This is a genomic window from Paraburkholderia sp. Ac-20340 (assembly GCF_017104965.1).
GTDB lineage: Bacteria > Pseudomonadota > Gammaproteobacteria > Burkholderiales > Burkholderiaceae > Paraburkholderia.
Map to the genome: position 1 here is coordinate 1 of NZ_JAAGPR010000017.1, position 179,063 is coordinate 179,063.

The window sequence follows — 179,063 nt, forward strand, 5'->3', positions numbered from 1 at the left end:
GTTTAAACCTGTTACTGTTTTCGGTTCTCTCGAACCGGTCGCTCACTCAAAGCTGACAGGAATTTGAATTACTTCAAAAACCTGACTTACTTTTGTGTGAGACTCTTGATACTTTTGCCACTCCCGGCGAATTCCGGAGAACTCATCGGGCCGCATTATCATCAAGCGCCCACACTTATCGGCTGTAAATTTTTAAAGATCAATTCGCGAACACCGGCCAAACATCCAAACCTTCCGGCAGGTTCTGCGTCGCTGCGTCAGCAGCAGAGAGACGAGATTATGAAGGCTCTTCTTCGTTTCGTCAACATCTTTTTTTATGCTACTGCTTAAAAGACGCTGCCGGATCGAACCGCCGTGTTTCGTCGGCGGCTTCGCTGCGGTTCGGCGTGCAGCGAAGGGGGCGAATCTTAGCTCGCCGGCCGCCGCTTGCGCAAGACCCAATTTCCAGCCCGACAAAATAAAAGAGGCGCGACACCCGTCGCGCCTCAGTCCTGCACCACCCTCTATCGATATCAGCTCTTCGACGGCTTCTTGAACATCGCCTTGCAAGGCGGCGATAGCTCGTCGTAGTGCTGCTTCATGCAAGCCTTGATCTTCTCCTTATTAGGAATCTCGCTCGCGCAGAAGTGAAATGCATCGCCGCGACAGGCGTGATCCTGTTCGTCCTGCGTAGCGGCATATCCCGGCAACGCCGCCGCGAGCATGAACGTCGCCGCCAGCATTGCCCGCACGCGCATCGGGCGCCTCATTGTTCCGATCATGTCGCGATCCTCGTGGTGATTGTTCTGATCGCCCATCTGCAAACGCCATTCCCGGCATGAGGTTTGCACACGCCAAAGCAGAATCCACCACACGGAGGCGCTGCCGCAACGGCAACGATCCCAACATGCAAACGCAAACTTTCGCCCGCACCGTGGCCACGACGCTTCTCGCCATCGCACCGCTCGCCGCCCATGCGGACGATAGCGCCAGCCCCTGCGCCGCACTCAAGCGCATCGTGGCAGCGGCGCCGCAACACTTCGCCTCGCTGACTCCCGACGATGGCCGCGCCGTCGCCCAACCCTATAGCGACGACGCCCAATGCGCCGCCACTCACGGCACGTATCAATGCAGCTGGAGCACGCGCAACGCCGACACCGGCTCAGGCACCGATGCACTGGAAGGCGTCGGCGCCGATATCGCGTCCTGCCTGCCAAACGCCACCCACGACGGCAACGCGCCCGGCCGCCAGCACTTCTATCTAGGCGAGCGCGGCAGCCGCACCGAGATCACCGCACAAACCGCCGGGGCGAACCGGGTCAAACTCACCGTCTCGAAGCAGTAAGCAGCAATCGCACGCGGCACTCAGGTTCGCGCCGCGCCCTGCGGTGGCGTCACACCCTTGCGCCGACCACCCGCCGCGCGCGCAGCACCCTGTCGGCGCCCCGTCAGCACCGTCTGCACGATCACGGCGGCGAGCAGAAACGCGCCGCTCGCGAGATTCTGATAGTACGGACTGAGCGTCCCGACCTGATTAATGACATTGTCGATAACGCCCAGCAGCAGCACGCCCGCCAGCGGCCCGGCCATCGTGCCGACGCCGCCCGTCAGCAACACGCCGCCGATCACCGCCGCCGCAATCGACTGCAACTCGTAACCGGTGCCCGCCGCCGCCAGCCCCGAATCCAGATGCGAGGCAAGCAACGCGCCGGACAACCCTGCCAGCGCGCCCGACAAACCATAAGCCAGCACCTTCACGCGCTCCACGCGCACGCCAAGCATGCGCGCCGCCTCCTCGTTACCGCCGATCGCGAAAATCGCCGCGCCAAATCGCGTGTGATTGAGCAGCAACGCGCCAAGCCCATAGACCACCGCCAGCACCCAGATCAGATTGCTGATCCCAAACAGCGAGCCATTGGCGATATGCGCGAAGAAGCCGGGATTGGCGATCAACAGGTCCTGGCTCGCGAGCACCAGCGCGAAGCCCTTGAGCCCAAGCAGCGCCGCCAGCGTCACGATGAACGGCGCCATGCGTGCCCGCGCGATCAGCAGACCATTGACCGTGCCGATCAGGAAACCCGCCGCGACCGGCGCCAGCATCGCCGCGCCCCAACCATACGGCGCGGCATATGCGGAGAGCACCGTGCCCAGTCCGACCATCGAGCCGACCGACAGATCGAAACCGCCCAGAATGATCACCAGACTTTGCCCGACGGCGACCAGCCCAAGAAACGCACTGTTCGACGCGATATCGGCGAGATTGGCCGGACGCAGGAAGTCGGGAAACACGGAGCCCGCGATCAGCGCGACGACCACCAGCATGCCGATCGCCCCGCGCGACTGCACGAGCGCGATGATCTGTGCGCGGCGGCTCGCACGCGGAGCGGCGGAAGAAGCCGGGGAAGAGGAGGAGCGCATTGCGTCGTTCGCCATCGCATCACGCTCCCGAACGTTGCAGATACAGCGCGACGACGATAAACACCGCCTTCAGGATCTGCGCATAGGTAAAGCTGATGTTGTTCATGATGAAGCTCGCGTCGAGCACCTGCAGCAGCAGCACGCCAAACACCGCGCCGACGATCGAAATCCGCCCGCCCGACAGCGGCGTGCCGCCAATCACCGAAGCCGCGATCGCATCGAGTTCGAAATTCACGCCGACGTAGTTCGGATCGGCGGCACCCAGCCGCGACGAGGCGAACAATCCCGCCAGTCCGGCCAGCGTGCCGCTCACCGCATAAACGAGGAACAGCGTGCGGCGCACCGGAATACCGGCCAGAAACGCGGCGCTACGGCTCGCGCCCACGAGAATCGTGTAGCGCCCGAAGGTCGTGCGTCGGACGACGAACGCCACCACGGCGGCGAGCGCCAGCGCGATCAGCATGACCATCGGCACCGGCCCGAGCGCGAAGGCGCCGAGTACATCGAAGGCCGGCGCTTCGGGCAGATTCACGCGCGAACCGCCGAGCAGCGCCTGGGCGAGACCGCGCGCGGCGACCAGCAAGGCCAGCCCTGAAATCAGCGGATCGATGGCGAGCAGCGCGACCAGTGCGCCGTTGCACAGCCCCGCCACCGTCCCGACCGCGACCGCGCCCACCAGCGCCGTGCCGACACCATACGGCAGGAACACCGCAATCGACGCACTCGCCAGCGCCATCACCGAGCCCACCGAAAGATCGATGCCGCGCGTGGCAATCGCCAGGTTCTGGCCGAGCGCGATCAACACGATCGGCGCGGCTTCGAACAGCAGGCTGCGCGCGGCGAACGGGTTCGAGAAGCCCGGCGTCACCGCGAGATTGAACAGCACGAGCGCAGCCAGCGCGAAATAGACGCTGTGCTCGCGCAGCAGCGTCAGCCACGCTACGCGGCCTCGCGGCACGGAGAAGTTCGAGGGACTCAAGCGTTCCTCGTTCGATTCAAGCTTGCTCGCCATTGCCATCTGGTCCTTGAAGTCCCTGGAGTTCATGCGGTCCTTGCCCTGCCAGCACGGCGAGCACGTCATCGGGATGCGCGCCCGCCGTGGGCATGCCGCCCTGCGTCGCGCCTTCGTTGAGCATCACGAGCCGGTCGGTCAGCGCGAGCAGTTCCTCCATTTCCGAGGACGTCACCACCACCGCCAGCCCTTCCTGCGCGAGTTGCTGCACGACGCGATGCACCTCCTCTTTCGCACCGACATCGATACCGCGGGTCGGATCGTCGAGCAGCAGCACGTCCGGGCGCGTGGACAGACATCGCGCGATCAGCGCCTTCTGCTGGTTGCCGCCGGACAGCGTTGTGATCAATGCCGCCGGGCCGGCCGTCTTGATGCCAAGCCGCGCAATCGATTCGCGCACCAACTGCGCTTCTTTCGCGCGCGAAATAAAGCCGAAGCGCGATATACGCGGCAACAAACTCGCGACGATGTTTTCGCGCACCGAAAGCCGCGGGAAAATCCCCTCGGCGCGACGGTCTTCGGAGAGAAAAGCGAGACCGCGGCTGATCGAACGCGCGGGCGTCGCGTGTGCCAGCGTGCGGCCCGCGAGCTTGACGTCGCCGGCATCGGCCTTCTGCGCGCCGAAGATCGTCTTGAAGGTTTCCGTGCGCCCCGATCCGAGCAGCCCGGCCAGCCCGACGATCTCACGCGGCGCCACGCGCAGCGACACATCGCGCACGCGGTTGCCCCATTGCAGCGCGTCGACCTGCAGCGCGGGCGTGGTATCGGCGTTCGTTTCGGCGCGACCGGTGCGATCGGTCCAGGCGTGCTCGCCGGCGCTTTCGCGGCCGAGCATCGCAGCGATCAACGCCGCGCGCGGCAACTCCTCGGGCGTGCCCGTGCGCACCACCGCGCCGTCGCGCATCACCGTGAAGCGATCGCACAGGCGATAACACTCGGAAAGCCGGTGGCTCACGAACAGCAGCGCGATGCCTTCCGCGCGCAACCGGTCGACCACCTCGAACAACACGTCGACTTCCGCACCGCTGAGCGCCGAAGTCGGTTCGTCGAGAATCAGCACGCGCGCGCCCAGCGAAACACCGCGCGCGATGGCCACCATCTGCTGCGCGCCCAGACCGAGCGTGCCCAGCTTCGCCGCCGGATCGACGGCCAGCCGGTAGCGCTGCACGATGTCGGCAGCGCCATCCAGCATGCGCTTTCGATCCGTCAGGATGCCGAATCGTTTTGGCTCGTGGCAAAGATAGATATTGTCGGCGACGCTGCGCTCGGGAATCAGGTTGATCTCCTGATACACCGCGCACACGCCCGCGCTCTGCGCGGCGCGCGGGCTGTCGAAGGACACGTTCGCGCCATCGAGCGTCAGCGCACCGACATCGGGCTGATGAAATCCCGTCAGCACCTTGATGAGCGTCGATTTGCCCGCGCCGTTTTCGCCGACCAGACCATGCACTTCGCCCGCACGCAAGGTGAGCGAGACGTCGCGCAGCGCACGCACCACGCCGAAGGTTTTCGACACGCCGCGCGTTTCCAGCACGGTGCGCGGCCCGGCTTGTGAATCTGATGCTGATGCGTCGTCCACTGCGCTCATCGTCTCTTCACCTCGTTGCCGACTCAGTACCGCTTGCCCGACTTAGTAGACCTTGCCCGCCGCCAGCGACGACTTCGCATTCGTCTTGTCGAACAGCGCATCGTCCATGATCTGCTTTTGCGGCACCGGCTTGCCCGCGATCCAGTCCTCGAGCGACTTGAAGGCCAGCGGGCCGAAACGCGGATTCGTTTCGACATCGGCGGCCACGATGCCTTGATCGATATCGGTGACGATTTCCTTGGTGCCGTCGATCGACACGATCTTCACGCCCTTGAGCTTGCCCGCCTGGCGCAGCGCCGTGATCGCGCCGACCGTCATGGTGTCGGCGTGCGTGTAGACGGCGTCGACATCAGGATGCGCGAGCAGGATCTGCTCCATCACCTTCTGCGCTTCGGTAGTCGACCAGTTGGCCGTCTGCGCCGCCGCGATCTTCATATTCGGATAGGCCTTGAGGCCAGCCGCGAAGCCATCCGTGCGCTGGCTTTCGACCGTGTTGCCGTAGCCGCCCTGAATTTCGGCGATCACGGCCTTGCCGCCGGTCGCGTCCGCGAGCGCCTTGGCCGCTCGCTCGCCCTGCTTGTAGAAGTCAGAGCCGAGGAAGGTGATGTAGTCCTGGCAGAACGTGCCCGCCGTCAGACGGTCGATCGTCACGACCGGAATGCCCTTGGCGCGCGCCTGCGCGAACGCGGGTTGCAGGCCGGTGGAATCGTTCGGCGCGATGATCAGCGCTTCGGCGCCCTGGTTGATCATGCTTTCGATATCGGCGACCTGCTTGGCCTGGTTGGCGTTCGCATTCGTATACAGGAGGCGCTTGACGCCGGCCGCCTTGGCCGCCGCGCGCACGGACGCGGTTTCGGTCGCGCGGAACGGATTCTGTTCGTTCTCGGATTGCGAGAAACCGACCACCATATCGCTCAGCTTCTTGCCGCCGGGCTTGGGATTGGTACAGCTTTCGCTGGAATTCGACTGGACTTTCTGCGCCCCGGAATCGGACTGGGCGTAAGCGCTGCCCGAAGTGGCGGCAGCAAGGGCCGCGCACAAACCGGCGGCAATCAGGGCGGACTGGATTCGTTGACGACGCATGGCTGTCTCCTGTCGGCCGCGTCCGACGCTCAGGCGTTCGGCACGGCCCCATGCAAAGCGTTGAATGACGTTGGCGGCGGGCTTTGCCCTGCCGCGGCGTTGTTGTCTTCCTTTCTTGTCTTTCTTACCGGGCGACGCAATGACCAGGCCGCCTTATTACGTGTGTTGCTTCAACTAATATTACCAGCCATATTTATGAGATATTAATGAGGGTATTCACGGGTACGACCGGGTTCGGCGCGCACACGGAAGCGCGCTCGATCAGCGGCCCGTCGAGTTTCACGGTGCGGTGACGCACCGGCGCGCCGGCGCTGCGGTTCTGTTCTTCCTGCAGCAGCGTATCGACGGCCCAGCGGCCCAGTTCGTAATTCGGCAGCACCACGGTCGTCAGCGCCGGATGCGTATGACGGGCGATTTCCTGGTCGTCGTAACCCATCACCGAAACATCTTCCGGCACGCGCATTCCGAGTTGCTTGAGCGCTTCGATCGCGCCAATCGCCATCAGATCGTTGGCGCAGAAGATCGCCGTGGGCGGATTCGGTTCGCGCATCAGCGAAAGCGTGAGTTCGAAACCCTTGTCCGGGCTCCAGTCGCCGTCACGCACGAGACACGGATCGAACAGCAGATCGGACGTCGCGAGCGCCTGACGGTAGCCCTTGAGGCGATCTTTCGCCGCGTCCTGCCAGGTTTCGCCGTTGATAAAGCCGATGCGCCGATGCCCCGTTTCGATCAGAAACTCCGTCGCCGTGTGACCGCCCGCCACTTCGGCCGGCACGACCGACGACAGCGCGTGATCCGCCGCATAGCAGTTGAGCAGCACGGCCGGCACCTTGAGCAGCGCGGGCGGCACGGCGACCTTGCGGGTATAGACGGTCGCGTAGATCACGCCGAGCACGTTCGGCATGGCGAGCGTCTGCAGCACGCGCTGCTCCATCTGCGCGTTGCCGTGAGTCGAGAACACCGCGAGCACGCAGCCCGCGTTCCAGGCGGCGTCGCGCGCGCCGTCGATGCTCACGACCGGATGCGGGCTGGTGGAGATTTCGTCGGCGATATAGACGATCAGGTTGCGATCGCCCGCGGGCGCGGGCGGCTGCGCGGCGCGCACGGGCAACTGGTAGCCGAGCGATTGCGCAACCTCATGCACCTTGTTGCGCGTGGCGTCCGAGAGTTTGGCGCCTACCGCGCCGTTGAGGACGAGCGAGACCGTCGATTGCGAGACGCCGGCCGCCTTCGCAATATCGGTCATGGTCGGGCGGCGCTGGGTCGATTTTTTCATCGTATCGAGAGTGGCTTGCGCGGCCCGGCGGCAGAGGGACGGCCAGGTCCCGGGCGGGCGCTGGTGGGCCACAGCGTAGCACTAATATTTTTACCGGACAATTGGCGTAAATCGCCATGACCTTAGCGGAGCACCGCGCACTTTCCGGTCTATATTATCTTTTATTAGTAATATTCTTGAGCCACCGGAGATTGCGCCTTTGACCGCCGCCCCGACGCCCCGCTCTTTCCCGCTTGCCGGTTCCTTCGATGCTGCCGCGCTCGACGACGGGCAACTCGTCGCCTTGACCCACGGCAATTCGCATGTCTTGATCGCGCCTCATGTGGGCGGATCGATCGCCGCCTGGTACGACACGGACCGCGCGACAGGCGCGACGGAACACTGGCTGCGCCCCGCCACCCGCATAGCAATCGACGAACGCGACCCGCTCGGCATGGCCAGCTTCCCGTTGATGCCGTACTGCAACCGCATCCGCGACGGCCGTTTTCGCTTCGACGGCGAGATGATCGATCTGCCGAGCGGCACCGGCGCCCTGCGGCACGCACTGCATGGTCACGCCTGGCGGCGGCCTTGGCGGGTCGAATCGGCGGAAAAGAATGCGCTCACGCTGCACTTCGAACATGAAGCGCCCGCGCGCGGCGGCGAGGCCTGGCCGTTCAGCTATGAGGCGCGCCAGTACATCACGCTCGACGAAAGCGGGCTTTCGATCCGGCTCTGGGCGCGCAATCTCGGATCGCGCACCATGCCGTTCGGCTTCGGCCATCATCCGTATTATCCGAAGCCGCCCGGCACGCGCCTGAGTGCCCGCGTGCGCGCGATGTGGGAAATCGACGCCGAGGTGCTGCCGGTGACGCTCAGCGCGCACCCGGCCGTCGACGCGCTGGAAAACGGTCTGATCGTCGATGAATTCGATCTCGACAACAATTTCTCCGGCTGGCGGCGCGAAGCGCTGATCGAATGGCCACACGAGGGCCGCCGGCTGACGTTGCGGGCCGGCGCACCGCTCGATTACTTCGTGCTTTATAGCGCGCAAGGTCTGCCGTGGTTTTGCGCCGAGCCGGTGAGCAACACGACGGACTGGCTCAATCTGCAGCTAGACGGCCTGGCCGGACGGCTCGACGTGGGCGGCACCGCGCTCGCGCCCGGCGAAATCGTGGAAGCCCAACTGGGCTGGACGCCCAGCCGCGTCTAGACCTTAGCCCAGCGCGTTTCACATCCCCGGCGTCGAATGGATGCCGGCCTGCGGCGCGCCATAGCCGCCCGACTGAGCGTTATTCGGCAAGCCGTTGGCCAACTGGCCGCGAGGATCGGTCGGCCCGACCGGCAATTCGCCGGCCTGGCGGTTGCCGTGCGTCGGATATTCGCTACCCAGCGGTGCATTGGACATCAGCGCGAGATTGTTTTGCGGCGAGCGCAGATCGTCGTTCGGCGAAAGCTGCGCCACGGCGCTGCGGGCAGGCAGTCCCGTCGCGAAGGCTACTGTCAGGGCAAGCGCGCCCGCGCGTGCCACGGAAAATCGCATCGGATTTTTCACGTCGATCTCCTTCTTCAGACCCGCATCCGGTTCGACACACCGCCACGCGGCATGTTCATTACAAGATACGCACGGCGTCCGTAGGCGGATGCATCTCAATAATGTCCCCGATATCGCTCGAGGCCGGAGACGAGTAGGATGTTCGTCCGAAGTTCGCATAGCGAATTTGTGTGCGCTTCGTAGACAGAGGAGACACTTTTCATGAACCGCAGCGCCGTCAATGTTCAGACGTTCATCAACGAGCATCCGTTCTCGCCATTCCAGTGGTTCATCTTCCTGATGTGCTTCGCCATCGTGCTGCTCGACGGTTTCGATACGGCGGCGATCGGCTTTATCGCCCCGTCGCTGCTCGGCGAGTGGGGACTCGCCAAGCCGGCGCTCGCACCGGTGCTCAGTGCCGCGCTGTTTGGTCTCGCGCTCGGCGCACTGGCATCGGGGCCGCTTTCCGACCGCCTCGGGCGCCGCGCCATGCTGCTCGGCTCCGTGCTGATCTTCGGCGTGGCGTGTTTCGCCTCGTCGTTCGCCGACAGCATCGACCATCTGGTCTGGCTGCGCTTCGCCACTGGCGTGGGTTTGGGCGCGGCCATGCCGAACGCCGTCACGATGATGGGCGAGTACTGTCCCGACGCGCGCCGCGCGACCATCATTAATCTGATGTTTTGCGGCTTTCCGCTGGGCGCGGCCTTCGGTGGCTTCCTCGCCGCGTGGATGATTCCGCATTTCGGTTGGCGCAGCGTGCTGCTGCTTGGCGGTGTCACACCGCTCGTGCTGGCGATTCCGCTCGCGCTGCGCATGCCGGAATCGGTGCGCTATATGGTGGCAAACGCCAAGCCGGCCGAGCGCATCCGCGCCGCGCTCGCACGCATTTCCGCCGATGCCGCCTCCGCCCAGGCGTTCACCATGACCGAAACCGCGCCGCACACCGAGGGCAAGGGCATCGGCGTGGTGCTTTCGGGCCGCTATCTGGTGGGCTCGGTGATGCTGTGGATCGCCTACTTCATGGGGCTCGTGATCTTCTACGCGTCGATCAACTGGATGCCGCTGCTGCTCAAGGACGCCGGCCTGCCGCCCGCGCGCGCCACGCTGATCGCCGCGCTGTTCCCGCTCGGCGGTATCGGCGCGGTGCTGTGCGGCGTGCTGATGGACCGCTTCAACGCCAATCGCATCATCGCCGCGTGCTATGCGTTGACTGCGCTGTCCGTCTGGCTGATCGGCCAGGCCGTGGGCAATGTGGGCGCGCTGGTGCTCGTCGTGTTTGCGGCGGGCGTGCTGATGAACACCGCGCAATCGTCGATGCCCGCGCTCGCCGCCGCGTTCTATCCGACGCAAGGCCGCGGCACCGGCGTTGCGTGGATGCTGGGGATCGGGCGCTTTGGCGGTATCGCCGGCTCGTTTCTGGTCGCCGAACTGGCGCGCCGGCATTTTTCGTTCGCGGGCATTTTCTCGACGATCGCCGTGGCCGGTCTCGTCGCCTGCGCGGCGCTGCTCGTGAAACAGGCCGCCCGGCCGCTCGCCGTGGATGCCACGTCCGATGCACGCAAGGAGTCGTTCGGGCATTGAGTGCGACGTCAGGTCGCGTTTTTTGACAGAGAGACGCGCGAAAAAAGCAAAAGGGGCCGCAGATTCAACTGCGGCCCCTTTGCATTTCAGCGAGCGCCCAGGGTATCGATAAGCCGGGCCGTGCGTTAGAACTTCGGCAGCGGACGGCTCGTCAGGCCCTGCGTCGCGTTGTGCGATACGCCGGATGCGGCGGTGGTGAACGTCCACAACACGTCGATCGGATGCGTCTGGCTCGACGAATCGGTGAGCGTGCCGGTCACGTGCACGGTGTAGGTCGTGCTGGCCGCGAGCGGCGAGTACGGCGCGCACAGTGCGGCGTTCGACAGTTCGTTCGGCGTGGTCTGCGGCGTCTGCGCGAGACACGGAATGTTGGTGCCGTTGGTCGCCGTGATCGTGAAGCTCATCGAGCTCAGCGTCGAACCGAACGCGCTCTGGATCGTCACCGGATAGCCGACCGTGGTCATTTCGTACTGCGTGGCGCTGGCGAACGGATTCGGGTCTTCGTTGGCGAACCAGCTCGTCGGCACGCCCTGCTCGCCGGGGAACGGGTACGCGACGAGCGACTTCGACGAGAGCGTCGTGTCGGTCGTGGTCGAACCGAAGTCGATATTGAACGCCTCCCAGTTCGCGTTGGCCATGTAGCCGACGCCCATCGACGTGAAGTCGTCGAGCATGACGATGCGGTGGAACGGCGCGTCGAACAGCGTTTCGACCGGCGACACGCTGTCGCTGAAGGCCGCCGGCTGACCGGCCACGACGACTTCGCCCATCATCGTGAAGCTGCCTTCGGCTTCGATACGCGTTTGCGGATCGGCGCCCGTGAAGCCGGGATTGCCGGCGGTTTCCGTGTGACCGTACGCCTGGTTATCGACCAGGTAGGTCGCGTGATCGCTCGACGCCGTGGCGAGACCCGCGTTGCTCGGCAGGGCCGACAGACCGACGTTCTTGCGCATCGCGTTGATGTAGGCCGTGCCGTCGGCGCTGGCGTTGCCGCTGGCGGTAGGCATCGACGTGAGTTGCGAGGCCGGCGTGATCAGGATCGCGCTGTTGGTCGACGTCGTGGTCGTGGTGTTCGTCGTGGTCGTCGTCGCCGTGGTGGCGTTGCTGCCGCTCGACGAGTTACTGGACGCCGAGCTCGAACCGTCGGAGCCGCCGCCACCGCCGCCGCAGGCGGCAAGCAAGGCCGTTGCGAATAACGCAACTGCTTCGAATCTGAATTTGGAAAACCGCATTGTGGTGCCTTGTAAAGGTTCTACGTGAAGCAGCGTCGGCCAAACTGCCGCCGCCAGATGCAGGCGCGCCCACCCATCCTTGCTGCTTCGGGTTTTATTACCTCCCCTAAATCCGTTTAATGGCTTTCTATTCGTCTGGAGAAAGACATCGCACGAATTTGATTGCGCGTCCTGACTAACGGCAGGTCACGAATGAACTTGAGAGAAAACAGCAGAGGATAAAAACAGGCACGTTTTACCGGTCTTTCCGGCAAAACGCGCGATTATGAAGGAATGCAAAGAGGGCTGGAACGCTTGATTGCAGCGGGATTCAATCAGCGTTTAAAGAGCGATTCGACACAAATTTGAAATATCGAATGCGATGAGTTTTGTCTGATTTTTTATTTTGAAGTGCTTGCTAATTTTCGTTTGTGCGGGTTCCGCTCGCTGATACTCAGCCGCCGAGCGCAGCGAGATTGAGCGGGTAGGAATGACCGATCCACGCGGCCGCATCGCGGTGATCGCGCAGCGCATCGCCGGTGTTCGGGTGCACGAAAACATCGAGCTTTCCGTGATTGACCACGAGCCACGCGAACACATGCGCAAAGTGTTCGTTCGTGATGGCGAGCTGGTACGACCACATCGGATGCGGGCCGACGGGGCGTTCGTGAAAGCGACCCATTTCGATGGAATCGCCCAGTTCCGCCGTGATGGTTTCGCGCAAGGACCATGCGGTGTCGCGCGTGTCGGCGTCGAAATAAATGTGGGCATGCCACGTGGCAATGTTGGCGGGATCGGCGAGTTTCATGATAGGCGCTTGACGGGCTGGAAATGGATTTAAACCGCTATTTTGCCGCGATTTCGACTTTTACCTGTGGCTCGACGGCAGGGTTCAATACGCTAATTCCCAACCTGATTGAATAGGTATCCTTTTTAATTTATTCTTCTTCGAAAGGATCTTGAGAGACGTCCTTCGTGGTGGAGAACGTCTCTCGTGGTTCATGCCGTGTTGCCCGGTTCGCTTACTTCAGGAACAAACGATAAGCCGGGTTCTGCGTCTCTTCCCAGTGCGGATAACCGAGCGTCGCGAGGAAGCGGCGGAACTCCGCGTCTTCCGCTGCGGGCACCTGAATGCCGACCAGAATCGAGCTGTAATCCGCGCCCTGGTTGCGGTAGTGGAACAGGCTGATATTCCAGTTCGGCGCCATCGACGAAAGGAAGCGCATCAGCGCGCCCGGACGCTCCGGGAATTCGAAGCGGAACAGGCGTTCGTCATGCGCGAGCGGCGAACGCCCGCCCACCATGTAGCGGATGTGCTGCTTCGAGAGTTCGTCGCCGGTGAGATCGACGCTCGGGAAACCGTGCTCGACGAAACTCTGCGCGATCTGCGCTGATTCGCCGCGGTTGCGAATCTGCACGCCGACAAAGATATGCGCGTGCTCGGCATCGTCGATGCGGTAATTGAACTCGGTGACGCTGCGCGTGCCGACCAGTTCGCAGAAGCGCTTGAAGCTGCCGCGTTCTTCGGGGATCGTCACCGCGAACACGGCTTCGCGCGCTTCGCCGACTTCGGCGCGCTCGGCCACGAAGCGCATGCGGTCGAAGTTCATGTTCGCGGCCGAGGTGATGGCGATCAGCGTTTTGCCGTCGATGCCTTCGCGTTCAGCGTATTGCTTCGCGCCCGCGACGGCGAGCGCGCCGGCCGGTTCGAGCACGCTGCGCGTGTCCTGGAAGACGTCCTTGATCGCGGCGCAGAGGGCGTCCGTGTCGACGGTCAGCACATCATCGAGATATTCCTGGCACAGGCGGAAGGTTTCCTCGCCCACGAGTTTCACCGCCGTGCCGTCGGAGAAGAGCCCGACTTCGCTGAGTTCGACGCGCTTGCCCGCCTTCAGCGATTGCGCCATCGCGCAGGAATCGTCCGTCTGCACGCCGATCACGCGGATTTCCGGGCGCACGGCCTTCACGTAAGCGGCCACGCCTGCGGCCAGACCGCCGCCGCCGATCGGCACGAAGATCGCGTGAATCGGGGCCTGATGCTTGCTGAGGATTTCCATCGCCACCGTGCCCTGACCGGCGATCACGTAGGGATCGTCGAAGGGATGCACGAAGGTCAGGCCGCGTTCTTCCTGAAGACTGACGGCGTGCGCGTAGGCGTCGCTGTAGGATTCGCCCGCCTGCACGACTTCGACCATCGAGCCGCCGTGGGCGCGCACGGCATCGACTTTCACCTGCGGCGTGGTGACCGGCACGCAGATCACCGCTTTCACGCCGAGTCGCGCCGCCGAAAGCGCCACGCCCTGCGCGTGATTGCCCGCCGAAGCCGTAATCACGCCGCGCTGCAATTGCTCCGCCGACAGATGCGCCATCTTGTTGTACGCGCCGCGCAGCTTGAACGAGAAAACCGGCTGGTTGTCCTCGCGCTTGAGCAGAACCGTGTTGCGTAGACGTGCCGAGAGGTTCGGCGTGGGTTCGAGCTCGGTTTCGCGCGCGGCGTCGTAGACGCGGGCGGTCAGAATCAGACGGAGGTAATCGTGCTGCTGCGGCTTTTGCGTTGCTGTGCGCGTTTCGGCTTCGACTGCGGTGTGGCTCGATTGGACCTGCATGACGGCTCCTGTGCTGTCTCGTATTGAGCCCAGGAGGCGGAAACAAAAAACCCGCCTCGTGGGGCGGGTTGTTGTCGCTTATGTCAGACGCACGCTAACCCACCATTCGATGAATGGTGATAATAATCAGCGTAATTGGACGGAGGCGCGTGTTCATTCCTACAAGCATGGCGTAGCTGATCGAAATTGTCAATCGATGCGGCTTCGACATCAATCGTTTCAAAAACTACGAATTACATTTCAAATCATACGTTTTTGAACGTACTTGCAGGGCGCGATGCCAGAGGTGGCGTGGAGCATCACATGCCGGCCTGGAAAACGCGTCTAGCCGTGAAACATTCGAGAAGGCAGACATCAACCCTATGATTATAAAGGATTTTCTTTATCCCACCTCTTTAGCGATGATGTTTCACAGGTTCGACCCTAGCCCTCCCCTGCTCCGATCTACATCGTTCCACCAGCCAAAAAAGTAAGGGCAAGGCACGATCTCGTGCCCTGCCCTTTTCATGCGCCCATTCGACCCAGCTGATCAGTTCTCAGCCGTCGTTTCCATTTCAGCCGCCCATTCGTCGATGACAGCTTTCATGCGCTCGGCAAGCCGCTGCTGATCGGCGGCGGCGATGCCCTTGAGATTCAGTTCTGCCCGGCCATCGCCGAAAAGCTTGAGTTCACCCAGTGCTACACCATCCGGACGATTGAACTGGACGCGCGACTGATAATGCGTCCTGCGCGGACCAATGCGACGCGCACCCGCTTCAGCCGACGCCGCTGCTTCGAGCTTGCGTACGCTGGCCTTGCCTTCGATCACCTGTTCGAGCCAATGCTCCGCAACCGATGCGCCGGCGCGATCGAAAATCAGCTTGATGTTGTACGCGTGGCCCAGACCGACATCCGCGCGATTCTGCGCCATGCGCTGCAACAGATACGGCGGCAGCGACGTCAGCGAAATGACCTTGCTGATGTGCTTCGGATCTTCGCTGACGGCCACGCCCAGTTCGACCTGATCGACATAGACGCCTTCGTCGAGCAGTTTCTTCCACGCGAGCGCATCGTCGAAAACCGTCTGCTCTTCGCGCTCCTTGTTCGCGTGATAGGCACGCAGATAGAGATTCTGGTTATCGAGACCGTCGCGGACGTCGGCGTCGATATGCTTGTCGCCGCGCGAACGCGCAGCACGAATACGCCGCTCGCCGTCGACGATAACGTACTTGCCCGGAAACTCTGCAAGGCGCGTCACCAGGATCGGCGTGATCTGGCCTTGCTTGTCGAAGCTTTCGGCAAGTTCGTCGATCGTTTCCGCGCTGTAGAACGAACGCGGATTGTAGGGATTCGAGACGACGTCTTCGACCGGAATGCGCACTACCGCATGCGTGGTCGTGTTTGCATCGCTAACCGCAGGCGTGTCGGTTGTGGGTGAGGTGACAACCGCGTCCGCCGCCGGCGCCTCTTGGGGCGCAGCGGCTGCGACTTCCGCGAGCGAGACAACCGCTGCGTCGCGCTGGGCGATACCGACTACATCGCCGTCGGCAAGACGCTCCCCTGCCGACGCGCGCTCGACTGCCATTCCCGCGCGAACCTTGCTGGTGAAATTCAGCTTAGTTGCCATCAACGACCTCCTCTTCTTGGACGAGCGCAATGATCTCGTTGTAGACAGCGGAGATTTCGTCCTTGGCGATCTTGACGCCTCGCACGCCTTTCACGTCGAAGACAGTCCGGCCAAGCGCCGCTGCCTGACGATAAAGCTCGCGTTGCTTGACCGTGGAAGCCAGCACACGAACGTTGCTTTCTGCGAGGATCGCGCTCATCTGGGTATGAAGCAGCGTCTTCGAATTCGATTTATTCAGCAAAATTGCGAATTTACCGGCTGGATTGGCGACGCGCGTGCGCTCCACCAGTTCCATCATCCCTTCGCTACTCCAGATGTCGATGGGCGATGCATCGGTTGGGATGACGGTTGCATCGGCAACAGCCAATACACGCGCCGTCGTCAGATCGTTGATGTTTGGCGGGCAATCGACGATCACGACGTCGTAGTCATTAGCCAAAGCGGCAATTTCCGGCCCGATCATCTTTTCCAGCTTATTGATGCTGCCGACCCGGAATGGCAACGGCGTTTCCGGCCCGGCTGCCGCACACCAGCTCATGCATGATTGCTGGCCATCAGCATCGGCGACATAGACTTTGTAGCCTTCCGACTGGAAAGCGCCTGCGAGATTCATGCTGGTGGTGGTCTTGCCCACCCCGCCCTTTTGGTTCGCTACAGCGATGACCAGTCCCATTCAATTCTCCATGCAGTGTTCAACGGTAGAGGGTTCTGCACGCGAAATCTCCACGTGGAGACTCTCCAGCGAGTCAACTGGCAGTCTAGCGGCAAGTTAAAGTAAATTCTAGCTTTAGCGCTGAAATCGTTGCTGATTGCCTACCAAACTGGCCATTTGGCTAGTGGGTGAAGGGGAAATGAGGAGATTGATCGCCACAGAGCTACGCCGCACTCTCCACGTGGAGAGTGGGTTCTTCACAGCCTGGCGAATTGATCATGAATTGATGGCCGAAACTTCACTGTGAAATCACACATCTCCACGTGGAGAATCGCGGACCTAGCGGGCGAGAGATGATTTACGGCAATTGTGCCGTAGCTCACTTTTGCGTGAGATCTTGAGAAGATGTCGCTGAAATTGCACGTCCTGAGTTACGTCCTCCGCATCACGAACTCTCCACGTGGAGAGTTCGCTAGGCACATAACGATCAGGGCTTCCAGAGTGAATCAAAAATAGCCGCGCAACGTAGAATTTGTAGCTGCGAGAATCTCCACGTGGAGACTCTTCGCACACGGAGGAGAGCTAGCGCCATAAGCTCGCACGCCGCCATCTAGATGATCTGCGCACTTCTAAACGATGCATCGACTCAATGGATGCATTTGCAGATACAACCGCACGTAAGCGTGCAACTTGCGGCCTCCACGTAGAAGCGCCCCCGTTTCGAGTACGCAGACTCCCACCGCCCGAATATTGATTGTTCGCGAGAGCATCAAGGCCTAGCGCCACATCGCCAACCCCATCCAATCACAACCGCTGCTTGCCAATACAAAGCAGCACGCGAAAAACGGCGCAAGCGTCCACTCGAATCTCCACGTGGAGATTCCCAGCATCGATACGCAAGTGGGAAAGCAGAAAAAGAAAGACTCGCAACCAAGCGAGTCAGCGGGAGGCAACATCAGGCAGGCGACCGAACCTATTCAATCCGGCGCTACGCTGAAATATGCAGAAAATGTTGAAAGTGAAATTTACCTATGTTTTTATAATTGGCAAATTTCACCACGAAACATCAGCGTTGCACGCTCACTCTTCGCGCGACTTGAATGCGAATTCGACGTCGGCCAGTGCACCAAGGCCATCCCCTGCCGGCGCTTGCTGTCCGCTCAACAGGAATTCGAGCAGATCGGCGGCCGTCGGTTGACCCCAGGTATCCAGCACGACCCAACGGAAGAAGTTCGTCGACGCCATTTTGCTCGGCACCTTCGACGTCGAGACCTTCAGCTTGTCCATGCCGACCGTCTCGTTGTAGCGCTTGATGAGCGCCGTCTGGTCGTCGTACTCGAGCTCGTTGAAGTAGGAACGCGCCTCGGCAATCTTCGCCGCGATGTAGCGATCCTGGACCTGATCCTGACTTTCGCGTGCCTTGCCCGCATCGGCATTCGCTCCGGCTGCCGCATTTGCGCCGGGCAACTGATAACCCTGCATGAGCGCCTTGCGGAAATACGCGGCCACATTGGCCAGCGGCGCAGCATTTTTCTGCGCGACGCGTGCCGCCGTGTAGGCGACCGCGGAGCGAATCTTTTCATCGCCGTACTGCTTGAGCAGGCGACGCGCTTCCGAAACCGGAATGCTGAACTTCGCCATCTCGCCAATCAGCAGGGTGTCATTGGCGCGAAGCTCCTGCGACGGGTCCGTTTCCGGCTTGCGCGTCACGCGGAACTGCAGGGCCACGACCGATCTGCCGACCTTGTGCTCGATCAGCTCGAAGTTGTGATCCGAGATCTCGTTGACTTCCTTGATGCAGGGCACCAGCACGCGGCTCTTGAACTGCTTGTACAGCTTGTACGACTGCGCCGACGTGTCCTGGCCAAGAATCAGATCGCGCAATGTCGCCAGCGGGAAACGCGCGGTCATGCCCACGGCTTCGTAACGCACGACGTTTTCCCACAGCGCGAGCGAATGCGCTTTCCTGAACTGACGCGTGATCCGCATATCGATCATCGCGTAGATTTCGGGATTCAGGAGCTCACCGCGAATCTGCTCGGAAAAGGTGTAGCGCAGCACCGATCGTTCGAGTTCGGCGCCTGCCAGCAGACCCGAAGCCTTCCAGATGCTGCGTTTATCCTGAGTCAGGTAGTCCCAGTTGACGACCGTGCTGATGAGCGAGTTGATCGTTTCCTTGACGTACTCTGTGTTGTTGCTGTTCAGATCGACGTCCTGCGAGAGGGCGGAGATCGTGATCTCGAACGACGAGCGGCCTTGCTCGAGGGAATCCTGGCGGATCGCATTCTTGATCAGCGAGCTGAACATCTTGCGCTGCTGCAGACTGATCGATCCGGATTTCGGCGCGATGTGAATCGCGGGTACCGCCTTGCGGAAAAGATCAGGCGGCTGGCCTTGCTGGAATACGAGTGCACCTTGCTTGTCGGCGTCGCCGGCGTCGGCCTTTTTTCTTGCCATATGACCCACGTGATAGGGAACCTGGTCGGTTGGTAACTGTATACCAACCGACCAGGTGACTCAAGCGCGCCGATATGTCAGTGTAGGTGGACCGCACTCGCGGAAGGAAAACTTGACAGCCGCTCCGCGATTCCTGGTCGCGCCAGCACGCCGATGCCCGTGCCGACGACTTGAACGAACCGGGAGGAGAGCCCATAACACGTAACCTAAGCATCTGGGCGCTCCAGAAATACCACCCATAACCGGATACCTTTAGTGAAAATGTGAGCACTCACTCTCGATAAAGTTACCCACAGGTGCCCAGTTATGGGAGTTTTTGCCGATCTGGGCCTACGGCAGCCTACGCCGCGCCGGCACGTGGAAAAGCTCCCATCCAAGGTGACCTTGGGTTGATCCCATAAATGGATACCTCAAATTGCGGTGCTTTCTGCCTTTCCTACCCGGCGGATCCCAGAAACCACCCATATCGCGTTACCTTTGTCTGATCCCATAAGCGGTGACCTCATGAATCGACGATCACCTGCCATCAAGTCTCTCGCGCAGGTCTCTGAAAATAGAGGCAAGGGTGACCTCCAGACGCGCGCAGGAAAGCGACCATAAGCGGTTACCTTCAAAAATCCCCATAACTGGATACCCCAAACGTAGCAAACAGCACTCCAAAGCCTTCTCCGTGCACGTTTGCTGCCCATAACCCGCTACCTACGTACGCTCCCATAACCTGCAACCTGAGGGCATTTCGGCAAGAATTCCCATACGGCGAGACCTTTTTCCCATATCCACAGTCCCGAATCCCCATCCCTGGATACCGAAATCCCATATCCACAGCCTCCAACTCCCATACACGGTACCTCAGGCCCCATAACATGCCACCAAATCGGCCGCAAACCCTTGCCCAGTAAGGATTCCAGCCGGCTAAAGGTTTACTAAAGGTTCTAAAGCGTATTTGGTAAACACTGAAACAGGCGTTCGGGAAGAAAGAGGTCTCCCAAAACCGGGACCCTAACTAGATGTAAGTGGTCACCAACTTCCCGAAAACCATATCTGGTGACCTAAGCGCATCCGCGCTCAGCAAACCATCCCACTGGATGGCACCTTTGCCGGAGACCTTCACTCAAAACTTTCAGTCTGACCGCTAAACCCATGATTTTTATAGAGTCGATTCTGAAGGTATCGAAATATGGGAAGCGAGCGTGCCGTATAGGTCACGCGCTATGGGAAGAATCCACGCTCCGCAGCCTGCCGCGTTGCAATCAGACACCTGGCGACAGGTAACACCGAATCCGTCTGACACGAACCGTTGAACGCCTGAAAAACGGCGATCTGGGGTAAACCCGCTAAAGGTCACCGGTTCCCATAACGCGTTACCTTAGAAAGGTCTCCGTTAATGGGAATCCGGTGGGTGTCCGGCAACGCTTGCTGAGCAAGGTCCACCGTGACTCGCGCAAACGGTGACCTTGCGAAGCGTCGAACCGAAGCCTCAGTTCGCCTGAGCGCGAGCCTGGATCTGGGCCGGCGGAGCATCCTGCGGCTGCATCGCCGTCTGCCCGGCAAGACAATCATGTCGATACAGCTTGCCCAGACGCTCCTGGGCGGCTTCCAGGTCCGACGGATACTCGTTGTCTACCGCGTGCTCCTCGTAGCCCACCAGCGAGAGATCCTTAATCTCCTGCATGAGCTCGCTGTGTGTGACCTCATGCGCCGGTTTCACGAACGGGTAGCTATGACAGGCGCGCGGCGAAAGATGGGGCGCGGCGAACGCGCTCACGCTTGCGGCGCCCAGCAGGGGAATCAATGCGAACCTGAACCAACGCTTCATGGTGACCTCCGATTTATTCTCGATTTGTGGACCGATGCCTGACCAGCCCGTGGATGAATCGCCGGCGTGCCTGCCGGCGAAAATCGAGAATAAGAAGTCAGCCGATGCGGGAAACGCTCACCAGCATGAAAGAACGTTTATCGACGAGCACCGCCGATCGATGCACGCGCATCCATGCCCGCCCACGCCTCGCGTAGATCCGAATTGACAAATTGACAGCTTCACGTCAACCGACGGTAAGGACATGACCCTCTCTTCATCGTCGCGATGCGGTTTGGGCAAGTCGTGCCCACTAAGATGGCCGGGCACGCGCGCAAAGATGGCGCTCGTGCGCTCAACGAGGACCGTCATCGAGGGAAGTCATGTCAGCCAGCGAATTCACGATGCCACCACGCCCGACGCTCCGGCAGCCGCATCCGGCACGGGGCACACGATGAACCTGCCCGGTTGGGTCGCCGGCCGCATGGGCGCCTTCGTGCCGGAGGTGTCGCAGGGACGCGACACGCGCGCACCGCTGGACGCCGAACCGGCGCACGCCACGGCAGCCGGGCTCGGCCACGAGCGCTGGAAGACCACGACCTTTCGCTGGTTCGCCGCCTACGCCGCCGTGTTTTCGGTGTCCTTTATGGTGTTGCTCGGTTTTATCGAGTATTCGGTGACCCACGCGATGCTGCGCGAGACCGACAGCGGCCTGCGCTGGCAACTGCGTTATTTCGATTCGCGCGGCGACGCGACGCTCGGCGCCACCCTCAATGCGCGCCTGCATCGCGAAAACCGGCAACAGAACTACTACGGCCTGTTCAGCGCGGACGGCCGCTGGCTCGCCGGCGACATCCGCAGCTTGCCGCCGAAACTCGCTCTTGACCCGTGGGGCCGCTCGCACGAGCACGCCAGCGGCCAGAGCTTGCTGGTCGATACCACCGCCGCTCCGCAAGACCCGACGGCGCTGCGCGCGATGGGCGAAGTCCGCGCGGACGGCTCGCGCCTGGTCGTGGCGCGCACGCTGTCGGATGTGCGCCACGTCCACGGCGAACTGCTCAAGGCGCTGTTCGGCGGTGGCCTGCTTTGCCTGTGCGGCAGTCTGTGCGCCGGGCTGCTGCTGAGCATGCGGCAGATCCGGCGCGTCGCGCAGATCCGCCGTGCGACCGCGCGCATCGCCGCTGGCGAACTGGGCGAACGGCTGCCCGTGGTCGGCCGCGACGAACTCGACATGCTGGCCGATCTGGTCAACCGCATGCTCGACGAGGTCGAACGGCTGATCGGCGAAGTCAAAAGCGCCTGCGACGGCATCGCCCACGACCTGCGCACGCCGCTCACGCGGCTGCGCCTGCGTCTCTCGCACGCCGCCGAGACCCTTCACAGCCGTGGCGAGCCCGCGGTGGCCGAGGTGATCGAAAGCGCCCGCGACGAGGCCGACACGGTCCTCGAGCGCTTCGCCGCGCTGCTGCGCATTTCGGAGATCGGCGCGATCAAGCGGCGCAGCGCGTTCGCCGAGGTGGCGTTGCCCGACCTCGTGACCGAGCTATGCGAGCTTTACGCCCCGCTCGCCGAAGACAAAACGATCGACCTGCGTATTACGCTGGCCGACGTCGCCCCCCTTCACGCCGATCGCGCGCTGCTCTTCGAAGCCTTCAGCAATCTGCTCGACAACGCCATCAAGTTCGCGCCGCAAGGCGGCCAGGTCTGCGTCGCGCTGCATGCCACTGCCGCAGGCGCGCAGTTCAGCGTCACCGATAACGGCCCCGGCATCGCCCCCGCCGAACGCAGCGCGGTGCTCGGCCGCTACTACCGCAGCGATGCGGCGCGCCATGTGCCGGGCACGGGTCTGGGCCTCGGCATCGTCGCGGCGGTGCTGCGCTTGCACGACTACCGCCTGTCGATCGGCGACGCAAGCGAAGCGATCGCTCACTTGAACCTGGGCACCGCCTCCCCCACCACCACGGGCACGACCGTCACCATCGACTGCTGGTCTCATCACTCCCGGTCTACCACGCGCCAACAATGAGAGTTCTGTTGTGCTCCTCCTCCGACGCGGAGCGGAGCTATCTATACAAGGCGCTGAGCGAGAGCCTCAACAGCGTCGAGGTTGCCGACAACCTCTACTACGCGGTCTATCTCGCCTCCCACGAACCCTTCGACACGGTGATCCTGTGCGCGAGCGGCGCACACGCGCACGATGGCCTCACCGACGCGCTCACCTCGTTCACGCGCCTGCCCGACGCGCCCGCCGTCGTGATCGCGCTCACGCGTGCGACGCCGGCCGATTGCGCCCGTCTGCTGCGTGCGGGCGCCGATGCCTGCTTCGTGCAGCCCTGGTCGGTGCTCGAAATCCAGGAGCGCATGCTGGCGCTGCGCCGCACGGCGCTCACCCAGGCGGGGCCGAGCCTCGCGCGGCTTGACCCGCTCACGCGCGATCTGGTCGAAGAAGACCGGCGCATCTCGCTCACCACGCGCGAATATCTGCTGGTGGAATGCCTGCTGCGCCACGCCAACGCGCCGGTCGCGCGCGAACAGTTGATCCGCTATGCCTGGCCCGAGAAAGGCGATGTCGAGCCGTCGAGCGTCAATCTCGTGGTCTCGCGCCTGCGCCGCAAGTTCATCACGCACGGCGCGCGCACGCAGATCGAGACGATCAACCGCTACGGTTATCAGCTCGACCTGCGCGCCACCCCACTGGGAAGCAACCCGTAAGCGGTTTGCAAGCATCGGCAAAACATCGCCGGGTATTTGCAAACCTAAATTTAATTTCATGAAAGCTGGCGCGGCACGGCGGCCCGACGACGGTAAACTCGCACTTCGAGAGAGGCCGCGCTGGTGACGCGCGGCGGAGTGCGAGGAAATGAGTCAGGTGCGTGTATTGACGGTGGAAGACGATGCCGTCACAGCTAACGAAATAGTCAGTGAATTAACCCAGCGCGGCTTCGTGGTCGACTGGGTCGACAACGGCCGCGACGGCATGGCGCGCGCGATGAGCGACGAGTACGACGCGATCACGCTCGACCGCATGCTGCCGGGCGTCGACGGCCTGTCGATCCTCACCGCGATGCGCACGGTCGGCATCCAGACGCCGGTGCTGATGTTGAGCGCTTTGGGCGACGTCGACGAACGCGTGCGCGGTCTGCGCGCGGGCGGCGACGATTACCTCACCAAACCCTTCGATCCCGAAGAACTGACCGCGCGCCTCGAAGTGCTGCTGCGCCGCCGTCAGGCCGCCACGGTCACGCGCGAAACGGCGCTGAACGTGGGCCCGCTCGAACTCGACCTGATCTCGCGCAAGGTGCGCCGCGACGGCGAAGAAGTCGCGCTGTTGCCCACCGAATACCGCGTGCTCGAATTCATGATGCGCCATGCAGGCAAGACCATCACGCGCACGATGCTGTTCGAAGCCGTGTGGGGTTACCACTTCGATCCGGGCACCAACCTGATCGACGTGCATATGGGCCGCCTGCGCAAGAAAATCGATCCGCCGGGCGTGCCGCCGCTGATCCAGACGGTGCGCGGCTCCGGCTACATTCTCGGATAAACCTGCGTGTCGAGCCGTCCCTCCTTACCTTCTGCGTCCACGGCGCCCGCGATGCCGCGCCGCCGCTGGCACACCACCACGTTCCGCTGGCTGTGCGCCTACACCGTGCTGTTCGGTGTGATCCTCACGCTGCTCGTGGGCTTTATCGCCTGGAGCGCCACCCGTTCGATCGAGCGCGATACCGACACGATCATGGGCTGGCAGCTCATCTACTTCGATTCGATTCCCGATGCGCAGCTGCCCGACGCGATCTATCAGCGTCTCGAGCACGAACGCATGCACGTGAACTACTACGGCCTGTTTACCGCCGATGGCCGTTACGTCGCGGGCGATCTGCTCGAAGCGCCGGCCAGCATCACCTATGACCGCGTGGGCTGCACGCTGCGCCACACGCTCAATCTGCGCGACCGCGTGCAGTCGCCGATCGTGCGCGCGCTCGCCGAAGTGCGGCCCAACGGCATGCACCTCGTGGTCGCGCGCGACATGACGAACGTGCTGGAAATCCGCGAATTCATGGTGCGTACGCTGGTGGTCGGCGCGGTGCTCGCGCTGCTGGCGGCAGCGGCGGGCGGTTTCGCGCTCGGCTTGCGGCAGATTCGCCGCGTGCGCGAATTCCGCCGCGTGACCCAATGCATCGCGCGCGGCGACCTCGATCAACGCCTGCCCGTGGGCGGCGACGACGAACTCGACATGCTCGCGCATCTCGTGAACCACATGCTCGACGAAGTCGAACGGCTGATGGGCGAAGTGAAGGGCGCCTGCGATGGGATCGCGCACGATCTGCGCACGCCGCTCGTGCATCTGCACACGCTGCTCGCGCGCATTGCCGAACGCGAAAGCCTGCGCGCCGATACCGAAGGCGCCGACATGATGGATCGCGCGCGCACCGAAACCGGCCAGCTGCTCGAACGCTTCCGTGCGATGCTGCGCATTTCGGAGATCGGCACGCTGCATCGGCGCGGCGGTTTTGCGACCGTCGATCTGCGCGAACTCGTCGATGAACTCGCCGAGCTTTACGAGCCGCTCGCAGAAAGCCGCGAGATCGACTGGCGCGTGCATACCGAAGCCGTCACGGAAATTCACGGCGACCGCGCGCTGCTGTTCGAAGCCTTCAGCAACCTCATCGACAACGCGATCAAGTTCGCGCCGCATGGCGGCATCGTCAGCGTGCGGCTGCGCTCGACCGCGTCCGGTCCGATGCTCGATGTCGCCGATAACGGCCTGGGCATCGCGCCCGCCGAACGCGCCGCCGTGCTCCAGCGCTTCTATCGCGGCGACGCGGTGCGCCATATCGCCGGTTCCGGTCTGGGGCTGAGCGTGGTGGCTGCGGTGTTGCGCGTGCACGACTTCACGCTGCATATCGCCGATGCAGGCGATCTCGCCATCGGCGATGCCGCTGGAACATCGCACGGCCCAGGCGCGCGCATGAGCGTGGAATGCTGGCCGCGCGCGCTGACCTGAACGACGCAGACAAGCCCTTAAAAGACGTTACGAAGCAATGCGCATTCTCCTCATCTCGCCCAGCCACGCCGAAGGCGCCTGGCTGCAAAAGGCCCTGCAGGAAAGCGCCCACAGCCTGCAACGCGCGGAAGAGCTGCGCGACGGTCTCTATGTCGCGGGCGAAGAGCCGTTCGACGCGGTGATCGCCGTCGCGCTCGACGGCGCCATGCTGCCCGAACTGCTCGCGCTCCTGCCCCGCTTCGCCGAAGCGACCAAAGGCGCGACCATCATCGCCGTGCTCGGCATCGAAGCGACCGCCGCCGCGCGCTCGCAACTGCTGCGTGCGGGCGCCGATGCGTGCTTCCGCTATCCGTTCTCGTTTATCGAAATGCACGAGCGCATGCTCGCGCTGCTGCGCACGGGCCCCGCGCCCGCTGCGCTCACGGCGTTGAGCGCGCAAGCGGGTGCAAAAGCGGGCACAAAAACGGGCACAAAATCCGGCGCACCCTTGAGCACCGACGGCGAGACGCCCCTGCCGCTGCTCGATGCGAGCACGCGCGAGATCGTCGAAGGCGCACGCCGCGCCGAACTCACGCGCCGCGAATACCTGCTGGTCGAATGTCTGCTGCGTCAGGCCGATATGCCGGTGCCGCGCGATCAGATGATTCGCTACGCGTGGCCCGAAAAAGACGATATCGATCCTTCCACCGTGAACCTCGTGGTCTCGCGCCTGCGCCGCAAACTCGAACGCGAAGCCATCGAAGTGCGCATCGAAACCATCAGCCGATACGGCTATCAACTCACGCTGCCGAAGCACGCGTAAACCCAAAACACGCGACCTGAACCCAAGGTAACCGCTTATGGGATTTCAGGTCACATGCGTGTCATGGGTCGTGTACCTGTCGCGCAAAAAACAAAGCGGCACGCATCGAGCGTGCCGCTTTCGCATGAACCTCCAGACACCGCGCAAGCGCCGCCCTGACGGCGCTTTGAGCCTGTAAAACAAGGCCTCAATGCGCGTAGAGCGTCGAGTTCAGGTAGGCGAGTTGACCATCCTGCTCGGCTTGCACGAGTTCGTGATAGACCTCGGCGCGCGTCTTCTGATGCACCGGCTGACCATAAGGTGCTACCCAACCGCCGTTGTTGAACGCGGTGGCCGTGTTGTTCATGGCGACCTGGGTCGACGTGGCCGGCTGGGCGTTCTGCGCGGGGGCCGTATCGGCGGTTTGGGCGAAAGCGGACGTGGTGACAACAGCACCTGCGAAAGCAGCGATGAGCATGAGCGACTTCATGGAAACTATCCTCCAGAGAACGTATTTGTTGGCCGCGTTGGCCGGCTGGCGAATGCGATCAGGCGCATTCCGGTATGGAGAGAATAGTTAGGTCAGCCTATCGAACCCGATGCATCACCATGAAAGAATGTTTAGACAAACGCCAGGAAACGTTGAGAAAGGCGTGGCGCGGGAAATAGCGCGCCTCGATGCCGCTGCCGCAATGCCGCTGCCTCAATGCCGCTTAGTCCTTGCGCTGCTTTGCATCGGAAAACTTCATCGTTCTGCGTGGGCGATGCGCTTCGTAGAATCGGTCGAACCTTACGCACCGGTTAAAGAATCGATCCCATGAGCACACGCCGCGACTTCCTCAAATTCACCCTGGGCGCCGCCGCTGCCGCGCTGCCCGCGCTCGACGTTTCACGCGTGCTGGCGGCGCCCGCGCCGCGCACGCTGCGCATCGGTAACCAGAAGGGCGCGCTGAGCATCCTGAAGGGCCGTGGCGCGCTCGAACAACGGCTCGCGCCGCTGGGCGTCAACGTCACCTGGACCGAATTCAACGCGGGGCCGGTGCAGCTCGAAGCGCTCAATGTCGGCTCGATCGATTTCGGCGATGTGGGCGAAGCGCCGCCAATCTTCGCGCAGGCCGCTGGCGCGCCGCTCGCCTATGTGGCGGCCACGCCGCCGCGTCCGCGCTCGGAGGCCGTGCTCGTGCCGCGCAATTCCACCTTGCGCGACGTGGCGGATCTCAAGGGCAAGCGCGTGGCGTTCAATCGGGGCAGCAATGTGCACTACTTCCTCGTGCAACTGCTGCGCAAACACGGTCTCGATTACGCCGATGTGCGCCCCGTGTTCCTCTCGCCGCCCGACGCGCGCGCCGCGTTCGAAAACGGCTCGATCGACGCCTGGGTGATCTGGGACCCGTTCTACGCGGCGGCGCAGACGAACCTGGGCGCACGCGTACTCGCCGATGCAAGCGGCGTAGTCGGCAATCGCGGTTTCTATTTTTCGTCGCAGAAGTTCGCGCAGCAGAACGCCGACGTGATCCGCATCGTCATCGACGAAATCGCGAAAACGGAAGAATGGGGCAAGACCCATCGCAGCGAATATGCCGCCGAACTGGCGAAGCTCTGGGGTCTGCCCGCGCCGGTCGTGCAGCAGGCCGTCGATCGCAATGAATTCGGCGCGGTTCCCATCACGAAGTCGATTCTCGGCGAGCAGCAGAAGATCGCCGATACGTTCCTCGACTTAGGTCTCGTGCCCAGACGGGTGGACGTGCTGCAGGCGGCGGCCTCAGGTCTCGTCTGAGCGCCGCCGTGGTTACCATTGCCTTGAACTGGCCAATCAGCCGCGCGACTTCGTCAACGTGACGGTCTCGAACAGCTCGTAGTTCGAGGTGGGCGTCTGGTCGGCGCCCGGCGCGTGATAGTAGTTCATCGTGATGGTGGTCTTGCCGTCATGCGCGCCGGGGTCCACGTCGAATACCGCAATCCCATAACCGGTACCCGTATCGCGCTGCGCGGACCAGATCGCGTCCTCCAGCGCGTCCGCGCCCGGACGCACATACGAGCCCGCCGCCGCGCCCGCGGCCGTGTTCGGCACCGGCCGGTTGGGCTTCGTGAAGATCTGCGCCTGCGGATTGCCGTTACCCGCATCCACGCCATACACGTCGAGCGGCGCGCTGGTGCCCCCGCCGCCCAGAATCAGGTGGATGGTGCCGTGACTCGTGTCGAAGGTGTTCGCGCCCGCCTGCGCCAGTTGTGCGTGCGCGACCGGCTTCGGCTGCAGCGTATCGACGGGCTCGCCCGTCTTCGCATCCACGCCCGCATGATGATTGCAGCCGCGCACCGGATAGCTGCGCTCGTAATCGTGATCGTGGCCGCACACCACCAGATCCACGCCATAGCGGTCGAACAGCGGCAGCCACGCCTCGCGCAGGCCCTTGTCCGAACCGTTGCCGGTCTTCGACGAACTGAGCGCGTCCTGATGCATCTGCACGACGATCCAGTCGATATCGTCGTCCTGCGCGGCCTGATGCAGCGTCTTTTCGAGCCAGCGCGTCTGTTCGCCGTTGCTGTAGCCGCGCACGTAGAACGAGGTGCCGGCCGCAATCGGCGCATTGCCGGTGCTGGCGACCGGCACGAGCGGCGCGGGACCGGCCACGAAGGCGGCGGCGTCCTGATAGACCACATCGTCGGCGTCGAGCGAAATAAACAGCACATTGCTCACACGAAAGCGATACCAGCGCCCCGAAAAGCGTGTGCCGTTATCGGGCAGCGTATAGCGCGTCAGATACGAATCCAGCCCCTGTGCGCCGTTGTAGAACTCGATTTCGTGATTGCCCGGACAAGGCATCCACGGACGGTTCGACGACGACGTCTGGTTGTTGTTGCCGAAGTCGCGCCACACCTCGGTCTGATGCGCGGGATTCAGGTTCGCGTAGCACAGGTCGCCGTTGAGCAGGTGAAACAGCGGCTGGAAGCGCTCGACGGCTTCCACGGCAAAGCGGCTTTGCGGCGACGACAACACCCAGCCCGTGTTGGGCGTGGCCAGGTCGCCGTAGCTCGTGAAACGGAACGGTTTGCGGCCGTGCGGCGCGGTCTTGACGGTCGCGTTGAAGGGATTGCCCGCGTGGCTGTCGTTATCGGCGGTGACCTCGTAGCGATAGGTCGTGTCCGCGTGCAGATCGCGCAGACGCGCGTGATAGGTGAACACGACCACGCCGGTGAGGCCGTCCGTGTAGGTGCGCTGGATCGCGTCGACGGTGTCGCGGCGGCCACGGTCGGTCGTATAGGTCACGCGCGGGCGCGTGGCGGCCGCAAGCGAGGCCCACGAGACCACCACTTCGCTCGTCGGGTCCGCGCCCCAGGTCAGGTGAATCTGCTCGGGCGTGCCGTCGGGCGTGGCCGTATCGGCTTTCGCCGCGCCGGAGAGCGCCGCGGCGGCGCCCGCCGCGCTCGCAAAGCCGGATGCGCCGGCGAGCTTCAGAAAGCCGCGGCGCGACACGCCGCTGGTGGAATCGGTGGACGGTGTATCGGGAATGTTCTTGTTCGTCATGTCGAATCGCCTCGTGACCGGGCAGCGCGAGCACGCGACTGCGCGTTTTGCAGGGAGAGTGTCGGCGAAACGATGGCTTTCTTGCATGACCTCGCGATGACACACACGGGGCGCCAAGCCAGCCGCCGCAAGCGATTTGCAATAAGTCGTCTAGTTAACTCGCGATGATTCAAGGCCTGCGAGCCGCGCCCGAATTGCGTCAATGCGCCGGAATGACACCGTATTCGTCGATGGAATGCGCCGTTCTAGTGCACTTATCGGGGATTGCCAGGGCATTCCCTGGATCGGCCCGTTTTTATTGAAAAGCGCTTGCGTCCTGCATTTTGTTCCCGCAATCTTGTCTAGACAACACGGACGGGCCGCACGCTGCGCCCGCTTCATTACGGTTAGCTCGATGACAAGGAGTAGCGACATGCAGGTGAAGTGCACCCGACTGGTCAAGGCCCTGATCGGAGCCGCGTTCGGCGCGGCGCTGCTGGCAGGCGGCAACGCAGGCGCGAAGGAATGGAAGACCGTGACGATCGCGCTCGACGGCAGCTACGCGCCGTGGAATCTGACCCTGCCGGGCGGCAAGCTCGGCGGCTTCGAACCGGAACTCGTCGCCAATCTCTGCGCCCGCGCGCAACTGCAGTGCAACCTGGTCACGCAGGATTGGGACGGCATGATTCCCGGTCTGCAGGCCGGTAAGTTCGATGTCCTGATGGATGCGATTTCCATCACGCCGGACCGCGAAAAGATCCTCGCGTTCTCGAAGCCGTATGCGGCCACGCCCGCAACCTTCGCCGTGTCGGACACGAAGATCCTGCCGAAGTCCGGTCCCAACGCGAGCCAGGTGAAACTCGACAACGACGCGCGCAGCAACCTGCCCGCCATCGACGGCCTGCGCAAGGCGCTCAAGGGCAAGACCATCGGCCTGCAATCGGGCACGATCTACACGCGCTTCGTGACCGACAACTTCAAGGACGTGGCCTCGATCCGCGTCTACAAGACCTCGCCCGAGCGCGATCTCGACCTGGCCAACGGCCGTATCGACGCGTCGTTCGACGATGTCACCTACTACGCCGCCAACGCCGGCAAGCCCGATTCGAACAGCATCGTCATGGCGGGCCCGCAGATCGCCGGTCCGGTCTGGGGCCCGGGCGAAGGCCTCGCCTTCCGCAAGCAGGACGCCGATCTGAAAGCGAAATTCGACACCGCCATCGCCGCCGCACAGGCCGACGGCACGGTCAAGAAGCTCGCGCTCAAGTGGTTCAAGACCGACGTGACGCCTTGATCGCGTCAAGCCGCATGGGAGGCCCGCGTGGCCTTCCAGGCGGATTTGCCGGATCGTTCGCTTGTTCGTTGCTTCTTCGTTGCTGGTTCGTCGCTTGTTAGTTTGAGGTAGTCATCATGTCAGTGATCGAAATGCTCGGCTTCGGCGCCGAGGGCTGGGGCGGCGTCCTGCTGCTGGGCGCGCTCATGACGGTCGTGCTCACCATCGCCGCGCTGGCGCTGGGCGCCGTGTTCGGCGGCCTCATCGCGGCGGCCAAGCTCTCGCGCTTTCGCGTATTGCGCGTGCTGGGCGACTGCTACACCACGGTGTTTCGCGGCGTGCCCGAACTGCTCGTCATCTATCTGTTCTACTTCGGCGGATCGGCGCTGGTGACGAGTATCGGCCAGCTGTTCGGCGCCGATGGTTTCGTCGGCGTGCCGCCGTTCGCGATCGGCGCGGTGGCCGTGGGCATGATCTCCGGTGCGTATCAGGCCGAGGTGTATCGCGCCGCCGTGCTGGCGGTTTCGCGCGGCGAACTGGAAGCCGCCCGCGCGATCGGCATGCCGACGCTGACGATGGCGCGCCGCATCCTGATTCCGCAGGTATTCCGCTTCGCGTTGCCGGGCATCGGCAATGTGTGGCAGCTCAGTCTCAAGGACTCCGCACTGATTTCCGTGACGGGTCTGGCCGAGTTGCTGCGCGCAAGCCAGGTGGCGGCAGGATCGACGCATCAGTACTTCCTGTTCTTCGTCGCTGGCGGCGCGCTGTATCTGGCCATGACGGGCGTCTCGAACCGCATCTTCGGCCGCGCCGAAGCGTATGTCGGCCGCTCCTTCAAGCGCAATTTCGCGCGCAACTGATTCCACCTCTACGCGAATACGCACATCAAGCGGCGGACCCCGACATGCATATCGATATCGACTTTCTGCTCGACACGCTGCGCCAGTTGATCGCAGCCGTGCCGACCACGCTCGAACTGTTCTTCGCCTCGCTCGTGCTGGGCGGCCTGCTTTCGCTCGTGATCGTGGCCATGCGCGTTTCGCCGCGCTGGCTGCCCAATCGCTTTGCGCGCGCCTACATTCTGGTGTTTCGCGGCTCGCCGCTGCTGATCCAGATGTTTCTCGTCTACTACGGCCTCGGCCAGTTCGGCGTGATCCGCGAAAGCTTTCTCTGGCCCGTGCTGCGCGAACCTTATGTGTGCGCCGTGCTGTCGCTCGCACTTTGTACCGCGGGCTATACGGCGGAAATCATTCGCGGCGGCCTGATGGCCGTGCCGGTGGGCCAGATCGAAGCCGGCTATGCGGTGGGTCTCTCGGGCTTTTCGCTGCTGCGTCGCGTGATCGGCCCGATCGCGCTGCGCCAGTGTCTGCCCGCCTATTCCACCGAAGCCGTGCTGCTCGTGAAATCCACTGCGCTGGCCAGTCTCGTCACGGTCTGGGAAGTCACGGGCGTGGCGCAACAGATCATTCAGCAGACGTATCGGACCACTGAAGTGTTTGCCTGCGCCGCGCTCATCTATCTCGCGCTCAACTTCTTCGTGGTGCGTTTGATCGGCATGCTGGAAAAGCGCCTTTCGCGCCATCTGCGCGGTGCGCCGACTGCACCTGCGCGCAAGCTGACGTCGCTCGAAACGCCGCGCGCCGCATCCTGACCTGATCACCCCGGACATCTACGGAGTCACCCCATGAACGCAGCCGCACCGGTCGCCCTGTCCGTCAAGAACATTCACAAGTCCTTTGGCGAGCATCATGTGCTGAAAGGCATTTCGCTCGACGCCCATAAAGGCGATGTCATTTCGATTCTCGGCGCGAGCGGCTCGGGCAAGAGCACGTTTCTGCGCTGCCTGAATCTGCTGGAAATGCCCGACGACGGCACCGTCGCGCTCGAAGGCGAAGCGCTGAAAATGAAGCGCCGCCGCGACGGCAAACTGCAGCCGGAAGACCGCCGCCAGGTGGATCGCGTGCGCTCGCAACTGGGCATGGTGTTCCAGAACTTCAATCTCTGGTCGCACATGACGGTGATGCAAAACCTGATCGAAGGCCCGATGCGCGTTCTCAAGCGCACGCGCGCCGAAGCCACCGAAGAAGCCGAAGCGCTGCTCGCGAAAGTGGGCCTCGCAGACAAGCAGGGCCATTATCCCGCGCATCTTTCGGGCGGCCAGCAGCAGCGCGTGGCGATTGCCCGCGCGCTGGCCATGCATCCGAAAGTCATGCTGTTCGACGAGCCGACTTCGGCGCTCGATCCCGAACTGGTCGGCGAAGTGCTGCGCGTGATGCGCGCGCTCGCGGAAGAAGGCCGCACGATGCTGGTCGTCACGCACGAAATGGGTTTCGCCAAGCACGTATCGAATCGCGTGATGTTCCTGCATCAAGGTCTAGTCGATGCGGACGGCACGCCGCAGGAAGTGTTCGGCGAACTGAAGTCGGAGCGCTTCCGCCAGTTCGTATCGAGCCATCAGGACCGCAACGCTCACTAAACGTAGTTCAACGCAGTCTGTACGGAAATATTCAGGTATCCCGATCATGGCCGTCATCCGTTCCGAACGTCCGCTTGAATGGCGCGAGATCGCCGCTGTCGCCGCTGGCGAACCGCTGCAACTCGCCGATGAAGCACGTATGCGCATTCGCCAGGCGCGCGCGCTGGTCGATCAGATTGTCGTGCGCGGTATTCGCGCCTATGGCGTGAATACGGGCGTAGGCGCGCTTTGCGACGTGGTGGTGTCGCCGTCCGAGCAGCACGATCTCTCGCACAACATCCTCATGAGCCACGCCGTGGGCGTGGGCGCGCCGCTGGGCGCGCAGGAAACGCGCGCGATCATGGCCGCGGCGATCAACAACTACGCGCACGGCCATTCGGGCGTGCGCGTGGAACTGGTCGAGCAACTCGAGGCGCTCCTGAACGCCGATTGTCTGCCCGAAGTGCCCGCGTTCGGTTCGGTCGGTTATCTGAGCCATATGGCGCATATCGCGCTGGTCTGCGTGGGCGCGGGGCACGTGCGCTGGCATGGCGAGCGTCTGAGCGGCGCGCAGGCGCTCGAACGTCTTGGGCTGCAACCGCTTTCGCTGCAGGCCAAAGAAGGCTTGAGCCTCGTGAACGGCACGCCTTGCGTGACGGGGCTGGCTGCGCTGGCGCTGGAGCGCGCGCAGCGTCTGCTCGACTGGTCCGATGCCGTCGCGGCCATGAGCTTCGAAAATCTCGGCGGCCAGATGGCGGCGTTCGACGCGCAGTCGCTGGCGTATCGCGTCTCGCCGGGGCTGGCGCAAGTGGGCACGCGCATGCGCGCGGCGCTTGCCGAAAGCGGTTTGCTGGCCGCCGCATTGGGCCGCCGTACGCAGGACCCGCTGAGCATGCGCACGATTCCGCACGTGCATGGCGCGGCGCGCGACGTACTCGCCGCGACCGCCGGCATCGTCGACCGCGAACTGGCTTCGGTCACCGATAACCCCATCGTCGATGGCACGCCCGACGCGCCGCAGGTGTTCTCGCAGGCGCACGCCGTGGGCGCATCGATCGCGCTGGCGATGGACAGTCTCGCCGCCGCCGTCGCGCAGGTCGCGGCGATGGCCGAGCGCCGGCTCGACCGCCTCGTCAATCCGCTCGTCAGCGGTTTGCCCGCGTTTCTCGCGCATGCAGGCGGCACGCGTTCGGGCTTCATGATCGCGCAGTACACGGCGGCTTCGCTGGTCGCGCAGAATCGTCGCGACGCCGCGCCCGCGAGCCTCGATGGCGGCGTGACCTCGGGCCTGCAGGAAGACCACCTGTGCCACGCCACGCCCGCCGCGCTCAAGGCGCTGGCCGTGATCGAGAACAGCAGCCGCATTCTGGGCATCGAGTTGCTGGCCGCCGCGCAGGCCTACGATCTGCAACCCGTCGATGCCGTGCGCGCGCCGTACACGGAAACGCTGTACAGCCGCATTCGCAGCGTGCTGGCGACGTATCGCGACGATCGTCCGCTGGCGGGCGATATGTCGGTGGCGTTCCGCATGATCGCCGATGGCAATCCGCCGCCGCTGCCGGACCCGCAGACCGCGCAGCCGCACGCCGATCGTCTCGCCTGCGCGCCGCAGCCGGCGTTGCATGACGTTGCGCCTGGCGCGGCGACTTCCGCGAACGATGCGCTGGCTGATGCGCTGCCTGATGCGCTAGCTGATGCGGTCGGCCACTGAGACACGCCGTTCGCACTGAACCGAACGAAGCCGAAGGAATCGCCACGACGATGAACACCGACGCTTCCCTGCTCGCATCCGCAGCCGCGCCATGCGCCAGCCGCACACGCCGCACCGCGCCGCCTTATGAACAGATCAAGCGCTACGTGCTGGAGCGCGTCGAAAACGGCACCTGGAAGCCGGGCGACGCGATCCCGTCCGAAACGGTGCTCGTGAAGGAATTTGGCGTCGCGCGCATGACCGTGTCGCGCGCGCTGCGCGAATTGACGAACGACGGCGTGCTCACGCGCGTGCAGGGTTCGGGCACCTTTGTCGCGCCGCGCGATTATGAATCGACGGTATTGGAGATCCGCAATATCGCCGATGAAATCGCCGCGCGCGGCCATCGCCACACGGCGCGCGTGCTCGCGCTGCAAACCAGCGACGACGAAGCCGCGCTGCTTTCGCTAGGCGTGGCGCGCGGGCCGGTATTTCATTCGCGCATCGTCCATTACGAAGAAGGCGAGGCGATCCAGTACGAAGACCGTTTCGTGAATCCCGCGCTGTTTCCGCTGTATCTGCAGCAGGATTTCACGCAGGAAACGCCGAATCACTACATGGTGCGGCTCGCGCCGATCCAGCGCGCCGAGTTTCGTATCTACGCGCGCAAGCCCGATGCTTACGTGCGTCATCAACTCGATATGGAAATCGGCGAGCCTTGCCTGATGGTCGAGCGCCGCACGTGGGTGGGCGAGGTGGTGGCGACGTCGGTGCAGCTCTGGCACGCGGCGTCGCGTTTTCATCTGGCGGGGAAGGTGTAAAAAAGCGGGCATGCCTTGGCTGGTCATGCCCGCCTTGTTACGTCAGGACGCTGTTTTTGCGTCGGATTTTGCGTCAGGTTTTGCGTCGGCGTTGGCATCGAGTTGCTGCGTGCTCCAGCCGCCGCCGATCGCCTGAATCAGGCCCACGGTTGCGTTCAGCCGCCGCGTATCCAGTTCCAGCGACGAAATCTGCGTGGACAACGCCGTCGTCTGCGCCGTCACCACATCCAGATAACTCACCACGCCATCGCGGTAACGCGACATCGACAGCGTCAGCGTGCGCTGGGCGGCCGTGAGCGCCTCGTCTTCGCGTTGCGCTTCGTCGCCCAGATGGTGCAGCAGCGCGAGATTGTCCTCGACCTGCTGGAACGCATTGAGCACGGTGGCCTTGTAATCGGCGCCGTTCTCGGCGAGCTTCGCGCGCGCTTCACGCACCTTCGCCTTGCGCAGGCCGCCGTCGAAGATCGTCTGCACGAGCGTCGGGCCGATCGACCACATCTCATTGGGCGCGGCCAGCCACGGGCTGAAGGTGTCGCTCTGGAAACCGCCGTCCAGACCCAGCGACAGATCCGGGAAGAACGCGGCCTTCGCCACGCCGATCTCCGCATTGGCCGAGGCCACGCGGCGTTCGGCCGCCGCGATGTCCGGGCGCCGTTGCAGCAGCGCCGAAGGCAGCCCGGCGGGCAGATTCGGCAGATGTGGGCGCAGCGTGTCGGACGCGACGTTGAAGTCGGACGCCGGCACGCCGATTAGCGTGGCGATCGCGTGTTCGTAGAGGGCGCGGCGCGCGCTCACGTCGTCGGCGGAAGCCTGCGCGGCGGCGAGCTGATTCTGCGCGCGCGACACGTCCAGATCGGAAGCGATGCCGCCGCGATGGCGGCTCTCGGTCAACTCCAGCGCGTGACGGTAGGCGGCGATCGTATCGTCGAGCAGCTTCGACTGCTGGTCGAGACCGAGCAGGTTGAACCAGGTCGTCGCGAGCTTTGCCTGCAGGCTCAGTTGCAGCGAAGCGAGATCGGCCGCGCTGGCCTCGCTCGTGGCCTGGCCGGCCTTCACTTCGTTGCGCACCTTGCCCCACAGATCGAGGTCGTAGCCGATGCCCACATCGAGCGTGTTCGCGTTGTACACGTTCGGCTGACCCGAGCCGCGCAGCGGGCGCAACGCCGACTGCCGGTCGCGCTGCACCTGCGCACCGAGGCCGATGGTCGGCAACAGCGCCGATTTGGCCTGGGCGGTGAGCGAATCGGCTTCGTCGTGACGCGCGAGCGCGGCGGCGATGTTCGGGTTGGCCTTGGCGACCTTCGGCTCGAGCTGGTCGAGCATCGGATCATGGAAGACTTTCCACCAGCCGTCGCGCGGCAATTCGTCGGCGGGCTGCGCCATCTGCCAGCCGCCGGTTTCCTTGAAGTGCGTCGGGATCGCTGCGGCGGGCGCGTGATAGACGGGCGCGAACGAGCACGCGCCCAGCAACGCGGTCGTTGCGAGCGCAACCAGCTTCAAGCGCCCGCGCGCCAGAGAGGGCAGGGGGAACCGCTTAACCATGCGCCTGCTCCGCGTCGTGCGACGCATTGGCCGATGCGGTCTTCGCGGGCGCATTGGTCGCCGCCGTGGCGGCGAGGCGCACCACATCGCCGTTCGTCAGCGAATCGGGCGGGTTGTCGATCACGCGTTCGCCCGCCTTCAACCCTTCGATGATTTCCACGCGCGTGCCCAGATCGGTGCCGATCGTCACGTCGCGCAACTGCACCTTATGGTCGTCGCCCGCGACGGCCACCTGCATGCCGTGCGAGCGGAAGATCAGCGCGCTGGCGGGCACGAACAGGGCGTGCGCGTCGCCGGGCATCGCCAGATGGACTTCCGTGTACTCGCCGGGGAACAGCATGCCCTGCTTGTTGTCGACGGAAAGCTGCACGAGCATCGTACCCGACGTGGGCGAGATCGACTGGTCGGTATCGACGAGCTTCGCATCGAACTGCATGCCCGGGCGCTCCGGCACCGTGAGCGTGGCGTGCATGCCCGGTTTGATCGACGCCGCGTCGCTCTGCGGCACGCTCACGTAGACGCGCAACTGGCTCGCGTCGGACACCGTGAAGAGTTCCGGGCCGCTGCCGCTGCCCGCGCTGATGAGCGCGCCCACGTCGGTCTTGCGCGCCGTCACCACGCCGTCGAACGGCGCGGTCAGACGCTTGAACGATTCGAGCGCTTCGAGGCGGCGCACGTTCGCCTGATTGGCGTCCACGGTGGCCTGCTTGGCGATCAGGTCCGAGGTCTTTTCATCGGCTTCCTGCTGCGAAACCGAATCCTGCTTGAGCATCTCGATCCAGCGCTTCGCGGTGGTGGCCGCGAGCTTTTCGTTGGCGATCGAGTTCTGCAGATCGGCGCGCGCCTGCTGAAGCTGCTGATCGAGATCGGGCGTATCGATCACGCCCAGCAACTGGCCCGCCTTCACATGTGTGCCGATATCGGCGTACCAGGCATGCAGATAGCCGGAGACGCGCGCGTAGATCGGCGCGTTGATATACGCGGCCAGATGGCCGGGCAGCACGAGCGCCTGCGAGGCCGGGCTCGGCTCGGGCAGCACGGTGGCGACCGTGGGCACGGCCTGGGCGTCGGTCCAGGACGTGAGTTCCTGATGCGCGTGCACGCGGCTGAACAGACCGCCGGAGACGATCCCGGCGGCGACCATCAACGCCACGGCGGCGACGGACTTCAGATGGCGCAGCGATTGCGGCGGGGCGATGTCGACTTCAGTGGACATGGGATTCTCCCTCGAGGGCGGGTTGTTCCAGAGTGGGGATGGTGGCGTGCGGTTCGTCGTTATCGGCATCGTCGTGACCATCGCCGCGGTCATTGCGGTGCACGAGGCTGAACACCACGGGCACGAACAGCAGCGTCGCCAGCGTCGCGCACAGCAGGCCGCCGATCACGGCGCGGCCGAGCGGGGCGTTCTGTTCGCCGCCGTCGCCCATGCCGAGCGCCATCGGCGCCATGCCGATAATCATCGCCAGCGCCGTCATCAGCACCGGACGGAAGCGCGTGAAGCCGGCTTCCATGGCGGCGCGCAGCGCGTCGCCGGTGACGGCCAGACGTTCGCGGGCGAACGACACCACCAGAATCGCGTTGGCGGTCGCCACGCCCATGCAGAGAATCGCGCCGGTGAGCGCCGGGACGGACAGCGGCGTGTGCGTGGTGAACAGCATCCAGACGATGCCCGCGAGTGCGGCCGGCAACGCGCAGACGATCACGAACGCATCGGCCCACGAATGGAAGTTCACGACGATCAGCAGATAGATCAGCAGCACCGCGCCCGCGAGACCGAGCAGCAGGCCCGTGAACGCGCTGTTCATGGTCTGCACCTGGCCGCGCATCGTCACGGTCGAGCCCTTCGGCACGTCCTTGGCGGTAGCGTGGATGGCCGCCTGGATTTGCGACGCCACCGCGCCCAGATCGGCACCTTGCGTGGTCGCGTAGATGTCGAACAGCGGCATGATGTTGTAGTGCGAGACCACGGCGTCGGCGGTGCCGCGCGTGATCGTGGCGATGCCGCCGAGAATCTGCGAGCCGCCGGTCTTGCTCGTGACCGGCAGATTCTGCAGATCGGAGAGCGTGGTCATGCGGTATTGCGGCGTCTGCGCGACGATCGGATACGACACGCCGTTCTTCGGGTTGAGCCAGTAGGTAGGCGACACCTGGCTCGTGCCCGACAGGCTGGCCACCACGGAGTTCGTCACGTCCTGCTCGGTGATGCCGAGTTCATCCGCACGCGAACGGTCGACGGCCACGGTCAACTGCGGATAGGTCGAGGCCTGCTGGATACGCGGATCGGCCACGCCCGGCACTTTGGCGACCAGACGCAGCAGCTCGTTGGCGTACTGCTTGTTCGCTTGCATGTTCGGGCCGCTGACCTGCACGTCGATCGGTGCGGGCGCGCCGAAGTTCAGGATCTGGCTGACGATATCTGCAGGCAGGAACGAGAACGTCGTGCCCGGGAACAGACGCGGAAGTTGCGTGCGCAACATTTTCACGTACTGCGCGGTGGGCGCATGATTTTCGCCGAGCGAAATCATGATGTCGCCGTCCTGCGGCCCGATCGTGCCGCTATTGTTGTACGTGAGGTTGATACCGCTGTTCGGCAGGCCGATATTGTCGATGATGCTCGTAAGCTGGTCGGCCGGAATCGCATGGCGCACCGTGTCTTCGATATGGTCGAAGAGGTCGGCGGTGTCTTCCACACGCGTGCCGATCGGCGCGCGCACGTGAATTTCGATTTCGCCCGAATCGATATTCGGGAAGAAGTTGCGGCCAAGGAACGGCACCAGCGCGAACGACAGCATCACGATGGCGAGAAAGCCCACGACGAAGCGCTTGCGATGCGTGAGTGCAAGACCCAGCACGCCGCGATAACCGGCGCGAATGCGCTCGAAGCGACGCTCGAAACCGCGCTGGAAACGCACCAGCGGATTGCGCGAAACTTTGACGTGATCGTGCGCGCCATGCGGTGCCATGATGGCCGCGAGTTCGCCCGATGCGTGACCTTGCGACGCGTGCGGCTTGAGCAGGTAGCGCGCCATCATCGGCACGAAGGTACGCGAAAGAATGAACGACGCGATCATCGCGAAGATCACGGATTCGGCCATCGGCACGAACAGGTAGCGTGCGATACCGTCGAGCAGCAGCATCGGCACGAACACGATACAGATACACAGCAGCGAAACCAGTGCGGGCGCAACGATCTGCGCGGCGCCGTCGAGAATCGCACTGCGCACGTCCTTGCCTTGTTCCAGATGCCAGTTGATGTTCTCGATCGTCACCGTGGCATCGTCGACGAGAATACCCACCGCTAGCGCGAGCCCGCCCAAGGTCATGACGTTGAGCGTTTCGCCGCAGGCCGCGAGACCCGCGATAGCCGCAAGCACGGCCAGCGGAATCGACGCCGCAATGATGAGCGTCGAGCGCCAGCTACCGAGGAACAGCAGGATCATGGCCGAAGTCAGTGCAGCCGCGATAATGCCTTCGCGCGCCACGCCGCTCACGGCGCCCTTCACGAACACCGACTGATCGCCCAGCGGCACGAGCTTGAGGCTAGGCGGCAGCGACTGTTCGATCAGCGGCAGCTTGGCCTTCACGCCCGCGATGATGTCGAGCGTCGATGCCGAGCCGTTCTTGAGAATCGACATCAGCACCGCACGGTGACCGTCCACGCGCACGATATTGCCTTGCGGCGGATAACCGTCGCGCACGTGCGCCACGTCGCGCATATAGATCACGGCGCCATCCACCGTTTTAATCGGCAGATTGTTGAGCGCGTCGATCGACAACGGGCTGTTGTTCAGGCGCACGTTGTATTCGAACTGGCCGATCTTCTGCGTGCCCGCAGGAATGATCTGGTTCTGCTGCGCGAGCGCATTCGCCACGTCCTGCGCGGAGAGCTTGCGCGCCTGCAGCGCCTGCGGATTCAGGTCGATCTGCACTTCGCGCGTCTTGCCGCCATATGGCGTGGGAATCGCAACACCCGAAACGGACAGCAATTGCGGCCGGATAAAGTTGGTTGCGTAGTCACCGAGTTGCTGCTCGTTGAGCTTGTCGCTCGTGAGCGCAAGCTGCAGCACCGGCACCGTGGACGCGTTGTAGTTGAGAATCTGCGGCGGTGTGGTGCCGGGCGGCATCTGCTTCAACACGGTCTGCGAAACCGAGGTCACCTGCGCCGTGGCGGTGCGAATATCCACGGTTGGCTGGAAGAAGATTTTCACGATGCCATAGCCGCGGAACGACTGCGATTCGATGTGGGCCACATCGTTGACAGTCGTGCCGAGCGTGCGCTCGTAATAGGTGACGATACGTCCCGACATGTCGTCGGGTTGCAGACCGGCGTAATTCCACACCACGCTAATCACGGGAATGCGGATATCCGGGAAGATATCGGTTGGCGTGCGTAACGCAGCGAGCGGGCCAGCGATCAGGATCAACAGGGCCAGCACGATGAACGTGTACGGACGGTTCAAGGCCAGCCGGACGATTTTCAGCATCAGAAGGGGCTCCGTTCAGAACATCGGCGCCGGTTCCCGTCGCGTACCGGTGCGCCCAGATGGCGCAAAAAAAGCGTGAAAAGTACGGGAAACTACTGTGGAACCGACGCCGGTATTGTGGCGGGCGGGGTGTAACGTCCTGCAACCAGACAGATGAAAGAAGTTTTATTTATCGACTGGTTTTTTTAACAAAAAGGACTACGAATCGCTGAATAAAAAAGTTTATTCGCAATGGCGTCAATTCGATTAACCGAGCAGATAACCGGAGCCGCGTATCGTGCGAATCAGCGAAGGCTCGCCAGGCGTATCCACGCGATTGCGCAGACGTCCCACATGCACATCCACCAGGTTCGTGCCCGGATCGAAACGGCCGCCCCAGACGCCTTCGAAAATCATCGTGCGCGTGAGCACCTGGCCCGCGTGGCGCATCATGAATTCGAGCACGCGTAATTCGGTGGGACGCAGGCGCAGCAATTTGTCGCGGCAGGTGAGCTTGCGCTTGACCAGATCGAGTTCGATCGGGCCGACGCGCAGCACCGTTTCCGCTGCAACCGGGCGCGTGCGGCGGCGCACGAGCGCTTCCACGCGCGCGGACATTTCGTCGATCGAAAAAGGCCGCGTGAGGTAATCGTCGCAACCGGCGCGCAGCCCCTGGATGCGTTCTTCCACACCGGTGGTGGAACTCATGACGATCACGGGCGTTTCGATGCCCACGCCGCGCATGGTGGTGACGATGGTGAGCCCGTCGAGATCGGGCAGGCGGCGCTCGAGCGCGACCACGTCATAGTCGCCGGCCATCACCATGGCGATGCCTTCGCGGCCGGAGCGCGCGACATCGACGGTGAAGCCTGTGGAGGCGAGCGTGGGGACGACGCTTTGTTCCGTGACAGCGTCGTCTTCGATGGTCAATATTCTGGGCATGGCTTTCCAGGAGTCGAGGCGGGATGATCGCGCGGATCATCCATGAATCAGGCGGCGTATTGCGCAACTGCGCGCAGCGTGTGCGGCATGGCATGGGTGGCGGGAAGGTGATGCGCCGGCGCGGGCTGGCCGCGAAACTGCTCGACGGCGAAGTCGATAAAGCTGCGCACTTTCATCGTCAGATAATTGCGGCCCGAATAGACGATCGACACGTGCTGCATGCCGCCGTTGACATCGTAGGCATTGAGCACCGGCAGCATGACGCCGCGCGCGATATCGTCGGCAACCAGCGGCAGCGGCAGCAGCGCCACGCCCATATCGGCGAGCGCGGCGGCGCGCACCGTGGCATAGCCGCTGGCGGTGAGCGGGCCACTCACGTTCACGCGTTGCACGCCTTCGGCGTTGGCGAATTCCCAGCTACGCGGCGCGTCCGATACGGCGAGCAGATCGTGCTGCGAGAGATCGGCGGGCGTGCGCGGCATGCCTTTGCGCGAGAGATAGGCGGGCGTGGCCACCACCAGTTCCTTCACCGATGTGAGCTTGCGGCTCACGAGCGAAGCGTTGACCTGCTGGCGGTCGGTGGCGAAGCAGACGTCGTAGCCGCCTTCGATCATGTCGATATGGCTGTCGTAAGCGGTCACGTCGAAATCCACCCGCGGATTCACGCCGCGATACGCGCCCAGCAGCGCGCTGAGGGCACCGCTTGCGAATACCGAAGGCGCGGCAATGCGCAGCACGCCGCTCGGGTCGCGCGTGGCGCGCACGAGTTCGGATTCGACTTCGTCGAGCTTGTCGATTACTGCGCGGCAGCCATCCAGATAGAGACGGCCCGCTTCGGTCAGCGAAAGACTGCGCGTCGAGCGGTTCAACAGACGCATATTCAGATGCGCTTCGAGCATGCCGACGCTGCGCGTGACCGCCGCGGCGGACATGCCGAGTTGCTTGCCCGCGAGGCTGAAGCTGCTCAGATCGACAACGCGCGTGAAAACGCGCATGGCTTGTAGCTGGTTCATTTGGCGAGTCCTTGCCGATAATGGCGAGAAGGCTCAGGGCCGCGCGCAGCATGCCCTGAATGGAAGGGACGAACGGGCGCAGCGCACGCGTGGACAATCACGCATGACGGCGCAGGCCCGCTCGCGCTGCGCGCGGGTCCGTATTCACGAGTTGAACGGTTGGCGCGGCGGATTATTCCGCTACGCCGTGTGCGGCCTAATTCGGCAACGCGTGCATGGGGAAGCGCGCCTCGCGCTGCGCGGCGGCTTCGTGCGCGCTCAGGGCGTCCTTGAGGCGCTGCATGCTTTCGGTCGGAATGGCAAAGCCGGCCCAACCCAGGCCGGTATGGCGCAGAAATACCACCGCGCCGTCGAACAGCGGATTGCGTTCGGTGTACCAGCACGGATCGATTTCGAGCACGTATTGATGCGAGCGCAAAGGCTGCTCGGGTACGGCCGGGCGCATTTGTGCGCGCAGCTTGCTCAATTCTTCGATCAGGCCGTCTACGTCGGCGGTATCGAGCAGCGCGGCATGGCCGTCGATATTCACGCTGACCGCGTGCTCGCCATATTCATTGATGAGTTCGACCGACATCGGCTTTTGCATGGTGCATTCCTCGCAGTCCAGAAACTGGAAGGAATTATCGGTTCCGGCCCGGCATCGGTGTTTTAAGTTGCCGCTCACTCAACATGAAAACTAATTTAGAAAACGGCGAGACGTGCGTGATTTTGCGCGTGTGCAGAAGGTGGGATGGCGGGAAAAGGCGAGAAGAATGAAGCCTGCGTTCACGCGTCAAATGACAGCCGTGTCATATAACGCGCGAACGCAAAAATAATCCGCAATGGACTATTTCAGTTACGACAATTACCAGTGGTATTTGAGCCCTGCAAAAACCTGGCGACCATATCCATACGCACAATAATTACCGTAGTAACACGACGCCACATAAGTCTTGTTCAACAGATTCTGCGCGTTGATATAGACCTCCGAACCCTTCAGGCGCGGAATCGCGTAACCGAGGTCGTAGCGCAATGCCGCGTCCAGCAGGAAGAAGCTGCGCACCTGGAAGCTGTTGTCGGTGCTATAGGTTGCGCCCGTATAACGTCCGCCGCCGCCGATCGACAGACCCGCCAGCGGGCCGCCATGAATCGTGTAATACGCCCACAGCGACGCCTGGTTCGACGGAATTGCGGCCAGATGCTTGTCCTGCAGACCGCTGTTGTCCTTCGTGTAGATCGTGTTCAGGTACGTGTAGCTCGCGGAAACGTCGAGCGAACGCGTGAGGCTGACCTTCGCTTCGAGTTCGACGCCGCGCGAACGCGCTTCGCCCGCTTCGGAGTAATAGGAAGGATTGCTCGCATCGGCGGTCAGCAGGTTCTTGCGCGTGAGATCGAAGATCGCCGCCGTGAACAGCGCGTTGTAATGCTTCGGCTGATACTTGATGCCCAGTTCGTATTGACGGCCGCGCTCGGGATCGAAGGCCTTGCCGTTGATGTCCGTGCCCGACTGCGGCGAGAAGGACTCCGAATAACTGAAGTACGGCACGATGCCGTTATCGAACAGATAGCTGATACCGCCGCGCCACGTAAAGGCGTGATCGTTCTGCCACTGGCGCGTGTTGTCGGTGATGTCGTTCGTGACCGTGTTGGCCCAGTCCTGGCGCACGCCCAGCGTCATCAGCACTTTCTTGTAGCGCAACTGGTCCTGCGCGTAGACGCCGTACTGGTTGCTGCTCGCGCGCGTGGTGGTGCGCGCGGGGTCTTCCACCGCTGCGCCATACACGGGATCGAACACGTCGATCGAAGGCGCGCTGCCATAACCGGTCGCGTAGGTCGTGGCCATGTGCTGATAATCGAAACCGGCCAGGACGGTGTGATCGACGGGACCGGTGGAGAAGTTGCCTTCCACCTGATTGTCGATGGCGAACGAATTCATCTGCTCGTTCGATGCGATCGAATTGCGGTCGAGCGTGCGGTAATCGTCTTCGAGACTGCTGCCGTAGACGCTCGCGTAGTCTTCGCTGATGTGGTAGTAGCGGGCGTTCGAACGCACCTTCCACGTATCGTTGAGCGCGTGCTCGAACTGATAACCCACCGCTTCCTGAGTGCGGCTGAAGCGTTCGAAATTGGCCTCGCCGTCATAGAAGCTGCGCCCGATCGTGCCGAGCGGATCGTACAGCACGGTGCCGACCGCCGGCACGCTGCCATACGACGTGCTGGCCGGATCGCGCTGATAGAGCGCGTAGAGCGTGAGCGTGGTTTTCTCGTCGGGGCGCCAGGTGAAGGAGGGCGCCACCGCCACGCGCTCGTTGCGCGTGCTGTTGACCTGACCGTCTTCCTGGCGGCCGATGGCCGTGAAGCGATACAGATAGTGCTGGTCGCCGGCGATCGGGCCGGAGAAGTCCATCGTCGCCTGTTGATGGCGATCGTTGCCGAACTCCACGCCCAGTTCGTGATACGGCTGCACGGTCGGCAGTTTGCTTTCCTGGTTGATCAGGCCGCCGGCGTTCGCCTGGCCGTAGAGCACCGAAACCGGCCCGCGCAGCACGTCGATGCGATCCATCAGATACGGATCGACCTGCGGCACCGAATACATGCCGTTCTGGATCTGCTTGAGGCCGTTCCAGTAAGTGTCCGCGCTGAAGCCGCGAATATTGAGCATGTCGTAGCGCGTGGCGACGCCACCGCGCGTTTCCGTGCTGACGCCCGCTTCGTAGCGCACGGCGGCGTTCAGCGTCTGCGCGTTCTGCTCGTTCATCTGGTCGCGCGTGACGACCGAGATCGACTGCTGCGCTTCGACAATCGGCGTGCCGGTTTTGGTGCCCGTCGAACTCCATTTGGCGACGACGCCTTCGGTCGGGCCATACGGGCTGTCGCTCTGCCCGGCCACCTTGACGGCGGGCAGCGTGGTGTCGTCGGCTGCGGTGCCGGCCGCGGCCGGACGCGCACGCACGAGCCACACGCCGGTGCTGCTCTGCGCGATTTCGAGCTTGGTGCCCGCCAGCAGCGTGCTGAAGCCGTCCGCAACCGAATAGCTGCCGTGCAGCCCTTTGCTCGCAAGACCGTCGACGAGGCTTGCGTCGAGCTGCACGGTCACGCCGGCCTGCATCGCGAAATCGGAGAGCGCGGTGCCCAGCGGCCCGGCGGCGACGTCATAGGTCTTGCTGGCGGCCGCCGTGGCAGCGGCCTGTGCCGCGAACGCGGGCGTGGCGCAGAGTCCGCCCAGCGCGAGGCTGGCCGGAATCGCGCGCAAGGCGAGCGCAACCGTCGCGCTCGACGTGACGCGGCGGGCGGCGAACAGAGGAAAACGCGAGCGGGCGGCGTGGCGCGCAACGGGCTCGGATGCGCGGCGGGGCCGGCGTGCAGACATGGAAACTCCTGATCGGACGATGTGTGTTGAATCGGTTGATACGTGCTTGACACGCGAGATCAGGAAAGGGGACACGGATTCGCAAAATTTTTTTGCGCCTGCCGACAGCCCGGAAAACTCAGGCCGCGCCGCCTGGGGATGCGGGCTGTGGACCCGGCACGACCGTCACCCAGTAGCGCGTGCGCCAGATCACCTGCACCGGCAGCGTTTCGGGCAGCGCGGCGAGGATGTTGTCGGTATCGGCGAGCTGGAACGCGCCGGAGATATGCAGATCGGCCACCGCCGGATCGCAGCGCACGAGGCCCGGCCGGTAGCGGCTCAACTGGTCGAGGAAATCGGCCAGACGCACGCGCTGCGCGAACAGCACGCCGCGCGTCCAGTCCGCGTCGTGCGGATCGGCGCTCGTGAGACCGTCGATGCTGGTCGCCGTGAAGCGCGTCTGCTCCCCGGCGGCGACGATGCGCGCGAGATGCGGCGCGTCGGCTGGCGTGACTTCCACTGCGCCGTGATAGACCGCGACGTGCGTGTCGCCGTCCTGGCGCACGACAAAGCGCGTGCCGAGCGCGCGGATGCGGCCATCGTCGGTTTGCACGATAAAGGGCCGCGCGGGTGTCTGCGGATCGGGCGCGGTTTCCACGAGGATTTCGCCGGCGTCCAGGCGCACGCGCCGCTCGTGTGCGTCGAAGTCGACGTCGAGCGCGGTGGCGGTGTTCAGATCCACGCGCGTGCCGTCGGCGAGCATCAGCGTGCGGCGCTCGCCGGTGGCGGTGCGCGCGTCGGCGCACCAGACGCGCCACGGCGTCGTGCGCCAGGCGAGCCAGGCAGTGGGCCCGGCGACCAGCAGCACGCTCAGCGTCTTGATGGCCGCGCGACGTTGCGCGGGATCGGCACGCGTGCCCCGTGTGCCGCGCTCAGCACGCGTGAGCGTCGGCATGCCCACACTCGCGGGCAGCGCGTCGAACTTCGCGTGAAGCCGTTCGGCGCGCCGCCACGCGCGCGCGTGTTCGGGATGCGCGGCACGCCAGCGCGTGCACGCGTCGATCTCTTCGGGCGTGGGATTGTCGGCCAGACGCACGAGCCATTCGGCCGCCGCGCGCGCGACATGGCGCTCGAGCGGACGTTGATCGTCGTCGGTGCCCGCGTTCGTGTTGTCGATCTGGCCGTTCACGGCGCCGTCCTCATCGCGCCATCCTCACAGCACCATCATCAGGCAGGCTTCGAAGGCATCGGCCATATAGCGCTTGATCGTGCGCTCGCTCACCTGCAGGCGTTCGGCGATCTCGACGTAAGTCAGCCCTTCGAGTTGCGCCAGCAGGAACGCCATGCGCACTTTCGGCGCGAGACTGTCGAGCATCGTATCGACTTCATGCAGCGTTTCGAGGATCACGAGGCGCTCTTCGGTCGACGGCACCTGCGGTTCCGGCAGACTCGCGAGCGCGTCGAGAAACGCCTGTTCGAGCGACAGACGCCGGTAGTGATTGATGAGCACGCGGCGCGCGACCGTCGTGAGATAGGCGCGCGGCTCGCGCAGTTCGTGCGCGCCCAGGCGCTCGTGCGCGCTCAGGATGCGCAGGAAAGTGTCGTGCGCGAGATCGGCGGCTTCGAAGGCATCGCCCAGCTTGCGGCGCAGCCAGCCATGCAGCCAGCCGTGATGATCGCGATAGAGCGCGTGCACCTGTTGTTGCGCATCGATCATGACGGCGGACATCGAGCAAACCCCTTGTTTCCCGCGCCGCTGGCCGGTGCAGTCGGCCGGACTATGCGACCTGAATACGAATGATTTGCATTTATATCGTGAGATTACAGATTGCGCAACAATTTCAGCAATGAAAAAAGGGGCTCGAATAGCCCCTTTGCAGTGAATCGATTGCCAGCGCCCGATGGCGCGAGCGTCAGCGCGTCAGCGCATCGCGCCGTGCACGGCCGGATCGCGCAGGAAGTCGAGCAGCAGCGCGTTGACTTCGTCGGGCCGCTCCTGCTGGACCCAGTGGCCGGCTTCGGGAAGCAGCACTTTCTTCGTCAGGCGCGGCACGTGGTCCTGCAACTGTTCGTAGGCCTTCGCCATCATGTGGATCACGCCGTCCTGCTCGCCCGCGACGAACAGCGCGGGCTGCTGGATGCGCGCGCCGTCGAGAAAGGGCGTGAGCGCCCAGTTGCGATCGAGATTGCGATACCAGTCGATCGAGCCGCGAAAGCCGCTCTTCGCGAACTGCGCGGCGAATGTGTCGAGATCGGCGGCGGGCAGCCAGCCCGGCAGCGTCTCGGGATACGCGAGGCTATCGACGAAACGCTGGTGCTTTTCGAAGCCGATAAAACCCTTGCGCCGATGCTCGGGATGCCGACGGCTCTCGCCGCCCGCCGTGTAGTAGATGCCGAGCAGCGACTGGCGGATATCGGCTTCCAGTTCGCGTTCGACGCGGCCCGGCGCCTGAAAATAGTCCTGATAGAAGTGCTTTTCGAGCGTATGCGTCTGGAAGTAAGCGGCGGGCCGCACGCGCGAGCGCGGCAGATACGGCACGCTCAATAGCGCGAGGGCGCGGAACATGTCGGGGCGCAGCAGCGCTGTCGTAGCCGCGACGATGGAACCCCAGTCGTGGCCCGCGAGGATCGCGCGCGTTTCGCCGAGCGCGTGCACGAGGCCGACCAGATCGCCGGTCAGATTCAGGATGTCGTAGGAGGCGGTGTCGAGCGGGACTTCGGTATCGCCATAACCGCGCTGGTCCGGCGCGACCACGCGATAACCGGCGGCGGCGATCGCTTCCATCTGATGGCGCCACGAGTACCAGGACTCGGGCCAGCCGTGGCAGAGCAGCACGAGCGGACCTTCGCCGTGCTCGACGTAGTGCATGCGGATGCCGTTCGTGTAGGCGTAACGGTGTGCGAATGATGCGCTCATGGAGGCTCCTCGGAGGATCGCTGCGCCTGCACGATAGCAGATTTTGGGTGGAAAAGAACGGTCGGTCTATTTTATTCGGTGGCGAGTGCGGATGGCTCGATGACCTTGGCGATATGGATCGCGGAAACCACCTGGCCCGGCGCATCCCCCGGCAGTTTTTCCGCACGTAACCACTGCACCACGAGCGGCCACAGCGTTTCCTCGAACCGGCTATGAAAAAACGCGAAATGGCCGATTTCATCCACGCCGATCTGCGCCGGCGCAATGCGCAGATGCGTGCGCGGCGCACGCGTGAAATAAGCCAGCAAACGCTCGATGGCAGGCGTCGTGCCGAAGGGATCGTCGCTGAGGCTGATCGCGAGAACCGGCGCGGGGAACGCAGCCAGGCGCTTCACCAGCGCCGAACGTGCGCCTGGCGCACGCGCGTGAGTCTCCTCGAAGCGCGCCCGGCTACGGCTCCACGAAAGCGCGACACCGCGTGGCGTATCCTCCATCCAGCCCAACCGCTTTGCCGGAAAGTAGCCGCACATCCACGTCAGCAGCGGCATGACTGCATGCCACTTGAGCAACATCGGCAAGCGGCTGCGCGGCGCGTAATCACGCCAGTAAGCGTACTGCGCGCCCACCGTCACTACCCGGCGAATCGACCCGCCAGACGGCGCCAGCCCCGTCACCAATCCGCCGATGCTATGCGCCACCACATCGACCGGCTGGCCTGCAAACGCCTCGCACGCATAACGCAGCGCCGCTTCGAAATCGCGCTCGCCCCAATCGAGCCAGGTCGCGTCGAGATCGGCCAGCCGCGCAGGCCGCGATGCGCCGATGCCGCGATAGTCGTACACGAGCACATCCCAGCCATGCCGATGCAGGCACGCGGCAAAGCGAAAGTAATAGCGGCAACGCACGGACGTGGCCGCATTGACGATCGCAAGCGGGCGCGGCGAGCCATCGGCCAGCGAGCGCGTGCCATGCCGCCAGACGAAGCCGCCGGGCGTGAAGCCATCGGCGGCGTGCAGGCGCACCGGTGTGGGCGGATGTTCGGTCATATGAGCGTAGTCCAGAGGCGACCCCGTCATTGAACTTGACCCAGCCGTCGCGCTCAATCAATCTTCGTGCATCGTTCGCATGAGGCACACGCATGGCAATCCCGCTCGTCAAGCTACCTTCGCTCGATTTCATCCGTGGTTTTGTCGCCGTCGGGCGGCGCATGAGCATCACGCTCGCCGCCGAAGATCTCTGCCTCACGCAGTCCGCCGTGAGCCGTCAGGTCAACGCGCTCGAAACCCAGCTGGGCGTGCGTCTGCTCAATCGCGGTTATCGCTCGATCTCGTTCACGCCCGAAGGCGAGCGTCTCTTTCGCGCTGCCGAAGGCGCGGTCGGCCAGCTTCAGGAGGTGGTCGATGCGCTGATGCAGCCGCGCGTGCGCCAGCCTGTGACGATCACGGCGAGTCTGGGCGTGGCCGGGCTCTGGCTGCTGCCGCGTCTGGGCGCGCTGCAGGATCGTCATCCCGATGTCGATCTGCGCGTGGCCGCCACCGACAAGGTGCTCGACCTGCGCGCCGAAAACATCGATCTCGCGCTGCGCTACGCGCCCGCGAACGCGTCGCCGGGCGCGTCCGCCACGGCGCACCGGCTCTACGAGGAATATGTGCTGCCGGTCGCGCATCCGTCGCTGGGCGTGACGACGCTCGACGCCGCCACGCTCGCCCGCCACGTGCTGCTCGAATTCGAAGGCCCGCGCCGCCCGATGCTGCGCTGGCCCGACCATCTGGGCGTGCTCGGCCTCGAAGGCTTGCCCGCGCGCGGCGTGCTGCGCTTCAACCGTTACGACCAGGTGATCCAGGCGGCGCTGGCGGGGCGCGGCATCGCGCTGGGCCGCCTCGCGCTGGTTGCGCCGATGCTGGCGGATGGACGCCTCGTGGCCGTCGGCGAGGCGGGCGAGCCGACCGGTTACGCCTACTGGCTGCATCAGGCCGACGCCGCGCCGCGCGCGGACGCGGGCGCCGTGATCGAGTGGATTCTGGCCGAAGCGCGCGACGACCTTCTTACGGCCCGACGCGACTGAAACGTTGCTCCGTGACCGTCGTGCCCCACTGCGCGCCCGGCGCTTCGTCAGTCAGCGCAAAGCCGAACGACTCGTACAGATGCCGCGCGGCGTCGAGCCCCTTGAAAGTGCAGAGATACGTTTCGCGAAAGCCCAGCTCATCGACGAAACGCATGGCGCGCGTCATCAATTCGCGGCCCATGCCGCAGCCGCGCAAGGCATCGTCGACGATAAACCAGCGCAGATGCGCGATGCCCGTTTGCATATCGCCGTCGATGGCGAGCGATGCCAGCGTGCGGCCGTTCTCGACGCCCAGCCAGAGCGCCTTGCCCACCGCCGGCAGCGCGCCCGCGAACGCCGCGAGTTGCGTCGCGACCCTCTGCTCGAAGAACGCGCCGAAGCCCCAATGCGCGGCGTAAAAACGCGCGTGCAGACTCGCGATATCGCCGATACAGCCGGGCAGGTAGCCTTCGTGGACCTGTGGACCGCTTGCCTCGGCGGCGGTTGAGGCAGCGGCGTTTTTGTCTTTCGCGCCGTTGTCCTGCGCCAGCGCGTCCGCGTAGAGCGCGAGCGAGCGCAGCAGCGCCTGTTGGTCGGCGGGCATCATGCGGCGCAGCGCGCTGGAGACCTGATCGGTCGCGAAACGGTCGATCTTGCGGCGCAGCTTCTGGCCTTCCGCCGTGAGATGCAGCGTGGACGAGCGCGCGTCGTCCGCACAGGCGCGGCGCTCGACGAAGCCATCGGCTTCCAGACGCGCCACCTGGCGGCTGGTGTTCGATTTATCGAGACGCAGCGTCTGCCCCAGATCGCGCGCGTTGATGCCGGGCCGCATGCCGATCTCCAGCACGGCATGGACCGCCGACGGCGCAAGATCGCTTTCGGCCAGCGTCGAGCGCATGAAACCCAGCTCGCGCACCAGTTTTCGCGAGAAGTCGCGCAATTCGAGGATGGTGGTGTCGCGGTTCTGCGCGGGGGTATCGACGAAATCCATGATCGTTCCCGATGAAGAGTGATGGCCAGTCATCGATTCTAGTTGCGATTCGCAACTACTTCAAGGCGCATCGATGAACCTTCGCATGCGTCAGATGCATGCGAAGCGCGCCAAAAATTCACTTGAGCGTCCTGCACTGCGAGCGTTCTACTGCGTGCATGGCGGCATCGAGGAGACCATCGTGAGAGCAGCGGAAGACGCATGGCGGCAGCGCTGGCTGCTGGTCGCGGCGGGCGGCGTGGTAATGGGCGCGGCGCTGGGCGTGCGCAACGTGCAGGGGCTGTTCCTTTTGCCCGTGACGCTCGATCGCGGCTGGCCGCGCGAGACCTTCGGCCTTGCGCTGGCGTTACAGAATCTGCTGTGGGGCGTCGCGCAGCCGTTCACCGGCATGATTGCGGATCGTTACGGCTCGGCGCGCGTGATTTTCGCGGGCGCGTTGCTGTATGCGTTTGGCCTGGCGGTGATGGCGCACGCGCAATCGGTGGGCGTTTACACGTTGGGCGTGGGCGTGCTGATCGGCATCGCGTTGTCGGGCACGGCGTTCGGCGCGGTGTATGGCGCACTCTCGCGCCTCTTTCTCGCCGATCAACGCGGCTGGGCGCTGGGCGTCGCGGGCACGATCGGCGGGCTTGGGCAATTCTGGATGGTGCCGCTCGCGCAAGCGATGATCGGCTCGATCGGCTGGGCATCGGCGATCGGCGTGATGGCGGCGCTGATGCTCGCGACGGCACCGCTCGCGGCGTGGCTGCGCGACCGGCCCGCTGCGAACCCCGCGCGCGATTGCGCTGGCGACACGATGCGCGCAGCCGTGAAGGAAGCGCTCGCGCATCGCGGTTTCTGGCTGCTCAATCTGGGCTTCTTTTCCTGCGGTTTCCAGTTGGCTTTTATCGGCGCGCATCTGCCTGCCTGGCTGCTCGATCGCGGCATGAGCGCGCGCGATGCCAGCATGGCGCTGGCGATCATCGCGCTGGCCAATACGGCGGGGACGTTTTTGTGCGGCTACGCAGGCGGATTCTTGCGCCGTAAATATCTGCTCTGCGGTATTTACTTCACGCGCGCCGCCGCAATGGCACTGTTTATTACAGTGCCGCTGACGCCCGCGAGCCTTTACGTGTTCGCTTTCGTGATGGGATTGACCTGGCTTGGCACGGTGCCGCTGACCAACGGCATCGTCTCGCAGGTGTTCGGCGTGCGTTATATCGCCACGCTATTTGGTTTCGTTTTCTTCGGCCATCAGATCGGCAGCTTCTTTGGCGTGTGGCTTGGCAGCGTGGTTTTCGATGCTACGCATTCCTATGCATGGCTCTGGTATGGATCGATTGTGCTGGGCGTTTTGTCGGGTCTGCTGCATTTGCCGATCGACGACCGGCGCGTCGCGCGCTTCAACGCTGGCGCGGCACTATCGGCTTGAAGCGGCTTAAAGCGGCATAAGAGAAACATGAAACCCACATGGATTGCAGTGTCGATTGCGTTGCTGCTGGCGGCATCGAGCGCTGTGGCATTCGCGTACTGGCTCACGCCATCGATGCTATTGATGCTGCTTTCGGGGCTGACTTTTTGTGGTTGAATGCGCAACGAAATGCGCTGACAACAGAAAGAAAGGGTAAGGAAACGCCCCTCATGCCGGTACAGGCGCTGCTATAAAATTCGCGCATGAAGCCCTGTGTCCTCATAGTTGACGACGATCCCGTCGTGCGCGATCTGCTGAGCCGTTTTTTACGCTCGCATGAATTCGATACAGCAGTCCTGCACGACGGCAAGCATCTGCTGCGCCGCCTCGAACGCGAACGGCCTTCGATCGTCGTGCTGGACATCATGATGCCGCAGACCGATGGTCTCGAAGCCATCGCCGCGCTGCGCGAAGCCGGCGACGATATTCCCGTGATCTTCGTGAGCGCGCGCGGCAGCGTGTCCGACCGCATTCGCGGCCTCACGCTGGGCGCGGACGATTATCTGCCCAAGCCTTTCGATCCGCATGAATTGCTCGTGCGCATCCAGAACATCCTGCGCCGTCGCGGGCCTTCGACGGCCAGCGCGCCCGAGGTGCGTTCGCGCTATCAGTTCGGCCCGTTCGAACTCGACTTCACGATGCGCTCGCTGTCGCGCGGACAAACGCCGATCCCGCTGCGCGAAAGCGAATTCGCGCTGCTGAAGATCTTCGCGACTCACCCGTACAAAGTGCTCACGCGCACGCTGATACACGACATCGTGCATCGCGAGGCGCGCGAATTCCGCGAGCGCAGCCTCGACGTGCCGATCTGGCGTCTGCGCCGCGTGATCGAGGACGATCCGGCCGCGCCGCGCTATATCCACACGGTACGCGGCAAGGGCTACGTGTTCGTGCCCGATCCTTCGCAAACGCCCGACGCGCTGAACGAAAGCGCCACCTGAAGCCGCCGCCATAAAAAGCGCGCCGGCGAGACCGCCCGGCGCGTCAGGTACCACCGAGACCTCATCGCGCCGCTGGCGGCGGCGCGTCTGTGAAGTCAGTCGAAAGTCAGTGGATCGTCAAACCGAAGTGTCGATGAACAGCCCGCTCGAACTGGAGGCGCCTTGCGCCTGCAGATTGCCCGCAAGCGTCGCGAGGAATTGCTGAAGATCCGGCGCGGAATCTTCGAGCGGATCGTCCGACTGCACGCCCAGCGTATCGAGCAGATTCTGGTAATTCGACGCCAGCGCGCTATTCGATGTCGACGACGACTGCGCCAGCCCCGACACCGCCGAAGCCAGATCACACGTATAGCTCACGGAAGCCGTGCCGCTTTGCTGCGCAGCCGCCTGAAACAGCGAGCCGAGAAACTGCTGGAGCGCGGCGATCGTATCGGCCGAGCTGGACGAGCCGTCGCTTGCGGTGTCGTCGCTGACCACGCTGATATCGCCGTCCGTGGTCGTGCCGAGCGAGTTCAGCGCGGCGGCGATGGCCTGCGCGAGCGGATCGGGGCCCGAATCGCTGGAAAGATCGGCGGAATTATCGTCGGATGACGACAGGGCGTTGCTCGACGTCACGCCATCGTCGGCGTTGGGCGTCGAGGTCCAGAGCGCGTAGAACGAAGGGGAATTGCCGGTCGAAGTCGCGGCGATGCTGATTGTCATGGAATGCCCCCGTGGCATGAACGGATCGATGATTATTGGCGCCATCGTATGCCGTTCGTCCGCGCCCGGGGCGGGTTTGTAAGTGGCGGAAAGGCAAGCCGCCATTCAAGGCACGCAAGCCACTCAAGCCGCGCAAGCGTGATTCAGGCTCCCGCCTGCCGTCCCGCGAATTCCACCACCGCCACGGTCCCGCGCCCTTGCGCGCCGTGTTCGAGCTTGACCTCGGCGCCGTGCGCGCGCGCGATCTCGCGCACGATTGCCAGACCCAGACCGCTGCCCGGCAAGGTCGAGGCGCGGAAGAACGGCTCGAACACCTTGTCGCGCAAGGGTTCGGCGATGCCCGCGCCTTCGTCGGCGACCGTCAGCAGGTGCGTGTGCGCGCCCGCCGTGAGCGTCACCGCGACCGTGCCGCCCGCAGGCGAATAGCGGATCGCGTTATCGACGAGATTGAACACCAGCACCGAAAGCAGTTGCTCGTTGCCCATGACTTCGGCGTTGGGCGCAAGCGTCGCCACCAGTTCGACGCGCCGCCGCTGCGCGAGCAGCGCCAGTTGCTCGATCACGCCGGTCGCCACCGCGCGCATATCCACGGGTGCGCCTTCGAACTGGGTGTAATCGGCCGATTCGGCCTGCGCGAGCGTCAGCAACTGGTTGGTCAGGCCAACCAGCGAGCGGTTGCTCTGGTGCATCGCCGTGAGCGTTTCGTGCAGGCGTTCGGGGTCCTGCTGGCGGCGCGCGTATTGCAACTGCGTGCCGAGCAGCGTGAGCGGCGTGCGCAACTGATGCGCGGCATCGGCGATAAAGCGGCGCTGCATGGCGGTCTGCTTTTCGATCAGATCGAGGCAGGCGTTGAATGCGCTCACGATCGGGCGCAGTTCCGTGCGCAGCGGCTCGACGTCGATGCGCACCGAGGCCATGCGCGACGACGTGCGCACGCGCTGCGGCAGCCCGCGCGCAAGGCGCGTGAGCGGGCGCAATTCCAGCGTGAGCCCGACGCACACCAGCACCACCGCCACCGTGACGATGCCCGCGAAATAGAACATCTGCGGCCGCCAGAGCGCGCCCGCCATGGCGTCGCGCTCGCTGAGCGTGCGCCCGACCGAAACGATCACGCGGCGCGTCGTGCCCGCGTCGTACATCGGCCGGATCAGCGAAACGGCGCGGATGGGCGTGCCGTTGACGGCGGCGTCGTACCACTGCGGCGACGTTTCGGGCACGTGCTGCGGAAAATCCGAAGTACCGGCGATGATCGGCCCGCCGATTTCCTGCACGCGGAAGAACACCTGATCGCGGTGCGGCGTGCGCAGGATTTCGATGGCGCTCGGCGAGATCGAGGCGCTCAGCGCATTGCCTTCCCAGCCGATGTCGCCGGCCATCACGCGCGCGGCGGAAAGCAGCGCATCGTCCTGCAGAAGATTGGCCGTGCGCCACGCGTTGCCGCGCGTAATCAGTCCGGCGGCCGCGATGAACACCGTCATCGGCAGCAGGAGCCAGAGCAGAAGGCGCACGCGCAGGCTGTTGGTGGGCCTCATCGGCTAGGGGGCTGCGGGGGTGTTATTCGTCCGCTTCGGCATCTTCGAGCAGATAGCCGAGGCCGCGCAGCGTGATGATCGTCGCCGTGCTTTTTTCGAGTTTCTTGCGCAGGCGCGAGACGTAGATTTCGATCGCGTCCTCGCTGGTGGGCGCGTCGGCGTCGCTCACCGATTCGGCGAGCGTGGCCTTGGAGACGGTCTTTTTCGCGCGCAGGATCAGCGTTTCCAGCACAGTATGTTCGCGCGGCGTGAGCGTGAGCGCTTCGTCGCCCAGATAGAAGCGGCGGCTGTCCATGTCGTACAGCAGATTGCCGCAGCGGATGCGGTTCGAGCGCGACGGCGCCTGGCGGCGCGCCAGTACCTTGACGCGCGCTACCAGCTCGCGCGCGTCGAAGGGCTTGACGATGTAGTCGTCGGCGCCTGCGCCCAGGCACACCACTTTTTCGTCGATCGCGCCTGTGGCCGTGAGGATCAGCACGGGGGTGGCGTCGCCGCGCCCGCGCATGCGGCGCAGCAGCGCCTTGCCCGACATGCGCGGCAGATTCAGATCGAGCAGGACCACGTCGTAGGTCGAGGCGCGCAGGGCATCTTCGGCGGCCTCGCCGTCACCGACGTGATCCAGCATGAAGCCGTCGTCGCTCAGCGTGCGCACGAGCCAGTGCGCGAGTTCTTCGTTGTCTTCGACGAGCAGCAGTCTCATGCGTGTTTGCGTAGGTTTGGAACGGACGGCGCTCAGGCCGTCTTGTACTGCTGGCGCGTGGCCTTCGAGCGGTACAGGAACAGCGTGGCGACCAGACCGCAGACAGCGGCGACGCTCATCCATGCGCCCGGTGCGGCCTTGTCGCCCGTCATGTGGATCAGCCACGTGGAGATGGCCGGCGTGAAACCGCCAACCAGCGTGGCGAGACTATAGGCCATCGAGAAGCCCGTGGTGCGCACATGCACCGGCATCAGCTCGGTCAGGGCGACGACCATCGCACCGTTGTACCACGCATAGAGCGTCGACAGCCACAGCTCGACCACCAGCAGCGTCGCGAACGACGGCGCCGCCACGAGCCACTGCATCGCCGGGTAGGCGGTCAGCACGGTCAGCACGGTGCAGGCGATCAGCACGGGCGCACGGCCGATGCGGTCCGACACGGCGCCGGCGATCGGCAGCCAGATGAAGTTCGACACGCCCACGCACACCGTCACCAGCAGCGCATCGTACGACGAGAGCTTGAGCACGACCTTGCCGAAGGTCGGCGTGTAGGCGGTGATCAGGTAGAACGACGTCGTCGTCATGATGACGAGACCCATGCCGGCCAGCACGATGCCGTAGTTGGCGATAATCGCACGGGTGATTTCGCCCAGGCTCGGATGATGACGGCGAGCCTGGAATTCATCGGTTTCGCGCAGCGTGCGGCGAATGTAGAACAGGAAGGGCACGATCATGCAGCCGATCACGAACGGCACGCGCCAGCCCCAGCTCGTCATTTCCTGAGCGGGCACGAGGCTGTTGAGCACCACGCCCAGCGCCGCTGCGAACACCACGGCCACCTGCTGGCTGCCCGACTGCCAGGAGCAGTAGAAGCCGCGATTGCCCTTGGTGGAGATTTCGGCGAGATACACCGACACGCCGCCCAGTTCCGCGCCTGCCGAGAAACCCTGCAGCAGACGGCCGACCAGCACGAGCGCCGGTGCAAGCAGACCGATGCTCGCGTAGCCCGGCACGAAGGCCACGCACATGGTACCCACCGCCATCAGCGACAGCGACATGATGAGACCCTTGCGGCGGCCGTGGCGGTCCATATAGGCGCCGAGCACGATCGCGCCGAGCGGGCGCATCAGGAAACCCGCGCCGAACACGGAGAACGCCAGCATCAGCGAGACGAACTCGTTGCCGGCCGGAAAGTACGCGGCAGCGATGGCGGCGGCGTAATAGCCGTACACCATGAAGTCGTACATTTCGAGGAAGTTGCCGCTGACCGCGCGGAACACCGTGCGCGCTTTCGATTCGCCCGGTGCGGCGTTGATGGCAGTAGACATGTTGGACATCCTTTGATGAGAGACGAGCAGACCCGCAGCGGTTCGATAAACCGCCGTGACGCTGCCCGTGGGGCTGCATTCGACGCTAATAACTGTGTTGTTGTGCTGGATGCTGGAGGCGCACGCTAGGGCGCGCCCTTGGGCGCGTCGGATTGCGCGCCGGTGACAAAGCGGTTGGTGTACGTTTTCGACAGATCGACGTGACGCGGCGTGAGTCCCGAGCCCGCTGCGATCAGCACGCGCTGGACGGTCTGCGGCGCGCCGGGCGGCATCAGGCCGTCGCGGGAGAACGCAGGCTGCATCGAGGCGAGCGCCTGCACGTAGCCCGCGCGGTCGCTGCCCGTGAGTTCGGCCGGCAGGGTATCGGCGATTTCCTGCGCGGAGTGCGTATCGAGGTAGTGCAGCGCGCGCACGAGCGCGTGCGCCAGTTGTGCGGTTTCATGCGGATGCGTTTCGACCCAGCTTTGACGCATGTAGAGGCAAGCGCCCGCGTAAGGGCCGCCCAGCCAGCGCTGCGTGCCTTCGACGCTGCGCATGTCGGCGACCATCTGCGCTGCGCCGCTTGTCAGCAGGCGCGTGGCGGTGGGTTCCTCGACCATGCCCGCGTCGATGCTGCCCTGTTCGAGCGCTTCGATAAAGCGGGTGTCGGAGGCGAGCGGCACGATGGTGTAGTCGCCCGGCGCGACGCCCGCGCCCGCCGCCAGATAGCGCGTGACCACCCAGGTCGAGGCGCCGAAGCCCGTGACGCCCAGACGTTTGCCCTTCGCATCGCGCATCGAACCCGAGCGCGCCATGGCGAGGCCGCCTTCGGCGCGCGTGGAGGCCAGTTCGGCCAACCCGGCGGCGCGCTGGAACACGACGACCGAAAGCACGTCCTGGCCACGGCTTTGCAGATCGAGCGTGTGGTCGTAGAAGCCCACCGCGCCTTCGATGGCGCCGGCGATCAGTTCCGTGGACGTGTCGATGCCCGCCGGGCCCGAGACCACCTGGACGTCGAGACCTTCGTCGCGGAAATAGCCCAGACGCGCGGCCAGCACGGCCGGGAGGTACACGATCTTGGAGACGCCGCCCATCATCAGCCGGATTGGTGCGGCTGGCCCTGCCTCGGCATAGGCCGGCGCGCCGATGCCCGCTGCCGCCGCGCCAAGCGCGATGCAGAGCAACAGGGCGCGACCGGAATGCTGGGCGCGAAAGGGCATGGGGGCGTGTCTCCTTATGGTTGACGGCGCTACGGCGGGCCTTGGCGGGCTGCCGGTAGTCTGGATTGGTCGCCAGTATAAGAAAGAGAGCCCTTCTGGTTGCTTTCTGTCGTGAAGGGATTTTGTCGGTATTTACCCGGCTGGTGGGAATGTGGCGAAGTGCCACGGGGTGCTGAATCTTTCAATTAAGTTTCAATTGTCTTTCGCGTGTGTTTCAGTCATTTCGATATTAGGGATCGATTAGAATTCTGTTCCTTCGGCAGTTGACGGCGCGAATCGCCGCTGACGAGCGCACATACGCTGCGTGAAAAAGCGCGCTATGCAGAACGTCGTACTGCCGAGATCGTTCGCGAACTGATCAGGACTACTGTGCGTAGAAAACGGAGATTGGCAATCGTCGCGCGGTAGGCAATACATGTTGCTACGCGCGGAAATTACTGGCGCGAGTCAGGCATCAACGCCAACAGATCGACGCATCATTGACCTGCACCAAGCGTTCGTGATTTTCCTCTAGGGTCGACTCAATCGTGGTCAGTTTGGCAATTTCTCGATACAGGAAATCCGCTATTCTGCGGGCCCTTTGTTCGCGTTGTATTCGCTCGAACTTTCCTGTTGCGCCCTCCTCACGCGCGAACCGAATATGGACAGACCGCATGAGTGGTAACGATCCATTCTGGAATTTATCTGGACCTCGATGAAACTGGCCTTTCTGGAACCCATGCCTTGGGCGTACGACACGGTAACGCCTTTGTACCGCCCGTTGGGAGGTTCCCAATCGGCCTTATGCTATCTGGCCGCAGAATTGGTCAGGCAGGGGCACGAAGTTTCGATTCTCAACGAGGTCAGCGAACCCGGGCTGGACGCAAACGGCGTACATATTCTCCCGCGCGCGCAAGCCACGTCGGATAGCGCTCTGATGAAGCGCTTCGATGTCATCGTTGTGTCAAACCTCGCCATCGGGGAAATGCTGCGTAACGCCCTGGGTTTCCGTGTTCCGCTTGTGCTGTGGACGGGACATGCACCCGACCAGGGCGCGGTTGAATCATTGTCCAGACTCGAGGAGCGAGAGGCCTGGCATGGCTATGCGTTTGTCAGCAATTGGCAGGCGAGTGCTTATCAAAGGGCATTTTCAATTCCCTCTGACAAGATTCAGGTGCTTCACAATGGCATTGCGCCAGCCTTTGCCTCCACGCCCCTTTGCGAACCCTGGTTTGTACAGGGACGCGATCCGGTGCTTGCCTATACCAGCACACCCTTCCGGGGGCTTACCTGGCTTCTCGACGCCTTTCCCGCAATCCGCGAAGCATTTCCCAACGCGCGGCTGCGGGTCTTCTCCAGTATGGCGGTCTACAACTTGCCCGCAAGTCAGGACGATTACGGTCGCATCTATGAACGCTGCGACCGTATGGACCAGGTCGAGTACGTTGGTTCGGTTTCTCAATCTCAGTTGCCGATTGAGATGGCGCAATGTGCTGGACTTGCCTATCCGTCCGTTTTTCCGGAAACGTTTTGCATTTCCGCGGCAGAAGCCTTGGCAATCGGGGCGAGTCTGCTCACGACCCGTTGCGGCGCGCTACCTTCCCTATTCGGCGAGTACGGAGAATTTATTGACCTGTCGTCTGACCTGAATGGCTTTGAGTCGAGATATGGCGACCTGGTTATCGAAAGCCTCAGGAAGGATCTTGCCGCCCCCGAACTGCGGCAGAAAAGACGGCAGGCGAATGCCGACGCAGTACGTCAACGCTTTTCGTGGCCGTCTCTTGCCCGATCATGGATTGAATGGCTTCATGGCCTGCTTGAAAACTAAAGTCGATTGCGAGCCAATATTTTCAAAAGTAAATTAAATAGTGATCGAAAACGAACAGGTTGCGCAGGACGCTTCGCAAAAGCAATACGTGCTCGACGTACTGTATTTTCACGGCGTGGAGCTAAGTCAACAGGGTCGCGTTGCTGAGGCGCTTTCCTTCTATAGTCATGCTCTGGAAAGCGCTGCCGACGAGCCAGCCCTCGCTTATCTGTTAGGACGTCAAGCGCAGGCGTTTAACTCTCTCGGCTGCCTGGATGAAGCGCTCGAATGTGCCCAGCGCGCCCTGCGCCTCGATCCTTCCCAGATTACTGCTCAATGCCCCGTGGCATACGTGCTTTTACTTAAAGGGCGCTTCGAAGAGTGCATCGAATTCTGCGATCACGCACTGGCGTATCACCCCGAACGCGCCGAGCTATTGCACAACCGCACGGCCGCGCTTGGTGGACTGCGGCGAATTGAAGAAGCGCTGGCTACCAGTAATCGCATTCTGTGCGTCAACCCCAACGACGTTCGCGCACTCAGAAATAGCGCGGTCATGCTGGATCGACTTGGCCGATATGCGGAGTCGGTCGACTATTATCGGCGTGCTGCATCTCTCGATTCTTCCGAGCCTTGGTTATTGGGCTTGCTGCTCAACGCACAATTGAGATTATTCGACTGGAACGGATTAGATAGCCTGGTTAGCCATATTGAGCATGCGCTGCTCGAAGGCAAGCCAGTCGTTGAACCGTTCCTCTTTCTGCCTGTCTGCCATGACCCTCAACAGCAACTTGATGCTGCCCGGATTTACGCCGCCGAAATCGGTCTAACGGCCCGGGATAGACAGGATTTCCAGCCAACGGGCGAATTGCGTGATCGTATTCGTGTCGGTTATTTTTCGTCGGATTTTCGTACCCATCCGGTGATGGACTTGCTGGCCGAGGTCTTTGAACTGCACGACAGAGCGCGATTTGAAATTCACGCGTTCTCGTCCCTCGACGATCCTCATGATCCCGCTCAGGAGCGGGCCCGCGCGGCTTTCGATCACTTTCATAATGTCGAGAAGATGTTGCCCGGCGATGTAGTCGCATTGGCGCGACGAGTGAACCTGGACATCGCGGTTGATTTGAACGGTCACACGCAAGGTGCGCAACCTGTAGCGCTCGCAACCCGGTTGGCTCCCGTACAGATTGCTTATCTTGGCTATCCGGGCAGTTCGGGCGCGGACTTTATCGACTACATCATTGCCGATCCGGTCGTTATTCCGCCTGAAACCAGACGTTTTTATTCCGAAAAGAGCCTATGTTTGCCAGGCTCCTTTCAACCCAATGATCGAAAGCGCCAGCGAGCCGGTTTGCCAAAGGCTCGCGCAGACTATGGTTTGCCGGAGCATGGGTTTGTATTCTGCTGCTTTAATGCACCGGGAAAGCTGCAACCCGCACTCTTTGATCGATGGATCCGCATTCTTAAAGCCGTCGACGATAGTGTGCTGTGGGTGTATTGCAGCAGCGAGGATAGCGCGCGCGACAACCTTCGCCGGGAAGCGATGATTCGTGGGCTGGACCCCGTGCGAATTATTTTTGCCGAACGCTTGCCCCTGCAGCAGCACCTGGCGCGACATCGATGCGCCGATCTGTTTCTCGATACGTTTCCTTTCAATGCCGGCGCAACGGCCAGTTACGCGCTTTGGTGCGGACTCCCTGTACTCACCGTTTCTGGGCATGCTTTTGCGAGCCGCTATGGTGCCAGCCTGCTAACGGCAGTTGGGTTGCCGGAACTCATTTCGCCGAATCTTGACGCCTACGAGGCTATGGCGATCGAACTCGGCCGATCGCCGCATAACCTTGACGTATTCAAACGCAAGCTGGATGTGGCCAGAGAACAGTCTGTCCTGTTTGATACGCCGCGCTACGTGCGTAACCTTGAAACCGCTTACGAAACGGTGTGGCAACGCTATTGCGACGGCCTTTCGCCAGATCACATCGAGATCGAAGCTGAACAGATTTTCTAGCGGCACCTGCGTGACCACAACCGCCGCAAAACATGCCGTTCACGCAATATCGGGCGAAATCCCGAATGCGAGTGGCGGCATCACCGATGCCTCGTGATACGACCGTCGCGTCGATCGAACGCATTCTGTCGGACCTTAATTTCAAATTGCTGTCATTGAGCTTTCCGAATTCATTCGATGTGTGCGTGGAATATTGACGTTAACTAACAAATATTAAAAGTTCACGACAAGTCAGGTTTTCTGCATATTTCGATATTAGACCTCAATTAGGATTCTGTTCGCTGCTATCAATCCCGCTGATTTTGATTCGATCGGGAACCTGTATCGTCGTATTCAAATTCACCTGTTGAATGACAAGTAATTCGCATACCGAAGTAAAAGTAATCGATGATCCCGGCCTTGCTGCATTGGTAACCATCGCCCGCTTTCACAACATCGCTGCCGACGCGGCGCAACTCAGGCATGCCGCTGCAACAGGAACCGGCCAGTTCACCGACAAGGACCTGGTACTCTCTGCACGCAGCCTGGGGTTAAAAGCACGCATCGTTACCTTGCGAGTAGACACGCTGGCTAGCACGCCCCTGCCCGCACTCGTACTCGATCGCGATAACCGTCACTTCATTCTCGCGAAGACCGATGGCAAGACCGCGCTCGTTCTGGAGCCCGGCGCCGCAGCACCCACGGTCAAGCCGCTCGAAGAAATCGCCGCCCGCAGCACCGGCCAGATGCTGCTGTTCGCCTCGCGCGCATCGCTGGCGGGCGAACTCGCGCGCTTCGACTTCTCGTGGTTCATCCCGGCCATCGTGCGTTATCGCAGACTGCTGCTCGAAGTGCTGGGCGTGTCGCTCGTATTGCAACTCTTCGGCCTGGTCTCGCCGCTGATGTTCCAGGTCGTCATGGACAAGGTGCTGGTGAACCGTACCTATTCGACGCTCAACGTCGTGTGCATGACGCTGCTGGTCGCCTCGCTATTTGAGGTTCTGCTCACCGGCCTGCGCAACTATGTATTTGCGCACACAACCAATCGTATCGATGTCGAACTCGGCGCGCGGCTGTTCCGGCATCTGGTGGCGCTGCCGCTGGGTTACTTCGGCGCGCGTCGTGTGGGCGACACGGTGGCGCGCGTGCGCGAACTGGAAAATATCCGCAATTTCCTCACCGGTCAGGCACTCACCGCGATTATCGACCTCGCGTTTTCATTCGTGTTCCTCGCGGTCATGTTCGTCTACAGCGTGTGGCTGACGCTGCTCGTGGTGGCTTCGCTGCCTGTGTATGTCGCGGTTTCCGCGCTGATGGTGCCTGCGTTCCGCGTGCGTCTGAACGAGAAGTTCGCGCGCGGCGCCGATAACCAGTCGTTTCTCGTCGAGTCGGTTTCCGGCGTCGAAACCGTGAAAGCGATGGCGGTCGAACCGCAGTTTATCCGTCGCTGGGAATCGCAACTTGCGGCTTATGTGAGTGCGGGTTTTCGCGTGAACCAGCTCGGCAATATTGGCCAGCAACTCATTCAGCTTGTCGGCAAGCTGGTGACGTTGGGGACGCTTTTTATCGGCGCGCGGCTCGTGATCGACGGACGACTTTCGGTTGGCGAACTGGTGGCGTTCAACATGATGTCGCAGCGCGTGAGCGCGCCGGTGCTGCGCCTCGCGCAACTCTGGCAGGACTTCCAGCAGACCGGCATTTCGATGCAGCGTCTGGGCGATATCCTCAACACGCGCACCGAAATTCCGCAGACACGCCAGGCGCAGCCACCGATCCGCGGCGATGTCGCATTCGAGAATATCCGCTTTCGCTATCGCCCGGATGGCCCGCTCGTTGTCGATGGTGTGTCGATCGATATTCGCGCGGGGCAGGTGATTGGCATTGTCGGGCGCTCGGGCTCCGGTAAAAGCACGCTCACGAAACTGCTGCAACGTCTCTATGTTCCCGAGCAGGGCACGGTGCGCATCGACGGCCAGGATCTGGCGCTGGCCGATCCCGCGTGGCTGCGCCGGCAGGTCGGCGTGGTGCTGCAGGAGAACCTGCTGTTTAACCGCAGCGTGCGCGAGAACATCGCACTGACCGATCCAGGCGTGCCACTCGAAGCCGTGATTCAGGCCGCCAGACTCGCAGGCGCGCATGAATTCATTTGCGAATTGCCCGAAGCTTACGACACCGTCGTGGGCGAACACGGCAGCAATCTTTCAGGCGGCCAGCGCCAGCGTCTCGCGATTGCGCGCGCGCTGCTGACCAACCCGCGCATTCTTATTTTCGACGAAGCGACAAGCGCGCTCGACTTCGAAACCGAACGCGTTATCCGCGAGAACATGAAGGCAATCTGTGCGGGGCGTACCGTGGTGATCATTGCGCACCGGCTCACTGCCGTGCGTCACGCGGACCAGATTATCGCCATGGATCACGGCAAGGTCGTCGAGCAGGGCAGCCACGATGCGCTGCTCGCCCACGGCGGCTATTACGCGCACCTCGTTTCCCTGCAGGACGGCTGAGCATGCAATCGATGAAATTTCAGGCGTTCTCCGATCTGGTGCGACGCTACTCGACGATATGGCGCGAAGTCTGGCATATCCGCGCGCAACTGGAACGCCCGGCACGCGACGCCGAACAACTCGCGTTTCTACCCGCTGAACTCGAACTCGTTGAAACGCCCGTGCATCCTGCGCCACGCTGGACGATGCGCGTGCTTGTCGCGCTTACGGTGATTGCGCTGCTGATCGGCGTGATCGGGCGGCTCGATATCGTGGTGACGGCGAGCGGCCAGTTCATTCCAGATGCACGTGTGAAAACGATCCAGCCTGCAATGACTGGTGTCGTGCGCGAGATCCGCGTGCGCGACGGCCAGCGCGTGGCAGCAGGCGATCTGCTGATGAAACTCGACACGACCCAGGCCGCCGCCGATGCCGACAAGGCTCATATGTCACGACTCGATGCGGAACTCGCAGCCGCACGCGCGAATGCATTGCTCGCTGCGCAACGCGACAGCAAACCGCCCGTCGTAGCGAAAATCGACGACGCGCCCGACGCACGCATGCAGGACGCGCAACGTCACGCCGAAGGCGCGTGGTTCGAATATCGTGATCAATACGCGGGCGAACAGGCCGAACTTGCGAAACGCCAGGCGCAACTCGACAGCACGCGAGCCGAGATCGCCAAGCTCGTGGCGACCGCGCCGCTCGCGCGCCAGCAGGCCGATGCGTACCGCGCACTCGTCGCCGATAAATACGTCGCCCGTAACGACTATCTCGACAAGGAGCAGCAGGCGCTCGACAAGCAGAACGAACTCGCCGCGCAGCGCAGCCACGCGAACGAACTGGCGGCTGCGATCACCCAGCAGCGCGCCGAAGTCGAGGCCACGGCATCGAAGTTCCGTCGCGACCAGCTCGACGAACTGGAAAAGGCCACGCAGCTCGCCACGCAGAATCGCGACGATGAAACCAAGGCGCAGACGCGTCAGGCCTTGATGAGTCTCACGGCGCCGGTCGCGGGCACCGTGCAGCAGCTTGCGGCGCATACGCTTGGCGGTGTGGTGACGACCGCGCAGTCGCTGATGGAAATCGTGCCCGACGATTCGCTCGAAGTCGAAGCGCGGCTGCAAAACCGCGATATCGGTTTCGTGCAGGCGGGCCAGCGCGCTGCGGTAAAAATCGAGGCGTTTCCGTATACACGTTATGGATTCCTGAACGGTACGATCACGCAGGTTTCGAATGACGCCGTGCAGGATAAAAAGCTCGGGCTGACGTTCCCGGTGCGCATCCGCCTGGAGACGAACCGCATTCATATCGATAACCGCTGGATTACGTTGACACCTGGTATGGCGGTGACGGCCGATATCCGCACCGGCAAACGCAGTGTGATCGGTTACTTCATCGATCCGCTGTTGCAGACGACGCGGGAGAGCATGCGTGAACGTTAAAACCATCTCACTGCTCGCGATCATCGCCACATGGGGCATGAATGCCCACGCGTCCGGCGCGTTTGGCGCGCTTGACGTATTGCGCGCGGAACAGAATATCTCCGCGACTGCCGCTGGCAGCATCGTGCCGGTGTGCGAATTCGATCGTGCACCGAGCCGCCCGTTGCCGCTTGCCGAAGCCGTCGAACGCACGCTATGCAATAACCCGAAGACACGCGCGGCGTGGGCCGCGGTCAAGGCGCAGGCTGCCGGCGTGGGCGTTGCGCGCGCCGCGTATCTGCCGACGATCTCCGCGAACCTGCAGGGCGTGCGCGAGAACTCGGTGACGAACGTCGATAACCATCCGATGTTAAGCACCGATATCGCATCGACGGTGCATGCGGAAAGCGTGAGCCTGAACTGGCTGCTGTACGACTTCGGCGGGCGCGAAGCGGCGCTGAAAAACGCGAATGCACTGCTCGAAGCCGCACGTGCAACACAGGATGCCACTTTGCAGAGTTTTTTCGCGCAAACTGCTAAGGATTACTACGCGTCGAAAACGGCAATCGGCAGTCTGCAGGCCGCGCAGGACGTCGAGCTTATGACACGCCAGAGCATGACCGCGGCGCAAGCGCGCGCCGACAAAGGCGTGGCGCCGATCACCGATGCGCTGCAGGCGCAGACACAGCACGAGCAGGCCGTCTTCAGTCTGACGAAAGCGCAAAGCGATGCGCAGACGGCGCTGGGCACGCTCGCAGCCGATATGAACCTCGATCCGTCCATGCCGCTGGAGTTGCCTGCGGTGACGGACAACGTGCAGACGGGGAAGGACTTCAGCGAACCGGTCGCGGCAATGATCCGCGATGTGCAGCTTTCGCATCCGAGCGTGAGAGCCGCGCAGGCGCAGTACGAAGCGGCGATGGCGAAGGTTACGCAGACACGTGCGCAGGGCTTGCCATCGATCAGTCTGGTTGCGAAGTACAGCCGTAATAACGAGCCGCAGAGCATGGGCGTGGGCGAGCCGACGTTTCCGTCGACAGGGCATGACGCGTATATCGGCGTGCAGTTGAGCATTCCGCTGTTCGAGGGCTTCGGGCGGCATTACCAGGTGGATCAGGCAAAGGCGCAGGCCGAGCGGCAGGAGTATGCGCTGGAGGATGCGAAGCGCCAGGTCGGGCTGGATGTATGGAGCAGTTACCAGACGCTGACGGGTGCTACGCAGAACGCGCAGAACAGCGCGAATCTGCTGGCGATTGCGCAGCGTTCGTGGGATGCGGCGAAGCATCGTTATGACGCTGGAGTCGGGAACATTCTTGAGTTGATGAACACGCAGGCCGCGCTGGCGAATGCGAAGCAGCGGCGCGTGCAGGCGCTCGCGGATTGGGATAACGCGAGAGTGGACCTGGCCGCGAAGCTGGGGAGGTTGGGGCGGGGGGATCTGGAGTGAAGCAGAAGTGGCCTAAGTTGATTGACATTGATTTGGAGCCAACTGCTTCAATGCGCGGTTTCGGAGGCCTTTGACGTTGTGATGCGGTCTCCGTTGGGTCGAATCCGGGTAGTTGATTCGGCAAATTTGTCTTCATTTAATATAGGAATTCTAATGAGTACCTCTGTATATGATGTCACGCAACCTAACGTCGCTCTCAGCATCGATAACGCGACATTCGATGTATTCAACGGGGCATCGCTGAGCGTTACCGGTTCGTCGAATATGGTGACGCTGGAAAACGGTTCGCAAGGCGCGTCGGTCAACGGCAATAACAACCAGATCTCCGCGGCTGGAATCAATGGGGTTGGCGTGTCCGAGACTGGCACGGGTAATTCGGAGACCGTTGGAGGCGAGGGAGCATCGGCCACGGAATGGGGCGATGGTAATACGATCACAATAGGTGCGAACGGTTTTGTGTCGTCGAATGGCACGAACGCAAAGATCTACGCGACCCAAGGTGGTGACTACATTAACGTGGCCGAAACTGGCGGAATGCTCTATGCAAATAACGACGAAATCCACCTGTGGAAGGGGACGACGACGCTAAACGGAAACGGGAACACCATCTCGGCTACTTCGGTCGCAAACTGGAATCCGATCCTCGATCTGAACGGATCGAACAACTCGGTGACGATGAATACCGGCGGCACGTTTGAAGTGGTGACGGCAACCGGAACGGTGACGGACAGCAATAGCGGCGGAGTGGTGCTGACGGGAAGCGTGGTGCCGGGCAGTGCGTCGTTGTCGGGCGGAGTGCTGACGATCCAGCTCGGCAACGGCAACGTTGCGCTGGTGTCCGGCGTGAGTTCGGGCTCGCAGATCGAATATATCGATGCAGCAGGCAAGGCGACGTGGACGACGCTGACCGATTCGAACATCAAAGTCGTGGGTGATATGTATGAAGTAACCGCTGGCGTGAGCGCCACGATGAGCAATGCGTCATTCGATGTATTCAGCGGGGCATCGCTGAGCGTTACCGGTTCGTCGAATATGGTGATGCTGGAAAATGGTTCGCAAGGCGCGTCGGTCAACGGCAATAACAACCAGATCTCCGCAGGTGGAACCAATGGGGCTCGCGTGTCCGAGACTGGCACCGGTAATTCGGAGACCGTTGGAGGGGAGGGAGCATCGGCCACGGAATGGGGCGATGGTAATACGATCACGATAGGCGCGAACGGTGCTGTGTCGTCGAATGGCACGAACGCAAAGATCTACGCGACCCAAGGTGGTGACTACATTAACGTGGCCGAAACGGGCGCAAGGCTCTATGCAAATAACGACGAAATCCACCTGTGGAAGGGGACGACGACGCTAAGCGGAAGCGGAAACACTATTTCGGCCACTTCGGTCGCAAACTGGAATCCGATCCTCAATCTGAACGGATCGAACAACTCGGTGACGATGAATACCGACGGCACGTTTGAAGTGGTGACGGCAACCGGAACGGTGACGGACAGCAACAGCGGCGGAGTGGTGCTGACGGGAAGCGTGGTGCCGGGCAGTGCGGCCTTGTCGAGCGGTGTGCTGACGATCCAGCTCGGCAACGGCAACGTTGCGCTGGTGTCCGGCGTGAGTTCGGGCTCGCAGATCGAATATATCGATGCAGCAGGCAAGGCGACGTGGACGACGCTGACCGATTCGAACATCAAAGTCGTGGGTGATATGTATGAAGTAACCGCTGGCGTGAGCGCCACGATGAGCAATGCGTCATTCGATGTATTCAGCGGGGCATCGCTGAGCGTTACCGGTTCGTCGAATATGGTGATGCTGGAAAATGGTTCGCAAGGCGCGTCGGTCAACGGCAATAACAACCAGATCTCCGCAGGTGGAACCAATGGGGCTCGCGTGTCCGAGACTGGCACCGGTAATTCGGAGACCGTTGGAGGGGAGGGAGCATCGGCCACGGAATGGGGCGATGGTAATACGATCACGATAGGCGCGAACGGTGCTGTGTCGTCGAATGGCACGAACGCAAAGATCTACGCGACCCAAGGTGGTGACTACATTAACGTGGCCGAAACGGGCGCAAGGCTCTATGCAAATAACGACGAAATCCACCTGTGGAAGGGGACGACGACGCTAAGCGGAAGCGGAAACACTATTTCGGCCACTTCGGTCGCAAACTGGAATCCGATCCTCAATCTGAACGGATCGAACAACTCGGTGACGATGAATACCGACGGCACGTTTGAAGTGGTGACGGCAACCGGAACGGTGACGGACAGCAACAGCGGCGGAGTGGTGCTGACGGGAAGCGTGGTGCCGGGCAGTGCGGCCTTGTCGAGCGGTGTGCTGACGATCCAGCTCGGCAACGGCAACGTTGCGCTGGTGTCCGGCGTAAGTTCGGGCTCGCAGATCGAATACGATCAGGATGCTGGCTCGCTTACCTGGAATGTGATGGATACCGGCATCACGCCGTATCAAGGCACGTCTGCGTACACGGCTTCCGGCAGCGTAAGCGTGACAATGAGCAATTCGACTTTCAATGTCCTGAGTGGCGCTTCGCTGACGCTTTCTGGCACATCGGACATTATTGATGCCAACAACGCCTCGGTATCGTTGAACGGTGCTTCGTCGCAAGTTAACGGCAATAGCAACAGCATCAAGCTGGGCGCCGGTGGCAATACGCTGAATCTTGCTGGTATCAATAACTCGATTTCGTTCGACGCCAACGCTGGCGCCCAGACCATTCAAAACGCGTCTGGCGTCATGCTCACAGAGTCGGCCAATGGACAGATCTATTGGGATCAACCTGCGAGCTTGAGCGTGAAAAACGGCATGGCCACATTGGGGTTTGCCAATGGCAATACCGTCTCCATCTCCAACGTGCGGTCCAGTGTAGATGGCACGAGTCTTCAGGTTACCCAGCTTGTATCAGCGATGGCGTCATATGCTGGCAGCGACGGTGCCGTCACGTCGTCAGGCGCCACGCAGGTGCGGACGGATATGTCGCCGCTTCTCGCGTCGTCTTATCACTGATTGATTCTGTTGACGGTCCCTTGAATACATAGAAGGGTGCTAGTCCTGACCGAAGGGGAAACCCTTCGGTCATTTGATGTCGTTGTTGTTAGCGCCAGGTTTGTCTGGTGGCGACCGGAAACGGGCCAGCTAGTCAAAAAGTGCCTGCTCGGCGATCGAGCGAATGTCCGAGGTATATTCGTAAGTACCCAGGTGTGAAGTCTTGACCCACGGACAGCCGAAGATTTCCCCTCCAATATCTCGCCATCTTTTGCAGAAGGAAATGTCCTCACCCAGCGTGACGCCATCCGGCAAGGTTATTTCATTGAAGAGCGCAGAGAGACGGGCGATGCCGGGGAAATACGGCGCTTCGAGCGGGCTGACCGGTTCCATAAGTTCAGGATAGGCGTCGATCATCTTTGTGAACACGCCGCGGCGAATCAGCATCAGCCCAGTCCCTCCTGCTGCGATTGGCAGCGGTTCGTCAACCTTAACCGTGTAGTTGCCCGGTAACGGATTAAAGGTTCCAAAAGTGGCCGTAAGCAGTGGCAACGTCCCGGGTGTCAAATCAGGATTATTCTTTACGGCTTTGATAACGAGTTCCCAGTTTATTGTCTTTCTGGAGTAAAGCGCGACCATGATGTCGTGATCGTATTCCAGCATTTTCATTACGTCGGGTGCCTTGAAGACGATATCCGAATCGACGAACAATAAATGTGTGGCGGATTGATCTAGCAGGAAGTGATTGAATAACAGGTTGCGAGCTTTGGCGATGCGGCTGATATTCTTCGACCAGTTGAAGGAAAACTCATGCCCTGCTCGAAGAAGCTTGCCTTGCAAATCCAGCAGCGAGTTAGTGTATGAGCCGTAGCACTGATCGTTATAGACTGGCGACGCGACGTGTACGTGAATTGATTTTTCGGTCATATAGGATTTAACTGTTATTTGCACTCGATTCGCAGATTTATTTGCGCAATATTATTGCGCAACAAAAGAGACCGCAAATTCAAGCTATGTTTTTTTGAGGATAATCAAGTTTTTTACTCGGCGAGGATACGGTTGTCCGCAACCAGGCTTTCTGAAGCCCCGGTCTCGCGATGTACGACCTTTGTTCTCAGGAACTCATCGTGACGCTTCTATACAACCTTGGCGTTGCGCTGCAGGCGGACGATCAGTTGCAGCAAGCGGCTGACGTCTATCGGCTCGCCATATCCGTGGACGCCACACATTCCGAGGCGAGAAACAACCTGAGCGCGTGTCTTAACGCGCTTGGAAATCTAGACGAGGCAATCGCCGTTCTGCGCGAAGCAATCGAGCTTGACCCGCACAATCACGCAGCGCGCAGCAATCTCGGACACTCTTTGCTTGCTGCCGGAAATTTCACTGAAGGATGGCGGTATTGCGAAGACCGCTGGGCGGCTTATCAAATAGCGAACGGCCCGGTCGCGATTAAACCTGCGGATTTGCCGATACCGCGTTGGCTGGGTGAAGCCTTCAAAGGGAAAAAACGTCTGCTGGTACTGAGCGAACAAGGCCTCGGCGACATGCTGCAATTTTGCCGCTACCTTCCGATGACACTCGCGCGTTTCAGTCATGTCAGCTTCGTGTGCCCGCGGCCGTTGCGTCGTCTATTGAACGATTCACTCAGCGCGGATAACCCGAATCTCGAACTTCTCGACGAAACGCCAACTAATCTGCAGCATTGGGACTATTACGCCCCGATGCTGTCATTGCCGCTGGCTTTCAATACGCAACGGGACACGATTCCGGCGACCGTGCCGTACTTGCACGCGCACCCGCAACTCGCGCATCAATGGGCAACACGCATGCGCGCGCAACATTCCAATGGACGGCCGTGTATCGGGCTGGTCTGGGCGGGCGGTCATTCGGGAACCGTCCTCGATCGGCGGCGCAGTCTTGACGCCGCTGCGATAGCGCCTCTATTGAACTGGCCACACGCCCAATGGTTGAGTCTCCAGAAGCCTGAAAGCGCACAAAAGCAGCTCCCGCACGCGCGATTCCCCCAAGTGATCGACTGGATGGACGAAGTGGACGACTTCGCCGATACCGCCGCCCTCATCGCAGGATTGGATCTCGTGATTTCTGTCGATACGTCGGTCGCGCATCTGGCCGCGGCCATGGGCAAGCGTGTCTGGTTGCTGAACCGTTATGCCGGTTGCTGGCGATGGTTGCGCAATCGCGAAGACAGTCCGTGGTATCCCGGCATGCGGATTTTTACGCAGCGTACGCGTGGCGACTGGACGGACGTGCTGGCACGTGTGCTGGAGGCGCTGCAACGCGAATATTTTCATCCGCCAAGCCAGCCTTCCACCTCACGCGCGAAGTCCTGATCCTGTGACATCGCCGCGGCCGGCAAACGCGCCAATTCGTCGAATGCCCGCGCATGCGCCAGCGCGAAACCGCGCAATTCCTGCGTAAACGCGCGTTCATCGGAGCGTCGCCGGGCGAGTGCCGCGGCGACGCTCGACTCGATCAACCGACGCTGCTCGCCGATCACATCGACGCAAGCCTGACGACACGCGCCCGAAACCCGCGCCACAGCCAGCAACGCAGGCACCGGCGCGATAGTCAGACGTGCGCCGGGCGCAAGCGCCAGCAAAGCACCCGGCGAAGCAAGCAGCGCCGCGGCCACAGCGTCACGCCACAATTTGCGCTCGAAAATCAGCGCCGCGCGTTCGCGTTCGATCGCACGAGTGTCGATCACGCGCGCTCCATCGATCAAGGGCGTCGCCTCTACTTGCAACCCTTCGCGAATGCAATCGGCGCCAAGCGCACGCACGCTTTCGCGTCGCGCGCCCAGCGTCACCGCCTGCCATCGGTCGGGGACAAGCGGATCGAGCGGCACCGCTTCGCAGCGCCCGGGCTTGCCCGTTTCATGCAAGGTGCAGCGGCCATCGTGCGCGAGCGCCGGACAGCGCGCGGCAGACGGATAATCGTAGCCTTGCAGCGTGATCGAAATCCAGCCCGCGTCACGCGCGCCCAGGCGATGAAACAGCGCATCGGCGAGCGCATCGTGTTCCGCCACGTCCTGCGCATCGAGCACGCGCGCCACGCCTTGTGCGACCAGACGCTCGCCCACGCGGCGGCGCGCGACGCGCTCGATCGCAAGACTGCCGATAAACACCGAGCGCCGAGCGAACCACTCGCGCAGCGTTAGCGCAGGCGGGCTGTCACAGCATTTGCCGCAGGCGTTGCAGGCGAGCGACCAGGCGCGCGCTACCATGGCCGCCGCACGGAATCGTCGTAGCGCGTGAGGATGAAATGCGCGACATCGTCGGAGTGATACGCGGCGATCAGCGTACTGACCCAGCGCGCCGAACGATCGGCGTCGCGCACGGCGAGCACATCGGCGTAAGGCGAGCGGGCGTCCTCGTAGCTGATGCTGTCGCGCGCCGGAAAGAGGCCCGCGCGCGCCGCATCTTCGCTTGCGATGGCGACGAGATCCGCGGAATCGAGCGCCTTGAAAAGCCGCTCGCGCGGCACGGCGACGATCTTCAGATGCAGCCGGTTTCCGGTGATATCGCGCGTCGTGGCGTGCAGCCCGGCGCTGTCGCGAAACGTCACGAGCGTATCGTTTTGCAGCAGCACGAGCGCGCGCGACGTGCCCGGCGCATCGGCGGGAATCGCAATGGTCGCACCCGGGCGCAACTGCGCGAGGCTGCGCAATCGGCGCGAATACAGCGCCATCGGCAAGTTGACGGTGGGCGCCACGCTGGTGAGCGCGTAGCCGTGCGCGGCGCAGGTCTGCTCGAGGCGCTTGGCGTCCTCGAAACTGGCGACGTCGATGCGGCCAGCCGCAAGCGCCGCGTCGATGCGTGCGGCGTCGTCGAACACCACGACGTCGAGCGGCAGGCCGCGCGCGGCCGCCACGCGTTTGACCTCGTTCATGATTTGCGCGTGCGTGCCCGGCGTCACGCCTACACGAATCGTTGTGGGCGCAACCGAAGTGGCGACATCCGCGTGAGCCAGCGCCGATGTAAAAGAACATATCGCCGCCAACAAGGCGAAAACGCGCCTCATGCCGGGTCCCTCGCCACGGTGCGAAAGCCAATATGCGAAGCCGCAAGATCCGCTTCCTGCTGTTCGCGCGACGAAGCGCGATAGCGCACGCAGTAATCGCGCGAGCACAGGAATGAGCCGCCTTTGATGACCATCGCGGTGTCGTGTCGGCGCGAAGCCGGCGCGACGGCGGCGGTATCGCCGTTCGTGTGCGATTGATGCGGGCCGCTGTAGACGTCCCTGGTCCACTCCCACGCGTTGCCGATCATGTCGTACAGGCGGAAGTCGTTGGCCGCGTAGCAGCCCACGGGCGCGAGTCCGGCGTGGCCGTCTTCGGCGGTGTTCAGCACGGGAAACACGCCTTGCCAGTAGTTCGCGGCGGGCTTGCCGCCCGCGTCCACGGGCGCGGCGTCGAGGCTCGCGTCGTTGTGGCCGGCTTTGCCCGCATATTCCCATTCGGCTTCGGTCGGCAGATCGCGGCCCAGCCAGCGCGCGTAGGCGAGCGCGTCGTGCAGCGTGACGAGCGTGACCGGCAGATTGCCCTTGCCATCGACATTGCTGGCCGGTCCTTGCGGATGCCGCCACGACGCGCCGTCGACCCACGACCACCACGCCAGATCGCGCGCGTTCATTTCCTCGCGCGTGGGTTCGTGAAAGACCGCCGCGCCGTGCTGCTTTTCGGCTTCCGTCACGTAACCTGTGGCGGCGACGAAGGTCGCGAACTGCGCGATCGTGACGTCATGCTGATCGATCCAGAAGCCCGCGACGCGCGTGGTGCCGCCGCCGCTGTCCGGGCGTTCGTCCGGATAACCGCGCGTGCTTCCGAACACGAAGGCGCCGCCGTGCAGATGCACCATGCCCGCTTTCGGATCGTCGCGCCAGCGCGCGGGCAGGCCGCTATAGCGTTCGCATTGCCGCTCGCTGCCGAGCGAGGCGAGCGGGCGGCCCTGGTTGAGCGTGTCGAATGCCGCACCCGGCGCGCTGCGCGCGCTCGCCTGCGATTCGTACGTCATGGCGAAGGCCGCCGCAAAAATCGCGGCGCCGAACGCCGTGCCGGTGAGCCAGAAGCGCATCGCCGGTCCTCAGTAATAGCCGTGCGGCTGCAGCGGTTCGACGCCGCCCACGCTCGTCATGTAGTCGTTCCATTGCTGGATGAGCGACTGGATCACGGACGGGTTTTGCGTCGACACATCGTTGACTTCGCCGCGATCGGACGCGATGTCATAGAGCTGCCAGTGACCGTCGGCGGGCCCGAGCGGCGGTTCGGTCCAGAGCGCTTTCCAGCGGCCGTCGGCGCTGCGCAGATAGGCGCGGCCATAGGATTCGTCGCCGAATGCGGCCGTGTGGACTTCGGCCGTGCTGGTGCCTTCGAGCAGCGGCAGCAGCGATTTGCCCGTCACCGGATACACATAGCGATTGTTGTAGACCACCTTGCCCTTGTTCTGATCGACGCCGGTGAGCGCGTTGATCAGCGCGGGTGCGGGCGTCGAAGGCGGCGTGACGCCCGCGACATCGAGGAAGGTCGCCGTGTCGTCGGTGACGTGCGTGAACACGCGCAGCGTCGCCGCCTGCGTGGTCTGTCCCGGCAGATGCGCGATGGTCGGCACGGACACGCCGCCTTCGGCCGAATAGCCCTTGGTGTAGCGGAACGGCGCGGCGCTCACTTCGGCCCAGCGCAGGCCGTATTGCAGACGTTGTGCGCTCTGTTTGCCGTTGTCGGTGCCGAGCGCGGTGTAGGTCGGGTCCTGCGAATTGGCGGTGTCGGTGGCGGTGGGATCGGCGCCCGAATCGATCGGCCAGCCTTCCGCGCCGTTATCCGACTGGAACATGATGAAGGTGTTGTCGTATTCGCCGATGTCCTTCAGGTGTTGAATCAGGAGTCCGATGTTGTAATCCAGGTTCTCCACCATGCCTGCGTAGATTTCCATGTAGCGCGCCTGAGCCTTGCGTTCGGCAGGCGAGAGGCTGGCCCAGAGCTTGTCGACGTTGCCCTGGCCGTAATCGACGTAGCCGTCCGATGCCGGATGCACCGCGCTGATGTATTTCGCGCTGGCCGTGCCGTTGTTCGCCGTCGCGGCCGATCGCGTGAGCGTTTCGGCAAGACCCGGGTTCGGCTGGAAATCGGCGGGAATCAGACCGAGCGCTTTTTGCCGCGCGATGCGCGCGTTGCGGATCGCGTCGTAGCCGGCATCGTAGACGCCCGTGTATTTGTGCAGCCAAGGGTCCGGCACCTGCAGCGGCCAGTGCGGCGAGGTATAGGCCGCGTAGGCGAAGAAGGGTTTGCCGTCGCCCTTGTGCGAGTCGATATACGCAATCAGCTTCTGCGTATAGAAGTTGGTCGAGTAGAACACCGCGGGATTGCCGCCCGTGCCGCCGGGCTGGCCCGGTTGTCCGGGCTGCACGTACTGGCCGTCTTCGGTGTAGTTCTGCGAGCCCGCGAGTTCGTGCGCGAAGTGATTCGTAGCCGCGCCGCCGAGCAGCGCGTAGCTGTGTTCGAAGCCCCATTGATCCGGCGTCTGGCCGCTGCCCGACGTGCTGCCCACGATGCCCGAGCCCAGATGCCACTTGCCCGCCATGTAGGTGTGATAGCCCGCGTCCTTGAGCAGTTGCGCTACCGAAAGCGCGCGATCGTTCAGATAGCCCTCGTAGCCGGGCAGACCTTTGCGCTCATCGGTGGGCACGCCCATCGTGCCTTCGCCCACGAGATGGTGATCGGTGCCCGAAATCAGCATCGAACGCGTGATCGCGCAGACCGTGCCCGCATGGTGATTCGTCAGAATGCGGCCCGACGCGACCAGCGCGTCGAGATTGGGCGTGTTGATTTCGCCGCCGAACGCATGGATATCCGAGTAGCCGAGATCGTCGGCCATGATGTAGAGGATGTTGGGCTGCTTGTGCGTCGAGGCGGCGGCGCTCGCCTGCGAGGTGACGGAATCGGAGCCGCCGCATGCGCCGAGTGCGAGCGCGCCCGCGACGGCTGCTGCGGCAAGGCGTAAATGTGGAAGCGTGCGTGGGGTGGGGCGAACAGCTTTGGCGAGCTGCTGAAGGGCGGCCGGGTATCTCATCGTCGTTGTTCTAGTGCTTTTGTTTGTTGGAGCGGCGATCTTAGCGGCGCGCGCGTAAGCCCCAAAGTCGGATTCGTCAGTTGCTTTGCGGGGGTTCTGATATAGCGGGCAACGTCGCGCGCGCGAGCCTTTACAATAGGCGGCCACCACCACAAACCATCGACGAGACCATGACCCGAGACCCCCGCCTCACCCTCAACGCGCGCCAGCAGGAGCTGCTCGAATGGGTGCAGCGTGACGGCTTCGTGACCGTCGACGATCTCGCCGCGCACTTCGACGTGACGCCGCAGACCATCCGCCGCGACGTCAACTGGCTCTCCGACATGAATCTGCTGCGCCGCTATCACGGCGGCGCAAGCCTGCCCACCAGCGCCGAAAACGTCTCGTACAGCGCGCGCCAGCAGATGTTCCACGACGAGAAGCGCCGCATCGGCGCGCTCGCGGCTTCGCATATTCCCGATCAGGCATCGCTGTTCATCAACCTCGGCACCACCACCGAGGAAGTTGCGCGCGCGCTCAATCGCCATCGCGGCCTGCGCGTCATCACGAACAATCTGAACGTCGCGAGCATGATGAGCGGCTATCCCGAATGCGAAGTGCTGATCACCGGCGGCATCGTGCGGCCCTGGGACAAAGGCATCGTGGGCGAGTTGACGATCGATTTCATCCGGCAATTCAAGGTGGATTACGCGATCATCGGCACCTCGGCGATTGAAACCGATGGCACGTTGCGCGACTTCGACACGCGCGAAGTGCGCGTGGCCGAGGCGATCATCCAGCATGCGCGCACCGTCTATCTCGTCACCGATCATTCGAAATTCGGCCGGCCCGCGCTGGTTCGCCAGGGGCATCTGAACCAGATCCACGCGCTGTTTACCGACAAACCGCTGCCCGCCGATATGGACGAAACCATCGCCCAGGCCGGCACGGCGGTGTACGTCGCGCAATGAAGCAGAGCGCAACCGGTTGCTCGATCGAAGAGGCCATGCGGCTGCTCGGCGGGCGCTGGCGTCTGCTGCTGGTTTCGTATCTGCTCGACGGTCCGAAGCGCTTTAACGATCTGCGCCGCGACATGCCCGGCATCTCGCAGCGCATGCTCACGCTCGACCTGCGCGCGCTCGAAGACGCCGGGCTGGTGCTGCGCACTGTCTACCCGGAAGTCCCGCCGAAAGTCGAATATCGACTGACCGAAGACGGCACGCGCCTGCTGCCGGTCGTCGAAGTCATGCGCGAATTCGGTCTCTGGCTCAAAGCGCGCCCCAGCTTCCTCACGCCGATGCATGAGTCTGCAATCGAGCCCGCCGATTTCCCCGCCGAGTAAGCGTCCGCGCCCGCCGACGGCGAACGAACATTCAGCGAACGTTCAAGCGAACCTCAAAACGAACATCGTACGAATCGAATTCGAACATTTTTCATGTTCGTTTCCGTTTCTAACAGCGAGCTAACGACGCGCTTCGTTCGCGCGGTAGCGGGTTCGTTTGATGCTATCCCCCGGGAAAACCCCAGTTTTTCTGCGCTATTTCCCCCAATTTTCTGATTTCTTCACACTTTCCCCCGATTCCGCCCGCACGAACTTTACTTTTTCGAATTTGTTCGTTAAATTTCGAATTCGAACATTTCTGGTTCGCATCTGGACTTGCATGGGGCCCGATCAAGGGATTGTCTGCGAGTTCAACCAACAGGAAACGCAGGTGACTCAAGAGAATCGGTACGATCTGCTCGTCGTGGGCGGCGGGATCAACGGCGCGGGTATTGCGCGCGATGCAGCCGGGCGCGGGCTGTCCGTGCTCCTTTGCGAACAGGACGATCTGGCTTCGCATACCTCGTCGGCCAGCACCAAGCTGATTCACGGCGGGCTGCGCTATCTCGAGTACCACGAGTTCGGTCTCGTGCGTAAGGCGCTGCAGGAGCGCGAAACGCTGCTGCGCTCCGCGCCGCACATCATGTGGCCGCTGCGCTTCGTGATGCCGCATATGCCGAACCTGCGTCCGGCGTGGCTCATCCGCATTGGCCTCTTTCTCTACGATCACCTCGCGAAGCGCGAACTGCTGCCCGGCTCGCGCGGTATCGACATGCGCCGTCACGAAGCGGGCAAACCGCTGATCGACTCGATCCGCCGCGGTTTCGTCTATTCCGATGGCTGGGTCAACGATGCGCGCCTCGTCGTGCTCAATGCGCTCGATGCGCAGGAGCGCGGCGCGCGCATTCTCACGCGCACCCAACTGATTGCCGCCCAGCGCGTGAAGAGCGCGAGCGGCGAAAGCGAATGGCAGGCGACGCTGCGCCGCACCGACGGCACGAGCTTCGAAGTGCGCGCCCGCGCGATTGCCAATGCGGCTGGTCCGTGGGTGGGCGACGTGCTGCACGGCGCGCTGGGCAGCGGCGCGCAACATAGCGTGCGCCTCGTGAAAGGCAGCCATATCGTCACGAAGCGTCTGTTCGAGCACGACCACGCCTACATCTTCCAGAATCCCGACAAGCGCATTATTTTCGCGATTCCCTACGAGCACGATTTCACGCTGATCGGCACGACCGACGTGGAATATCGCAACGATCCGGCCAAGGTCGCGATCGACGGCGACGAAACGCGTTATCTCTGCGAGTCGATCAATCGCTATTTCAAGCGTAAGATCTCGCCCTCCGACGTGCACTGGACCTATTCGGGCGTGCGTCCGCTGCTCGAGGAAGAGGGCGCGAAGAACGCTTCGGCGGTGACGCGCGACTATCGTCTCGAACTCGACGACACCGACGGCGCGCCGCTGCTTTCCGTGTTCGGCGGCAAGATCACGACCTTCCGCAAGCTCGCGGAAGAGGCCGGCGACATGCTTGCCCGCGTGCTGGGCAGCAACGCTCCCGCGTGGACCGCAGGCAAGCCGCTGCCGGGCGGCGATATCGCCGATGCGCGTTTCGACACGTTCGCGCAGAGCTTCGCGAAGCGCTTTGCCTGGCTGCCCGCGCCGCTCGCGCAGCGCTATGCACGCGCTTACGGCACGCGGGCCGGGCGTCTGATCGGCACCGCGAAGTCGCTCGATGAACTGGGCACGCAGATCGCACCTGGCATCTACGAGGCCGAATTGCGCTATCTGCGCGATACCGAATGGGCAACCTGCGCCGAGGATGTGCTGTGGCGCCGCTCGAAGCTCGGCCTGCATGTGACGCCGGGCACGCTGGAGGCCGTCACGGCCGCGCTGGAATCGTGGTTCGCCGCGAGTCATGCCCGCACTGCCGTGCCGCATTGAAGGCATTAGAAGCATTAACGGCAGTCGAAGCAGTCGTCAGGCATTGCGCGCCGTGTTTCATGGGTTCGATTCGTTGGAGCGTGGCGCGAATCACAATTACCGAATCACATCTACATTCGGATGGAGATAAGAGACATGCAGGATCAACAATACATTCTCGCGCTCGACCAGGGCACCACCAGTTCGCGCGCGATGCTGTTCGACCGCCAGGGCCGTATCGTTTCGACGGCGCAGAAAGAGTTCGAGCAGATTTATCCGCGTCCGGGCTGGGTCGAGCATGACCCGCAGGAAATCTGGTCGACGCAGGCCGGTGTGGCCGCCGAAGCCGTCACGCGCGCGGGCCTGAACGGCACCAATATCGCCGCAATCGGTATCACGAACCAGCGCGAAACCACCATCGTGTGGGACCGCGAAACCGGTCATCCGATCTATAACGCCATCGTCTGGCAGGACCGCCGCACGGCCGACTTCTGCGATCAACTCAAGGCGCAAGGTCTCGAAGAGAAAGTGCGTGCGAAGACCGGTCTGCCGATCGATTCGTATTTCTCGGGCACCAAGATCCGCTGGATTCTCGACAACGTCGAAGGCGCGCGCGAAAAGGCGCGTCAGGGCAAGCTTGCGTTCGGCACGGTCGATAGCTGGCTGGTGTGGAACTTCACCAAGCACGAACTGCACGTCACCGATGTGACCAACGCGTCGCGCACGATGCTGTTCAATATCCACACGCGCCAGTGGGACAACGAGCTGCTCGAAGCGCTCGATATTCCGCGCAGCATGCTTCCGGAAGTTCGTTCGTCATCCGAAGTGTATGGCCCGACCAAGACCACGGTGTTCGCATCGAAGATTCCGCTCGCCGGTATTGCGGGCGATCAGCAGGCCGCGCTGTTCGGCCAGATGTGCACGGGCACCGGCATGGTGAAGAACACCTACGGCACGGGCTGTTTCCTGATGATGAACACGGGCGACAAGCCCATCGAGTCGAAAAACAACCTCGTGACGACGATCGCCTGGCAGATCGGCGATCAGGTCAATTACGCGCTCGAAGGCAGCATCTTTATCGCAGGCGCGGTGGTGCAGTGGCTGCGCGACGGCATGGGCATCATCAAGAGCGCGTCGGAAATCGAAGCGCTGGCCGCCAGCGTCCCGCACACGGACGGCGTCTATCTCGTGCCCGCCTTCGCGGGTCTGGGCGCGCCGCATTGGAATGCGCGTGCACGCGGTTCGCTGTTTGGGGTGACGCGCGGCACGAGTTCGGCGCACGTGGCCCGCGCGGCGCTCGATTCGATCGCGTATCAGTCGCTGGACGTGCTGGCGGCCATGGAAGCGGACTCCGGCATCAGCGTGGGCGAACTGCGCGTGGACGGCGGCGCGAGCGCGAACAATCTGCTGATGCAGTTCCAGGCCGATCTGCTGGGCGTGGATGCGGTGCGTCCGCAGATCACCGAAACGACCGCGCTGGGCGCGGCGTATCTGGCGGGTCTGGCAATTGGCTACTGGGGCAGCGTCGACGAACTGCAAAGCCAGTGGCATGTGGATCAGCGATTCAAGCCGGCGATGGCGGCTTCGCAGGTCGACGCCTGCCGTGCGGGCTGGCAGCGTGCGGTGCGCGCCGCGAAGGCCTGGGCCGACGATACGAAGTAAGGCTCGCATTAACGCTTTCAGGCAGTAGAAGCACCGCTGTAGAAACAGGGCATCCCAACTCAATCATTCACACACAATAACAGCGGGCGACGGGGCCGGAGGATCGGACCTGTGCGCCCGCTTGACAATAAGTGAGACAACTATCATGTCACCCTATATTGCAGAATTCATCGGCACAGCGATTCTCGTGCTGCTAGGCAACGGCGCGGTCGCCAACGTGCTGCTCGCCAAAACCAAGGGCCGCGGCGCGGACCTGATCGTCATCGTGATGGGCTGGGCGATGGCCGTGTTCGTGGCCGTCTACGTGACCGCTTCGTATAGCGGCGCGCATCTGAACCCGATCGTCACCATCAGCCTTGCGCTGGCGGGCAAATTCGCGTGGTCGAAAGTGGGCGGTTATATCGCCGCGCAGATGCTCGGCGGCATGGCGGGCGCGTTTCTCGTGTGGCTCGCCTATCGTCAGCACTTTGCTAACGAAGAGGATGCGGACCTCAAGCTCGCGGTGTTCTGCACGGGCCCGGCGATTCGTTGCGTGCGCCACAATGTCATTACCGAAGCGATCTGCACCTTTGTGCTGATTCTCGGCGTGCTGTATCTGGCGGCGCCGCAAGTCGGTCTGGGGGCGCTCGATGCGTTGCCGGTCGGCCTGCTGGTGCTCGGTATCGGCATTTCGCTGGGCGGTCCCACGGGCTATGCGATGAGCCCCGCGCGCGATCTGTCGCCGCGCATCATGCATGCGCTGCTGCCGATTCCGGGCAAGCGCGACAGCGACTGGCGCTATGCGTGGATTCCCGTCGTCGGGCCGCTGCTGGGCGGTGTGGCGGCATCGATGCTGTATCTGTACCTGCACTCGATGCATTGAGTCGAGCGCGCATCGCGCGCACCCGGTTTCGATCAAGGCGGCGGACTCGGGTCCGGCCGCCTTTTTTTATTGCGCTTTATTTCGCCGATGCGGCGCGCTGCTGGCGCTTGCGGGCGCGCAACACCAGCGCGGCGGCCACGAAGCCGATCAGCGCGCAGTAGCGGAAATCCGCGCCTACGCTCTGGTGATCGACCACCACGCCGCCTAGCACCGAACCCAGCGCAATCGCCACCTGCGTCGCGAGCGTGAACAGCGCAGCGGCGGCCTCGGTTTCGCCATCCGGCCCACGCCGATGCCAGACGTTCAGGCACAAGGGCAACGCGCCCCACGCGATGCCCCACACCATCACGCCCGCGAGCACGGTCACGCGCGCGTGATCCAGCGCAGGCAGCAGCGCGAGCACCACGGCCAGCAGCACGATATTGCCGAGCATCGCCGGCACGAGCGCGCGCCCGACGTAATTCCCGGCTGCGTAATTCGCGACCAGCGCGCAAAAGCCATAAGCCAGCAGCACCCACGTGCCGGTTTCGCCGGATACACCCGCCTGTATCAGCAGCGGCATCAAATACGTATAAGCGCCGAAGTGCGTCGTGAACACCAGCAAGGTGAGCGCGAGGCTCAACTGCGCTTCGCGCCGCCGCGCGAACGCCGCAAAACCGCTCAGGCGCAAAGCCGTTTGCGCGGGCAGCGAAGGCAGCACGACGATCTGTGCGATCAACGCGGCGCTCGCCAGCACGCCCGCGCCGATAAACGCGCCGCGCCAGCTAAAGAGGCTCGCGAGGAAGGTGCCGAATGGCAGGCCCACGATCATCGCCAGCGCCGCGCCGCCGAAGATCGTGCCGGCCGCGCGATGCACATGCGCCGGAGCGACGAGCCGCCCCACCACGGCCATGCCCAGCGACCAGAAGGCGCCGAGACTCGCGCCCACCATCGCGCGGCTCACCAGCAGCACCGCGAAGTTGCGCGAAAACGCCGCGATCAGGCAGGCCGCCAGCAGGAGCACAGAAAGCGCGATGAGCACGCGGCGGCGGTCGATTCTGCCCGCCGCGATCATCACGCCGGGCGCGGCCACGGCGGCGAACAGCGCGGGCGAGGTCATCATCAGGCCGGCCTGGCCATCCGAAATGCCGAAGCTGCGGGCGACATCGGGCAAGACGCCGACGGGCAGAAATTCCGTGGTGACGCTGGCAAACGAGCCGAGCGCGAGCGACCAGACGGCCGCCCAATGTTCTTTACGATGAGTCGCGCGCACGGGCTGCGCGCATTCGATATCCGGCATTGAAACGTGGCTTGCGAGAAGTCCGCGCGGCGCGAGCAGAAACGCCGACGCGCCTCAAAAGGCGCGTCTGGCGGGAGAATGGGGGGCTGCACGTGTCCGCGAGGGAACGATTGAAGGGAACTTGTAGGCTGGATTGTACAGGGAGTGTCCAACCCAGCCTGCGTCGCGCGCCACCTTCGTGCCTTCAGTTTGCGCCGTTGAGCATCGTCTGCGCTTCGCCGCTCGAAAGCGCGTAGCCATAGAAGCGTCGATAAAACTGCTGCGTCTGCGCGAGCATCGATCCCGCCGGTTCGCCCGCGAACGCTTCCGGGTGCAGCGTGCGCGCGGCCCAGCGTACTTCGAGCGCGGCTTCGGGGCCGTAGCGGTCCCAGGGAAACACGCCCGTCGGGTTGCGATAGACGTGGCCGTTGCGCACGGCGTCGAGCGTTTGCCAGAGCGCGCGTTGCGGTGTCGTTTCGATCGAACCCGCATTGGCCGCGAGAATCACCACATCGGGATGCCACGCAAGCACCTGCTCGATCGACACCGGCTTGAGATTGCCGCGCAGACCATCGGCGGCATTGCGCGCGCCGGCCGCCTGCATCCAGCGATCGACGATCGTGTTCGAGCCGTCCACCTTCAGCGGCGCGAGCGAGGCGACGTGGAGCACGCGCGGCGTCGTGCCAGCGCCGTGCGCGGCGATGGCCTGCGCCGTTTCGCTGAGCGTCGATTGCAGATACGCGCGATAGTCGTGCGCGCGCTCGCGGGCGAGCGGCGTGTCGAGCGTCTGCGCCGTGAGGTCGATGCATTGGAGCATCGAATCGTAGTCGTCGAAGCCAACCGGCACGACGTTCAGCCCCAATCGCCGCATGGCGCCGAGAGTCGGGTCGCCGGCGCTGGCGAACACGACATCAGCGTTCAGGCGCAGCAGATCTTCTGCATTGACGGTTGCGCCCACAACGGCTTGCGCGTGAGCCAGCGCGGGCGCGACGCGAAACATCCACGGCAGCGCCTGCGGCCGCGCGACGGTGGCGACCACGTCGCTGGCCGAACCGAGCATCGTGACCACGGCGTTATGCGCGTACCAGAGATCGGCGATACGGGTTTTCGGCTGCGCCTGCGCGGCGAACGCGCACGCGCTCAGTGCGAGCGCGGCGACAAGGCGCGAATATCGTGCGAGTGTCATAGATCGAATTCCACCGATGCCGTGATCGTGCGCGGCGCGCCCAGCGACGCGGTGGCGTTGCCCGATCCCGTGTAGCCGTTCAGGCCGCCCGGCACGATATTGGTCCAGTAATGGCGGTTCGTGACGTTATCGACGGAAAGGCGGAACGTGACGGCGCGATCGAGAATATCGGCGAGATAGCCCACGCCCAGATCGAGCGTCGTGTACGAGCCGACCGACCAGTTATTGGCGTTATCGGTTGGCCGCGAACCGACGTAGTGCACGTTGAGATTCGTGAAGAGGCCAGGTACCTGCTCGATCCGGTATTGCATCAGCACATTGAGCGCGAACTCGGGCAGGCCGACGATGCGTTTGCCCTCGGTGCTCGCGTTGCCCGTATCGAACAGGCGCGGATCGAGCCACGTAAAGCCGCCGAACACCGTGAGATCGCGTGTGGCGTTGCCGTCCAGCATCACCTCGATGCCGCGATTGACCTGATTGCCCGCCGTGCCATACGTGCCGTCCGCAAGCGTATAGGCGTACGGGCGCGTAATACGGAACGCCGCAACCGAAGCATTCATGCGCGCGAGCGCGAGCTTGTAGCCCACTTCCCATTGCTTGCTGCGATACGGATCGAGAATATTGCCCGCGTTGGTCGAGCCCGCGGGCGCGGTATCGCCTTGCTGGAGGCTATCGGCGTAAGTGACGTAAAGGCTCTGGTTTTCGCGCGGCTTGAAAATCAGGCTCGCCGCGCCGGAAAGGCCTTGATTCGCCGATTCGCTGGTCTGCACGCCCTTGACGTTGTAGTTGTGCGTCGAGAGCCAGCTCTGGCTGCCCGCGAGCAGCACCGACCAATGCGGCGAGAAGCGGATATTGTCGCTGGCGTTGAACGACTGCTGCGTGCTTTGCGCCGATTGATATCGATGCTCGAAATCCGGCGCGCCCGTCACGGCGAACGATTGCGGATTCGCCAGGCTCGCGCTGCCGAGCGTCGTGGTGCCGCCCGCGACCGGGTTGAAGTTGTCCCAGACGAAGCCGCTGGTGCCCAGGCTGATGTCGTGCTGCACGCTGCCCGTTTCGACATGGCCGCGCAGATAGAGCAGGTTGCTCGTGATGGTGAAGCGGCTCGCGGTGGCGGTCGAGATCGTGGTCTTGTAGGTGCCGTCGGTGGCGATCGTGTTGGTGGGCGTGGTCGATTCGCGATCGGCGATCTGGCGCAGCACGGCCGCTTCCAGATGCCAGTTCGGCGAGAAGTCGTGTTTCAGGCGCAGCGAGCCAGTGTCGGTGGTGTCGTCGTTGCCGCCGTTGGACGAACCCCAGACCGAGTTGGTGGGATCGAGCGCGGCCGGAAAATGCGCGCCGCTCGCCAGCGCGAAGGTCGCCGGAAAGCCCTTGGTGACGTAGTGATAGTGGCTGAAGTTCGTTTCCAGCACCGTGTCGCGCGAGAGATGAAAATCGAACGCCACGCTCGCGAGCTGGCGGCGCAGCGAACTATGGTCCGTATAACCGGTGCCGGTTTCGTCGAGCAGCGTCAGGCGATAGCCGATGGCCTTGGACGGTCCCACGCGATCGGACACGTCGAGGCCGCGCGTAAAGCGCGTCTGCGTGCCGTAGCCGAGCGTGAAGTGGAGCTGGCGGTCGTCGGTGGGACGCTTCTGGATGAAGTTGAAGGTGCCCGCCGGATTGGCCGGGCCGTACAGCGCGCCCGCCAGACCGTTCATGACTTCGATGCGATCGAATTCTTCGAGCGGATAGTCGGTGGTGGACACCACGTTGAGCCCGTCGATGCGGCTGTTCTGCACCACGCTGCCCTGAATGCCGCGCGATTGCGGGCGCGCGCCGTCGCCTTGCACCGAAGGCAGCAGGCGCAGCGCATCGGCGATGCTTTTCAGTTGCTGATCCGCGATCACTTCCTGGTTCACCACGTTGACCGTGTAGGGCGTGTCCACGCGCTTGAGCGTGCCGAGCGGACCGAGCGTGGCGGTGTCGCTGCGCGGGGAATCGGCGCTATCCGCGCTCGCGCTGGCGGTGACGGCGACCGTGGGCAGCGTGGTCGTCTTGTCGGTTTTCCGATTTTTATCGGCGGAATTGTTCGTGGAATTGTTCGCGGAATTATTCGTGGCATTGGTCGTGGCAGAAGCGGGCGGCGTGCTCTGCGCGCGGGCGGTCTGCGCCGCTGCAAAAGCGCACGCGGCTGCGAACGCAACAGCGGCGCAGCGCGTCGGATGGCGATGGGTCATCGGGTGTTCGAAGGCGGGAGTGGGGAGGCTGGAATCACGGTAGAAGCGGTGCGCGCGCGGAAAAAGCGCTGACCGTCGATGTCGAGCTGTTCGACCGGCGCGCGATACAGCGCACTCACGGTCTGCGCATCGAGCACCTCGCGCGGCGGGCCATCGGCGACGATGCGGCCGCCGTCGAGCAGCGCCACGCGCGTGGAGAGATTGCAGGCGTCGTCGGGACGGTGATTCGTGTTGACGATCGCGTAGCCGCTCGCCGCGAGCGCGGCCAGGCGCTCCAGCAGACGCAGATGCTGGCCATAGTCGAGGCCCGCGAACGGCTCGTCGAGCAGCAGGATGCGCGCGCCTTGCGCCAGCGCGCGGGCGAGCATCACGCGTTGACGCTCGCCGCCCGAAAGCGCGCCGTAGTCGCGCTGCGCGAGATGCGCGATCTGCATATCGTCGATGGCAGCGGCCACGATCTCGCGATCCTGCGCGCGCGGCGCGCGCATCAGACCGCGATGCGGCAAGCGCCCGAGCATGACGATCTGCTCGACGGTATAGGGAAATTGCGGCGTGTGGTGCTGCGGCACCCACGCGACGTGCTGCGCGATGGTGCGGCGCGCGTGACGCTGCAGCGGCTGGCCATGCAGTTCGACTTCGCCCGCGGCAGGCGCGAGAAGGCCGAGCAGCACACGCAGCAAGGTGCTCTTGCCCGCGCCATTCACGCCGAGCAGCGAAACCAGTTCGCCTGCGCGCACGCCGAAACTCACGCCGTCGAGCACGCAGGCGTGGGCGCGCCGCACTACGATATCGCGGCAGCCGAGCGAGACGGGCGTGCTCATGCGCTCAGTTTCCATCGCGACGCAGCGTGCGCAGCACGGCCACGAAGGCCACCGCGCCGCCCAGTTCGGTGATGATGCCCAGCGGAATTTCGGCGCTCGCCACGCTGCGCGCGCAGGTATCGGCGAGCATCAGCGCGATGGCGCCCACGAGCGCGCTCATCGGCAAGACGAATCGATTCGATGCGCCCACGAGAGGGCGCACGAGATTGGGCACCAGCAAGCCAATCCAGCCGATCATGCCGGCCAGCGCCACCGTCAGCGCGCACACGAAGGTGGCGAGCGCCATGACGCCGAGGCGGATGGCGCTCACGGGTACGCCCAGGCTGCGCGCTTCGTCGTCGCTGAGCGTGAGCGCGTCGATCAGCGGCGCGGCCGCGCACAGCAGCACGGTGCCGATCGCGAGCGGCGCGCCCGCCCACGCGAGATCGTGCCAGCCCACCTGGGCGAGCGAGCCGAGCAGCCAGTAGACGATCGCAGGCAACTGGTTGAGCGGGTCCGCCACGTATTTGAGCAGCGAAACCAGCGCGGAAAAGAGCGCATTGCTCACCAGCCCGCCGAGCAGCAGCGTGAGCACACTGCCGCGTTCGCCGCGCGCCTGCGCAATGCCGCCGATCAACGCCGCCGCGCCCACGCCCACCATCATCGCGACGATGCCGCCCGCGAATGCGCCCGCCTCGATCAAGGCCGCGTGCGTGCTGCCGCTGCCCGCGACGATCGCAAGCGCCGCACCAAATGCGGCGCCGCCCAGCACGCCCAGCAGCCCCGGCGAAACCAGCGGATTGCGAAACACCGCCTGATACGTGGCGCCCGACGTGCAGAGCGCCGCGCCGATCAACGCGGCGGCCACCAGACGCGGCAGACGCGCTTGCATGACGACGGCGTGCAGCAACGCGCCATGCGCGCTATCGGCTGGCGCGGCGTGCAGATGAAGGGCGGCCAGCAGCGTCAGCGCGACCTGCGCGGGCGCGAGCGGCAAGCGCCCGGCGCACAGCCCCAGCCATGCAACCAGCGGCACGCCCGCAAGCGCGACCCACAATGCAATCACCGCACGCGAACGGCCGCGCGGCCTGGCTGATTGAAAAGCGAATTGAACGAAAGATGGAAGCTTCGATATCGGCATTGCGATGCGAGAAACGACGCAGCGCGCGACACTTCTCTCTGGATTCGGCAAAAGCCGTGCATAAAAGGACAATGCGACGACCGCTGCCGCTCGCAATTTCGAAATATCTTACCGGATATATCGATTTTGAAACGACACGAAAAGGCTGCGACAAATCAGCACGCCGATAATCAAAGTTCTTTAAATTGACGGGTTATTGTGTGCAAACCGAGCGCGTGATCGCCGGAAATTCCGATGCACCGGGATGGCTCATGACATAACTGCAGCGCGATGCCGAAACTTCAGCGCGATCGGAAGGCGCGGAAGGATACGAGTCTTTTTCGTCGGCGGCGGTGGTGCCGTTAAGCCATGCCCGATAAAGCTGGGCTTTCACCTGAATGGGCGCGACGCCGTGGCGTCCGGCGACTTCTGCGGCTGCGTGCGCCGATAGCGACGTGAATGCCGGCAATGCGGCGGCTAGCGAAAAGAGGCAAAGGGCGAAAGTGCGTTTCATGGACGTATTCCTGTTCGATGAGCAATCAAGGCGATATGGAGCGGATTTATTTTTGCTTCACGACGATCATTCGTCGATCCGCAAAGAGGATTTTGACGACGCGCCACGACAGCGTCATTGCTGGAGAATTAAACTTTATTTAGCGCCATTTTCTGGATGGACGTGTTGTTTCACGAAACTAAATAAATTTTCATGTTGGGATATAAGTGGTTTGCGATACTGGGCGCGAACGCGGGGAAATACGATGAAAATGAGTCTCTGGCGCAGCACGACATTCCGGCTGCTCATGATCTATGCGCTGGTGTTCTCGGCGTCGATGTCCGCGCTCGTCTATCTGAATTACTGGCAATCCGCCTCCTATACCGCGCGCGAGGCCGACTACAACATCAACTGGCAGTTCGCGTATTTTTCGGCGCTCGCGCCTTCGCAGGTGCCGGCCGCGCTGGAGGCGCATATCCGCAGCCAGATCCAGCGCCCGGTGAACTTCTACGGCCTGTTTTCACCCGATAAACGCTGGCTGGCGGGCGATATCGGCCGCATGCCGCATCATCTTGCGCAGAACGACGTGGGGGTCTGGGACCGGCCGCTTTTGATCGGCGCGACGCTGCATCCGCAGTATCTGCGCACGCGCGTCACGCGCCTGCCGGACGGCAATCTGCTGGTGGTGTCGCGCGACGTCGGCGAAATGGCGCGGCTGCGCGAGACCATGCTGGGCGGACTTGCCGGCAGCGCGGTGCTGGTGATGCTGGGCGGTCTGGGCGTGGGCGTGCTGGTGTCCACGGCGCAATTGCGCCGCGTGAAGGCGGTGCGCCATGTGGCGCAGCAGATCGCGGCGGGCGACCTCGACGCGCGTCTGCCCGAGGGCGGTCGCGATGAAATCAGCTGGCTTTCGCAGATCGTCAATCACATGCTCGACGAAGTCTCGCGCCTGATGCACGAGGTCAAGGGCGCCTGCGACGGCATCGCGCACGATCTGCGCACGCCGCTCGTGCGGGTGCGCGCGCATCTGGCGCGCGTGCCGCTGGAGCGGCTCGAAGGCGAGCACGCGCAACTCGTCGATCAGGCCGCGCATGGCGTGAACGATGTGCTGCGGCGCTTCTCCGCGATGCTGCGGATTTCGGAGATCGAGGCGATGCGGCGGCGCGCGGGTTTCGGCGATGTCGCGCTCGACGTGCTGTGCGCCGAAGTCGCCGATCTTTACCAGCCGCTCGCCGCGGAAAAGCAGATCGATCTCGCGCTGCAACTGGAGCGCGTGCCCATCGTGCGCGCCGACTACGCGCTGCTGTTCGAAGCGCTCGCGAACCTGCTCGACAATGCCATCAAGTTCACGCCGCCGGGCGGGCGCGTCGGTTTGCAGGTGGAGATGGGGCCGCAAGGGCCGAGCGTGCACGTGAGCGACAACGGTCCCGGCATTGCGGAAGCGGAGCGCCTGGCGGTGTTCCAGCGCTTTTATCGCAGCGAGCGCACGCGCGAGGCGCCGGGGTCGGGGCTGGGGTTGTCGCTGGTGCAGGCGGTGATGCGGATGCACGGTTTCGGCCTGGCGCTGGCGCAGGAACGGCCCGGCTTGCGGGTGACGCTCGATTGCTGGGCCTATGCGGCGTCGCGGGCGCGGGAGCCGGACCTGAAAGAGGCAATCTGACGAAGGCGATGAGCGGCGCATCAGAACTGCACATCCGGCCCTCAAGCCCGGCGCGATTATTGCCGTTATCGCAATCATCGCAACGACTATCCGGCGTTCGCCGGTCCCGGCAGCATGCGCAATATTACGGTTCGAGCCAGCCTGCTGGCGCTCCTCGTGGTTTTCTCGACGATGATTCTGCTCGGCGGCCTGGTCGGCGTCATTGCACTTCATAGCGCCAATACCAATACCCAGTCGTTGCGCGAAATGGCGCGCCAGACGATTCTCGTCAACGATGCTTACAAGGACACCGCGCGCACGCGCTCGGCGCTGATGCGTGCGTACACCGCGCTCAAGGAGCGCAACGACACGGCCACGCGCGATTCCGCGCTCAAGAGCGCGCAGCGCACGCTCGATCTTTCGGCGAGCGAGACGCAGGCGTTCCAGAAGGCCGCGCCGTTCGACGGCATGGACACGGCGCTCAAGGCGCAACTGGTCGACTCGGCGGCGCAGCTGGCGGCCAGTCTCGAACACGCGCGCGACGCGCTCGCGAACGGCGATACCTCGGCTTACGCGACGCTCAACGACAGCGCGATCACCACGTCGGGCCAGGGCTATTCGGCGAGCGTCGAGAAATTCCAGCAGCTTGCCAACCAGCTTTCCGAAGCGGCGCTTGCGAGCGGCAATACGCAGTATCAGTGGATTGTCGGCATGGTGGTGCTGGGCGTGGGCATCGCGCTGGTGCTGATCGTGGCCTCGCATTTCGCGCTGCGCCGCGTGGTTTCAGCGCCGCTCGCGCAGGCCGCCGACGTGCTCGACCGCATCGCCTCGAACGATCTGACCGTGCGCGTGCCGCCCGCGAGCCGTAGCGAAATCGGCCTGCTGTTCGCGGCGATGCAGCGCATGCAGTCGGGCCTTACGCAGACGGTTTCGGGCGTGCGCGATAGCTGCGAAGCGATTCACACGGCCGCGCGCGAAATCGCGGCGGGCAACCTGGATCTGTCGAGCCGTACCGAGGAACAATCGGCATCGCTCGAAGAAACTGCTGCGAGCATGGAGCAACTGACTTCGACGGTGCGCCAGAACGCCGAGCATGCGCGCGAAGCGAGTTCGCTGGCGGGCGGCGCGGCCGATCTCGCGCAGCAGGGCGGCGACGTGGTCAATCGGGCCGTGCGCACGATGGCCGATATCAGCGCAAGCTCGAAGAAGATCGCGGAAATCACCGGCATCATCGACAGCATCGCGTTCCAGACCAATATTCTCGCGCTCAACGCGGCCGTTGAAGCAGCGCGTGCTGGCGAAGAAGGTCGTGGTTTTGCCGTGGTGGCGGGCGAAGTGCGCACGCTGGCGCAGCGTAGCGCGGGCGCGGCGCGCGAGATCAAGGATCTGATCGGCCTGTCGATCGAGCATGTGCAGAACGGCAATGCGCTGGTTTCGCAGGCGGGCGACACGATGGGGCAGATCGTCGGCGCGGTGCGCAATGTGGCGACGCTGATGGGCGAAATCACCACGGCCACCACCGAGCAAAGCGATGGCATCGAGCAGGTCGGCCATGCGGTGAGCCAGATGGATCAGGTGACGCAGCAGAACGCGGCGCTGGTGGAAGAAGCGGCTGCGGCGGCGGGCGCGCTCGAGGCGCAGTCGCAGCGCATGCGCGAGGCGGTGTCGGTGTTCCGTCTCGCGCATGCTTGAAAGCTGATGGCGGGTTGACCGGCGTTACTTCGGGATCACGAAAAGCAGCGCCGCGAACACCGCATAGAGCCAGCCCACGTGCGTGAGCTGGCGGCTCCTGACCTGCGGCGCGCGGAACGACCACTGCAGGAACAGGATCGCGATCATCGTCATCACGGCGGCGAGAATCGACGGCGAGGCCAGGTGCCACGGCGTGAAGAACAGGCCGAAGGCGGTGGGAATGGTCGCCTGGATCATCATCGCGCCGCTGATGTTGGCCAGCGCCAGACGCTCCTTGCCCTGACGCACCCAGATGATCGCGTTCATGATTTCGGGCAGTTCGGTGGCGATCGGGCTAAAGAGCAGCGCGGTCAACTGCGGGCTCAGACCGAGCCACGGTCCCACGGCGCTGATCTGCTGCACGAACAGGTGCGAGGCGAAAAAGATCACCACGAGCGCGCCCAGCGTCTGCGCGAGAATCCACACCATCGCCGGATTGGCGTCGCGCGGGCGCAGCTTGAGCGGTTCGAGATCGCCGCCTTCCTCGTCGTGCTCGCCGCCGTCGTCGCTCAATTCCTTCCAGCAATAGACCGCATAGGCCGCGAGAAACGCGATGCCGAGCAGCGGCTTGAACTGGAACAGCACCAGACCCAGACCGATCTTGGCGACGAAAATCGCCAGAAACCAGAGCTGATCGCGGCGCAGGCGGCGCGTGTCGGCGTCTACCAGGCCAGCGCGCGCGCGGCCCGCACGCGCGGCGGTCGCGAGCAGCGCCACGCCCACCACGGCATAGGCCACGGTGCTCAGCGCCAGCGGGCCGCCAATCGCGGCGCCGATGCCGATTTCCTTGTGCGCGGCATCGCCGCCGAAGGCCACGGCCACGAGCGTGACGACGCTTTCAGGCAAGGCGGTGCCGAACGCGGCGAGAATCGTACCGGTGGCGGTCTGCGTGATATTGAGCTTCTGGCCGAGCCATTCGACACCGTTGACGAAGGTTTCGCAGGACAGATAGATGATGCCGGCCGCGGCAATGAGCAGGGCGAACGTCCAGATCATGACGAACGCTCCGTGGCGAGGATGCGGGAATCGAGGGACATTATTGTAGTGATATTCCACGGGCCGGACGGTAGGACCAATGACGCAATCCCCCCGCCCAGCCCGGGTGTGGAGGATGACGTCATAGGTCTCGTCAGGCCGAAGAACGGCTGCCGGCGCCATGGCAAATCTGCCAATTATGTTGACGACGGCGCCCCGCGCGTTGCGCGCAAGGCAGACTACTCCCCTAAGACCCGCGCATTATAGCGCATCAATGTGACGCCGCCGAGTCCTGGCAGCGGCATCCCGCCTTGCGGGCGCGGCCCAAAGCAAAACGCGCAAGGCGCCTTGTGGGCACCCTGCGCGTCATGAGCGGCGCGCCGTCCAGCGCGCGCCGCGATGCGGACCGGCGAGGTATTCGTCCGATCAGAAGTGGTGGCGCACGCCGATCATCGCCATCGCCTGCTTGTTGGTCGATGCGTCGTTGCCGAAGTCGCCGAACGATGCCGTGGCGTTCACGAGCGCGCCCGAATCGGCGTCGATCGTGCGGCCCGAGGCCTTCTGGTAGCCCGCGAGCACGTAGATGTCGGTGCGCTTCGAGAGGAAGTAGTCGCCGCCCAGCGTGACCTGGTTGTAGCTGGCGTTCACGCCATTGCCGCTGCCCTTGGTGTAGTTGTAGCCGAAGCCCAGCAGCGCCATCGGCGTGACCTGGTAGTTCAGGAAGAACTGTCCGGTGTTGAACTTCGTGTCGCTGTTCGCGCCATACGCGCTCTGGTAGTTCGCGTAATCGACATTGCTGTAGCTCACGCCGACCTCGAACGGACCGTAGTTGTAGTTACCCACGGCGCGGATGATCTGCAGCGAATTCGCCGAAACAAAGCCGCCCGAAATTGCTGAGGAATCCACATCGACCGTGCTGTTCGGGCTCAGGCCGTCGAACGACGACGTCGTGCCGCTGTTGCTGTTGGCCTTGAAGTAACCCGCGCCGAAGCCGAACGGACCATGGTTGTACGCCGCCGCCACGGCCCACGTCTGACCCGCGCCCGTGCTGCCCGCCTGACCGCCGAACGCGTACATGGCGCTGATCTGCAGGCCTGCGTAGTTCGGGCTCGTGTACTTGATCGAGTTGTTGGTGCGGTAGCTGTTGTCGTAGTTGTCGATGTCGCCAGGCGTTGCGAATGCGGAGCCGAAGTTGACGTCGTCGGTCATCGGTTGCAGCAGGTCGATCAGCGGATCGTACTGGCGACCGAGCGTGACCGTGCCGCCCGTGGTCGAGTTCAGGCCCACCATCGCGGTACGGCCGAACATGCGGCTGCCCTGGCCCTGCTTGCCGTTATCGATATTGAAACCGCTTTCGAGCTTGAAGATCGCCGACAGACCGCTGCCCAGATCTTCGGTGCCCTTCAAACCCCAAAGGTTCGGCGAGACGTTGCCCGACATCATCTGGAACGTGTTGCCCGACCCGTTCTTGCCGGCCTGGTTGCCGAAGAAGGCCACCGAGGTGTCGAGTGCGCCGTAGAGCGTGACGCTGCTTTGTGCATGAGCGACAGAGGCGATCGATGCCAGTGTGGCCGCGAGAGCGAGTGCGGTTTTTTTCATTGATGGATATTCATTAAAAAGTTGCGTGAGAGAGCATTCGCTTCATGAAACCGAATCGCGGCGGCGGAGGCACGCCAGCCGTGTTCAGGGGGCGATTATGCGTAACGCACTACCGTGGTGAATTCGAAAAGCTGAAAGACTGAGTTTCAGAAAACGCAGTGCGGCGTAGCGACCGTCTGGACGGCGCTGCAAGCGCGCTCAACGCGAAGGTGTTGTTTTTTTGCGGCTATTTGCAGGGGCTCTATGGCGATGCCGCAGCGAAGGAACCTCGCGCGAGGCGCAGCGAAAAGCCAATCGAAAGCCGTAGATCGCGAATCAAATCGATGAACGACGCTCAGGATACTTGAGCGTATCGGCTGCGATCCGGCGTTTATCGAATCGCGCAGTGTGCATGAGCACACGCTTAAACATTTCTTCATTTTCCTGCGGATATTCGCGCAGGTTCACGCCTCTATCCTTGCCGCATGAATTGATCAACGGCGCCGGCCACGTGGCTGGAAAGGAGCTTGAAATGAAGAAGAGTTTGAGTGGCGCGCTTGTCGTCCTGCTGGTTTCGATGTCGACGCTCGCGCATGCACAAGGCACGCCTGGCGATGCGCAGACGATGGGCCAGGCGGCTTCGGCAACGGTATCGACATCGGCGCCCGCAGCGGCAAACACGCAATGGAACAACGACGGCAGCGCGCACATCACGCGTGCCCAGGTGTACCGCGAACTCGTGCAGGCGCAGCAGGACGGCCAGCTCAAGACGCTCAATAGCACGGTCTACGCGCATCACTGACGTATCGCCGATACGTCATCGAACGCAACGTCATGCCGGCCTGGCCGCGCGGCGTGACGGACTCTCGCATCGCGGCCAGATATCCGAGTTTCCGATCCCATGAAATCACGCATTGTCACTTACATCGTGCGCGCGGCGCTATGCGTCGCGGCCACGGCGGCCATGTCCGGCTGCGCCAATCTGCATCCGCAACCGAATGGTCCTGGCGACTGCGTCGGGCCGCCGGACTATTGCGTGCCGTTCTTCGGCTCGTAATTTCAGGCAGGGCCAGGCGCGCGGCGTTGGCACTTCGCGCGCCGCGCGCATAATACGCATCGGCCGACAAGCGATGCGAGCAAGCCCATGCAGAACACCTCTCCCAGCGATCGCGCGATCCTCGATTCGTGGCATCGCAATGCCGCGCCGTGGATCGACGCTGTGCGCGAGCCGGTCGATCCGCGTAGCGCAAAGCCGGCTTCTTTGGTGCTGATCGCGCAGGCCGCTTAGCAGCCCGCTCACTGAGCAAGCGCTGGCGCTACGCCTTCGGTCGCTTCGTGTTTCGCTGCCTGTCGCACGTGAGTCAGGTCGATCAGTTCGCCGGATTTGCCGTCGGTGGACGGCAATTTCGGAATCGTATCGTCCTTCATCAGCCAGTTATCCGACTGATAGCTGTTCGAGCGCGCCTGCATATAACCGTAGCGATCGGACGCAATCGCCTGCAGCATCGCACCGTCCTTCACGATCACGGGCCGCAGGAAAATCAGCAGATCCTTCTTTTCGCGGCTCTTGGTTTCATGCCTGAATAGCGCGCCAATCACGGGGATTTTCGAAATCCACGGCGTGCGCGTATTGCCGTTCGTGTAGTTATCGCTGATCAGCCCGCCGAGCGCGACGATCTGGCCGTCATCCGCGAGAATGGTGGTCTGCAGCGAGCGCTTGTCGATGGTGAAGCCGCCCGATTGCGTCGAGGTATCGCTTTCGACGCTCGAATCTTCCGAATAGACCTGCATCGTGATGGTGCCGCCCTGGTTGATCTGCGGCTTCACATTCAGAATCACGCCCACGTCCGTGCGGCTATAAGTATTGAATGCATTCGCGGCGGAAGAACTCGACGAACTGGTCGAATAGGAACCCGATTCGATCGGCACATTGCTGCCCACCAGAATGCGCGCCTCGTGATTGTCGAGCGTGACGAGGCTGGGCGTGGACAGCACGTTCACATCGGAATTCGTCTGCAGCGCGCGAAACAGGCCCTTGGTGCCGAGAATATTGCCGAAGCCCGCCACCACGCCCACGTCCGTCGTGCTTTCGGCGAGCGATTCGAGGCCCGTCGTCGTCATCCATTCGATGCCGAATTCGCCGTCTTTCTCGGAGGTGACTTCCATGATCAGGCCTTCGATATAGACCTGCACCTTGCGCTGATCGAGGCGCGCGATCACCGTGCTGAGATTCCTGAAAACAGGCTCCGGCGCGGTGATGATCAATGAGTTCGTGGAGGTGTCCGCGACGATTTCGCCCGAGCCCTTGTCGTCCTGATCGTCGCCGGAATGCGATTGGCCCGAGCCGCTGCCCGAAGCACTGCTGGAACTGGCAGACGTCGAGCTTTTCGTCGAACTGTCCGAGCCGCTGGGCAGCGGCGGCAGCGAACCATTGCTGTTGGGCAAGCCCGACGAGCTTTGCGAACTTGCGCCCAGCACGGCGCTCGCGAGCGAATCGCCGCTGCCACTCGACTGGCCCAGAATGCTGCGCAGCGTCTTGGCGAGTTCGGTTGCGTCGGCGTTGCGCAAGGTGACGATGTGGATATTGCCGGGCGCGCGCGTGGGCGTGTCGAGCTTGATGATCAACTGCTGCGCTTCGTCGAGCCGGGCCGCGCTGCTCGAACGCAGAATGATGGCGTTGCTGCGCGTATCCGCGGTGGCGACCACTTTTTGCGTCGGGTCGCTATTGCCGATGCCGCTCAGATCCAGCACCTTGGCGGCCTGCTGCGCGATATCGGTGGCGTCGGCGAAATTGAGTTGCACAACGGCGATATGCGGCGCCGAAGCCGCTTCCATGCCGGCAATGACCGCCGCGATTCTCTGTACGTTGTCGGCGTAGTCGGTGACGACCAGCGTGTTGTTGCTGGCGTTCGCCGTGACCGTATTGTTCGGCGAAATGAGTTGCCGCAACACCGGTTGCAACGTGGCGGCCGATTCGCGATGAAGCTGGAAGACCTGCGTGATGATCTGGTCGCCGCGCGCGACGGGCTGATTGCCTACGTACGTGGGCACGCCCTGGTTCTTTGCATCGGCTTCGGGCACGACCTTGAGTACGCCGTGATCCTGCAGCAGCGAAAAGCCGCGCATGCGCAAGGCGGATTGCAGCGTCTTGAGCGCAACGTCTTCGGGCACGGGATCGGCTGAAATCAGGTCGATCTGGCCTTTGACGCGCGGGTCGACGATGATGGTCTTTCCCGTTGCTTCGCCAATCGCGTGCGCCACCGTGCCGATATCCGCATGTGCGAAGTTCATCACCACGGAGGCCGCAGCCACTTGCGCAGTCGAGGCGAGCAAGGCGCCAACCGCGAGCAGCGTCGCCTTGTTGACCAGACGTGGGATCGAGCGTGGGATCAGGCGCTGGGTCAGACGCGCGGGCGGAACCGGAACCGACGTTCCACGTTGTAATTCGTTCATTATTGCGTTGACTGTGCGGGACGACATGGCTCGCCGGAAAGCGGGTAGCAAGCCGGAATGAATGGATTCAATAGCAGAGCGAAACGATCGGTTCGGCGTCTATGGAGCGCAACGCGCCGTGCTCGAACCTTGAATGGGTAGACCGGAGTGATCGACAGAATCCGCTGGTTTCGCTAAAGCGTCGAAGTCTATTTTTTAATGAAGGCGCGCGAATGACGTGCGCCGGATTCTTCATTATCAATTCTTTCCTTGAGGCGTCTCTTATCGTTATTAATCATGGCTGTAGCGGAAAGCAGGGATAGGAACGGTAATGAAAATCTCAATCGGCAATGACGATTTCGAACGACCAGCATCGCTCGAATGCTGGCCGTCGCGCTTTCAGATTGCTTAATGACAATCGGGCGGCGGACCGTCAGGCGGCGGGCCATCAGGATGATGCGGCGGTGCCGAACCATTGAATTGAGGCGGCGTATCGCCCGGCTGTGCATGAGCAGGCGGCGGACCGGGCGGCGGGCCGCCGCAAGGCGGGCGCGGCGGCTTGCCCGAGGCCGTATCGGGCAAGCCATCGTACTGCTGGGCCAGCGCGAGCGACGACGCGCATCCCAGCACGACGAGTGCAAATAAAGCCTTGAATTTCACGATTGACTCCCTCGGCTGCCGGCCGAAGCGGGCGTTGCGGCCATGTTTTTCCGTGGCGCATACGCTGGAGAAAGAATGCCTCGCAGTATTGCGCAAATACGCCGAAGTGTGAGTTTCAGATTATTAATTCGGCATGCGTAGCATTTAAATAGAGCGCGGAAAGATTTGTTAATAAGGAGGAAAGGAGCGGAAATGTAGCCAACGTTACGACGTCACATTGCAATTGCATGATTCCGTCGCCTGAGAAAAGCAACGTCATGGCAAAAGCAGGAAAAAACACAAAAACATCAACGTCGATAGAAGGGGATTGTGATGCGTCGTACCGTCTGGACAGCCATCGCGCTGGCCGCCGCTGCAAACTGGCTGGCCGCCTGCGGCAGTAACACGACTAGCACCGTCAGCGCACAGGATGCACTGACCACCACCACGCCGATCAAGCATCTCGTGGTGATTTATGGCGAAAACGAATCGTTCGATCATTACTTCGGGACTTATCCGAATGCGGACAATCCGTCCGGCGAACCGGCATTTACGGCAGCATCGGATACGCCGACCGTCAACGGTCTGACGACCACGCTGCTCACGGACAACCCGAATTCCTATAACGCCACCAACCTGACCATTTCCGGTATCACGGCCGCTTATCTGCAGCCGTTCCGTATCGACCGTGCGCAGGCGAACACCGCGTCGCAGAACCATAACTACAGCCCCGAACAGGAAGCTGAAGACAATGGCGCGATGGACGAATTCGCCTACTACACGGGTAAGGCCACCACCACCGGCTCCGGCGTGTTCGACACGAAGGGCATGGTGATGGGCTACTTCGACGGCAACACCGTCACGGCGATGTGGAATTACGCGCAGCACTTCGCGATGAACGACAACGCGTACACGGGCACGTTCGGCCCGTCCACGCCGGGCGCGCTCGAAGTGATCTCCGGTCAGACCAACGGCGTGACGCTCACGACCGGCACCAGCACCAACAGCACGACGATCTCGGGCGGCACGTCGCTGAGCACCCAGGCGATCGCAGACGGCGCAGACGGCTTCTCGCTGATCGGCGACCTCGACCCGACCAACGACCAGTGCACGATCAACAACGACAGCACCACCACGGTCACGGCGGCGATGAGTTCGTCGAACAAGAATATCGGCGATCTGCTGAATTCGGCGGGCATTACGTGGGGCGGCTTCATGGGCGGCTTCAACCTGTCCACGACCAATGCCAACGGCACGACGGGCTGCAGCCGCAGCACGTATTCGTCGGTGCTGAATTCGAGCGTAGTGGACTACGTGCCGCACCACGCGTGGTTCCAGTACTACACGACCACGTCGAACCCGGCCCACACGCGCCCGACTTCGACCGCCTATATCGGCTACACGGAGCCGAAGGACAGCACCTCCACGCCGGTCCATCACCAGTACGACGTCAACGACTTCTATACGGCCGTGAAGGCGGGCAATTTCCCGTCCGTGAGCTTCCTGAAGGCGCCGGCGGTTCAGGATGCCCACCCGGGCAATTCGGACCCGCTCGACGAGCAGTCGTTCGTGACCAACGTGGTCAACTTCCTGGAAGAGCAGCCCGACTGGAAGAACACGGCCGTCATCATTGCCTATGACGATTCGGATGGCTGGTACGACCACCAGTACATCACGCCGACGAGCGCTTCGTATGCGACCAACGACTACCTGAACGGCACGAGCACCTGCGGCACGGGCACGGCGCCGGTCGGCGTGACGGGTTCGCCGGTCAACGGTCGTTGCGGTCCGGGTACGCGTACGCCGTTCATCGTGATTTCGCCGTGGGCGAAGAGCAATTACGTGGATAGCACGGCCATCACCCAGGCGTCGATCACGCGCTTTATCGAAGACAACTGGCTGGGCGGCACGCGTATCGGCAGCGGTTCCTTCGATGCCTCGGCGGGCAGCATCCTGAACATGTTCAATTTCAGCGGCAGCGGCAATAACTCCGTGCTGTATCTGGATTCGAGCCTCGGGACCAAGCTGTCATCGGCACCGGCCATATCGGTGACCAACTAGCGATGCGCGGTTCTTCGCCTGCGCCGCATGGGCAGGCGAAGAACAATCCGATCCGTGGTTTCGCCGACGAGCCAGCGTTTCGCGCTGGCTCGATTTGTCGTTGTGTACTGGGTTAATTTTCTGCTGTCGTCATCATGAACTCTCGTTTGAATGTCGTTGCGCCGTCAACCAATTCGGGCGGCACGCCTGCCGCCGGGCGGCCGCGGTATCGCTTCGTGCTGTGGGGCGCACTTGCTGCGCTGCTCCTGCTGGCCGCGTGTGGCGTCTATGCTTTTCAACATCCCGAGCGCATGCCGCAAGCCGTCGGCGAAATGCTCGAAGATGAGTTTGGGGTGAATCCGCATCCGGTTCATTTGATGAAGCCGCAGAATGCGCCCTTGAGTTTGCTGGCGCAGATCGGCAAGCAGATTTTCTACGATCAATCCTTGTCCGCTTCGGGCAAGCAGTCCTGTGCGTCCTGCCATAGCCCGCAGCATGCTTACGGTCCGCCGAACGCGCTGGCCGTGCAGCCAGGCGGCGAGCATCTGACGCAGCATGGCTACCGGCCGCCGCCTTCGCTCACGTATCTGTATCGCCAGGCCAACTTCAGCATTGGACCGGATGCGCCCGATATGGATGTCGCGCCGGTCGCCCTCACCACGACCGCGCAACAGGCGCAAGGCGTGGCGCGCGCGCAGAAGAATGCGGGCGTGGCACCCGCTGCGCCCGCGATGGTGCCGCAAGGCGGCCTGTTCTGGGACGGCCGTGCCGATACCTTGCAGGCGCAAGCCATGGGTCCGCTGTTCAATCCGGTGGAAATGGCCAATACGAGCGAAGCCGAAGTCGCGCGCAAACTCGAGCGCGCCGGCTATCTGGACGAACTCAAGAAACTGTTTGGCCCGGCCGTGTCGTCGGGGTCCGTCATGCTGGTCGACGAAGCGATGTCCGCCGTCAGCCGCTATCAGATCGAAGACGCCTCGTTTCACGAATTCAACAGCAAGTACGACAACTGGCTCGAAGGCAAGGCGCGTCTGAGCCCGGCGGAATTGCGCGGCCTGCGTCTTTTCAACAATCAGGACAAGGCGAATTGCGCGGGCTGCCATTTGAGCCAGCCGGGCCGCGACGGCCTGCCGCCGCTCTTTACCGACACGCAATACGAGGCGCTGGGCGTGCCGCGCAACCCGGAACTGGCGCAGAACAAGGACCCGAAATTCTTCGACATGGGTCTGTGCGGCCCGTACCGCCAGGATCTCGCGAGCCAGACGCAATACTGCGGCATGTTCCTCACGCCGACCCTGCGTAACGTCTCCACACGCAAGACCTTCTTCCACAACGGCGTGTATCGCGACCTCAAGCACGTGATGGACTTCTACAACCTGCGCGAAACCTCGCCGGAAAAGATCTATCCGCTCGATGCCTCCGGCAAGCCGCAAAAGTACAACGATCTGCCGGCGAAATACGCGGCCAATGTCGATATCGCCGATGCACCGTTCGACCGAAAATATGGCGATAAACCGGCGATGTCCGATCAGGATATCGACGACATCATCGCGTTCCTGAAGACGCTGAATGACGGCTACAAGCAATAAGCGCCGCGCGCGCGGCTTCACCATGATCGAAGTGCTCGTGGCGCTCGCCATCATTGCCGTCGCGCTGGCGGCATCGATGCGGGCGGTGGGCAACCTCGCATCCAGTGAAGCGGAATTGCACCTGCGCCTGCTGGCGGGCTGGAGTGCGGATAACGCGCTGACCGATCTGCGCGTCACGCACGCGTGGCCGCCGCTCGGCGTGAAGCAGTTCGACTGCTCCGAAGGCAACTTCGCACTCGTGTGCACGGAAAACGTGAGCACCACGCCGAACCCGCTGTTCAGGCGCGTGGAGATCTCGGTCACGGCGCCGGGACACAAGGGCCGGCTGGCGCAGCTCATGACGATGTTCGACGATGAAATCAACCGTTCGCTCTAATCGGCGCGCCGTCCGGCATGTGGGTGCACGCGCGGGTGCACGCACAGGCGGCTTTACGCTGCTGGAATTGCTGGTCGCGGTGGCGATTCTCGCGGTGGTCGCGGTGCTCGCGTGGCGCGGTCTCGACGCCATTGCGCGGGGCCGCGATTCGATCACGCGTTCGATGGCCGACGAGCGCGTGTTCGCGCAACTGTTCGACCAGATGCGCATCGACGCGCGGCTCGCCGTCTCCGACGATGAAACCGGCGGCAGCGCGATTGCCGCCGACGCCTCCGGCCTGCAGATCGTGCGCACCTGGCCCGCTGCGGCAGGCGAGGCGCCGCGGCTGGAAGTCGTGCGTTATCACGTTGCCGATGGTCTGGTGATCCGCTATGCGTCGCCGCCCATCGGCAACTTCAGCCAGCTTCGCCACACGATGCGCAAGGGCGAAGACAGCACATGGAGTTCGGTTGCGCTGATGAACGGCGTGAACGCGATCCAGGTGCGCATGTACGTGCCCAAAACCGGCTGGACGACGCAGATGACCGATGTGCGCAGCGCGATCGTGGCCAACGACAACAACCTGACGATCCCGCAACTGGCCGCGATGCCGCTGCCGCGCGCAGTGACCGGATTGCGCGTGAGCATTCGCGCGGCGTCGCTCACGCGGCCCGTCGATCGCGCGTTTCTGGTGGGGGAGTGAGGATGCGCAGCAGTGGATCTCCCCGCACGCCGCGTCGTAAGCAACGCTGCAAGCCGCGCGAACGCGGCGCGGCGATCATTACGGCGCTGCTGGTGATGGCGTTATCGGCGATTCTTGTCTCGGGCATTCTCTGGCGCGAGCAGGTGCAGGTAAGGCGCATCGAAAACCAGCGGCTGATCGGCCAGGCGCAATGGGTGGCGCGCGGCGCGCTCGACCTGACGCGGCTCGTGCTGCACGCGGAAGCCGACACCTTGCCGTCCGTGACCTATCTGGGCGGGCTCTGGAGCACGCCGGTTGCGCGCACGCGCCTGAGTCATTTCATCGGCGAAACGGGCGGCGACGAAGATGCGATGGCCGGATCGACCTGGCTTACCGGTACGGTCGAAGACGCCCAGTCGCGTTTCAATCTGCGCAGTCTGGTGGCGAATCCGTCGCCCGGCGTGCTGGAAGTGAACGTGACGCAATTGCAGGCATTCCAGCGGCTGCTGCAACTGTTGGGTCTCGATGGCAAGCTGGCGAGCAAAACGGCGCTCTATGTGCGCGCCGGGCTGTCGCATTCCGCCACGCGTTTCGAAAACGCCGGAACAACGAGCGCATCCAGCACATCGGCCACATCGAGCCAGCCGCAGGAAGACGGCGCCAATGTCACCGATAACCCCGGCCTCGACGATGACGACGACGCGGACAGCAAGGTCGCATCGCTGCTGATGACCGACACGGACGCCTTGCTCGACATTCCCGGTTTCACGCCAGCGGCCGTCGCACGCTTGCGCCCGTTTATCACGGTGCTGCCGAACGCCACGCCGGTGAACATGAATACCGCGAGCGCCGAAGTGTTGAGCGCCATCGTGCCGGAAATGACGCTGGCAAAAGCGCAGGCGTTCGTCGCGCGTCGTCAGACGGTGTTCTTTCGCAATATGAGCGATGTGTCGCTGGCGCTGGCAGCCGCCGATGTCGAAGGCGTGACACTGGATTCGTCGCTCTACGACGTGAACACCAGCTACTTTCTGGTGCACGGCGGCGTGCAGCACGATCGCGCCGAAGTGGACCGCACGACGCTGGTGTGGCGCGATCCGCTGACTCACGCCACACGCGTGGTGCGCGTGCAGGATCAGCTATGAAAGGGGTCTATTTTGCAAAGCGGCGCGACTGAATTTTTTCGTCGCTATAATGCCGGCGCGGGGCTATACGAACAGGAATACTAATAATATCTGAGAGAGGTGGCCGTGGAAGCTAACATGAATGTCATGTCGAACCATCCCGGTGTAGCCTTTGCCGAACCGTCGCGAGCGCAGGGTGAGAGAGACCTTCTGCGCTCGCTCCATGTGAGCGTCGACCGCATGATGGTTGGCGTGCTGTGGGCCTTGTTCGCCGCCGCCTGCGGACTCGCGAGCCACTACGACACGTGGCAGGCCGTGTTTGTGATCGGCTTGCCGACTGCGGCGCTCGGCACGATCCTGGCCTTCGTGCTGCCTGGCTGGCTGATCACGCGCCTCTATATGGCCGCATCGCTGATGACGTTTGCCGCGCTCCATATCCATCAGGAGCATGGCGTGCTGGAGCTGCATTTCGGCGTCTTCGTCTTTATGTCTTTTCTGCTGGCGTATCGCGACTGGCGGGCGATTCTTTGCGCCGCCGCCGTGATCGCCGTTCATCATGTGGCGTTCAATTATCTCCAGTTGTGGGGATTCGGCGTATTCTGCTTTACCTCGCCGTCGCTCGTCACGGTGCTGGAACACGCAGCTTATGTCGTCGTTCAGGCGGTCCTGCTGAGCTATATCGCGCACAGCATGAAACAGGACGCGATTGCCGGGCGCGAACTGGCCATGCTCGGCGATGTGCTGTCGCGTCACGCCGGGCATTTCGATTTGCGCGTCGACTGCATCACGTCGCTCAAGGGCGCGGGCAGCCGGCTGTTTCAGGGCACGCTGGCTGCACTGCATCGCACGATGCGCGATATCGTCGGCACGATCGACACGATGGCGAAAGCGTCGGACAGTATCGCCGAACGCAATCGCGCACTGTCCGGGCAGATTTCGACGCAGGCATCGACGCTCAAGGACAGCGCGGCCGCTATCGGCGTGATCGAGCAGCGCGTGCGCGAAAGCGCCGATCACGCCAGGCAGGCCAATCGCATGGCGCAGGAAGCGGCGGGCATCGCGCAGGATAGCGGCCGCGCGGTGAGCGATCTGGTCGGCAAGATCGGGCAGATCAACCAGGCGGCCGGCAATATGAGCGCGATGATCGAAACCATCGAGGCGATCACGGTGCAGACCAATATCCTCGCGCTCAATGCAGCCGTAGAAGCGGCGCGGGCGGGCGAGAAAGGGCGCAGCTTTGCCGTCGTGGCCGGGGAAGTGCGCGCACTGGCGCAGCGCAGCGCGGCCGCCGCGAAGGAAATCAAGCTGCTGATCGAGGCATCGCAACAGCATGTTGAGGAGGGCGCGGGACTCGCGCAGCGCGCGGGCGATTCGATGGCGAGCGTGCTGGCGCGCATCGAAGCCGTGGCCGGCGTGGTGGAAAACGTCGCGGCTGAAAGCGAGCTACGTTCGCAGGACTTCGAGCAATTTCTACGCGAGATGGCCGCCATCGATGCGATGTTCGCGAGCGATGTGGCGCATGTGTTCGATGTGAGCGCGGCGTCGGCGGGATTGCGGCAACAGGCGAACAATCTGCATCGGGAGGTTTCGATCTTTCTGGTCGATGATGGCGCAGAAGACGATGAAGGCTGAGCCGCGCGACGCCGCTTGCGTCATATCGCTGTGCTAACCTTGCGCAGCTTCGCGCTTTGCCATGCCGCTTCACAACCGCTTTTTGCCATCCCGTATCGACATCCTGCCAGGGAAGAGAGCCCGATGAGACAGCACAAGAAGTTGCGCACGAAACCATCTATTGCACTGCGCCATGCCGCGCGCATGATCGCCGCCGCCGCGGTGTGTGCGGGCGGCGTTCTGGCCGCACCGGCCGCTCACGCCGCGCCGACTGAAATCCAGTTCTGGCATGCAATGGAATCGGAACTGGGCGAGCGCGTGAACGAAATCGCCCAGCAATTCAATGCTTCGCAAAGCGAGTACAAGATCGTGCCGGTTTTCAAGGGCACTTACGATCAGACGCTGGCGGCCGGCATTGCCGCTTATCGCAGCGGCGACGCTCCCGCGATCCTGCAGGTCTACGAAGTCGGCACGGCCACGATGATGCAGGCGAAAAAAGCCGTCGTGCCGGTGTACGACGTGATGAAAAATGCTGGCGTGCCGTTCGACGAAAAGGCGTTCGTGCCGACCGTCGCGAGCTATTACAGCGACGCGAAAACCGGTCATCTGGTTTCGATGCCGTTCAATAGCTCCACGCCGCTGCTTTATTACAATCGCGACGCCTTTAAAAAGGCTGGCCTGAATCCCGATGCGCCGCCCAAAACGTGGCCCGAAGTCGCCGCCGATGCCGCAAAACTCAAGGCCGCTGGCCTGACCTGCGGCTTCACGACCGGTTGGCAAGGCTGGATTCAGATCGAAAACTACAGCGCCTGGCAGGCCGCGCCGATCGCCACGCGCAACAATGGTTTCGACGGCGCAGACGCCGAACTCGAAATCAACAAGCCGCTGCAGGTTGCGCATATCGCCTTCCTGCAGAAGATGGCGAAAGACGGCACCTTCACCTATGTGGGCCGCAAGGACGAAGCTACCGCCAAGTTCTATAGCGGCGACTGCGGCATCATGATGGGATCGTCGGGCGCGCTCGCCAATGTGCAGAAGTACGCGAAATTCCAGTTCGGCACCGGCATGATGCCGTACGACCCGAGCGTGAAAGGCGCGCCGCAGAACGCGATGATCGGCGGGGCGAGTCTGTGGGTGCTGGCGGGCAAGAATCCCGAGGTCTACAAAGGCGTTGCGAAGTTTCTCGCCTATCTGACTTCGCCTGCGGTGGCCGCGAAGTGGCATGAAGATACCGGCTATCTGCCGGTGACGACCGCGGCTTACGATCTCGCGCGCAAGCAAGGCTTCTACACCACGCATCCGGGCGCCGATACGGCCACCAAACAGATGCTCAACAAGCCGCCGCTGCCCTATACGAAGGGCCTGCGTCTGGGCAACATGCCGCAGATTCGCACGGTGGTGGACGAGGAACTCGAACAGGTCTGGACCGGCAGCAAGACGCCGCAACAGGCGCTCGATTCGGCCAATTCGCGCGGCAACGAATTGCTGAGGCGTTTCGAAAAGCAGGGCGGTTAAGCGTAAAACCGCAGGTCACGAATAACGGCGCGCTGCCTTTGAAACAGCGCGCCGTTGTGTTTTAGAACCACGCGTCCTGCATGTCGAGCGTGGTGCGATCGAGCGACGCGAGCAGATCGAATTGCGCCGAGGTCTTCGGCAATTCCCATGCGAAGAAGTACGTGGCCGCCGCGAGCTTGCCGCGATAAAAATCGGCGTCGTCGCCTTGTGTGTGCTTGAGCGCCGCGCGCGCGGCCAGCGCCTGTTCGAGCCAGACCCATGCAACAACCACGTGGCCGAACGCTTCCAGATACACCGAAGCGTTCGCCAGCGTCACATTCGGGTCGCCTGCCGCCCACAGCGCGCGCGTGACCTCGGTCAGTCGCGCCAGCGCCGCGTCGAGCGCGCGGGCATGCGCGGCGTCCTGCGCTTCGCCATTCGAGCGCGCACGATCGAGCGTGGCCTGCACGCGCTGCGCGAACAGCTTGAGCGCGGCGCCGTCCTTGATCGTCACCTTGCGGCCCAGCAGGTCGAGGCCCTGAATGCCGTGCGTGCCTTCGTGAATCGGATTGAGGCGGTTGTCGCGATAGAACTGTTCGACGTTGTACTCGCGCGTATAGCCGTATCCGCCATGCACCTGGATCGCCAGATCGTTGGCGGCGAGACACCATTGCGACGGCCAGCTTTTCGCAATCGGCGTGAGCAGGTCGAGCAGCAGCGTGAGCGGTTCGCGCGCGGCATCGTCGTCGATGGCGCTGGCTTCGTCCACGAGCTTCGCGCACCAGAGGTTCAGCGCGAGCGCGCCTTCCACGTAGCTTTTCTGCGCGAGCAGCATGCGGCGCACGTCCGCGTGTTCGACCAGCTTGATCTGCGGCGAGGCCGGGTCCTTGCCCGCCGCGCCCATGCCGCGTCCCTGCGGACGATTGCGCGCGTAATCGAGCGCGTGCAGATAACCGGTGTAGCCGAGCATCGTCGCGCCCAGACCGACGCCGATGCGCGCCTCGTTCATCATATGGAACATGCAGGCGAGGCCCTTGTGCGGCTCGCCCACCAGATAGCCGATCGCCCCTGCGCGGCCGCCCGGCGCGTACTTCGTGCCCTCGCCGAAATTCAGCAGGCAGTTGGTGGTGCCGCGATAACCCATCTTGTGATTGAGACCCGCGAGCACGACGTCGTTGTGCTCGCCGCGCGAGCCGTCTTCGTTGACGAGGTACTTCGGCACGATGAAGAGCGAAATGCCTTTCACGCCGGGAATGAGCTTGCCGTCCGGGCCGGGAATCTTCGCCAGCACCAGATGCACGATATTCTCGGAAAGCTCGTGCTCGCCGCCCGAAATCCACATCTTGTTGCCGCGCAGACGATATTGCGCACCCAGCGCGGATTCGCCTTCGTAATCGGCACGCGTGGCGACGTCCGAAAGCGAGGAACCGGCCTGCGGCTCCGAAAGACACATCGTCCCGAAGTAGCGGCCTTCGAGTTCGGGCTTCACGAAGGTCTCGATCTGCTGTTCGGTGCCGTGCTTGAGCAACAGGTTCGCATTGCCGATGGTCAGGAACGGATAGGCGCTCGACCCCACGTTGGCCGCCTTGAACCAGGCGAAGCCGGCTTTTTCGACCACCAGCGGCAACTGCATGCCGCCGTAGTCGTAATCCTGGCCCGCCGCCATCAGGCCCGCTTCGCAGAACGCCTTCAGGGCGGTTTTCACCTCGGGGATGATGGTGACGGTCTCGCCGTCGAAATGCGGCTCGTGCTGGTCGTTCTTCTTGTTGTGCGGCGCGAACAGGTCGGTGGCGATCTTCTCGCAGGTGTCGAGCGCGGCGTCGAAGGTTTCGCGCGAGTGATCGGCGTAGCGTTCGATGCGCGTCAGGCGCTCGACATCGAGCCATTCATACAGCAGAAAATTCAGGTCACGGCGGGAGAAGATCAGCGACATGGCAGGCGGTCTCGCGAAATAGGTGACGAGGAAGAGCGCCAGACTACACCGAAATAGAACGATCGTGCTATTGGTGATTGCGCGAAGGGCGCGGCGGGTTTGCGAGGATTCGCATCGCGCAGCTTGCTTTGCCGCTGCGTCCCGGAAACAATGGTGCGCCGCGCGCTCATCGAGCTGTCGTGGTTCAGTCAACGCGCATTTTCTGCCCACTCACGGACACTCACTGAAGAACAGGAGCATTTGCATGAGCCAACCCGCGCTGATCGTCATCGACCTCCAGAACGACTACTTCCCCGGCGGCGCGTTCGAGCTCTGGAACGCCGACGCGACGCTCGCCGTGGTCGAGCGCGCGATCGGCCGCGCGCAGGCGAAGGGTATTCCGGTGATCCACGTCCAGCACGTCGCCGATGCCGCCAAAGGCAACTCGCCGTTCTTCAACGCGGGCACGGTCGGCGTGGAAACGCATGCGCGCATCCAGGCCGCCGCGCCCGACGCGCCCGTGGTCGTCAAGCAGTTCGCCGATGCCTTCGAGCGCACCACGCTGCACGACACCTTGCAGCGCCTGGGCGTGGACGAACTGATCCTGTGCGGAATGATGACGCAGAACTGCGTGACGCATACGGCGCTGTCCCGCCGCGCGGACGACTACCAGAAAGTGACCGTGCTCAGCGACGCCTGCACGACGGTCAGCCAGATGATTCACGCCATCGCGCTCAACGCGTTGGCTACGCGCGTGACGCTGGCGCCTTCCACCGAAGTCTTCTGATTCTTGCCGATCTGAACGGCGCGCTGGCGGTTGAAGAAGATCAGCGTCTTTTTCGCTGCAGGCGCGCCGGGTTGCGCGAAGCCCGCACTGATGTTTTTCTCCGCCATCGCCAGAAAATCCAGCCGAATCGTCTAAGAAAGCTCGTGAAACGTTTGCAAATACTCGAATAAATAAGGGCTTTATAAAGTTATGGCGCATACGTGCCGTAGACTGGCGAACGGGCTGCGTTCGCACCGCGCGAGGCCGGCCTGCTCCGTATTTCCCATTTTTATCGCCGCCCTGTGCCTTCCCGGATTGCCGGGCCGAGGCCGCAGCGCGGCGACATTGTGTCGTGGTATCGTCGCGGCCCTTCGCGCGTAGCTAATAAGCCGCGTAAATCAACCGCGTCACTCAACTATTCAGGCTCAAAGGAGGCCTTCCCGTGATGAACGTGCTGGGCTGCATCGTCTACAAGCACAATCCGTGGCTCGTTCTGGTGGCCGTGCTGATCTGCGGCACGGGTTCGTGGGTGACGGCGCGCCTCGTGCGGCGGGCGTTCGCCACGCGCGGCATGCAGCGCGCGGGCTGGCAATTCCTCGCCGCCACCACGGCGGCCGTGGCGATCTGGTGCACGCATTTCGTGGCGATGCTCGGCTTCGAACCGGGCGTGCCGGTCAGTTTCGATCCCGTGCTCACCATCGTTTCGCTGCTGATCGCGCTGGGCGGCAGTTTCCTCGGCATTTTCGTGGCGTGCAGCGGCATGACGCGCGCCGCGCCGGCGATTGGCGGCGCGCTGGTCGGGCTGTCCATTTCGCTGATGCACTACACCGGCATGACGGCGTACCGCGTCGAGGGCATCGTCACCTGGAACCGTCCGTATCTGGTGGTCTCGATCGTGTTTTCGGTGGTGTTCGGCGCGCTCGCGTTCGACCGCGCCTCGCGCCGGCCCGCCCTCAACTCCGAGGGCGGCGAGGGCAACGCACCCAGCGCGCGCGCTCAGGTGGCTGCGGTCGCGGCGCTGCTCGCGACGGCCATCGCCACGCTGCACTTCATCGGCATGAGCGCGTTCCAGATCGAGCCGCTCGCCATCGACCCGCACGTGGCCAATTCCGCCGCGCTCGAAGCGCTGGCGCTGGCGGTGGCCGGCATGGCCTTCATCATCGCCGGTGCGGGCCTCGTCAGTTATCTGCTCGACGACAGCGTGCGTGCCGAATCGGTCGAACATCTGCGCACCATGGCGCTTTCGGACATGCTCACCGGCCTGCCGAACCGCGCCGGTTTCAACGAACGCCTCGATGCCGAAATCACACGCACGGCCGCGCATGGCGGCAAGCTGGCGCTGGTGGGCATCGACCTGAACCGCTTCAAGGACATCAACGATCTGCGCGGCCACCACGCGGGCGACGAAGTGCTGCGCATCCTCGCGCTGCGTTTCAAGAGCCTCGTGCGCGACGACGAATTCGTCGCACGCGTGGGCGGCGACGAATTCGTGGCGCTGCGCCGCTTCCAGCGCCGCGAAGCGCTCGACGACTTTCTGCATCGGCTGGAGGCGGCGCTGTTCCGCCCGATCCGCTACGACGACTGGGAAGTGATCTCGGGCGCGAGCATGGGCGTGGCGATCTACCCGGACGACGCCACCACGCAGACCGTGCTGATCAATAACGCCGATCTGGCGATGTACCGCGCCAAGGCCGACCTCACGCGCTCGGTGTGTTTCTACGAGCCGAAGATGGACGAAATGGCGCGCGCGCGCCGCTCGCTCGCCGCCGATCTGCGCGACGCGCTCGCGCGCGGGCAGTTGAGCGTGCATTACCAGGTGCAGACCTCGATTGCGAGCGGCGAAATCTGCGGCTACGAAGCGCTGCTGCGCTGGGAACATCCGCGTCAGGGCTTTATTTCGCCGGGCGTGTTCATTCCGCTGGCCGAAGAGAACGGCCTGATCCTGTCGATTGGGGCGTGGGTGCTGCGCGAAGCGTGCTCGCGCGCGGTGACGTGGCAGCCGCCCTGCAAGGTGGCCGTGAACCTCTCGCCGGTGCAGTTCGCGCACGACGATCTGCCTTCGCTGGTGGCCGAAGTGCTGGCCGAAACGGGGCTGCCGCCATCGCGTCTCGAACTCGAACTGACCGAATCGACGATTTTCGCCGACCGCGAACGCTCGCTCGAAACGCTGCAACGCATCAAGGAACTGGGCGTGAACCTGGCGCTCGACGACTTCGGCACCGGCTATTCGTCGCTCGATACGCTGCGCTCGTTCCCATTCGACAAGATCAAGCTCGACCAGTCTTTCGTGAGCGAAGCCGAATCGAGCCGCCAGGCGACGGCGATCATCCGCGCGGTGCTGGCGCTGGGCAAGAGTCTGGGGATTCCCGTGCTGGCCGAAGGCATCGAAACGCAGGATCAGCTCGATCTGCTGGCGGGCGAGGGTTGCGACGAAGTGCAGGGCTTCCTGCTGGGCCGCCCCGTGCCGCTGGCGCAACTGGTGGCGAGCGGCAAGCTGAGCCTCTTGGGCGCGGCGGCGACTGAGCCCGCGCCGCCGGTCGCTGCGGTTGAAGTCGCAGCGGGTTGAAACGCTGCGCTGGCAGGCGGCTGAACAGCCGCCTTGCCGCATACACAGCGCTGAATGTGGTGTGTTGAGCGCCTTAAATCGCGGCCAGGTTCCACGGCCGCGTGTCCAGCTCGTGCGCGGCGCCGCGCATGCTGCCGAGCGACGATTCCACCCGCCGCACCAGCGACATCAGACGCGGCGCGATATCGTCGATCAACTGGTTGTCGCCGAGATTGAACACGGCAATCGAGCAGCTGAACACCCAGTATTCATCGTCGATGGGCGAGACCAGCGGGATCGCGACGGAGTGAATCTCGCGCTGCATGTCGCCGTAGGACACCGTGCAGCCCGATTCGCGCAACTGCTGCTGCGCCTGCGCGAGCCGCTGCGCCAGCAGTTCGCCCTTGACCGGATCGCGCGTGAGCACGTCCTGCAGATACAGTTCGCGCGCCGCGGGCGGCACGGTCCACAGATACGCGCGGCCCGCCGCCGTGCGCGACAGCGACACGCGCGTGCCGGTTTCCGCGCGATACACCGAACTGCCCGCGCCCTGGATCACTTCCGTGTAGGCCAGATTCATCCGATGGCCGACCGCGAGCTTCACCTGGCCCTGACAATAATCGGCCAGTTCCTGCATCATCGGCCGGGCGATCTGGCGGATCGTCATGCGGCCGAGCGCGGGCGCGGCGAGGCTCACCATCTCCGTGCCCAGCACGTATTTCGAAATACGCTCCGAATAGCGCAGCAGGCCGAATTCGCAGAGCGTGTTGATCAGGCGCAGCGCGGTGGGCTTGGGCAGACCGGTGCGCTCGACCAGTTCGCGCGCCGACAGCTCCGACGCCCCCATCGAATAGCACTGCAGAATCCGGATGCCGCGGGCGAGTGCGCTAACGAGCACGGCTTCGCTGGATGATTCGGCCGCCTCGTCGGCGCGGCCGGTACTCTCGCGGTCGCGGCTGAGTGGGTCTTTCATGTCGGATTCCTTCGTCGGGATGAGGGCGGCGCAACCAGGACTAACCCTGTGCGCCGCGCGGCAAACCCGGCATTCTAGCTTCGACATTTGATGCAAAACAAGAATTTAAGACGGCAGTCTCATTTTTTTGAGAATCGCGACGCTTTGTCGCGCCCTGTTTGCCGTGTGATGTGGTGATCGAAGCCGCTTAGGACGGGAATCTGGACTTGCCGGTTCGATCGAACGCAATCGTGGCGCGCTTATGCGCGCCGGATCGACCGTTGACGGGTGATGGGGACGTACCGCATGATTGTCCGCATGAGCCATTTTTCACTCGCCCGCGCGATCAGCGCGATGACTACGACCACCACGACCGCTTCTGGCGGGTCGTGAGGTCGAGACGCGAGCACGGTTCAACGCTATCAAGCGCATCCACCCCAAGGCCCCGCCGGTAACGGACGGGGCCTTGTCGTTTCTCTCGCCCTCGCTTCCGTACCGGCAACAACGAGGAATCGAAGGAGAAACGCCATGCAAGACCCTCTCGCGCCCCGCCGCGCCCTGCTGATCGTCGATATGCAGCTCGGTCTGTTCAACGCCAGCCCGGCGCCGCACGAAGGCGCGCGCGTGCTCGCCAACATCAACACGCTGATCGCGCGGGCGCGCGAGGCGGGTGCGCCGATCTACGCCGCGCGCCACACCGGGCCAGCCGGTTCGCCGCTCGCGCCCGATAGCGCGCTGACGCAACTGCTGCCCGATCTCGATGTGGACCCGGCGCGCGACACGGTGTTTGCGAAAACGCGGCCGAGCTGCTTCGTCGGCACCGGTCTCGCGCAGCAACTGGCCGAAGCGGGCGTGAGCGAGGTGGCGATCGTGGGTATGAAGAGCGAATATTGCGTCGATACGACCTGCCGCGCCGCGCTCGATCTGGGCCTGCGCGCCGTGCTGATCGAAGACGCGCACACCACGATGGATACGCCGTCGCTCAAGGCGCGCGAGATCGTCGAGCATCACAATCGCACGCTCAATGGGCCGTTTGTGCGACTGGCGCGCACGGACGACTTCGAGTTCTGATCGCGACGCCTGAAAAACAAAACGCGCCTGCGAAAGCGAGGCGCGTTTTCCACGGCGGCAAGCGCAACGAGCGCGGATGGACTACCGCAAGCCCGGCCTCAAGGTCGCGACTTCGTCGAGCGCATCGAAAATCCCGACCACGTCGTCGTTCATGCCCGCGCGTTGATCGCGCGCATGCGTGCCGACAACTTCATCCCAGAACGACTCCGAACCGTATTGCAGCCGTTGCGCGTGCAGCCGGCGCGTGAAGAGTTGCAGATCGACCTTCGCCGCATTGCCGACCGAACCCATCAGCCCATAAGCGCCATTGGCCACCAGCGGCGCGGCGCGGCTGGCGCGCGCCTTGGCGATGGCACTGGCGATGCGCTGCTCGCCGCTGCGATGCGCGGCGCAGCCTTGTTCCGCCGCCACGCGCGTGGCGGCCACGTGTCCGGCCATCACGCTCAACTGGCGCTCGAGCGCGAGAAAGGTGCTGCAGGTGCGGCTGGCCGGCGCGCGGCCGTTGACATACGCAGTGCTGATGTCGAGCACGCGCTGCATCGCGCCCGCCATGGTGGCGGCGGTCACGATCGCGCCCAGTTCCGCGATGCCGCGCGCGGGCAGCGGCTGCGCCACGCGCGTGTCGAAGCGCACGGTGGCGTCGAGGGCATCGCCATGTTTTTCCACGCAGGAAGCGTTGAGCGCGACCAGCCAGGTGCCGGTATTGGTTTCCACGACCACGGCATCGGCGACCTGACCGTAGGGCACGAAGGCCGAACGTTGCGTGGCATCGGCGATGGCGAGCGCAATCGGCCCGCGCGGCGCGGCCACATTGGCGGCCGCGAGCAGATGGCGCGCGATCATGGTGTGTGCGGCGGGCAGCGGCAAGGCGTGCTGGCCGAACGCGAACAGCACGCCCGCAGCCTGCGCGAGCGGCAGATCGGCGCCGCCCAGCGTTTCCGGCACGAGCGCGTCGAGCAGGCCGAGCGCTTCGAGTTGCCGCCAGAGTTCGCGTCCGGCGCGGCGGTCCTGCGTCAGCTCCACGCCGCGCACGAATTGCGGCGTGCAGAGATCGCCGAGCACGGTTTGCGCCGATGTCGTCAGCGTATCGTCCATGGTGTGTCTCTCCCTTATTGGCGTCATGCGCCCGCTCGATAAAGCGCGTGCTGCGCGGTCGTCATGGATCGTCCTCCTGATGCTGTCTTCTTTATGGGCGGCTCGCCGCCTCTTTGAGTCGTTCCGATTCTATGAGCGCGTTCCGCACGAGGCAACCCGAAAAAAACCCGACAAAAACCCTGTATTCCGCTTTGCCGCGCGTGCGCCGCGTGAAATCGAAACGGCGGGATTCGCGCAACGCCAGTCTCCTCGGGCGATACGCGGCGGGCGCATGACATCGGCGCGGTTTTGTTCCATCTCACGACGTAATGCATTGCGGATCTGGAAATAACGCCGAGCCTCGCGCGTGAATTCGTTGCGGGCGCAATGAGTTGGCGCAATGCGTTCGCGAAGCGAGGCGCGTTGCCGATGCCGAGATGATGTATCCCCAATATTGAACGCCGATGAAAAACTGAGACGTACGGTCAAGCGCGCCGCGCGAAGGCGGTTATTGTCAGCAGACAAATGGGAGAAAAGCAGGAATACATACGGGCGCCCGCCGATCCTTGCGAGGCAGCCGGTCCATCACGCGTCGCGAACGGGTCCGGGGAAGAGCTGGACGACCCGCGCGGGCGTTTTTCCGGGCAATCCGGACAGCTAGCAAGCCAATAAAAAAGCGAGCAAGACCATGCGTGTCAACCCGAAAGACTCCTCTTGCGGCCCTGCGAACGGCGGCCGCCTGCCAGCCAACCTCGCCGATGCCGAACTCGATCACGTCGAGCGCATGGTGCAGTACATGAGCCGCGCACAAGCCGCGCAGTTGCCGCACTCGCCGCGCGGCATCGACGGCGAATACTGGAAGAAGCGTCTGCACAAGCTGGAATCCACTTACGATCTGGTGGCGACGCAGCGCAGCCGGGTGGCGCGTTTGCTGGAGATCCTCAATGGCGCCGACGTTCAATCGGACGCAGCGGCCACAGCGCGCAACGCCTTTGCGTTCTGACTGGCACGGTATCGCAGACTTCGGCGCAGGCGCATCGGCGCGCCTGCGCATTCGAATGCGCCCGTAGTTCTGAAAAAGACGCGCATTCCGCTCATTTCCCGTTCCAACCCGATCAGGCTTTCGCCGCGATCGTGCCTGGGCTGCCCGTGCCGCGCCGCCCACCGGCCAGCCATCGTGCTTCCAACCGTCCCCATTTTGATCGTTTCAATCACACAAATGATTGAATTGCGCAATCCTGCGCACGCGTTTACACTGCGCCATGATCGTTTCAATCAAAACATTGAGCAAACCGATCAAAACCACCAGAGCGATCACGCTGGCCCAAGGCGTGCGCCGATCGGATCATCATTGAGGAGACTCGCATGGCCCAGATTCCTATCAAGCGTTCGATCGAGCGCGTTCCCGGCGGCATGATGATCGTGCCGTTGCTGGTCGGCTCGCTCGTGGCGACCTTCGTGCCCGGCCTGCCGAAGTTCTTCGGCTCGTTCACCAATGCCCTGTTCACCGGCGCGCTGCCGATCCTCGCGGTGTTCTACGTCTGCATGGGCGCGAGTATCGACGTGAAAGCCACGCCTTATCTGCTCAAGAAGGGCGGCGCGCTGTTCGTCACCAAGGTGGGCGCGGCGATCATCGTCGGCGTGCTGATGGGGCATTTCCTCGGCGAGCAGCCGGTCGCTTCGGGTCTGTTCGCGGGGCTGTCCACGCTGGCCGTGGTCGCGGCCATGAACGACACCAACGGCGGTCTCTACATGGCGCTGATGGGCCAGTACGGCCGCTCGGAAGACGTGGGCGCGTACACCATCATGTCGCTGGAGTCGGGCCCGTTTCTCACGATGGTCACGCTGGGCGTGGCCGGTCTTTCCGCGTTTCCGTGGCAGACGCTGGTGGGCAGCATCCTGCCGCTGTGCGCCGGGATGCTGCTCGGTAATCTCGACCGCGAAATGCGCGCTTTCCTCGCGCGCGCCGTGCCGGTGATGATTCCGTTTTTCGCGCTCGCGCTGGGTGCGGGCCTCGATCTGCACAAGGTCTGGCAGGCTGGTTTGCTCGGCATCGGTATGGGCGTGGCGGTCGTGATCGTGACGGGCATTCCGCTGTATTTCGCCGATCGCGTGACCGGCGGCACGGGCGTGGCCGGTGTGGCGGCCGCCAATACGGCGGGCAATGCCGCCGCCGTGCCGGCGCTGGTCGCGGCGGCCAATCCAGTCTACGAACACGCGGCGCAAAGCGCGACGCTGCTGGTCGCGGCCTGCGTGGTGGTGACGGCGATTGCCTCGCCGGTGCTCACGGCCTGGACCGCGAAACGCGCCCAGGCGCGCGAAGCGAAGCACAATCGCGCGCAGAACAGCATGCAGAACAGCGCACAGGCTTGCGAAGGCAAGAGGCTCGCCCCATGAAGTTGCTGATCATCGCCGACGATCTTTCCGGCGCCGCCGATTGCGCGATCGGCTTCGCGAACGCGGGCCATCGCACGGTGGTGACGCTCGACGAAGCCCAGGCCGCGCACGACGCCGACGTGATCGCCGCCGACACCGACACGCGCCGCCTCGCGCCCGCCGATGCCGCTGCGCGCACCGCGCACGCGTCGGCTGCGTTGGGTCGCGAACGCCGGCTGTACAAGAAGATCGACTCGACGTTGCGCGGCAACTGGGCCGCCGAAGTCGCGGCCTTGCAGAAGCAGGCGGGTCTGGCGATCGTCGCGCCCGCGTTTCCGGCGACGGGCCGCACGGTGCGCGGCGGCGCGCTGCTCGTGCATGGCGTGCCGCTCGACCAGACCGAAACCTGGCAGCTCGAACATGCGGGCCGCAACGCCGATATGGCGGCGATGCTGGCGGCAGCGGGCCTCAAAAGCGAGCGCTTCAACGCCGCGCTGCTGCACGACGATGCGCGCGCCTTGTCGCGCCGCGTGGCGCTGATCGCCGCGGAAGGCACGGACGGCGCGCAGGCGCTGATCGTCGATGCGCAAAGCGCCGCGGATCTGCGCGCGCTCGCAGGCGCAACGCTCGAACTCGACACGCCGTTCTTCTGGGTAGGCTCGGGCGGACTCGCGCGCGAACTGGCGACGCTCGATCCGCCGTGCGCCGCAAGCCATGCCGATGCCGATGCCGTTGCCGATAACGCCCAGCAAGACCGCGGCGGCAGCGCGCCCGGCCCGATTCTCGTGATGGTCGGCAGTCTGTCCGCCGTGGGCGAGCGTCAATGCGCGGTACTGCGCGAGCGCGTGGGTCTCGTCGAACTCGTCGTGCCGCCGGACGTGCTGCGCGCCGGTCGGTCGCACGCGCACTGGTCGCAGTGGCTGGCGCGCATCGGCGCGGCGCTCGATATGGCGCACGGCACGACGCACGACACGACGCACGGCGCGGCGCACGCCGATCTGCTCCTGCGCATCGGCCGCGACGACGCTTTCGATCCCGCCGAAGGCGCGCAGCTTTCGGCGATGCTGGCCGCGCTGGTCGCGCCGCATTTCGCCACGCTCGGCGGTCTGATCGCCACGGGCGGCGAGACGGCGCGCGCGATGCTCGACGCGGCCGGCATTGCGTCCCTGCGCCTGATCGCCGAAATCGAAGCGGGCGTAGCCGTCGCGCGCCCGCATGCGCAGACTGCGCAGACGCCACCCGCGCATCGGCCTGCAGTGGTCACCAAGGCCGGCGCTTTCGGCACCGACGACGCGCTCTACGCCGCCTGGCGGCATCTGCGCGAGCAGGCAAACACCCCAACCGAACACAAGCCGACACAGGCATGAGCGGCGCGCGGCGACTCACAACGAGCCGCGCACCGACGCCACGCAAGCACCATTGAGGAATTTATGAGCACTTACATCCCCGTCATCGGCATCACGATGGGCGACGCCGCCGGCGTTGGCCCCGAGGTGGTCGCGAAGAGTCTCACGCATGCGACGGTCTACGCGCAGTGCCGTCCGGTCGTGATCGGCGATGCGCGCCGCCTCGAACGCGCGATCGCCATCTGCGGGCTGGAACTCGCGGTGCGGCGCGTGAACGATCCGTCCGAGGCGCGCTACGAGCCGGGCATCATCGACGTGATCGACCTGAACCTGATCCCCGACGATCTGCCGTTCGGCCAGCTTTCCCCGCTGGCGGGCGACGCTGCGTACCAGTACATCGCGCGCGCGGTCGAACTCGCGCAGGGCAAGCAGATCGACGCGATCTGCACGGCGCCGCTGAACAAGGAAGCGCTGCACGCGGGCGGTCACAAGTATCCGGGCCACACGGAAATGCTCGCGCACCTCACGGGCGTCGAAGAAGTGTCGATGATGCTGGTCGCGCCGCAACTGCGCGTGATTCACGTGACGACGCATATCGGCATCATCGACGCGATCCGCAAGATCGAGCCGGGCCTCGTGCAGCGTACGATCGAGCGCGGCAACGCCACGCTGGTGAAGGCGGGCATCGAGCGGCCGCGCATCGGCGTGTGCGGGATCAATCCGCATGCGGGCGAAAACGGTCTGTTCGGCTATGGCGAGGAAGAGGAGAAGATCATTCCCGCCGTGAAGCTGCTGCAGGAACGCGGTCTAGACGTGACCGGCCCGCTGCCCGCCGATACGCTGTTCTTCCGCGCGGGCCGCGGCGACTTCGACCTCGTGGTGGCGATGTATCACGATCAGGGCCACGGTCCGGTGAAGGTGCTGGGTCTCGAAGCGGGCGTGAACGTGACGGTGGGTCTGGAAGTGATCCGCACCTCGGTCGATCACGGCACGGCGTTCGATATCGCGGGCAAGGGCGTGGTGGACGAAGGCAGCATGCTCGAAGCGCTGCGTCAGGGCGCGGAACTGGCCACGCGCCGCTAATGGCGTTTCGCCGATAAGGCGAGCGGACGGGCTCGCGCCATCGTGTAAGATCGCCGGGTCCGTTCAGCCACCGCTTATGCAATGAAAGCTTCCGATCGTCACCGCGCCATTCTCGAACTCGTGCAAACGCGCGAGGCCAACGTCGAACAGTTGACGGAGGCGCTGGGCGTGTCGGAGGCCACGATTCGCCGCGATCTGGCGGTGCTGCACAAGCAGCGCCGTCTCGTGCGCACTTACGGCGGCGCGACGGCGCTGGTAGGCGTGCACGAACCGGAAGCGTCGCTCGAAGAGCGCAAGGCCGCGCAGCGCGAGCAGAAAGAACTGATCGCGCTGGCCGCAGCGGCCCATGTGCGCGATGGCGACACCGTCATGCTCGACGGCGGCACCACCTGCGCCGCGCTCGCGCGCCATCTGCTCACGCGCAGCGACCTGCATGTGATCACCAACAATCTGCTGGCCGTGACCACACTGGCGAACGCGCCGGGTATCGAAGTCACGCTGCTCGGCGGCGATCTGCGCAGTTCGAGCATGAGCACGCTCGGGCCGCTGGCGGAACTGCTGCTGTCGCGCGTGAGCGTGGATACCGCATTTCTGGGCGCGGATGGCGTGGTGGCCGGTTTCGGTCTGTGCGAAGCGAGCGCGCAGCAGGCCTCGCTCAAGGACTGCATGATCCGGCGCGCGGCGCAGGTGATCGTGCTGGCGGATTCGGACAAACTCGGCCGCGCGCGCCAGCAGCACTGGACGCCGCTCGAACGCGACTGGCGGCTGATTACCTCGGCAAGCGCGACCGAAGACATGCTCGAACCGTTTCGCGCGCTGCAGCGCGTCGAGGTGGAACTGGCGGGCTAAAGCGGCGGGGCGCGGCGGACGCATTCTGGTTCCCCGTTTGCGCGCGCCGCTGGCTCTACAACCGATCGCGCTTTAGCGCGACAATCATGGCTTCCCCACCCGCGCATCGTGGAGCCGCCATGTACGTCCCCGCCCATTTCGACGAATCCCGTCCCGAAGTCCTGCACGCGCTGATCGCGCAGCACCCGTTCGGCACGCTGGTCACCCACGGCGCGAGCGGGCTGGACGCCAATCACATTCCCTTCGAACTCCTTGCTAATGAGGGCGGCCCGAACACGTTGGGCACGCTGCACGCGCACGTGGCGCGTGCCAATCCGCTCTGGCAGGACGTGAAAGACGGCGACGAAGTGCTGGCGATTTTCCGCGCCGGCGACGCCTATATTTCGCCGACGTGGTATCCCAGCAAGCACGAAACGCATCGCCAGGTGCCCACGTGGAATTACGTGGTCGTGCACGCGCATGGCCGCATCCGCATTCGCGACGATGAAAAATTCGTGCGCGGCGTGGTGGCGCGCCTCACGCGCACGCACGAAGCCAGCGAGCCGAAGCCCTGGAAAATGGGCGACGCGCCCACCGATTATCTCGACACCATGCTCAAGGCTATCGTCGGGCTGGAGATCGAAATCACGCGCCTCGTGGGCAAGCGCAAGCTTGGCCAGAACAAGGAGGCGCGCGACATTCGCGGCGCGGCGCAAGCGCTGGTCGCGCGTGGCGAAGAGGCGATCGGCGGTGTGATGCTCGATCACCTCGCGGGCCTTGAAAACAAGCCCTGAAACGCGGCGCGCGGCGGTTTAGAACACCAGCCGCGAATGGCCGATGCCGCCGCCTTTCTCCACGCGAATCTGCGTGGCGATGCGCTCCTTCAAGCCTTCGACGTGGCTGATTACGCCGATCATCTTGCCGCTCGCGTTGAGCGTATCGAGCGCGTCCAGCGCGATTTCGAGCGTATCGCCATCGAGCGTGCCGAAGCCCTCGTCGAGGAACAGCGAATCGATCGACGTCTTGTGGCTCACGAGATCCGATAGCGCCAGCGCCAGCGCGAGACTCACCAGGAAGCTCTCGCCGCCCGAGAGCGTGCGCGTGTCGCGCGTGGCGTCCGCCTGCCAGCCATCGACGATCTCCAGTTCCAGTTCGCCCGTCGATTTACGGCGCAGCAGATAGCGCGCGTGCAGGCGATCCAGATGGCGATTCGCGAGCGCAAGCAGATGATCGAGCGTGAGACCTTGCGCGAAGCGCCGGAACTTGTCGCCCTTCGCCGAGCCGATCAGCGAATCCAGGCGCTGCCAGAGATCGGCATCGTGTGTTTGGGCTTCGATCTGCTCGAACAGTGCGCGCTGGCTTTCGCGCTGCTGCGCGTCACGCGTCAACAGCCCGCGCTGATGACCCAGACGTTCGTTGAGCGTGGCGCTTTCTTTTTCCAGCGCGTCGAGTTGTTCGGTGAGCGTTTCGAGCGTGGCGTCAGAGCGCACCGGCGGCTCGACGGCTTGCAGGCGCGTGAGCTTTTCGCGCGCGCTGTGCAGCATGGCGCTGGCGGTCTGCTGATCCTGCTCGCGTTGCTGCTTGAGGGTTTGCAGGCGCTTGCGTTCGTCCGCAGGCAGCAGGGCGGCGAGGAATTGCGCCTGATCGGCAAACGGGCTTTGCGCGAGTGCGGTTTGCCACGCCTGGGTGGCTTCGTCGAAGGCCGTGCGCTGTTGCGCGAGCGTGCGTTCGAGATTCGTGAGCTGACCGTCGATCGTGGCCAGTTCGCGTGTCAGTGCATCGGCGCGGGTGGCGCTGGCTTCGAATTGTTCGGGCGATGCTTCGCCGTCCTCTTCCTCGTCATCAAATAAGGATGCCGTAAGATTGTCGCGCGCTGGCGCAGCCTGCACCGTTTCCACGCCGATGCTGGCGCAGCGCTCGCGCCACGTCTGCCATTGCGCGCGTGCGGTATCGCATTGACCGCGCTGGCGGACCTGGTCCTGCGCGAGCGATTGCAGGCGCTGTTGCGTCTGCTGCCATTCGCGCCATTGCGCGTCGCGTGTTTGCAGCCATGCGGCCGCGTCTTCAGGCAGGGCGTCGAGCGTATAGCCGCTGGCGCGCAATACATCGAGCAATGCAGCGGATTCCTGCTCGTGCGCTGCTTGCAGCGCTGCACGTTCCTGTGCGATTTCTTCGCCACGCTTCGAGAGATTCTTGAGCGATTGCGCGAGCAGATCGGCACGCGCGCGCGCAGCCTGAAGCGTATCGGCGCAACGCGTGCTGGCTTCGCGCGCGCGGGCGAGCGCTTCTTCCGCCTGTTCGGCGGCGTCCAGATGCTGCTTGATCTGTTGGGCCGCCTGCGCCGCCGATTCGCGCGCAGCAACGAGGGCATCGGCATCTTGCCACGCATCGGCCGCGATGGATGGCGTCGCGAGCGCGTCCCATTCTTCGCGTTGCTGCGCAATACGCGCCGCGAGCTTTTCATGCTGCGTGGCCTGCTGCGTCAAGGTCGCGCGCAGCGCCGACAACGCCTGCTCGTTTGCGCTCACCCGCTGCGCGCAAGCCTGCAGTTCGGCGCGTGCCGCCTGCAACGCAGCCTGCGTGGCGGATTCATCGAGCGCGCGATACGCGTCGATAGCCGGATGTTCGTGCGACCCGCACAACGGGCACGCATCGCCTGGCTGCAACTGCGCGCGATGTTGCGCGAGGCTGCGAATCATCTGCTCCTGTTCGAGCAGCTTCTGCTTGTCCTCCACGCGCGACTGACTTTGCGCGTGCGCTTGCAAAAGCGCCTGTGCATCCGCCTCTTTAGCGCCGATGTCGCCTTGCGTACGCGCGAGCGATGCAGCCAGCGTTTTCTCTTCATCGGCGAGTGCGCGCCTGCGCCCGGCCACGCTTTCCCGTTGCTGCCAGCACGTCAATGCGGCCTGGCCTGTGTGCCAGCTTTCGCGCAACTGCGCGAGCGTTTGCCCCGCAAGACGCGTTTGCTGCGCGCTTTGCAGCGTCTGGAGGCTGCTATCCGCTTCGGCTTTCGCACGTTCGGCAGACGCGAGCGTCGCGGCGTGCTGCTCGATCTGCGCGCGTTGTTCGTGCTGCTGCTGCTCGCCATCGGCAAGCTGTTTTGCACGCGTGGCGATATCCGTTGCCGTGCGTTTGCGCTGCTCGAATTGCTGACGCCACGCGCCAACGCGCTCGCCAAGCTGCGCGAGATGCGCGTTCTTCGCACACCAGCCGTCCAGTTGACGTTGCTCGGCTTCGAGCCGCGCGAGTTGCGCGTCGATCTCGCGCACGATGCGCCCGGCCAGCGTGGCCGTTGCGCCGTAATGCTGCTTTTGCGCGCTCAAACGCTCTGCGCGCTCGCGGCGTAGCGCAGCGAGATCGGCATCCGATTGACGGCAGGCCGCTTCGCTTTGCTGCACGTGCAGATGCACGGGACGCAGCACTTCGGCGGGCTCGCTCGCCGCGAGCCGCGCCAGTTCCGGCGCGGCTGCTGCGAGCGCCGCCGCGGCCGTGGCTTCGCGCGCGAGTGCGGTCTGGGTATCGGCTTCCGATTGCGCGAGTTCGCGCCGCCACTGTTGTTGCGCGTGCAACGTTTTGGTCTGCGCCGCGCTGGCGCTCAACTGGCCCGTCAAGTTGCCGATTTCCGCTTCGATCGCTGCGCGTTGCTGCGCATCGAGCAGTTCCATGCCCTCGGCTTTCGCGCGCAACTGCTTGAGTGCATCGCGCGCTTCGCCCGCCCGCGCGAACACGCGGCGCGAGATTTCGCCGTAGATTTCCGTGCCGGTCAGTTCTTCGAGCAATTCCGCGCGGTCGTTTTCCGTGGCGTTGAGAAACGCCGCAAAACCGCCCTGCGCCAGCAGCATCGAACGCGTGAAGCGCGGGAAATCCAGACGCGTGATTTCGGTCACACGGCGCAGCTTGTCGTTGATATGCGTGGTGAGGATCGTGCCGTCGCCGGTTGCGAGTTCGACCTTGGGCGACTGCAATGCGCCATCGACCTTATCGCGCGCCCGGCGCTGACTCCAGAATGCGCGATACACCTCGCCCTTGACTTCGAACACCACTTCCGCGAGGCAATCCGCGGTGTGGCGCGTCATGATGTCGTTCGCCGACGCCGAAACCGTCTTCAAACGCGGCGTCTCGTGATAGAGCGCGAGACAGATCGCGTCGAGCAGCGTGGATTTGCCCGCGCCCGTGGGCCCGGTGATGGCGAACAGGCCGTTATCGGCGAAGGGCGGCCTGGTGAAATCGATTTGCCACTCGCCTTTGAGCGAGTTGAGATTCTTCAGGCGCAGGCTGCGGATCTTCATGCCTCGCCCTCCACGGTGGACGCGACCACGGCCTTGTAGCGCGTGGTGAGCGCGTCGCGGATATCGTCGTCGAGCGTTTCGTGCGCAAGACGGCGCGCGAACACGTCGAGGGGATCGAGTTCGTCGAGCGTCACGCCGGTATCGGCGGATAGCTGCGCGCGCGCGTTGCCGCGCTCGCGTCGAATGCGCAGTACCTCCACGGGCAGGCCTTCGATCATGGTCTGGATGCGCGCGGGCAGATCGGCCAGATAGTCGTCTTCGGCCACGGTGACTTCGATCCACGCGGGGCACTCGGCCGTGGCGTGCTGCGCGGCCTGCGCAAATGCTGCGGGCAGCGTCTTGAGATTACCCTTGAGCGCGATGAGCGTCTGGAATACGGGCACCGGCAGTGGCGTGACGGCTTCCAGACCCGCTTCGCCCAGATCGACCAGCAGCATTTCCTTCTGCTGGGTGGCTTCATCGAAACTCAAGGCAATTGGCGAGCCGCTATAGCGGATGTGCGCCAGACCGCCCACTTTCTGCGGACGATGAATATGGCCCAGCGCAATGTAATCGACGGGCGGAAATGCGCTGGTGGGAAACGCTTCGAGCGCGCCCACGTAAATCTCGCGCACCGATTCGCTCGCACTCGCGCCGACGGTGGTGAGGTGGCCGGTTGCGATCAGCGGGACGGCGTGGCCGAGTTCGGCTTCCAGCGTTTTGCGCTGCGCGTCGGCGGCCGAGAAAACCGCTTGATAATAGGCCTGGATCGCCAGTTGCAGGGTTTGCTGCTTCTGTTGCGCGCTCTGGCCGAACTCGCTTTGCATCACGTCGCGCGCGCGAATGAAGGGCACGGCGCACACCACGCAGCCCGGCGTTTTCTGCGCAACGCCATCGGTGCGCGTGCGCAGCGGCAGCACGCGCACTTGCGCCTCGGGCGCATCCGCGTGAGGCACGACGCGCGCGGACAATCTCTCCAGCAAGGCGCTGCTTTCGCGCAGCGTCGCCACCGAATCGTGATTGCCGCCCAGCAGCAGCAACGCCACGCCCGCTGCATGCAGACTCACCACGAGATCGCTATAGAGTTCGCGCGCGTAACTGGGCGGCGTGCCGGTATCGAAGATGTCGCCGGCGATCAGTACGGCATCGACGCTGTGCAGGTCGACCTGAGCCACGAGCCAGTCGATCAGTTGCCGATGTTCGGCCTGACGGCTCTTGCCCATGAAGTTCTGGCCCAGATGCCAGTCCGAGGTGTGAAGAAGACGCATGTGGATTCGTGGTAGTGCGGGGTGCGCGAGTGCTGCGATTGTAGTGCAGGCGGGTGGGGCGCGATGCGCTCAGGGCGTGCGCGCTTCGCGCCGCACCGCTTGCGGCGGCACGCCGAAGCCGCGCATAAAGGCTTCGCGCATATGACGGCGGTCGCGAAAGCCGGTTTCTTTCGCGATCACATCGAGCGGATGGCGGCTCTGCTCGATCATCAGACGCGCCGCTTCCAGCCGCAGACCTTCGATTGCCTTGGCCGGCGATTGCCCGGTTTCGAGCGTAAAAACACGGCTGAACTGACGCGGACTCAAATGCACGCGCTCAGCCAGTTCTTCCACCGTGAGCGCGCCGTGGAGATTTTGCCGCGCGTAGTTGAGCGCGTTCTGGATGCGGTCCGACTTGGGGGCGAGATCGAGCATTTCCGAATGCTGCGACTGGCCGCCCGCGCGGCGCTGATGCATCACCAGTTTGTGCGCCACGGAGCGCGCGATGTCGGTGCCCAGGTCTTTTTCGACCATCGCCAGCGCGAGATCGAGCCCCGCCGTCATGCCCGCCGAGGTCCAGATCGGCCCGTCGACGATATAGATGCGATCTTCTTCCACGCGAATGTCCGGAAAGCGCCGTTGCATTTCGCGGCCGTACGCCCAATGCGTGGTGGCGCGCCGCTGCGCGAGCAGGCCCGCTTCGGCCAGCACGAAGCCGCCCGTGCAGATGCCCGCGATGCGCCGCGCGCGCGGCGCCGTCTTGCGCAGAAATGCGAGGACTTTTGCGGGCGGCGGCTCGATCAGCGGGTCGTTGACGCCCGCGACGATCCACGTATCGACTTCGATACGGCCCCGCAGCGCGCGCGTGCCCACCGGAATATTCAGCGACGAGCGCACCGCGCCGCCCTCGATCGACCAGGTGTCGAGCGTGTAGAAGGTCTCGCCAGCGGTCATGTTCGCGTGCTCGAACACCGACTGCGGGGCGAGCGTCATCATCTGAAAGCCTTCGGTCAGAAGAAAGCCGATTCGGTGCATGTCCGTTCTCCGGTCATCGATGTCCGAAATCATACCTAAATACGTCATTTCCGTCGCAGCGTGAAATCGCCAGAATGCACTCACGGCATCACCACGAAAACCCATGAACGGAGTCACATCATGACGCAGGCTTATGCAGGAACCGCGCTTATTACGGGCGCATCGTCGGGCATCGGTGCGGTTTATGCCGAACGCCTTGCGGCGCGCGGCTACGACCTGATTCTGGTCGCCCGCAACCGCGAGCGCCTGATCGCGCTGGCCGAGCGCATCACTACGCAAACGCGTCGCAGCGTCGAGATCATCGACGCCGATCTGAACAAGCGCACCGATCTCGCGACTATCGAAGCCAAACTCAAAGCCGACGCCAGCATCACGCTGCTGGTGAACAACGCGGGCGTGGGCACGCACACACCGCTGCTGGAAAGCGATGTCGATGCGATGACGCGCCTGATCGACCTCAATGTGAGCGCGCTCACGCGGCTGACTTACGCGGCGGTGCCGGGGTTCGTGGCGCGCGGCAAGGGCGCGGTCATCAATATTTCGTCGATCGTGGCGATTTCGCCGGAGACGCTCAACGGCGTCTACGGCGGCAGCAAGGCGTTCGTGCTGGCATTCAGCCAGTCGCTGCATCACGAACTGGCTGGCAAGGGCGTGCAGGTGCAGGCGGTGCTGCCGGGCGCCACGGCCACGGACTTCTGGCAGACCGCCGGCCTCCCTATCGAACATCTGCCGCCGGAGATCGTCATGTCTGCGCAGGCGTTGGTGGACGCTGCGCTCAAGGGCTTCGAGCGCGGCGAACTCGTGACGATTCCCTCGCTTCACGCAGGCGAAGAGTGGGACGCCTACGAGGCCGCGCGGCGCACGATGGCGCCGCATTTGTCGAGCAATACGGCTGCGCGCCGCTATACGGCGGCGTGATTCAGGAAACAAGGTATTTCACAGCAGTCATTCATTTCATTTGATAAGGATATCGAATCATGAAACTCACTGGAAACACGGTTTTCATTACCGGCGGTACTTCGGGAATCGGACGTGCATTGGCCGAAGCGCTCAGCGCGCGCGGCAACAAGGTCATCGTTGCGGGCCGGCGCAAGGCGCTGCTCGATGAAATCGCCGCGCAGAACCCGTCTATCGATACCGTCGAACTGGATATCGGCAACGCCGCGCAGATTCAGCAAGTCGCGCAGCAACTGATCGCGCGTTATCCGGCGCTGAATGTGGTGATCAATAACGCAGGCATCATGCCTTTCGACGATGCAGGCGGCGCGCTGGACGACGCACAGGCCGTGCGTCTCATCGAGACGAATCTGCTCGGCCCGGTGCGCGTGAGCGCGGCCTTTGTCGAGCATCTGAAGCGCCAGCCCGAGTCGTGGATCATCAACAATAGTTCGGTGCTGGCCTATGTGCCGCTTGCGGGCACGGCGCTCTATTCGGCGACCAAGGCGGCGATCCACTCGTACACGCTTTCGCAACGCTTCGTGCTGCGCAATACCCGCGTGCGCGTACTGGAAATCGCGCCGCCCTGGGTGGATACCGATCTGATCGTCAAGAGCGGCGACCCGCGCGCGATGCCGCTCGACGCCTTTATCGCCGAGACCCTGGAGCGGCTGGCAACCGCTACGACGGAAGTGCTGGTCGAAGCGGCGAAGCCGATGCGCGACAACGCCGGCCCGAACGAACATGCGTTCGTGGAGCAGTTCAACCAGCATGTCGTCGATAACCCGATTCCGGTGGCGTAAGCGGCCGGGGCGGCCGGGCTGGAATTCTGTCTCGTAGGGTGGGGGCGGCGCTTCGCGTTATCATTGCCCCCATCACCGAACGGTCCAACAGATTCAAGCAGGTTCCAGCCGCCAATGGCCACAAAGAATACGACTGGCGCGCGCCGTAGCGCGGCGCCGGGCAAGCGCGAAGCGCTGCCTGCCGAGGAGACGCAAGCCGCCCAGACGGAAACCGAAACCGACGACGAGGGCGGCGGCGCTTCCACCTATCTCGTCCCCGGGCTCGAGCGCGGGCTGCGCATTCTGGCGGAATTTTCAGCGCGCGAGCCGGTGCTGGGCGCACCCGAACTGTCGCGGCGCATCGGCATTCCGCGCACCACCACATTTCGTTTGCTGCAGACGCTCGAAGCGCTCGGCTTTATCGAGCGCGCCAAAGGCGACCGGGAGTATCGGCTGAGCGTGGCGGTGCTGCGTCTGGGCTTCGAATACCTGAGTTCGCTCGAACTGACCGACTTCGGCACGCCGGTGCTGGAGCGTCTGCGCGACGCCACCGGCCTGAGCACGCATCTGCTGATCCGCGATCAGCGCGACGTCGTGTTCGTTGCCAAGGCGCAGACGCGCGAACCGATGTTCAGCTCTGTGAAGGTCCATGTGGGCACGCGCCTGCCTGCGCACGCGACCGTGCACGGCCAGGTGCTGATGGGCGATCTCACGCTTGTCGAACTGCGTGCGCTGTATCCCGAGAAGCAACTCGAACGCTTTACCGAACGCACGCCCGCCACGGTGGCCGATCTCTACTCGCGCGTGCGCGAGTTCGCGGAGCAGGGCTATGCGCTCAGCGAAGCGTCGTTCGAAACGGGGATTTCGGTGGTGAGCGCGCCGGTGCGCGATCAGTCCACCCGCATCGTGGCCGCGCTCACGGCGACGGTGCCGCGCTCGGATATCGGCGATGTCGAACGCGGGCCGCTCGTTTCCGCTGTGTGCGCAGCGGCGATGGAGCTTTCCGCGTGCCTGAATTACCGGCCGCTGCCCGGCGACCCGACAGCGGCGCAGGCCATGCAAGCCACGCCGAAGCGCAGCCTGCACGGCGGCTGACCGGCGGTTGGTTATCCGCCGTATCAGAACGAGTGGTGGATGCCGGTCAGCACGATGGTCTGATTGCGGCCGCTCGACACGCCCGCCGTGAAGAACGCCGCGTTGGCGTTCGAATTGGCGTGCTCGTAGAGCGCGTTCACATAGACCTGCGTGCTCTTCGAGAGCGCGTACACATCGCCCACCATCAGCTGGGTCCAGCGGCGGCCCGAAAGCGTCGAGGTGGCGGCGCCACCGACGATGCTGTTGGCCGTCGTCATCTGGTAGTTCAGGCCTGCGTCGTAGCTCTGGAACGTGTCCGAATAGCCGTTCGACTGCAGCTTGGTGCGCGTGTACAGACCGTGCACCAGCACCTTGCCGAACGAATACGACGCGCCGATCCCCATGTTCTCCACCTTGCTCGCCACGTAGCTCGCGGCGGCCTGACCCTGGAAGGTCGTGAGGCCGGTGGTGGACATCGACACGGTGCGATCGTGCTCGTTCGACCACGTCGCGCCGGCCTTGAACGGGCCGTTCGCATAGCTGAGCGAAAAGCCCATCGTGCGGCCGCTCGAGAAGTTCGTCGTATTGCCGAGGCCGAGCATCGCGCCGGCGGTGAAGCCATAAAACTCAGGAGAACGATACTTCACCGAGTTGTCGTAAGGCACGACGCCGGTATCGGCCAGCTGGTCGATATTGCCCGGATGGAACGCGTACCAGCTCGCCGCGAGATAGGCGGTGCTGAACGGATCGAGCACGTCGAACGCGAACGGCGTCTGATGGCCGAACGTGAGCGTGCCGAACTGATCGGAACTCAAACCCACATACGCCTGGCGATTGAACAGCGTATTGGATTTCGCCATCGCGCCGGTGTTGGTGTAGAAGCCGTTTTCCAGCTGGAAGATCGCCTTCAGGCCGCCGCCCAGGTCCTCACGGCCGCGCAGGCCCCAGCGGTCGGGCTGCATATTGCCCTGTTCTTCCATCCACTTCGAATGGCCACCCACGTTGCTGACGTAGGCCACGCCTGCATCCAGGCTGCCGTATAGCGTGACGCTGCTTTGCGCCCATGCAGACGAGACGGCGCAGATCCCCGTCAATCCCGCGGCAATGAAGTGTTTCAACTTTGGACTCCTGATCGTATGACGAAAGGCCGGACACGCAAATCCGGCTCAGCTAACCCCTCGGCACTACCAACGGCGCGGCGCGCTTCTGGGTGGCGGCTCGCTTCGCAATGCGCAGCGCATCTATTTGTTCCATATATGGATAGATGTGCTGCCTATGGAAAGTATAGTGATTCCCGCGGGACGCCAAAATACTTTTCTGGGACGGTAGTTGCCCCAGGTGCGTCATTGCCCGAAGGCTGCGATTACGCGCGCAACATGCTTTGCCAAAGGGGTTTTGAGCGCGACGGCGAGACTCGCTGCAACTCCGCTCGCACCCTTTCCAGGATTGGCTCGGTGTTTTCCCCAGGGGCGTCGGATTTTTATTTTGTCCATGCGAAACGACTCCTATAATGACCATACATAAACTAATGTTCCGTATGTGGAACACGGTTGATCGGGAAAGGTGAGAAATGGCTGAAGAATGGCGCTGCGCCGGGCATGCCGGCGATCTGTCCGAAGACGGTCCGATCGAGTTCAAGCTCGATGGCACGGAGATCGGCATCTACAAGGTGGGCGACGAGGTTTATGCGCTGGAAAACGTGTGCCCGCACGCGTATGCGCTGCTGACGCAAGGTTTCGTCGACGAAGGCACGGTCGAGTGTCCGCTGCATGAAGCGGTGTTCGATATCAAGACCGGCCAGTGCATCAAGGGTCCCGGTGGCCGTGCGCTGAAGCAATACGCCGTGCGCCTCGCCGGCGAAGAAATCCAGATCAAGGTGGAATGACATGCGAGAAACCCCTGTGAACTTCAATCCGATGCTCAAGCCGTGGCTCGCGCCGCAGCCGAACAACGTCGCTGGCAAGGGCGTGATCGAGCAGCCGGGCCAGCAGGAAAACATGGTCTGGCAGAACCGCAAGGCCGAGCCGACGCAATACGAAAACGACTTCGGCGATGCACTGGAACAAGTGTTCGAAGCGGGCGCCGTCGAACTCGACGACGTGGTCGCTGGCCTGAACCGTATCGGTTTCCGCACGCCGGAAGGCTCGCCCTGGAACGCCGAGCGCCTCGCCGCCGAATTCCGTCTGCTCGCTGACTAAGCGGCGCACGGACACCCCGAACACGGAGACCCCCACATGACCTCCCCCACATCCGAAGCCGCTGCAGTCGGCGCCGATCCGATTCGCGCTTACCTGGATCGCGGCATCAAGAACTACTGGTATCCCGTTGCACCGAGCTGGCAGGTGGGCGACGCGCCCATCGGCATCACGCGTCTGGGCGAACAGATCGTGCTGTGGCGCGACAAGAACGGCCAGGTCAACGCACTCGAAGACCGCTGCCCGCACCGCGGTGCGCGTCTGTCGCTGGGCTGGAACCTGGGCAATCGCGTGGCCTGCTGGTATCACGGCATCGAAGTCGATGGCAGCGGCACCGTGCAAAGCGTGCCGGCCGTTTCGGCGTGCCCGCTCGAAGGCCAGAAGTGCGTGAAGTCGTATCCGGCGCAGGAACATGCCGGCGCGATCTTCCTGTGGTTCGGCGACGAAGCGCACAAGGAACCCGCGCCGCTGCAACTGCCCGAGGAACTGGTCGGCGAGGAATACGCCAGCTTCCTGTGCATGTCGCACTGGAAGTGCAATTACCAGTACGCCATCGACAACGTCATGGACCCGATGCACGGCGCGTATCTGCACGCGACTTCGCACTCCATGGCGGAAGGCGACAAGCAGGCCGATATGCGCGTGCGTAAAACTGACACCGGCCTCATGTTCGAGAAGGTCGGTCAGCGCGACGTGAATTTCGACTGGGTGGAACTGGGCGAAACCGGCACGCTCTGGATGCGTCTGGAAATTCCGTACAAGAAGAAGTTCGGCCCGGGCGGCAACTTCGGCATCATCGGCTTCGCGGTTCCGGTCGACGAAGACAACTGCCAGGTTTACTTCTGGCGCACGCGCAAGGTGCAGGGCTGGCAGCGCGACGCATGGCGCTTCCTGTATCGCAATCGCCTGGAAGGTCTGCACTGGGCCGTGCTCGAACAGGATCGCTACGTTCTGGAAAGCATGGCGCCGAATGCGCGCGATCAGGAATTCCTCTATCAGCATGATGTGGGCATGACGCGCGTGCGCCGTATGCTGCGCCAGCGTGCACAGCAGCATATGGCCGATCTCGACGCGTTCCGCGCGCAACAGCCCGCTGCGGGCGAACAAGCCGGGCATAGCCATGCATAACGCGACTCAGGGCGCACTCGCAGGCCGTCGCGTGATCGTCACGGGCGGTGCGCGCGGTCTCGGCGCGGCGTTCGTGAGCGCGCTGGCACAAAGCGGCGCGCGCGTGGTGTTCGGCGATGTGCTGCGCGACGCGGGCGAAGCGCTGGCGCGCTCGCTTGCCTCGGAAGGCCACGACGCGGCATTCCTGCCGCTCGATCTGGCACAGCCGGACAGCATCAACGCCTTTGTCGAAGCGGCGGCACAGCGCATGGGCGGCGTGGACGCGCTCATCAACAACGCGGCCATCACGAACTCGGGCGGCAAGTTCGCCAGCGAGATCGCGGTGGACACGTGGGACGCCGTGATGGACGTGAACGTGCGCGGCACGTGGCTCATGTGCACGGCGGCGCAGCCCTGGCTGCGCGAGTCGGGTCGCGGCGCCATTGTGAATATCGCTTCGGACACCGCACTATGGGGCGCGCCCAAGCTGCTCGCCTATGTGGCCAGCAAGGGCGCCGTGATTGCGATGACGCATTCGCTCGCCCGCGAATTCGGCGCTGACAACATCACCGTCAACGCCATCGCGCCGGGTCTGACCGAAGTGGAAGCGACGGCCTATGTGCCGGCCGCGCGCCACGCGTATTACCTCGAAGGCCGCGCCTTGCAGCGCGCCCAGGTGCCCGACGATGTGACGGGCCCCGTGTTGTTCCTGCTGGGCGATGCCGCGCGTTTCGTGACCGGCCAGTTGCTGCCGGTAAACGGCGGCTTTGTGATGAATTGATTCGTTCGAATCGAACGTTCGAAAGCTAGAAAGGAGAAAGCGATGGCCGATGCCGATATCGAAAGCAAGTCGTGGGACCGTCCCGCCGAGGCGAGCTTTGACGACTGGATGAACAGCCGCGTGGCGCGCTATGAAACGCGTCGCTACGACTGGGACGCCCTGAAGTTCCAGGCCGATTACGACCCGAAGTACCGCCGCGCGCAGATGCGCTACGTGGGCACGGGCGGCACGGGCGTGGCGAAGGACAGCAACACGGTGCCTTCGGGCGGCTTCACGTTCTCGACGATGGTGATTCCGGCCGGCAACATCGGCCCGAGCCACATCCATATCGACGTGGAAGAAATCTTCTTCGTGCTGCGCGGCAAGATGAAGGTGATCTGCGAGAAAGACGGCGAGACGTGGGAAGCCGTGCTGGGCGAACGCGATCTGATTTCGGTGCCGCCGGGCGTCTATCGCACGGAAATCAACGTTGGCGAAGAAGACGCGCTGATGTGCGTGATGCTCGGTTCGCCGAAGCCGATCACGCCGACGTATCCGCCGGATTCGCCGCTCGCGAAGATCAAGCGCGAGATGCAGAAGTAAGTATTGCTGATTAATCCACCCAGCGAAGTCACCCCGAACCCAAGTCATGAACGAAGCGATCGACCTTCACGCCTCATCAGCCGCCACGCTCGACACGCGTCTCGCGCGCTTTGCGCTGCGCGACGTGCGAGCGGGCGAGGCGTGCGTGAGCTATCGCGAAGCATCGGCGGATACCGCGAGCGGCAATGAGGCGCTGCCGCTCGTGCTGCTGCATGGCATTGGTTCCGGCGCGGCTTCCTGGGTGCAGCAATTCGAAGTGCTGGGCGGCGCGCGCCGCGTGCTGGCCTGGGATGCGCCCGGATACGGCGCTTCCACGCCGGTGGCGAACGCGTCGCCCATCGCCGCCGACTATGCACGCGTGCTGCGCGACTGGCTCGACGCGCTCGAGATCGAGCGCTGTGTGCTGGTTGGGCACTCGCTTGGCGCGATTATCGCGGGCGCCTTCGCTGCGGTGCACGCACCGCGCGTGAGCGGTCTGCTGCTGATTTCGCCCGCAGGCGGTTATGGCGCCGCCGATCCGCAGATTCGCGCCGACAAGCGCGACGCGCGTCTGGCCATGCTCGCCGAACTCGGCCCGCAAGGGCTCGCGCAAAAGCGTAGCGCCAATATGCTTTCGCCGCACGCCAGCGACGCGGCACGCGCCTGGGTGCGCTGGAATATGGCGCGCGTGATTCCGCACGGTTACGCGCAGGCCACGCATCTGCTTGCGAACGCCGACCTGGCCGCCGATCTCGCGCACTGCGCGGGCCGCGTGCCGATGGCGGTGGCCGTGGGCGCAGAAGACACGATCACGCCGCCGGGCGGTTGCGAGCGTCTTGCAGACGTTGCGCGCGCACCGTTCGAGACGATTGCGCGTGCGGGCCATGCAGGCTACATCGAACAACCCGATGCCTATAACACGCTGATCGACACTTTCTGCCGTACCTATCAGCAGAACTCGCAGAACTCGCAGAATCAGCAAACACAGCAAACTCAGGGATCTATTCAGCAATGACCGCCGACCTCGCCAGCGCGTCCCCCGACGCCGACGAAGACCGCAGCGAAACGAGTTATCGCGTGCCGGGTCTGGAACGGGGGCTGCGCATCCTGACCGAATTCTCGCCGCGCGAGCCGGTGCTCGACGCGCCCGAACTGTCGCGCCGCCTGGGCATTCCGCGCACCACGGTGTTCCGTCTGTTGCAGACGCTCGAATCGCTGGGCTTTCTGGAGCGCGCCGACCGCGACCGCAATTACCGTCTGGGCGTGGCCGTGCTGCGTCTGGGCTTCGAATATCTCAGCTCGCTGGAATTGACCGATCTGGGCCTGCCGCTGATCGAGTCGCTGCGCGACTCGACGGGACTGACCTCGCATATCGTGATTCGCGATGGCCGCGACATCGTCTTCGTGGCGAAGGCGCAGAGCCACGCACCGATTTTCAGCTCGGTGAAGGTGAACGTGGGCACGCGTCTGCCGGCGCACGCCACCACGCACGGCCAGGTGCTGATGGGCGATCTGACGCTCGACGATCTGCGCGCGCTGTACCCGGAACCGCAACTCGACCGCTATACGCCGTCCACGCCGGAAACGGTCGAAGAACTCTATATGCGTATTCGCGAAGACGCCGAACGCGGCTATGCCGTGAGCGAATCGTCTTTCGAGCGCGGCATTTCGGTGGTGTCGGCGCCGGTGCGCAACGACACGGGCCGCATCGCAGCCGTTGTGACCACAACGATTCCGCGACCGGGCATCGAATCGTCGCTGCTCGACGGCGGTCTGATCGACAAGGTGCGCCACGCGGCGGACGAACTGTCGAAGCGCCTGAATTACCGGCCCGGCATGCACGCTGCAAATAGCGCGGCTGGCAAGAAAACGTCGTACATGAAGGCATTGGGGATCAAATGATTCAACTCGATTTGACCGGCCAGGTTGCGGTGGTGACGGGCGGTTCGTCCGGCATCGGCCTCGCGACCGCCGAACTCTTTCTGCAGGCAGGCGCAAGCGTCGCGATCTGCGGCCGCGACAGCGACCGCCTCGCGCGCGCCGAGCGCGAACTGCGCGAACGTTATCCGCAGGCGCAGTTGCTGGCCGCGCGCTGCGATGTGCTCGACGCGAACGACGTCGCCGCTTTCGCGGGCGCCGTGGAGCAACGCTTCGGCCGCGCCGACATGCTGGTGAACAACGCCGGCCAGGGTCGCGTGTCCACCTTCGCCGATACCACCGACGAAGCCTGGCGCGAAGAGCTCGACCTCAAGTATTTCAGCATCATCCGCCCGACGCGCGCCTTTTTGCCGATGCTGCGTAGCACTGCAAAACAAGGGCAGAACGCCTCGATCGTCTGCGTGAATTCGCTGCTTGCACTGCAGCCCGAACCGCATATGGTCGCGACTTCGTCGGCGCGTGCCGGCGTGCTCAGCCTCATCAAGTCGCTCGCGGTGGAACTCTCGCCCGAGCAGATCCGCGTGAACTCGATCCTGATCGGCATCGTGGAGTCGGGCCAATGGCGCCGCCGCTACGAGAACGACGCTGCCGCCCAGGCCGCCGGCCAAAGCTGGCAGGAATGGACCGGCGAGCTTGCGCGCAAGAAGCATATTCCCCTGGGCCGTTTCGGCCGTCCCGAAGAGGCCGCCCAGGCACTGTTTTATCTGGCCACGTCCCTGTCGTCCTATACGACGGGCAGTCATATCGATGTATCTGGAGGCGTAGCACGTCATGTCTAAGCAAACCACCGTCGGCGAACTGATCGCCGCCTTCCTCGAACAATGTGGAGTCCAAACCGCTTTCGGCGTGATTTCGATCCACAACATGCCGATTCTCGACGCCATCGGCGTGCGCGGCAAGATCCGCTATGTGGGCGCGCGCGGCGAAGCCGGCGCGCTCAACATGGCCGACGGCCTCGCGCGTGTTTCGGGCGGCCTGGGCGTGGCGTTCACGAGCACGGGCACGGCGGCGGGCAACGCTGCGGGCGCCATGGTCGAAGCCCTCACGGCAGGCACGGCGCTGCTGCACATCACCGGCCAGATCGAAACCGAATATCTCGATCAGGACCTCGCGTACATCCACGAAGCGCCGGATCAGCTGAGCATGCTCTCGTCGATTTCGAAGGCCGCGTACCGCGTGCGTTCGGTCGAAACCGCTTTGTCGACGATCCGCGAAGCCGTGCGCGTCGCGCAAACCGCGCCGAGCGGTCCCGTCAGCGTGGAAATCCCCATCGACATTCAGGCCGCGCTGACCGACTGGCCCGCCGATCTGGGCGCACCGCATCTGACCACGCTCACGCACGATGAAGCGCGCGTCGAACAACTGGCGAACGAACTCGCGAAGGCGAAGCGTCCGCTGCTGTGGCTGGGCGGCGGTACGCGTCACGCGCGTGCAGCGGTCGAGCGTCTGGTCGCGCTGGGCTTTGGCGTGGTGACGAGCGTGCAGGGCCGTGGTGTGCTGCCGGAAGATCATCCGGCCACGCTGGGCGCATTCAACGTGAGCCCGTCGGTCGAGCGCTTCTACAAGACCTGCGACGCGATGCTGGTGGTGGGTTCGCGCCTGCGCGGCAACGAAACGCTCAAGTACAAGCTCGGTCTGCCGCAGCCGCTGTACCGCGTGGACGCCGATGCGCTCGCCGATAACCGCGGCTATCGCAACGCGCTGTTCGTGCATGGCGACGCAGCGCGCGTGCTCGACGCACTCGCTACGCGCCTTGAAAACAAGCTTAAAGTCGATCCGCAATTCGCCGCCGATCTGGCTGCTGCACGCGACACGGCTGTCGAAGAAACGGCCAAGGGTCTCGGCCCGTATCGCCGCCTCGTGGAAGCGCTGCAGCGCAGCGTGGGCCGCGATTACAACTGGGTGCGCGACGTCACGATCTCGAACAGCACGTGGGGCAACCGCCTGCTGAAGATCTTCACGCCGCGCGCGGGCGTGCACGCACTGGGCGGCGGTATCGGCCAGGGCATGCAGATGGCGATTGGCGCGGCTCTCGCGAATGCGGCGGCCAAGACCGTGTGTCTGGTCGGCGACGGCGGCCTGATGGTCAACGTCGGCGAACTCGCCACGGCCGTGCAGGAAAAGGCCAATGTCATGATCGTGCTGATGAACGACCAGTGCTATGGCGTGATCCGCAACATTCAGGACGCCCAGTACGGCGGCCGCCGCATGTTCGTCGATCTGCACCAGCCGGAGTTCTCGCAGTTCTGCGCGAGCCTGGGCCTCAAGCACTATCGCCTGTCCTCGCTCGACAACGCCGATGCGGTGATCAGCGAAGGCATCGCCTACGACGGCCCGGTGCTGCTCGAAGTCGACATGAAGGCCGTGGGCAGCTTCGAAGCCGTGTTCGCCGGCCCGCCGGTGCGTAAAGAGGAGCCGGAACATGCCTAATGCGGTCCTCGCGCAGCACGCGCCCATCGACATCGCCATGATCGGCTTCGGCGCGATCGGCCAGACGGTGTATCGCGCGGTCGCCGCCGACCCGCTCGTGCACGTCTCGCATGTGATCGTGCCCGAGCATCACGCCGACGAGGTGCGCAAGCAGGTCGACGGTTCGGTGGAAGTGGTGTCGTCCGTGAGCCTGCTGTCGTCGAAGCCGCAATTCGCGCTGGAATGCGCGGGTCACGCGGCGCTCGTCGATCACGTCGTCCCGCTGCTGCAAAGCGGCACGGATTGCGCGGTGGCATCGATCGGCGCGCTGTCTGACGTCGATCTGCTCGAACGTCTGTCGCTTGCCGCCGATGAAGGCGACGCCACGCTCACGCTGCTTTCGGGTGCGATCGGCGGTATCGACGCGCTGTCGGCAGCGAAGCTCGGCGGGCTCGACGAAGTGCTGTACACGGGCCGCAAGCCGCCGCTGGGCTGGCTGGATACGCCCGCGGAAAAGGTCTGCGATCTGCGCACGCTCACGAAAGAGCAGGTGATTTTCGAAGGCAGCGCACGCGAAGCGGCGCGTCTGTTTCCGAAGAACGCGAACGTGGCGGCGACGATTGCACTCGCGGGCCTCGGCCTCGATCAGACCACGGTGCGCCTGATTGCCGATCCGGCTGTCGAGCGCAATGTGCACCGGATCGTGGCGCGCGGCGTGTTCGGCGAAATGTCGCTGGAAATGAGCGGCAAACCGCTGCCCGATAACCCGAAGACCTCGGCGCTCACCGCGTATAGCGCGATTCGTGCGCTGCGTAACCGGGCGGCGCGCTGCGTGATCTGACGCTTGATCCGCTGATTCCGCGTGTTCGATGTTTTAAAAGCGGCTTAAAACAGGTGTTTTTTGTCGTGATGAAATGCGATGCGTGTGCTGAAGCACCGCATCGCTGGCACTAGCAACAGAGAGACCTCTGATATGACTCCCTTCGATACGAGCCTCGTCCCGAACGGCGATATTTTGATCGGCGGCGAATGGCGCCAGGGCCGCGCCGCGCCTTTCGCGAGCCTTTATCCGGCTGACCAGTCGCTCAACATGGAGGTCTCGACGGCGAGCGCCGAAGACGCCGCCGAAGCGGTGGAAAAAGCGTACGCGGCATGGAAGCACGGCGAATGGGCCACGATGAAGCCGCATCTGCGCGCGCTCGTGCTGTATCGCATCGCCGATCTCATCATGCAGCGTCACGAAGCGCTCGCGCAATTGCAGCGCCGCGACAACGGCAAGCCGATCAAGGAAACGCGCGTGCTGGTGGCGAGCGCCGCCAATACGTTCCGTTATTTCGCGGCCTGCCTCGAAACGATGGATGAAGAAGTCACGCCTTCGCGCGGCGACTATCTGACGATGAGCGTGTACGAACCGATTGGTGTGATCGCGGCCATTACGCCGTGGAATTCGCCGATCGCATCGGACGCGCAGAAGCTGGCGCCCGCACTCGCAGCCGGCAACGCCGTCGTGCTCAAACCCGCTGAAGTCACGCCGCTGATTTCGCTTGCACTCGCACGCATCTGCGAAGAAGCGGGCGTGCCCAAGGGCATCGTGAGCGTGCTGCCGGGCAAGGGTTCGGTGATCGGCGATGTGCTGGTGCGTCATCCGCTCGTGAAGAAAGTGTCCTTTACGGGCGGCACGGAAGTCGGTCGCGGCATCGCCCGTATTGCAGCGGACAAACTCATGCCGGTGTCGCTCGAACTGGGCGGCAAGTCGCCGACCATGGTGTTCGAAGACGCCGATATCGACCACGCGGTCAACGGCGTGCTCTACGGCATTTTCAGTTCGTCGGGCGAAGCGTGCATCGCCGGTTCGCGCCTTTTCGTGCAGCGCTCGATTTACGACGCGTTCATGAAGCGCCTCGTGGAAGGCGCGCGCAAACTGCGCGTGGGCGATCCTTCGAGCGAAAACACGCAGATGGGTCCGCTCATCACCGCGAAGCATCGCGAATCGGTCGAGCGCTATGTGGCGATCGGTCTCGAGGAAGGCGGCCGCCTGTTGTGCGGCGGCGAGCGTCCGGTGGGCGACAAGCGTGAAGACGGCTTCTTCTATCAGCCGACCATTCTCGAAGGTTTGAAGAACAGCGCGCGTATCTGCCAGGAAGAGATCTTCGGGCCGGTGCTGGTGGCGATGCCTTTCGACGATGAAGCCGCGCTGATCGAAGAAGCCAACGACAGCGTGTTCGGTCTCGCTGCCGGCATCTGGACGCGCGACTACAAGCGCGCCTGGCGCGTGGCGCGCAAACTGGACGCAGGCACGGTCTGGATCAATACGTACAAGCTGTTCTCGATCTCCACGCCGTTCTCCGGCTGGAAGGAAAGCGGGATGGGCCGCGAGAAAGGCCGGCTTGGCATTCGCGAATACATGCAGCAAAAGAGCCTTTACTGGGGCTTGAACGACGCGCCGCTGCCCTGGGCAAACGCCTGAACGCACGCGCACGGAGCAATAGATATGACGATTCTCGGCATCGAACAGATTACTTACGGCGTGACCGACCTTGAAACCTGCCGCCGCTTTTTCGCGGATTGGGGTTTGAAGGAAACCGCGCACGACGAAACGCGCGCACGCTTCGAAACGCTCAACGGCTGCACGGTGCTGGCCGTCGATGCGAACGATGCGTCGCTGCCCGCCGCTTTCGAAGCCGGCCCGACGCTGCGCGAAGTGACGTGGGGCGTGGCGACGCGCGAAGAAGTGGACGCGCTGCGCGAGCGCCTCAAAGGTCAGCCCGGTTATTACAGCGACGACAACGGCGTGGGTTGTTTCGACCCGGCCGGCATGGCGATTCGCATCGAAGTCACGCGCAAGCGCGACGTGGACGTGCAGGGCTCGCCGTCGAACGTGTGGGGCCAGACGCTGCGCGTCGATACGCCTTCGCCGATCTACGATCGCGCCGAGCCGGTGGAAGTGGGCCACGTGGTGTTCTTCACCAACTGCCTCGCCGAACAGGAAGCGTTCTATCACGAACTGCTGGGCTTCGAGACCTCGGACCGTTACCCGAATCGCGGCGCCTTCATGCGCTGCGCGCCGCACGGCGGCCACCACGATCTGTTCCTGCTCGCGCTGCCCGACGGCAAGAAGGGCCTGAATCACGTGGCGTTCACGGTGCGCGACATTCACGAAGTATTCGGCGGCGGCCTGCATATCAGCCGTTGCGGCTGGACCACGCAGCTCGGTCCGGGCCGTCACCCGGTTTCGTCGGCGTACTTCTGGTACTTCAAGAATCCGGCGGGCGGTCTGATCGAGTATTACGCCGACGAAGATATGCTCACGCCCGAATGGCAGCCGCGTGACTTCGAACCGGGTCCGACCGTGTTTGCGGAATGGGCTATCGATGGCGGTCTGGACGGCAATACGCGTCGCCAGAAAAACGCCGAAGCGCCGAAGGGCAAGTTCATGACGGAGCGTAAATCATGAGCGAATCGATTCAAGCCGATGCGGCCGACGCAGTCGATACGCCGCGTACGGTCGTCGTGATCGGTGGCGGCCAGGCTGCAGGATGGGTCGTCAAGACGCTGCGCCAGGAAGGCTTTGCCGGCCGCCTCGTGATGATCGCCGACGAAACGCATCTGCCTTATGAGCGCCCGCCGCTTTCGAAGGCCGTGCTCGCAGGCGAAGCCGATATCGAAACCGTGCGCATTGCGAAGCCCGACGAATTCGCCGCGCTGAATGTCGAAGCCTGGCAGCCCGATAGCGCAACCGCGATCGATCGCGCGAATCGCATCGTCACCACGCGCTCGGGCCGCGAACTGAAGTACGACCGCCTCGTGATCGCCACCGGCGGCGCGGCGCGCAAGCTGCCCGCAAGCGTGGCGAAGAGCGCGCACGTGACCTATCTGCGCACGCTCGACGAAGCGATGGCACTGGGCGAACGCCTGCGCCGCAGCCAGCGCGTGCTGGTGGTGGGCGGCGGCTGGATCGGCCTCGAAGTGGCGGCGACGGCGCGCAAGCTCGGCGTCGAAGCGACGGTGATCGAAGGCGCGCCGCGTCTGTGCGCGCGCTCGCTGCCGGATGAAGTTTCGCAGTTCCTGCTCGACTTGCATCGCGCCAATGGTGTGGATATCCGCCTGAATGCGCAGCTCGTTTCGCTCGACGATCACGGCGATGGCGTGCGCGCGACCTTCGCGGACGGCAGCGCGCTCGACGCGGATTTCGCGGTCGCCGGCATCGGTCTCGCGCCGCATACGGCGATTGCCGAGGCAGCGGGCATCGAGGTGCAGGACGGCATCGTGGTCGACGAATTCGGACAAACTTCGGATTCCGATATTTTTGCGTGCGGCGACGTGGCGAATCATCCGAACGCGTGGCTCAAGCGCCGCGTGCGTCTGGAGTCGTGGGCGAACGCGCAGAACCAGGCGATTGCCGCTGCGAAGGCCGTGCTCGGCGTGAAGACGCCGTACGCGGAGATTCCGTGGTTCTGGTCCGATCAATACGACGTGAACCTGCAGATTCTCGGTGAGATTCCGGCAGGCGCCACGCCCGCATTGCGCGGCAGTCTCGAAGAAAAGCGCGCGACGCTCTTCTTCGTGGAGAACGGGCATCTTCGTGGCGTGATCGCCATTAATTCCGCGCGCGATCTGAAGCTCGCGCGCAAATGGATGAACCAGGGCCGCGCAGTCGATCTCGCGGCACTCGTCGATACCAGCAAAGCGCTTGCTTAGCGCGCATTTACGCGACATTCCGCATTGTGCGGACATGCGGACATACGGGACGGGACCACAGGCATGAGAATCCTCGATACCAACATCGGCCAGAGCGGCGCGAGCGCCGCGCTCGACGAGTCGCCCGTGCGCGAGCCGCTGACGCGCGGCTCGATCATCGCGCGCCTCGAACGGCTGCCGACCAACGCCATGCAGGTGCGCGCGCGCATTCTGATCGGTCTTGCCACGTTCTTCGACGGCTTCGACGTGATCGCCATTGCGGCGACCCTGCCGATCCTGATCCAGAAGTGGCATCTCACGCCGTGGGAAATCGGCTTTCTGATCGCTTCGGGATCGGTGGGCCAGTTGTTCGGCGCTTTCCTGTTTCCGTGGCTCGCGGAACGTCATGGCCGCGTGCGCGCCATTGCGTGGAGCTCGGGCATTATCGGCGTGACGAGTATTGCCTGCGGTTTCGCGCCGAGTTTTGCGGTGTTTGCGGCGCTGCGCGTGATTCAGGGCTTCGGGCTGGGCGGCGAATTACCGGTTGCGGCAACGTATATCAACGAGGTCAGCCGCGCGCATGGTCGTGGACGCTTCGTTCTCCTCTATGAAGTGGTGTTCCCGATCGGGCTGCTGGCGTCCAATGCATTGGGTGCCTGGCTGGTGCCGCGCTTCGGATGGCAGGTGATGTACTTCATCGGCGGCATGCCGCTGGTGCTGTTCTTCGTGCTGCGCAAGCTGGTGCCGGAATCGCCGCGCTGGCTCGCGGAACGCGAACGCCTGGCAGATGCCGACGCCGCTGTGCATGCCTTCGAACGCACGGCCAAAGGACCGCTGCCGCCGGTCACGAATGCCGCGGAATTCGATGCGCTGACCAAGCGTCACCCGCGCCGCAATATGAAGGATCTGTTTGGTCCGGCCTATCTGAAGCGCACGCTTGCGGTTGCGATGCTGTGGATGACCTGCGGCTTCATTCAGTACGGTCTGTCGACCTGGCTGCCGACGATTTACCGCACGGTCTATCACGCGCCGCTGCAACTCGCGCTGAATCTGGCCGTGGCCGCTTCGGTGCTGGGCGTGGTGGGTTCGCTGACCTGCGCGCTGCTGGTGGACAAGGTGGGCCGCAAGCCGATCATCAACGTGTCGTTCGTGCTGTGTGCGGTGTCGCTGGCGCTGGCAGGCGTGTGCCACGATATGTCGGTGTATGTGGTGGCGACGTTCTGTGCGCTGGCGCTGGGTCTGCTGGCGAGCGGCTTTATCACGGCGTACGTGTACACGCCTGAACTGTATCCGACCAGCATCCGCGCATTCGGTTGCGGCGTGGGCGGCGCATGGCTCAAGGTCGCGGCGATCTTCGCACCGACTATCGTTTCGAAGACGATGGTCGGCGGACATCTGGACGTGGCGTTCTATATCCTCGCGGCGGTGCCGTTCCTTGCGGCCATTACGGTGCATTTCCTCGGGATTGAAACCAAGGGCAAGGTGCTGGAGCAACTGGAAGCGTAAAGTACGCTTCAAGCAAGGCGTTGAAACAAAAACGGGGCGGCCAATCAGATGGCTGCCCCGTTTCACGTTTACCGCGACAACTGCGATCAGAAATGCAGTTCTGCCATGACCATCGGCGCGGAGGTTTTGGTGCTGACCGTTTCGCTCGACGGCGTACCGTACATGTTGTGCCAGTACTCGTAGCCCACGCCCAAATACGCCGTGCGCGGATGACCGATAAACGAACCCACATCGGCCAGCAGAGAGAGACGCGTGAGAAATTCGGTGGTGGTTTCGGTATTGAAACCGTCCTTGCCTTTCGGACCCGTTACGCTGGCGAAGCCGCGAAACTCGAGCGGCACCTTTGCCACGCGGAACGGCACGATCCACGAGCTTTCGATATGCCAGGCGGTATGAAAGGTGATATCCACGCCGGCGATGCCGTTGTGATTGCTTTCCGTGCGACCGCCGATCGTCAGGTTCCAGAAACCGTGCGGAATGGCGAATTCCACCGTCGGGCCGAACACGAACATACGCGCGCGTTGTGCGTAGGCGTCGTTCTTCACGCCGAACTCATAGCCCACGGTCGCGCCCAGATCGCGCACGAAGCCGTAGCCGACCGAGCGACCCAGAATCTTGCCCGCGCTCAGCTCGACGCGGCCAACGCTATAGACTTCCTGCGCGCCGCCCGATGAAGGACCGCCGGCTTCCGGGTTGGCCGAATTCGAAACCAGATAATCGACGTTGAACGCATAGCTACCGTAACGGAAGCCGCCGATCGTGGTCAGATAGCCGATGTTTTGCGCGACCTTGTCGGGCACGCCGGGATAGTGGAAATCGCGGCCATAACGATAGCCAACGTAGGTGTCGTTCCAGACCAGCGGCGGTGTGCCGTTATCGGCCTGAACCTGCTTGGCGGTGGGGGCTGCGCCGTTGGGCAGATTGTCGTCGGTTTGAGGGGGAGCGGAACCGTTCGGTGCGCTGTAGACCTCCGCGTGGGCGAATTGAGCTAAAGCGAAAAACATCGCAATGCCAATCAATGACTTTCGGATCGATGGCGTGCATACCGCGTTTCGTGTCGTCTTCATTGTCTCCGGCCTTATACGTATTCTATTGACCACGTTATTGATCCATCTGGCGATGGATAGCCTGGGTGTTCGGCTGCCGGTGATAGTAGGTTAAGGGCGTGCGCGTGCCCTTATACAAAAGGTGGATTCGCTGGGACTTTTTGGCGGAAATTGAAGGTGGTACGGGTAGATGCTTAGGTGGGGATTGGGTTTGGGGCGGGGTGGTTGTCGAAAAGTACTAGTGAAAGTGTGTTTTGTTCAGGGACCTGGCGGGGTTGGGGCGGTAGGCTTGTGGTGTGGGTTGGTTTGAGGTTTTTTTTGGGTTTTATTTTTGGCTGTGGTGTTTTTGGTGTTGTTGGCATTTCCTTGTTGTCGTGTCGGTCTATTAGCGTCGCCCCTGTGCGGGGCGGCACCTACTTTTCTTTGCAGCGGCAAAGAAAAGTAGGCAAAAGAAAGCCGCTACCAACGCCAGAATGACGCAGTCCACAAACCGCCTTTTAGGGGGAATGGTATAGGAGCATCCGGTCCCCCGCGCCATACCACTGAGTGACAAGGCGCCCGCCCACCCAGGGGCGCTACGCGCCCCGAAGGGCATAACGCAAACCGAAGGTTTGCTGGTTTCACCGGCAAACCCGACCGTTGCGCGCGCAGCGAGCAACGGGATGTATGACGGCTTTGTCACTTGGTTGGAAGGCGCGGGATGGCAGACGCTCCTATACCATTCCCCGCGTAAGGCTGGTTGTGGACTGCGTCACACTGGCGGTGTGAGCGGCTTTCTTTGCCTACTTTCTTTGCCGCCGCAAAGAAAGTAGGTGCCGCCCCGCACAGGGGCGACGCTAATAGACCGACACGAAAACAAGGAAATGCCAACCCCACGAGAACACTCACCGCAGCCAGCGATGCAAAAATACAGGAGACACCAGCAGTGCAACTCAAGCAAAAGATCATGACCATAGCCGCAATAGCGGCACTTGCGGGGAACGGAGCGCTTCTCTCGATACCGGCGCACGCGGCAACGGAAAGCAAGGAAGGAACCGAAGGCACCCTGCTGCTCAACCGCCTGGGCCCAGTCACCTCAGACCTCTACATCGCGAACGCAGACGGCTCCGACGAACACAAGCTGTTAGCAACCGACGGTTTCGACTACCACGCCTCGTTCTCCAAAGACGGCCAGTGGATCGTATTCACATCCGAGCGCGCAGGCCTCGGCGAATCCGACCTCTACCGCGTAAAAGCCGACGGCTCGCAACTCCAGAAACTCACCGACCACATTGCCGTCGACGACGCAGCCGTCTTCTCGCCGGTCAATCCGAACATCATCGCCTTCGTTTCATCGCGTCGCGGCAAGCACGATTTCGGCACCACCAACATCTGGACGCTGAACATCGCCACCGGCGCGCTCAAGAACGTCACCGGCAACATCAAATTCGATCCCTCGAAGCCGCACAGCTTCTTCCGCCCTTCGTGGTCGCCTGACGGCAAATGGATTGCGCTCTCATCGGATATCGGCAGCGACTGGCGCGGCCACAATCTGCCGGTAGGTTGGGAGCGCACGCAGGAAGCAAGCATCTATATGATCCACCCGGACGGTTCCGGCTGGCATCAGGTCGCCACGCGCACCGGCTTCGACGAAGGTTCGCCCACGTTCTCGCCCGACGGCAAGCGCGTCGCGTTCTACGAAACGCCGGTTGAGTCGACCTGGGGCGCGCACCGCCCCGAAGGCATCAATAGCGTCAGCTCGCAGATCGTTTCCGTCGATCTGGCCACGCACGCGCGCAACGATCTCACGGCAACGCCCGGTTTCAAGGTCTTTCCGCAATACCTGAGCGACACGACGCTCGCGTATCACGTGAAGGGCGGCGATACGGAAGGTCTCTACACCACCGCAGGCGAAGTGCGCGCCACGCGCGATACGGGCATCCGCTCGCCGCGTTATTCTTACGACGGCAAGAAAATCGTCTACGAAAAGGTGTCGTTCCGTCCGGCGCACCCGAACGGCACGCCGCTGTTCAGTTTCGATCCGCACTGGAAATACACCTATATCGATGTGTTCCCGCAACTCTCCGCCGACCGCAAGCAATTGGTCTATACGGAGAAGGCCATCAATTCGTCGATCGCCATCGTGAATGCGGACCTTTCGGGTTATCACCGTATTTACGATGCGTCGAAGAGCGGTCTCGATCCGAGTCTCGTGCAAAAGGGTCTCGCGGGCGCGTTCCAGCCGACCTGGTCGCCCGATCGTCAATGGGTGGCGTTCGGTGTCGGTAGCTGGTTCTTCACGCGTGCGGGCGGTCCGGGCAAGATCATGCGCATCAAGACCGATGGCAGCATGGATAGCCACGCGGAAGCGCTCACGGATGGGTCGGAAAACGCGGGCTTCCCGAGCTATTCGCCGGACGGCACCAAGCTGGTCTATCGCGTCTGGAGCGAGAAGGACAAGGGCCTGCGCATTCTCGATCTGGAAACGCGCAAGACCACTACGCTCACGACCGCCGAAGACAATCTGCCGGGCTGGTCGCCCGATGGTTCGAAGATCGTCTTTACGCGCAAGCAGGTCAATCCGACCGATCCGAACAAGTTCAATTACGACGTGTTCACGATCAAGCCGGATGGCACCGATCTGCGCCGCCTGACGACCGATGGCTCGAATCAGGGCCATGCCGTGTGGACGTACGATGGCCGCATCGCGTATAGCTCCGGCACGTATGGCTTCCGCGACGAACTCGCGCTCTACGACAACAGCTTCCAGCCCGACGGCCAGAACTGGGTGATGAATGCCGACGGTAGCGACGCGCATGCGATCACCGATACGCTCTGGGAAGAAGCCATGCCGATGTATGTGCCGAATCCCTGATCGGTTTGCCTGATCGTATTCACGCAGATTTCGCAGGTTTCGATTTGAACGCCGTGCTCATGCTCGGCGTTTTTTTATGCGTGTCTGCTTTCGTTTGTCGTGCACGGCGCGCATATCGTGCATAGCTGCTATGCGCAACGCGCACGTTCGCGCGCGCAAGAGAAACCCATAATTTCAGCATTGCGCAGCGCTTGCCATGGTGCCGCGACTGGTCATAAGGAGCCACTTTCATGTCTGAATCCGCATCCCTTCTTTCGCGCAACGGCGGGCGCATTCTTGTCGATGCCCTCGTCGGCAATGGTGTCGATACCGTCTATTGCGTGCCCGGCGAAAGCTATCTGCCGGTGCTCGACGCTTTGCACGATACGCATGGCGTGCGCACCATCACCACGCGCCATGAAGGCGCGGCGTCGAATATGGCCGATGCTTACGGCAAGCTCACGGGCCGTCCCGGCATCTGCTTCGTTACGCGCGGGCCCGGCGCCACGCATGCGAGCAATGGCGTGCATACCGCGAACGAAGACGCCACGCCGATGATTCTTTTCATCGGCCAGGTGGAGCAGGGCTTTATCGGCCGTGGCGCGTTTCAGGAAGTCGATTATCAGCAGATGTTCGGCGGCATCGCCAAATGGGTCACCCAGATCGAAAGCGCGGATCGTATTCCCGAGATCATTGCGAAGGCCTTCAGTGTGGCGCTTTCGGGCCGTCCGGGTCCGGTCGTGATTGCGTTGCCTGAAGACGTGTTGTTCGGCAGCGCGCAAGTCGTCGATGCGGCTGCGGTGCGCATCGCGCAGGCCGCGCCCGAGGCACAGTCGCTCGACGCGCTGCGCTCGCTGCTGGAGGCCGCTTCGCGTCCGCTCGTGATCGTCGGCGGTACGGGTTGGGATGAGCGCGCGTGCGCGTCGCTCAAGCGCTTCGTGCAGGCGAACAATCTGCCGGTGGCGGCGTCGTTCCGTCGTCAGGATCTGTTCGACAATCGCGACGCGCATTATGCGGGTCAGTTGGGCCTGGGCGTTTCGCCGAAGCTCGCGCAACGCGCGCGTGACGCGGATCTGCTGATCGTGATCGGTTCGCGTCTCGCGGAATCGACTTCGTCGGGCTACACGCTGTTCGAAATTCCCACGCCGAAGCAGACGATGATCCACGTGCACCCCGATGCCGAAGAACTGGGCCGCGTTTATCAGGCGCATCTGCCGATCAATGCTTCGCTCGCTGCATTTGCGCGCTCGCTCGACAGCGTGGCCGCTGTGTCCAGCGAAGCGCAATCGCGCTGGCAGGCGTGGACGGAATCGGCGCGTGCCGATTATGTCGCGCATTCGACGCCGCCCGCGCCTTCCGCGGAAATTCGCGGTGTCGATCTCGCGCAGGTGGTCGCGCATCTGAGCGAAGTGCTGCCCGAAGATGCGGTGATTGCAAACGGCGCGGGTAATTACACGGTCTGGGTGCATCGCTTTTATCGCTATCGCCAGATGGCGACCGAACTTGCGCCCACCAACGGTGCAATGGGTTACGGCTTCCCGGCGGCAATTGCGGCAAAACTCAGGAATCCAGAGCAATCGGTCGTGTGCTTCGCGGGCGATGGCTGTTTCATGATGTATCCGCAGGAACTGGCGACGGCGGTGCAATTTGGCGCGCCGCTCATTGTCATCCTCGTGAACAACAATATGCTCGGCACGATTCGTATGCACCAGGAGCGCGAGTATCCGGGCCGGGTGTCGGCGACGCAATTCGTGAACCCGGACTTCGTGGCGATGGCGAAGGCGTTTGGCGCGCACGCCGAGCGAGTCGAGCGTACCGAAGACTTCGCGGCAGCGTTCGAGCGCGCACAACGCGCTGGCGTGGCGGCGCTGATCGAACTGCGTACCGATCCGCTGCAGATTACGCCGGCCAACCGGCTTGCCAGCTAATTGCACACTAAAGGACGATGACGATGCAAACCCACGTCTCAATCGAGCCGCAAGGCGAGATGATCATCGGCGGTGAATCCGTCAAAGGCACAGGCGGCACGTTGCGCGCGATTGCCGCGGCAACGGGCGAAGCGCTCGAACCCGCATTCGGTTGCGCAACGCCTGCGCAGGTCGAGCGCGCCTGCACGCTTGCGGGCGAAGCCTTCGATACCTTCCGGCAATTGTCCGATGCGCGGCGCGCAGCGTTTCTCGACGCTATCGCGCAGGCCTTGCTCGATCTCGGCCCGGTGCTGATCGAGCGTGCGCACCTTGAATCGGCGCTTCCGGTGGCGCGCCTCGAAGGCGAGCGCATGCGGACCGTCAACCAGTTGAAGCTGTTCGCCAACGTCGTGCGCGATGGACGCTGGCACGGCGCGGTAGTCGATTCGGCACAACCGCAACGCGCGCCGCTGCCGCGTCCCGACCTGCGCATGCGACGCATCGCCGTCGGTCCGGTGGCGGTGTTTGGCGCGAGCAATTTCCCGCTGGCGTTTTCAGTGGCGGGCGGCGATACGGCGGCCGCGCTGGCTGCGGGTTGCCCGGTGGTGGCGAAGGCGCATCCGGCGCATCTGGGCACTTCCGAACTAGTTGCGCGCGCAATTACAAAGGCGGCGCGCGAAACGGGCATGCCTGAAGGCGTATTCTCACTGGTGATCGGCGACGGCAACGGGATCGGCGAAACGCTGGTTGCGCACCCGGAGATTCAGGCCGTAGGCTTCACGGGTTCGAAGCAGGGTGGTCTGGCCTTGCTGCGCATCGCTCAGGCGCGTGCGGAACCTATTCCCGTTTATGCGGAGATGAGCAGCATCAATCCGGTCGTGTTGCTTCCGAACGCACTGGCCGCGCGCGGCGAACAGATCGCGCGCGAATACGCAGATTCAATCGTGTTGGGCGTCGGTCAGTTCTGCACGAATCCCGGCATTGTGCTGGCGCTTGCAGGTGAAGCACTCGACGCATTTTGCAGCACGGCAGCGCAGGCGATCACGACCAAGGCCGCCGCCACCATGCTCACGCCGAACATTCACGCGGCGTATTGCCGGGGCGTTGCGCATCTTGCCGAGCGCGATGGCGTGGGCACGCTCGCACGCGGCGGCGACGCACGCGGACCGAACGATGCGGTGCCGATGTTGTTGTGCACGCAAGCAAGTGCGTTCCTGGCCGATCCTGCCCTGCATGAAGAAGTGTTCGGCCCGTGTTCGCTGATCGTGGCGTGCCGCGATATCGACGAACTGCACGCCGTCCTGCGCCGCATGAGCGGTCAATTGACGACCACCGTGCAGCTGGACGAAGCAGATTACGCCCAGGCGCAGGTCTTGATGCCGATCCTCGAACGCAAGGCCGGCCGCGTGCTGTTCAATGCGTTCCCGACTGGCGTGGAAGTCTGTCATGCGATGGTGCATGGCGGCCCGTTCCCGGCGACTTCGGACACGCGCACGACTTCGGTGGGCACGGCGGCGATCGATCGCTTCCTGCGCCCGGTGTGCTATCAGGCGGTGCCGGACGCGCTGTTGCCCGATCCGCTCAAGCACGATAATCCGATGGCGATCTGGCGTCTCAACGATGGCGAATTGAGCCGTAATTAAGGCACTTTTCTGTGATCAGGCTTCGGGCGCGGGCAAGGTCGCGCCCGGCCAGTCGCCTGCTTCGATGAGTTCGGCGGCGAGCTCGCGTATCATCTGCGCGACTCGCCATACGCCATCGGGCAAGACGCGATTGAGCGGCCAGGCGATCGCCACGTCGCGCACCACGGCCGCATTCGCGAGCGGCACGCAACGCAGTCTTCCTTGCGCCACTTCTTCTATGACTGACGCTGCGGGCAATATCGTGCAGCCGCATTGCGCCATCACGAGGCGCTTGGTCAGCGAAATCGAGCCATCGCATTCGAGCGCAATCTGCAGGGTGAATCCGTGTCGTGCGGCAAGCGATTCGGCCAGCACACGCAAACCGTGATGCGTGCTCGGCAGGATGAGCGGCACCTGGCCTAGCGTGCGCACATCGAAAGGGCCGGCGGGCAGGGCAAATTCCGCTGGCGTGACCAGACAGAGTTCCTCCGCAAGCAGCGGATCGAATTGCGTTGCGCCGCGATGCTCGGGCACATACATGATCGCGAGATCGAGTTCGCCGTCGTTCAGGCGGCCGAGAATCTGGCTTGCGAGACCTTCGACAAATCGCACGCGGGTGTGCGGATAGCGCGCACGCAGACGCTGCCCAAGCTGGCCGAACATGATGCGCGCGATGGTGGGTTGGGCCGCGATGGCGAGTTGTACCGGACCGCTTTGCGTGCCGCTGCGCATCGCGCCGCGCGCTTCTTCCAGCGTGCGTTCGAGCGTCTGCGCGTAGCCGAGCAGTTGTTCGCCGTGCGTGGTGAGGCCCACGCCGCGCCCGCTGCGGCGAAAGAGCCGCACGCCCAGCCCCGCTTCGAGCAGCGCAATCCGGCGGCTGACGGTGGACTGATTCGCGCCAAGCTCCATGGCCGTGCGCGATATGCTGCCCGTTTTCGCAACGTGGGCAAAAACGGCGAGGTCGTCTGAATTCATCGGTGAATCGCGTGATAAGCTGCGCTCAGGTCATATGAAGAGCGCCGAAACGCAGCGCCATATGGCGTGCGTTTCTTTATATCACGTGTTCAGCCGCAATCGGCGCACCCGGTATTTTGATTCGCTTGCGTGTCGCTCGCAGGCGTGTTGACGCGCGGCGCCCACTCGCGCCGCATGAGCGTGATCGTGCTGGTCGCGCCAATCAGCAGAAAGATGAAGATCGCTGTCATCGGCAGGGTATAGCTGCCGCCAATATGCAGCAGCCAGCCGGAAAGACTTGCCGATACGCCGCCCGCAAGACTCGTAGCGACTTGCTGGAGCCCGGTATTCAAACCCACGGCGGGTTTAGGAATGAGAGTGAGTTTGCACAACGCGAGATTATTCGCGGTAACGAGGCCGAGCAGCGAAAGCGAGACGACGTTCCAGAACAGCGCCATATCCGAAGAATGCGCATTTGCGCCCAGCAATACCGTCGTACCGCCGATAAAACCCGCGACGATAAAGCATTTGCGTACCGTCGCCGCATCGTTACCGCGCGCGATGATGCGGTCAGCCGCCCAGCCCGCAATGGCCGCAACGATTGCAATACCCGCGAAACTGAAGAATGTATAGAGCCCGGACGATTGCAGTGAAAGCCCGCGTTGCTCGACGAGATACGCCGGCATCCACGTCATGCAATAGAACGCGAAATAGCTATAGCAGAAGTTATTGATCAGGCCGCCCCACACCACTGGGCTCGCCAGCAGATTGCCGAGCGGCACCGAAGCCGCACGTTCTTTGGCGGCCGCCAGTTCGCTGCGCGAAGGGTAATCGTTTTCCACCATCAGCAGCCACGGCAGCAGCCAGATCAATCCAACCAGACCGGTGGCGATAAACATCGCTTTCCATGAGGCCGTGACGATCATCCACGCCGCAATAGGCGCGCCCAGCGCCGGGCCCATTTTGCCGCCAATCGAAAAGATGCCGAGCGCCGTGCCTTTCTGCGTTTCCTCGAAGTGATTCGCAAGATAGCGATAGGTCGCGGGCACCACGACAGCTTCCGCCGCGCCGATCAAAAGCCGCATGACGATCAGCGCGGAGAGCGTCGTGACCAGGCCCGTTGCCGCTGCTGCGAGACACCAGAGCAGAAAGCAGATCGCATAAGGGCGCTTGACGCCATAGCGATCGACCAGCCAGCCCATCGGCATCTGGAATACGCCGTACGACCAGAACACCGCGGAATTGAGCCAGCCGCGTTCGATACTCGTGAGTCCGAAGTGATGAATAAAGGCTTTATCGGCGAGCGCCGAAGACAGGCTGGTGCGATCGACAAAGGAAATCAGCAGGCCGAGCGATAACAGCACAAGCACGCGCCACGGATGCGTGGCGCGCGTGCGGGGCTTGGAAAACACGTTCATGGAATTGCGTACTGCAGTGTGATGCACATGGTCTTACCTGACAAAAGCCACGCTTGTGGGGTCCTGCACGGCGACCGATTCGCCCGTATCCGCAAGCGTGCCGGCGGTGCGATCGATGTGGAACAGGCGCACGTCGCCGCTATGCTGATTCGCAACGAGCATCCATTGCCCCGATGCATCGATACCGAAACCCCACGGTTTCTGGCCGCCCGAAGGCGTGCGCTGAACCAGCGAGACTTCGCCCGTGGCGGCGTCAACGCGATACACCATCAAGGCGTTTTCTGCGCGATTCTCGACATAGAGAAAACGTCCGTCGCGGCCGAATGCCATTTCCGCGCCGCTTTTCACGCCGTTGAACGAGGCGCTGGTGATCGGCGTCGATTGCATCAACGTGAGCGCGCCTTTCGAGGCGTCCCAGCGCAGCGCCATCAATTCGGCGCTCATTTCCGTGAGCACGTAAGCATAGTCGCCGTTCGCGCTAAAGAGAATGCGGCGCGGGCCGCTGCCCGGCGGCGTGTCGAACGCGTGCGGCGCATCGCCTGCGCGTGGCGAAAGCGCGTGCGTATCGCGATCGAATCGATAGATGAATACGCGGTCTGCGCCCAGATCCGGCACGAGGGCATAGCGGCCGGAAGGATCGATCGTGACGCCGTGCGCGTGTGCGCTTTTCTGGCGCGGGCTCGGGCCCGAGCCTTTTTCTGCAATCGTCGATTCGAGTTTGCCGACACTGCCGTCGCCGTCCACCGTCACGCTGGACACCGAGCCGCTGTTGTAATTCGCGCCGAGCAGCGTGGACGAAGGCGCATCGAACTGCAGAAAGGTGGTGCCCATGCCGCCCGTATGCACATCGTTGATGCGTTCGAGCGCACCCGTGCCGCGATTCACGGCGTAGGCGGTGATGCTGCCTTCCTTGTCGCGCTGATCGTCAACGGCATAGAGTATCGGCAAGGCAGGGTGCGAAGCCACCCATGTCGCGCTCGGACCCTGCGCGGCGGTGCCTAGCGCAACGATCTTGCCCGAAGCCGTATCGAGACGCAGTGCGCTGATCTGCTTTTGCTGCGTGCCGATATAGGCGAATTCCGTGGCGGAGTTCTGCGAGTCAGTGCTGGCAGACGAAACCGCCGTACATGCCGAGATCGTTGCGCACGCAACGAGTGAAAGAGTGACCGCTAGCCGCGGAGCATAAAGCTTGAACGAATGCGCCATATTCGATTCACGTGATTGGACTTGAAGAAAAGCATAGGGGGCGCACGAGGCGTGGTCCCTGCACAATTCCCGGTTTCACTGGCACTTTTCCGCTCGACCAGGGAATGTACGGGGACGCCTAGTCGGGGACGCTTAGTTCGGGGCGCGTATCCGCGGACCAACAAAACACGCCCCTACCTGCGCCGCATCACGTGAAACTCACAGCGCAACCATCGAGCGATAAAAGCCTAACGACGCGCGTCGATACGAAACTGACTAGGCGCCTGTCCCACTTCGCGGCGGAAAAAGCGCGTGAAATACGCGGCATCGGCGAAACCGAGCCAGAACGCAACCTGTTCCACCGACATATCGCCGAAGATAAGCTCGCGTTTCGCTTCGGTGATGATGCGCGCGTGGATCATCTTGGTCGGACTCATATCGGCCGCCGATGCGCAGGCGGCACGCAATTGCACCGGCGACACCGCGAGTATCGAGGCATATTCCTGCAGCGGCAGATTGTTGCGGTAATGCTCTTCAATCAGCTTGCGAAAACGCTCGACCAGACGCACGTCATGGCGCGGTGTGCCGTCGTTCGCGGCCTGATCGAGATGCGCTTCACGCACGAGCGTGAGCAGCAGCATCGTCAGCAAGGCTTCGGCGCCGGGCACGTGGCCAACGGCGCTCGATTCGACTTCCTGCTTCAGGCGTTGAATCAGCGTATAGAGGTCGTCCCCCGCTTCTTCGGCATGCGCCAGCGGAATCATGCGCGGCGCAGACCACAGCACGATGAATTCGTGCAGCTTCGCATTGACCTGGGTGAGATAGGAAACGTCGACGGTGACGACCCATCGATCGACATCGATTTCGTAATCGAGACCGTGAATGCATTCGGTCGGCAGAAGCAGTGCGCATGGACCTTCGAAAGGCACACTGCTGCCTTCCAGATTCATGACGCCGCGCCCGCTGCGCACGAAAATCACCTGCCCGTAGGTAGGATGCGCGTGCGGCGCAGTGCGCCAGCGGCCACGCTCGGTCACGTGACCGACATGAACGAACCAGTTTTCTTCCTCGGGTCGTTCCACATACAAGCGCACTTTCGGCACAGCGGCGAGCCGGGCTTCGCCGGTCGTTCTGCGCACGGGTTTGCTGCTCATCGCACTCTGGGCCATGAAGTCTCCTCGGCGAGCGGTCTTGCGCCGGACGCCTTTGCGATTGAAGTTTCGCCGGAGCACTGCACCTGCTGGCCGGGCCCACATGCCATTGCTCCGGTTGCGTCCCTTTTTAAAAAGACGCAGAAAACGCCCACCATTCTTTCATACCGACTCTCGGGGCGCGACCTGCTGCTAACCCCAACGCCGCCGCGCAATTCATTACGCGGTATTACGAAAATCATTGCGCGGCGCGCTTAAACAAGCATTAGAACGTGTGCACCATGCCAAGAATCACACCGCGCGTATTCGAGCCCGGCGCCACGGTAACACCGGCATATGACGTGCCGTTGAGCGTAAAGGCCGCGCGATTCCGATTCTGGATAAAGCCCGCCGATGCATAAAGCGTCGTGCGTTTCGACAGATAGTGCTCGTAGGTCATGCCGATCTGTTGCGCGTTATTGCCCTGTCCCGTGCGATCGTGTTCGTAGCCGTACATCAGCATGAGTTGATCGGCGGGGGAGAACAGATACGATCCCGACGCTTCGTACACGTCGCGTTTGACGCTGTTATCGGTCTGGTTTTCCGTGTGATAAGCCAGATAGAAACGCGCCGCGCCCACGCCTACGGAAGCCCCCGCATTGAAGACCCGCAATGCGGACGTGCCGGCCGCATTATCGGCCTGCTCGTAACCTGCTGCCACGCGGAACGGGCCATTTTCATAGCGCACCGCTGCGTTATAGAACTGCAGGCCGTTGCTGGGTTTGGTGGTGGAGTCGCGCATCGCCACCATGAATTGCGCGGTCAGACCGTAGAAAGTCGGCGTGAAATACGAAATCGCATTGTTGACGCGAATGGTCAGCGAATTGAAGTTCAGCATGGGCGAACCCATACTCATCACGGCAACCGGGTCCAGCTCGCGATTCAGGAAGATGTACTGCGGCGTGTTTTGCAGACCAAAGCGGACTTCACCGAAATTGCCGGATACGCCCACCCACGCCTGACGATTGAAGGCCGCGGTGGAGTTCGCCGCTGCGCCTGTCATGGCGGAAAAGCCTTGTTCAAGCTGGAAATTGACGTGAATGCCGCCGCCAATGTCCTCGCTGCCCTTGAAACCGTAGCGGCTTGCGAACAGGCCGCCGGAGGTCGCGCGCACGACCTTGCCGTCGCCTCCGTTCTGGAACTCGACGCCATTGTCGATCACGCCATACAGCGTGACGGACGACTGCGCGTGCGCCGCGCTGAACATGCAGGCCGATGTGACGCCGCATGCCAATACGAGCAATCTTTTCATTCTGTCTCCGTGTTCTTTCTATTTATCGCGGCCTGTCTATCTGGCTCGCTCTGTGCTGCGGTTTGCTTCGTAGTCCTCCGGGAAATAAGTGCAAGAATGCGCAGCGGCGAAAGCCGTTGCGCATCCGGCAAAAAGGGAACCGATTAACCGAGGGTGGCGGTCAGATCGTCGAAGCACTCGTCGACGGACAGACGGTGCGGAATGATTTTCTGGTCGAGCGCCCAGTCGATCGCGAGCTGGATGCCCTTGCGATTCGCTTCCATGCCGATCGGCGGGAACACGGCCGGTACGCCTTCGGCCTGCGCGCGGCTTTCCACCACCATGCGATAGAGTTCGCGCACGACATCCGGGCGCTGCTTCGACAGGTCGCTGTGCACCACGAACATATGGTTGATCGGCACCACGCCTTCGCGCGCGAACCAGTCTTTCGCGGCGTTCTGCGCGTCGGGCACGAGCGTGCGCACGCGCGGGTCCTTCGGCATGTCTTCGCCGAGCAGGGCAGCGTCCAGTTCGCCGTCGAGCATCATCTGCGGAATCGACGAGCCCTTGGGCAGGCGCACGCAATTGGCGGGATCGCTGTATTCGGCGAGATGGCCGTCGCCGAGCGTCATCCACGTGACCTTGTCGAGATCGACGCCGTATTCGTGGCGCAGAATGCCGCGAATCCACAGCGCCGTGGTCTGCGTGTAGGTGCGCACGCCCACCTTCTTGCCTTCGATGTCGCGCGGCGCGAGTTCGCCGAAGTCGACGTTGTAGCCCGCGCAGTGATGCTGGAAGCGGCCCGAGATGGGCGCGGGCAGCAGCACATAAGGCTTGCCGTAGGCTTTCGCCTGCAGGAAGGTGACGATGGCCAGTTCGCCCGCGTCGAATGCGTTTTCGCGCACCATGGCCTTGAAGCCGTTATGGGCGGGCGTGGGGCCGCAGTAGTCGAGCGTGACGATGTCCGAGCTGACGCGGCCGTCTTTCATCGCCTTGGTCACGGCATAGTCGGCAAGATTGACGCGCAAGGTCGGTACTTCGGTTTGCGTGGTCGTCATGATAAGGAATCCTTATTCGTGTTTCGATGAATCGCGCGATGCGCAATGCGGCTCGCTGCTGCTTGCTGCTGATCGTTGCTGCTTGTCGCTTAGTAACCCGCCATTTCGCGCGCTGCGCCCACGACGCCATAGCTGCGTGTCGGTGCCGACATCAGGAAACGGTAGCCTTCCTCGATCAGACGCTGATGGTTCTTCGCGGTCACGTGCGGATTGCCCACTACGACGTTGTGCTTGTGGCAGATCGACACGATACGGCGCATGGCGTCCAGCACTTCGGGGTGCTCGTATTGACGCGCGAAGCCCAGTTCCTGGCTCAGATCGCCTTCGCCGATCAGGATGAAGCCGATGCCCGGCACGTTCGACAGAATGTCGTCGAGGTTTTCGATCGCCTGGGTGCTTTCGCACATCAGGCCAACGAGAATTTCGCCTTCCGGCACGAGCGGCCACACGTCGGCCTTCTTGTAGTAATCGGCCGTGCTCAAGCCCCAGTAGCGCGCAGCCGTAGCGGGACCGTCGCCGCGCACGCCTTTCGGCTCATAAAGCGGGGCGCTCTTGGGGCGCGCATAGCGGCACGATGCCACCGCGTTATAGGCCTGTTCGACCGTTGCCACGTGCGGCCACACCACGCCGTAAGCGCCGCGATCGAGCACCTGCTTGGCAAAGGCCTGATTCATTTCCACGCCGTTGGCGGGAATCCGTGCAATCGGCGTCACACGCGGCGAGACCGAACCCGATTCGGCGATTTCCTTGCGGTTGAGCATGTACTGCATGGCGTCGCCGAGCGCGGCAACATCGTACGGGTTGTGTTCCATTTCGAACACGATGCCGTCGTACGGGGCGTCGCTCATCTCGATCGCGTTCTGCTTGTCGAGCTTGGAAAAGGCGGTGAAAGCGGGCTTGCCCGATTCGAGGGCGCGAATGATGCTATTGAGGCGATGGGTGCTCATACGATTTGTCTCTCTTCGATGAATTGGATTAGTGGCGCAATGTTCTGGCTAGTGCTGGCGATTTATTCCGCCGCTCTCCAGTACATGAAGCCCATGCCTTCGCCGGTACCGGCGGGCGTGCGCCAGCAGGGCACGTAATCGACCAGCGTCATGGCCGCGCCGGTTTCCTGGACCGCTTTCATCACGCTCACATAGAGCTTGATTTCCGAGGTGCCCGATTGATACGAGCGGTCGTCCACGGCGGCGAGGCCGTCGTAGTCGTAGTCGCCGAGCATCTTCATGATGCTGTGATCGAACTCTTCGTCGTTGACGAAGTGCGAGAGGCCGCCCGAAGCGAAAATACCCACCCGCACATCTTCCGGCCAGGCCGTGATCGCATCGCGCAGCACGCGGCCGAACTCGATGCAACGCGACATCGAAGGCTGCGTCGGCGGATAGAAGCAGTTCATGATGATGGGCACGTGCGGCGGCGGGTTGTCGTCCATGATCTGGTGATAGACGAAGCTGTACGCGTGCGGCACGACCGGGTATTCGGGGCGCGGTGTCATCCAGACGTTTTCGGGCCACTGGAACAGATCGGTGAGATCGAAACCCTCTTTCTGGAAGTGCTCGATCAGATACGTCGCCAGTTGCGGATGGCATTCGTGCGTGACGTGGTGATCGGGCGCATAGACCGAACGTTGCGGCGGACCGTTATGCACATCCTTGCCGCTATAGATGGCGATAGAGGGCGAGAAGTCCGTGAAGATTTCCTTCTGGTCCTTGCCCAGAATGATGGCGACGTCGACCTTGGCTTCACGATAGGCGGCGGCCATCTTGTCGAGTGCGGCGCGGCAGCGCGCGGCGCGTGCGGTGCGTTCTTCCAGCGTGAGGAACGGTTCGAAGGCGGCTTTGCGGTGCGCTTCCAGTTCGGGGTAAGTCCACGTGCGGTTGCGGAACCAGAGCGCCGGATTGTTGCGGTCGCGCTCGCCGTTCTTGAGCCAGTCTTCAGGCGCCTGGCCCAGCATACCGCTATGCGGCACTGCCATTCCGAATACGATCTTCGCCATTTAGGTTGTTTCCAGTTTTTTTAATCTGGGCCGCACGAGAAGGGTGGCGGCCCGAAGGGTATCAATTGCGTCAGCCGATATTCGCTGCGCCGCGTTCGTGATGGTTCGGAATCCGATGCAATGGAATCAGGCTTCGCGCAATTCCCCCTGTGGCTCGCTGACTTTCGGTGCCCATTCGGCGCGATACATGATCAGCGTCGCCGCCGCGCCCACCAGCAGGAACACCAGAATCACCAGCATCGGCAGGTCGTAGCTATGGCTGATATGCAGGAGCCAGCCGGAAAGACTTGCCGCGACACCGCCCGCAAGACTCGTCGCCACCTGCTGCACGCCGGTCACGAGGCCGATGGTCTGCTTCGGAATCAGCGTGAGACGCGAGAGCACGAGGTTGTTCGCCGTGGTCATGCCGAGCAGCGAAAGCGACAACACATTCCAGAACAGCGCGGTATTGAGCGATTGTGCGTAGGCGCCGAGCAGCACCGTACAGCCGCCCACGAAGCCTGCCACGATAAAGCCCTTGCGCACGACCACCGGATCATGACCGCGAGCGATGATGCGATCCGCGGCCCAGCCCGCGATGGCCGCAACAATCGCAATGCCAGCGAAACTGAAGAACGTGAAGATGCCGGATTCGCCGATCGACAGGCCGCGCTGCTCGACGAGGTAAGCGGGCATCCACGTCATGCAGTAGAAGGTGAAATAGCCGTAGCAGAAGTTGGTGACCATGCCGCCCCACACCACTGGACTCGCGAGAATGCTGCCGAAACTCACGCTGCGTGCGTGACGGTCGGCTTTGGCGAGTTGGGCGCGCGAGGGCAGGTCGTTGCGCACCAGCGTCAGCCAGGGCACCAGCCAGAGCAGGCCGACCAGACCCGTGGCGACAAACATCGCTTTCCACGAGTAATTGACGATGAACCACGCGCCCACCGGTGCGCCCAGTGCGGGGCCGAATTTATTGCCCATCGCGAGAATGCCCACGGCGAGACCGTTCTGGCTTTCGTCGAAGTTATTGCGAATCCAGCGATAGCTTGCCGGGATCACGATCGCTTCGGCGATGCCGATCAGCAGACGCATCACGACGAGGCCCGCGAGCGTCGTTACGGCGCCCATCAGCGCGGTGGCGAGACACCAGAGCGCGAAGCACACCGCGTAGGGCCATTTCACGCCGTAGCGGTCGGCGACCCAGCCCATCGGCACCTGAAACAGGCCGTAGGACCAGAAGAAGGCGGAATTGATCCAGCCGCGATCGACATTGGAAAGCGCGAAGTGACGGATAAAGGCGCTGTCCGCCAATACGCTGGAAATACTGGTGCGATCGATAAAGGACGTAAGCACGCCGAGCGCCAGCAGGGCGAGAATGCCCCATCGGTTCACGCTGCCTTGCCGCTGAGTTTTGCTCGTCTCCATCTGCTTTTTTCGTAACCTCAATCGGTTTTCTTACTGGCTGGCCGGTGTCTGCGATTGCCACTCATGCAGGTCACCCGCCAGCCGCCGTGTTGCAGGCGCGCCTCGATCAGCGCTTCAGATCGTCAGGCCAGCGCCGGGTACAGCTTTTGTGCCGTCTTGCCGAAGATCCACGCGCGATCCGCCGCATTCAGGCAGGCCAGACCGGCTTGCGCCGTCGCGAGAATCTCTTCGAGCGTGCCAGGCGACGTGGGGAAGTTCGAGCCCCACGCCATGCGGTCCGCGCCGAACGCTTCCACCACCAGCGGGAAAAACGTCTGCGCGCTGGCCTTTTCCTTTTTCACGTCGCCGAAAATGCGCGGCGTGAGCTTGAGGAAAATGTTTTCGTACTGCGCCAGTTCGAACAGGCTTTGCGCGGCCGCATACGGTGCGCCATCGGCAACTTCCGGGCGGCCCAGGTGATCGAGCACGATCGGCACCGTGGGAAAGCGCCTGGCGAGTGCGGTGACTTGCGGCAGACCGACCGGGCCGGTCTGGATGCACATCGGCAGGCCCAGTTCCGCGCACAGTTCCCACGCGGGGAACGAGCGCGGGTCGTCGAGTTCGCTCGGGTCGAACTCTTTCGTGCTGCCGCCCGTGAACAGACGCAAGCCGGCGAGGCCGCGGTCGGTCCATTCGCGAATGCGTTGCGGCGCGTCTTCCTTGAGCACGTCGACCGAACCGACTGCCACGAGGCGGTCCGCGTATTTCGCGCAGCCATCGACCACATAGCTGTTGTCGAAGCCATACGTGGTCGACGAATGCACGACCGCGGCCTTGCCCACGCCGGCCGCATCCATCGCGGCGATCAGCGTTTCAACCGTGGTGGGGCGCTCTTTCGACCATTCCGAACGCTTGCCGAACAACGGCGCCGGCGGATAGCGGCTTTCGTCGTCGGAGATGATGTGCGGATGAATATCAACAATGGATGAAGCCATGTCTCTCTCTCTGTCCCTGTCTGTCGATCTGAATCGCGGGTTGCGCGACCGAATATCATTTGCCCTGTGCCTTCAGGCGTGCATCGAGACGCGGATACACGCGGCGCGCGTTGCCTTCGAAGATCTTGTAGCGGTCTTCGTCGGAGAGAGCGGGGCAGGCGTCGATATAGCGCTTGGTGTCGTCGAAATACTGGCCCGTTGCCGGGTCCTTGCCGCGCACCGCGCCGATCATTTCCGAACCGAACAGCACGTTGTCCGCCGGAACCACCTTCGTCAGCAGTTCGACGCCCGGCTGGTGATAGACACACGAATCGAAGAAGATATTGTTCAGCAGTCCTTCAAGCGGACGCTCGCGCATTTCCAGCGACATGCCGCGATAACGGCCCCAGTGATAAGGCACCGCGCCGCCGCCGTGCGGAATCACCAGACGCAGGGTCGGGAAGTCCTTGAACAGATCCGATTGCAGAATCTGCATGAACACCGAGGTATCCGCGTTCAGATAATGCGCGCCGGTGCCGTGGAAGCAGGGGTTGCACGAAGCGGCCACGTGAATCATGGCGGGCACGTCGAGTTCGACCAGCGCTTCGTAAAGCGGATACCACTCGCGGTCCGTCACCGGCTTGCCGGTCCAGTAGCCGCCGCTCGGATCGGGATTCAGGTTGCAGCCGACAAAACCCATCTGCTCGACGCAGCGGCGCAGTTCCGCGACGCTATTGGCGGGCGCGACGCCCGGCGATTGCGGCAACTGGCAAACCGGCGCGAAGTTCTCCGGGTACAGCTCGGTCACGCGAAAGACGAGATCGTTGGACACTTCGGCCCATTCGAGGCTCGTGCGCTCGTTGCCGAGGTGATGGCTCATCAGGCCGGCGATCGGCGAGAACAGCGTGAGATCGCTGCCGCGTTCGCGTTGCAGTTTGAGCTGACCGTTGCCGATGGCTTCGCGGATCTGGTCGTCGCTCACGAATGCGCCGTCGCGCGAGGGCGCGTTGGCGATATCGTTGGCGAATTCGACCTGTTTGGCGCGCCAGTTACGGAACGATGCGGGAACGGTCGTGAAGTGGCCGTGGCAATCGATAATCATGCTTTCACCTCTTGTGCCAGCGGGTCGACGAACAGCTCTTCAATCGCCATGCGGCGCGGCGTGAGGCCTTGCTTGAATGCGGTGGCTTCGAGTGCTTCGATGGTCTTGAGGTTTTCCGCGAGACCGTAGGGCAGCGGGTCGTTGCCAACGATCTTTCGCAGCGCCAGGTATTTCTTGTCGCTGGCTGCCGTGGCTTCGCCTGCGTCCAGACGTGCGAGCCATTCTTGCTTGGCCTGCGCGAACGCGTTGTAGATCGAGCGCGCGACCCACGGATGCTCGGCCAGCACCGAATCCTTCACGACGATGGTGCCGTGCATCGGGTAGATGCCGGTGCGTGCGTAGTATTCGGTTTCGAGCGCCTCGGCGTTCGGCAGCAGATCGGGGTAATCGGCCTCGACTTCCTTCCAGCCGCCCGTGGGCGCGCCGGTGCGGCCAATGCCTGCCGCTGCCGCGAAACCTGCCGAGAGTTCGCCGCTTGCCATCATGTCGGCCAGCGAGCTGCCTGCGGGCGCATGAATCACGTTGCCCGGCAGTTTGAGTTGCGTGACGTGCTCTTCGTCGTCGACCACCCACGTGACCTTCGAGGAATCCAGACCGAATTCGTCGATCAGCACCTGGCGCGTCCACACGCCGGTCGTGACCGAATAGGCGCGCACGCCCACTTTCTTGCCTTCGAGATCCTTCGGCGAATTGATGCCAGCGTCCGGGCGCACGAGCAGGCCGCCGTGGTGGAAGCGGCGCACGACGAAGATCGGCAGCGCAACGAAGGGCGCGCCATAGGCGCGGGCGATGATATACGTGGTCGGGGCCAGTTCGCAGACATCGAATTCGACATCACGAACCATGCGGCGGAACGCGCCGATCTGGGGCTGAACCGTGACGAATTCCGCGTCCACGCCCTCGATGGGAATGGAGCCGTTGCGGATCGCCGACGTATGCGGATGCTCGGCGATGGCAATTTTGAGCCGCACTTTCTGAGTCAACATCCTCTCCTTGCTTGAATGAGCCGTCACGGGTAGCGGGCCGGATGGCCTGGCCGGACTGGCAATGCGATGGGGAGAGAATAGAAGAGGGCCGCGCGGGCGTCCCTACACAAAAGAGAGATTCAATAGCACTTTTTTTAGCGCCGCTCGCGCCGCGCCCGCGGGTATACGTGGGTGAATGCTGCGGCGCTTGTATTTTTTGCAGTTTATGAGGGGAATAGGAGCGCAAGGAGCGGAGCGTCCTTGATGCGCCATCGCGGTAGACTGCGGGCGTTCGCAATGACTGACTGGAAGGGGCGATGGGCGAAACCGCGCAAAACGAGCAAGCCGTGCAGACCTTGCAGACCGACTGGGAGGCGATCTGGGACGCCGCCACGGCGTCGCTCGATCGTTATGGCAATGCAGTGCTGCCTTCGTTGCTCACGCCGGATCAATGCGAAAAACTGGCCGGACTCTATTCGCGCAACGATTGCTTCCGCTCGCGCGTCGTGATGGCCCGCCACAATTTCGGGCGCGGTGAATATCAGTATTTCTCCTACCCCTTGCCGCCTTTTCTTGAACGGCTGCGTCACGCGCTTTATCGGCGTCTTGCGCCTGTGGCCAATCGCTGGAATGGGCAATTGGGTGTGGATGTGACATATCCCGCAGAACTGGATGCGTTTCTCGCGCGTTGTCGCGAGGCCGGGCAGACCCGGCCGACTCCGTTAATGCTTCGCTATGGTCCGGGCGACTACAACTGCCTGCATCAGGATCTTTATGGCGAGCATGTCTTTCCGCTTCAGGTGGCCGTTCTGCTTTCGGAACCCGGTGTGGATTTCACGGGCGGCGAATTCGTCATGACCGAAACGCGCAGCAGCGGCCAGCATGCGGATGTGGTGCCCTTGAGGCAGGGCGACGCGGTCATTTTTGCCGTGAACGAGCGGCCCGGGCTGGAGGGGCGTGCACGCAAGGTTGCGATGCGCCATGGTGTGAGCGTGGTGCGCAGCGGCCGGCGTTATACGCTGGGCGTGATCTTTCATGACGCGCGCGAGCCGTCGGCATCGGCATGATGGGATGGAATATGCTTGAACGTTTCGATATGCCAACTATTGGCGCGCAACTGGATGCGCAAGGCTATGCGCTGTTGCCGCAATGCTTGGGCGCGCGCGAGATTCACGCCTTGATTGCAGCGCTTGACGACAAAAACTCCACCATTGGCGCCGATGGCGAGGAGCTTTGTTACTTCGGTCAGGAAATGCCGCCAAGCTTGCACGCATGGTACGAAGCGCTCTATCGTTGGCTTGTGCCAGTGGCGAATCGCTGGAATGAGTTGGCTGGAATAGAAAGGCGTTTTCCTGATGAACTCAATACGTTTCTCGAGCTGAATGGCCACGCTTCGCAGAATCGGCCGCAATCGCATTTATACAGGCTGCGCGAAAGCGAGCGCCGCGCACTGCATCGCCACGACGAAGGCGAGTGGATTTTTCCACTGCAAATCGTCGCGCTGATGAGCGAACCGCAGCGCGATTTCACCGGCGGCGAATTCGTCATGACGGAGCAGCGTCCGCGCATGCAGTCGCGCCCGATGGTCGTGCCGCTGGCATTCGGCGACATGGCGATCATCGCGAGCGCGCAGCGGCCCGTACAGGGTACGCATGGCTACTACCGAGCCAGTCTCAAACATGCAGTCAGTCGCGTGCGTAGCGGCGAACGCATAGGGCTGGAATTGATCTTTCATCAGGCGGCGTAAGTGGCCGCCCGCAATCAGGCTGCCTGCGGCAACGGCGACTCATTCGAACTACGCAGAAACCGGTCCAGCCGCTTATAGGCTTCAATCAAGGCCTGGCGCGGTGCAAGAAACAATTGCGTATCCGCCTGCTGCAGAATAGGCTCGACCAGCGCCCGCTCGCCCGGGGAAATGCGGCAGGTTTCATCGTCGCCCGCGCGCAGAATGCACTTCTCCAGTGCGGCTTCGGCATCGGCGAATCTGGCGATTTCCGTATCGCCATAGCCGGCGCACTGCACATAGAAAGTGAGGTAGACCATGCGCACCAGTTCGCTGACAAGCCGTGTGGTGCCCGCCCAGCTCTGGCAGGCGGCGAACGTGAGGTGATGCGCGAGCGCCATGTCGGTGGCCGTTTTTTCGTCCAACGGGCGCTGCATGAAGCGGGAAGAAGCGGTGGGAGGCAGTACGGAGTGGGCTTTTTTGCTACGTGACATTGATACAGAAGTGGTGCAACGAAGGATGGGTGCGAACCGGAAGACAAACAGGGTTCACGGCGATTATGCGCGAATTGGCGCGAACGTGACGGCGAACCCGCACATCGCGCACTTGCAGGTGAGATCGAAACTCGCGTAAAAGCATAAACCACGGCACCTGACATCAAGATGTTGATCGGCTGACAAAGTTGTTATGTACATGCAATAAACCTTGAGGACTTCCGGCAGCATGCGTATCGATCCCTATAGCCTCGAACTCTTTATTGCCGTCGTCGAAGAAGGCTCTATTGCCCGCGCGGCGAGCCGGCATCACATTGCCGCTTCGGCCCTGAGCCGCCGCATTGCCGATCTGGAAACCGCGCTTGGCATGCCGCTGCTGATCCGCTCGCACGGCGGCGTGGCGCTAACCGAGGCGGGCCGCGAAGCATTCGCGCGTGCACAGTCGTTGCACGCGCAACTACAGTCGTTCGCGCGCGAAGTGCAGTCGCACAGCGGCCAGATTGCGGGCGTGGTGCGTCTCTATGCGAATGCATCGGCTATCGTCGGGTTTTTGCCTGAACGGCTCAAGGCGTTTCAGGCTGCCTATCCGCTCGTGCAGATCGAATTGACCGAAGCGGTGAGCGACGAAGTCGTGCGCGCGTGCGTGGAAGATCGCGCGGACGTGGGCGTGTCCGCGAATGCGAGCACGCCTGCCGCGCTCGAATCGTGGCATTTCGCGCACGATCCCTTGATGGTGGTGCTGCCGCCCGATCACGAACTCGTCGCCATGGAGAAGCTCGATTTCGCCGATGTCATGCGTTTTCCGCTCGTGGCATTACAGGCGGGCGGCGCGCTCGACCGGTTGATTCACGAGCGCGCCGACGCCCAGCGCGCACCGCTGAAGCTCGCCGTGACGGTCAACAGTTTCGATGCGCAATGCCGCATGGTGGAGGCGGGACTCGGCATCGGCATCGTGCCGATCAGCGCGGCCTCGGCGTTCGCGGGTTCGCGTGGTTTCGTGCGTCGGCCGCTCGGCGACGCGTGGGCGCTCGGGCGCAGCCTGCAGGTCCACGCGCTGCGCAAGTCGTCGCGGTTGCGCGCGGTGCAGGCGCTGGTCGATCTGCTGACCGAAACGCCGCCGGAACGCCAGAAATAAGGGTTTGTGCGGACATCGCCGTTTGCGATGCCCCACGTGCCGATCCAGCACTTCGCCACGCCTTGCCGCGCCCGCTACATTGCAGGGAGAAGGAGAAATTGGATGGCAACCCTGGATTTGAGCGGCCGGATTCTGTTCCTCACCACGAACCCGGCGCAGATCGAGCAGCAACTCGCGGGCGCGGATTTGCACGACGTGCCCGCCGACACGCTGCGCGACGACGTTTCCACCGACGAAATCACGCCGATGAGCGTGCTCACACGCTTCGACGAGCGTCTGGGCCGCGTGCCCTATGTGGGATTGCGCGTGGGCGAGCGCAATCCCATCGGCATGGACGGTGTGCGCAATGGCGGCTTTTGTGTGACGGTAGCGGGCAATCGCTACGGCAAAGGGTCGTCGCGCGAACATAGTCCGCTCGCGGAATATCGCGCGGGTATTCGGCTCGTGATCGCGAAGAGCTTCGAGCGCATCTATCGACAGAATGCCGATAATCTGGGGCTGTTTACCTCGACGGATTTCGGTCTGATCGAACGCATCCAGCGCGGCGAGCCGATTTTTATCGACGAACTGGTGGCCTCGCGCGATGCGCTGGCAGCCGCCATTCTGCGCAGCGGCGGTCTGCTGCGTTACGGCGCGCGCCATATGCGCGAGATTCGCCCGGCAGCGGCCGCGCAAACGCAGCAGCCGCGCACGCTGGTGCAGAAGATCCTGGAGCGCCACGCGCTGCGCACTGAAGGCACCAGCGACGCCTTTACGCCCGGCGCGGGCGTATTCGTGCGCGCCGATTGGCGCTTTATCCACGAGTACTACACCGGCATGGCCACGCATATGCTGCACGCCGAATTCGGCCGGCCGCTCGCGCTGCACGAACCGCAGACGATGCTCGCGTTCGAGGATCATCTTTCGTACGCGCACAAGAGTGCGCTGCACGTGCGTAATGGCCTGCTGCCCGATGTGCGTGAATTGTCCGCCGCGCATCGCCAGTTCGCGAGCGAATACGGCATTCGCGATCACGGCTATTTGCCGGCATCCGCCGATGCGCCCGCCGAAGGTTCGGAAGGCATTTCGCACGCGATGATGGCGGAACGCTACGCGCTGCCGGGGCAGGTGGTGGTCGGCACGGACTCGCATACGCCGCATAGCGGCGCGCTGGGTTGCGTGGCGTTCGGTGTGGGCACAACCGATATGGCCAACGCGTTCGTCACGGGCGCGGTGCGCATGACGGTGCCGGCGTCGCTGCTGATCCGCTTTGACGGCGCGGTGGCGCCGGGCGTAACCGCGAAAGACCTCGTGTTGCATCTGCTCGCCGACAAGCGTATTCGCGCCGGTCTCGGTGTGGGCAAGGTATTCGAATTCGCGGGCCAAGCCGTCGCGCAACTCACGATCGACGAACGCGCGACGCTGACCAATATGACCGCCGAACTGGGCGGCTTTACCGGCATCGTCGCGCCCGACGAAGTCACGGTGGCTTTCCTGAAGGAGCGGCGCGGCGTCGATTTTCTGATCGAGCCGTGGATGCATAGCGACGAAGGCGCGCCTTACGCCGAAGTCATCGAGATCGACTGCACGCGGATTACGCCGATGCTCGCCGCGCCAGGCGACCCGGGCAACGGCGTGGCGCTGTGCGATCTGGTCGAGCGCCCGCGCGTGGATATCGCGTATGGCGGCTCCTGCACGGCCGGCAAGCGCGAGGACTTCGATCACTATCACGCGGTGCTCGCCTGGGCCGCTGGGCGCGGTCTGCGTGTGCCGGAGCACGTGCGGCTCTATCTGCAGTTCGGCACGTCGGACGTGCGCGATTACTGCGAGCAGCGCGGCTATCTGAAAGCGTTCGAACAGGTCGGCGCGATTTTGCTGCAGCCGTCGTGCGGCGCGTGCGCGAACTGCGGGCCGGGCGCGTCGACGCAGGCCGACGAAGTCACCATCAGCGCGATCAACCGCAATTTCCCGGGGCGCTCGGGGCCCGGACAGGTCTGGCTCGCCAGCCCGCCGACGGTGGTGGCGAGTGCGCTGGCCGGACATATTGCCTCGTTCGCCGAGTTGCAGGCGCTGCACGCTTAAAGCACTAAGGTGCGTCAAAGCACCCGTGCCCGCGGATCGGGAGATCGCGAACGGGTCTCAAACCCGGCGGGCCTGGATACAATCGGCGATCCGCCCCTGTGCGTCGACGCGATTTCACGTCATTTCGCTCGACAGGGACAGGCAGTGGGCGCCGATTCATTCCAACACCGTTTCAGGAGACAGGCATGGCCTCTCTGGAGAGCGCTCCCCAGCCGCGCGCCAACGACCGCGCATCGACGGCGCAGACCATTGCAGGTGCAGACAAAGGCGCGATCTCCGCGCGCCTCGATCGTCTGCCTGCCACGGGTGCGATCTGGAAGCTCGTGTTGCTGCTGAGCCTGGGCTTCTTTTTCGAACTCTACGATCTGCTTTATACGGGTTATGTGGCGCCCGGGCTCGTCAGGAGCGGCATTCTCACGCCGACTACGCCAGGGCTTTTCGGTACTTCGGGGATTGCGGGTTTTATCGCTGCGCTCTTTAGCGGGCTGTTTCTGGGCACGATTGCCTGCGGGTTTCTCGCCGATCGTTTCGGCCGACGTGCGATTTTTACGTGGTCGATGCTCTGGTATGTGGTCGCCAATACGATCATGGCGTTTCAGGACACTTCGTCGGGGCTCAATTTCTGGCGTTTTGTTTCGGGGATGGGGATTGGCGTCGAGCTCGTGACGATCGGCACGTATCTTTCCGAACTCGCGCCCAAGCATTTGCGCGGGCGTGCTTTTGCCGTGTGTCAGACGATTGGTTTTACCGCTGTGCCGGTGGCGGCCTATCTTTCGTATCTGTTCGTGCCGCGTTCGGTTTATGGGCTCGATGGGTGGCGTTGGGTGGTGCTGCTCGGTGGCGTGAGTGCGCTGTTTGTCTGGTATTTCCGGCGCAATCTTCCAGAAAGTCCGCGTTGGCTCGCGGGGCAGGGGCGCGTCGATGAGGCCGATGCCGTGCTGGCGCGGCTCGAAGCGCTTGTCGAGCGGCAGTATGGGCGTGCTTTGCCCGCTCCGGGGCCCGCCGATCCCGTGACGCAGAAGTCTGGTTTCGCCGATATGTGGAAGCCGCCTTATCGCAAACGCACCATCATGCTGGTGCTGTTTCATATCTTTCAGACGATCGGGTTTTTTGGCTTCGCTAACTGGGTGCCGACTTTGCTCGTCAAGCAAGGTGTTACCGTGACTTCCAGTCTGCTTTATACGACTGTTATCGGGTTGGCTGCGCCGCTTGGGCCTTTGCTCGGGTACTTCATCGCCGATCGGTTCGAGCGCAAGCATGTGATTGTTTTTATGGCGGCCGTCAATATTGTGGCCGGGCTGATGTTTAGTCAGGTGCGGGCGGCGGGCGCTATTGTGGCTTTGGGGGTGCTGCTTACGCTGGCTGGGAATATTATTTCTTTTACTTATCACACGTATCAGCAGGAACTCTATCCGACTGCTATTCGGGCTCGGGCTGTCGGTTTTGTCTATTCCTGGAGTCGGCTTTCGGCTGTTTTTAGCTCTTTTGTGATCGCTTTTACGCTGAGAGAGTTTGGGGTCGCAGGGGTGTTTGTTTTTATCGCCGGAGCGATGTCGCTTGTTATCGTCGCTATTGGGTTTATGGGGCCGCGCACGCTTGGGAAGTCTTTGGAGAGTATTTCGCACTGAGGTTTTTTTATTTTCGCTTTTTTGGGTTTTTTCCTGTTTTCGGGTTTTCCTGTTTTCGTGTCGGTCTGTTAGCGTCGCCCCTGTGCGGGGCGGCACCTACTTTTCTTTGCAGCGGTGTACAGACCGCAGACATGGGTAACAGGTGTACGGAGACATGGGTAACACATTATCCGTTCACGTTTGCTGGTTCAGATTGATAGTCCCAAAGCAGTGGTGCGCAAAATACAGGTCATAGCAGTCATCTTCTCCAGCGCGTTCGCGAATGCCTACCGGCAGATTGTGCAGCGCGCTGGATACCTTGAATCGCCGCTGCCTGAAGCGTAGCTCTCCGTTCCATCCGACGCGTTGCACGACATCGTTTTCCCCAT

Annotated in this window: 148 protein-coding genes, 1 pseudogene and 1 riboswitch; of the genes and pseudogenes, 77 read left to right on the forward strand and 72 right to left on the reverse strand. The window is 63.2% G+C overall.

What is annotated here, in order from left to right; translation table 11 throughout:
• Window positions 1–512: 512 nt before the first annotated feature.
• Complete coding sequence (locus G3N59_RS20580; protein ID WP_241023689.1) at window positions 513–749, reverse strand: hypothetical protein; 237 nt, start codon at window positions 747–749, stop codon at window positions 513–515.
• Between the two features lie 137 nt (window positions 750–886).
• Between G3N59_RS20580 and G3N59_RS20585 the strand changes: the two genes are divergently transcribed.
• Entirely contained in the window at window positions 887–1,324 is a 438-nt protein-coding gene (locus tag G3N59_RS20585) for a hypothetical protein (protein ID WP_205984477.1), read from the forward strand.
• 20 nt (window positions 1,325–1,344) lie between these two features.
• Here the strand turns inward: G3N59_RS20585 and G3N59_RS20590 are convergent, their stop codons facing one another.
• The 5 genes from G3N59_RS20590 to G3N59_RS20610 all read right to left on the reverse strand — a co-directional run bounded on the left by G3N59_RS20590 (window position 1,345) and on the right by G3N59_RS20610 (window position 7,356).
• Window positions 1,345–2,412 carry an ABC transporter permease gene (locus G3N59_RS20590; protein ID WP_241023661.1) on the reverse strand — a complete coding sequence of 356 codons (1,068 nt, stop codon included), beginning with the start codon at window positions 2,410–2,412 and terminating at the stop codon, window positions 1,345–1,347.
• A gap of 4 nt (window positions 2,413–2,416) precedes the next feature.
• Window positions 2,417–3,442, reverse strand: coding sequence for an ABC transporter permease (locus G3N59_RS20595; protein ID WP_241023662.1), 1,026 nt, complete (start codon window positions 3,440–3,442; stop codon window positions 2,417–2,419).
• On the reverse strand, window positions 3,393–4,997 hold the full coding sequence (locus tag G3N59_RS20600) for a sugar ABC transporter ATP-binding protein (protein WP_205984478.1): 1,605 nt from the start codon (window positions 4,995–4,997) through the stop codon (window positions 3,393–3,395). Before G3N59_RS20600 ends, G3N59_RS20595 begins: the two co-directional genes overlap by 50 nt.
• A gap of 42 nt (window positions 4,998–5,039) precedes the next feature.
• The gene (locus tag G3N59_RS20605) at window positions 5,040–6,080 is read right to left on the reverse strand and encodes an ABC transporter substrate-binding protein (RefSeq protein WP_205984479.1); all 1,041 of its coding nucleotides are present in this window, start codon (window positions 6,078–6,080) and stop codon (window positions 5,040–5,042) included.
• A 193-nt stretch (window positions 6,081–6,273) separates the two neighbouring features.
• Window positions 6,274–7,356: a LacI family DNA-binding transcriptional regulator gene (locus tag G3N59_RS20610; RefSeq protein ID WP_241023664.1), complete on the reverse strand. Its 1,083-nt coding sequence runs from the start codon at window positions 7,354–7,356 to the stop codon at window positions 6,274–6,276.
• A 199-nt stretch (window positions 7,357–7,555) separates the two neighbouring features.
• Here G3N59_RS20610 and G3N59_RS20615 point away from each other — a divergent pair, with 199 nt between their 5' ends.
• The gene (locus G3N59_RS20615; RefSeq protein WP_205984480.1) at window positions 7,556–8,548 is read left to right on the forward strand and encodes an aldose 1-epimerase; all 993 of its coding nucleotides are present in this window, start codon (window positions 7,556–7,558) and stop codon (window positions 8,546–8,548) included.
• An 18-nt stretch (window positions 8,549–8,566) separates the two neighbouring features.
• On the opposite strand, the gene G3N59_RS20620 is transcribed toward G3N59_RS20615, so the two are convergent.
• Window positions 8,567–8,890 carry a hypothetical protein gene (locus tag G3N59_RS20620; RefSeq protein ID WP_346777908.1) on the reverse strand — a complete coding sequence of 108 codons (324 nt, stop codon included), beginning with the start codon at window positions 8,888–8,890 and terminating at the stop codon, window positions 8,567–8,569.
• Window positions 8,891–9,091: 201 nt separating this feature from the next.
• Here G3N59_RS20620 and G3N59_RS20625 point away from each other — a divergent pair, with 201 nt between their 5' ends.
• Entirely contained in the window at window positions 9,092–10,450 is a 1,359-nt protein-coding gene (locus tag G3N59_RS20625) for an MFS transporter (protein WP_205984481.1), read from the forward strand.
• A 125-nt stretch (window positions 10,451–10,575) separates the two neighbouring features.
• Here G3N59_RS20625 and G3N59_RS20630 read toward each other — a convergent pair whose 3' ends face one another.
• From G3N59_RS20630 to G3N59_RS20660, 7 genes are all read right to left on the reverse strand, one after another.
• Complete coding sequence (locus G3N59_RS20630) at window positions 10,576–11,682, reverse strand: CAP domain-containing protein (RefSeq protein WP_205984482.1); 1,107 nt, start codon at window positions 11,680–11,682, stop codon at window positions 10,576–10,578.
• A gap of 433 nt (window positions 11,683–12,115) precedes the next feature.
• The gene (locus tag G3N59_RS20635; RefSeq protein ID WP_205984483.1) at window positions 12,116–12,469 is read right to left on the reverse strand and encodes a DOPA 4,5-dioxygenase family protein; all 354 of its coding nucleotides are present in this window, start codon (window positions 12,467–12,469) and stop codon (window positions 12,116–12,118) included.
• 214 nt (window positions 12,470–12,683) lie between these two features.
• Window positions 12,684–14,267 carry a threonine ammonia-lyase, biosynthetic gene (gene ilvA / locus G3N59_RS20640; RefSeq protein WP_205984484.1) on the reverse strand — a complete coding sequence of 528 codons (1,584 nt, stop codon included), beginning with the start codon at window positions 14,265–14,267 and terminating at the stop codon, window positions 12,684–12,686.
• Window positions 14,268–14,796: 529 nt separating this feature from the next.
• Window positions 14,797–15,873, reverse strand: a complete 1,077-nt coding sequence (locus tag G3N59_RS20645; RefSeq protein WP_205984485.1) for a ParB/RepB/Spo0J family partition protein — start codon at window positions 15,871–15,873, stop codon at window positions 14,797–14,799.
• Window positions 15,863–16,546, reverse strand: a complete 684-nt coding sequence (gene parA, locus G3N59_RS20650; protein WP_205984486.1) for a ParA family partition ATPase — start codon at window positions 16,544–16,546, stop codon at window positions 15,863–15,865. The genes G3N59_RS20645 and parA overlap by 11 nt, the downstream gene beginning before the upstream one ends.
• Window positions 16,547–17,605: 1,059 nt before the next feature.
• Window positions 17,606–18,982, reverse strand: coding sequence for a replication initiation protein (locus tag G3N59_RS20655; RefSeq protein WP_205984487.1), 1,377 nt, complete (start codon window positions 18,980–18,982; stop codon window positions 17,606–17,608).
• A gap of 1,477 nt (window positions 18,983–20,459) precedes the next feature.
• Window positions 20,460–20,798 (reverse strand): hypothetical protein, encoded by a 339-nt coding sequence (locus G3N59_RS20660; RefSeq protein ID WP_205984488.1) that lies wholly within the window; start codon window positions 20,796–20,798, stop codon window positions 20,460–20,462.
• Window positions 20,799–21,042: 244 nt separating this feature from the next.
• On the opposite strand from G3N59_RS20660, the gene G3N59_RS20665 reads away from it, so the two are divergent.
• The 5 genes from G3N59_RS20665 to G3N59_RS20685 all read left to right on the forward strand — a co-directional run bounded on the left by G3N59_RS20665 (window position 21,043) and on the right by G3N59_RS20685 (window position 26,584).
• A complete protein-coding gene (locus tag G3N59_RS20665) occupies window positions 21,043–22,803 on the forward strand; it encodes a HAMP domain-containing sensor histidine kinase (RefSeq protein WP_241023666.1) in 1,761 nt (586 codons plus the stop codon).
• Window positions 22,800–23,489, forward strand: a complete 690-nt coding sequence (locus G3N59_RS20670; protein WP_205984489.1) for a response regulator transcription factor — start codon at window positions 22,800–22,802, stop codon at window positions 23,487–23,489. The genes G3N59_RS20665 and G3N59_RS20670 overlap by 4 nt, the downstream gene beginning before the upstream one ends.
• Before the next feature lie 157 nt (window positions 23,490–23,646).
• Window positions 23,647–24,321: a response regulator transcription factor gene (locus G3N59_RS20675; protein ID WP_205984614.1), complete on the forward strand. Its 675-nt coding sequence runs from the start codon at window positions 23,647–23,649 to the stop codon at window positions 24,319–24,321.
• A gap of 51 nt (window positions 24,322–24,372) precedes the next feature.
• On the forward strand, window positions 24,373–25,782 hold the full coding sequence (locus G3N59_RS20680; protein ID WP_205984615.1) for a HAMP domain-containing sensor histidine kinase: 1,410 nt from the start codon (window positions 24,373–24,375) through the stop codon (window positions 25,780–25,782).
• Between the two features lie 37 nt (window positions 25,783–25,819).
• Window positions 25,820–26,584: a response regulator transcription factor gene (locus G3N59_RS20685; protein ID WP_205984490.1), complete on the forward strand. Its 765-nt coding sequence runs from the start codon at window positions 25,820–25,822 to the stop codon at window positions 26,582–26,584.
• Window positions 26,585–26,771: 187 nt separating this feature from the next.
• Here G3N59_RS20685 and G3N59_RS20690 read toward each other — a convergent pair whose 3' ends face one another.
• Window positions 26,772–27,053, reverse strand: a complete 282-nt coding sequence (locus tag G3N59_RS20690; RefSeq protein WP_205984491.1) for a DUF4148 domain-containing protein — start codon at window positions 27,051–27,053, stop codon at window positions 26,772–26,774.
• A 327-nt stretch (window positions 27,054–27,380) separates the two neighbouring features.
• Here G3N59_RS20690 and G3N59_RS20695 point away from each other — a divergent pair, with 327 nt between their 5' ends.
• On the forward strand, window positions 27,381–28,340 hold the full coding sequence (locus G3N59_RS20695; RefSeq protein WP_205984492.1) for a sulfonate ABC transporter substrate-binding protein: 960 nt from the start codon (window positions 27,381–27,383) through the stop codon (window positions 28,338–28,340).
• 36 nt (window positions 28,341–28,376) lie between these two features.
• On the opposite strand, the gene G3N59_RS20700 is transcribed toward G3N59_RS20695, so the two are convergent.
• Window positions 28,377–30,089 carry a metallophosphoesterase family protein gene (locus tag G3N59_RS20700; RefSeq protein WP_205984493.1) on the reverse strand — a complete coding sequence of 571 codons (1,713 nt, stop codon included), beginning with the start codon at window positions 30,087–30,089 and terminating at the stop codon, window positions 28,377–28,379.
• A 412-nt stretch (window positions 30,090–30,501) separates the two neighbouring features.
• On the opposite strand from G3N59_RS20700, the gene G3N59_RS20705 reads away from it, so the two are divergent.
• The 6 genes from G3N59_RS20705 to hutC all read left to right on the forward strand — a co-directional run bounded on the left by G3N59_RS20705 (window position 30,502) and on the right by hutC (window position 36,307).
• A complete protein-coding gene (locus G3N59_RS20705; protein ID WP_205984494.1) occupies window positions 30,502–31,362 on the forward strand; it encodes a transporter substrate-binding domain-containing protein in 861 nt (286 codons plus the stop codon).
• A gap of 116 nt (window positions 31,363–31,478) precedes the next feature.
• Window positions 31,479–32,201: an ABC transporter permease subunit gene (locus G3N59_RS20710; RefSeq protein ID WP_205984495.1), complete on the forward strand. Its 723-nt coding sequence runs from the start codon at window positions 31,479–31,481 to the stop codon at window positions 32,199–32,201.
• A 44-nt stretch (window positions 32,202–32,245) separates the two neighbouring features.
• Window positions 32,246–32,992, forward strand: coding sequence for an ABC transporter permease subunit (locus tag G3N59_RS20715; protein ID WP_205984496.1), 747 nt, complete (start codon window positions 32,246–32,248; stop codon window positions 32,990–32,992).
• A 33-nt stretch (window positions 32,993–33,025) separates the two neighbouring features.
• Window positions 33,026–33,817 carry an ATP-binding cassette domain-containing protein gene (locus G3N59_RS20720; protein ID WP_205984497.1) on the forward strand — a complete coding sequence of 264 codons (792 nt, stop codon included), beginning with the start codon at window positions 33,026–33,028 and terminating at the stop codon, window positions 33,815–33,817.
• Window positions 33,818–33,863: 46 nt separating this feature from the next.
• Complete coding sequence (gene hutH / locus G3N59_RS20725) at window positions 33,864–35,507, forward strand: histidine ammonia-lyase (protein ID WP_205984498.1); 1,644 nt, start codon at window positions 33,864–33,866, stop codon at window positions 35,505–35,507.
• Window positions 35,508–35,557: 50 nt separating this feature from the next.
• Window positions 35,558–36,307, forward strand: a complete 750-nt coding sequence (gene hutC / locus G3N59_RS20730) for a histidine utilization repressor (protein ID WP_205984499.1) — start codon at window positions 35,558–35,560, stop codon at window positions 36,305–36,307.
• Between the two features lie 42 nt (window positions 36,308–36,349).
• Here the strand turns inward: hutC and G3N59_RS20735 are convergent, their stop codons facing one another.
• From G3N59_RS20735 to G3N59_RS20785, 11 genes are all read right to left on the reverse strand, one after another.
• Window positions 36,350–37,849, reverse strand: a complete 1,500-nt coding sequence (locus G3N59_RS20735) for an efflux transporter outer membrane subunit (protein ID WP_205984500.1) — start codon at window positions 37,847–37,849, stop codon at window positions 36,350–36,352.
• A complete protein-coding gene (locus G3N59_RS20740; RefSeq protein ID WP_205984501.1) occupies window positions 37,842–39,065 on the reverse strand; it encodes an efflux RND transporter periplasmic adaptor subunit in 1,224 nt (407 codons plus the stop codon). The genes G3N59_RS20735 and G3N59_RS20740 overlap by 8 nt, the downstream gene beginning before the upstream one ends.
• Window positions 39,055–42,333 carry an efflux RND transporter permease subunit gene (locus tag G3N59_RS20745; RefSeq protein ID WP_205984502.1) on the reverse strand — a complete coding sequence of 1,093 codons (3,279 nt, stop codon included), beginning with the start codon at window positions 42,331–42,333 and terminating at the stop codon, window positions 39,055–39,057. Before G3N59_RS20745 ends, G3N59_RS20740 begins: the two co-directional genes overlap by 11 nt.
• 246 nt (window positions 42,334–42,579) lie before the next feature.
• A complete protein-coding gene (locus tag G3N59_RS20750) occupies window positions 42,580–43,254 on the reverse strand; it encodes a response regulator transcription factor (protein WP_205984503.1) in 675 nt (224 codons plus the stop codon).
• Between the two features lie 47 nt (window positions 43,255–43,301).
• Window positions 43,302–44,267, reverse strand: a complete 966-nt coding sequence (locus G3N59_RS20755) for a LysR family transcriptional regulator (RefSeq protein ID WP_205984504.1) — start codon at window positions 44,265–44,267, stop codon at window positions 43,302–43,304.
• 196 nt (window positions 44,268–44,463) lie between these two features.
• Window positions 44,464–44,853: a hypothetical protein gene (locus G3N59_RS20760; protein ID WP_205984505.1), complete on the reverse strand. Its 390-nt coding sequence runs from the start codon at window positions 44,851–44,853 to the stop codon at window positions 44,464–44,466.
• 258 nt (window positions 44,854–45,111) lie between these two features.
• Window positions 45,112–47,616 (reverse strand): TonB-dependent siderophore receptor, encoded by a 2,505-nt coding sequence (locus tag G3N59_RS20765; RefSeq protein ID WP_205984506.1) that lies wholly within the window; start codon window positions 47,614–47,616, stop codon window positions 45,112–45,114.
• Window positions 47,617–47,734: 118 nt separating this feature from the next.
• Window positions 47,735–48,784 carry a FecR domain-containing protein gene (locus tag G3N59_RS20770; protein ID WP_346777909.1) on the reverse strand — a complete coding sequence of 350 codons (1,050 nt, stop codon included), beginning with the start codon at window positions 48,782–48,784 and terminating at the stop codon, window positions 47,735–47,737.
• Between the two features lie 24 nt (window positions 48,785–48,808).
• A complete protein-coding gene (locus tag G3N59_RS20775) occupies window positions 48,809–49,324 on the reverse strand; it encodes a sigma-70 family RNA polymerase sigma factor (RefSeq protein ID WP_205984507.1) in 516 nt (171 codons plus the stop codon).
• Window positions 49,325–49,516: 192 nt separating this feature from the next.
• Window positions 49,517–50,512, reverse strand: a complete 996-nt coding sequence (locus G3N59_RS20780) for an alpha/beta hydrolase (protein WP_205984508.1) — start codon at window positions 50,510–50,512, stop codon at window positions 49,517–49,519.
• Window positions 50,513–50,583: 71 nt separating this feature from the next.
• Entirely contained in the window at window positions 50,584–51,558 is a 975-nt protein-coding gene (locus G3N59_RS20785) for an alpha/beta fold hydrolase (protein ID WP_205984509.1), read from the reverse strand.
• A gap of 92 nt (window positions 51,559–51,650) precedes the next feature.
• On the opposite strand from G3N59_RS20785, the gene G3N59_RS20790 reads away from it, so the two are divergent.
• Window positions 51,651–52,577: a LysR substrate-binding domain-containing protein gene (locus tag G3N59_RS20790; protein WP_205984510.1), complete on the forward strand. Its 927-nt coding sequence runs from the start codon at window positions 51,651–51,653 to the stop codon at window positions 52,575–52,577.
• Here G3N59_RS20790 and G3N59_RS20795 read toward each other — a convergent pair.
• Complete coding sequence (locus G3N59_RS20795; RefSeq protein ID WP_205984511.1) at window positions 52,558–53,547, reverse strand: helix-turn-helix domain-containing GNAT family N-acetyltransferase; 990 nt, start codon at window positions 53,545–53,547, stop codon at window positions 52,558–52,560. The genes G3N59_RS20790 and G3N59_RS20795 overlap by 20 nt on opposite strands.
• Before the next feature lie 178 nt (window positions 53,548–53,725).
• Between G3N59_RS20795 and G3N59_RS20800 the strand changes: the two genes are divergently transcribed.
• The 3 genes from G3N59_RS20800 to G3N59_RS20810 are packed head-to-tail and all read left to right on the forward strand — an operon-like array spanning window position 53,726 to window position 55,938.
• Complete coding sequence (locus G3N59_RS20800; protein WP_346777914.1) at window positions 53,726–54,958, forward strand: MFS transporter; 1,233 nt, start codon at window positions 53,726–53,728, stop codon at window positions 54,956–54,958.
• 38 nt (window positions 54,959–54,996) lie between these two features.
• A complete protein-coding gene (locus G3N59_RS20805) occupies window positions 54,997–55,191 on the forward strand; it encodes a hypothetical protein (protein ID WP_205984512.1) in 195 nt (64 codons plus the stop codon).
• 9 nt (window positions 55,192–55,200) lie between these two features.
• A complete protein-coding gene (locus tag G3N59_RS20810; protein WP_205984513.1) occupies window positions 55,201–55,938 on the forward strand; it encodes a response regulator in 738 nt (245 codons plus the stop codon).
• Between the two features lie 117 nt (window positions 55,939–56,055).
• On the opposite strand, the gene G3N59_RS20815 is transcribed toward G3N59_RS20810, so the two are convergent.
• The 5 genes from G3N59_RS20815 to G3N59_RS20835 form a co-directional block, all read right to left on the reverse strand.
• Entirely contained in the window at window positions 56,056–56,640 is a 585-nt protein-coding gene (locus tag G3N59_RS20815; protein ID WP_205984514.1) for a hypothetical protein, read from the reverse strand.
• Between the two features lie 143 nt (window positions 56,641–56,783).
• Window positions 56,784–58,172: a sensor histidine kinase gene (locus G3N59_RS20820; protein ID WP_205984515.1), complete on the reverse strand. Its 1,389-nt coding sequence runs from the start codon at window positions 58,170–58,172 to the stop codon at window positions 56,784–56,786.
• Between the two features lie 22 nt (window positions 58,173–58,194).
• Window positions 58,195–58,872 carry a response regulator transcription factor gene (locus G3N59_RS20825; protein ID WP_205984516.1) on the reverse strand — a complete coding sequence of 226 codons (678 nt, stop codon included), beginning with the start codon at window positions 58,870–58,872 and terminating at the stop codon, window positions 58,195–58,197.
• 32 nt (window positions 58,873–58,904) lie between these two features.
• Window positions 58,905–60,200, reverse strand: a complete 1,296-nt coding sequence (locus G3N59_RS20830; protein WP_205984517.1) for an MFS transporter — start codon at window positions 60,198–60,200, stop codon at window positions 58,905–58,907.
• A 125-nt stretch (window positions 60,201–60,325) separates the two neighbouring features.
• Entirely contained in the window at window positions 60,326–61,399 is a 1,074-nt protein-coding gene (locus G3N59_RS20835) for an ABC transporter substrate-binding protein (protein WP_205984518.1), read from the reverse strand.
• A 694-nt stretch (window positions 61,400–62,093) separates the two neighbouring features.
• On the opposite strand from G3N59_RS20835, the gene G3N59_RS20840 reads away from it, so the two are divergent.
• The 6 genes from G3N59_RS20840 to G3N59_RS20865 all read left to right on the forward strand — a co-directional run bounded on the left by G3N59_RS20840 (window position 62,094) and on the right by G3N59_RS20865 (window position 73,550).
• The gene (locus tag G3N59_RS20840) at window positions 62,094–63,206 is read left to right on the forward strand and encodes a glycosyltransferase family 4 protein (protein ID WP_205984519.1); all 1,113 of its coding nucleotides are present in this window, start codon (window positions 62,094–62,096) and stop codon (window positions 63,204–63,206) included.
• Window positions 63,207–63,246: 40 nt separating this feature from the next.
• Window positions 63,247–65,196 (forward strand): tetratricopeptide repeat protein, encoded by a 1,950-nt coding sequence (locus tag G3N59_RS20845; protein ID WP_205984520.1) that lies wholly within the window; start codon window positions 63,247–63,249, stop codon window positions 65,194–65,196.
• 350 nt (window positions 65,197–65,546) lie between these two features.
• Entirely contained in the window at window positions 65,547–67,679 is a 2,133-nt protein-coding gene (locus G3N59_RS20850; protein ID WP_205984521.1) for a type I secretion system permease/ATPase, read from the forward strand.
• 2 nt (window positions 67,680–67,681) lie between these two features.
• Window positions 67,682–69,103, forward strand: coding sequence for an HlyD family type I secretion periplasmic adaptor subunit (locus tag G3N59_RS20855; RefSeq protein ID WP_205984522.1), 1,422 nt, complete (start codon window positions 67,682–67,684; stop codon window positions 69,101–69,103).
• Window positions 69,093–70,529, forward strand: a complete 1,437-nt coding sequence (locus G3N59_RS20860; protein ID WP_346777910.1) for a TolC family protein — start codon at window positions 69,093–69,095, stop codon at window positions 70,527–70,529. The genes G3N59_RS20855 and G3N59_RS20860 overlap by 11 nt, the downstream gene beginning before the upstream one ends.
• Before the next feature lie 153 nt (window positions 70,530–70,682).
• Window positions 70,683–73,550, forward strand: coding sequence for a hypothetical protein (locus G3N59_RS20865; RefSeq protein WP_205984523.1), 2,868 nt, complete (start codon window positions 70,683–70,685; stop codon window positions 73,548–73,550).
• Between the two features lie 129 nt (window positions 73,551–73,679).
• Here the strand turns inward: G3N59_RS20865 and G3N59_RS20870 are convergent, their stop codons facing one another.
• On the reverse strand, window positions 73,680–74,456 hold the full coding sequence (locus G3N59_RS20870) for a hypothetical protein (RefSeq protein ID WP_205984524.1): 777 nt from the start codon (window positions 74,454–74,456) through the stop codon (window positions 73,680–73,682).
• Between the two features lie 200 nt (window positions 74,457–74,656).
• Here G3N59_RS20870 and G3N59_RS20875 point away from each other — a divergent pair, with 200 nt between their 5' ends.
• Window positions 74,657–75,880 carry a tetratricopeptide repeat protein gene (locus G3N59_RS20875; RefSeq protein ID WP_205984525.1) on the forward strand — a complete coding sequence of 408 codons (1,224 nt, stop codon included), beginning with the start codon at window positions 74,657–74,659 and terminating at the stop codon, window positions 75,878–75,880.
• Here the strand turns inward: G3N59_RS20875 and G3N59_RS20880 are convergent.
• The 4 genes from G3N59_RS20880 to G3N59_RS20895 are packed head-to-tail and all read right to left on the reverse strand — an operon-like array spanning window position 75,838 to window position 80,614.
• Complete coding sequence (locus G3N59_RS20880; RefSeq protein WP_205984526.1) at window positions 75,838–76,773, reverse strand: flagellin N-methylase; 936 nt, start codon at window positions 76,771–76,773, stop codon at window positions 75,838–75,840. The two genes, G3N59_RS20875 and G3N59_RS20880, sit on opposite strands and share 43 nt — an antisense overlap.
• Window positions 76,767–77,570: a MetQ/NlpA family lipoprotein gene (locus G3N59_RS20885; protein WP_205984527.1), complete on the reverse strand. Its 804-nt coding sequence runs from the start codon at window positions 77,568–77,570 to the stop codon at window positions 76,767–76,769. Before G3N59_RS20885 ends, G3N59_RS20880 begins: the two co-directional genes overlap by 7 nt.
• Window positions 77,567–78,622, reverse strand: a complete 1,056-nt coding sequence (locus tag G3N59_RS20890) for a formylglycine-generating enzyme family protein (RefSeq protein ID WP_205984528.1) — start codon at window positions 78,620–78,622, stop codon at window positions 77,567–77,569. Before G3N59_RS20890 ends, G3N59_RS20885 begins: the two co-directional genes overlap by 4 nt.
• A 9-nt stretch (window positions 78,623–78,631) precedes the next feature.
• Entirely contained in the window at window positions 78,632–80,614 is a 1,983-nt protein-coding gene (locus G3N59_RS20895) for an arylsulfatase (protein WP_205984529.1), read from the reverse strand.
• Between the two features lie 170 nt (window positions 80,615–80,784).
• On the opposite strand from G3N59_RS20895, the gene G3N59_RS20900 reads away from it, so the two are divergent.
• The 5 genes from G3N59_RS20900 to G3N59_RS20920 all read left to right on the forward strand — a co-directional run bounded on the left by G3N59_RS20900 (window position 80,785) and on the right by G3N59_RS20920 (window position 86,356).
• Window positions 80,785–81,564 carry a DeoR/GlpR family DNA-binding transcription regulator gene (locus G3N59_RS20900; RefSeq protein ID WP_205984530.1) on the forward strand — a complete coding sequence of 260 codons (780 nt, stop codon included), beginning with the start codon at window positions 80,785–80,787 and terminating at the stop codon, window positions 81,562–81,564.
• On the forward strand, window positions 81,561–81,935 hold the full coding sequence (locus G3N59_RS20905; protein ID WP_205984531.1) for a helix-turn-helix domain-containing protein: 375 nt from the start codon (window positions 81,561–81,563) through the stop codon (window positions 81,933–81,935). Before G3N59_RS20900 ends, G3N59_RS20905 begins: the two co-directional genes overlap by 4 nt.
• A gap of 370 nt (window positions 81,936–82,305) precedes the next feature.
• Window positions 82,306–83,853 (forward strand): glycerol-3-phosphate dehydrogenase, encoded by a 1,548-nt coding sequence (gene glpD / locus G3N59_RS20910; RefSeq protein ID WP_205984532.1) that lies wholly within the window; start codon window positions 82,306–82,308, stop codon window positions 83,851–83,853.
• Between the two features lie 135 nt (window positions 83,854–83,988).
• Entirely contained in the window at window positions 83,989–85,494 is a 1,506-nt protein-coding gene (gene glpK, locus G3N59_RS20915; RefSeq protein WP_205984533.1) for a glycerol kinase GlpK, read from the forward strand.
• Window positions 85,495–85,639: 145 nt separating this feature from the next.
• Window positions 85,640–86,356, forward strand: a complete 717-nt coding sequence (locus G3N59_RS20920; RefSeq protein WP_205984534.1) for an MIP/aquaporin family protein — start codon at window positions 85,640–85,642, stop codon at window positions 86,354–86,356.
• Between the two features lie 76 nt (window positions 86,357–86,432).
• On the opposite strand, the gene G3N59_RS20925 is transcribed toward G3N59_RS20920, so the two are convergent.
• The 6 genes from G3N59_RS20925 to G3N59_RS20950 all read right to left on the reverse strand — a co-directional run bounded on the left by G3N59_RS20925 (window position 86,433) and on the right by G3N59_RS20950 (window position 93,453).
• Window positions 86,433–87,635, reverse strand: a complete 1,203-nt coding sequence (locus G3N59_RS20925) for an MFS transporter (protein ID WP_205984535.1) — start codon at window positions 87,633–87,635, stop codon at window positions 86,433–86,435.
• Window positions 87,636–87,819: 184 nt separating this feature from the next.
• The gene (locus G3N59_RS20930; protein WP_205984536.1) at window positions 87,820–88,800 is read right to left on the reverse strand and encodes an ABC transporter substrate-binding protein; all 981 of its coding nucleotides are present in this window, start codon (window positions 88,798–88,800) and stop codon (window positions 87,820–87,822) included.
• Complete coding sequence (locus G3N59_RS20935) at window positions 88,797–91,019, reverse strand: TonB-dependent siderophore receptor (protein WP_205984537.1); 2,223 nt, start codon at window positions 91,017–91,019, stop codon at window positions 88,797–88,799. Before G3N59_RS20935 ends, G3N59_RS20930 begins: the two co-directional genes overlap by 4 nt.
• Complete coding sequence (locus G3N59_RS20940) at window positions 91,016–91,840, reverse strand: ABC transporter ATP-binding protein (protein WP_205984538.1); 825 nt, start codon at window positions 91,838–91,840, stop codon at window positions 91,016–91,018. The genes G3N59_RS20935 and G3N59_RS20940 overlap by 4 nt, the downstream gene beginning before the upstream one ends.
• Window positions 91,841–91,844: 4 nt before the next feature.
• A complete protein-coding gene (locus G3N59_RS20945; protein WP_205984539.1) occupies window positions 91,845–92,876 on the reverse strand; it encodes an iron ABC transporter permease in 1,032 nt (343 codons plus the stop codon).
• Between the two features lie 277 nt (window positions 92,877–93,153).
• On the reverse strand, window positions 93,154–93,453 hold the full coding sequence (locus tag G3N59_RS20950) for a hypothetical protein (protein WP_205984540.1): 300 nt from the start codon (window positions 93,451–93,453) through the stop codon (window positions 93,154–93,156).
• A 244-nt stretch (window positions 93,454–93,697) separates the two neighbouring features.
• On the opposite strand from G3N59_RS20950, the gene G3N59_RS20955 reads away from it, so the two are divergent.
• Together G3N59_RS20955 and G3N59_RS20960 are read left to right on the forward strand one after the other, a co-directional pair.
• On the forward strand, window positions 93,698–95,092 hold the full coding sequence (locus G3N59_RS20955) for a HAMP domain-containing sensor histidine kinase (protein WP_205984541.1): 1,395 nt from the start codon (window positions 93,698–93,700) through the stop codon (window positions 95,090–95,092).
• A gap of 114 nt (window positions 95,093–95,206) precedes the next feature.
• On the forward strand, window positions 95,207–96,763 hold the full coding sequence (locus G3N59_RS20960) for a methyl-accepting chemotaxis protein (RefSeq protein ID WP_205984542.1): 1,557 nt from the start codon (window positions 95,207–95,209) through the stop codon (window positions 96,761–96,763).
• A 24-nt stretch (window positions 96,764–96,787) separates the two neighbouring features.
• Here G3N59_RS20960 and G3N59_RS20965 read toward each other — a convergent pair whose 3' ends face one another.
• The 3 genes from G3N59_RS20965 to G3N59_RS37340 form a co-directional block, all read right to left on the reverse strand.
• On the reverse strand, window positions 96,788–97,798 hold the full coding sequence (locus G3N59_RS20965) for a sodium:calcium antiporter (RefSeq protein WP_205984543.1): 1,011 nt from the start codon (window positions 97,796–97,798) through the stop codon (window positions 96,788–96,790).
• Window positions 97,799–97,856: 58 nt separating this feature from the next.
• Window positions 97,857–98,040: riboswitch (yybP-ykoY riboswitch) on the reverse strand.
• 163 nt (window positions 98,041–98,203) lie between these two features.
• Window positions 98,204–99,376, reverse strand: a complete 1,173-nt coding sequence (locus G3N59_RS20970) for a porin (protein WP_205984544.1) — start codon at window positions 99,374–99,376, stop codon at window positions 98,204–98,206.
• 315 nt (window positions 99,377–99,691) lie between these two features.
• Window positions 99,692–99,823 carry a hypothetical protein gene (locus G3N59_RS37340; RefSeq protein ID WP_277397926.1) on the reverse strand — a complete coding sequence of 44 codons (132 nt, stop codon included), beginning with the start codon at window positions 99,821–99,823 and terminating at the stop codon, window positions 99,692–99,694.
• Window positions 99,824–99,887: 64 nt separating this feature from the next.
• Here G3N59_RS37340 and G3N59_RS20975 point away from each other — a divergent pair, with 64 nt between their 5' ends.
• From G3N59_RS20975 to G3N59_RS20985, 3 genes are all read left to right on the forward strand, one after another.
• On the forward strand, window positions 99,888–100,157 hold the full coding sequence (locus G3N59_RS20975; RefSeq protein ID WP_205984545.1) for a DUF4148 domain-containing protein: 270 nt from the start codon (window positions 99,888–99,890) through the stop codon (window positions 100,155–100,157).
• Between the two features lie 99 nt (window positions 100,158–100,256).
• The gene (locus tag G3N59_RS20980) at window positions 100,257–100,412 is read left to right on the forward strand and encodes a hypothetical protein (RefSeq protein WP_205984546.1); all 156 of its coding nucleotides are present in this window, start codon (window positions 100,257–100,259) and stop codon (window positions 100,410–100,412) included.
• A gap of 87 nt (window positions 100,413–100,499) precedes the next feature.
• Entirely contained in the window at window positions 100,500–100,643 is a 144-nt protein-coding gene (locus tag G3N59_RS20985; protein ID WP_205984547.1) for a hypothetical protein, read from the forward strand.
• An 8-nt stretch (window positions 100,644–100,651) separates the two neighbouring features.
• Here G3N59_RS20985 and G3N59_RS20990 read toward each other — a convergent pair whose 3' ends face one another.
• Both G3N59_RS20990 and G3N59_RS20995 read right to left on the reverse strand, forming a co-directional pair.
• A complete protein-coding gene (locus G3N59_RS20990; RefSeq protein ID WP_205984548.1) occupies window positions 100,652–102,808 on the reverse strand; it encodes a secretin N-terminal domain-containing protein in 2,157 nt (718 codons plus the stop codon).
• Between the two features lie 387 nt (window positions 102,809–103,195).
• Complete coding sequence (locus G3N59_RS20995; RefSeq protein WP_205984549.1) at window positions 103,196–103,447, reverse strand: hypothetical protein; 252 nt, start codon at window positions 103,445–103,447, stop codon at window positions 103,196–103,198.
• Between the two features lie 312 nt (window positions 103,448–103,759).
• Between G3N59_RS20995 and G3N59_RS21000 the strand changes: the two genes are divergently transcribed.
• From G3N59_RS21000 to ugpB, 7 genes are all read left to right on the forward strand, one after another.
• Complete coding sequence (locus G3N59_RS21000) at window positions 103,760–105,487, forward strand: alkaline phosphatase family protein (protein WP_205984550.1); 1,728 nt, start codon at window positions 103,760–103,762, stop codon at window positions 105,485–105,487.
• 134 nt (window positions 105,488–105,621) lie between these two features.
• Window positions 105,622–107,055 carry a cytochrome c peroxidase gene (locus tag G3N59_RS21005; protein ID WP_205984551.1) on the forward strand — a complete coding sequence of 478 codons (1,434 nt, stop codon included), beginning with the start codon at window positions 105,622–105,624 and terminating at the stop codon, window positions 107,053–107,055.
• A complete protein-coding gene (gene gspI, locus G3N59_RS21010) occupies window positions 107,036–107,431 on the forward strand; it encodes a type II secretion system minor pseudopilin GspI (protein ID WP_205984552.1) in 396 nt (131 codons plus the stop codon). Before G3N59_RS21005 ends, gspI begins: the two co-directional genes overlap by 20 nt.
• Window positions 107,409–108,113 (forward strand): prepilin-type N-terminal cleavage/methylation domain-containing protein, encoded by a 705-nt coding sequence (locus G3N59_RS21015; protein WP_205984553.1) that lies wholly within the window; start codon window positions 107,409–107,411, stop codon window positions 108,111–108,113. Before gspI ends, G3N59_RS21015 begins: the two co-directional genes overlap by 23 nt.
• Window positions 108,114–108,115: 2 nt before the next feature.
• Entirely contained in the window at window positions 108,116–109,234 is a 1,119-nt protein-coding gene (gspK, locus tag G3N59_RS21020; RefSeq protein ID WP_205984554.1) for a type II secretion system minor pseudopilin GspK, read from the forward strand.
• A 117-nt stretch (window positions 109,235–109,351) separates the two neighbouring features.
• On the forward strand, window positions 109,352–110,845 hold the full coding sequence (locus G3N59_RS21025; RefSeq protein WP_241023679.1) for a methyl-accepting chemotaxis protein: 1,494 nt from the start codon (window positions 109,352–109,354) through the stop codon (window positions 110,843–110,845).
• Between the two features lie 123 nt (window positions 110,846–110,968).
• Window positions 110,969–112,339, forward strand: coding sequence for a sn-glycerol-3-phosphate ABC transporter substrate-binding protein UgpB (ugpB, locus tag G3N59_RS21030; protein WP_346777911.1), 1,371 nt, complete (start codon window positions 110,969–110,971; stop codon window positions 112,337–112,339).
• A gap of 61 nt (window positions 112,340–112,400) precedes the next feature.
• On the opposite strand, the gene G3N59_RS21035 is transcribed toward ugpB, so the two are convergent.
• Complete coding sequence (locus G3N59_RS21035) at window positions 112,401–114,251, reverse strand: acyl-CoA dehydrogenase (protein WP_205984555.1); 1,851 nt, start codon at window positions 114,249–114,251, stop codon at window positions 112,401–112,403.
• Window positions 114,252–114,495: 244 nt separating this feature from the next.
• Here G3N59_RS21035 and G3N59_RS21040 point away from each other — a divergent pair, with 244 nt between their 5' ends.
• Window positions 114,496–115,017: a cysteine hydrolase family protein gene (locus tag G3N59_RS21040; protein ID WP_205984556.1), complete on the forward strand. Its 522-nt coding sequence runs from the start codon at window positions 114,496–114,498 to the stop codon at window positions 115,015–115,017.
• 424 nt (window positions 115,018–115,441) lie between these two features.
• Window positions 115,442–117,562, forward strand: coding sequence for an EAL domain-containing protein (locus tag G3N59_RS21045; protein WP_241023703.1), 2,121 nt, complete (start codon window positions 115,442–115,444; stop codon window positions 117,560–117,562).
• A 73-nt stretch (window positions 117,563–117,635) separates the two neighbouring features.
• On the opposite strand, the gene G3N59_RS21050 is transcribed toward G3N59_RS21045, so the two are convergent.
• Entirely contained in the window at window positions 117,636–118,514 is an 879-nt protein-coding gene (locus G3N59_RS21050; protein WP_205984558.1) for a helix-turn-helix domain-containing protein, read from the reverse strand.
• A gap of 507 nt (window positions 118,515–119,021) precedes the next feature.
• Between G3N59_RS21050 and G3N59_RS21055 the strand changes: the two genes are divergently transcribed.
• Complete coding sequence (locus G3N59_RS21055) at window positions 119,022–119,564, forward strand: cysteine hydrolase family protein (RefSeq protein ID WP_205984559.1); 543 nt, start codon at window positions 119,022–119,024, stop codon at window positions 119,562–119,564.
• A gap of 81 nt (window positions 119,565–119,645) precedes the next feature.
• Here G3N59_RS21055 and G3N59_RS21060 read toward each other — a convergent pair whose 3' ends face one another.
• The gene (locus G3N59_RS21060) at window positions 119,646–120,659 is read right to left on the reverse strand and encodes an acyl-CoA dehydrogenase family protein (RefSeq protein ID WP_205984560.1); all 1,014 of its coding nucleotides are present in this window, start codon (window positions 120,657–120,659) and stop codon (window positions 119,646–119,648) included.
• A gap of 667 nt (window positions 120,660–121,326) precedes the next feature.
• Between G3N59_RS21060 and G3N59_RS21065 the strand changes: the two genes are divergently transcribed.
• From G3N59_RS21065 to G3N59_RS21090, 6 genes are all read left to right on the forward strand, one after another.
• Complete coding sequence (locus G3N59_RS21065; RefSeq protein WP_205984561.1) at window positions 121,327–121,641, forward strand: hypothetical protein; 315 nt, start codon at window positions 121,327–121,329, stop codon at window positions 121,639–121,641.
• 362 nt (window positions 121,642–122,003) lie between these two features.
• Window positions 122,004–123,035: a 2-keto-3-deoxygluconate permease gene (locus tag G3N59_RS21070; RefSeq protein ID WP_241023682.1), complete on the forward strand. Its 1,032-nt coding sequence runs from the start codon at window positions 122,004–122,006 to the stop codon at window positions 123,033–123,035.
• Window positions 123,032–124,381, forward strand: coding sequence for a four-carbon acid sugar kinase family protein (locus tag G3N59_RS21075; protein ID WP_205984562.1), 1,350 nt, complete (start codon window positions 123,032–123,034; stop codon window positions 124,379–124,381). Before G3N59_RS21070 ends, G3N59_RS21075 begins: the two co-directional genes overlap by 4 nt.
• 63 nt (window positions 124,382–124,444) lie before the next feature.
• Window positions 124,445–125,443, forward strand: coding sequence for a 4-hydroxythreonine-4-phosphate dehydrogenase PdxA (gene pdxA / locus G3N59_RS21080; protein ID WP_205984563.1), 999 nt, complete (start codon window positions 124,445–124,447; stop codon window positions 125,441–125,443).
• Between the two features lie 81 nt (window positions 125,444–125,524).
• On the forward strand, window positions 125,525–126,292 hold the full coding sequence (locus tag G3N59_RS21085; RefSeq protein ID WP_205984564.1) for a DeoR/GlpR family DNA-binding transcription regulator: 768 nt from the start codon (window positions 125,525–125,527) through the stop codon (window positions 126,290–126,292).
• 119 nt (window positions 126,293–126,411) lie between these two features.
• Window positions 126,412–127,065, forward strand: a complete 654-nt coding sequence (locus G3N59_RS21090; RefSeq protein ID WP_205984565.1) for an FMN-binding negative transcriptional regulator — start codon at window positions 126,412–126,414, stop codon at window positions 127,063–127,065.
• 18 nt (window positions 127,066–127,083) lie between these two features.
• On the opposite strand, the gene G3N59_RS21095 is transcribed toward G3N59_RS21090, so the two are convergent.
• The 3 genes from G3N59_RS21095 to G3N59_RS21105 form a co-directional block, all read right to left on the reverse strand.
• The gene (locus G3N59_RS21095; RefSeq protein ID WP_205984566.1) at window positions 127,084–130,560 is read right to left on the reverse strand and encodes an AAA family ATPase; all 3,477 of its coding nucleotides are present in this window, start codon (window positions 130,558–130,560) and stop codon (window positions 127,084–127,086) included.
• The gene (sbcD, locus tag G3N59_RS21100; RefSeq protein ID WP_205984567.1) at window positions 130,557–131,807 is read right to left on the reverse strand and encodes an exonuclease subunit SbcD; all 1,251 of its coding nucleotides are present in this window, start codon (window positions 131,805–131,807) and stop codon (window positions 130,557–130,559) included. The genes G3N59_RS21095 and sbcD overlap by 4 nt, the downstream gene beginning before the upstream one ends.
• 69 nt (window positions 131,808–131,876) lie before the next feature.
• Window positions 131,877–132,821, reverse strand: a complete 945-nt coding sequence (locus G3N59_RS21105) for a GlxA family transcriptional regulator (protein WP_205984568.1) — start codon at window positions 132,819–132,821, stop codon at window positions 131,877–131,879.
• A gap of 120 nt (window positions 132,822–132,941) precedes the next feature.
• Here G3N59_RS21105 and G3N59_RS21110 point away from each other — a divergent pair, with 120 nt between their 5' ends.
• The 3 genes from G3N59_RS21110 to G3N59_RS21120 all read left to right on the forward strand — a co-directional run bounded on the left by G3N59_RS21110 (window position 132,942) and on the right by G3N59_RS21120 (window position 135,634).
• On the forward strand, window positions 132,942–133,739 hold the full coding sequence (locus G3N59_RS21110) for an SDR family oxidoreductase (RefSeq protein WP_205984569.1): 798 nt from the start codon (window positions 132,942–132,944) through the stop codon (window positions 133,737–133,739).
• Window positions 133,740–133,798: 59 nt separating this feature from the next.
• Window positions 133,799–134,560: an SDR family NAD(P)-dependent oxidoreductase gene (locus G3N59_RS21115; RefSeq protein WP_205984570.1), complete on the forward strand. Its 762-nt coding sequence runs from the start codon at window positions 133,799–133,801 to the stop codon at window positions 134,558–134,560.
• Window positions 134,561–134,674: 114 nt separating this feature from the next.
• Entirely contained in the window at window positions 134,675–135,634 is a 960-nt protein-coding gene (locus G3N59_RS21120) for an IclR family transcriptional regulator (protein WP_205984571.1), read from the forward strand.
• A 23-nt stretch (window positions 135,635–135,657) separates the two neighbouring features.
• On the opposite strand, the gene G3N59_RS21125 is transcribed toward G3N59_RS21120, so the two are convergent.
• Window positions 135,658–136,731, reverse strand: a complete 1,074-nt coding sequence (locus tag G3N59_RS21125) for a porin (RefSeq protein ID WP_205984572.1) — start codon at window positions 136,729–136,731, stop codon at window positions 135,658–135,660.
• A gap of 452 nt (window positions 136,732–137,183) precedes the next feature.
• On the opposite strand from G3N59_RS21125, the gene G3N59_RS21130 reads away from it, so the two are divergent.
• From G3N59_RS21130 to G3N59_RS21195, 14 genes are all read left to right on the forward strand, one after another.
• Window positions 137,184–137,498 (forward strand): non-heme iron oxygenase ferredoxin subunit, encoded by a 315-nt coding sequence (locus G3N59_RS21130; RefSeq protein ID WP_205984573.1) that lies wholly within the window; start codon window positions 137,184–137,186, stop codon window positions 137,496–137,498.
• Window position 137,499: 1 nt separating this feature from the next.
• The gene (locus G3N59_RS21135) at window positions 137,500–137,811 is read left to right on the forward strand and encodes a recombinase-like helix-turn-helix domain-containing protein (protein ID WP_205984574.1); all 312 of its coding nucleotides are present in this window, start codon (window positions 137,500–137,502) and stop codon (window positions 137,809–137,811) included.
• A gap of 36 nt (window positions 137,812–137,847) precedes the next feature.
• The gene (locus G3N59_RS21140; RefSeq protein ID WP_205984575.1) at window positions 137,848–138,936 is read left to right on the forward strand and encodes an aromatic ring-hydroxylating dioxygenase subunit alpha; all 1,089 of its coding nucleotides are present in this window, start codon (window positions 137,848–137,850) and stop codon (window positions 138,934–138,936) included.
• On the forward strand, window positions 138,929–139,696 hold the full coding sequence (locus G3N59_RS21145) for an SDR family oxidoreductase (RefSeq protein WP_205984576.1): 768 nt from the start codon (window positions 138,929–138,931) through the stop codon (window positions 139,694–139,696). The genes G3N59_RS21140 and G3N59_RS21145 overlap by 8 nt, the downstream gene beginning before the upstream one ends.
• Window positions 139,697–139,738: 42 nt before the next feature.
• Window positions 139,739–140,278 carry a cupin domain-containing protein gene (locus tag G3N59_RS21150; RefSeq protein WP_205984577.1) on the forward strand — a complete coding sequence of 180 codons (540 nt, stop codon included), beginning with the start codon at window positions 139,739–139,741 and terminating at the stop codon, window positions 140,276–140,278.
• Window positions 140,279–140,324: 46 nt separating this feature from the next.
• Window positions 140,325–141,272 (forward strand): alpha/beta hydrolase, encoded by a 948-nt coding sequence (locus G3N59_RS21155; protein ID WP_205984578.1) that lies wholly within the window; start codon window positions 140,325–140,327, stop codon window positions 141,270–141,272.
• Window positions 141,269–142,159, forward strand: coding sequence for an IclR family transcriptional regulator (locus tag G3N59_RS21160; RefSeq protein WP_205984579.1), 891 nt, complete (start codon window positions 141,269–141,271; stop codon window positions 142,157–142,159). Before G3N59_RS21155 ends, G3N59_RS21160 begins: the two co-directional genes overlap by 4 nt.
• A complete protein-coding gene (locus tag G3N59_RS21165; RefSeq protein WP_205984580.1) occupies window positions 142,156–142,974 on the forward strand; it encodes an SDR family oxidoreductase in 819 nt (272 codons plus the stop codon). Before G3N59_RS21160 ends, G3N59_RS21165 begins: the two co-directional genes overlap by 4 nt.
• Window positions 142,967–144,625 carry a thiamine pyrophosphate-binding protein gene (locus G3N59_RS21170; protein WP_205984581.1) on the forward strand — a complete coding sequence of 553 codons (1,659 nt, stop codon included), beginning with the start codon at window positions 142,967–142,969 and terminating at the stop codon, window positions 144,623–144,625. Before G3N59_RS21165 ends, G3N59_RS21170 begins: the two co-directional genes overlap by 8 nt.
• Entirely contained in the window at window positions 144,618–145,445 is an 828-nt protein-coding gene (locus tag G3N59_RS21175; protein ID WP_205984582.1) for an aspartate dehydrogenase, read from the forward strand. The genes G3N59_RS21170 and G3N59_RS21175 overlap by 8 nt, the downstream gene beginning before the upstream one ends.
• Before the next feature lie 132 nt (window positions 145,446–145,577).
• Window positions 145,578–147,071, forward strand: coding sequence for an aldehyde dehydrogenase (locus G3N59_RS21180; RefSeq protein WP_205984583.1), 1,494 nt, complete (start codon window positions 145,578–145,580; stop codon window positions 147,069–147,071).
• Window positions 147,072–147,095: 24 nt separating this feature from the next.
• Complete coding sequence (locus G3N59_RS21185) at window positions 147,096–148,058, forward strand: VOC family protein (RefSeq protein WP_205984584.1); 963 nt, start codon at window positions 147,096–147,098, stop codon at window positions 148,056–148,058.
• Window positions 148,055–149,302, forward strand: a complete 1,248-nt coding sequence (locus G3N59_RS21190) for an FAD-dependent oxidoreductase (RefSeq protein ID WP_205984585.1) — start codon at window positions 148,055–148,057, stop codon at window positions 149,300–149,302. The genes G3N59_RS21185 and G3N59_RS21190 overlap by 4 nt, the downstream gene beginning before the upstream one ends.
• Before the next feature lie 63 nt (window positions 149,303–149,365).
• Window positions 149,366–150,787, forward strand: a complete 1,422-nt coding sequence (locus tag G3N59_RS21195; protein WP_205984586.1) for an MFS transporter — start codon at window positions 149,366–149,368, stop codon at window positions 150,785–150,787.
• 86 nt (window positions 150,788–150,873) lie between these two features.
• Here G3N59_RS21195 and G3N59_RS21200 read toward each other — a convergent pair whose 3' ends face one another.
• Entirely contained in the window at window positions 150,874–151,791 is a 918-nt protein-coding gene (locus tag G3N59_RS21200) for a hypothetical protein (protein WP_205984587.1), read from the reverse strand.
• A gap of 967 nt (window positions 151,792–152,758) precedes the next feature.
• Between G3N59_RS21200 and G3N59_RS21205 the strand changes: the two genes are divergently transcribed.
• Entirely contained in the window at window positions 152,759–154,687 is a 1,929-nt protein-coding gene (locus tag G3N59_RS21205) for a hypothetical protein (protein ID WP_346777912.1), read from the forward strand.
• Between the two features lie 19 nt (window positions 154,688–154,706).
• On the opposite strand, the gene G3N59_RS21210 is transcribed toward G3N59_RS21205, so the two are convergent.
• Window positions 154,707–154,919, reverse strand: coding sequence for a hypothetical protein (locus tag G3N59_RS21210; RefSeq protein ID WP_205984588.1), 213 nt, complete (start codon window positions 154,917–154,919; stop codon window positions 154,707–154,709).
• Between G3N59_RS21210 and G3N59_RS21215 the strand changes: the two genes are divergently transcribed.
• Both G3N59_RS21215 and G3N59_RS21220 read left to right on the forward strand, forming a co-directional pair.
• The gene (locus tag G3N59_RS21215; RefSeq protein WP_205984589.1) at window positions 154,918–156,594 is read left to right on the forward strand and encodes a thiamine pyrophosphate-binding protein; all 1,677 of its coding nucleotides are present in this window, start codon (window positions 154,918–154,920) and stop codon (window positions 156,592–156,594) included. The genes G3N59_RS21210 and G3N59_RS21215 overlap by 2 nt on opposite strands.
• Before the next feature lie 23 nt (window positions 156,595–156,617).
• Window positions 156,618–158,216, forward strand: a complete 1,599-nt coding sequence (locus tag G3N59_RS21220) for an aldehyde dehydrogenase (NADP(+)) (protein WP_241023685.1) — start codon at window positions 156,618–156,620, stop codon at window positions 158,214–158,216.
• Window positions 158,217–158,231: 15 nt separating this feature from the next.
• Here G3N59_RS21220 and G3N59_RS21225 read toward each other — a convergent pair whose 3' ends face one another.
• From G3N59_RS21225 to G3N59_RS21280, 12 genes are all read right to left on the reverse strand, one after another.
• A complete protein-coding gene (locus G3N59_RS21225) occupies window positions 158,232–159,170 on the reverse strand; it encodes a LysR family transcriptional regulator (protein WP_205984590.1) in 939 nt (312 codons plus the stop codon).
• 89 nt (window positions 159,171–159,259) lie between these two features.
• Window positions 159,260–160,567 carry an MFS transporter gene (locus G3N59_RS21230; RefSeq protein ID WP_205984591.1) on the reverse strand — a complete coding sequence of 436 codons (1,308 nt, stop codon included), beginning with the start codon at window positions 160,565–160,567 and terminating at the stop codon, window positions 159,260–159,262.
• 33 nt (window positions 160,568–160,600) lie between these two features.
• Complete coding sequence (locus G3N59_RS21235) at window positions 160,601–161,773, reverse strand: lactonase family protein (RefSeq protein ID WP_205984592.1); 1,173 nt, start codon at window positions 161,771–161,773, stop codon at window positions 160,601–160,603.
• A 227-nt stretch (window positions 161,774–162,000) separates the two neighbouring features.
• Complete coding sequence (locus G3N59_RS21240) at window positions 162,001–162,921, reverse strand: helix-turn-helix domain-containing protein (protein ID WP_205984593.1); 921 nt, start codon at window positions 162,919–162,921, stop codon at window positions 162,001–162,003.
• Window positions 162,922–163,168: 247 nt separating this feature from the next.
• On the reverse strand, window positions 163,169–164,194 hold the full coding sequence (locus G3N59_RS21245; protein ID WP_205984594.1) for a porin: 1,026 nt from the start codon (window positions 164,192–164,194) through the stop codon (window positions 163,169–163,171).
• 143 nt (window positions 164,195–164,337) lie between these two features.
• Window positions 164,338–165,231, reverse strand: a complete 894-nt coding sequence (locus G3N59_RS21250) for a phosphate ABC transporter substrate-binding protein (protein WP_205984595.1) — start codon at window positions 165,229–165,231, stop codon at window positions 164,338–164,340.
• Window positions 165,232–165,320: 89 nt separating this feature from the next.
• The gene (locus G3N59_RS21255) at window positions 165,321–166,178 is read right to left on the reverse strand and encodes an aldolase/citrate lyase family protein (protein WP_205984596.1); all 858 of its coding nucleotides are present in this window, start codon (window positions 166,176–166,178) and stop codon (window positions 165,321–165,323) included.
• Between the two features lie 62 nt (window positions 166,179–166,240).
• Window positions 166,241–167,227 carry a protocatechuate 3,4-dioxygenase gene (locus G3N59_RS21260; RefSeq protein WP_205984597.1) on the reverse strand — a complete coding sequence of 329 codons (987 nt, stop codon included), beginning with the start codon at window positions 167,225–167,227 and terminating at the stop codon, window positions 166,241–166,243.
• 126 nt (window positions 167,228–167,353) lie between these two features.
• On the reverse strand, window positions 167,354–168,634 hold the full coding sequence (locus tag G3N59_RS21265) for an MFS transporter (RefSeq protein ID WP_205984598.1): 1,281 nt from the start codon (window positions 168,632–168,634) through the stop codon (window positions 167,354–167,356).
• 122 nt (window positions 168,635–168,756) lie between these two features.
• Window positions 168,757–169,608: an amidohydrolase family protein gene (locus G3N59_RS21270; protein WP_205984599.1), complete on the reverse strand. Its 852-nt coding sequence runs from the start codon at window positions 169,606–169,608 to the stop codon at window positions 168,757–168,759.
• Between the two features lie 55 nt (window positions 169,609–169,663).
• Window positions 169,664–170,689 carry an amidohydrolase family protein gene (locus G3N59_RS21275; RefSeq protein WP_205984600.1) on the reverse strand — a complete coding sequence of 342 codons (1,026 nt, stop codon included), beginning with the start codon at window positions 170,687–170,689 and terminating at the stop codon, window positions 169,664–169,666.
• Window positions 170,686–171,675 (reverse strand): PhnD/SsuA/transferrin family substrate-binding protein, encoded by a 990-nt coding sequence (locus tag G3N59_RS21280; protein ID WP_205984601.1) that lies wholly within the window; start codon window positions 171,673–171,675, stop codon window positions 170,686–170,688. Before G3N59_RS21280 ends, G3N59_RS21275 begins: the two co-directional genes overlap by 4 nt.
• 296 nt (window positions 171,676–171,971) lie before the next feature.
• Here G3N59_RS21280 and G3N59_RS21285 point away from each other — a divergent pair, with 296 nt between their 5' ends.
• Complete coding sequence (locus tag G3N59_RS21285; protein ID WP_205984602.1) at window positions 171,972–172,721, forward strand: 2OG-Fe(II) oxygenase; 750 nt, start codon at window positions 171,972–171,974, stop codon at window positions 172,719–172,721.
• Between the two features lie 86 nt (window positions 172,722–172,807).
• Window positions 172,808–173,401 (forward strand): 2OG-Fe(II) oxygenase, encoded by a 594-nt coding sequence (locus tag G3N59_RS21290; protein WP_346777913.1) that lies wholly within the window; start codon window positions 172,808–172,810, stop codon window positions 173,399–173,401.
• A 14-nt stretch (window positions 173,402–173,415) separates the two neighbouring features.
• On the opposite strand, the gene G3N59_RS21295 is transcribed toward G3N59_RS21290, so the two are convergent.
• A complete protein-coding gene (locus tag G3N59_RS21295) occupies window positions 173,416–173,778 on the reverse strand; it encodes a hypothetical protein (protein WP_241023687.1) in 363 nt (120 codons plus the stop codon).
• Window positions 173,779–174,100: 322 nt separating this feature from the next.
• On the opposite strand from G3N59_RS21295, the gene G3N59_RS21300 reads away from it, so the two are divergent.
• The 3 genes from G3N59_RS21300 (at window position 174,101) to G3N59_RS21310 (ending at window position 178,695) form a co-directional block, all read left to right on the forward strand.
• Complete coding sequence (locus G3N59_RS21300; RefSeq protein WP_205984605.1) at window positions 174,101–175,006, forward strand: LysR family transcriptional regulator; 906 nt, start codon at window positions 174,101–174,103, stop codon at window positions 175,004–175,006.
• 102 nt (window positions 175,007–175,108) lie between these two features.
• On the forward strand, window positions 175,109–177,067 hold the full coding sequence (locus G3N59_RS21305; protein ID WP_205984606.1) for an aconitase family protein: 1,959 nt from the start codon (window positions 175,109–175,111) through the stop codon (window positions 177,065–177,067).
• A 185-nt stretch (window positions 177,068–177,252) separates the two neighbouring features.
• A complete protein-coding gene (locus tag G3N59_RS21310; protein ID WP_205984607.1) occupies window positions 177,253–178,695 on the forward strand; it encodes an MFS transporter in 1,443 nt (480 codons plus the stop codon).
• A gap of 174 nt (window positions 178,696–178,869) precedes the next feature.
• On the opposite strand, the pseudogene G3N59_RS21315 reads toward G3N59_RS21310, so the two are convergent.
• Window positions 178,870–179,063 (reverse strand): annotated as a pseudogene (locus tag G3N59_RS21315) (IS481 family transposase); the annotation flags it as partial.

Bases quoted from the DNA above. Each gene is read 5' to 3' on its own strand.
- G3N59_RS20655 (WP_205984487.1), bottom strand. From the start codon at position 18,982: ATGGCAAGAAAAAAGGCCGACGCCGGCGACGCCGACAAGCAAGGTGCA.
- G3N59_RS20630 (WP_205984482.1), bottom strand. From the start codon at position 11,682: ATGCGGTTTTCCAAATTCAGATTCGAAGCAGTTGCGTTATTCGCAACG.
- G3N59_RS20635 (WP_205984483.1), bottom strand. From the start codon at position 12,469: ATGAAACTCGCCGATCCCGCCAACATTGCCACGTGGCATGCCCACATT.
- G3N59_RS21255 (WP_205984596.1), bottom strand. From the start codon at position 166,178: ATGAGCACCCATCGCCTCAATAGCATCATTCGCGCCCTCGAATCGGGC.
- G3N59_RS20815 (WP_205984514.1), bottom strand. From the start codon at position 56,640: ATGACAATCAGCATCGCCGCGACTTCGACCGGCAATTCCCCTTCGTTC.
- ilvA (WP_205984484.1), bottom strand. From the start codon at position 14,267: ATGCAGGTCCAATCGAGCCACACCGCAGTCGAAGCCGAAACGCGCACA.
- G3N59_RS20780 (WP_205984508.1), bottom strand. From the start codon at position 50,512: ATGAGCGCATCATTCGCACACCGTTACGCCTACACGAACGGCATCCGC.
- G3N59_RS20980 (WP_205984546.1), top strand. From the start codon at position 100,257: ATGAAATCACGCATTGTCACTTACATCGTGCGCGCGGCGCTATGCGTC.
- gspI (WP_205984552.1), top strand. From the start codon at position 107,036: ATGACGGCTACAAGCAATAAGCGCCGCGCGCGCGGCTTCACCATGATC.
- G3N59_RS21240 (WP_205984593.1), bottom strand. From the start codon at position 162,921: ATGGCCCAGAGTGCGATGAGCAGCAAACCCGTGCGCAGAACGACCGGC.
- G3N59_RS20695 (WP_205984492.1), top strand. From the start codon at position 27,381: ATGAGCACACGCCGCGACTTCCTCAAATTCACCCTGGGCGCCGCCGCT.
- glpK (WP_205984533.1), top strand. From the start codon at position 83,989: ATGCAGGATCAACAATACATTCTCGCGCTCGACCAGGGCACCACCAGT.
- G3N59_RS20805 (WP_205984512.1), top strand. From the start codon at position 54,997: ATGGATTGCAGTGTCGATTGCGTTGCTGCTGGCGGCATCGAGCGCTGT.
- G3N59_RS20850 (WP_205984521.1), top strand. From the start codon at position 65,547: ATGACAAGTAATTCGCATACCGAAGTAAAAGTAATCGATGATCCCGGC.
- G3N59_RS21000 (WP_205984550.1), top strand. From the start codon at position 103,760: ATGCGTCGTACCGTCTGGACAGCCATCGCGCTGGCCGCCGCTGCAAAC.
- G3N59_RS20920 (WP_205984534.1), top strand. From the start codon at position 85,640: ATGTCACCCTATATTGCAGAATTCATCGGCACAGCGATTCTCGTGCTG.
- G3N59_RS20900 (WP_205984530.1), top strand. From the start codon at position 80,785: ATGACCCGAGACCCCCGCCTCACCCTCAACGCGCGCCAGCAGGAGCTG.
- G3N59_RS21140 (WP_205984575.1), top strand. From the start codon at position 137,848: ATGACCTCCCCCACATCCGAAGCCGCTGCAGTCGGCGCCGATCCGATT.
- G3N59_RS21050 (WP_205984558.1), bottom strand. From the start codon at position 118,514: ATGAAAGACCCACTCAGCCGCGACCGCGAGAGTACCGGCCGCGCCGAC.
- G3N59_RS20685 (WP_205984490.1), top strand. From the start codon at position 25,820: ATGCGCATTCTCCTCATCTCGCCCAGCCACGCCGAAGGCGCCTGGCTG.
- G3N59_RS21165 (WP_205984580.1), top strand. From the start codon at position 142,156: ATGATTCAACTCGATTTGACCGGCCAGGTTGCGGTGGTGACGGGCGGT.
- G3N59_RS21260 (WP_205984597.1), bottom strand. From the start codon at position 167,227: ATGGCGAAGATCGTATTCGGAATGGCAGTGCCGCATAGCGGTATGCTG.
- G3N59_RS20965 (WP_205984543.1), bottom strand. From the start codon at position 97,798: ATGATCTGGACGTTCGCCCTGCTCATTGCCGCGGCCGGCATCATCTAT.
- G3N59_RS20585 (WP_205984477.1), top strand. From the start codon at position 887: ATGCAAACGCAAACTTTCGCCCGCACCGTGGCCACGACGCTTCTCGCC.
- G3N59_RS20885 (WP_205984527.1), bottom strand. From the start codon at position 77,570: ATGAGGCGCGTTTTCGCCTTGTTGGCGGCGATATGTTCTTTTACATCG.
- G3N59_RS21275 (WP_205984600.1), bottom strand. From the start codon at position 170,689: ATGATTATCGATTGCCACGGCCACTTCACGACCGTTCCCGCATCGTTC.
- ugpB (WP_346777911.1), top strand. From the start codon at position 110,969: ATGAGACAGCACAAGAAGTTGCGCACGAAACCATCTATTGCACTGCGC.
- G3N59_RS20830 (WP_205984517.1), bottom strand. From the start codon at position 60,200: ATGTCTACTGCCATCAACGCCGCACCGGGCGAATCGAAAGCGCGCACG.
- G3N59_RS20720 (WP_205984497.1), top strand. From the start codon at position 33,026: ATGAACGCAGCCGCACCGGTCGCCCTGTCCGTCAAGAACATTCACAAG.
- G3N59_RS21130 (WP_205984573.1), top strand. From the start codon at position 137,184: ATGGCTGAAGAATGGCGCTGCGCCGGGCATGCCGGCGATCTGTCCGAA.
- G3N59_RS20865 (WP_205984523.1), top strand. From the start codon at position 70,683: ATGAGTACCTCTGTATATGATGTCACGCAACCTAACGTCGCTCTCAGC.
- G3N59_RS20760 (WP_205984505.1), bottom strand. From the start codon at position 44,853: ATGCAAAAGCCGATGTCGGTCGAACTCATCAATGAATATGGCGAGCAC.
- G3N59_RS21120 (WP_205984571.1), top strand. From the start codon at position 134,675: ATGGCCACAAAGAATACGACTGGCGCGCGCCGTAGCGCGGCGCCGGGC.
- G3N59_RS21005 (WP_205984551.1), top strand. From the start codon at position 105,622: ATGAACTCTCGTTTGAATGTCGTTGCGCCGTCAACCAATTCGGGCGGC.
- G3N59_RS21265 (WP_205984598.1), bottom strand. From the start codon at position 168,634: ATGGAGACGAGCAAAACTCAGCGGCAAGGCAGCGTGAACCGATGGGGC.
- G3N59_RS20670 (WP_205984489.1), top strand. From the start codon at position 22,800: ATGAGAGTTCTGTTGTGCTCCTCCTCCGACGCGGAGCGGAGCTATCTA.
- G3N59_RS21190 (WP_205984585.1), top strand. From the start codon at position 148,055: ATGAGCGAATCGATTCAAGCCGATGCGGCCGACGCAGTCGATACGCCG.
- G3N59_RS20735 (WP_205984500.1), bottom strand. From the start codon at position 37,849: ATGGTTAAGCGGTTCCCCCTGCCCTCTCTGGCGCGCGGGCGCTTGAAG.
- G3N59_RS21310 (WP_205984607.1), top strand. From the start codon at position 177,253: ATGGCCTCTCTGGAGAGCGCTCCCCAGCCGCGCGCCAACGACCGCGCA.
- G3N59_RS20905 (WP_205984531.1), top strand. From the start codon at position 81,561: ATGAAGCAGAGCGCAACCGGTTGCTCGATCGAAGAGGCCATGCGGCTG.
- G3N59_RS20925 (WP_205984535.1), bottom strand. From the start codon at position 87,635: ATGCCGGATATCGAATGCGCGCAGCCCGTGCGCGCGACTCATCGTAAA.
- G3N59_RS20820 (WP_205984515.1), bottom strand. From the start codon at position 58,172: ATGAGGCCCACCAACAGCCTGCGCGTGCGCCTTCTGCTCTGGCTCCTG.
- G3N59_RS20775 (WP_205984507.1), bottom strand. From the start codon at position 49,324: ATGTCCGCCGTCATGATCGATGCGCAACAACAGGTGCACGCGCTCTAT.
- G3N59_RS21195 (WP_205984586.1), top strand. From the start codon at position 149,366: ATGAGAATCCTCGATACCAACATCGGCCAGAGCGGCGCGAGCGCCGCG.
- G3N59_RS20580 (WP_241023689.1), bottom strand. From the start codon at position 749: ATGAGGCGCCCGATGCGCGTGCGGGCAATGCTGGCGGCGACGTTCATG.
- G3N59_RS21295 (WP_241023687.1), bottom strand. From the start codon at position 173,778: ATGGCGCTCGCGCATCACCTCACGTTCGCCGCCTGCCAGAGCTGGGCG.
- G3N59_RS21145 (WP_205984576.1), top strand. From the start codon at position 138,929: ATGCATAACGCGACTCAGGGCGCACTCGCAGGCCGTCGCGTGATCGTC.
- G3N59_RS21200 (WP_205984587.1), bottom strand. From the start codon at position 151,791: ATGTTTTTCGCTTTAGCTCAATTCGCCCACGCGGAGGTCTACAGCGCA.
- G3N59_RS21170 (WP_205984581.1), top strand. From the start codon at position 142,967: ATGTCTAAGCAAACCACCGTCGGCGAACTGATCGCCGCCTTCCTCGAA.
- G3N59_RS20930 (WP_205984536.1), bottom strand. From the start codon at position 88,800: ATGACACTCGCACGATATTCGCGCCTTGTCGCCGCGCTCGCACTGAGC.
- G3N59_RS21160 (WP_205984579.1), top strand. From the start codon at position 141,269: ATGACCGCCGACCTCGCCAGCGCGTCCCCCGACGCCGACGAAGACCGC.
- G3N59_RS20785 (WP_205984509.1), bottom strand. From the start codon at position 51,558: ATGACCGAACATCCGCCCACACCGGTGCGCCTGCACGCCGCCGATGGC.
- G3N59_RS20940 (WP_205984538.1), bottom strand. From the start codon at position 91,840: ATGAGCACGCCCGTCTCGCTCGGCTGCCGCGATATCGTAGTGCGGCGC.
- G3N59_RS20890 (WP_205984528.1), bottom strand. From the start codon at position 78,622: ATGCGCTTCTGGCTCACCGGCACGGCGTTCGGCGCCGCGATTTTTGCG.
- G3N59_RS21300 (WP_205984605.1), top strand. From the start codon at position 174,101: ATGCGTATCGATCCCTATAGCCTCGAACTCTTTATTGCCGTCGTCGAA.
- G3N59_RS21075 (WP_205984562.1), top strand. From the start codon at position 123,032: ATGAAGTTGCTGATCATCGCCGACGATCTTTCCGGCGCCGCCGATTGC.
- parA (WP_205984486.1), bottom strand. From the start codon at position 16,546: ATGGGACTGGTCATCGCTGTAGCGAACCAAAAGGGCGGGGTGGGCAAG.
- G3N59_RS21305 (WP_205984606.1), top strand. From the start codon at position 175,109: ATGGCAACCCTGGATTTGAGCGGCCGGATTCTGTTCCTCACCACGAAC.
- G3N59_RS21150 (WP_205984577.1), top strand. From the start codon at position 139,739: ATGGCCGATGCCGATATCGAAAGCAAGTCGTGGGACCGTCCCGCCGAG.
- G3N59_RS20880 (WP_205984526.1), bottom strand. From the start codon at position 76,773: ATGGTAGCGCGCGCCTGGTCGCTCGCCTGCAACGCCTGCGGCAAATGC.
- G3N59_RS21135 (WP_205984574.1), top strand. From the start codon at position 137,500: ATGCGAGAAACCCCTGTGAACTTCAATCCGATGCTCAAGCCGTGGCTC.
- G3N59_RS21070 (WP_241023682.1), top strand. From the start codon at position 122,004: ATGGCCCAGATTCCTATCAAGCGTTCGATCGAGCGCGTTCCCGGCGGC.
- G3N59_RS21230 (WP_205984591.1), bottom strand. From the start codon at position 160,567: ATGAACGTGTTTTCCAAGCCCCGCACGCGCGCCACGCATCCGTGGCGC.
- G3N59_RS20755 (WP_205984504.1), bottom strand. From the start codon at position 44,267: ATGAACCAGCTACAAGCCATGCGCGTTTTCACGCGCGTTGTCGATCTG.
- G3N59_RS20990 (WP_205984548.1), bottom strand. From the start codon at position 102,808: ATGAACGAATTACAACGTGGAACGTCGGTTCCGGTTCCGCCCGCGCGT.
- G3N59_RS21180 (WP_205984583.1), top strand. From the start codon at position 145,578: ATGACTCCCTTCGATACGAGCCTCGTCCCGAACGGCGATATTTTGATC.
- G3N59_RS21085 (WP_205984564.1), top strand. From the start codon at position 125,525: ATGAAAGCTTCCGATCGTCACCGCGCCATTCTCGAACTCGTGCAAACG.
- G3N59_RS20700 (WP_205984493.1), bottom strand. From the start codon at position 30,089: ATGACGAACAAGAACATTCCCGATACACCGTCCACCGATTCCACCAGC.
- G3N59_RS20765 (WP_205984506.1), bottom strand. From the start codon at position 47,616: ATGTCTGCACGCCGGCCCCGCCGCGCATCCGAGCCCGTTGCGCGCCAC.
- G3N59_RS20595 (WP_241023662.1), bottom strand. From the start codon at position 3,442: ATGAACTCCAGGGACTTCAAGGACCAGATGGCAATGGCGAGCAAGCTT.
- G3N59_RS20895 (WP_205984529.1), bottom strand. From the start codon at position 80,614: ATGAGATACCCGGCCGCCCTTCAGCAGCTCGCCAAAGCTGTTCGCCCC.
- G3N59_RS20970 (WP_205984544.1), bottom strand. From the start codon at position 99,376: ATGAAAAAAACCGCACTCGCTCTCGCGGCCACACTGGCATCGATCGCC.
- G3N59_RS20690 (WP_205984491.1), bottom strand. From the start codon at position 27,053: ATGAAGTCGCTCATGCTCATCGCTGCTTTCGCAGGTGCTGTTGTCACC.
- G3N59_RS20975 (WP_205984545.1), top strand. From the start codon at position 99,888: ATGAAGAAGAGTTTGAGTGGCGCGCTTGTCGTCCTGCTGGTTTCGATG.
- G3N59_RS21245 (WP_205984594.1), bottom strand. From the start codon at position 164,194: ATGAAAAGATTGCTCGTATTGGCATGCGGCGTCACATCGGCCTGCATG.
- G3N59_RS20955 (WP_205984541.1), top strand. From the start codon at position 93,698: ATGAAAATGAGTCTCTGGCGCAGCACGACATTCCGGCTGCTCATGATC.
- G3N59_RS21090 (WP_205984565.1), top strand. From the start codon at position 126,412: ATGTACGTCCCCGCCCATTTCGACGAATCCCGTCCCGAAGTCCTGCAC.
- G3N59_RS20705 (WP_205984494.1), top strand. From the start codon at position 30,502: ATGCAGGTGAAGTGCACCCGACTGGTCAAGGCCCTGATCGGAGCCGCG.
- G3N59_RS21285 (WP_205984602.1), top strand. From the start codon at position 171,972: ATGGGCGAAACCGCGCAAAACGAGCAAGCCGTGCAGACCTTGCAGACC.
- G3N59_RS21015 (WP_205984553.1), top strand. From the start codon at position 107,409: ATGAAATCAACCGTTCGCTCTAATCGGCGCGCCGTCCGGCATGTGGGT.
- pdxA (WP_205984563.1), top strand. From the start codon at position 124,445: ATGAGCACTTACATCCCCGTCATCGGCATCACGATGGGCGACGCCGCC.
- G3N59_RS20745 (WP_205984502.1), bottom strand. From the start codon at position 42,333: ATGCTGAAAATCGTCCGGCTGGCCTTGAACCGTCCGTACACGTTCATC.
- G3N59_RS20590 (WP_241023661.1), bottom strand. From the start codon at position 2,412: ATGGCGAACGACGCAATGCGCTCCTCCTCTTCCCCGGCTTCTTCCGCC.
- G3N59_RS21110 (WP_205984569.1), top strand. From the start codon at position 132,942: ATGACGCAGGCTTATGCAGGAACCGCGCTTATTACGGGCGCATCGTCG.
- G3N59_RS21060 (WP_205984560.1), bottom strand. From the start codon at position 120,659: ATGGACGATACGCTGACGACATCGGCGCAAACCGTGCTCGGCGATCTC.
- G3N59_RS21215 (WP_205984589.1), top strand. From the start codon at position 154,918: ATGTCTGAATCCGCATCCCTTCTTTCGCGCAACGGCGGGCGCATTCTT.
- G3N59_RS21040 (WP_205984556.1), top strand. From the start codon at position 114,496: ATGAGCCAACCCGCGCTGATCGTCATCGACCTCCAGAACGACTACTTC.
- G3N59_RS21155 (WP_205984578.1), top strand. From the start codon at position 140,325: ATGAACGAAGCGATCGACCTTCACGCCTCATCAGCCGCCACGCTCGAC.
- G3N59_RS21185 (WP_205984584.1), top strand. From the start codon at position 147,096: ATGACGATTCTCGGCATCGAACAGATTACTTACGGCGTGACCGACCTT.
- G3N59_RS20625 (WP_205984481.1), top strand. From the start codon at position 9,092: ATGAACCGCAGCGCCGTCAATGTTCAGACGTTCATCAACGAGCATCCG.
- sbcD (WP_205984567.1), bottom strand. From the start codon at position 131,807: ATGCGTCTTCTTCACACCTCGGACTGGCATCTGGGCCAGAACTTCATG.
- G3N59_RS21225 (WP_205984590.1), bottom strand. From the start codon at position 159,170: ATGAATTCAGACGACCTCGCCGTTTTTGCCCACGTTGCGAAAACGGGC.
- G3N59_RS20840 (WP_205984519.1), top strand. From the start codon at position 62,094: ATGAAACTGGCCTTTCTGGAACCCATGCCTTGGGCGTACGACACGGTA.
- G3N59_RS21035 (WP_205984555.1), bottom strand. From the start codon at position 114,251: ATGTCGCTGATCTTCTCCCGCCGTGACCTGAATTTTCTGCTGTATGAA.
- G3N59_RS20790 (WP_205984510.1), top strand. From the start codon at position 51,651: ATGGCAATCCCGCTCGTCAAGCTACCTTCGCTCGATTTCATCCGTGGT.
- G3N59_RS20750 (WP_205984503.1), bottom strand. From the start codon at position 43,254: ATGCCCAGAATATTGACCATCGAAGACGACGCTGTCACGGAACAAAGC.
- G3N59_RS20825 (WP_205984516.1), bottom strand. From the start codon at position 58,872: ATGAGACTGCTGCTCGTCGAAGACAACGAAGAACTCGCGCACTGGCTC.
- G3N59_RS21175 (WP_205984582.1), top strand. From the start codon at position 144,618: ATGCCTAATGCGGTCCTCGCGCAGCACGCGCCCATCGACATCGCCATG.
- G3N59_RS20835 (WP_205984518.1), bottom strand. From the start codon at position 61,399: ATGCCCTTTCGCGCCCAGCATTCCGGTCGCGCCCTGTTGCTCTGCATC.
- G3N59_RS20870 (WP_205984524.1), bottom strand. From the start codon at position 74,456: ATGACCGAAAAATCAATTCACGTACACGTCGCGTCGCCAGTCTATAAC.
- G3N59_RS20960 (WP_205984542.1), top strand. From the start codon at position 95,207: ATGCGCAATATTACGGTTCGAGCCAGCCTGCTGGCGCTCCTCGTGGTT.
- G3N59_RS20710 (WP_205984495.1), top strand. From the start codon at position 31,479: ATGTCAGTGATCGAAATGCTCGGCTTCGGCGCCGAGGGCTGGGGCGGC.
- G3N59_RS20950 (WP_205984540.1), bottom strand. From the start codon at position 93,453: ATGAAACGCACTTTCGCCCTTTGCCTCTTTTCGCTAGCCGCCGCATTG.
- G3N59_RS20665 (WP_241023666.1), top strand. From the start codon at position 21,043: ATGACCCTCTCTTCATCGTCGCGATGCGGTTTGGGCAAGTCGTGCCCA.
- G3N59_RS21220 (WP_241023685.1), top strand. From the start codon at position 156,618: ATGCAAACCCACGTCTCAATCGAGCCGCAAGGCGAGATGATCATCGGC.
- hutH (WP_205984498.1), top strand. From the start codon at position 33,864: ATGGCCGTCATCCGTTCCGAACGTCCGCTTGAATGGCGCGAGATCGCC.
- G3N59_RS21025 (WP_241023679.1), top strand. From the start codon at position 109,352: ATGAATGTCATGTCGAACCATCCCGGTGTAGCCTTTGCCGAACCGTCG.
- G3N59_RS21065 (WP_205984561.1), top strand. From the start codon at position 121,327: ATGCGTGTCAACCCGAAAGACTCCTCTTGCGGCCCTGCGAACGGCGGC.
- G3N59_RS21095 (WP_205984566.1), bottom strand. From the start codon at position 130,560: ATGAAGATCCGCAGCCTGCGCCTGAAGAATCTCAACTCGCTCAAAGGC.
- G3N59_RS20855 (WP_205984522.1), top strand. From the start codon at position 67,682: ATGCAATCGATGAAATTTCAGGCGTTCTCCGATCTGGTGCGACGCTAC.
- G3N59_RS21235 (WP_205984592.1), bottom strand. From the start codon at position 161,773: ATGGCGCATTCGTTCAAGCTTTATGCTCCGCGGCTAGCGGTCACTCTT.
- G3N59_RS20605 (WP_205984479.1), bottom strand. From the start codon at position 6,080: ATGCGTCGTCAACGAATCCAGTCCGCCCTGATTGCCGCCGGTTTGTGC.
- G3N59_RS21270 (WP_205984599.1), bottom strand. From the start codon at position 169,608: ATGGCTTCATCCATTGTTGATATTCATCCGCACATCATCTCCGACGAC.
- G3N59_RS20795 (WP_205984511.1), bottom strand. From the start codon at position 53,547: ATGGATTTCGTCGATACCCCCGCGCAGAACCGCGACACCACCATCCTC.
- G3N59_RS20660 (WP_205984488.1), bottom strand. From the start codon at position 20,798: ATGAAGCGTTGGTTCAGGTTCGCATTGATTCCCCTGCTGGGCGCCGCA.
- G3N59_RS20610 (WP_241023664.1), bottom strand. From the start codon at position 7,356: ATGAAAAAATCGACCCAGCGCCGCCCGACCATGACCGATATTGCGAAG.
- G3N59_RS21105 (WP_205984568.1), bottom strand. From the start codon at position 132,821: ATGCACCGAATCGGCTTTCTTCTGACCGAAGGCTTTCAGATGATGACG.
- G3N59_RS20740 (WP_205984501.1), bottom strand. From the start codon at position 39,065: ATGTCCACTGAAGTCGACATCGCCCCGCCGCAATCGCTGCGCCATCTG.
- G3N59_RS21045 (WP_241023703.1), top strand. From the start codon at position 115,442: ATGAACGTGCTGGGCTGCATCGTCTACAAGCACAATCCGTGGCTCGTT.
- gspK (WP_205984554.1), top strand. From the start codon at position 108,116: ATGCGCAGCAGTGGATCTCCCCGCACGCCGCGTCGTAAGCAACGCTGC.
- G3N59_RS21055 (WP_205984559.1), top strand. From the start codon at position 119,022: ATGCAAGACCCTCTCGCGCCCCGCCGCGCCCTGCTGATCGTCGATATG.
- G3N59_RS20810 (WP_205984513.1), top strand. From the start codon at position 55,201: ATGAAGCCCTGTGTCCTCATAGTTGACGACGATCCCGTCGTGCGCGAT.
- G3N59_RS20935 (WP_205984537.1), bottom strand. From the start codon at position 91,019: ATGACCCATCGCCATCCGACGCGCTGCGCCGCTGTTGCGTTCGCAGCC.
- G3N59_RS21210 (WP_205984588.1), bottom strand. From the start codon at position 154,919: ATGAAAGTGGCTCCTTATGACCAGTCGCGGCACCATGGCAAGCGCTGC.
- G3N59_RS20645 (WP_205984485.1), bottom strand. From the start codon at position 15,873: ATGGCAACTAAGCTGAATTTCACCAGCAAGGTTCGCGCGGGAATGGCA.
- hutC (WP_205984499.1), top strand. From the start codon at position 35,558: ATGAACACCGACGCTTCCCTGCTCGCATCCGCAGCCGCGCCATGCGCC.
- G3N59_RS21280 (WP_205984601.1), bottom strand. From the start codon at position 171,675: ATGTTGACTCAGAAAGTGCGGCTCAAAATTGCCATCGCCGAGCATCCG.
- G3N59_RS20715 (WP_205984496.1), top strand. From the start codon at position 32,246: ATGCATATCGATATCGACTTTCTGCTCGACACGCTGCGCCAGTTGATC.
- G3N59_RS20680 (WP_205984615.1), top strand. From the start codon at position 24,373: ATGCCGCGCCGCCGCTGGCACACCACCACGTTCCGCTGGCTGTGCGCC.
- G3N59_RS21115 (WP_205984570.1), top strand. From the start codon at position 133,799: ATGAAACTCACTGGAAACACGGTTTTCATTACCGGCGGTACTTCGGGA.
- G3N59_RS21250 (WP_205984595.1), bottom strand. From the start codon at position 165,231: ATGACGACCACGCAAACCGAAGTACCGACCTTGCGCGTCAATCTTGCC.
- G3N59_RS20600 (WP_205984478.1), bottom strand. From the start codon at position 4,997: ATGAGCGCAGTGGACGACGCATCAGCATCAGATTCACAAGCCGGGCCG.
- G3N59_RS20985 (WP_205984547.1), top strand. From the start codon at position 100,500: ATGCAGAACACCTCTCCCAGCGATCGCGCGATCCTCGATTCGTGGCAT.